Below are 202,423 nucleotides of genomic sequence, written 5' to 3'. Positions count from 1 at the left end.
TCACCCTCTCAGGTCGGCTACGCATCGTCGCCTTGGTGAGCCGTTACCTCACCAACTAGCTAATGCGCCGCAGGCCCATCTACAGGTCACAGATTGCTCCGTGTTTCTTGATCTCAACATGCGTCAAAATCACTTATCCGGTCTTAGCTACCGTTTCCGGTAGTTATCCCGATCCTGCAGGCAGGTTGCCTACGTGTTACTCACCCGTCCGCCGCTAACTGTTCCCGAAGGAACAATCCGCTCGACTTGCATGTATTAGGCACGCCGCCAGCGTTCGTCCTGAGCCAGGATCAAACTCTCCATTAAGGTACGTTATTCATCATAAGCCGAAGCTTCTGATGCCAACATACATATTGTAAGCTTGTCTAAAGCTCAAAATGCAAAACAACTGGCATTCAATTATCATTTGTTCAGTTTTCAAAGAGCTTTCATTACTCAAAAATTAATTATTGAGCAACTTTTATTTTTGTCGTTTGTTTACCGTGACAAGAATTTATCTTATCAGAAACAAGTGACGAATGCAACCTTTTTTTATTACTTATTTTGCATCCTTTATCGCTTCAATCGTACTTGCCTCGCAGCGACAAAAAGTAATGTAACACAAACAGCTTACTAAATGCAACTACTTTTTTAAATTTTATTTCTCAACTCACTGAAGATGATCATTATCGGTATTCTTAAGCTGAATTACAATCATTCTTTATGATGCTTCACTCGTGAAAAATCATACACAAGAAGTTGAAATAAAAGTTACCTTAGCTCCAACAAATTATTAATAACAGAATCTATGCAACTATTTTAACAAAGTAACGGAGCTAGTCACTTTACGCAAGGACTCTCTCCGTTATCTTGTCATTCATTTTAATCTACTTACTGGAAGCCTCCAGCAAAGACACCCTCGGTTACAATAAAGCCCCACAGCTTCCTCTTAACCTGGCAACCTTATTTATTCACTAAGCCTCGCCCAGCATCTCCAATAACTCCTGCTCATTATCTATTACACGTATGCCAAGATCTTGAGCCTTGGTCAGCTTGCTTCCAGCACTTTCTCCTGCGATCACGATATCCGTTTTTTTGGATACACTGCCTGTAATCTTGGCCCCCAGAGCTTCCAGCTTTTTGCCCATCTCATCGCGTCCCATTATCGAAAGCGTGCCTGTCAAAACAATAGTTTTTCCGAAAAACGGGTTGTCTGCATTCATAATGAGAGGTGCTTCCTCACTTACAGGTGTTACACCAGCCTGCAAAAGCCGCTCTATGCTGCGCTGCATAAGAGGATCACAGAAGAAACTGACAATGCTATCAGCCATAATACCACCAATATCATACAAAGCTACCAGCTCTTCGGGAGTAGCAGCCATCAGCTTATGCAAATCTCGATAATGGTCGGCCAGTACGCGAGTCGTTGTTTTCCCGGTATTCGGAATGCCGAGCGCAAACAAAAATGAAGCAAGATCGCACTGTTTGCTTTTGTTAAGCGCGGCCAGCAGGTTCTTGGCCTTCTTCTCCCCAAATCGCTCCAGCTTAATCAGATCTTCAAAGGTCAGGTCATACAGGTCAGCCGGGTCTTTGACGTTCAGCTCCGTATACAGCTGCTCCGCAGTCATTATGCTGAAGGATTCAATATCCATCGCATCACGCGACGCAAAGTGGGTAATACGCCCAATCAGCTGCGGACGGCATTCCACACGGTTCAGACAAAATAAATGAGCTCCTTTAAGCTCCAGAACGGAACCACACGATGGACAATTGACAGGAGCTACGATTTCTTCCCCATCCATATCCTCAGTCACCTTGCCTAGCAGCTCGGGAATGACGTCATTAGAACGGCGAATAAACACATGGCTGCCCAAAGCATGCTTAAGCCCTTTGCGTTCTATGTCTCCAATATTGTTCAAAGTGCAGTTTTGCACGGTGACTCCTGCGATATCAACAGGCTCCACCTTGGCTACTGGAGTTATTTTGCCTGTGCGACCGACCTCCCAGGATACAGACAGCAGCGTCGTAATGGCTTCCTCCGCTTCAAACTTGTAGGCAATCGCCCACCGAGGAAACTTATCTGTGTACCCTAATACTTCGCGTGTGCGAGTATCATTGATTTTGATGACAATTCCATCGATCAGAAAATCATAGGTATGGCGCATTGCTGTAATATTGTCCAGTTCACCTGCAGCAGCTTCTATAGAATCGTACACCTGGATCAACGGACTGACTTTGAAGCGATTGCTGCGCAAAAACTCAACCATGGCTTCATGGTTTTCAAAGCGCAGTCCATCCGTATAGCCAACCTGATAAAAATAAGCGTTGAGCTTGCGGCTGTCTGTCACCTTGGGATTCAGATTGCGTAAGGCGCCAGCCGCGGCGTTACGGGCATTTTTGAGCGGCTCAAGTGCTGTCTTGTTGTATTCCTCAAGTACGGACAAGTTCATAATACCTTCGCCCTGCACCTCAATAATTCCGTCACGATAAGGGATCTCAGAGGGGATGGAACGAATTGTTTTGACTTGCGCCAAAATCCCTTCACCAATAACACCATTACCCCGTGTTGATGCCTGAACCAGTTCACCGTGATCATAGGTTAAATTCAACGTTAATCCATCAAATTTCAATTCCATGACAAAGCTTAGCGGCGGCAGCGGATCCTCGTCATTCTGATCGTTATACTCGTTGACCAGCTTGGTAGCCCTTGTGTACCAGACCATCAGTTCGTCTTTATTTTGTGCTTTATCGAGACTCCACAAACGCGATTTGTGCCGATGCGGGTCAAAGCCCTTTAATATTTGATCCCCTACGCGCTGTGTTGGCGAATTGGGCAGGGTAACTCCCGAGGCTTTTTCCAATGCGACCAAACGATCGTAAAGCAAATCATAATCGGCATCACTGATGCTCGGTTGATCCATGGTGTAATAGAGGTGGTTATGGCTGTAGATTTCTTCAATGAGGGCTTTCATCGTCTCAAGGGAATCTGTCATAAAGTAAAACCATCCTTTCAAGGTTCGACTATGTAAAAATCGGCGCCTCCTTATTGCGAAGCGCCTTGAAGTAGCTGAATCTATTCGTTATGTCTCGTAATTGGCGCAAACTTGGCAAGGAGACGTTTCAAACCCGTAGGTGCCGGGAATGCAATCTGCAGTTCTGTGTCATCGCCTGTTCCCTTAATCATCACGACGGTGCCAATCCCCCATTTGCCATGGGCTACCTTGTCACCTGTTTTGTAATCAGTCACCTGTGCACCAGCGCTGCCTGCACCTGCTCCCGCTTGCTCACCAGGAATGGTGGAACGAACCGTTACACCGGAAGAAGGGCTCCCTGTTCCCGTACGGAAAGTAACGCTTTTGCCTGATGCTGCCGCTCCGCTGCCAAAGCTGCTGCTTGAGGACCCGAAGCCTCCGCCTGTGCTCCCATAACGGCCTTCTTTATTTCCCCAGGACGGGCTGCTTGAGCGTCCACCAATCACACCGGCAGGCGCTGCTATTTCCAGCAATTCCTCGGGAATCTCTTTCAGAAAACGCGAAGGTGCATTCATATTGGTACGCCCGAACAAGGTGCGCATTCTTGCACACGTTAAGAATAACTCCTGTTCAGCACGTGTAATGCCCACATAAGCTAGTCTGCGCTCCTCTTCCAGCTCCTCATAATCGTTGGCGGCACGGCTGTGCGGAAATACGCCTTCCTCCATACCAACAATGAACACAACAGGGAATTCCAGTCCCTTAGCACTGTGCATGGTCATGAGGACAACAGCATTGCCGGAATCGGCTTTTTCCTCCTCGGTCTCATTCATCGTATCGATGTCGGCAATTAAGGCCAAATCGGTCAGAAAGGCGATCAAGGTTTTATCTTCATTTCGCTTCTCGAATTCCATGGTGACAGACAGAAACTCATCGATATTTTCCAATCTTGCGGTTGATTCGATCGTTTTTTCACGCTGCAGCTCGATTCGATACTGAGTCAGCTCCAACAGCTTTTCCGTAAGCTCGGTAACTGATAAATAATCTACCATCCGGTGCATATTATCGATCATATCACGAAAATCGGTTAATGCATGTTTGGCCTTGGCACCTATTTCCATGCCATCGATGTCTTCCAGCTGAGCGAACAGAGAAATCCCCCTACGAGCAGCCGCTTCCGTCAATCGTTCTACGGTCGTATCCCCAATACCGCGCTTGGGCACATTGACAACCCGGACGAAGGAAATATCATCATTCGGATTGGAAATCAATCGCAAATAAGCGAGAATGTCCTTGATTTCTTTACGATCGTAGAACTTAATGCCGCCGATGATCTGGTATGGAATATCCGATTTAATGAGTATTTCCTCAATGACCCGCGATTGTGCATTCGTACGATACAAAATCGCATGATCCTGATATCTTTTGCCCGTATCTACACGCTTCTTCACTTCACTTGTGATAAAGTAGCCTTCCTCATGCTCGGAATCAGCCTGATAGAAGCGGATTTTGGCACCGCCATCCTTACTCGTCCACAGGTTCTTGGCTTTGCGGCCAGCGTTGTTGGCAATGACTTTGTTGGCTGCATTCAAGATATTAGAGGTGGAACGATAATTTTGCTCAAGCAGAATCGTTGTTGCCTTCGGATAATCATTCTCAAAATTCAATATATTGCTAATATCCGCACCACGCCACCGATAAATCGACTGATCGCTGTCACCTACAACGCAAATACGCTTGTGTTTATCCGCAAGCATCAGACAGAGCATATATTGCGCCTTGTTCGTATCCTGATATTCATCCACATGGATATATTGAAATTTATTTTGATAAAAATCAAGCACATCCGGCTCATCCTTGAACAGTTGGATTGTAACCATAATCAAATCGTCGAAATCGAGCGAGTTGTTGTGCTTAAGCTTTTTTTGATACAGCTTGTATACCTTGGCCACTACACCGTCAAAATAATCTCCGATTGCATTTTCGACCATCTCTGGTGTTTTCAGCTCATTCTTGAAGGCTCCCATGGCTGCCTGGACTGCTTTGGGCTCAAACTTTTTGGGATCGAAATTAAGCTCCTTCATACATGCTTTAATGACAGAAAGCTGATCCCCGGAATCGAGAATTGTAAAATTGGACGTAAATCCAATACGGGAAATATCCTTACGCAGCATTCGCACACACATGGAGTGGAACGTAGATACCCAAATATCCCGACCATTAGGTCCAACTAGCTTGCTGACCCGATCCTGCATTTCACGGGCCGCTTTATTCGTAAACGTAAGGGCCAGTATGCTCCAAGGAGCCGCCTTACGAGACGCAATTAAATAGGCAATCCGGTGCGTCAGCACACGGGTCTTGCCGCTTCCAGCTCCGGCCATAATCAAAAGTGGCCCTTCAACCGTCTCTACGGCTTGCTTTTGCGGTGGATTCAACGTTTGTATCGAGGCAAAAACATCCATCGTTTCATTCATTTCGTATCTACTCCTTTATTACGGCTAACTACAGCTTATTCACGACCTTTAACCGCCCCTACGGTAGCTAGCGCCTGTTCAAATGCATCATATATAACGTTGCCTACGACTATGGTATCCGCAGCTTCAGCCGCTTCACGAGCCCGATCCGGCCCATCAATTCCACCGCCGTAAAAGAGCCTTGCATCCTTGAGCAGCTCCCTTGCCCTCGACACAAGCCTCATATCGCCAAATATCCCACTGTACTCCATATATACAATCGGGCACCGGAACAGTTGATCTGCCATTCGCGCATAGGCCTCTACATCTTTGGCGTCCAGATCGGTGTCCGCTTGTGTAACCTGTGCGGCCGTTGATTCCTTATTCATCATAATGTAGCCTTCTGTCACAACCTGCTTCCAATCCAACAGTGCACCGTATTCTCTCAGAGCCTGATGATGGTGTCCAACAATCCAATTCGTATCACGGGTATTCAGGACAATAGGAATAAAAAATAAATCAAAGCCGGGTACGATTGCTTCGTGAGTGGAAATTTCCAACACACAAGGCACTTCATATCTGCGAATTCTCGCAAGTAAATCGACTGTATTATCAAACGTAACACCTGAAGAACCGCCAACCAAAATACCATCTGTTCCAGACAAGCATAAACGCTCCAACTGCTCGTCCGACAGCTCCCGATCCGGGTCTAGCTTAAATGTGTGCTTCCACTGCTTCATATCTACTAGCAAAAGGCCGTGCCCCCTATGCATTCATTCTATATTTAGCAATGATATCGTACTCGACTATGACGCTATAAAAATTAGTCTATGCTACACTGCCACAGGTGTCAAATGGCTATTAACGGATCGTCAACGGATCGCAGTGCCATACTAAAGAATACAAAAAGTTCGATAACCAATATGCCAATTATTCCATAGAGGTGAACAGATGAGGAAGCAGCGCAGTACTCATGGGACTTGTGAATTATGCAAACGCGAGCAGACGGAAACGACCTTGCATCATCTGACGCCCAAAGAATACGGAGGTAGTTTTATGCCGACGGCAGAGCTTTGTATCGTTTGCCACAAACAAATTCATGCCTTATTTACAAACGCAGAGCTGGCCGCTTCCCTCCATACGCTGGAAGCGCTCCAAGCTGATGAACAAATGTCCCGATTTCTTCGCTGGGTGCGTAAGCAGCCTTCCTCCACGCTACCGCGTATTCGAAAATCAAAACATGTACGAAAAAATAAATGATTTTAAGTAGGGTATGGATTTCATTATACAGGAGCGATCATATGTTCTCAATAAAAAAAGACACCGCTAGCTCATAGCCGGAGTCTTTCTATAGGATTTAACATTATTTGTTCCTACAATATATATTTACTGCCCGACTCGTTTGATCGATTGGACGAGGACTGCTGTGTTGACCCCTGTGAGGAATTGTCGTCATCCTGGGTGTCTGTCCAATTAAAACTATTGCCGCCGCGCGTGGATTCTGCACTATCGGAACCTGCAAACTTGGCGTTGGAAGAGCCAGTTGCTAATGAAGCAGTTGAATGGGAGGTAAGGTTCTGTCCGTAACCAGACCCGCTCATTTGAGTTTGATTCACACCCGTATTGGAACCCGAATTTGAATAATTCGACGAATAGCCTTGTCCATAGCTATTTGAACCCGGAGAGCTATTCGTTCCCTGAGATCCGTAAAAGGCTTGATTCCCTTGATTGCCCGAATATACGGGATTGGACGGATACGAGTAGGCCTGTGACTGTTGGTACGGTTGATAGGATTGATATGCCTGCTGCTCCGCTTGCTGCTGATAGAGACCAGCCTGAGAGGTGTTTGATTGCTGCAAGGATTGCTGTACAGAGGATTGCAGCTGCTCGACTTTACTGCTGTGCTGCTGCAGTTGCTGCTGAACTTCTTGCAGCGAGGCCATGTGTACGGATCCATAGCCGCTCATCTGTGAAAGTACACTGAATAACTGGGCTTGATCCTGCATCGTTTTATTCGCAAGATTTTGAAAGGTTTGGCATAAAACAGGATTGACTGCTTCCAAAGCTGCTGTCGTATATTCTCGTGCAGACCGCTTCAGCTCGGATAATAGCAGATTAGCCCAATCCTGTTCTTGCAGCAAGTTACCCTGTTGATTGTGCTGGCCTTGCTGACCTTGTTGGTTAAATGCCTGTTGGTTCGGATAGTTGGATGGGTACATCTATTCTAACACCTCCTGTCGGTTTAGTGGGTCATTTGCGATTGCTGCTGCAAGGCATTTAGCAATTGGTTGGTATAAGTGAGGCGGTCTTGAGCGATTTGGCTGAATTGCTGCTTCAGCTGCGGCGTATGTGCTTCAGAACACGCTTGTGCAGCTAATTTGGCCATCAAATCCTCATTTTTCAAGCAGTCTGATACGTATAGCAGCTCCTTGGTGCTTACCTTTCCAGCTCCAGATTGCTGTTGGTTATTTTGTTGTTGTGTGTACACAGGCATTCCCTCCTTTCATAGTTACATAAGGTAGGTTGCCCAGTATGTGGAAATGTTATGTATTCTATTTAAAAAGTAGTGAGTCCAAGCCACTCCTGTAGTCGGTACATCCAATCTTTGATCCACACGGTTTTGTCCTTGAAGGCCTCATAGTCCAATGTATAAGGAGCACCCTCGTTGTTCCATAAACGATTAAAATATTGACGCAGCTGCAGTGCCAGCCTGCTATCTCCGGGAGCGTTGAGACCCAAGTTAGTTTCCAAATTCAAATCATCGAGATTTCGCTCAGTGAAATTAGCTGAGCCGTTATTAACCATAATCCGATTGGTTTTGTCAATAAACAACAGCTTGGTATGATACTGCTCGTCCGTGCCATTATACCAACGAATCTGAATTCGATTGTCTGAAGCGTCCAGAAGCTCTTTGGCCACAGGCCGATTCGGAATTCCGATCTTATCTCGACCGAAAGCATTTTGATTCGAATCCAGTATCAGGCGAAGCTCGGCTCCGCGTTTGGATGCTCCAATCAGTGCCTTGATCACTTGGCGATCTGCTAAATAAAACATCCCCATCCAACCCCGATCCCCTACTCCCGCCTCAGACAACGACTGCAGCACATGCTTGTGAATTTTTCCTTCTGTCAATAGCTGCACTTCAATGTCGCCCTCCTCCTTAACATCAGGAATGTATTGAGGAAAATGAAACTCATCCTCGCTGCCTCTCGAAAATGCAATTACAGCCTGTTCGCTTGCCAGGGCATCCGCGATAATATCCCCTCGGACTAAAAACGCAGAGTTGGAATTATAGGCGCTTGCATCATGGGCATTGGCAGAAGGAACAATGAGCGCTCGCTCTGTAGCAATGACCTTTCGATGGTTTGCTTTCACATTCACAAGCTTTAAATAAGAACGTACCGACATGGAGGGCGCTGTATCCACCATCGGGTTTGGAAGCCATCCCTTCCCGGTTTGACCGAACCATTGGACGAACGTGCGCCAGAAGGCTGAATACGATGGGATCGAGTCACGCAGCGGATTAACATCACTGATCACAACATCGATACCTCCGGCCTTTAAACGTTCTAGCTCCGGTGGCATTGCAGAGCCATACATCGTATTGACCTCATCCGTGATAAAAATAATCGGCATGGTGGGATGCCTCTTTTTCTGCTCAAGCAGCTTCTCCGTCAATAATCCGCTAAGAGGCGTATATAAGGTCCCTTCCTTGTAATAGCTGTTAAATAAAAACATATCAATGACAATAAACTGCTCCGCTTCATCAATAACCTGGAATACCCGATCAAAGATCATCGTTTCCTGTATAGGCAATACGGGTTTTTTGTAGGTCAGATCATAGAGAAACTCTACATCCTTTACATGATGTACAGGGCCTTCCATAGAAAGGCCCGGAGGCAGCGGCTTGTGTGTTTGATAAATCATGACGATAGTCAACCAAAGGATAATCAGGCACAAAGAAATCAGAAGCCGCCTTTGTTTATTGCGAATTGTCCGGGAACGTGATGGGAGTTTCTCCGAGGAGTTGTTGTTCAGATCTTGTTGAGAAGCTGATTGGTGCTGACTATGATCCGCTTCCATGTAGCCTCTCTCCTTTTATACGTATAATATTTCTTGAAATATGGCGAGCTCCTCTGATCAGAAAGACAGTGCTCCTACTTACATACTCTCTATGCAGCTTTCTGAAACAAAAATATGTCCTCTAGTGGCTGTAAAAAGCATACAAATAGCAAAGTTTCATTTTTAGATGAGCGGGTAAATACATATTGCAACGAGCGTTACTGGGTACCTCAAGGTGCCTGGGAATCATTAAGAAATAGGCAAGAACAACGTCTAGAGTGAGCTTAAGCAATGATGCGAACGGGTTCAACCAGTTCAGCAACCATATTCTAGGGAGGTAATAATCATGAATAACGAAAAGAAAATTGTTGGTGTATTCAAGTCGGAGCAGGAAGCTGTGAAAGCGATCGAATCTTTGAAACGTCAGGGCTATACTTCGAACGATATTTCAATTATTGCCCGAAATAAGGATGATGTTGCAGCTGTTACAGATCAAACCGGAACGAAAGCTCCAGAAGGCATGGCCACTGGCGCGGCTACCGGAGGTTTGTTAGGTGGTGCTGCCGGCTTACTGGCGGGTCTCGGTTTGCTGGCTATTCCGGGAATTGGTCCTATTCTTGCAGCTGGTCCTATCGCGGCCACACTTACAGGCGCTGCCGTAGGGGCAGGTGCCGGGGGACTCGTTGGTGGATTAATCGGACTCGGTATTCCTGAGGAAGAGGCTAGACAGTACAACAATTATGTTGATGAAGGCAATATCCTCGTATTGGTTGATTCCGATGCTAATCGTGATCACTATACTTACGACACCTTCCGTGAAAATAATTCTTTGAATGCTAATACTTATGATCGTTCATTTAACACGACAGGCAGCCGTTATAATTAAGTGTACGCCTGTAGTTATAATCCATAGGTTCAGCTCAAAAAACCGTGCCAACGACTTGGACACGGTTTTTTGAGCTGAATCTATACACCTCTATGCTCGTTCTATTGGTTTTGTCACCCTATTTTTTCCCTAATCGACTATAGACCAGGTTAAATGTAACAGCAAGAACCCGTATTCAACCTTGACAGGCGATACGGGTGCTATGCTGGAATCGTCGTGATTCCCTACAGTCATTATTGAGCAGCCTTCGGCTGTTCTGCCGGTGGTTGTCCCTCAGTCTGTACTTGTGGGGCAGAAGGTGGATTGCCTTTATCTGCAAGCTCTTGTATGGAAGCTATAGGAACGGCGTACGCCCACTCACTGCCTTCCTTGCTAAACCATACGGTATCTTGCTGAAGCTTGCCAAGATAAACGTCCGTGATTTCCTTCTTGGCTGCATCCACCAGCTTAACCTCGACGCGAAGCTCAGGCGGATCCAGCTTGACCTCAGTCGTTCGCTTGGCTGGCTGCGCGGTACTGAGCATCTGCAGCTTGTCGATAACCTGAGTCGCATCCGCAGCCTTGAGCGTCTGCTCACCCAGCTTCCAATCGGACTCATAAGATTTTTTGTCAGCATCGGTTTTGGTCATGGTCCATTTCTGTCCCTTCCAATCGACCGTCATCGCACGCAGCTGTTCATAATCAAGCTTAACCGGATCTTTGTCCATAAAATCGATTTGGCTCAAGGCGAGCGGCTGTGTCTTGGAATCACTGAGCTGGAATACCTCAGGTGAACCGCTGAACATGGCATAATGAAAGCCTTGAATCACTACCGGGTCGCCCACACTTAGCGTATGGACAGCACCATTTTGCAGCGTGACCTTAAATTGCTGAGCTGGTTTATCCAGACCAAATGGCGCCAAATCAGCCGCATTCGCATCCACCGTTTTATCTTTGCTAAGGGCAATGAAAGATTCAACCCAACCATCTGCGCTAAATTTATCGAGCGGCAATGGTGAGGGCTTGGTCATCGTCCAATTTCCTTCTTTACGCTGCATTTCAATTTCGTTGTCACCGTTTTTTATCGAATAACTCGCTACTTCGTCCTTATTGATCGTGACAAGCGCTGCTGACGGCTCCGGCTTCTCCTTGAAAAAATCCTTGCTCTGTGCGTACCAGAAGCCGCCAACACACAGGATCACAAGTATAAGTGTCGGAATAAGCCGCTTCATCCTTTTCTCCTCCTCCACCAAACCGTACCGCCGACGATCAAGAAGAGTAACGGGAATACAAGTAAAGTACCGTACAAAATCGTATTCGCCTGACTTTCTGTAATCAAAGCTTGCTGCAAGGCGTCACCCTCACGCGGACGAATCGTTACTTGATCCTTTTGCTCCTGCAGCCAGCCTACACTGTTAAGCGCAAAGTCGCGGTTTCCTTGCTGCTGCAGAACCTCGTCAGCGAAGAACGAAGAACCTCCCAATACGACTGCCTTAGGCTTCTGCTCCTTCGTTTCAACCACATAGCCGAGATTAAGCGGGCCTTTAATGTCCTTATCGTCCTTGGACGTGCGGTTATTCATGAGCTGTGCAATATCGGTTTCCCCATACGCCGCTTCTGTTGTCTTAAGAATTGATGTAACCGGAAAATCGGCTACCGGCTGGTCCGCATTAATCGATACCGCTAAATTCATCATCGTTAACAAATTGTAATCCTGCAGTTTCTTGGTAATGTCATGGAAGCCGTATTCAGGAATGATCGTCAGCGGATCGTACAGCTTGCTCTGCTTGGGCTCAACTGCTATCGCATGCTGATCCTTGATTCCGTATTGCGCAAGCAGGCTGTCGATATTTTTCCATTGAGTTGCCATATCCTTATTGAAGCCAAGGGCCATATACAGCTTACCCTTGCCCTTCAAATATTCGTTGATAACGCTCGTTTCTTTATCGCTGATATCCGTATTCGGACCAATGATGAACAGCACCTCGGCATCATCGGGAATTTTGCCCTCACGCAGCAAATTCAGATCAGCGACCTCGTAATTTTCGCCTTCCAGTCCGGTTTTCCACAAATTCATTTGATTGAGTGGAATTTCATTATGACCAGACAGGAAATAAATTTTACTTTTGGTCTTGGCATTCAAATTGACCAGTGCTTGAGTCAGCTTTTCTTCTCCGCTGAATTTGTATTCACCCTGCTGCTGGCCGGGAAGAAACATGTCGGAGTAGTACAGGATTTTCTTCTGCGTACCGCTTTCCAGTACAAGCGTTCCCGCCGGGTCAACATCATACTGCTTGGCCATTGCCGGCTGTTTCACGATATCGTAATCGTCGGAGACAATTTTGGCGTTGCGCTTCTTGTACTCCTGAATCAGCTCATCCACCTGACGTTTGATATACGGATTGGTTTGGTCACTCGTCAAGGTGATGAAATGAACGTCTTTATCAAGTGATTTTAACGTTTCCGTCGTTTTATCGGATAGGGTGAACTTTTTATTTTGCGTTAAATCGACCTGCAAATTTTTCGTGGAGCTGAGAAAAATGGTCAGGACGATGAAAATACCGATTACCGCGAGCGATAGTACAACGGCATTCGTACCGCGAATCCACTTATTCACTTGGACTTTCCCCCTTCGAGTTTCGCTTTAGCGAAACTAACATCGTAAGCATAGACTAGGTTTTGCTTAGCAAAACTTTCTTTGTAAGCGCTGGCTGAGTTTCACTTTAACGAAACTAACTTCGTAAGCGCTGTTTCCTGATTTACCTCCAGCGTTTTCTCTCCAGTACCTGGATGCTGAGCACGATAAACACGATAATCAAGGTAATATAAAACAATATATCGGCAAAATTCAGGACGCCCTTCTGCAAATTGGCACCACGGCCGACTATGGAAAATAAATTGAGATAGTCCTTAAGCTTACCGCCAAACAAATCTCCTAACCATTCCACCGTCCAAAGCATTAACAGAATGGCAAAAGCGACAATGCCAGTAACCATCTGATGGGCAGATAAGGATGATGCGAACAGTCCTACAGACATCATAGCCGCCCCGATTAGGAACATGCTCAAGTAGGATAGCCAAAGAATGGGCTGATCCAGCGTTCCGTAAGCACTCATTATCCACGGATAAATTAGACAACCCGCCACAAGCATGAATTGTACAACGGCGGCAGCCAAGTATTTACCAATAATAATCTCGGTGATGCTCGCGGGCGATGTCAGCAGCAGCTCATCAGTACCTTGACGCAGCTCATCGGACATCAGTCTCATCGTCAGCAGCGGAATAATCAGCAGAAACACGAATGTTACTGTACCGATTACCGGTCGAACATCAACAATATTAGGTGGGTACAGGAAATTGGCACTGAAAAAATAACCCGAAATCAGGAAAAAGAAAGCGAACGCCGCGTATGCTGTCGGCGAGTAAAAATATAGCTGCAGCTCTTTTTTGCAAATCGCTCCTATTCTACGCATTCGGATTCCCCTCCTTGTCCTCATGAGAAGAAGCCGTGTCAGAGCCGTTGTCGTTCTTCGATTGATCGGATAAGACGGAAGCAGTTCCTCCAGAAACACCATCACCTGACGCACTGGTTTCAATGGCTTCATTCGTTGTCAGCTTGAGGAAAATATCCTCCAAGCTCAAGCTCTCCTTGCGCATCGCCAGGATGGGATACCGCCGCTCCGCCATGCGGTAGAAGATCGCTTCGCGTATGTCCGCACGGTCCGCAGCGGACACAAGCACCCGCACGGTCGGCTCCGCCGTAACCGTGGAAGACAATGCCTGCCTTGCCGCAGGCTCGGCTGGCACAGCTTCCGCGCCCACGCTGTGCTCGGGCGCGTCTGAATTCGGCTGCTGCGTATGCGCAGCCGAATCGGTCGCTGCCGGCTCTGCGGCAGCGAGTACATCCGCCAGCGGCTTCACGCTGGCGATCTGCGGCAGGCTGCGCAGCTCGGCCAGAATGGCCTCGCGCGGCCCTTTCACTTCAAGCGAGACCTCGAAAGTCTCGCCCATCGATTGCGCCAGCTGATCGGGATGACCATCCAGCACGATGCGCCCTTGATTAATAATCAATACGCGATTACATAACGTGTTAATCTCCGGCAGGATATGCGTACTCAGCAGCACCGTATGGTTTTCACCCAGCTCGCGAATGAGTTGACGGATTTCAATAATCTGCTTAGGATCCAGCCCTGAGGTGGGTTCATCCAAAATCAATAAATCCGGATTGTGCAAAATCGCCTGTGCCAGCCCCATCCGCTGCTTATAGCCTTTGGACAAGCTGCGCATGATCTGACGCTCCCGCCCCTGTAAGCCAAGCCGCTCGATGACCTCACCAATGCGATGTTTTTGCTGCTTCACAGGAATCCCGCGAAGATCGGCAATAAATTGCAAATACGACTGTACCGACATTTCCGGGTACAACGGCGGCGTTTCCGGCAAATAACCGATCTTTTGCCGGGCTTTCTTCGGATGATCAGCCATCGATAAACCGTCAATCGCGATCGATCCATGAGTCGGATTCAAATAGCCGGTAATCATCCGCATGGTCGTCGTTTTTCCTGCCCCGTTCGGTCCCAGAAAACCGACAATTTCACCGCGGTTCATGGAAAAGTCGATGCTGTGGACCCCTCTTTGGTTCTCATACAATTTGCTGACCTGTTTTACCTCAAGCACCTCAAAACCTCCATTCAAAACGAATTGTGCCTTCTTCAAGCCATGTCCATTTTTCTGTCTGCTTAACCAAACCATCCATAATATACAAGCCAAACAATAAGCCCAGCTTAAACGAATCTGAAAATTCGCTTAAAATAATGTGTCTAAATTGTGAACAAAAAAAGGACAGTTAGACCCTCGTTACAAAGGGTTCTAACTGCCTATTTCCATAGATTCTTCTATATACACTACAATTCATTAATTATTTATTCAAAAGCTGTCCTCTTGTGACGCCCAATTGATTGGTGGCTTTCAATGTTTTCCATACTTGAGTTCCACTAATCTCACCACTGAGTGCACGCTCATACAAGGAAATCACCTCTTTGACCTTATCCCCTGTTTCCTCCAAAAACTCAATACGGAAGGAGGAAATACCTAAATCAATGAAATTGCGCACATATTCAGCTCCGGATTGATCTACTGCATTATATACTGTATTCCGGCAGCCTTCATCAACCCTTACCGGATGTGACATGCCAACACGATCCTGAAGTGAAATACTGTGGTCCTCGCAAGGACGTCCACAGTTCGTATAGTCTGTTCCTTCGCTGAGGAATGTACAATATACACAATGCTCGGTATGGAACATAGGCATATGCTGATGAATAACGACTTCCAGCTTCGAGGTATCCGCTGCATGCAGCAGGTCGACCATTTGCTGGATATTCAAATCATAGGATGGTGTAATTTTGTTCAATCCCGCTTCAAGGAACAGCGCCGCTGTTTTATGATTGGCGACATTTAGGGAAAAATCTCCGATCAACTCCGGATGCTGCTCATTTGGCTGTTCAAGCCGCTGCTTTAGATAGAAATATACAGCTCCTGTGTTACGAACCAGAATCGCATCCGGCTTCAGCTTCGAAATATTACGGAAATATCCGGTTTCCCCCGGCATATGAATGCGCGGTGTTGCAAGCGCAATTCGCTTACCGGCACGACGGGCTGCTTCGACTGCTGCGGGAAATTGCTTAATAAATTCAAAATCAGCAATCACCATATCGACATTAGTCGCTAGAGCCGCTTCAATCTGCTCCAGACTGCGGCATAAAGCGGTCATTTGTACACGAGGAGCAGCAGCAGAAAGACGGGCCGATGCTTCCGAAAATCCCGATACGGCAGAAGGAAGCTGCTTCTGCTGAGGAGCACGCTCAGGAACATCTGCATACGCATCGACATTGCGCTTCACGTAAGCCCGCGGACGCTGACGCTCAGTCTCAAGCAGCTCTACAGCGCGGCGGCGCATGCCGTTAAGCTCGCGCATCGGTACGATGAGCTCACCCTCCAGCTGCACATCCAGCGCTCCAAGCTCTAGTATCGTGCCGCCCAGTCGGCCAAGCTGCTCTGCGAACAGCGCTTCATCCATTGGACGCTTTTGTGCCTGAACCAGCGGCAGCTCCGACTCCACGTAGACGGTATGTCCTGTACGTGTGTCGGTCCACCAGCTGCGAAGCGGTTCGCCTAGCGCTCCGGTTACTTTAATATTCACCGGAAAGGTGCGATAAGGCCGATCATTTTCAAACGATTGGCGCAGTCTTTTATCCAGATGGGGATCGTTCGTTTTCCAAATCCGGTCTCCCACATGCAGACGTCTCAAGTCGACATCATTACGTCCGGCAATAATTTCGATCAAGCCGCCTGCGGCTTCACCTTCCAGCTTTACACCTCTGCGGCGAATGTCGTAAACACGGCCGCCTTCTTCTTTTTTCGTAGGATCTCCAGCATCAAAGCAGATACCATCACCGCGTTTAACTGGAGCCTCCAGCTCGCAAACCACGCCATCACGCAAAATTTGCTTAACACGTCCTAGATAAATACCGCGGCTTTTCGGATAAGTACCTTCTACGAGCTGCTTATTATTTGTACCCTTTAAAAATCCGTACGTAAATCCGCGAGAGAAGCTTTGCTCCAATTCGCGCAGCTCTTCCTTGCTTGGTCTCACATCGCCCCCATCAAAATAGCGGTCGATTGCTAGCCGGTATTTGCTAACTACGTTAGCCACATACTCAGGGCTTTTCAAACGGCCTTCGATCTTAAAGGAGGTCACACCCGCTTCGATCAGCTCCGGAACCAGCTCAAGCGCCGCCAAATCCTTTGGTGACAGCAGATACGCGATATCACCCATCGGCTTTTGCTCCCCATCCACCATCAGATCATACGGCAAACGGCAAGCCTGCGCACATTCTCCACGGTTGGCTGAACGGCCTCCCCACATTTCCGAGGTCAGGCACTGCCCTGAGTACGAAACGCATAAAGCGCCATGCACGAACACTTCCATCGGCAGCTTCGCCTGGTCGCCAATTTGTTTGATCTGCTTGAGATTGTTTTCACGCCCCAAAACGACCCGTTCGATATCCCAAGGCTTAGTAAACTCGACAGCCTCTGGCGAGGTGATCGTCATTTGTGTTGAACCGTGAATAGGAAAATCTGGCGAAATGTCGCGAATCATCTTCACTAAACCCAGATCCTGCACGATAACCGCATCCACACCTGCCTCGATACAGGCTTCAATCAGCTTTTGCGCTTCTCTTAACTCTTCCTCAAATACCAATATATTAAATGTCAAAAATCCCTTCACCCCATACAAATGAAGAAAGGACATAATATCCGGCAAATCATCCATTAAAAAATTGTTGGCTCTTGCCCGCGCATTGAATTTTTCCACTCCGAAAAATACAGCATCAGCCCCATTGGCCACGGCTGCCCGTAAACAATCCCAGTCTCCGGCGGGTGCCAGTAATTCAATATCCGATCGTTTAATTGTTGTCATGCTTATATGCCTCCGAATGTTGTTCCATTTGCAAGTGCCCCGTAAACCAAGTACTCGCAGTGATCTTTCTAATTTAACATGCGCCCTTATGCGTACAGCTCAATACGAGCTTCTATATATACAGTGTAACAGAATTGTCAAGTCTAAAGCCACTGGAATTGCCTTCATAAATGGTAAAAATCATATAAAAACGCCGGAAAATTAGCCTTTTGTTCAACTTTAGCCGCTCTTCGCGCAAGTCTCTCATAAGTTAACAAAGATCTGCATCCATGATATACTATTTGAGTAGTTTAACCGAATTAAAATTGAGGGGTTTTTTTGAAGTTAACCAAAGTCCGGATTACAGGTGCAGTTATCAGTCTCCTAATAATCCTTATCGCGCTTGTTTGGCTGTTTGTTTCTAATAAAGATTTGTCAATTCGCATGGTCTACATCACAAATGGTGAAAGCTTCGATACAGCGGCATACGGGCAGTTGAACCAGTCATTGGTTGCCAATTTACAGCTGGAACGACAGTCCATTGAGAAGCTAAACTTACGGCAATTAAAAACTTATCATACCGTATACGTAGATCCTTCCCTGCACGGAGCTTTATCCGTACAGCAGGTCGATATGCTGCAAAGCTATGTATCACAGGGTGGACACTTGTTCCTTGAAAATGGCTTGGTCTCGGATTTTCCATTAGATTTTATTGGTGCCAAGCAGTTGGTGGGACTCACTCCACCGGATAAGATGAAAGCAAGTACACAGCCTCAGGAAGCAGGCTGGTCGTCTTTTCAGTATCCAGAGGTCGAGCTGAATTTGCAGGCTATCCAGCAGCTATTCCGCCAGTTTACGGATAATTACTTGCAGCATGACGGTTTGGCTGATCTAGGTCGCTTTTCTTGGGGACAAGGACTGCTCGTATCTACGGCGGAGCCCATCGTTACACTGAATGATACAACATTGTTCGCATTGAACCGATACGGACAAGGAACGGTTTTGGTCAGCAGCGCCCTGCTGCCTAATCGTTATTATATTACCGGCTATGATTTGGCTGGCGGTATGGATGCAGCGCTTGGCTTCACCAAGCTTGCTGAGACGATGAACAAGAACAGCAAGCCTTCGGATGGAGCCTTATATTTTGACCGAACCCAGCTGCCCTTGGCGCCTTATTTTCATTTCACGTTCTCTACAGGCAGTGCGCTGCTTCGCAGTGAATATGCGGCCTTTGTATCCAAGGAGACGTTCGGCTACAGTGTGAAAAAGGTACTCGGTCCTTATGGCCGACCTGCTATGGCCCATCAGAATCATTTTGAGGCGATTGAAGCGATTCGGGACGGTGAGGGTATTCAATGGGCGGAATTATTGAAGACATATAATCAGCTTCCATCGTTTTCACTGGTTCGTTCCTCTTTCCATTGGGGACTATGGCAGGAATCCGTGGTCATTCACTTAAATACGGGCACGAATGAAAAGCCGCAGTTTGTTGGTGAAACGGTTAACTCATTCTACTCCAGCGGCACTCGTCTAATGAGTGACGGGCGTCCCGTCCAGCTTGCTCGCGATCCCAACTATCATTCGCTGGGAGACGCCTTCAAAGAGCCTTACCGTGCCTATCCGGCACTAGTTGATCTTGATGGCGACGGGCTCCCCGAACTGATAGTCGGGTCATCGGATGGTTCGATCTATGCTTACCGTAACCTGGGTTCGCAGCCAGAAGCTTATGCCGGGCAGGTCATGCCGGTAATTGGAGACACTGGCGAAGGCAGTAAAAGCGTGAAAGAGCCGCTTGTAGGCGGCAACACAGCGAAGGGCGAGCAAGAAGCGCGGAAGAGCGACATTGCTGCGGGGAGTAAGAGCACTAGCATTGCGGCACCCGATGCTTTCGGGAAGCGCGAGCCATTGCGACTGGTGAATGGGCAGCCGCTGCAAACCGGATCATACGCAAGCGTAGCCGCGTATGACCTGAACGCCGAAGGTAGGCCGGATCTTATCCTCGGCCTACCGGATGGCACGCTTGCCGTCGCCTATGGCGCAGCCGGCGGCGCGTTTACACCGCCTGCCCCGCTTCTGGCGGGCGGGCAGGTCATTCGAGCCACAGCACCCGTGGCTGTGGCTGTGGGTGACACCACCGGCGACGGCGTTCCCGACCTCATAGTCGGGGATGCCGCAGGCGGTGTAACGCTCTATCGCGGCCAACGCGCAGCGGGCCGAGTCGGCGCCGCTGGCGCTGGCTCCGGCACAGCCGGGGAGCCGCTTGCCTTTGAGCCAGGCAGCCTGTTGTTCAGGCTGCCGGCGTCCTACGCCGCGCCATCGCTACACGATGTAAACGGCGATGGCCGACCTGAGCTTGTGGTCGGCAGCTCCGAAGGCGATCTGCGTGTATATACGCAAATTGCAAATGGTCAGTGGGAGCCTACCGGCGTGCTAGAAGGCTCTACGCTCAATCAGCTCGGTAATCATGCCCTTGTCGGTGGACATAATTCCGTACCGCTCTGGTACGATCTCAATCACGATGGCAAGGATGATCTGATTGTGGGACAGCTCGAATTCGGGATGCCAACGACCGTAGATGATCCCAAATTCCCTTACGCCGAGCAATTGCAGGCTTTCATTCAATATAACAAGGATCATTATCTTGAATTGTATCCGCATCTATTTTTCCATAATTTCACAAGCGATGCGCAGGAAAAAGCCGAGCTTGCACTGCATCGACAAGCCTTTGACCGGCTCGGTATTCCCTGGAATATGCCAGGAACCAATCAGCATACGTGGCGGATTAATAATCCAGATCCCACACAAACGCTGCGCAATGAACGGGATGCGGGGATATGGTTTAACTTCGGCTTTAGACCCGCTAATATCCCTAACGAGCCACGGCTTGGTGTGCAGTACAATTGGGGAATGCCATTCTTAATGACCGATTCGGCAACGGGTCTGCCGAGCCAGCCTCCAATGCTGTTGAGTACACCTGCACCGGTGCTTAGGCTTGATCCGCAGTATACGACGGAGGATTTGTTCCAGTCCTATATTGCACAAGATATGCCCATTGATTATTTCGAGCATATCGAATATCGTTTTCCAAGTCGTGTTGGCGAACTGCTTGAATTCGTGAAGTTTTTGGATCAAATTCGCAACGAACACAGCTACAACTTTATGTCAGAGACGCAGATGGCACGCTCGGTGCTCAATACCTTAACCACACAGGTAACCATTTATCGTCCCTGGAGCGAGGTTGTTTTGGATCGGTTCAAGCATATGTTGGGCATGCATACGGAACCAACGATTCGCATCAAGCCGCTTACACAAGGCGTGCCTGTACAGGCTGCCGAATATAAAGGGACGCTTGGCGTTTCCATTGAGCGTGGTCAAGCCTACGCGGATCGTCCGTTGTCAACAGAATCAGATATTTCAGATTGGCGTAATGATAAACTGTATGTAGGCGTGCCGTTAACTACACTTGTCCGTTTTAACGATGCCAAGACAGCTGACTCTGTTCAAACATCCAGCAGCTTATCCGACGCCGTTCCTGCTAACGTTCTTTTACAGTCATCAGGTCCGCATCTGCTGCGCAGCAATGTGCCTTATACCCTGCACAAAGCTTCCAAGGAGTGGAAGCTTGAGCTTCAAGCGGCAGGCATGCAGCAAATACAGCTGAGAAGCACAATTCCTCTTCACATCGAAGGCGATCAGCTTCAGGTCGTACAGGATGATAGCAATCTATATACCGTAACCCATTTTGGCGCGGCTACGACGATCCTGATTCACTACTGATCAGTCTCACAAGTGTTGTTTACAACACTTCTCACCCTGCCGCGTTATACCTAATAAACAGAACTGCCTAAACAAGGAGGAACACCACATGCAAGATCTGCTTTCACAGTTAGAGGCGCATATCCGCAACCGCTACGAAATTGAACCGGACGACGACGAGTTTACAAATGATGTCCACCTGTTCGATTACGGTTACGTGGACTCGATCGGTGCTACGGCATTGATTGCGCATATCGAGCAAACGTATGATATTCAGGTGACGAATCAGGACCTGATGCTGTATTCTATGAACACCGTGCGTGAAATCGCCGACTTCATCCAAAAAAAGACTGTGAGGTAATGACCTATGGAATGCGTCGTTTCCCTCGAAGGGCTGGCAGAGAGCCAGCATGGCCAGCTTAAATATGCGGTCGCCTTCATCGACGAGCAAATTCGCGATATTAAACTTGAAAACAATCACATTCACATTATTCACGAATCACCTAAAGGCGATGCTGCTATTGAAGCACAGGTTCGCCGCTTGATTGAACGTTTTTCACATGGAGATTTTGGATTCAAGGAAAATATTTTATTCGAGCATAAGGTGAACACTCCCTACGAAGGCGATATCATTGCCGAGCTCGTAGAACGCAAAATTATCAAGGTGCTGGAAGAAGGCTTATTCATTTTCCGTGAACCGTTTTCCAGCTTGATGCGCTTTTTTGACTATTCATTCGTCACCAAAATCGGCAATCGCTTTGAAGGCATTAAGGAAGAGTCCTACCCAGCTGTCATTCATTGCGAAACACTGAACAAAACGAACCATTTTACCTCTTTTCCTGAGCACATTCATTTCCTAACGCACCTGCGCGAGGATTTGGACATTATTGAAGCCTTTTCGCAATCCATTCGTGATTCAGGAGGCTGGAAGTCAGATGCTCCGCTCGATCTAAACAAGACAATGCCGATTCCTAAGTTCACAATGAACCCTTCGACCTGCTATCACTGCTATGAGGGCTTGCAAAATGAAACGCTGGAAGGCGATGGTCTCATCGTGACAGCCATTTCCAAATGCCACCGTTTCGAGTCACGCAATCACAGCGACTTTGGCCGTTTGCTGGATTTCAGCATGCGTGAAATTATTTTTGTCGGTAAACCGGAGTTTGTTAAAGAAAACCGCCTGCGCTCTATCGAATATATGAAGGAATTGGCCGTCGAATGGAATGTGGATAGCATGATGGAAATTGCCAACGATCCTTTTTTTACGAATGATTTTCAAACCAAGGCTTCGTTCCAGCGCAATCAAGAGATGAAGTACGAGCTGCGCCTGACGATACCGCACATTAAAAAATCAATCGCCTGTGGCTCGATTAATTTCCATAGCAACACATTCGGCAATGCCTTTCAGATCAAAATGGGCAAACGTCCGGCCGTTACTGGCTGTGTAGGCTTCGGGATTGAACGATGGACCTTTGCCTTCCTGGCCCAATATGGATTGGATGAGGCCAATTGGCCAAATACATTCCGCGAGCAATACCACGCCTGGCAGCAAAAATCTCTGTAGCTAATTCACTCGTTATGCACTTATCATGCTTAAGCTGATTGCCAAGCCCTTCGGTTTTAAATAGACTCAGCTTACGATACTGTGTAAAAACATTAACGTATTACATGCTCTTTATTTCTAAACAAAGATGTGGGTTCCTTATGAAACTGATCGCCTTTTTTCGTAAAAACAGCTTCGTGCTGCTGCTGCTTGCTGCTTTCGTGCTGTCGGACGTTCTGATCTCGATTTGGGACCCGATGGTTACCTCGCGGCGCTTTTATAAAAACGACTTTACCAAAACCTTATATCATCACGGATGGCTGGATCACGGTCCGGCTTTCTTCGGAAATTCTTCCGTAACAGGTGCCTATATCGAGGAGCAATCCAAATCGGGGCTCATTGAGCTGGGGCTGTCCTATGGGAAGCTCACCGATCTACAGGCGCTGTTGGAGCGGGGTCTCTTTCATGTCGAGGATCAGCTTGTGATCGCTATTGATGTGCATACGATGATCGACAGCCTGGAAACAGACCCGACCTATCAGTGGTTCAAGCCCTGGTACCAGCCATATGTATATACATATCGCGACTATTTTCGGGATTCCGGCAGTGAAGCCGTTCGTCAGCTGTACCAGGGTACACTTGAGCTTAACCGCTCCAAGCTGTTCGCTTACCAGCCCCGTTGGATTGATAAGGAGCTTTATTTTGGCAAAAAGACCGATGATGAGCTGAAGACCAAATGGGACGATTATGAGCGCCGCTTCGGATGGATGTCACAGCCCGATTATCAAAATAATTTGCAGGCACTTGATTCTATTTTGCGGTATACCGATGATCACAAGCTGCCTGTTCGTGTTATCTGGATGCCTTGGAATACGGCGTATCCGGTTCCCAAGTACATGCCAGGCTTACAAGCTGCCGTGAACCAAAAGCTCGTTCAGCATCAGGTGCCTGTGCTTGATTTGCTCAGCACCTATAAGCCAGCGCAGTTTCATGATCTCGTCCATTTGAGCCGTGAAGTCGGGGCTCCCGTATTTACCAAGGAGGTTGACGCATGGCTCCAATCCCTCGCAAAATCGTCGAAGTGATCTTCTATACGGCGATGCTGATTATTGTTTTGATCTATTTTACAGGTAAAGGATTGTTTATATACGAGGGGTTCTGAGCCTCTTCAAGGCTCGGCCATCTTTCATTCAAGGGAGTCAGGTTATGTGGTATTTGAACATGAACGCAGTCATGGCCATGTGCGGAATGATTCTCATTCTGGCGCTTACCCGTTGGTGGCCCCACAATAAACGCATATTGCTGCTGGCGTTCAACCTCAGTTTCTTGCTGGTGTTCAGCAAGAAGCTTTTTGTCTTTTACATCATCTATACACTGTTGAATTATATTGGCTTCCGATTTCTGTGTCATACCACCTCTTGGCGTAAAGGCTGGTTCATTACGCTGATTGCACTTAATGTCGCTGGTGTTTGCGGAATGCGTATGTATGGCATGCAAATATTCGAAAACCCATTGTTTGATACAGTCATGCTGATCGGTCTGATCTACAACGTGCTGAAGGTTATCGATGCGCATTACTTTGCTTATTTTATTGGTAAAGACGCCCGTGCCAAGTTGATTGATTACGCGAACTACGTCCTATTCGTGCCCACCTTTACATCGGGACCTATTCTGAAATTCCGTGATTTTATGGCGGATACAAAGCAGCCCTATAAGCTGACTTCGGCTCAGGTTGAGGATAATGTCAAACGGATTATTATCGGGATGTTCAAAAAAATCGTTCTGGTTACCTGGATGACCGACGTGTTTACCTATATGCAGCAGGGCGAACTGCATACGCATCAATCGCTGTTTCTAATGGTATGGTTTTATGCGCTCATTTTCTTTGACTTCTCAGGCTATTCTGATATTGCCATCGGCTTCGGTCGCTTAATGGGCTACAATATTCCGGAAAACTTCAAAAAACCGTTCCAATCACCAACCCTAACCCAATTTTGGCGAAACTGGCATGCAACACTAGGGGATTGGTTTCGTGAGCATATTTTCATGTTTTTTTCGCGGCAAGCGCCAAGTAAATTGACGGCTTCAGGCTTGTCCATCTTGATTATGGTGTTGGTCGGTCTCTGGCACGGCTTTAGCTGGCTCTATTTTTTCTATGGTCTCTATCACGGAATTGTAATTGCACTGGAAAACATGCTTGGCAAATCGACAGTCAATAAGAAAAAGGTTTCAAGGACTTATTTTCTCGCCCGCTGTGCGCTTACCCAAGCCATTGTCACTTTCTCCGTTATTATCTACAGCGGTAATACGGAAACGGTATGGAAAATTTACCGTGGACTGCTGAATTGGCCCTTTTAGCTTTAATAGTGAACATTCCGAAAGCCATTACGTTTGTTTACTTGCTGTCAGATTATCCTTATCCGATTCGACTAAGCTTCGCATTTTCAAGCATCCAGAGTCTCTATCCGGTTATACCGGATACGAGACTCTTTTCTATGCCGCTGAACTCAGCCTTCTGCAAGCAGCACATACTCCATAATGGAAAGAATGAGTCTTTGAAGCAGTCATATGATCAAGAGCGCTTCAAAAGCCGGCAGCCTGCGGTGCCTCAAATATTATTTTCTCAGCTTGGCACGCGAAATTTTAGCTCTGGAGCTGCCAGTATCCCGCTTCTTATTACTACGGCTGCTGATTGTGCAAACTTCATCTCTCACCGTGCAGGAAACGAAATGATGCGGAACTGGAACACAATGGTGCCGATTAACGACTTCAACCGGGTGAATAACCGGCACTGGTTGTGGATAGTAAAAATTGCGGATCACCTGTGTAGGATCTGTAAAAATCGGGTCGGCCTGTGGACATTGAAAATTATTATTATTGTTATAAGCCAAATGGATCATCTCCTTCTCTGTGAATGGTACAGTATATGTGGGACTTTGTGACGCGCTTGTTCATTCGCCTAGATAACAAGTAAATGTGTTAGGCTATATCGTCGAGGCTTTTGCTTATTCATCATTTTTGCTGCTCTACTCTAGCAGCCTCATAGCAATACCTCGAAGCTGAGTCAGTTATCATTCTACGTATGGAATTAGAGTGTCCTCATCTTGCACTTTGAGTTAACAGGCAAACAATGCTATAATTTGCTATAGTGCGTACACGCGTACATTTCTCATTTTCTCGGAGGTGTCTTATGAAGTTAGGCGTATTTGCCGTATTATTTGCCCAGAAATCTCTTGAAGAAACCCTCGATTACATTGCTGCAAAAGGCTTGGAAGCAATTGAAATTGGAACAGGTGGCTATCCAGGAAATGCTCATTGCAACCCAGAGGTTTTATTAGCCGATGAAGGCAAGTTGAAAGCTTTTAAAAAGGCAGTAGAATCCCGTGGGCTGATCATAAGCGCGCTCAGCTGCCATGGCAATCCGCTGCATCCGCAGCAGCCAATAGCAACGGATCATCATAATACGATCATCAAAACGATTGAGCTGGCTGAAAAGCTGGAGGTTCCTGTCGTCAATACGTTTTCTGGCTGCCCGGGCGATCATGAAGGTGCCAAATACCCGAACTGGCCTGTAGCTCCATGGCCGAATGATTACCAGGAAATTCTGGATTGGCAGTGGACGAACAAAGTTATCCCTTACTGGACAGAAACCGGTAAATTCGCTTCGGACCGCAATGTGAAAATCGGTCTTGAGCTGCATGGCGGCTTCTCTGTACATACACCAGCTACACTACTGCGTCTTCGTGAAGCCGCAGGCGACGTTATCGGTGCTAACCTTGATCCAAGCCATATGTGGTGGCAGGGAATCGATCCAGTACAAGCGGTGCAAATATTAGGCCGTGCGAACGCTATTCATCATTTCCATGCCAAGGATACGACCATTGATCCTATTAATGTAAACAAGCATGGTGTTACAGATATGCAATCCTACACCTTGATGCTGGATCGCGCATGGCAGTTCCGCACTGTCGGCTACGGTCATGACATGAAAACATGGGCTGATATTATAAGTGCTCTACGTCTTGTCGGCTATGACTATGTAGTTAGTATTGAGCATGAGGATGGCTTGATGTCGGTAGATGAGGGCTTTACCAAAGCTGTACAAAACCTGCAGCAAATTTTGATTAAAGATCCCGTTGGTGAGATGTGGTGGGTTTAACCCCAATGTATAGCATCTGCCTTGACCAAGGGATGTAGATAATGAAAAGTCGAGGAATAGGCTCCTCGGCTTTTTTTTATGGAATATGTGTGTTTTGAAGGACTCCAATTGCACAAAAAACCCTTGGACTCGGGTCCAAGGGTTTCTCTTCGTCATAGGGTAAGATCATGGTAAGTAAGGTCTCTATATTGGACTGCCTAGAGTTTACCCATCCAGCTCATAACCATTACAGCATCCATCACTAAAAAAACAACCAAGCTAATTCCACCAAAGCCGATGGCAAAAATATTTTTCTTAGGAGATGCCAGTAAACGTATTACACCAATAGCGATTACAATCGTGAACAAGATCACGAATACGTCAAAACCGTTAAAAGTTGATGCGGCTTGCGCTGCTTGTGCTGCCTCTTCGGCCAAAAACATCGAGAGACCTCCTCATGGTTACAAGATTGCTTATATTATATCTTAGCTTGACTAGCTGCGAAGTGCAAGTGATTTGGTGAAGTGTAACAACTTTGTCAACATTTCTAGCCTTTGTGCAGATGCTTTTTCAAAATAATGCTGTGTATCTATACAGTGTCCATTGCTTCTAACATTTATAACTCCAGACATGATAATATGTTACGCCAACTGCTCTACATATTCAGCAGATCTGACTTTATCACGCTCCAGAATAGGCTTGAGGTATTTCCCTGTGTAGGAGCCTTTGACTTTGACGACTTCCTCTGGAGTTCCCGTAGCTACGATGGTTCCGCCTTTGCTGCCACCCTCGGGGCCTAGATCTATCATATAATCAGCTGTCTTGATGACATCCAAATTGTGCTCGATGACAAGAACGCTATCGCCATTATCCACCAGCTTGTGCAGTACCTTAAGCAGTCGATCAATATCGTGAATATGCAATCCTGTTGTCGGCTCATCGAGAATATAGATGGTTTTGCCTGTACTTCTACGGTATAGCTCAGCCGCCAGCTTCACACGCTGTGCCTCACCACCAGACAATGTGGTTGCCGGTTGTCCGAGATCCATATAACCCAAGCCCACCTCAAGAAGCGTATGCAGCTTACGGTGAATCCGCGGTACATTTTTGAAAAATTCACAAGAATCCTCTATGGTCATGGCCAGCACATCGGAAATGCTTTTCCCTTTATAATGAATTTCAAGTGTTTCCCGATTGTACCGTTTGCCTTTGCAAATTTCGCAAGGCACGTACACATCCGGCAAGAAATGCATCTCTATCTTGATGATCCCGTCTCCGCTGCAGGCTTCACAACGGCCACCTTTCACATTAAAGCTGAAACGACCTTTTTTGTAACCACGCACCTTAGCTTCATTGGTTGTCGCAAACAAATCCCGAATATCGTCAAACACTCCTGTATAGGTGGCTGGATTGGATCGCGGTGTCCGACCTATTGGCGATTGGTCAATCTCAATAACCTTGTCCACGTGCTCAAGCCCGTTAAATTCCCGATGCTCGCCTGGACGTACCTTAGCTCTATTCAATTCTTTGGCTAGGGTTTTATATAAAATTTCATTAATTAGTGTGCTTTTTCCTGATCCGGATACACCCGTTACACAAGTGAATACACCCAGTGGCAGCTTGACGTTCACATTACGCAGATTATTTTCCTTAGCTCCCTTGATTTCCAGCCATTTCCCATTAGGTTCCCGCCGCGTGGCTGCGATCGGGATAAATTTTTTGCCGCTTAAATATTGGCCTGTTAACGAGGCTGGGTCATTCATAATTTCCTGTGGAGTCCCTTGAGACACGACCTTCCCGCCATGCACGCCAGCTCCTGGACCGATATCAATAATATAGTCGGCTGCCATCATGGTGTCTTCATCATGCTCCACGACGATCAGCGTATTGCCAAGATCACGCATATGCTCCAGCGTTTGAATCAACCGCTCATTGTCACGCTGATGCAGCCCTATACTGGGCTCATCCAAAATGTAGAGCACTCCCATGAGACTCGATCCAATCTGTGTCGCCAAGCGGATTCGCTGTGCCTCACCACCGGAAAGTGTGCCTGCTGCACGATGCATCGTCAAATAATCCAGACCAACATTGACGAGAAAGCCTAACCGAGCTTTAATTTCCTTAAGTATCAATTGGGCAATTTGCGTTTCTCTGTCTGTTAATGTCAAGGAGTCGAACCATTCCGCTGAATCGCCAATCGATAAGGAAGTGACATAAGCGATATTTTTCCCGTTGATGGTGACGGCCAGTGACTCCGCTTTTAAGCGCTGGCCCTTACACTTGCCGCAAGGCTTCGAGCTCATATAGCCCTCGATATGCTCACGGATACCCTCGGAGAACGTATCACGATAACGACGTTCCAAATTGTGAATTATACCTTCGAATGGAACCATCGCTTCTTTCTTGTGTCCCATATCATTCTCGTAACGGAACCGCACCTTCTCTCCGCCTGTACCCAGAAGCAGCTTTTTCATTTGTTCGGGGGTTAATTCAGCAACCGGCATCGTCCGTGAAATCCCGTAATGCTCGCATACGGCTGCCAAAAACTGAGGATAATAATTCGATGTACTTCCTGCCCAAGCCTCAAATGCGCCTTGCTCAATCGATAGCTGTGGGTTCGGTACGAGCAGATCGGGATCTATTACCATTTTACTTCCTAGTCCATCACAATCCGGACAAGCACCAAAGGGACTGTTGAAGGAGAACATTCTTGGGGCCAGCTCTTCGATGCTGAATCCGCATATTGGGCAAGCCAAATTTTGACTGAACAGCAACTCTTCCTGATCGATAATATCGACGAGAACCCTACCTTCACCGAGCTTAAGTGCCGTTTCCAACGAATCGGCCAGTCGACTTTGCACATCGTCCTTAACGACGATACGGTCAACAACGACTTCGATGTTATGCTTTTTATTTTTATCAAGCTCGATCTTCTCAGATAAATCCATGGTTTCCCCATTAACGCGCACACGGACAAAGCCCTGCTTATGAATATCAGCCAACAGCTTGGTGTGTTCGCCCTTGCGGCCCGAAATAATCGGTGCCAGAATCTGCAGACGGGTTCGCTCAGGATACTCCATAATCCGATCTACCATCTGCTCGACAGTTTGCGAGGTTATTTCGATCTTGTGATCGGGACAATGCGGACGTCCAATACGAGCGAACAGCAATCGAAGATAATCGTAGATCTCCGTGACCGTTCCTACGGTAGAACGCGGGTTACGGCTTGTCGTCTTCTGATCGATGGAAATGGCCGGTGAGAGTCCCTCTATGGAATCTACATCCGGTTTGTCCATTTGCCCTAAAAATTGCCGCGCATAAGCAGAAAGGGACTCCACGTAACGACGCTGTCCCTCTGCGTAAATCGTATCAAAAGCAAGCGACGATTTGCCTGAGCCGCTTAAGCCTGTAAGCACAACAAAACGATCCCGAGGAATCGTGACATCAATATTTTTTAAATTATGCGCTCGCGCGCCCTTGATTACAATATTGTCTCTGACCACGTGCATAACACCATCCTTTTGATTTCAACGGATTGCCAAGCATCTGCCATCTTATCTATTATAAACGATCCAACCGATTACTCCTATCCTTTACAAATCGGCTTTTAATTCCATAACGGCATCACGAAGCTCAGCTGCTCGTTCAAACTGCAGGTTTTTGGCGGCATCCTTCATTTCTTTCTCTAAGCGTTCGATCAAAGACATTTTATCCTTTTTGGACATTTTGGTGCCCTTGATATCGGTTAAATAGTCAGCTTTCTGTTCGGCTACCTTAACTGCCTCGATCACATCACGAACTTTTTTCTGAATCGTTTGTGGTGTTATGTCGTGCTTCACGTTATAGGCAAGCTGAATTTCACGACGGCGCTCCGTCTCTCCCATTGCTTTAGCCATCGAATCGGTAATTTTATCCCCATACATAATAACACGTCCGTTGGAATTCCGGGCCGCACGGCCAATGGTTTGAATCAGGGAGCGCTCTGAGCGCAAGAAACCTTCTTTATCGGCATCCAAAATGGCAACAAGCGATACCTCCGGTAAATCAAGTCCTTCCCGCAGCAGATTAATACCAACGAGTACATGAAACACACCCAGCCGTAGATCCCGCAAAATTTGCATCCGCTCCAAAGTCTTGATATCGGAGTGTAAATAACGTACTTTGATACCGATTTCCTTGAAATAATCAGTCAGATCCTCTGACATTTTCTTCGTTAAAGTCGTAACGAGCACACGCTCATCCTTGCGGATACGGTCGTTGATTTCTCCCAGCAAATCATCGATCTGACCTTTGGTCTTTCGAACCTCTATAATCGGATCAATCAAACCGGTAGGTCTAATAATCTGCTCTACCATTACTGGACAATGCTCCAATTCATAGGGCCCCGGGGTCGCTGATATAAACACCGCTTGTGTGACTTTATCCTCGAATTCCTCAAAGCGCAGAGGACGGTTATCCATCGCTGAAGGCAGCCGGAAGCCGTGCTCCACAAGCACTTCCTTCCGTGCTCGGTCACCGTTGTACATCCCGCGGATCTGTGGCAGTGTCACATGTGATTCATCTACCATGATCAGCATATCATCCGGAAAGTAGTCGAACAGCGTATACGGTGTTGCTCCTGACTCACGGAACGTTAATGGACCTGAGTAGTTCTCGATTCCGGAGCAAAAACCCATTTCCTGCATCATCTCAATGTCGTAACGTGTCCGCTGTTCCAGCCGCTGGGCTTCAAGCAGCTTGCCCTTGGCATTAAGCTCAGCCAGTCGTTCCTCCAGCTCCCGCTCAATATTGACAAGCGCACGTTTCATCGTATCCTCGTGGGTAACGAAGTGGGAAGCCGGGAAGATCGCGATATGCTCGCGTTCACCGAGGATTTCTCCCGTTAATACATCAATCTCTGTAATTCGTTCAATCTCATCCCCGAACAATTCAACCCTAACCGCATGCTCACTATGGGAGGCAGGAAATATTTCCACAACATCTCCACGCACACGAAACGTGCCGCGTACAAAGTTCATATCATTACGTTGGTATTGGATATCGATTAAGCGATGCAGCAGCTCGTTGCGGGAGCGCTCCATACCAACTCGCAGCGACAGCACCAGATTGCGGTATTCCATCGGTGATCCCAAGCCGTAAATACACGATACACTGGCGACGACAATAACATCGCGCCGTTCGAATAATGAGCTGGTTGCGGAGTGCCGCAGCTTGTCAATCTCTTCGTTAATACTGGAGTCTTTTTCAATAAATGTATCTGAAGAAGCAATGTAAGCCTCTGGTTGGTAGTAGTCATAGTAGCTGACGAAATAAGAAACCGCATTGTTAGGAAAAAACTCTTTCAACTCACTGCATAGCTGCGCAGCAAGTGTTTTATTATGAGCAATTAACAGCGTAGGTCGATTGAGCTTGGCAATGACATGGGCAGCCGTGAACGTTTTACCCGTACCTGTCGCACCGAGCAGGGTTTGATGCTTTTGTCCCGATTGAATACTTTGCAGCAGCTGCTCTATGGCTCTAGGCTGGTCGCCCTGTGGCGTATAATCCGAAATCAATTCAAAGGGTTTGTTGCTCATCGTCACTTCGTTCATTCCATCACCGTCCATCGAATGATCAATTTTTCTAAACTTTTGACCGCTTGCTTCCGATAAATAATATGCACCTCTCGACGAAGTCTTACACCGAACGACAATGAGCTGCATAGGAATACCTGTTCCCATGTATTATACCTTTTTTCATCTTTTGTTGCAAACTGAGAATGCTTCCAGCTTTAGCAAGTTAGTTATGGAAGCAAGACAAACGTAATCCATAGAAGGCCAGCATTTTACTCATTGTAAGGGTGGTAGGAAAAGTGGATTTAACAACGATTTTAGGTCTTATTATCGGTTTGGGTGCTTTAATAGGCGGCTACATGTGGGATGGTGGTCATCTTGAAGCGCTTATCGTTCCCAGTGCCATGCTTATCATTTTAGGGGGTACGGCAGGTGCGGTTGCCATCAGCTTTCCGATGTCCCGTTTGAAAGAAATTCCGAAGGCGCTCGCTATGGCATTCAAGGAAAAGAAGCGTGATCCCAGCCTTATTATTGAAGAGCTTGTTGATATGGCCACTATAGCCCGACGGGAAGGCGTTCTCGCTCTGGAGCAGAGAGCTCAGGAGAACCCGAACGATTTTCTGCGTGATGGGCTGATGATGGTGGTTGATGGTACCGACCCTGAACTAACTCGGCAAATTCTGGAGCTCGAAATGGATGCTTTGGAGCATCATCATGAAGGCTGGGCCAAAATATTTGAAACTGCGGGTGGATATGCACCGGCTATGGGTATCATCGGTACGGTTATGGGTTTGATTCACGTTTTGGGCAACCTTTCTGATCCAGGTACATTGGGACCTGCCATCGCTGTTGCTTTTACCGCTACTTTGTACGGGGTATCTACTGCCAATGTGATTTATCTCCCTCTCGCTACTAAGATCAAGATTCGCAGCAAAGAGCAAATTTCCGAAATGGAATTGATGCTGGAAGGCATACTGGCTCTGCAAGCCGGTGAAAACCCGCAATTAATCAAGAAAAAGCTGAAATCCTTCCAACATCAAAGCCATAAGAAAGCTGAAGGCGCAGGTGAACCGGGTGGCGAGGAATAAGAAGAAGCATCCTGAGCATGAAAATCACGAACGATGGTTAATCACTTATGCGGACTTAATCACGCTGCTCTTAATCTTCTTTGTTATCATGTATGCAATGAGCAAAATTGATACCGAGAAATACTCCGTGCTTGCCCAATCATTAAACTTTCAATACACCAAAGCGGAATCAGTGCTGCCTGGCGGAGATGGCGTTCTCGGCCGTGTTAATATTTCCAAAGCCGATGAAGGCAATAAGAACCAGAGTGCCGACAAGGATAAAAAAGATAAAGAAGAAAAAGAACAGAGAGACATTCGTGAGAAACAGCTTCAAGATCTCATGGAAAAGATACAGCAGTACATACAGCAGCAAAGTTTACAGTCCCAGGTTTTTGTCGCCAATACACCCAGAGGTATCACCGTAACCTTAAACGATCTGTTTGTATTTGACCTCGGTAAAGCTGATTTAAAGAAGGAAGCTTACCCGATACTTAATCAATTAACGAGCTTGTTTCCTACTTTGGATTCTACCATCAGCATTGAGGGACATACGGATAACCTTCCGTTAGCTACCGGCTCCTTATTCAAGGATAACTGGAGACTATCTTCTGAGCGTTCGCTCTCTGTGCTTCGATATTTTACAGACACTATGGGTCTGGATTCGAAAAAATTCATGTCCAGTGCATTCGCAGATACGCATCCGGTTGTCAATAATGATTCAGAGGAGAACCGCTCAAAAAACCGTCGGGTAGAAATCATCGTCTTGCGTGAGCCTACGAAACCTTAAAATGTGTCCTATTTCGAGCCTAAAGGCTGATCTCATTTTTACGCAAGCGCGTGTTGGATTATGTCCAATCGAGCCAGCAGTTGGGGAAGTCGATCCTTCTTATATGAATATTAAAAAATCTGTCGGAAATGATTTCCGACAGATTTTTTGTTCCTTGTGGAACAATTTAAGTTTCACATGTTCTACATGATGCATCATTTGCTAATTGTACTTGGGAGCTTCCTACGTAAGTAACTCCAAAAATGTACCGGCTTCTCTTCGACATAATACGGTGCATCCTGATCGGGAACGAGAATAATGCCAAGCTGGTGATGCTCTCCGGAAAACATAGGCCGTTTCAAAAACTTACTCTCTCCATCCAGATTCAATATCTCCAGCTTGCAAAATGCCGAGTTCAGCTGCATCGCATGATGCAAATCTTGTTTGGATTTAATAGGTAGGCCATTGACTTTATGGATAATCTCGCCTACTTGTATGCCCAGTTCATCCCCTGCACTTCCAGGCATGACTCCCAGTATTTTCAAACCGCGCGGGTCTTCAACAAAATACGGCTTTCGATTTGATTCGTCCCAGCGGCTGTATAACCTCAATACCTCGTGCAGCAATATGCAGCCCAGACATGCAATCATAGTCGTTATAGGTCCCACATAAGCAAGTGCAGCGAGGAGAAGTACCACTCCTGCATACAAGAACAAAAGGTTGGAGCTTAGTTTGGCTTTCTCCTTTGGCAGTCTGGATATTGTGACATCGGCAAACCCAATCATCATTGGAAAGCCGATAATGGTCCAACCCCCGCCCCACAGCCCTGCACCTAGCAGCGGTGTCCATGGCAGTAATGTACCTCCACCCTGGTAAGGTATCACGAGAAATAGCACAATCGGCCAAAAACCCTGAAGTTGGTAGCCTCCGACAATTTTCCCACGCTTGCTCTCATAGAACATCGGTGTCCCTGTACGAGCACCCTTCAACCGAACCAGCACCGCCTCCACTACGTGCAGGATCGCAATCAGTGCGAGCAAGGAAGGCATATTTAATGCTAGCAATGGGCCCGTTAGCCAAGACAGTCCATTTATTGTATGCACATCGGGAATCCATATCCATATCGATTGCAGGATGCCGATAATCCCAATTGCATAAGCCCAGCAAAGAAATCGCACTCTTATAAAAAGCAGCAGCAGTGCGACAGCCCATAACAAGAGCACAGCCTCGACTTGTATCGTTGCTCCAATGAAGGCCATAACGATTGAAGCTGCTATGCCTCCGACCCAGCCCCAGAGCAGCGTCTGCCACGTTTGTGACAGTATCGAATGCAGCTTCGTATGGAATAATTTACGCTCCAGAGTAATCTGCCTACGGTATTGTAAAATAACAAACAGTATACCTACATAATAAAAAGGATTGATCAGTAATTGAAGCAGGGCCTGCAGCCCTTTAAGTGCGATCTCCATAAACACGTTCATGTGGAAAGCTCCCTCTGCAACAATAAAATAGGAAGGCGGACATATCCACTCTCCTCATTAGGATTCGACGTAGAGCAGGCTGATTCCTGCCCACCCTCTTTATATAAACCTTTTGTGCTGAATGGAATCCAGGTTCTTGGAGCCTTTAACTTTGAATTTTTATTTGGTCATTATCGATTGCAGATGCTGGGTTGCAGCCTTGAGCTGCAGATCATTTTTAGGATCTTTAATTTCTGCTAAAATCATCTTTTCCAGACGTGTGGCCGTTTCCGTATCAACCTCTCCGGTGATCGGCATATTTTGCATCCGCTGGAATGCTTTGACCGCCAGAGCTGTCTTTTCACTATAGTAACCATCCGCACGCTCTGGATTCAAGCCCAGTCCCTTTAGCATCGTTTGCAGGTTTTTAACGTCTTCACTGCTTGTATCTTGCACCAAAGTTGCTTTTTTCGTTAACGGAGCTACTTTGAAATAAGCAGGCTGATCAACAGCAATGTCTGGCGCAATCCCTTTTTTATGAATCCAGGTGCCGCTTGGCGTCAGCCATTTATATACCGTCATTTTGATATTGCTGCCATCGCCCATCTCTTTTTCAAACGTAACCTGAACCGTTCCCTTACCATAAGTAGTTTCCCCTATCAGCTTGCTGCCGGAGGAATCATGTAGAGCTCCTGCCAGTATTTCCGAAGCGCTGGCACTGCCTTTATTGATCAATACCGTGACAGGATAGTTTTTACCTGTGCCTTGAGAGGTTGTATCCTCCTGCTCACCCTTGCGGTTCTCAATTTTTACAATCGGTTTCCCTTTGGGTACAAACGGCTCGACAATTTCAACGACCGCCGACAGCAGACCACCCGGGTCGTTCCGAACGTCAATGACCAAGCCCTTCATCCCTTTAGCCTCAAGACCTGTCAACTCATCCTTGAATCTTTTGGAAGTATTACTGGAAAACTGGCGAATCTCGATTTTACCGATATTGTTAGGAAGCATCTCCGCATAAACCGTCTCAACGTCGATATCATCCCTTACGACCGTCATTTGGATGGGTTCCGAAGAACCTGTGCGCACAATTTCCAGCTTGGCCTGGGTTCCTTTGGGACCACGGATTTTCATAATCGCCTGATTCAGCGTTAAGCCGTCCAGCTTTTCTCCATTGACTGACACAATGACATCATTGGCATGCAATCCTGCTTTTTCGGCTGGCGACCCCTTGATAGGAGAAACAATCGTTACTTTGCCTTCCTCAGAGGATACCTCAGCGCCAATTCCTTGAAAGGAAGAGGTAATGCTTTCATCGAATTGCTTAGCTTCCTTTTGATCCATATAGACGGTGAAAGGGTCCTCCAATGACGACAGCATACCATTAATGGCACCCGTCATGACCTTATCATGGTCAACCTGAGACAAAAATTTACCTTCGATTAGCTGATAAGTAGTTGACAGCTTGTTCATGTCTTTGGTGCTTAGGCCTGACTTCGCAGATGTGCCTGCTGCACTCCCTTTCAAACCTGCAGCTAATGTGGAAGGGTTCACGATCATAAGCGTCATGATACTGCTCCCAAACATCGCCAGCAAAACAAATAAAATAACCGTACGTCCCTTGAAGGTCATACTTTAAATACACCGCCTTTGCGACTACCTTATTGGACTCGTCTTTGTAGTGTATGACAAGCCTCTAGAAATTATTAACAGCGGTTTAGCGAAGATACGGCTTAGGATCTACGGGGTCTTCGTTAATACGTACCTCGAAATGAAGATGATTGCCCGTTGATTCTCCGGTCGAGCCCACCTCAGCCACTTTTTGGCCACGTTTGACGGCATCCCCTTTCTCTACAACCGTCCCTCCGTTACGGATATGTCCATATAACGTCCAATAGCCATTGCCATGATCAATTATAACCGTATTCCCATAGCCGCTCCACCAGGAAGCAACGATGACAACACCATCGCCCGCAGCTAAAATGTTCGTTCCATTGGGAGCTCCAAGGTCGATGCCCTTATGCATCGTCTTCTTCCCATTAAACGGATCGGAGCGATAACCGAAATCAGAGGTCATTGGGGCCACCTTGGCTAATGGATAACCGAATTTGCCGCCTGTGAAGGGAGCGGCTGGGGTTGGGGCAGCGCTGCTGGAACTGCCGTTATTGCCTGCTTTGGCTTTGGCCTTGGCTGCCGCGGCGGCTGCTGCAGCCTCAGCATCTTTGCGCCTGGCTTCAGCCAGTGCCGACTGCTTGCGTGCCTCTTCTACTAGCTTCTTTTCCGAATCCTCGCTAATATCCTCGAGAGTACTTTTCTCTTCTTTTTCCTTTTGCGAGAGGCTGGCGATCATGACTTGCTTTTCTTTTTCCTTATTATCAAGCTCCGCTTTACGAGTAGCCTGTTCACTGTACAAATCCCCAACCTGACTCAGCTCGTGCTTTATCTGCGCATCTTTCTCTTCTTTCTGCGTTCTATCTTTTCGATTTTCCTCCAATATATGTTTATCTTGATTCACTATAGCATTCAAAGCATTCAAACGGTCAAGAAAGTCACCGAAACTCGTAGAGCTCAGCAGTACATCCGCATACGAAACCACACCGTTCATATACATCAACCGAAGACGCGACTTCAATAGCTTGTCCCGAGTATCGATACGCTCCTCAACCTCTTCCAGCTCTTTGCCGTTGACAGCCAGCTTTTCCTTCCCCTCACTAATCTGATTATTCAGCTCGTTCAGTTTCAGATTAGCTGTCACAATCTCTGCCAGCACTGTATTCAGATCCTTAGTGACTGCCTGTTTTTCCTGCGCGATTTTATCAATTGTAGATTTGCTTTCAGCTGCCTTTTTCTGATTATCAGACAGCCCTTTTCTTAGCTGGTTAAGTTCCTGCTCAATTCGCTGAGTGGCAGAAACAGCGGCCCCCGCAAACTGCGGCGCTATTAACGTACCGACCAATCCTGCCGATATGATGAAAGTTAGCACATATTTCTTCAAACTTCGGTTCCCCCCATAATTAGACTAGACGGGTATGGACGTTAAGTAGATTACCAGTAACTGGTTTAGACCCGTAAAAATTTGCGAACAGACAGCGTACTTCCCCAAATGCCTATTAGGATTCCAATCCCTAGCAATAAGCACGACATCGTCAAGTAGATCTGTTGAAACGGAAGCAGCTTAATCATCAGTAAATTTAAATCCAATTGAGTCGACTCCATCATTTGCCAATAGCCGTATAACAAAACAGTAACCGGTATGACAGAACCCACCACGCCAAGCAGTGCACCCTCTATAAAAAATGGCCAGCGAATAAAGGAATTAGTTGCTCCTACCAACTTCATAATAGCAATTTCACGCCGACGCGCGATAATCGTCAGTTTAATGGTATTCGCGATCAGGAACATCGCCGTGAGCGCAAGTCCGGCAACCATCGCAAGACCTACATAACGGACAATTTTTGTTACCTTAAACATCGTTTCTACCGTTCCTTGCCCATAGCTGACACGATATATAGGCTTAGTCGGCTTTTTATTATTGATCTCTGTAATCTTCTGTGCTACTTTCGCTACCTCGCGCGGCGCCAGAACCTCGACTGTAAACGAATCGTTCAAAGGATTGTTCTCACCCTCAAAGCCTTCCAGCAGCTGCTTGCCGCTTTCCCCAAGCTTTTCACGTAAATACACAATTCCTTCTTCCTTAGACACAAATTTCACCTTGTCGACTTGAGGAATCGCGCTAATTTCGTTTTGTAGAGGCTGTATCTGATCTTTAGGAATTTCGACATCCAGATATACACGAATTTCAACCTGTGATTCAATTTGCTCCGCCAAATAATTCACATTCAAGGTCAGCAGCAAAAAAACACCGAGAATAAATAACGAAATCGAAATCGAACTGATCGAAGCGAATGACATCCAGCCATTGCGGATTACATTTTTACCGCCCTCACGAATATGGCGGAACCCTGTGCTAATCCTCATAGCCGTATTCACCCCTGACCTGATCGCGGGCAATTTGACCATCTTCAATCGCAAGTACACGTTTACGCATCGTATTCACAATTTCTTTATTATGGGTTGCCATAATAATGGTCGTACCACGAAAATTAATTTCTTCCATTAGCTTCATAATGCCCCACGAGGTATCGGGATCGAGGTTACCAGTAGGCTCATCCGCGATAATAACGGTTGGGTTGTTCACAATAGCCCTCGCAATCGCGATCCGCTGCTGCTCTCCTCCGGACATTTGTGTCGGCAGCGAGCTTGCCTTATCCCGCAGCTTAACTAATTCCAGCACCTCAAGCACGCGTTTCTTGATGATTTTCTTTGGCGCCTCGATAACCTCCATCGCAAAAGCGATGTTCTCAAACGCCGTTAGCTTGGGCAGAAGCCGATAATCTTGAAAAATAACCCCAATATTACGTCTCACATACGGAATCTTCCGCTGCTTGAGCTTCTCCAAATTGAAACCGTTAACGAAAATGCTCCCCTTGGTAGGCCGTTCTTCTCTATAAATCAATTTCATAAATGTCGATTTTCCTGCGCCGGAGGGTCCAACGACATACAGAAATTCGTTGCGATTCACATTGACGGTGATCCCTTTTAATGCTTGACTACCGTCTGGGTACGTTTTCCACACATCTTGCATTTCTATCACGGTATCACATCCTGATTGTTTAAGTAGTTAAGAACGTATAGGCTTGCTTATACGTGCTCGCTACCTGGATAAACACTTGCCATCCGGTAAGAACCACTAAGCCGTTAATCCTCGTTAGCTTATATGGTTTCGACATCAACGGCCAAAATCCTTCGTATGGAAATGATTTTCTACATTTTTTCACATTTATTGTTGGATCGGTGGTGCAGGCAAGTTCCTGAACTGGACCGCATATACATCAATGGTACGAGCAGAGAATGCGGAACGCGCAAGGCACTTTCCATAAAGGAGCGTATCGATGGCACCGTATCAAAACCTTACTATACGCCTGATTGTGTACATGTTGATTATAGCCGCTGCGGCTTGTCTGGTAGTTGCTCTATATGGTTTGCAAAACCGAATGCCCGCTGGCTACTTTGTGGATCACTGGCATGTGAATGGGATCACCTACAAGGAATTCGAGCAGCAGCTTAACGAACAAATCAAACTTGTCCAGCAGCAGCCCCTTCGCTTGGTTAGCGAGCAGCCCGATATGAAGCTGACCACCGTTACAACCACGATGGAGCAGCTTGGGCTTCGTGTGTCCTTAGAGGACGTGCTTGAGCCGTTGACACAGCTGCGTTCGGGATCACCCTGGTCTCGGGCGTTGTCTCGCTGGCAGCTGAATAATCGACATCAAGCACTGCGTTACGAATTTGAGCCCGCTGTCCTCCACGGAGTACTTCTTCAGCAATTTCCCAGCCTGTATGCACAGCAACCAAGCCCAGCTCAGCGCATCGTAGGGCCTACCGATCAAATCAGTTATATTCCTGATAAACACGTAAGCCGAATAGATGAGACCGCATTGCTCCAGCAATTACGGGATGCTGTCCGTCCACTGGGAAAAGTTAGTCAGGCACCTTCACGTTCTGAGGAAAGTAGGGGCCCCGTCGATATTCCTCTATCCTTTGTGACCCAGAATCCTGAGCTAACACTCTCTATTCTCCAGGCTCAGGGGGTGGATCGTAAAATCAGCGAATTTTCAACGCCTTTATTGCAGACAAGCGAAGGCCGCCTCCACAACGTCCGTTCGACGGCGTCTACGATTCATGACCTGTTAATGAAGCCGGGTGAGGTATTTGATTACGCCACTTATATTACACAGACAGAGGCACGATTCGGCTTTCAGGAGGCACCAGTCATCGTAAACGGCAAGTTAGTTCCGGGCATCGGAGGCGGGATCTGTCAGGTATCCTCTACACTATATAATGCAGTGCTTCGCGCTGGGCTCGCGATTGTCGAAAGACGCCATCATTCCCTACCAGTCAGCTATGTCGCCCTTGGACAAGATGCAACCTTTGCAGCAGGCCATATTAATTTTCAGTTTCGCAATAGTACAGACAAGTATCTTCTCATCCGTACATCAGTAGACGATCGGCAAATGACAGTTAAACTATTCGGTCAAATCCCCTTGGATACGACGTATGCTATCGAATCGTTTACCATTCGCACGCTGCAGCCCGAAATCCGCTATGTGGCTAACCCCACCTTGTCACCTGGCAAGCAGCAGCTGATTAGTGAAGGCAGGCCCGGTTATGTTGTAGATACATTACGCTATAAAAAGCAAGCTGACCGGATTATTGCTCAGGAGCGCATCTCGCAGGATACGTATGCGGCACAGCCGACCATTATTGCGATTTACCCAAGCACTTCCTCCGGACAGCCTAATCCCAAGCTTCAACCCTCTAAGCCCTATGAAGCGCCCTTGATCGAGGATGGGGTCAAGGGGCCTTTGTACAGATAAGCTTAGCCGTGGAATCGAAGCCTGTTGGTCTGATAGGCTCTGCAAGTTGAATGGATGAATATTCCAATATGTAAAAAAGCTCCAATCTCGGCAAGCGCATAAGCACTGCCGTACTGGAGCTTTACTGAATTTTATCGGTCATTGAAATCTATTACATTTACTTGCTTTTATTATAATACTGCTCGAACCACTCATCTGTCTGCAACTTCACAGCTTCAGCGCGGCTAATGGCAGCACTGACTTGTCCGGTTGCTGTTCCGCCGTATACGTTGCGTGCATTCACTACTTGCTCAGGCTGCAGCACCGCATAAATATCCGACTCGAACAGCTCGGAAAATTGATGGTACTCCTCAATCTTCAAATCAAGTAAAAACTTCCCGTTCTGGATGCAGTACAGCACCGTCTTACCAATGACCTCATGCGCTTGGCGGAATGGCAAGCCTTTATTCACGAGGTAATCCGCAATGTCTGTCGCATTAGAAAAGTCTTGATTGACCGCTTGACGCATCCGATCCTTGTTGACCTTCATCGTGCTCACCATCGGTGCATACAACTGAAGCGCGCCTTGAAGCGTACGTACGGTGTCGAACATACCTTCTTTGTCTTCTTGCATATCTTTGTTATATGCGAGCGGTAATGATTTCAGCACCGTGAGCAGACCGAACAGATTGCCGTACACACGACCTGTTTTGCCACGGACCAGCTCAGGCACATCAGGGTTTTTCTTTTGCGGCATAATACTGCTTCCGGTACAGAACGCGTCATCCAGCTCGACAAAACGGAACTCCGTGGACGACCACAGGATCATTTCCTCCGACAAACGTGACAAGTGCATCATGATCATCGACGCGTTCGACAGAAACTCGATAATAAAGTCGCGATCACTTACCGCGTCCAAAGAATTTTCGTACACACCGTCAAAGCCCAACTGCTGTGCTACAAAATGACGATCGATCGGAAAGGTCGTTCCCGCCAATGCACCTGCACCAAGCGGCAGCACATTAATCCGTTTGTAGCTGTCCTGCAGACGCTCAATATCACGTTGGAACATCGATACATAAGCCATCAAATGGTGTGCAAACAGAATGGGTTGGGCACGCTGCAAATGCGTATATCCCGGCACGATCGTATCGAGGTTTTGACTGGCTTGTCCCAGAAGCGCCTCTTGTAATTTGTTCAATAGGCCGACAAACTCGACAACGCGCTTACGCAAATATAAATGCATATCGGTCGCTACCTGGTCGTTACGGCTACGTCCTGTGTGCAGCTTCCCGCCTACAGGGCCAACTTCATCGATCAGCGCCTTCTCAATATTCATATGAATATCCTCGTCGCCCACCGTGAACTCGATTTCACCTTGGCGGATCTTGCTTTGCACTTTGAGCAAACCGTTCTTGATCTTCTCTACATCCTCCAACGGCAGGATCCCGCAGGTACCCAGCATGGTTACATGCGCCAGACTACCCTGAATATCTTCCTCAGCAAGCTCTTTATCAAATAAAATGGAAGCCGTATATTCCTCCACCAGTTGATCGGTTTTTTTCGTAAAACGTCCACCCCACAGCTTTGACACTGTTACAGCCCCTCTCTTACAGCTTTCTGCCTGAAAACTGTCTGTTCATTGTTGATTCTTAACTTAGATCTCTTATACACAATGCAAGGCTTTCCCAAGCTGCTTAAACGGCAGCCCAGAAAAGCCTATGAATTCTATTTAATAACCAATTGGGTTTGGCTTACCTTGCTTACGACTTCGCGTTTTGCTCCACACCGGAGGAAACCTTCAGGCGTAAAGCGTTCAAACGAATAAATCCGGTGGCATCGCCTTGATTGTAGGCTTGTGTTGGGTCAGCCTCCATCGTCGCGATGTTCGGGTTATACAAGCTGACAGGGCTTTGAACGCCCGCTCCGATAACATTGCCTTTGTACAGCTTCAAGCGTACTGTACCTGTTACATTCTTCTGGCTCTCATCCACTAACGCCTGAAGTGCCAAGCGCTCCGGAGCAAACCAGAAGCCGTTGTATACGAGCGTGCTGTAGCGGGAAATCAACGAATCACGCAAGCTCATTACTTCACGGTCCATGGTCAGCGATTCCATCTTGCGATGTGCTGTGAACAGGATTGTGCCACCTGGTGTTTCATATACGCCGCGGCTCTTCATGCCTACAAAACGGTTCTCTACCATATCGACACGGCCAACCCCATGCTTGCCGCCCAATTCATTTAAATACTCCATAACGTGCAGTGGAGTCATCAGGTCGCCATTAACACCCACACAGTCGCCCTTTTCAAAATTCAATTCTACATATTCTGCCTGATCCGGAGCATCCTCAGGATCTACGCTCAACACGAACATGTCTTTGTTCGAGGCTGCGCTTGGATCAAACCACGGATCCTCCAGCATGCCGCTCTCAAAGCTGATATGCAGCAGGTTGCGGTCAGTCGAATAAGGCTTGGAAGCTGAAGCCGTTACCGGGATGTTATGCTTCTCAGCGTATGCGATCATTTCCGCACGGCCTGGGAAGGTTTCACGGAAGGAATCCAGACGCCAAGGCGCGATGACATCCAACTCAGGCGCCAGTGCTGCCGCTGTAAGCTCGAAGCGCACTTGGTCATTACCTTTACCTGTAGCTCCGTGTGCAATCGCTGTAGCGCCTTCTTGACGAGCGATTTCCACCATCCGCTTAGCGATCAGCGGACGCGCAATGCTTGTGCCGAGCAAATATTGGCCTTCATACAAAGCACCAGCCTGAAACATCGGATAAATGAAGTCCTTGGCAAATTCATCACGCAGGTCATCGATATAAATTTTGGATGCCCCAGTCGCCAATGCCTTTTCTTCCAGACCGTCCAACTCATCCTTTTGTCCGATATCTGCTGTAAAAGCAATAATTTCAGCATCGTACGTTTCTTTTAACCATTTTAAAATAACCGAAGTGTCCAAACCGCCTGAATAGGCGAGTACAATTTTTTGTTTAGCCATGTTTAATTAAGCGCTCCTTTGATAAATACAATTAAGATTTACATATAAGTTCTTACATAATCGCTGCCATGATCGCTTTTTGGGCGTGCAGCCGGTTTTCTGCTTGATCAAAAATGATCGAATTCGGACCATCGATGACACCTTCACTCACTTCTTCTCCACGGTGAGCAGGTAGGCAGTGCATGAACAGGTAATCCTTTTTCGCAAGACTGGTAAGCGCCTCATTCACCTGATATTGTTTAAAGGCGATTTCACGCTCTTTTTGTTCTTCTTCAAAGCCCATGCTCGCCCACACATCGGTATAAATGACATCGGCATCGGATACCGCTTCTTTGACATCATTGCCTACATAAAGCTTACTGCCGGTTTCGTTCGCTACATCCAGTGCGGAGGTCACGATACTCTCATTAGGCTCGTAGCCCTTAGGTGAAGCTACAGCAAAATCGACTCCGAGCTTCGCTGCACCCATAATCAAGGAATGAACCATATTGTTTCCATCCCCGATATAAGCTACTTTCAATCCGCGCAGTTGTCCTTTGTGTTCCAAAATCGTTTGGTAATCAGCCAAAGCCTGACATGGATGCGATCGGTCGGTCAGACCATTAATTACAGGAATCGTCGCACCGCGAGCCAAATCGATGACCTTACGGTGAGCATGGGTACGAATCATAATGCCGTCCAAATAACGTGACATCGTTTGTGCGGTATCCGAAATCGTTTCCCCACGTCCCAGCTGCAAATCGTTACTGCTCAAAAATAAAGCATGACCGCCCAATTGATACATCCCGACTTCAAAGGAAACTCTTGTGCGAGTAGATGATTTTTCAAAAATCATTCCCAGCGTCTTGCCTTTCAAGGGATGGAACACTTCACCTGCATTACGTTTCTTTTTCAAATCAATGGCCATATCGAGTAAATATTGAATTTCCTCCGATGTAAAGTCAGATAGACCCAAAAAATCCCTGCCTTTTAAATCAATGGCTAGTTGTTGTTCTGTGATTGTCAAGGTTCTCTGCCCCTCTCAAAAAATTTGTCACCCTTTATTGTACCGCAGCGGCCGCTTGTTTGCTCAGTACCGAACGGATTACAGATATTCCCCTGTCGATATCTTCCTTCGTTATAAGCAGGCTTGGTGCCAATCGGATTACATTCGGTCCCGCCGAGATCACGAGTATGGATTGCTCCTGAAGCGCAGTAACCAAATCAGCAACCGGTTGCGTGCATTCGATCCCGATTAATAACCCTAAGCCGCGTACTTCCTTGACCAACGGATTGTCTGCCAATTGCTTCGACAATTCACTGACGATGTATTCGCCTAGCTCTGCGGCACGCTCAGACAGCTTTTCATTCAATATCGTTTCCAGTGTTGCTACACCCGCCGTCGTAGACAAATAGTTGCCGCCGAATGTAGATCCATGACTGCCTGCTGAAAAAGCTTCACGAAGCTTTTCTTTTCCAACCATCGCGCCTATCGGCATTCCACTGCCAAGCCCTTTTGCCAATGTAAATATATCCGGTTGAATGCCATAATGCTCATAAGCAAATAGCTTGCCTGTACGGCCGATTCCTGTTTGAATTTCGTCTACAATCAAAAGTAACCCATGCTGCTCACAAAGAGCCGTCACCTGCTTGATGAACTCGGGTTCGGCGCGGTTCACACCACCTTCACCTTGGACCATCTCCAGCATAATGGCGCAGGTTTGGGGACCGATTAACTGCTTCAGCGCCTCTGCATCATTGTAAGGCGCGTACACAAAGCCCTCCGGTAGCGGCGCAAAGCCGTCTTTAACCTTATCCTGACCAGTTGCTGTCAGAGTCGCTAACGTCCGACCATGGAAGGACTGCTGGAAGGTGATAATCTCATACTGCTCTGGCTTGCCCAGTACTTTATGAAAATAACGACGAGCCAGCTTGATCGCAGCTTCATTGGCCTCTGCACCACTGTTGCAAAAAAACACGGCATCGCCACAGCTGTTATCCGTTAGCAGTTGCGCCAGTTTTTCCTGATTCGGTATATGAAACAAATTGCTTGTATGCCACAATTGGTCGATTTGCGCCTTCAGACGCTCTGCAACCTGCTTAGGAACATGCCCCAGATTCGTAACGGCGATTCCGCTCATCAAATCCAAGTATTCCTTGCCCTGCTCATCCCACAGTCGGCTGCCTTCACCCCTCACGAAAGTCAACCCGTACCTGCTGCCGTAATTCGGAAATAAAGAATTGGCTCCTTCTCCCATGCCAGCTCACTCCTTTTCCTGTTTCAATGGTCACTGCTTCTCACTAGGGTCACCTATTATCTGACGATTCGAGTACCAATCGCTGCGCCTTTAATGACTCTGCTTAATACTTCCGGCTCGGCTCCGTTCACGATAACAACCTCACTCACCTTACCTTGGATGCATTGGATCGCCGCGCGCACCTTGGGAATCATGCCTCCATATATATCGCCGCTTGTAATCATTTCATTGATTTCCTCGACGGTTACAAGCGGAAGCACTTTTTTCTCGCCATTTATCGTTTTCATAATGCCCGGTACATCTGTTACTACAATCATTCTTTCTACGCCCAGATGTGAAGCGACAGCACCCGCCGCAGTATCGGCATTAATATTGTAACGCTGTCCTCCGTCTGCTCCCAAGCCAACCGGTGCAATGACCGGCATATAGCCTAGCTTGATGATCCCCTGCAGCAGCTCCGCGTTCACATGGGTTACATCCCCGACCAAGCCAACTTCATGCGCATTGGCTACAGGCTCTGCCTGGATCAAATGGCCATCCACACCTGAGATTCCGATCGCTCTTGCGCCAGACAGCTGAATTTTGCGGACAATTTCTTTATTAATCTGTCCTGATAATACCATCTCGACGACATCGAGCACCGCTTCATTGGTTTTGCGCAGTCCATTTACAAATTCGGTTTCAATGCCCAGCTTACTGAGCGTATCCGAGATCGCAGGCCCGCCACCGTGTACGATGACGGGAATGATTTGCTCATCCTGCAGTCGTTTCATATCCTCAAAAAAAGAATCAGGCAGCGCCGCGAGCGTGCTGCCGCCGCATTTCATGACAAACATAAGGTGATTACCCTCCCAAACCCTCCCTTGTAGGGAGGGCCCCAGAGGACTGTGCCCTCTGGACTCCCCCTAAAGGCCGAGGAATATTGATGCTGTTGGTGTTTTGTTGATGGATACCGCGTGGTTACAACGCTTTCGTCCCTACGGGACACGCTTAACTTGTGGCTGCGGATCGATTGTGGACATTTATGCTGCTGATTTAAGCGCTTTTCGTCCCTATGGGACACGCTTTAGTTCGGTGCTTGGTGTTTATTTTAGTGATTGTGCAATGGCTTCGCTCTGCACGGTGTAACGATGTTTGTCATCGTTACAGAAGAGCTGTTACAACTCGCGACAGCGGACCCATTGCTGATTTTGATTGTGCTTTTTCCAGCGCTTTTCGTCCCTTTGGGACACGCTTTATTTGGGTGCTTGGTGTTCGTTTTAGTGATTGTGCAATGGCTTCGCTCTGCACGCTGTAACGATGTTTGTCATCGTTACAACAGAGAATAATGATAAATCGCAGTGTCTACCATGTTTGTATCGTTTAAGAATGTTGGTTTTTTCTTATGATGTTTAGCATCGTTATTATTGCAATTTACATGATTTACATGGAAACGTTGCTCTGAAATATCATCATTTGACTCGCTGTATCCACAAGCCTAGTAAGTCTTATATTGTTGAATATTATAGAAACATCCGTTCATTATGTCCGGTAAGCGGCGTTAATTCTTACGTAATCGTAGGTAAGGTCGCAGCCCCAGGCGGTTGCAGTTTCGTTACCCATATGCAGGTTGACATGTATGTCAACTTGCTCACCTTTTAAATATTCAGCTGCGCGTTCTTCATCAAATTTAATCGGGCGGGACTGCTCCAACACGACGATATCGCCCAAGCGAATATCAACGGTTTCTGTTTGAACAGGTTGACCCGCACGGCCAACAGCGGCTATAATACGTCCCCAGTTGGCATCAGCTCCGAAGCAAGCCGATTTAACCAGACTTGAGCCAATGACCGTCTTGGCGATAGCACGTGCCGCTTCCTGGGTTGCAGCTCCGGCTACTGTGACCTCAATCAGCTTCGTAGCGCCTTCTCCGTCACGGGCAATCGCTTTGGCCAAATACTCGCCAACATACTTAAAGCCCGCTTCGAACGCAGCCCAATCCGGATGCTCGGGGGTCAACGTATCGTTACCAGCCAAACCGCTCGCCATTACAACGACCATATCGTTTGTACTTGTATCACCGTCTACAGTAATCATGTTGAATGTGGAGTCCGTTACACCATTCAACAGCTTTTGCAGCTGTGCGCTCTCAATGTTAGCATCTGTTGTCATAAATCCAAGCATCGTGGCCATATTCGGATGAATCATACCCGATCCCTTGGCTGAGCCTGCGATATGTACCGTCTTATCTCCAACGGTCAACTGCACGCAGGTCATCTTTTGCACAAGATCCGTCGTCAGAATCGCCTGGCAAAAGTCTTCGCCACCATCAACTTTAACCTGTGCAGGCAAATTTTCGATACCGCTAAGCACTTTAGGCATCGGCAGCAATTCACCAATAACGCCTGTTGAGGTGACGCCAACCAAATGCTCCGCCACACCAAATGCTTCAGCCGCAGCCGAGCGCATTCCACGTGCATCCTGATCTCCCTGCTTGCCTGTGCAAGCATTTGCGTTGCCGCTGTTGACCAGCATGACCTGCAGTTTGCCTTCCACAGCCACACTTTCGCGGGTTACATGCAGCGGTGCGGCTTGAAACGCATTCAGCGTATACACACCTGCTGCTTGTGCAGGAACCTCGCAGACAATAACGCCGAGGTCAAAGCGGCTCGTTTTTTTCAAACCGCAATGCAGCCCTCCAGCCCGAAATCCTTGTGGCGTCGTAATCGAACCCTGAGGAACGACCGTATATAATTCCTTTGTTTGCTTGCTCACCTGTTCATCTACTCCTTATTTTACGGATTACGGGTATACAGGAGTGAACGCCAGCCCGGTCGCTTCGTCCCAGCCCATCATTAAATTCAAGTTTTGAACCGCCTGACCGCCGGCTCCTTTTACAATATTGTCAATGACAGAAATAATCGTCAATCGGCCCGTCCGCTCATCCAGAGACAGTCCGATATCACAATAATTTGAGCCCCATACTTCCTTGGTTGCAGGCCATTTGCCCTTATCGCGAATACGCACAAAACGGCGTCCTTCATAATACTGACGATACAGATCGATAATTTCATCTTCCGTATGCTTCTGTTTCAGATTAACATAGATCGTCGATAAAATCCCGCGCGTCATCGGCACCAAATGGGTAGTGAACGTAATGACAACTTCCTCGCCGGCAACACGGCCGAGCACCTGTTCAATTTCAGGGGTATGCTGATGTTTATTTACTTTATAAGCCAGGAAATTTTCATTCATTTCCGAAAAATGCGCTGTCAAACCTAAACCTCTACCTGCACCGGACACTCCTGATTTTGCATCCACAATAATCGAAGTTGTATCTGCCCAGCCTTGCTTTACGATCGGTGCCAGGCCAAGCAGGGTAGCTGTAGGATAACAGCCCGGATTGGAAATAAATGTAGAGCCTTTTACCTCTTCACCAAATACCTCGGCCAGTCCGTAGACAGCCTTAGCCAAGTAAGCAGGATCAGCTGGCTTGTGCTTATACCACTGCTCATACGTTTCTCCGGATTGCAGCCTGAAATCGCCTGATACATCGATGACTTTAAGACCGGCGTCAATCAATTGCGGTGCCAAACCACTCGCTACACCATGTGGCGCTGCCAGAAATACAACATCGGATTTTTGCTTGATAAGTTCTACGTCAATAGCGTCCAAATTGTCGACCACAATCTGGTTTAAATGCGGGTAGCCATCAGCTAGTGGAGCACCTGCATTCGATGAAGACATCACCGATGTGATTTCCACATTCGGATGTGTGAGCAGCAGTCGAATTAATTCAACCCCGCCGTATCCTGTTGCCCCGATGATAGCCGCTCTTAATTTCGTAGACATAGCCGTCCCCTCCAAACATAAAGTATGTATTATTATACATTTAAAAGAATAATAATTCAATGGATAATTAAACTTGTTCCATAGCCAATAGTTCTCAGCATTCGCATTCTATATATATAATTTGGATTCCTGTTGATTGATAACAGCGAATCCGTTGTTATTGGCCCTTATGAATTTTACCATGTTCCTGTGCACTCGTATACATTCAGCTTCTTACGATTATGTTACGTTTATGGACACTGATTTTACCGCACTTTTTCGATATCCCATTCTTTTAAATGTGATCATTGAACTTAAAGCCTTCTCCCAGCACTTCATGCGTATCGCTCAAAATAACAAAAGCTGTCGGGTCTGTTTTTTGCACTAATTCCTTCAGTCGGTTAACCTCGGTCTGCCCGACCACCACCATCAATACTGTTCGATCCTGCCCTGTATATCCACCTGTAGCTTGCAGCTGCGTCAATCCTCGATCTATTTCCAGCAAAATCTGCTGACGGATCTCCTCCGATTTATCCGAAATGATAAAAGCAACCTTGGAGTAGCTGAGTCCAATCTGCACGATATTAATGGTCTTGCTCGTCACAAACAGTCCAATCAGCGCATACAAAGCTTTTTCCGGGGATAACACAATACCTGCTGTCAAAATAACCAATCCATCCAGCATCGCCATCGCCAGCCCTAGACTCAGGCCTGTATACTTATGCACGATTTGTGCAGCTAAATCAAGTCCACCCGTAGACCCTTTACCACGAAAAACAAGACCAACCCCGATCCCGAGCATAATACCCCCATAAATACTGGCCAGCAGCAGGTTATCGGTCAAGGCGGGTAAATGACGGGTTAACAAAATAATCAGCGGCAGCAAAAAGGCGCCAATCACTGTTTTTACACCATGATGACGACCAAGCAAAAAGGTTCCTAAAATAACCAAAGGGACATTCAATACCCACTGTGTTACGGCCGGCTCGAAGCCAAAAACCGATTGCACAATGATGCTGATGCCTGAGACCCCTCCGGACGCCACCTGATTAGGACTCAAAAACATATTAAATCCGGCCGCTATCACCATGGACCCTAACAGCAGCAGTCCATACTCCACCACGATATCCCGTCTGCTCTTGCGTCTAAGCTTTTCCACTCTACGTTCTCGCCGCTGCACTCTCATCGTTCACACCCCCTGTCTGCTTTCAATTGATCGACAACATCGACAGCCTTTGCCGGTTTCAGCTGAAAGCACAAAAAATCCACACATGTCCCACACCTCTTCATCAAGTCTGGCATCAGACGGGCCCCAGCTTTAAGTTTTGCTGTGCTGTCTGCTTCCAAGCCTTCAGGTTTGGTATGAGTTATGTGTAGGATTTACTGAACATACATGAATTATGAACCTTGTCAGCTGCTTCCACGGCCAGTCGTCGCGGTTTCCAATAACTTATTGTTGATCCGCGGCTTTGGGTTTAATCTGCTGACGCAAATACGCATCGATAAAGGCATCCAAATCCCCATCCATCACTGCGCCGATATTACCCGTTTCTTCCAAAGTACGATGGTCCTTGACCATGCTGTAAGGATGAAACACATAGGAACGTATTTGACTGCCCCAAGCTATATCGGAAACTTCGCCGCGGATCTCAGCCAGATGCTTCAGCTGCTCTTCGATCTTTTTTTCGTACAATTTGGAACGAAGCATTTTCATGGCTTTCTCACGGTTTTTAATTTGCGAGCGTTCCTGCTGACAACTGACCACGACACCTGTTGGCATATGCGTAATCCGTACGGCCGAATCCGTCGTATTAATGTGCTGTCCACCCGCACCACTCGCACGGTACGTATCAATTTTCAGATCCTCGGTACGAATCGTAATTTCCACATCGTCATCAATTTCCGGCATAATATCACACGATACAAAAGAAGTATGGCGACGTCCAGATGCATCAAACGGTGAAATCCGCACCAAGCGGTGAACACCTTTTTCCGCCTTTAAATAGCCGTAGGCATTGTGTCCGCTGATTAACAGCGTCACGCTTTTGACACCTGCTTCATCGCCGGGCAAATAATCCAGCACTTCGACCTTAAAATTACGCTTCTCCGCCCAACGCCGGTACATGCGCAGCAGCATTTCCGCCCAGTCCTGCGACTCTGTCCCACCTGCTCCTGGATGCAGCTCGAGAATCGCATTCAGTCTATCGTAAGGCTGACTCAGCAGCAGCTGCAGCTGGAAGCTGTCTAGCTCCTTTACAAGAGCAGTAATCCCATTCACGATATCGGCTGCCATGCTGTCATCCTGCTCCTCTTGAAGCAGCTCAACTAGCATTTCCAGATCCTCGAACTCAGCGGCCATCCGCAGGAAATGATCTGTATCACCTTTAATGGCATTCATCTCAGCAATCAGCTTTTGTGCCTGCTCATTGTCATCCCAAAAATCGGGAGCTGACATCTTCTCCTCATAGTTGGCGATTTGCTCCAGCTTCAGATCTAAGTCAAAGAGACCCCCTAAGCTCAGCTAACCGCACCGCTGTTTCACGTAAATCCTGCTTTATTTCTGGTTCCAACATATGGTTGTCTCCTTTATAATTGTGATCATTTCAAAAAAAGGAGCCGGGTTCATTCCACCGGCATCCCTTTTCTTCCACCCTTTAGCTTATAAGCTGTCCTTAAGCTTACGAAGCACCATGACATTGTTTATACTTTTTGCCGCTGCCGCAAGGACAAAGATCATTACGACCAATCCTGTCTGCATCGTTAACGACCGGTTTTTTTAGAGAAATCTCTCCGTCCGCCGCCGGTACCGCCTGAATTTCAACGACTTGCTGACGCTCCAGATTCATTTCTACATGCGCCTTCATGATGTAGGTAGCAACCTCTTCCTGAATGCTTTGAATCATCTCTTGGAACATCGCAAAGCCTTCAAACTGATACTCACGTAAAGGATCTGTACCGCCATAGGCACGCAAATGAATCCCTTGACGCAGTTGGTCCATCGCATCGATATGATCCATCCACTTCGAATCCACCGCACGCAGCACAACCACTTTTTCAAACTCGCGCATGAATTCCTCGCCGATCATTTGCTCGCGCTCTTCATAAATACGCTGAACGACATCCTTGATGTACTGGGTGATCTCATCCTGCTCCTTGCCCCACAGCTCCTCTGCTGTTAGCTGGCCTTCCTGCAAGAAAGTTCCGTTTCCGTAATCAATAATGGCCTGCAGATCCCATTCCTCCGGAACCAGGTCTGATGGGCAATGCGCTTCAACAATGCGTTCCACAACCGGCAAAATCATTCCAAGCGCAATGTCGCGAATGTTATCTGATTCCAACACCTCGCGGCGCTGCTTATAAATTATTTCCCGTTGTTGATTCATCACATCATCGTATTGAAGGACGACTTTACGTACATCAAAGTTGTTGCCCTCTACACGCTTTTGCGCAGATTCTACCGCACGTGAAATCAATTTGCTTTCAATCGGCTGATCCTCATCAAAACCAAGCTTATCCATCATCCCCATGATGTTCTCTGCACCAAAACGGCGCATCAGTTCATCTTCCATCGAGAGGTAGAACTGTGAGGAGCCTGGATCGCCCTGACGTCCTGCACGACCACGCAGCTGGTTATCGATCCGACGGCTTTCATGCCGCTCCGTACCTATAATATGCAGACCACCTGCATCATGTACGCCTTCACCCAGCATAATATCCGTACCACGACCGGCCATATTGGTAGCGATCGTCACCGAACCCGGTTGACCCGCACGTGCGACGATTTCTGCTTCCTCCGCATGGAACTTGGCGTTCAGTACCTTATGCTGAATCCCTTTACGCTTCAACATTTCGGATAAGCGCTCGGAATTCTCAATCGATACTGTACCAACGAGCATCGGCTGGTTGTTCTGATGCCTCTTCACAATTTCCTCTACAACTGCGCGGAACTTGCTGTTCACAGATTTATATACAATATCGGCGTTATCCTGACGGATCATCGGACGGTTCGTAGGAACGATAATAACATCCAGACCATAAATCTTTTTGAACTCTTCTTCCTCGGTTTTCGCCGTACCTGTCATCCCTGAGAGCTTGCGATACATCCGGAAATAGTTCTGGAACGTAATCGTAGCCAACGTCATGGATTCGTTTTGTACCTTCAGCTGCTCCTTCGCCTCAATCGCTTGGTGCAAGCCTTCGCTGTAGCGGCGACCTGTCATCATACGTCCCGTAAATTCGTCAACGATAACAACCTCTTCGTCCTGAACCACGTAATCCACGTCACGCTTCATAATGACACGAGCCTTTAACGCTTGCGTAATGTGATGATTAATCGTCACATTGGCATGATCGAATAAATTTTCGATGTTAAAGGTTTCTTCAGCCTTGGTAACCCCTGCTTCCGTCAAAGCTACGGAGCGCATTTTTACATCGATAATATAATCTTCTTCATCCTTCAGTCGGCTCACAAAGCGGTCAGCCATATAATACATATCCGTCGATTTGGCAGCTTGTCCCGAAATAATCAGCGGCGTTCTCGCTTCATCGACCAGAATCGAATCCACTTCATCAATTACGGCAAAATACAATGGACGCTGTACCATCTGCTCTTTATACAGCACCATGTTGTCGCGCAAATAATCGAAACCAAACTCATTATTCGTTCCATAAGTAACGTCCTGAGCGTACGAAGCCTGCTTTTCATGATGCTCCAGCGTATTCAGGTTCACACCTACGGTCATGCCAAGAAATTCATAGATTCTACCCATTTCCGAGCTATCCCGTTGGGCAAGGTAATCATTGACCGTCACGACGTGGACACCTTTGCCCAGTAGAGCGTTCAAATACACTGGAAGGGTTCCTACAAGGGTTTTCCCTTCTCCGGTTCTCATTTCCGCGATACGGCCCTCATGAAGCACCATACCCCCGATTAACTGCACGTCATAATGACGCTTGTTCAGTACACGCTTGGAGGCTTCACGCACGACGGCAAAAGCTTCCGGAAGCAGATCATCCAGAGTCTCGTCCTTCTCTAGGCGTTCTCTGAACTCCTGAGTTTTATTTCGCAGCTCTTCATCGCTCAATACCTCGATGCTCGACTCCAGCTTGTTGATGACTTCGACAGTTTTCCACAGCCGCTTAACTTCGCGCTCGTTGGAATCGCCGAATATTTTTTTAACGAGTCCTAACATGGGCCCATCTCCCTTTTCATAAAACGGTTTGCCTTAAATTGTAGCAGTTTGCAGCGCGAGTCGCAAGGAACCTTCAAAATTGTTACACATTCATACCGCAAAAAGGACCGCCATGAGCTCCCTCTGACCATCCTTGGCAATATATACATGCACTCGATTATTAAGCTCATTCAATCTAATAGGAGCCTGCCCTATTTAGGCAAGCTCCCGGTTCATTGTCTTATCTAGCCGGCTCAATCAAGCCGTATTTACCGTCATCCCGTTTGTAGACGACGTTCACTTGTTCTGTTTCCATATTGGAAAATACGAAAAAGCTATGACCCACCATATTCATTTGCAGAATCGCTTCGTCAATATCCATCGGCTTCATCATAAAGCTCTTGGTCTTCACCAATTCGTAGTCCTCGTCTTCTTCATCAGCCAGTACAGGTGAATCCACCCGTAATACATCCTGGAGGCCGCCCTCTTGACGGATCTTTCGGTTCACTCTAGTTTTGTGCTTGCGAATTTGTCTTTCCAGCTTGTCCGTTACCAGATCAATGGAAGCATACATATCGCTGTTCTTCTCTTCAGCCCGCAGCACAACACCTGTTAATGGAATTGTCACCTCTACGGTTTGCAATCCTTTTATTACATTTAACGTTACTTTTACTTCAGAAGCAGGGGGAGTTTCAAAGTACCTTTCGAGCTTGCTCAGCTTTTTCTCAACATAGTCTTTAAGCGCTTCGGTTACCTCGATATTTTGTCCACGAATGTTGAATTTCATTGTACTTCTCCTCCTTTCATGATCCCAGTATACTATATTCCCCGATAATCTTCAAAGAATCTTTACAATCCTCCTCCACATTTAACCTTATTACCTCATGTTCAAGCAGATGGATTGCATAAAAAAACACCTCGCACATAATGCGAGATGTCCGTCTACTCAATGAATGCTATCAATCTAATTCATGATGTATGCCACAAGGCAATAAATATCAGATCCTACAATTTGGTAACGTTAGCCGCCTGCTGTCCGCGAGCCCCTTCAACAATATCAAATTCAACCGCTTGGCCTTCATCCAAAGATTTGAATCCCTCTGTTTGAATTGCAGAAAAATGCACGAATACATCCCCGCCATCTTCACGCTCAATGAAACCATAACCCTTTTCTGCATTGAACCATTTCACTTTACCCTGCATGCCAAACATTCCCCTCTATGATTGAATCAGTACGCATCGTACCCTCAATTTGAATATATCACCCGCACTTTCCAGGTGTCAATTCTATCCACGTTTTGTTAGCCAAATATTTAGAAAATTCACGTATTAACATTGCGTTAATAACTAATTCACAGGCACAAATTCAATAGGAATAAGCTTACATGGCTATTTTCAATAAAGTTGTACACAGAGTTATCCACATTGTCCACAAAAAAAGACTCCTTCTACACACAAATAAGGATGAAATCGTAAAATAAATCCTAATAGTGTCAAATTCTCCACAAAGCAAAAAAACCTTAAACCCACTTTACAAGTGAAATTAAAGGTCCCTTTGTATATCCTATGACGATAACCGTATCTATTTTTTCTTGTCGAACAATACACTGCCCACATCATAAGCGCTATCCATATCATAAGCATTACGCTGTGTACGGCCTTTATCAAGCTTAGCTAGCTGTAGACTGGCCTCATCCTTATGCTCCATCATTTTGGCGATAAAAGCATGATCGTGGCTAAGAACCGCTTGTATGCGTCCTTTGTATATGATTTTCTCCCTCAGACTAGGAATATGCTCCAGCAGCTCATCCACAATCAAGGTCCGCCGCTCCATGAACTCAACGACTTGCTCATAGTCCATTGATCCCAGCTCTAATAAACCCTGCTTGGTCAGCTCTTCAAGCTCAGCAATCAATTTATCCATACGATTCTACGGATTTCGACGGTGTACCTGCAGTAGAGAGCTTGGCTGCTTGTATCCATGTTTCTTTCATATCAATTAAGTAACCAAGCACTTCTTCAACCGGCTCCGTCGATTTCTTCATATTGGCTTCAATTAACCGGTAATTAAAATACTCATACAGCCTTAACAAGGGCTCGGATATAGCCGATGAACGATCTATCGTAATCGCAAATTCACTAATAATATTTTGTACTTTAACCAGCTGGGTGTTTGCTTCCTCGTAGTTGTTATTACGTATTGCTTCTATAGAAGCTTTGCAAAAACGAATTGCTCCGTCACATAACATAATCAACAATTGGGCAGGGGTGGCCGTCTGGACCGTGGTTTCTAGGTATTTATTGCGCTGTGCCTGTGCCTGTAATTGAGCCTGAATCATGGTGAATCCCCCTTTTTAACCAAACTGCTTGGTAAGATTAGCGCTTTGAGTGTTCATATTGTTGATATATTTTTCCATCGAGGTAAACTGCTTGTAGTAGCGTGTTTCCAGAGCATCAAGTCGTAGGCTTAGTGTATCTACCTGCTTATCTATATCCTTTAAAGTCTTACCAATTAGATAACTACTTTGAACGCTTGTAGCTAATCCCGCTTTATTGGATATTTTTGCGAACAACTGATTTGCCTGATCATACATCCGTACAGCTATCCCATCGCCTGTACTTGTTTCTTTGTCGTTATCATTAGCCAAGAATAATTTTGATACTTGATCAGGATTATCGGCTATTGCCGCTTTAAGCTTAGTATCATCAATAAACAATTTGCCCTTATCTAGGTAACTTCCGGAAACAGTTGATCCTAAAAGAACACTTGAAGAAATTCCGATCTCCGACAAGCTTTTATACTGTCCTGTAGGTAAGCCCTGTACAATACTAGATAATGCTGTCCGGAAGCTATTCAAACCACTGTTCAGCATCTGATCATTGGAAAGCATACCACTCATTGCTTTGACATTCCAGCTCTTGATGTCATCTTCCTTCATAGCTGTTTTCTGCTCATCACTTAATGGCTGAAAATCGCGATATCTTTTTTCCTCTTTTTTTGCATTAACCGCCTCTATCAGTGAATTATATTTATCCACGAAAGTTTTGATCGAGTTATAGATAGCATCTGTGTCTTGCGATACCGTGATATTTAGTTCCACAGTAGGATCAGCCTTTTTGGCAGTAAAATTTATACCGATGATTGTGAAATTGTTGGAACTATACGTCGTGTCTATTCCATTGAAGGAAATCTTGGCGTCTTTTCCAGTATCCGTTAAACCTGATGACATAGCTCTCAATGGCACAGCTGTTGCCGGATCTGACGGATTTGTACGCATTTTGAAAATATCACTTGCACCATCGTCATTTACACTTATATCTATAATCGAACCTCCACCTGCAGGTGTGGACTCAAATACAAATCTTTTCGCGATTGAATCATAACTCGCTTTAACACCGGTAAGACCAGTCTTTTCATTGAAGTTATCTAAAAAATCTGAAATGGTATCCGTGGTTTTTAAGTCAATCGTCTGAGTTCCGTTTTTACCTGTAATGTTAAGAGTCGTATCCGTGGTTAAACCAAGCTCTCCAAGATCGGTAGTACCTGGGTTTATAACCACCACAACTCCTGAGTTAATGGAGCTTGGTCGTGATGTATTAAAAATGTTACTCACACCGCCGTCATTTACTTTAATGTCTACAGTAGAATTTGCACCCGTAGATGTGCTTACAAAAAACATTCGGTCCATAGCCGAATCATAGTTTGCTTTCACACCTGTGGAACTGGATTCTGCATTAAAGTTAGCTACAAACTGCGCCATGCTATCCGTAGTTTTTAAGTCAATCGTCTTGGTTCCCTTTTCACCCTTAATGGTAAGAGTCGTAGCTCCAGTCAATCCAATTTCTCCAAGCGTTTTAGTATCTGAACCTACGCCTGCCAAATCCCCTGAGGTAACGGAAGCTGCTGTTGCCAATTGATTGACTTTAATTTTGTAGACCCCTGCATTCGCTGCAGCGCTGCCCGTAACAGATACCGAACTATCGTTAGAAGAAGCGGCAGTCTTAGATTGATATTTAGAAGGTATCTTCATATCGGAAGCAGCTGTACGCAATTCCAATATCTTAGCATTTAGTGTTCGATAGTCATCACGCTGCCATTCCAACAGTTGTTTTTTCTGAGCTAATTTGGTTAGCGGTATACGCGCCGCCTTCATCAGTGCTGTAACCGTTGTTTCCGTTTCAAATCCTGAAGCCAATCCATTAAGACGTGTAACCATAGTTTTTACCTCCCTAAATCTGTATTAACGCCGCTCATCGACAAGAATTCCCGCCATCTCCCACAGCTTGGCTACAAAATCCAATGATTTCTCTGGTGGAATTTCGCGAAGAACCTCTCCCGTATCGCTATCCTTTACTTTTACAGAAACAAGCCTGGTTTTTTCATGGACTGTAAATTCAAGAGATGTTGATTTACCTTGGACAGCTTTAATCGCCCGCTCGATTGTTTTAACCATTTGTTCGTCACTTGCCGTGTAATGACCGCCCGTCATTTCAGCTCGCCTTAAATCCGATACATTGTTAATAATAGTGGGGGGTATAACGCTTTCTGCCGTTTGAGTGTCCACCTGTACGGGTTTTACCTTCGGTGTTGCATCCACACTCGGAGTCCAATCTGCAGTACCATTGCCTATAGGTGAATTCATGCTCATAATAAAAAAACCTCCATCCGACAGTCTATATTAGTTATATCGGATGAGGTATATTTTTCTATTAGAGCAAATTCATAAATTATAGCTGATAATATTGATAAATTTTCTTAACCGATTCTATGACATCCAGAACATCCTGTTCTGTCATCGTTGGGAACAAAGGAATCGTGATCATTTCCTCATACAATTTCTCTGATTCAAGGCAAACCGTGCCTGCGTAGCCGTTCTGCTGATAATATAGCTGTTTATATACCGGTATATAGTGGACATGCACACCAATATTTTCAGCACGCAGAGCTTCAAAAATCTGTTTGCGATTTGCTTGGAATCTCGTTAAGTCAAAGCGTAATATATACAGGTGCCAGCTGGATACATGATCCGCTTGTTGATATGGGACTGTCACACCCTCCAAACCATTGAAAGCCTTGGAATAAGCCGCAGCTATCTGCCGTCTTCTATCTAAAAAGCCTTCCAATTTTGTCAATTGTGAAGTACCTAATGACGCTTGAATGTCCGTAATCCGGTAGTTATAGCCCAGCAACTGCATCTCATAGTACCAAGGTCCATCGTTGTGATGTAGAAGGTCAGGATCTTTGGTCATTCCATGGCTACGAAACATGAGAAGCTTGTGATAAAACTCCTCATTGTTTGTTGTAATCATACCCCCTTCTCCCGTAGTGATGTGCTTGACTGGATGAAAGCTGAACATGGTCATATCGGCAATAGCCCCAACTTTGCGTCCTTTCACTTCAGCTCCAAGAGAGTGAGCCGCGTCTTGAATCACAATCAGGTTGTGTTTCTCCGCCAGCTTCATCAAAGTATCGATATCGCAGGGTTGTCCCGTGTAATCAACGGCTATAATCGCTTTGGTGCGGTTGGTTATTTTTTCAGCGACACGGATAGGATCCAAATTATAGGTATCGCTCCGGATATCAGCAAAGACAGGCGTTCCACCTTGATATAATACGCAGTTGCTGCTTGCAAGAAAAGTAATCGGTGTTGTAATAACTTCATCGCCTAAACCTATTCCAGCAGCAAAACACGCACCATGAAGCGCTGCTGTCCCATTTGAAAATGCAACCGCAAACTTTGCTCCTACGTATTCAGCTATAGCTTGTTCAAACCTATTTATGGCAGGGCCCTGAGTAATAAAGTCTCCCCTTAAAGTATCAATGACTGCAGCAATATCTTGCTCATCAATAAATTGCTTACCATAGGATAGCATTTGCTCTCTAACAGGAGTACCTCCTGCAATTGCTGGTTTTTCCATGATAATCCCTCCGTCTATTAGTAGTGAGAGGCTAACAAAAACAAGCCACCTTTACAACAGGTAGCTTGTTTGAATCCATGACTCCGTACGCTTAATTCCCTCTTCCAATGACACTCGTGGATCCCAACCTAAAAGCGATTTTGCTTTACTAGAGTTACATAGCAATTTAGGTATCTCACTCTGCGGATGGATATGCTCAACATGCTTGATTCTCGACTCATCCCCAACGATAATTTGAGCCAATTCATTAATGGTTACATCTCTGCCTAATCCAGCATTAACAATATGTCCATCAACCTTATTAGAATAGCCAGCTTCAACCACAAAACGGGCGCAGTCTTCAACAAATAACAAATCCCTTGTTTGTGTACCATCACCGTAAATTGATACATCGTTACCCGTTAATTTATTCTTAATAAAGACAGCTACTACTCCGCCTTCACCGCCGGTCTTTTGGTGGGGACCATAGGTGTTAAAGGGACGAATAACAACTACCGGCAATCCATACGCATAAAAATAGGACAAGACCATGTTCTCGGCCGCGATCTTGGCTCCTGCATAGGGAGACGCCGGTTTAGTAGGATGTTCCTCCGTGATCCCAGTTTCGTCCGTACAACGATCGTAAACCATGCAGGTACTCATAAATACAACCTTGACTTGATGCTTACGGCATTGCTCCATAATAAAAAAGGTACCCACTGCATCGTTATTAAACGTAGTACGCGGATCATCAATCGAGTCCTGAACGTTAATAGACGCACCTAAGTGGTAGCAGATATCGAACTTCGTTAATTGAAACAGCTTTTCAAGTAATGCTTCATCCTTGATATCGCCAAAGATAAATTGTTGCAAATTAGGGTGATCAGTAAATTCCTCTATGTTAGCCTGTGAACCATTGGATAGATCATCAAGTATCCAAAGCTTATGTCCATCCTCAATTAAACGCTTGGCTACCCAACGTCCTATAAAGCCCGCTCCGCCTGTTAACAAGATATTCATATATTTGACTCCCTATAATGTATAGATTTAATTTTTAAACAACAAGATCCCATGTAACTGGAGTACCAATAGAAACATCTGATTTAACTACCTTCCCCATCAACTGATATAAATATTTGGGTGGGAGCCCAAAGCCTGGGCGTATTGCTCGTAAGTTCTTCTCAGTAAACATATCACCTGCCTTCATATCTTTACAGATATATAGAGATCGTCTAAACATCAACGAAGATTTCTCCTTTTCTGATAATCCATAGTGCACCACACCTACACCTTGCCATGCTCGCTCACTTTCAGTGACAAGTGATTGCATCTCATTAGGTTCTAGCGAAAATGTTGAATCTACACCTCCGTCTGATCGTCGTAGTGTAAAATGCTTCTCTATAACTGACGCACCCAGAGCTACACTTGCTACCGCTACTCCAATACCCATTGTATGATCAGAAATACCTACTTGGCAGTTAAATAGTTCTTTCAAATGAGGGATTGTGGATATATTACTACTTTCGGGTGTGGATGGATATGTGCTCGTACATTTTAAAAGGACTATATCCTGGCACCCCGCAAGTCTAGCTTCACGAACGGTTTCATCTAATTCTGCAACCGAAGCCATCCCAGTAGATATGATCATAGGTTTACCCGTTTCCGCAACTCTACGTATCAGAGGAATATCTGTATTTTCAAATGAGGCAATCTTGTATATTTCAACATCCAATGACTCCAAAAAGTCCACCGATGTTTCATCAAATGGGGTGCTAAATCCAATCATTCCCAGTTCTCTACATCTATCAAAGATTGGCTTATGCCATTCCCAAGGTGTGTATGCCTCTTGATATAAGTTATATAATGATTTACCTTCCCACAAACTCTGTGGATCATCAATAAAAAAGTCACCTTGTTTGAGATCTAAAGTCATGGTATCTGCTGTATAAGTTTGTAATTTCAGAGCATGAGCCCCTGCTCTTGCGGCAGCATCTACAATAGAAAGAGCCCGTTCAAGCGATTGGTTATGATTCCCAGACATCTCAGCTATTACGAATGGAATGTGCCTTGTCCCAATGGAACGTGTTTTTAAATGTATTGTTTTGGGAGTCATTCTTTATCCCTCACTTTTTTTATAGTCCTTTACCAATTAATTCGATGATAGGAGTATCCCACCCCATGGTTAAAAGATGTTCGTATTTGTGTTTTTCAATCATACGGTGATAACTTCCTCCAGCTAGCTGTGGATATGAATGCACTTCTCCGGATCTAATTTTTGCCCAAACCATACCAAACATTTCTTCTATTTCAAAACTTAATTTATTATAACAAGTTCTCAGAGTTTCGTGTAGCTCAAAAGACATCTCTTTTTGAGATATTACGTATCCGGTATCGAGTCCTTCATCTATATAATGAATGGTTACTCCCTTTGGAGTATTCTCAAGAAAACTCCATAAGTTTGGATCTGCCCCTTTATTCCATGGTAATAATGCAATATGTAAATTAATAGCACGATTCGGGAAAAGTTCAAGTACCTTCGGTCTTATAACGTGTCTATAACCATAACTCACTAAGAAATCTACATCACTCAAAATTTCCATATGATCTTCAAGAGGTTCCTCAATAAGGATAAAGTTATCGTTAGTTGCTTTTATTTTATTTATTAACATACTTGCTTTGGATCCTAGCAATATTATTTTCATGTTTGCACCTTATCTAACAAGTTATTAACTACGTAAGTAACACCTAATCCATCAACCAACGAAGAGGCTTTTACACTTGCTGATAAGACAACCTCTTTTTGGGAGAGTAAACGCTCAACAGCTTCCCAAACCTGATACCCCTCTACATCCTTGGATTCCCCTAGATATACATCAATGTTTAACATAGCAGACGTTTTTGCTATTTCTACTTGGTTGTCAGCTACCGCAATTATTACTGCCGGTAACCCCAAACAATATCTTTCCCAAGTCATTGTTCCTCCCGAACAAATCGCCAAGTCAGCTTTAATCATTAAATCTGCTATCTTGGTCGTCTGTATGTGAAGCCTGCAGTTAGATATATTAGCACAAAGCAATCTGATATTATATTTATTCGGATTGTTCTCCCCAATAATTACATCAAAAAAGAGATCTTCATCAAATAAATTGATATTATTTAGTACTTTACTTGTTTCGTTTGTTGGATCAGTTCCACCAAAACAAATCATGACTCTTTTAATAGAACCATCCTTTGTTCTCACTTCACTCTTTTTAGTTCTAAATTCCTTCCTGAGCAATGCATATTGAGGACCAAGCATTCTTGTGCAGCTCTCAGACACTATTCCATCATAGCGATTATATCCATTTAGATAATTATTCTGATCGATTAAGTAATCACAGTGATGATTTCTATTAGCTAAATCATCGATTACCACAATTTTCTCGGTAAATTGACTCATTGCTTTCTCCCATTGACTATCTAAAGAATAATGGTCAACCACTAAGAATTTAAAATTAAAATTTGGACCAAACTCAGTCCACATAAAATTAATCTCTTCATTTACCGTATCCATTAAACCTTCTGAAATGGGACTCATTTGATAATTGGGTAAAGTAAATAACTCATATCCTAGCTTTTGAATTATTTTATTATAATTACCGCTTAAGTCTCTACAAATGAATCCAACTGAAAAACCTCTTGAGCGAAATTCCTCAGCTAAAGTTAAACAACGAACAGCGTGACCCGTCCCAATTAGCAAGGAAGAATCTAATCGAAAGAGAACATCCATTCGAAATCTCCCCCATAATTATGAATTCAACTTTTTTTGTTCGATAAAAGCATTAATATTAAAAAGTTCACTATTTCCATCAAACAAGCGAAGTACTTCAAGCCATCCAAAAGACTCATTGTTTGAATACAAGTTCTTATATATTGAATGAATTAGCTCCCAATCTTCCGGCGTGTCTAATGTCCACCTATGTTTCGAGTAGTCTATAGCATTTATAAACTGTTTTATATGATATCGATTTGGATTTTGATAAATATAAGGTGTGACATGCTCTCGTTGATCTATATGTCCCGCATTCTGCATTGCCTCAGCTAATGAGTCAATTGTAAAAACTTCAACATCAAGACCTCTTGGATAAGTCCGATGAATAGTATTACTTAGATAATCACAAGGATGCTTATGAAAGAAGTCAAGCATTTCTGAGATAAGTTCTGGTTCAATAAGTGGGCAATCGGATGTAATTCGAATAATTACATCTGCTTTATACTTCACCGCGGCTTCAAAATACCTAGACAGTACATCCTCTTCACTTCCACGATAAGCTAATGCACCTAATTTTAATGTTTCATCAATCAGGATGTCGTCATGTGGAAGTAATGTTGTTGCAATGACAATACTATCTATGCCTTTTGCCATTTGCACTCGTTTAACCACACGGGATAGTACTGTCTCCCCATATAAATTCAACATAATTTTCCCTGGTAATCTCGTTGAACCCATTCTAGCTTGAATAATAGCAACAATTTTCAAAGGATTACCCCCTTATATTCAATTGCCCAACTTTTTTCAGGTAGCATAACTCCTTTATATCCGTACCCACTTGTATGTTTAAATTAAGTTTTCCGTTAAAATCCAATCTCTTAATACTTGTTTAGATATAAATTCTATTGAAGAAGAATTAGATCGCGAACTAATCAAGCTGTTTACATTAGCATAAACTGTCTTCTTCTCCATGAAAAATGAAGGGATAACAAACATATTTTCCTTTTCCATCGCGTAACTTGCTTCATCCTCTGTCATAAGCTCTTCATACATTTTCTCTCCCGGCCTTAATCCAATTTCTTTAATATTTATTCTGGTTTGAATATTATAACGCTTCGTCACTTCCGAAATTAAAACCTCTATTAAATCCGCCAACTTAATAACCGGCATCTTTAATACAAACACTTCACCACCTAGAGCAGATTCATTTGCTTCCAGCATAAGTGAAATCGCCTGAGCAGGTGTCATCATAAAACGAGACATGCTTTTATCTGTTACGGTAATTTCCTGGTTAGCTATAATTTGTTCTTTAAACAAAGGAATAACAGAACCTCTAGAACCCATTACATTTCCAAATCTCACTGATGAAAATACCGTATTTTTAGGCCCTTTTTGATACTCAGCAGCGGATATTAATCTTTCCGCAGTCAGTTTTGTGGCACCGTAAGTATTAGTTGGTGAAATAGCCTTGTCTGTGCTTGTAAACAACACTTTCTTTACATTGCTTTGGATAGCAGCCTGAATTACATTTTGTGTGCCTATGACATTGGTTTGGACGGCTTCGAAAGGGTTATACTCACAGGAAGCGACATGTTTCATTGCCGCTAAATGAAACACATAATCTATATCTTCCATTGCTCTTATCAATCGATTATAATCACGAACATCACCGATTAAATATCGGATATTCTTATATGAAGATAGTTGCTGCTGCATGTCAAATTGTTTGTGTTCATCACGACTATATATCCTAACAACCGAAGGTTCAAATGATAGTATTTCTTTTAGCAGATGCTTGCCAAGTGTCCCCGTACCACCAATAATAAGAACTTTCTTATTAGTATACATTAAAGTTTATCCCTCATTCCTGTAACATACAAGCCACTATAACTGATTATTATCTTGCTTTCTTCTGTTTAATATTTTGATTAATAAAGACAACATTAGGATTACCTTGTAAATATCTTGTAATATCATATAGATTAAAAAATGGATTATCTGGATAAAGCTTATCGTAAATGTTACTTATCACTTGATAGTCTTCCTTTGTATCTAAAGTAAGCCTGTATTCAGGATGTCTTAAAAAATTTGGGGCTTCGATGTTAGATAAATGGAAAATCTCAGGTCTCTCATACATGTATAAAGAGACATGCTCTCTATCTGCCGGATCTTGAGTTAGCTGTTCCACCTTTTGCAATGCTGCAGTTTTAAAAACCTCAACACTAAATCCCATAGGATAGGTTCTAACTAAAGAATTCGATACATAATCAAGAAAAGGATTCTCTAATCTATGCTCAATAACTTTATCAACGGTTTCAGCATCTAGCAAAGGGCAATCACTTGTGATTTGGACTATTAGATCAGTTTCTGTTGCTAACGCTGCCTCTACGGTTCTAAGCAGTACATCCTCTTCACTACCCCTATGATAAAGAACTCCCATCTTATTAGCTACTTCTACAATTATGTCGTCTTGTTGATTCGTAGTTGTAGCAATAACAATTTGATGAATATATTTGGAGTTCTTCAGTCTTTCGATCAAACGAATCAGAGCAGGTTGTCCACACAAATCCATCATAATTTTCCCAGGCAACCGGGTCGAAGTCATCCTCGAAGCGACAACTGCGCTTATTTTCATAAACTTAATACCTCCTTTATGAACCCGAACACTCTGCTTGTTGAATTTCCATCTAACCATAAATAATTATTGTCGTATTGGTTGTTTGATAACTTTGGATATTTATCATGATGGTCAACATAATCTAAAAGCATGTCGAAGGAATCAATTATTTTTGTAAAACCTAATTTATTAGTTATACAACTATCACTAACAGCAATTTTAGGCTGATAACTAATAGTAGGTACGCCTGACAAGACAGAAAATAGAAGACCCATAGTATTCATACCTATAACTAGACCGAATTGAGTTAAAAAATCGCGTAATACACCATCTATAGATAGATCCTTATAACTTTCTTTTAAACTCAAACTATCTTTAGGATGAAATTTTACTTTAAATGAATATTGAGGTCTCATTTCAACTAATTTTATCATATCTTTCATTACTTGATGTTGGTTATACCCCAAAGAATCACCATATAACTCATATAAAGGCTGTGAAAGAAATAATATTGTTTTTTGCTCTCTGCTATTAGAACGCTCAATTTTCACCCAATCATCAATACCTGGATGACCAAGAACCCGAATAATATGAGCGGGAATTCCGTCTAATAAACTTTCTTCGAGGGCTAAATGATCCATAACTATAAGATGATCCGGATACAGATATTCGCCGTCCAATAGTCTGAATCTCAATGAATAATTAGTCCAATAATCCAAGACTGAAAAAGTTGGTAAATTAAATTTCTTGAATAAAGATATTGCCTCTAGCTCAATCTGACTTCCCCAACTTGTGCCAGTAACCAAGGCCAATGGTATATTCTTGTGCAACATACTATGAATTAATTGTATTACCTCTTCATTGTTCTTTGCATAATTGGTTGCAATATTCCCAGAAGGACCTATACAATAAAACTCGTATAACAACCCTTCCTCTTTGCATTTATTTACTAAAGGAGATACAACATCGTAGCCTCCAGGGTCATGGACAAGAAATATTATTTTTTTCATAGGTTAATAATTGGCCCCTATTATTCCATACTTTTTCAATGGCAGTCAGAAAATTGGTAATATCACTTTCACTAAATGGCAATCTGCAGACATCAGCTACTAATAGCTTTTTTTCGTACATCTTCTCAGTAACAGGACATAATCCTTTCTTATAATCCTGAGTGGGTTTATCAATTAAAGAAAAGGGGTATGTCGTTTGATTATAAACTTTTTTATGCTGATACATCGGCAACAAATAAATAGGTTTTTGATAACCAGTCCCTATCGGAAACCCCTCTGCCTTCAAAGCCATTGCAAATGTTTCTCGTGATATTCCCCATTCCTCTTCCTGATAACGAATAGGATACATATAGTAAGAATGCTCATAACCATCAGGAAGATATACATCAGAGAGTCCATACAAAGAATTTATACCAGATGTAATTTGTAAAGCAAGCTTTCTTCTTCCATCTAGAAAACCATCCATTTTTTTGAATTGTTCTATGCCAATTGCCGCATGAAGTTCCGACATTCGATAATTATTCCCCAACACAACGGTCTCGTAGTCGTTTTCATCATCAAGAACCATTTCACCATGATTTCTAATTAGTTGACATCTACGGGCAAGTTCCAGATCATCTGTTAATATGACCCCACCTTCGCCGCTGTGTATAATTTTATGATAGTTTAAGCTAAAAATACTTAAGTGTCCAAAGGTACCTGCATATTTACCATCAATCGAAGCCCCAGGTGATTGGGCGTTATCCTCAATTACGTACAAATTGTGCTTGTTAGCAATATTGAGAATTTCTGGGAGGTATGCCGGTAAGCCAAATATATTAGCTACTACAATAGCTTTCGTTCTTGGGGTAATCCATTGTTCTATTTCTGTTGGATTCAAATTATAAGTTTTATCATCGATATCCACAAAAATCGGTATAGCATTATTCATTAGAACAGCACTTGCAGTTGCAACCATTGTGAAGGGTGTTACTAGCACTTCATCGCCTGGGCCTATCTCACAAGCTGCAATTGCGGTATGCAGCGCTGTAGTTGCAGAGTTAACCGAAATTGAAAATTGCGATCCAAACTTCTGGGAGAACGCCGACTCCAATTCTTTAACTTTTAAACCACCTAAAAAACCTTCACCCGACCTTCCAATAAAGGCCGAAAGTGATCCCGACTCCATCACTTCAGTTACAGCTTTCAATTCCTCTTCTCCCATGGAATTCACCCAAGGAATAGGATTCGTTCTAATAGGATTACCACCCAACAAAGAAAGCTTATCGGACATAAGTTACCAGATCCTTTACGAAAAATTATTTTCAACAACCAAATTTATATTGATTATTCAACATATCTGCAATTACCATGGGATACACACCATCTTGTATACTGCATTTAGATTGAGTGCTACCTTCTAACATTTTCACAATATTGTCTACAGCATTACAAATTGTTGATTCTTCAAGTAAGTTTTGCTCCATTTTCATTTGATGGAGGCTATTCCATCCAGTAAATAAAGGATGTTCCTTGATATGATAATAAATGATTTGATCGCCGCTTTGTCGTATTTCAATTTTACCTTTGCTTAAATAAATATCGATTTCAAACATATAATATTGATGATCATTAAATGCTTCTGCAAAACCTGTCACATTATTAAAAGTTGTAAAACTAAATGTAAATGAGGGATCATTATCCTTATCTGACGTTGTTTCTACTTTATTAATCACATGTACATCTTTTATCTGTCCTGCAAATAAGTTTATCAAATCAAAAATGTGAGCTCCTGTATTATATATACCTCTTGTGTAACGAATATGAAATTTTTGTATGATACCAAACCTTTGTTCCATTATACAAGTATTTAGTCTATTAATTCCGGAATTCCACCGTCTTGACAAATTAGGAATGAAGACTAGAGGACTTTTCTCTAGTAGGCTCATGATCTGATTGGCTTCATTTATATTAGCGGCAATAGGTTTCTCGCAAAATATAACCTTTGGTTGTACCTCTTCAATAATTTGTTTAATCAACTGAAATCGATTAGTAGGAGGTGTGCAAATACTAATGATATCAATTGAGTGTTTCTCAAACATTTCAGATAAATTCATATAAAAGCTTGTTTTATTGGATAACCTTTTCAACATTACCTCTTGCTCTGGTCGGATATCCGAAGCTGCAACTAAATCTATTTGTTGATGATTAACATAGGCCTTAGTATGGCTTGATATTACATTCCTTTTTATATCAAAATCGTAAGTAAGACCTATTTGTCCCAAACCTATTATTGCTGCCTTGTATTTTGTTTCTTTCATGAAACCTGTCCACTTTTTATGATAACTATATCTTCTCTAGTATAACCAAATGGGAGATACTTCTCTTGCGGTAATAGATACACCTCATGTCCTTGTTTACGGAAATGCAGGATCAACTGAACAACCATTTTATCAGAGAATTCGAAGGATATTACCTCATTATTATTATCCGTACTTGTATTTGTTAATGAATCTCTATTAATTAATGTTTCTAAAAGAGTATCTCTTACTCTTTCTTCATCTGTAGTAAATTTTTCTCTTGTATTTCTCCATTTCTCATTAAACTCTTTACCGAAATTAGTGGCTGAGAATCGCTCTTTTTTATTCGAATTCGGAATATCGCCAACTAATAATCTTCCGCCATCTTTCAGAACCGACAATGATTTTTCAATAAACTCAATAGCTTGATCAAATGAGTTCATATAATGAATGACGCTATATATTAATACTTTATCTACTTTTGGTAATGAAAATGTATCTTCAAGCCAGTTTCCGGAAATTAAATGGCAATTATCTAGAACAGGAGAATTATTCAACCGATCTATAGTAAGTTGATGATCAATTCCGTAAGATTCATTCACAAGCAAAGTAAGCGGGTAAAGTAAAGTTGCAGTTCCGCATCCAATTTCAAGAAGACTATCAGTTTGCTTTAATAGTAACTTCTGTGAAATATCTTGAATCATATAAGGCTCAGAATATTTTTGTAAGGTTGTCCTGCACACTGCTAATGTGCTATCGGATACCTCTTTAGCCAGCAAACCGTAGATATGATACATTCTGACCACCCACTATTATCTTATTTTTTCACATTCCAACTTATTAAAGTATCTCATACTAACTTGATTAAAAGTTGGATTCGTTAAATTGCTTGATACGTTTGAGATATACTTCACGAAAATATTCTTCCGAGTAAAAATATTCACCTGTAATTTGAGGTATAACAGCTCCTCCAAACCCTCTTTTATATCCACTTATTGACACTTTTTTTTCATCCGTTGGATGGAAAAATGTGTTTCCATAAGACTGCTCACCTAATTCATAATAGGCAATTCCAATATCTCTTAGATAACCGATAACCTTCCATTGAATACTATGAGAGTTACTTACCTCTTTTTCATAACTTCTACAGCTCATTGCATAGTAAGCATATTTTTTATAATAAAAAACATAAACATAGCCCTGGCTCTTACCCTCATAAAAAGATTCAAATATAGAAGCATAACCTATTTGGATAAAATAAAAGAGCAACTCAAACGCATTTAAAGGGCGTGTAATCTTTCCAGCTGCTTGAAAATAGGCATCTTTAAAACTCTGAAACTTCTCTGCAGTAATTGATTTTCTATCGTATACTACTATTGTTATACCACTCTGCAAACTGGATTTTATTGCACTTCTGTGACCCTTAGTCATTCCCAGTAAGATTTCCTCGTCAGGCTTTTGCAAATTTAAAACAGATGTATAATACCTTGTGTCTATATAATTGTTTTTTAAAAGAAAAAGAGAGCCCTTATCTGAACCCACTTGTAATTCATTCATTAAATTTATCGAAATTCTTTTAACTTGATTATATACTGCAATTCGGTTTGTTTCCTGAAAAATTAGATCCTTAATATTTCTGCTAATTTTATCACTCAACGAAGACTTAACTATATAACAAGGAGTTGGTCCACCACCATAAGTAAACTCATTATGTCCATCATTGGATTCGACAAATAGTGGAATGACTGCAATGATTTCCTTTGTCCTTTGATCCATGATCAAAAAAGAAGCATTAATAGATGTAATATGAAAACTGGATATTAAACAATATTTCATCCAATGTGTTGTATGCCAAAACCAGGCATCCGTTTCAGATTCACAAAAATCATTCCATAAATCATCAACGTCAGATGTATATTTAACGATTTCCATAAAGCACCTAGACCTTTTCTAAAAGATACATCTGATCGATGTTCCCCTCTACTAAATACGGGTACTTTGTTTCCCTAACTAGTTTTAAAGATGGATATCGCTCTAAAAAAAGCTTAGCAAAATCAGCCTTCCACATTTTTCCGCTTTCGCCTCGATATTGTATCTCTGAATACGACTCCGAATAATATTCAAAGCCCCAAATATATCGTTTACTTACTCGATACATTTCATCAAAAATCTTGTTCAGATCTTCCGGCGCAATATGAATTAATACCCCACTTGTGTACACCAAATCAAAATAATAATCTTTAAAAGGAATATCAAATCCAGAACCTTGAATAATATTAATATTTCTACATAGTTCTTTGGATTTCTCGACAGCATATGGTTGGAGTTCTATACCATACAAGTTTTCTAAGTCTATGCTTTGTACGCTCCTGAGAATATTGCCAACATTACAGCCTACTTCCAGCACATTATATATAGGTAGATTCAGTAAAAAGTTTTTATTCATCTCCGTTCTGCTATATCCATAGGTTTCTTTATAATCTTTGTCCAAATCATTTGTCGAATAAATGTTTCGGTCCGTATAGTTAGATCCAAACTCGCTGCTCCAGAAATCCATCTGAGTCGTTCTCATTGGGCGGTTTCCTCCACAAATTTCATTTTTTCATCTTCTAAGAAACTATAAATCGAAGATCGCATCATTCTATAAAATGATTCATTATCTCTAACACACTCTTGACAATGGAGTATAAACACACCTAATGACTGCACAACTTTTTGTGCTCTTTCATTCATATTAAACGTACTATTCACCTCAACTAAGGCTATCTGAAAGATATCATAGTGAACTCTGATCATTGGTCGTATGTATATTTGGTAATATAAGTTTGCATAAATCTGTTTATTCAACACCCCAATTTTATTGAGAAGATTGGCGATTTTCTTTGCGCTTTTATCACGCGAGAGATTATCCAACTGTTTAATTCGTTTAACAATTTCAAATAATAATTCCCGCAGACTCGTATAATGTTCTTCCATTTCAATCATTTTTTCTTCTAATGCTGATGTATTATAGTAAGTCTTATCACCTATATACCAGTGTGGATCAACTATTGGTACCGTAAGTCTGTTTCGAATTGTTTCCTCTAAAGGAACAAATACTGTTCCTTCTATCTTGGCTCCACCTTTAGTGGAATTGATTACTTCAATATTCCCCGACATAGCAATTACACTTTCCATCTGTTTCCTAGCTAAATTATGCGTATGAACCGTATAGGTATAGCCGCCATCAACAGATTCGACTTCTTCATGCGCTGCCTTTTCTTCGTCACTCAGCTTGGTTGAACGAGAATCATAGCTAATTCCTTCAGCATAATACTGGTCATTTCTGAAAGCAAAATTTTGGCCAACCAAAGTAATAAAATTGAAACCAAGCTTATAAAGTAATTCCATTGCTATAACAGCTACAGAAGGTGCGTCAGTAATAATCTCTTGTTCAAATCCTTGTTCTTCATCACCTAAATAGTAAGGGGTTAATTGATCCTGATTAATAATCATATGAAGCTTGGGACCTGGATAAAGTTCCAATGTTTTAAACCCTACTGTTGAACCAAAAATTAAGGGAATAGTAGTGATATTCTGGTCAATAATTTCTCTATATACTTCATGATTGTTAGTATTCGGATCATAAGAAATAACTGCGTCAGGAAAAACACCTTGAACAATTAGCGCTTTATTTGCAGAACCAACTGCAAAAATATAAGCTAGCTTATTTTCTTTAATATAACGAAGATTATCAAACTCATCTTGCAAAGAAGGACCCGCTGCTACTAATAGAGCTGGTTTTCCAAGAAATAAATGTTTCTTTTCACGGATTATATTCTGTGTTTGAATAATTTTCTTAAAATTGCATTCTATATTAAAAGTCCATAACCTCTCATAGGAAAAATTAGTATGCAAGGCTATTTTCCTATCTGCTACGACAGTCTTAAAGGTATTAGCAAAATTCGTTACTATGCCTGGATACATCCTTTCATAGAAAGGATGTATCACAATCAGTACTTCGGTTGTAAAATTATTAAGGAAATAACTCAAATATACTTTGAAATTATGACCCAAGAAAATATTTTTTAAATTTAGAGGAAATTCGGTAAGCTCGCGCGACTGAAGTAGTTTATTAAATATACCAACCTCAGGCTCATGTAGGGTATAGGGTACCTGTGGATTAACTTTCAACAATTCATTGATGTGATATCCTAAGCCGACTCCAAAAAAATAAATATGTTTCGCTTTTGCAGCTTCTTCTATATAATCTGCAATTATTCTTTCAGCCTCGACTAGTGGATCATATTGGCTATGTACATACTTTCTAGTGCCTTCGATTTCAACAGCAAGATTGGGCATCCCATTTTTAGCCAACACTATAGATGCTGCTGCCTGCTCTTCTGCGTTCTTATAATCTTCAATAAATTCTATGACTTTCGGGAAATTATTTTTCATAAAAAAAGTGTTATTAGTGTAAATCATCTCGAACAACCTCACTATCGATTGTTGTTTCTAATAAAACATTGAAATTTTCTAATAATGGTTTTATCTCGTAATTAATGATATCAGCAATCTGGAGTGAGTCCCGCTGTTCGGCTACTTCCAACAGCATTACTAACTTGATATTAAAATCGTTTACAAATGGCTCCAGCATCCCATTTAAAGTGTTGTAATCAGTCTCAGAGGTTGATAGTGCTTCTGTAACTTTGTGTATATACAGAAAACCTTCTACAAGGTCGCCGAATTTCTGCCAACTCCCTTCGCTAGCTCCTTTATAAAAGCTATCGACTAGTCCATTAAGTTGCGGGATGGTACCTGTTAAATATTCATTCGCTGTTACTAGCAAATTATCATTAAGGCGTTTCTGACTTATAGTAATAATATCTATTTGACTAATATCCTTGATTCGATCTTCAATGTAATCCTGAAAGTCAGTTTTTACTGGGGCACCATCAACTGTCATATAATCCATGTAGCGTTTATTGAGCTTTAATATTGTATTGATTCTTATAAAAAGCTCTTTTATCGAATCAATGTCATTCTCAATATCCCATAATTCCGTCAGTATAGATACTTGCATACTTTATCTCCTCAGTTCTCTAACAATGTTAAGTGTCTACCTATTTATCGGCATCAAGAGATCTAATATTTATAGCAGCTAAGTAGTAAAAAACGACAATAGTACTCATTGGACCATGACTTGAACTCAAGTTATCGCCCATGATGCGCCACCATAAAAAAAAGCCCTACATAAATATAAATGTAGGGCTTTTCTGTATTACCAATAAAGTAATGATTAACGAAGCAATTGCAGAACGCCTTGCGGCTGTTGATTAGCTTGTGCTAGCATAGCTTGAGCAGCTTGTGAAAGGATGTTATTCTTTGTGAAATCCATCATTTCTTTCGCCATATCAACATCACGGATACGGGATTCAGCACCTGTCAAGTTCTCGGAAGCAGTTTGCAAGTTATTGATTGTATGCTCCAAACGGTTTTGTACAGCACCCATTTTGGAACGTTGTGCCGAAACATTTTGGATAGCTGAGTCAAGAGCAGTCAACGCTTGAGATGCTTTGGAAGCAGTGGAGATATCAAGTGCTGACAATCCAAGTGCAGCTGTACGCATATCGCTAATACCAAATGTAAGGGTTTGTCCACGGTTAGCACCAATCTGGAAGGTCATTCCACCATTAGCGCTACCTTCCGTTTGAGCACTACTTAAGCCTAGATCGGCAATAGCGGTGGATCCAGCGTGATCTTTTAAAGTGACTGGACCACTCTCACTACTAATGATAAAGTTACCATCTTTACCTACTGTAACTTTAACAGCTTCAAGATAGCCTTCTTCCCCTTGTTTTTTAACTGATCCTGTTGTGTTATATCCCGTAATTGCATCGTTAATTGCTTTTTGCAACTGTATGGCTCCACTTGCCATAGAAGTCACTCCATTTTCCACGCCACCACTAATTGTAACTTCAAGCAATACTCCATTCACAGACAGATCAGCTTTCGCGCCTGAAATTACTGTAGTTCCATTATAAGTAGTACTACCAGCACCTGCAACACCACCGGAACCGCTAAGACTTGTTGCTTTTCCAACAATACCCTTGTTATCTGACGTTATTTTGGAATCAACACCTTTAGTGCCGCTCTCAAGAACCAAATTACCAGCCGAATCAACATAACCACTGATATGAGCAACATTCACGCCTGAAGCATCGATTGCTGCATTAATAGTGTTAACGATAAGCTCAGCAGCTTTAGTTTGGCTACCTGGACTTCCAGATGTAACGCTCTTTAGAATGTCTTGTTGATCTGAATTCAGCAACTGCCAGTTTACATCAATAGCAGTCCCATCAATAGTAATAGTTTCCTTAGCGAAATTGGCAGCAGCTATAGTCGCTGATCCAGAAGCCAACGTCATACGGCCAGTTAATGATCCACCGGAAAGCTTAGCAACAATTGCTCCTGTAGTTGTATCTTGAGCGATATTTGCACCACCAGCTGATTTCAAAGCACCGTTCAACAATTTCTGTGTATTGAACTCAGTAGTGTTACCGATACGGTCGATTTCGCTTTTCAATTGGGATACTTCTTCTTGAAGAGCTTTACGGTCGTCAGCAGTGTTCGTACCATTCGCGGATTGATCAGCCAGTTCGCGCATACGTTGCAGGATGGAGTGAGTTTCGTTCAATGCACCCTCAGCTGTTTGGATCAAGGAAATACCATCTTGGGAGTTCTTAGCAGCCATATCCAAACCGCGGATTTGCGCTCTCATTTTTTCAGAGATTGCCAAGCCCGCTGCATCATCACCGGCACGGTTAATGCGAAGACCGGAAGACAATTTCTCTAGGGATTTGTTAGCACCAGCAGTGTTACCTGTTAATTGACGGTGCGTGTTTAAAGCTGCGATATTGTGATTAATTCTCATTGTATTCTTCCTCCTTGAAGTTTCGTATTCCACATCCATGTGGATAATTGGGGCATAACATGGGTCGGCCGCCCTATGTTTTTGCCGCTACATAATTTATCGTAATTTGTCTAATGAAAGTGAATAGCTATTTTAAAATTATTTGAAAATATCTTTAATAACATGCCATTGTCCTGAGAAATCCATTATTCGGACTTTTTCCTCACCAGCTTGCCTATTTGTATCGGACTCAAAGTGTGCGTTGCCGCCTCGCGATTGGCCTTTTGAATGGACTCGAACACTTCCTTGCGATAGATTTCCACCTGTTTCGGTGCATTAATACCAATACGCACATTCTCACCTTCAATGGATAGAACCACCAACTCGATATGATCACCAAGCATGATCGATTCACCTTTTTTCCTCGATAAGACGAGCATGATTATCCCTCCTCTATAGATTCTTCTGACGGTATCAATGGCAGTGGATGTTTGGTGGTATAGCCGGAATCATGGAGGATGATCTGTCTGCCCAGTTTTTTCTTAGAATTAACAATAATTGGTGCAAGTAAATTAACGGTCACTTCATTTAGATCCTCAGTTACCGTGACTGCAGACCATACTTCAATGTCTTCAGGCTGTTCAATTTGTAGCTCAAATTGTGTCCCTTCATTCATAGAGAAGTCGTAGTCATGAAAGTAATCAAACGGGTTCGTAACCAGTATCGAAAGGCTGCCTTCATCTAAGGACTGCAAGTAAGAAAAAGGTACTCCTTCTTCCATAGGAATTAATAAAAAATCACGATGCTCTTCAAGCCCTGGCAAGCCGTTTGAGAAATGGAACATCTCCTGCTTGCTATATTCAAGTTCTCCAAAATATAAAGTATTTATTTTCATGGATTGTTTCCTCTCTATCCGTATATGATTGTAACGTAATAAAAAAGCTGTATAAGAGCTATGATTAGCTTCATTATACAGCTTTAGGCTTTATAATCAATTGGAGCGACCGAGATATCGATACTTTGATGCTGCAGCATATAAATGTTTAATTTGCCACGGTTATACTCATATTCGACACGGTTCGGGTGTGTATTTAAATTTACTTTTCCGTCTATAGTATTGATCTCAGCTTTATGGGCGGTATAGGTAATGTCAACATTATCGTAGGAAGCTTCGCCTGCATAATCGTATTCAGAGAAGTTGCGATCGACATTTTTGGCTATCTCCGCAAATGGATTGGAGTCAAGCTGAATTTGCGCCATCCGATTTCCATCTTCTACTCTTCTTGCAATTCCTCGTAACGCAATTTCACGGCCCTGCGAATAAATACGACTGAATACTTCCAAGGATGGTCCTATACCGAGAGCATCCCAAGCTCGAGATTGGTCAATATCCATCTCTCCACGCGGCTGTCTAATGTCCTGCTTGGGACGGTCCACAGTCATCTCAAATGTTGCCCGTGGCTGCTGAATATCCTGAGTCCCGAGATCAGCATCAATGCCAAGCAAAGCCGGCTGCTGACGAATTTGAATTTGCGGAATACTCGGCATGAAGAACCTCCCTTAAGCTCAGCTATGTTTATCTCAAAAAGTCAGCCAAGCTTGGTCTAATTAATTGTGATCCAGCTGATAAAGATGCCTGATACACATTTTCATCCATTTTCAGGTTTGTGATAACCTGCGACATATCAGCATCTTCAGTTTTCGATTGAAGACTCTGTAGATTCGTATCGATATCTTTAAGACGGTCTTCCGCCAATTGGATTCTATTGGTCTTGGCACCCACGTCAGAGCGGGCTGCTAAAAGTTTGTTCATTCTGGTATCCATATGCTCAATTGCTTTTCCTATACCTTTCTGATCCTGACTGCTTAGAGCGTTAGACAAACTACTAAGAATATTAAAAGCGTTATCTACACCATCAGCTGCACCAAATACTTGTTGACCTGTTTTATTAATTGCCAGACGTACACCAACACCAATCTCAAATTGAATATCTTCAGTATCTGAATCAGTAGCTCCCGCTGTTGCAACATCCGTATACGGCTTAACATCTGTCTTCTGACCATTAAACACATATTTACCGTTAAACCTGCTGTTCGCGATACCCAGTAGTTGTTCATTGAGCTGATCGATCTCAATTTTCATTGCATTAAGTGATTCTTCCGAGTTGGTACCCGTTGCACCCTGCACGGCCAGCTCTCGTGCCCGCTGCAGCACATCCCCCGCTTGGCCTAATGTGGTGTCCGTATAATCCAACCAAGACACAGCACCATCTACATTACGTTGGTACTGATCGTTCAGAGCCAATTCACTACGGTAACGTAGAGAAAAGCTGACACCTACCGGATCGTCGGAAGGTTTATTGATTCTTTTACCTGTAGCCAGTTGGTTTTGCAAATTATCCATTCTGCCTAGGTTATTATTTAAGTTACGGAGTAATTGCGTATTAAGCATGGTTTGCGTTACTCTTGATGGCATGGATATTCACCTCTTTCCATATATAAACTCTATCTATTATCTGCCTACAACACCCATACCGTTGATCACTTTATCCAGCATTTCATCAAAGGTAGTAAGCGCACGTGCAGAAGCGTTATAAGCATGCTGAAACTTGACCATATTGGCCATCTCTTCATCCAAGGAAACTCCACTTACAGATTGTCTTCGTGAGTCCAACTGATCAGCAAGAATTTTTTGGTTGGTGGACTGTCGTGTTGCCTCTTGCGTTTGTACCCCGATCTCAGAAACTACAGCCCGTAGGAACTCATCGAATGTACCACCATTCAAAATAATTTTAGTAATTCCTGAGCCATTAAAATTAAATTTGGTGTTTTTAAGATCGGCCAGCTGCTGCGCCAATTCATTATTGCCCTTTACTACCTTTTCAACGGTCCCATCCAAATACTTACGCGTTGATGAAGCAATATTTTCGACATCGTCGGTTATACTTTTGCTCACTTTAAAAGTTTCAGCTGCTTTTAAAGGGTCTGTTACAGGATCAAAGAAGTTGCCCCCTAGTGTAGCTGGTTCTTTCATTGTATAGCCTTTTGTATGTACATCATTGACTGCAGAGACTAGTGTAGCTGCCATCGAATTCAATTGATTCTTATATTCAGTTACATAGGTAGTTTGTGATAAATTAAGGGCATATAATTCTCCGCTATTCAAGTCGGCAGGATAAGAAGCTGCTACAAGAGCTTTGTTAAAGTCCGTAGGCGTCTGTCCAGTGACCAATGTTGTATTACCCATTCTTACTGTATATCCGTCCCCTTCTTCTTGCACGGTTACGTTAATGACTCTGGATAAGTCGTCCACCAGAACGTCACGTTGGTCACGGAGATCATTGGCATCGTTACCTAAACCTTCAATCCGAAAAATTTCACCATTCAGTCTGGCAATTTGTTTCAGTGTAGAGTCAACCTCTGTCGTTTTGACATCGATATTATCGGACAGATCGTTGGATAGATCATTTAATTTTTTGGCAACGTTATTAAATGCATCTGTTAAGGCAAGCGCACTCTCTTTGACAACCGCGCGAGTTTCCAGATTATCTGGCTGTTTGCTAAGCTCCTGAAATGAATTCCAAAAGTTATCCAGAACTTTTCTCAGTCCTGTCTCTGAAGGTTCATTAACGATAGCTTCCAGCTTTTCTAACGTATCTCTACGTACTGTCCATTCCCCTAAACCTTTATTTTCATTATAAAATTGTTTATCCAAGAACCGCTCTCTTACTCGAGTTACGCTTTCGACTTCCACACCTTGTCCCATTTGCCCAGGTACATTACTGCGCTGCATGCCTAAATTTTCAAAAGGTTTTGCGGCTACCATATTAACCACTTGGCGAGTGTAACCACGCGTATTGGCGTTCGTAATATTGTGTCCCGTTGTTTGCAATGCCGTCTGCTGCGTGAACAATCCACGTTTGGTTACTTCTAAGCCGGTAAATGTAGAACGCATCCGTGTTCACATCCTTCATTAATATCTATCATTTAAGCCCTTGTATCGAACATTCCTACTCGTTTGGGTGCCTGCTGCTGCTGCGGATTTTGATAAAATACCCCATCCTCTGGAGGACCCGCAATTAAATCCAAAGAATAATCGATAAAGGCCAAGGAGTGTTCGATAAGCTGCTGGTTGAGTCGATTCGATTCTCTTAAGTTTCGAATGGTATCTATTAACTGCTTTTGCAGATCCAAAAGCATTTTCTTTTCTGCAGGATTAAAAATGATCTTTGTTAAATCGCTGACAGTCACCTTCGGATTAGGCTTATAACCCTTTTCAATTAAAAATTGTCCGATCGTGTCGATCCTTCGCTGATCTAGCTCACCGACCTGTTTGACCAGCTTGGTTTCTTTAGATACCAGCTGCATGAGTTGAGGTACATCATTACGAACAAGCACCTGTTTTTTCTGCTCGGCCAATTCGAATAAGATGTCATGTATGTCGTTGAGTTCCTGCATCGTTTGAACCAAAGCTTCAAATGCCATGTTCATCCACCTAATCGTCAGATTGGTAATCTATTTAATAAAAGGGAACAGCTTCTCCGCCAATGTTCTAGCGTCAATTTTATAGGTGCCAGCAGCTACTGACGATTTGAGTTCAGCAATTTTGTCTACAGACTGCTCCTGGCCTGTTGGCCCTTGAGTTCCAAGAAGCTCCTTGGCTTCGCTCGAAATTTCTACCTGGTCTTTTTTCTTACCGGTTTTACTAGCCGCTGAAGCCGACAAAGCTTCATAACTTTTTTTGTATGGGTTCACTGCACCGATCCGATTGCTTCCGTCTACTTTCATCATTCCCACCTCTTTTTCAATTAAAATAACTTCACCGATAAAGCGTTATACCTTTTATCGGTGAAGTTACAGCAAAAGTTTATATTAAGTTTTGAGAATGACTTGTTTTAGAACCGATCTTTTAAACGATCATGGATTTTAAAAGTTTTAAAAGCGTTCTTGTTCTCTTCTGCTTCCCGCTGCTTTTTACGATTTTCATCCTCATGCATCTGGTTGGTTTCTTTAGCCAGCTTGGACCGGCAGGGTTCACACATGTTATGTTCACGAATGGCCGTTCCGCATACTTCACAATCATAGCTCATATTCGGATTACCCTTAATGGAGATGCGTCCCTCGCGAATGAATTTCGTGATGAGCTGATGAGATACCCCGGTTGCATCGCTTAGTTCAGTGATAGAGCAGGAACGATATTCCCTTAAATATTTCAAGCATTTTTCATACTGTAAATCTATTTCCTTAATACAATTTCCACACATGCCATACATATTCTTTAAATAGACTTTCCCACATCGTTGACAATTAGCCACATTTAAAGTCATTGTTTATCTCCTTCCCCTCAAGAAAGCATCTTATATGTTAACTACAGTGTATCTTACTATCCAAATGCTTGTACACTGTAATTAGATCTATTTACCAAAAATATTGTCATCTGGCCCAACTGATACCGTATACTGCTACATCCAGCTCCATTGTGATCACCTTAGCGCATTCGTTTAAAGTGCTTCCTGTGGTATACACATCATCAATAATATACATTCTTACGGTGGTACGAGCTGTCATCTCTTGCAAAATGCTAAGCGCGGTGGGGTTAATTGCAAACACCCCTTGCAAGTCTGCGAGTCGGTCCCCACGTGTCTTGAAGCTTTGTTTGTCAGTATGGCGGACTCTTTCGAGCAGCCCGATTACGGGAATACCAGTTAGCCGACTGAGCTCCTCTGTTAGCTGCTGGGCTTGATTGAAGCCCCGCTCGTCTAACCGTCTTTCACTTAAAGGCACATAGGTTAACAGCTCGGTATAAGCCTCTGCAGGACTTGAGGGACCCATTTGTCTATGGTGCATATGGTAGGCATGCAGCAGCATTTTGCCGAGCAATGCCCTCAGCTTTTCGTGGCCCCGGTATTTAAATATACCAAGCCATTCCTTCATGATCGGATCATAGCTGACAGCACTACGATTTTGCACGAAAAAGGTCTCTTTGCGCCGACTGCAATCCCCGCAACTTTCCGGGCGACCGCAGCATTCACACTTCGTATGTAAAATCCATGGTATGGCTGCGCTGCAAGTATTACAGAGCGGCAACTCTCCACGCTTTGTATAGGAACCATTACAAGCTATGCACGAATAACGGCTTGGCGACAACAGCATCTCTGCTTGCTTGAGGCGGTCCGATAACCATTGACTAATACGAACTCCCGTATTCATGGGCTCTGTTCTCCCTTTGAACGTAAATATCCCTTCTTTCTGGCTAAGGCGTTCATCGCCTTGATTTGTCGAACGGCTTCCATTTGTTCACGCGTTCGTTCCTTTGCTGCAAAAAAAACGAGGCCTGCCGGGTCCTCAGCAGAACGACCGGCACGACCGGCCATTTGAACAAGTGAAGCTGAATCAAATAGTTGGGCATCGGCATCCATAATATACACATCCGATTTGGCAATCGTCACACCACGCTCCAAAATTGTCGTTGTCACTAACATACGAATGTTTTTGTTTCGAAAATCGATTACCATTTGCGCACGAAGCTCATCCTTGGAGGAGGTCCCTTGTATGACGATATCAGGATATATCCGTCTCAGGAGCTGCACGAACGACTCTATAAGCTGGATTTTCGGAACAAAAATAAATATTTGTGCGCCTCTTTTTAACGAAATGTTGAGCTTCTCATGGAGATTGCGAGGTATTGCTGCACGTTTTTGCTGCTGTGACAAGGACGGTGTGGGCAGCAGGACGGGAACAGGCAAGGGATGACGATGGTACCTTGCGGCCACCTTCACATGGGGAAGCCTGCCTCGCTCAGCGGCTCTCTGGAGCCGTTTGGGAGGTGTAGCTGACAGCAGCAGGGTTACCCCACCCATCGTGCAAACCTTACGTGCTGCATACTCTAGCATAGGGTTATTGTGATAAGGAAACGCATCGATTTCATCAATAATGACCAAATCAAAGGCATGCTCAAAACGCAGCAGCTGATGTGTGGTTGCGATTGTTAAGGTTCCCTTGTCCCAGCGCTGCTCGCTTCCCCCGTATAAGGTAACTACGGGCAGCGGTGCAAAGGCTTTTTCCAGCCTTGGCCTGAGCTCAAGCACAACGTCACGTCTAGGTGTCGCAATCACAACGCGTTTGCCGCGGTCCAGCATATATTGGATCATCGGAAATATCATTTCCGTTTTGCCAGCACCTGTTACGGCCCATATTAAAAATGGTTCCGGTTTACTGCTTGATACCCGCAAAGCATTCGACTTCCATTCATTTCCTTTCAAAAATGTTAATGCTAAATAAGATGCTTCCGCCTGTACATCACTCAATCCCCAAGGCTCGATATATGGTTGGAGGTCTTGATCTTCTTCTTCCTTACCGCCAACCTCCCGATTCGTATGACCGTCAACAGGCACACTGACTAAAATAGAACAAAAACGTGAACGACCCATCGTTAGACACTGCTCGCAATAAGGACAAGATGTCCCACAAAACAGACAATCCGTCATCACCATATGCGTGGAATCCGCTCCACAGCGTCTACATTCATAAAAAGGCTTATTTCGCAGTGATGGAAATGTTCGCTTGGAGTATGAACGAATTCCCTGACTTAATTGCAGTTCGCCCAGCAAATAAGCCATTTGCACATATAGCAACGGATGCTTCAATGCCTTCAGCAGCGCATGGTGCTCCATCAATTGATTCATTTCCTCTAAAAGCAAACTGCGACCGAGAACAACGCTGAGGAGTTTCTCAAGCTCGTCCTGCTGGGCTGCTGCCCTTCCTTCTTCCGTCCGTCTATAGCCATCCCATTGCAGCCAGTCACACTCCAGCAGATGCCCTTGATGACTGCCAGCTCGTCTTAGGTTCGGTATGTCCAAACGTTCAGCCTGCCGGTGTATCTCATTCAACAGAAGTTCCGGAGTGCAATCACTTGCATCCTTATGGTTCTTCTGGGTCTCATTCAGCTTGACCGTCAACGCAAGAGCTTGTCCAAAAGAGATAGCAGGTTCAAGCACCCAAATTTTGAGAGAATTCGGATGCTCGCCGAACCAATAGGCCATATCGGCCCTTACATCCAAAGTTAAATGCCACGAATAGGTTTTATCCTTTATTAATGCATAAATAACCGTCTTCATCTCTCACCCTTGCCCTTACATTTTCACATCATTTTGTAAGCGGTTTCTAAAATTTCTTGATGACCGAGCCGAATGACCATAACCTGCTGATCCTCATGCCGTGCAATCCATTCATCCAACGTGCCTTGTTCATCAAAGCTTTGAATATCAATTTGATAGGAGACTCGAAGCCTTTCGGCAATCGCCAAGGTTTCATCTGTTGACCCCTGGTCCGCTACAATCATCTGAATATCTCTACCTTTGAATTTGGAGAAAAACTGCAAGGATCGAATGAACCATTCTACCTGTGTTTGATTATTATACGTGATTAACCAGACATATACCTTTTTCGGGCTTTCGTGCAGCTCCCGTCGGTAATACCAATGCATCAAAACGATACTAACAGCATAACTGCCCACAATCCATAATAACCCTACCATCATCGCGGCTCCCTCCTTAAGCCATTATATGCCGCGACGAGTTGGTTGGTTCCAATGGCTACAACGTAACCCAGCCGTTTTTGATTGCAACAATAACCGCTTGGGTACGATCATCGACTTCCATCTTTTGCAAAATACTGCTTACATGGTTTTTTACCGTTTTCTCGCTAATGAATAAAAACTCGCCGATCATTTTATTGCTTTTCCCTTCGGCCATCAAACGTAATACTTCCGCTTCTCTGCGGGTCAGCGGACTGCTCTCGCTATGTATATACTTGACTCCCGCTTCTTTGGAGACTACACCCCCGCCTGCTACACCCACTTCATCCAGATAGGTCATTCGCCGAAGCTGATTGATCAGTTTACCTGTTACTTTAGGATGTATGTAGGCATGTCCTGCCACTACGGAACGAATAGCGTTAATTAACGATTCAGCTTCCATGTCTTTCAGCAAATAACCGGATGCCCCTTTGCGCAGCGTTTCAAATACATAGCTTTCATCATCATGAATCGATAAAATAATAACCTTGATATCAGGGAAAATTTCCTTCAGCTTGCCCGTGGCTACTACACCATTCTCAATTGGCATGTTGATATCCATAAGGACGATATCCGGATTTAATGTGTTACACAGCTCGATGACTTGAATCCCGTCGCCACATTCACCTACAACCTCAAGGTCGTTTTCCATATTTAATATCCGCTTGACACCCTCACGAAATAACTGATGGTCATCCGCAAGAACCAATCGAATATTGCGTTTTGTACTGCCTGCTGTTAACTCCATAATTATCCCTCCTTCGATTCTAGTTTGATTGGAATTAGCATCGAGACTTTAGCACCTGCACCTATATCTGATTCAACTTCCATTCTGCCCTCCAGCAGCTCCACACGTTCTCGCATTCCCATCAGTCCGTAATGACTGCCTTTATCGATTTTTTTGTCGACCTGCTCAACCATAAAGCCAATCCCGTTATCCTTGACCGTTACTTTAACCATCTGCTGTTGGTACGTTAGCTCAAGAGTCACATGGGAAGCTTGCGAATGCTTTAATACGTTGGAGAAAGCCTCCTGCACAACTCGAAAAATGGCAACTTCCATTCCCGATGGTAAACGTGTTTCTTTGCCAGCCAACTCGATTTTGGTGCGAATTTTTGTTTTTTCCTCGTAATCCTGAATGAACTTTCTTAATGCTGGAACTAGACCCAAATCATCCAGAGCCATCGGACGAAGATTGAAAATAATTTTACGAACCTCTTCGATCCCGCTTCTAACTTGAATTTTCAAATCAGAAAGCTCTTCCTTGGCCGAGCTGATCGTATCTCTATTTAGCATTCGTTCTGCAATTTCGGTACGAAGCACCACATTAGCGAGTGTTTGCGCCAATCCATCGTGGATTTCACGCGCAATCCGCTTTCGTTCCTCTTCCTGTGCCAAAATAATTTTCAACCCGATGAGTTGGCGATTTTTGGCCGATTCCAATAGACGCGTAACCTGATCCAGATCGCCATCCAAATATTCCAGCACAACATTAACTTGAGACACGACCGACTCTGCTCGCTCGAGCTGCTTATCTGCATTTTTGATTCGCTTTTGCAAATCATCCCGTCTTGCCTTTAGATACAGCTCTTTCTCTCTGAGCATGGCTAGCTGTGTCTGCATCTGTGTGGCAAGCTCATATGCTGCACGAATATCGTCCTCCTTAAACCGTTTGAAATCACGGCTTACTTCGGTCAGACGCACACGTGCTCGTCGGTACTCCATTTCAAATTGGTCAACTTTATTAATAGTGTTTGTTGTTTCTTCCATAACCTGCTGTAATTCGCTGTTCAGAGCCTGTCGTTCTGACCGAACACTTTCACAGATTTCGAAAATTTGATATTTGCTACTTTCCATGACGTCAATCGCATTTTTGATAACGCGATCCAAAGCATCCACTTGCATATCAGTCAGACTCCTTCCAACGACTCCATACACAAAAGTCTGCTCGTCAAAATTTGCAGTCCCGAACAGACTCCTATGCAATATAGTAACATATTTCAACGCATTTGTAAGAAAAGCTTCTGATCGAAGCCTATTCGGTGAAGATACATTCGTGTTCAATAGGTTGCTTTTCTTGCGAGATCAGATTCGTTCAGCTCCGCTGAAAACATAAAAATTCTGATCTCTTAAGAAAGTTATAACGAACTCATCATTGCAGGGTGATTTGCTTGGTTTTCTCATCCCAAGTCACCTTCCAACCCAGATTTTCAGAGAGAATCCGCAGCGGGACAACAGTGACATTATTCATGATTTTGGGTGCTACTTCGGCCGTGACTCTTTGACCGTTAATAATAAGATCCGGATTATCATTCCATAAATCGATCAGCTTGTCTCCACGAATTACCGTCACTTTGCGTTCCTTCTCATCCCATCGCACAGTACCGCCTAATGCATCCGCGACAAATCGAATCGGAATCAGCGTATTTCCACTAACAATAACTGGCGCCTGCTCGAGCGTCATATTTTTCTTATTCACAGTCACAGTTGTTTTATTAATTGTCAGGTTGACCTGATTATTGGATGGTGTCACAATATCACCTTTATACGTAAATGTAATATCATCCAGCTCAATCTTCCCTTTAGCCGCGCGCTCGTCCTGTCCGATCTCTTCATTAACAACGTAAATGCTTCTTACGGTAATCGGATATTTGAAATTATAGCTGCTCAGATCCTCAGAGACAACCTGCCAGCCCTTCCAGTTCAAGATTGGTGCTAGCTCTACATAAAATACACTGCCTGCACTATCCCGAATTTCGGTCTTCAGCGCATTGAGACTTTCATCCCCATTTACTCTAAGCTTCATAAATTGAGGCTGGCCCTCGATTTGAATCCCAGCATCGAAATCCGCAAAAGCCCATTTGGTACCTTTACCCTGCGTGAAGTCATAGTTTAATTCCAAATAGTGATTTTTACTCGTGTCCTCTTTAATATATACGGAGGAGGTTACGCCCTCTGGCTTGGCCCGCGATAACGTCATCACCGCATTCTTCTCCAAGTCATACCAGACCTTGTCCTTACCTACTGCGATTGTCAGCATCGTGCTAAATCCATCATAGCGTGCTATGAGCTGCGCCTGATTCGTTCCTGCAAGATCAATGACATTTAAGACGCCATTCTTGACCTCTGCTTTCATTCCCATCACTTCCCACTGAATCGCTTCAGCAGGCACTTCTCGGGTTTTACCTGATTTAGTTTTGGCTATAACCGGCAGCTTGTAGCTGCCTCCCTGGGACAATACCATGTTAGGGGCATTGATTTTTAAATTCGCGATTTGATCTCTTCCGACGACTTCGATACCTACCGACTGTTTTCCTGTTCCTGATGCCGCGTTTATTTGCGCGATTCCAGGCTTGCTTGCTGTAAACACATTATCTTTAAATGTACCCACATCATTGCTGACAGACCAGGTAGCAGGTATTTTATTCGTATCCACTAAAGGATTATAATACTCATCGTAGCCTTTAAAGCCTAATGCGGCCTGCTCATTCACAAACAGCACGCTTGGCGCTTGTATAACGAGTCCTTTAACCGCTCCCTGTGGTGCTGTAGAGTACACGCCTACGCCATTCACAACCTTACGCTGGATACCCGTTTCAGTTTTATTAGTTAGAACCGGTACCGTTTCTCCCAACGGACGTGTGGCCAATTGTGTAGATCCGCCCCCATCCAAATTCATGCCCTTCCATACGCCTACTTTGATCATAAATTGCTGAAGCTCCGTCATAGACAGACCTTTGCTATCCCCTGCATTATCTACAGTAATCAGGTAAGCTGTTTTTTGATCCTTCGAATAACCTATAGCTGTTCTCGAACGATTGCAGCACAAACTGTCGACTTCCCGCGAAAATTCAGCAGGCTTGCCCTCATCGACCATTATGGTGTGACCGCCAATCATCATTTTAAAATTTTTCGTATCATAGCTTTTGCTTGGATCCTGCGGAAGGATTTGATAATCGACGGTAAGTGGGTCACCAACCTTCATGTGCTGCTTAACAAAATCCGCGGCTAAACCGGATGTGCGTAATACATAACCATCTTTTGGCGCAATCACATTAATGATCGTGTTCTCTGCAATTTGTTTAATAACCCCATTCTCCACCAATACCTCGGTAGGTACGGTTGTCCCATCATTGGACCGGTCAGCCTGACCCCATGCATTCGTATACATAAACATGGCATCAATATGACTGTGCTCTCCGCCTGGCTCAAACCAGTAATACGTTTTATTAATACCGCCTAATGTAAATTTAGCTCCATCCTTAGCGGTTACGCTGCCTTGAAACGTAAATAAATCGACAATAGGAACATTGTTCTTGGATAACGCAAATGTATAGAAACCCGGTAAATACGGCGGGGTCGCCATCAATTGTCCATTCGCAATTTCAGGGCCCATTGGGACACCTTCCGCTTGCGTGTTGTAAAAATCGCCATTAATGCCGGCTACGGCTCCTGTTTCCGTAGTCATACCCAATACACTTTGTTTTTTCGTAAATTGATTGTTCGTGCCGCTCATAACATCCAATTTTACATAAGGGTTGGTCAAATCAACCTCTACTACATTCCCAGTCACTGATACTTCTTTTTTGTTACGTATTGATTTCCAAACATACTTTTTCATAATCGCACCAGAAGTTAATATATCTTGACTAATTTCAGTAACCGTAGGCTCGGGATCTGCTGCAAAAACCTTATCAGTTGTTATAATGGGTGATAAAAGAATCATAGCGGATAATGCGATCTTCATAGCTTTTATTCCTAGTTTATAGTGCTTAACCACGCTGCGTTCTCCCTTCTTATTGCCGTTCTACTCCATATAGACTCTTAAACCTGCTAAAAAGTTACGTTTTTTTATCGAAAAAATAATAAAGGTGTCCAAATTTGTAACTTTTAAAGTCCAGACATACAAATACAAAAAGCAGATGGGCGTCTTCCCACCTGCTTTTGAATATTTCATTATAAAGCTTGTCCTAAAAATTGGTTAAGCAAGAGCGTCGCGTTTTAACAGTTCCGCTTTATCTGTGCGTTCCCATGGAAGATCGATATCTGTCCGACCAAAATGTCCGTATGCTGCAGTTTGCTTGTAAATTGGTTTACGAAGTCCCAATTCTTTAATAATTCCCGCTGGACGCAGGTCAAAATGAGCACGAACTACTTCAACCAGCTTTTCTTCACTTACCTTACCTGTGCCAAAAGTGTCCACAGCAATCGAAACTGGACGTGCAACACCAATTGCATAAGCCAATTGGACTTCGCATTTATCAGCCAAACCAGCTGCTACAATATTCTTCGCTACATAACGTGCAGCATAAGCACCCGAACGGTCTACTTTTGTCGGATCTTTACCCGAAAAAGCGCCGCCGCCATGACGTGCATATCCACCGTATGTATCTACGATAATTTTACGTCCTGTTAATCCGGCATCTCCATGTGGTCCACCGATAACGAAACGGCCTGTTGGATTAATGAAATATTTAGTATCAGCATCAAGCAGCTTTTCAGAAACGATCGGCTTGATAACATGCTCCTTAATATCTGCCTGAATTTGCTCTAATGTTGTATCTTCACTATGCTGGGTCGATACTACAATAGCATCTACACGCACTGGTATATCTCCATCATACTCAACTGTTACTTGTGTTTTACCATCAGGGCGCAAGTACGGCAAAGTACCGTTTTTACGAACCTCAGTTAATCTACGCGAAAGTTGATGTGCAATAGAAATAGGTAGCGGCATTAACTCAGGAGTTTCATTCACCGCGAAACCAAACATCATTCCTTGGTCTCCTGCTCCAATGGCTTCAATTTCTTCATCAGACATTTGACCTTCACGAGCTTCAAGAGCACGATTAACTCCTTGTGCAATATCAGCGGATTGCTCATTCAAAGAAACCAGCACTGCGCAGGTCTGAGAATCAAAACCAAATTTAGCGCGAGTATAACCAATTTCCTTAATCGTTTGACGAGCAATAGCTTGAATATCGACATATTCCGATTGGCTCGAAATTTCTCCAATAACTAACACTAGCCCTGTTGCAACGGAAACTTCGCATGCTACACGAGCATTGGGATCATTGGCCAGGAATGCGTCAAGAACGGAATCAGAAATTTGATCACAAATTTTATCTGGATGGCCTTCTGTTACTGATTCCGATGTAAATAAGCGTCGACCGCGTGGTATTGATGACATACTATCGACCTCCTTAGTATTTTCGTAAAATATTGCTTTATAAGCATATAATTAAGTTGAAGCCTTAGACAAAAAATCAACCCTTTCCTATCGGAAAAGGTTACATTCTGTATGACCTTCTTTAGTTATGTTACTGGATTTACTGGGTACTGTCAATAAAATTGCATGAGTTCTAATAATCTTAATAAATGTCCTTATAAACTAAACATGGTTTCTTCAGCTTTTCTAATTAACCTGCTTGTAATCGCTCCACCAACGGCACCCGCGTCTCTCGATGTGATGTGTCCCCAGTAGTCTTCCTTGACCAAATTTGAAGAAATTGCACCTAATTCCGTTGCAAATTCAACATTCATATCTGCTAACGATTTTCCTACAGGCAATCCCATTTCAGCTGCAATTTCATATTTAAGTAAATCAAGAGCTTGATGGCTTTCCGGCACTATTTTCTTACGACTAGCCATAGTCATTCACCTCCCGATCCGTGATAATCGTAGTATTTCCATTGCACGGATCAGCAGTCGTATAAACTATTGTCATTATGGGCAAAATTTATGTAGTTACTTTACTACCATCGGCATTGGTAATCAAATAGCCTCCGCGTACCATTATATAAATATCCTGCTTGAGCTTAGGATCACTCTTGATCCCACGTCCATCACGAGGAATCATCAGCAAATGATTTAATTCGACAACTGCTCCAGCTACAATATCTTTTCCTGAGGTTAAATCAGGAATTCCATTATCATCGGAGCTAACTACAGTAACTTTTCCGGTTCGAACAATGATTTCTGTTCCTGGCCCGCCATAAATGGATTGTCCAGGTTCCAGTTTGATAACGTTCAACTGTGAGCTCCCTGATGAAGTTTGGTTGGGAACATCTATTGGTGGAGTTGTCGTCTTACCATTATCCGTTGGTGTTGAGTTGGGTTTGGTTGCTGAGAGTTCACTTGCCACAATCTGCTTGACCTTATCTTCCGTAATCGTTTGCTTGTTGAGTTCTTCGGCAATTTTCAATTTAATGTTTTGCTCAAAGTAGCTTTTTGTAATTACGGGGTCGTCAATGGTTCCCGCTTGAGTGTTGGTTGATACGCCATCTGCATTCGCTATAAGAACCGTGGTTGTCCAAAGTATCATAACAGCAATGGTAATTTTAATTGTAGGTTTGTACATCATATACCTCTCTTATCCTTTAATATTTGTATTTATAAGTATAGCTTGATCAAGCTATAAAAAGAAGACCCACAGGCTCCTCCATCCATTGCCAAGATTATTGAGGATTTGTAGTGAGGTATATAAAAAAAGAAGACCCAAAGGGTCTTCTTTTAAAAAGATATTAAAGATTAGTTAAGTGTAATAGCAGTGGATGCACTAACACCAGAAGGTGCAATTACGTTCACTGTGAAGCCAGTTACAGTAGGATCGATATTTGTAATTTGACCAGTAGATGCATTAATAGTTACAGTTCCTGTACCTACAATATCAGATGCATAGTAAGTCAAGTTAAGAACAGATTGATGTTGTCCAACGAATTGATCTGTTGTACCACCAGCGTTGTCTGCTTTTCTTGTTCCTGGTGCTTTTTCTGATACATACTCATTACTGAATTGATCTTTAACAGTTATTTTCTCAGCAATTTCAGCATTCTGAACATACAAGTTACCAGCTGTGTTTGTAAGAGGATTTGTAGTACCCATCAATGTAGTAAGAGCACTTCTAGCTACAGTTTTAGCAGAGTTCTTAAGAGCAATACTAGCTACTTGAGGACCTTCATTCTTAGTTGTTACATCAACACTTGTAGTTTGGAAGTCACCTTTAGCATCTTTATAAACAACTCTCAAATTAGCAGTACCAGCATCAAGACCAGTTACGAATCCTGTTGTTGTTCCTGGTGTAACAGTAAGAACTAGTGGATTAGAGCTTGTTACAGAAGAGATAGTTTGTGGTACTGCTACCGCTTCACCAGTGTTGTTTTTCGCTCTAACTTTTACTTCTTTGCTCAACTTAGGAAGATTAGCTCTTACATAAGCAGCGCCTGTTACAGTACCTGTGGAGTTGGTAAGAGCATTGGAACCCATGTAGTCTTTAACAGCAAGTACTGAGCTGCCAACACCATTGTTTGTACCTTTATCCAAGTAAGCTTCATAAGTCAATTTGTTTTTGCTGTCGTTAACATCAAGGATTTCGAGTGTAGTGTTTAAAGTCGACACTGAAACTGTCTTGTTGTTTTCAGTTCTGAACAATTCTGCATAAAGTGTGTAAGCACCAGTTGCTACAGGAAGTTTAACAGCACTAGCAACACCATTCGAACCATTAACTGCTGTTGCATTATTGCTATCTGTGAAGAATTTGAATGACTTGTCAAAAATTTGATTTGGTGTAAGTGTAGCTACATCAAAACCAACAGTGCTATAATCATTATTTGTAACATTGTACTTATAAACAGTGCTTGTAACAGTACTTACTGAAGCCTTTGGCACTACGGAGAACATTTTGTTAACACCTGCTTGCGTTGCACCTGCTGCAATATAAGCATTGGAATCAGCAACATCATTGCTCTTCAGAGCCAATCCACCAAGCGGATTACCTTGTAATCTTAATGCCACTGAGTACGGAGCCTCTGCGCCAGTTCCAGATAGTTTAAATTCCGAACCATGTTGATCATAAATTTTGAATTTCAACTCGTTATCAGTACCATTGATTTGGAACTTTTTAGGAGTTACAGAGAAAGCAATTTTTTCTGCTTTACGCTCTTCACCAACAGATGCAGAGAAGACCGCTTTTGCATTCGAATTATCAATCAATTGTACAGTAATGGAAGCATTACCTTTGTTAGTTACTCTACCGATTGCGATTTGGCCTTTGTGTGCTCCGCTTTTAACAATATATTTATCAGTAGTAGCTACTCTATCGCTAGACAATTGAATACCACCGGAAGAATATACTGTAAATTTGTCGCTATTGTCTACGATATCATCAGCTGAAAGAACATCACCTTTAATATCTTTAACAATAATCGGAACATACATTTTTTGGTCAACGTCACTATCGTTTGTCAATCCATCTCCGTTAGCCAACGTGTAGTTGTAGCTACCGAATTCAATAGTTGCAGGAACTTTACTAGCAGTTACTTTAACTGTTTTAGTTACTGTTTGACCTGAACCATTAGCAATAACATTAATTACAACATTGTCTTTTGATTCTTTCTTGTCATACTTGAACTTCAAGTCTGCAGCGTCAGTTCCGATTTCACTTTCAACAAACCAAGTGTCACCTTTGCTGTCTGTTGCTACTCTTTTAAGATTGCCGTCATTAGAATGAACGGAAACGCCATCTCTCAAAGTCGCTTGATCTTCTACAGGAAGACCATATTGGTCATATGCTTTGAAATCCAAGTAAGTGTCTTTGTTGGCTTCAAGAACATCAATTTTTTGGTTTGAGCTATTTTTCAAGTCGCCCACTTCAATTTTAGAGATAAATGGAGCTTCGCCGACTGCAAATACTTTATTAGCAGTTACGCCTGAATCTTCATGAATAATTGTGATCGAAATACGGTCATTGCGATCAAGTTTACTTTCAGTTTGGTTAGGAGCATCTTTTGCATCTTGGGAAAGATAGAATGCTTGCTCACCACTAATACCACTGATTGTAGTGTTGCTGCTGCTGTTAATTTGGAAGTTACTGTTTGACAAAGTAGATTTTGCACCGTATTGGTTAGTTGCTTTGAAATCAATGCGAACTTTTTTAGTTGTTCTTGCAATTGTTTCGGAAGCAGACAAGAACTCAATCTTAGCAATTCTTTCTACAGTTGTAGTAACAGAAGATGTTGCAGCTGTGCTGTCAAGATTGCTAACACCACTAATAGTTGCAGCATATACATTGTTTTGGAATTTGGAATCAAAAGTCAAAGTAGCTGTAGTTTTATCGTCACTCCACTTAGTTGTGTAGTTAGTTACTGCATTACCGTCTTTTTTGATTTCAAGTTTAAAAGCTTTAGCAGCATCGTCTGTCAAAGGACCGTTCAATTGAAGAGACAATACATTAGCATCAGTAGCTTTCAAAGAGTAAATAGCGTATTTACCATTGAAAACCGGTTTCCATTGAGCCTTAGCTTCAGAAGCGCCAAGAACCAACAAATCGCGAGTTGCATTGGAAGTACCGCCAAATTTACCGTCAGTACCATTGCTCAGCAATTTCAATTGAAGAGCTAATGCTACATAACCTTTAGCCCAATCGGATACAGTAGCGTCAGTAACACCTGGAGTTGCTTTAGCTGCAGCGTCTTTGTTAAGACCGCGAATCAAGAAAGTTGCCAGTTGTTCTTTAGTTACTTTACCAGCTGGGTTGTATTGACCAGGAGCATAACCATCAGTGATACCTGCTGCTTTAACAGCTTCGATGTAAGGTACTGCGTAGCCGTTTGCTGGATCATCGGATTTCACATCAGTGAAAGTCGAAGTTTTCAAAGTAGTGTCCACTTTCAATCCGAAGATCAAAGCTGCTACTTTAGCAAATTGAGCACGGTTCATTTCTTCTTTAAGACCAAATTCGCCTTCTTTTACGCCGTCAAAAACACCAGCGGAAATCAATGCGTCAAATTTTACTTTTGTAGCTGCATCAAGATCTTTAAGATCTTTAAAATCAGCGGATGATTTAGTTGCGTCAACTTCATTTTCTGCAGCAAGAGCTACTGATGAAAACATTGAGAATGCCATAGCTAGGGATAAAATAGTAGATAAACTTTTTTTCATAACCTTTAGTTCTCCTCCTCGAATATCTTTCGGTTTTTTAGAGTTCTGTTTAGATGGATTATAGCTCGATGCACTCATTAGCCGTTTCACCCCCTTCCCAGAGTTGAGCGAAATGAATTTTTATTTATTAAGGTCTGCAACGTATAAGTTTGCAGAAACTAGTAAACAATAGAATGAAAAGCTAGTTAATCGTACACCCTTGTACATTATACACTGCAATCCTAGTAAGGTAAAGAGGTGTGTTGCAAAATATATCCAACCTTTTACTTACTGCCCTGCTTTTTTGTGTTTCAATGTATTAAACGCGGCGTTGTATAAAAAGTTGCGCTGTTCTAAAAAAACTTTTTATTTTTCGACCAACTCATTTCATCTGATTTCGTATATCAGGTTGTCTATCAACTTCGTATTGCCTCTCTTACGAAACTTAGTATACAACGAACTATACGCTTACGTCATCACGTATTATTTTCCATGTGTACATTCTGATTTTACTCGAACCGCTGAATATGCAAAGGCCCCGAACCTAATGGGTTCGAGGCCTTTTTTATATTGCTTCTCATCTTATTTGGTCATACGTGAACGTGTACTTAGCAGGACTCTTACTTTTTGCAAAAATCGCAGGACTGGCTTTTTGGTTTGACTGATAATGCCGATCGCTTCCGCACCCAATACGAGAATAGCTATGAGTACAACAATCAGCAGAACCATTCCCCAGATAAGTTCTTGCTCTGACATATAAGATAGTAAAACTGCTGAAGCGCCGAATATAGATGCAATCCCATATATAATTAGTACGGTAATACGGTGGCTGAAGCCCAGCTGGAGCAAACAATGGTGCAAATGGCTCTTGTCCGGTTTGGAAATCGGAGTCTTATTCACCCAACGTCTTAATATCGCAAATAGCGTATCCGAGATCGGAACTCCAAGTATCATAATAGGAACAAGCAGAGAAAGCACGATCGATTGCTTAAAGCCAAGGATAGACAAAGTCGCCAGCGCAAATCCTAAAAATAATGCACCCGAATCACCCATAAAAATTTTGGCCGGATGAAAATTATAAAATAAGAAACCAATAATGCTACCAAGCAAAATTACACTCAATAAAACGACGGTCACATTCCCCATCATGAGAGCAAGTACAAGAATCGTAGTTATTGCAATGCCAGAGACGCCGGCTGATAAGCCGTCTAATCCATCAATTAGGTTGATCGCATTCGTTACACCAACAATCCAGAAAATCGTCAATGGCACCGACAACCACGTCAAGGAGATCATCGTATCCCCAAAAGGCACATTAACTAAGTCAATGACGACCCCTGAATATACAACAACACAGGCTGCAATTATTTGTCCAAGCAGTTTAATTCTTGGTGAGAGGTCAAACCGGTCGTCCAAGGCCCCTACCAAAACAACAATCGCACCACCAACCAGCAGCCCCAATGCTACATCGGATTGAACTGCAGGTGAAACTACGAAATACGCCCCTACAAATGCAATGAAAATAGCAAGACCACCTAATCTAGGCATGATCCGACTATGTACCTTCCGGTGATTGGGTGCATCTACAGCCCCTACCCAAAATGCAAAGCGCTTCACCAAAGGCGTCATCAGCAAGGCAATCAAGCAGGCCACTACAAAGCCAATTCCGTACAATACGTTCATTCTATTTACACAGCCCCTTTGTATCTATAAAAACCCCGAAAACAATTTAAATTATACTCCGTCCGGGCGCATATTACTACCTTCAATTTAAATGAAAGTCTTTTATTTTCGGTCTTATTTCCGCTATTTTCCAGAGGTTTGCACGTTTTTCTTTTCACGAATCACTTTCATTGCGAATTTCGGCAGCACAAGCATTCTCTTGTAACGCCATGGTTCTTGTAGGAGGCGATAAAACCACTCCAAGCGAAGCTTTTGAAAAATCCCAGGTGCCCGCTTCAGTTTACCCGACAGCACATCAAAGCTGCCGCCCACACCCATAATAACCGGAACCTGCAGCTGCTGCTTGTACTTCGCGATCCACGGCTCCTGCTTATCGGCAGATCGTCCTATCAATAGGATGTCCGGATCGTGCTCCCGAATATTCGCAATAACAGCAGCATCCTCATCATCACGAAAGTAACCATCGCGGTAGCCTACAAGCTGCAATGCAGGATACTGCCTTTTTAAACTGTCTGCAGCCGCTGCTATCATTTCCGGAGAAGCTCCCAGCAGATATACTTTCCAGCCTTTTGGCTCCCCGAGCTGCATCAGCCGATGCAGCAGGTCAAATCCGGTTACACGCTCAGCAACGGGATTCCCCACATAATTTGCAGCCCATACGATGCCTGCCCCATCCGGCACAACCAAATCGGCTGCTTGAAGCAGCTTTAGATAGGACACACTCTCCACAGCTGACATCACCATAATTGGATTGGCGGTAATAATTTGATGCGGCTTCCGGGATTCAATCATACGGGTAACCTGTTCAACCGTCTCATTCATGCCTAACTTGGAAAAGGGAACACCGAATATCGATACTTTAGGTATGGTCAATGAAGATTCCTTCCTTTACTGAAAAAGTAAGCAATCTGCAGCGCAGGGGTTTGTGCTTCATTTTTCAAAAGTTCTATGAGCGGCTGTTTTTTAGCCCTCCATTCCAATCGCTGCTGCAGCAGCTTGATCGCCGCCTCCGCTATGCCCACTCCAGTCTCATTGTCAATGGAGCTCGTATGAGCTACGGACTGCATATCCAACCGATTTAAAAATTGATCAATTTTGGGATCATAGGATATACCCAACAACGGTACTAGCTGTGACGCAGCGTAGATCAACGAATGCAGCCGCATGCCAATCAACAAATCGCAGCGGCCAACCTCGGCCAGCATCTGTTGGGGATGCGTAACTCCATGAGATATGGATATTCGTTCGTTGTATTGACCGTCCAATTGAGCTCTTATCATGTTGGAGGCCTCTTCATCCGAAGGCAGATGAAAAGGCAAAAAGCGAATTTGTGAATCGGTCTTCTCCAAAATCATGGTGATCGCCTCAGCAATGGCCTTTATCTCTGATCGATCCTGATTCCAGTACCGAACCGATATCCCTATAATAGGAGTATCCATTGACAGAGTCTCAATTATCCCATGCTCACCCGTGTTAAGCGGCATCCCCATTACCGGGTCTGGCACAACGATAATTTCGTTTTTGACCTTCATCTTTAACAGCAGCTGCTTAGATTCCACATCACGTACCGATACGAGACGGCAGCGGTTAAAAACAGAGCGTATCCATCCAAAAAACATGCCGCGATAAACCGGCCCGATTCCCTGAGAATAAATAAATGTCGGCTTTCCAAGCCACTGAGCTAATTTCAAAATTCCCAAATAGTACGGAATCGTCTTGGCTCCCGTAGCATCCTGCAGCAGGCTGCCGCCCCCACTAATCAAGCCATCGGCACTCCGAATAGCTCGAATCAATGCCCCCGGACTCATCCTGTGCACAGCCTCGACACCATAGGTTTGGCTTGTTTTGGCGGGATCAGCGGACAGCACCACAGGGATAATACGAATACCCTGATTGCGTCCCTGCTCCTCCAAAGCAAGCAAAATGGATTGCAATACCGCTTCATCCCCACTGTTATCGAAACCGTAGTACCCTGATATTACGATCTTTTTAACAGCAAGGGTGTCCAACGACGCCAACTCCTTATGACAATTTCCCAAACTGCGATATAACCGATGCCAATCAAAATGCCAAATGCTAATCCGTACACAATACGGACGGATGAAATGAGTAGCGGTGTGTGCAGGTGAGCAAAGGTATCGACAATCGATGCCTGACCTATAACCCCAATCAAGACGAGCAGCACAGCATTACGATATTTAAACGACAGATATGCGCCCAATATAAACAGGGGATGGGCAAATAAAAATTCCTTTAAGCGCGGGCGAATGCCCAATGTATTTTCCAAGAAGGAACGGAACAGCTTTTCAAAGGTTGAGGCTTGTCCCTCATTACCCGTCCGGGATAAATAATAAAATCCTACAGCAGCAATGACCGCCGCCCCGATAATCCATAATACACTTATATAGGAAGCGAGCAGCTGTTTTGCCTTATTCAGCTTATCTTTGTGAGAAAGACTGTCATTGAACAGCAGCCAGTAGAAAGCAATCGCTACAATCGGAAGCAAATGCAGCAGGCTAACGCCGCGGAATTGCTCCAACACAAGAGAATACGTAATTTGATTCAGTAGACCTACAATAAAGAAGATCCCAATGACGGAGATTGCCGATGTTCTCAGCAGCATCCAAATCGCATAACCCAACCGTGATCCCGTGCGTGATTGATACTTACCGCGAACAGACCTTACGGCCATAATCATGGCCACGATCGGCGCACATGTTCCCGCTCCTAAAGCGAGTCCCTGGGCGAATAAACTGGATGAGAGTACGAATAATCCGGCAGAACCGACCATTCCAATTAAAAATACGAACAGCGTCAATTCGGACACAAAATAAGAAACCGTCAGTGCAATTAAAGCCACGGCGCCAATCCAAAGCAGCAGCTTAGCTCCTGATTGCCAGTTGGAATGCACCAAAACAAATTTCCCTGCAGGCCCCATTACATAACCAGCTGCCTCAATACGCTTGATAGCTCCATCCTTACCCGTTAAGCTTTCATATATGGAATCAAGAGGATTCAGGATTTTACCCTTATCCAGATTTTTAACAGCACGCGCATTTAGAAAAATCATACGAATGTTGCGATCCTTGACAGCAAGCACGAACCGGTCGGATACAACTTGAATTCTATCATCCAATTCCGCTTCCGTCAGGTTTTCGGTTAATTTCTCGCCGTCTCGTTCTGTAAAGGAGTGAAGACGGACGACATCGTATTGAATCATTTTTGCCAAGCGATTAAAGCCCTTTTGCTGCGTCTTTTGCAGCTCGATGTTAGCCAGTCCGATTTGATACTTCTTCATGAGCTCAGCCATCGTGTCCAAATTACTGAGATTGGTGTCACTCACATAACCAGGTACGGTCTCTCCGTCGACAATGAAGCGGGTCACTCCGTACTTTTTCAAATTAGCTAGCAGCACATCCATCTGTTCCGCATTGAAAGGTCGGCGATTGGACATCCGAACGACGATATGAAAGCCTTGATCCTTCAATGCTTGCAGAGCAATCGGATCTGGATCCATCGTGACCAGTCCGGCTTCATCACGACTCATTTCTATAATAAGCCCATTTTGATTTTTGAAGGTCCACGGCCGAACCTTGGCATTCAGACTCCCAAATGCTTTGGTAATCAACATTTCCAGCTTGTCTTGTGATTCCTTTTCAGCAAATAAAATATAAGTAAAGTTCTCGTTAGGAGAGATCGGGCTTTGTGTTAACGCCGTCGCCTCATGTGATGAAAAAATTTCAATACGGCGGCTTAAGCGCAATTCATTCAGTGTCGCTTCATAAAGCGCCATCGAATGCACACCGCTCTTTTTCAATTCCTTCAGCTGTGTGTTCACAAATTGCCGCGGGTCCGTCTGCAAATCTGCTATTTCCAATATATCGCGGTAATCAAACACGAACTCAACCTTACGTCCCGAGCCTTCCTCGGTTTGTGATCTTTCAAATGCTACAGGAATGGAGGCCAGCATCCCGAGGATAACCAGCCACCACAGCCACTTCACGCTCTTTTTATTCCATTGTAAGTAACGCCCGATCAATACATTCACTCCTGCCGTATTATTGGTCAACTCGGCTCATCACGGCGTTTACTAATCCATGGATGGCTTCAGTGGCTGCTTCTGCGCTTGTTCCGCGGACAGCAAAATACACTTTTATTTTCGGTTCCGTTCCTGAAGGACGTAAGCAAAACCACGAATGATCAGCCAATGTATATTTCAGAACATTCTCAACAGGCAGGCCATACAACCCCTGAGAGAAGTCCTCTATTTTACTGACGGATTGGCCATTCACTTCCGTTGGTGGCTGATTACGCCAATTGTTCATGATGCCTTGAATTTGCTCAACGCCATCTTTACCTTTCAAGGTGCGGGACTCCAGCTTTTCAAGGAAAAAACCATGCCGTGCATAAAGCTCCTGAAGAACGTCGTATAACGTTTTTCCTTTGCTTTTGTAGTAGGCAGCTGCTTCACAAATCAACATCGAAGCCACAACTGCATCCTTATCCCTGGCATAATCACCAGCAAGGTAGCCATAGCTCTCTTCATACCCAAACAAAAAGGTCGATTCGCCGGACGTTTGGAACTGCGACATTTTTTCACCGATATATTTAAAACCGGTTAACGTATTAATGGTTTCGACTCCATAATGCTCAGCAACAGCGGCTCCCATCTCACTCGTCACAATCGTCTTGATGACGACACCGTTGTCAGGAAGCTCTCCACGCTTTTTCAAGCTGCTAAGCAGATAATCGACCATAATGGCACCGGACTGATTACCTGTCAGTACAAAATATTGACCCTTTTCATCCTTAACAACCGCACCCATCCGATCACAGTCGGGGTCTGTACCGATAATAATGTCGGCATCTATTTCTTTCGCTTTGCGAATAGCGAGAGTGAACGCTTCTTTTTCCTCAGGGTTTGGAGACTTCACCGTCGAAAATTTGGCATCGGGAAGCTCCTGCTCCGCTACAACAAATACTTGGCTAAAACCGATCGTTTTTAGAGCAGCTCGAACGGCCAGGTTTCCAGCACCATGCAGCGGCGTAAACACGACTTTAAACTGATTGCTGGTCCGCTTCACAACATCCCGATTAAGGCTCACAGAGGTGACAGCTTTTATATATTGTTCATCGATATCCTGGCCAATCCACTCCAATAGACCTTTAGCTTCCGCCGTTGTCCGCTTTTCACGTTTCACATCGGCAAATGATTGTACCTGCTGGATTGCTGCAATAACTTGCTCGGCTTGATCAGGAACAAGCTGCCCCCCATCGGAACCATACACTTTGTATCCATTGTATTCAGGTGGATTATGGCTCGCAGTGATCACGATACCAGCAGAAGCCTGCAAAACCCTTACAGCGAAGGAGAGCTCAGGCGTTGACCGCAACGATTCGAATACGTAGGCTTTAATATCATTACCTGCCAACACTTTAGCAGCTTCCAGAGCAAATTCCGGAGATTGATTGCGGGAATCGTAAGCAATAACGACAGATGGATTCTCAGCTCCCGAGGCGTTGACGAAGGCAGCCAGGCCTTGCGTTGCCCGTCCTACTGTATAACGATTGATCCGGTTCGTTCCAGCCCCAATGACACCCCGAAGCCCACCCGTTCCGAATTCGAGATCACGATAGAAGCGATCCTCGATTTCCTTCGGCTGCTCTTTAATTTGGTTGAGCTCTGCCTTTGTACTATCATCAATTGCCGGATCTGTTATCCATTGGTCATATAATTCTTGAACTCGATTATGTACCGTCATATCTCCATCTCCTATTCTTTGGCTGCATCTGATAATGCAAACATTAACCCACCCTCAGCTACAATCTTATCGCCTACCATGGCAACAGCCTTGCCTTTGCCGATAGAGCCTTTTAAACGTGTGATGGTAACCTCTAGCGTCAACGTATCCCCAGGAACCACCTGTCCGCGAAAACGAAACTCATCAATTCCCGCAAAAAAACCAAGCTTGCCTTTATTAGCTTCCAATGAAAGCATGGCAACGGTTCCGACCTGGGCGAGAGCCTCGACGATCAACACGCCCGGCATCACCGGATATGATGGAAAATGGCCCGCAAAAAACGGTTCATTGATCGTTACATTTTTGATTCCCTTGGCACTTACACCTGCTTCTACCTCTAATATACGATCTACTAACAAAAAGGGATATCGATGGGGTATTATCGCTTGAATTTGCACGGCATCTAACACAGTTTCATTGCTCCTCTCCAGGGTGTGGTATAAAATAAGCCTATTTAACTTACACTAACAGCATTCCTTCATGATCTGCAGTATTGAAGGTTGATATAAGGGAGCTTATGTATCGGTTTGCATGTATTCGGATTATGCTTACCCGTACATAAGCTCTTTTTAAATCATATAGCATTATTTACGTTCATAGATCGTTGGTTTATTAAGGCTGTAGAACTGAAAAATATAAATGATGGAGGTCACAAAAGAAACCATAATCACCAACCATAGATAAAGCTCAGCATAAGGCAACCTGAAAATAATGACCATAATGGCTATGTAGTATAAAACCGTTGTTAATTTGCCCATAACGTTAGCCGGTACGGTCTGCTTGCCGCGAAAGTGGAAAATGGCTGAGCCAATAATCATACCTGCCTCACGCACAAACATGGCAATAGCGGCTTCAAGGGAAATCATTCTGGAGCATACCAGTGATACAAGTACGGTAATCATCATCGATTTATCCGCAAGTGGGTCCAGCATGCTGCCAAGTGGGGTAACTAAATTGCGGCTCCGTGCTATGTAACCATCCAACACATCCGTCAAGCCAGCGACTAACAACACGAGAAAAGCTGTACGAATGTGCCCAGCTTCAAAGACCAGGATATACAGGGGGATTAGTAAAAAACGGCAGAGTGTTAACAGGTTCGGTAAGTTCCGCACGTAAATGATGCCCTCCCCCCACAAGTCGTTGATCCTTTCCATTTATTATACCGTTGTTGAAACAAAAATAAAACTCCCTGGCGAGGGAGTCTATAGTCAAGCTATTGTTTAAGTTTCGGCAAATACCAGATCGTACAAATGACGCCATGTTTCAATCTCATATACTTCGTCCATCGGTTGTTTACCGATATACACGTAGCCAATGACCAAACCAGCGCCAAGAGCAATCACACACAATAAAGGAATGCCGATCCATTGCAAAGCAAGAACAACCCAACGTCTTCGTTTCTTGCGCGCTTTCTTTTTGGGAGCCGGCGCTGGGACTGGAGCCTTTTCATCGTTTGCTTCCGCCATATTTACCAACCTCACTTCAAGGGTTCCTGCTAGCCGTTGCGCAAGTTATTCGCAATGCCCATCATCGTATCCGAAGAAGTAACGGCTCGGGAATTTAATTGGAATGCGCGTTGAACTTGAATCAAGTCTGTCATCTCTTCGGACAAAACCACATTGGATTGCTCCAGAAAGCCTTGTCTTACGGTAATCGGATCAATCGTATTATTAGTCCCGTCAACAGTTTGAAGAACATCCTGCTGATTCGCCAAACCTGTTGGCAAAGTAAACAAGTTATCCCCCAGTTGCTGGAGCAGCTGTGGACGAATGACACGCACGAGCTTAATTTGAGCTACTTCAATAGGTGGCGCTGTTTTATCAGCATCATCATAGGCCATAATTCTGCCGTCTTCTTGAATACTCACGCGATGATTGGTTGGAACCTGAACCGGCTGGTCATCCGCACCCATTACATAATGCCCATCCTTTGTAGTTAACGACAACGTATTGGGGTCGCCAGATGGCGTCAACTCAAACGATCCATTACGAGTCCATGCCGTCTGTGGAATCAAGGTGTTGTTGGCATCTCTCACAAAAGTATTGATTTCATACATACCATTACCTTCAATCGCTGTATCCAAAGGGTTGTCTGTGGACTTCAAGGAGCCTTGCAGCATTGTCATCTGGGCTTGAACGAGCCGTGAGCCCCAGCCTTGGTTATAACCAAGGGGTGAAAGTCTGCCGTCTTGTTGAAAGCTCTTTGGCTGCTGCTTCAAGCTGGTTAACACATCCTGAAAGGAGGCTTCCTTACGCTTGTAGCCGGTTGTATTGACATTCGCAATATTGTTAGCCAGCATGTCCAGCTTTTGCTGAAGTCCATGCATGGTCACGGATGAATTGATCATGGAGTTGTTCATCTTGTTTCCTCCTGCCGGCACCGCACTTCGAACCTGATTACAGGATTCGATGCCGAATATGCTTTCTGCGAAGCTGCGTGATCAAAGGGGACTTTTAAAACCTCATATTAGACAATTACACACGACCGACGTCATTAACTGCCTTGTCCATACTTCGATCATAAAATTGAACAACTTTTTGATTCGCTTCATAAGCGCGTGAGGCCGCCATCATATCTACCATCGATTGACTTGCATCCACATTAGAACGCTCTACGAATCCTTGACGAACTTCTACCTGATCTTCCGGATTAATTGCTCTGGCTAGACCTTCACTTCCTGCATTGAGGCGATACAAGCCGTTACCTTCACGTACCAGTTGGTTCGGGTCCTCTACGCGGCTGATAAGCAAAGTCAACGGCTGATTATTTGCATTTTGCAGAAGAAGTCCATCTGAACTCGTGAACTGTCCAAGCTTTGTAATGCGAAAATTGGTTACAGGCGTTTGAGTGGCAGGATCCAACAGCAGTACGGGCTGCCCGTCCCCACCCAAGACCCGATAACCATCAGGGGTAATGAGCTGGCCGGTTCCATCTACAGACAACTTCCCATTTAATGAATAACGCTGCTCTCCACTATCGTTAACGATTGTAAAGAAGGCCTGCGGCTGAATCGTCCGCTGTCCGTTGGCATCCACATATTTACCTGATGCATCAAAGGTTGCCCCTGGCAGTTGAATATTCGAAATCAATGCAAAGTCAAAAGGATTGTTCGTTTCCTGCATATCACCTTGTGTATGGACGGCAATATTCTCCTCCGCCATCACGCCTGTATTCAGCCGACCGACAGGCACTGCCCCTGGTTCGCCCTTGCCATTATTGATACGAGAAATCAACATTTCAGGGAATGAACGATTAATTCCGTATCCCTGTTTAAAGCCTGGCGTGTTGATGTTCGCGATATTATTGGTCACAATATCATGCTTCCGCTGCTGCGAGATCATGGCAGATGCAGCGGTGTACAGTCCTCTTAACATCGAGGCTCCCCCTTATAGGCTGGCGATTTGGTTTGATGGTGATCCCAATTAAAACTTGCGCTTAACTACTTTATCCAGGTTGTCCAACATAATACCTGTCCCTTTTACGACGCAATGCATAGGATCCTCAGCAACCAGCACAGGTACCTTCAGCTCGTCCGCCAACAATTGATCGATACCATGCAGCAAGGCACCGCCGCCTGTCAGGATCACGCCGCGATCGATAATATCGGCTGATAGCTCTGGAGGCGTTCGCTCTAATACACTTTTGGCTGCAGCAACAATCGAAGAAACTGGATCCCACAGAGCTTCGTAAATCTCTTCCGAGTTAATCGTGATGGTCAATGGCAATCCACTCACCATATCTCTTCCACGAATGTCCATGGATTCCCGCCGTCCGCTTGGATATACGGTACCTATTCTAATTTTGATATCCTCCGAAGTGCGTTCACCAATCAAAAGCTTATATTTGCTCTTCACATACTTCATAATCGTCGAGTCAAACATATCTCCTGCTACTTTCACGGAAGAAGAGGTAACAATGTCTCCCATCGATAAGACCGCTACATCCGTAGTTCCGCCGCCAATATCGACAACCATGTTGCCGCTCGGTTGGAAAATATCCATACCTGCGCCAATAGCAGCAGCCTTTGGCTCCTCCTCTAAAAACACTTCACGAGCCCCACTCCGCTCTGCGGCTTCACGAATCGCTTTTTGCTCTACAGACGTAATATTCGTAGGGGCGCAAATAAGGATTCTAGGATGACTGAACCATTTTTTGCCCCCTACTTTATTAATAAAATGCTTCAACATCATTTCTGTAATTTCAAAATCGGCAATAACGCCGTCCCTAAGCGGGCGAATGGCGATAATGTTCCCCGGTGTACGTCCCACCATGCGGAATGCTTCTTCACCAACAGCCAGCACCCGCTTCGTATCGCTTTCTATAGCGACGACAGACGGCTCATCCAGCACAACTCCGCGTCCCTTCACATGAATAAGGACGTTCGCTGTCCCTAGATCGATGCCAATATCCTTGCTTAACATTGAAAAGTTCCTCCCTAAACAAAACCGTCCATCCTCGAAAAGAAGCGGTAATCCTATTATAACCGTTATCTCAACTAATTTCGCTATTAAATTGCAAATTCCTCTTTTTTTATATCAATTTTATCGACAAAACCTGCTTCTTTTGTTAGATGTGTTTTCGGGAGGTTTTTCATCACTACAAGCTCCCTGCTTATTTGGCCGTTACAAGCTTTTCGTGCGATTTCGGGTTGCGGGTTTTGCGATATTTAATTTTGGTGGCTTCTCCTCCCCGCAGGTGACGAATCGACTTGTGGTACTCCAAAATGTGCTTTACCTGATTAGCCAAATCGGGATTAATTTCTGGCAAACGCTCTGTCAGGTCCTTGTGCACCGTGCTTTTTGAAACACCAAATTCCTTAGCAATGGTGCGAACCGTGTGCTTCGTTTCCACAAGGCAACGTCCGATTTTAATGGTTCGCTCTTTGATGTAATCGTGCACTCCCCTCGCCTCCCTACTCGAGTCAGTTTGGTACATTATATGAGGGGAGCTAGCTTATATTCTCTGTTTCCATGCGTGACAAGCTTAATATGACCATTATTTTCAAAAACATCGCTAAAAATAAAAAAAGAGCGCAAATGCGCTCCAAAATACATTCATTTATGCTGTGATTAATGCTCGCTAAAGAAGGGATCCGGATTCACAGCAGGGCCACCTTGACCTTGTCGAACTTCAAAGTGTAGATGTACACCTTGATCCTTTTCCAATTCGTTGCGGCCTGCCTTGGCAATGACATCGCCTTTTTTAACATCAGCATCCTTGACGACTTTTGTCTCGCTTAAGCTTTGGTATACGGTCACAAGACCATTGTTATGCGTAATTTCAACCAGATTGCCGACGATTGGATTTTTCTCAACTGCCGTTACCTTGCCGCTCATGGCTGCAACTACATCAAATGACTGATTGTCGGGCTTAGCAAAATCCATACCCATGTGTGGAGTAAACGTATCTCCATACTCTACCATAGCAGCCTGACGCACTTCGCTAGAAGCCTTACTGTCAAAGAAAGAGAGTGTTACTTCCAACTCGCCTACTTCTTTAAAAGGCCTCTGCATCGTTTCTGTGGCTACGTTAACTGGCAATGTTTCAGGTTTCATTACGTTTTCGGTTACCGTCGATTTGGCTATATCCTGCCCGACTCCGAATTCGCCTTTGAGAACCGATTTACCAGCGTCCTGATATACCCACATTAACGTTAAGATAATTGCCGCCGCTGCCATGTAGGTTGCTGGAAATACCCATTTTTTGGACAACAATCTTTTCCACGAAAATGCTGCATTGCCTTGCGCTCCCGCGTTTGATTTAGGAGCTTCTTGCTTGGTCTGTAAATCTCTTTTTTGATCACTCATAGACTATCACCTCGCTAACCATTGTTGCCACGGTTGCGAGTTTTATACGCGAGATTACTATTATTTTTTCAAATTATTTCCTTTTACAAAATTCACTGCTTCGCCCAGCTCAATTCCGGTATAAAAGTATTTGACGATTTCCTCCGATCGACGCCCCTCAAGTGCCATCCCTTGGGCTCCCCATTGACTCATGCCCACTCCATGTCCATAGCCAAAAGTCGTGATCTGCAAGCGATCGCCTTGCCAGTTCCACTGGAATTGGGAGGAATTCAGTCCAAGCTTCTCGCGCACTTCACGCCCGCTAAAAGCCTTACCTGCAATCCTCAGCTTCTTGATCCGATGCCCTTGGGACAGCTCTATTATCTGTAAACCGCTACCGCTGCCAGTAGAAACGGAGAGCGAGCTGCTGAGGCCAAGTTTACTTCGCAGGGCAGATGCCGATAGCTCAACGGTTTCTTTGAAACGTGGTGAGAGAGTACGGTCCCACGGACTTGGTACACTGCGCAAATAGGGAATATACGTATTCCAATAGTCTTCCGAATTTTCCGTATACCCATTGCTAGTAGAGAAAAAGTTAGCTTCAATCGGCTTCCCATCGTAGGTTAAAATAATTCCCTCTGTTTCCCGGATGGCCTGGTCCAGCTTGTCCGAATTCATCTCATACATGGAGCCCCAGCGTGCCTTAAGTTCAAGATCACTTACATAAACCTGATGGTTGATCGTATCGGTCACTAAAGCTTCACTTGGTGGCACATTGCTCATGTCCTGTTCTACCTGTTTACGGATAATATAGGTGCGAGCAGCCATCGCCTGGGCTTTTAGAGCCTCTAATTCGAACTCAATGGGCATTTCTGCGGCCAAAACACCTCGTACATATGTCTCTAGCGGCAGGGACTCTACCTTTTTTTCCTTTGTTAGATAGACGGGGACGTACAACAATGACCCTTGAACACGGGCCGATGAAAGGGATGGATCGGATTCGGCCGTCCTATTAGCGGTTATTGGGGATGGCATTGAAACAGGCGCACTCTGTTTCCATATCAATGAAGGTGCCGCTATGAGTACTGCAACAAAGCTGGACAAACACAGGAGCGCCAAGCGAATTGCTTTCTTTGAGTCCAAAGCCTGTCCCTCCATCTTCTGTCAGCTCCAAGATCACTTAGCCTGAAACTATGCTTAGTCATCTCATTGTATGAATCAAAAAGATAGAATAGAACATGCCCCATGCAAAGAGAAGACCCTTTCCTGAACCGGAAAGAGTCTTCTCTTTGTAGATATAATTATGCGGTTAAGCGAGAATTGGACTGACTGAGAACAGCTGCATTTCTTCTTCTTCCTCTACAGGAACAGCTTTATGTGACAAGCATTGAATATCAGCGCCAAGCTGCTGCAGCTTGTAGGCTATATCCACGTAACCCCGATCAATATGATGAATTCCTGTAACTTCCGTTTCACCGTCAGCGGCAAGCGCTGCCAGAATCAAAGCAGCTCCAGCACGCAGGTCTGTAGCACAAACCTTGGCTCCCTTAAGCCTATTTCCACCACTAATCACAGCAGTTCGTCCATCCACCTTAATTTGAGCGTTCATGTTAACTAACTGCTCCACATGCATGAAACGATTTTCAAACACGGTCTCAGTCACTATTGCCGTACCATCAGCCGTCAGCAGCAAGGCCATCATCTGAGACTGCATGTCGGTGGGAAACCCCGGATAAGGCAATGTTTTCACATCAACGGCTCGTAGCGGCTTATCGGTAAACACACGTAAACCGTTCTCGTCCTCCTCAATCTGGACTCCCATTTCTTGCAGCTTGGAGATGATGGGACGTAAATGGTCAGCAATGGCGCCTTCAATAAACAAATCGCTTCGTGTGATAGCCGCTGCGACCATATATGTACCCGCTTCAATCCGATCCGGTATTACCGTATGTACAGCGCCTCTAAGCTTATCTACGCCATCAATCCGAATCAATCCGGTACCGGCACCACGAATCGTAGCACCCATCGCATTTAAATAATTAGCCAAATCTACGATTTCCGGTTCCTTGGCCGCATTCTCGATCGTTGTCGTCCCTTCAGCCAAGGTTGCAGCCATCATAATATTTTCGGTGGCTCCCACGCTAGCTACGTCCAAATAAATTTTGGCGCCTTTCAGTCTTCCTTGAACCCTGGCTTCAATGTAGCCTTGACCCAGCTCAATTTCGGCCCCCATAGCTTCAAAACCTTTTAAATGCTGATCAATGGGACGTGTGCCAATCGCGCAGCCGCCAGGAAGCGAAATTCTCGCCTGTCCCATACGGGTTAATAATGGACCCATGACCAAAAATGAAGCCCTCATTTTACGGACCAGTTCATAAGATGCTTCACAAGTACGAATATTTCGTGCATTAATACGTATCGTTTCGTTATGATATTCGACTTCAATCCCGATACTTTCCAGAACGCTATTAATCACAATAACGTCATCTAGAGGAGGCGCATCATGGATAACACTGTCTCCCTCTATACCCAGAATTGAGGCTGCGATAATCGGCAGGACGGCATTTTTAGCCCCATGTATTCTGACTCTACCTGACAATCGTCGGCCGCCGCGGACAATAATTTTGTTCATCATGGTCCCCCTCTGCGCTGTTTTCTATGCAAGCTTTGTTAAGTTTAGCATTGAACCTGCAGCGTGTAAATTTGATTTATCTATCTGATGTGTAAGATAGGATTCGAAACCAACTGAAAATTTTAGGTCACTATACTAACCATTGTTGACAAAATCCACCCTGTTTATGCGGAATTCGACTCAAAACATACCCGGAATCCAGGTAGACCAGTGAAAATAATCAATGATAAATTTGGCAACTTGATAGCCCAAAGCGATGGAAAGCAATATTTGCAGCAGCTTGGCCTGCATGCCTCTCGGCCTTTTCAATATTCGTTCCAGCTGCAGCTCCTGCAGCGCCCACCAGGAGAACCCGATGCAGATCAAAGCCATACAAATGTTCAGCATACCGTTCATACCCAGTGAAGAATTCATTTGTTCCACGTAATCCATGTGAAGACTCCTTTATTAAAATCTCGAATAATTCTTCTGTTCCGAGCGGGTTACCGCAGGATATGAGTCAGCATGGTGATGAATTCTGCCCGTGTGGCTTGTTGATCCGGACGGAAGGAGCCATTAGCGTAACCGCCAATCCATCCTCCTGCCTTCATTTGTCTCAAAATACCGACACCCCAATATTGTTCATCCACATCCGTGAAAGGAACCGCTCCACGTTGATTTCCTGTTATATTCATGCTTCGTGCCATCATAGAGGTCATTTCCATACGGCTGATCGGTTGATCCGGCGCAAACGAGCGGTCGGGATAACCATCAATAATTCCACGTCCTGCAGCCCGAGCAATCCATTCATATGCCCAGTGATTGGGCAAAAGATCCGTGTAGGCAATAGCCTTAGACTGCGTTAGCTGAAAGGCACGACCCAATATAGCCGTTGCTTCAGCGCGTGTTATCGTCTGATCAGGTCGAAATGTAAAATTATCATAACCATTAACGATTTGTTTGGTGCTCATAGAAAGAATCGCATCCTGCGCCCAATGCCCACGAATGTCAGAAAATCCTCCTGTCAGCGGCTTGGCACTCACCATGAATTGATACAGACTGCGGTCAAACGGTTGGTTCGCATTTAATTTCACATAGTAGGTTCCTGCTGACAACCGCTGCGCTGTTCGTATTTCAAGAGCTCCACCTGTATTATACACAGGCTTCAAAGCCCCATCAAATAGAGATAAGAACATCGTAACGCCATCCGGAATATCCGTGAGCTCTATCTCCGCCATGCTCTCCTCATCCAGCTTGAATTGAAACCAATCGAGATCATCCATTTTATCGATTAAACCATAATAGACTGTGCCTAAGGACACCGTTGTTGCCTGATAAGATCGATTGTTAGGCTCATTCGGATCCATTTGCTTGACATCATAGTTAATTTTCAGCGTGTACTCGCCGGCTATCGGAAATGCGTAGTCCTTCACATTCGTAATTCGGATATAATAGCTTCCTGGAAACACCTGAGGGATCACTAATGATTCCGACCCGCCATCTTCGTTCTCGTCTATGGTATAAGCCTTTTCGCCTTGCTTTTGTACAAACAACACCAGATCCATTCTTGCGGTATCCGTGCTGACCTCAATACTCAAACTACCCGACTGCTCTACAGGAAACTCAAACCAGTCTTGATCCTCATTTTGATGAAAGGTACCGGTCAAACTTTGGCTTTTGGAAGGCAGCACATATGCTTTGTACTGTCGGTCATTATCCTCGAATTGATCACGATAAATCTGAAATGCTGTCGTGAGCTTGTAAGGAACCTCCTGCTTCCAGTTGCGATTTGTCAACTGAAGCATCACATAGCTGCGGCCTTTTTTCACTTGCAGAACGACTGGGATGCCCGGACTTGCCGTTACACTTGTAAAGGCGCCTGTAACATCCGTATGCTGAACAGCAATCTGCTGTTCGGCGGCTAAATCAAACGTCAGTTGAACAGTCCCATCATAGGGAGCATCAAAGTAAACCCAATCCGGATCGGAACCGCCAGCAAAGGAAGCACTTATCATCTTACTGACGGAAATCGATTTAGCCTGATCCTTGCGATTATTGGGCTCATACATATCCAGCAGCGGGGTTTCATTAACAGCACGGTCCGCACGCAGAAGACCGTAGCCTGTCGATGCATTCCATCCAGGTGATCCCAAGTTTTCTGCCGTCTGCCTAAGCAGCTGACGAATTTGATAAGCTTTTAGCTCAGGGTGCCGGCTCCAGGCTAAGGCGGCGACAGCTGCTGCTTGAGGCGCAGCCATCGATGTACCGTCCTTGTACTCATAAGAACCCCCAAGAGCAGTCGTAAACACATCCCAAGGGGCAACCAGGTCAATCTCCATTCCTTTGTTGGACCGTGGATCCGCTACTCGCTCTGCTGTCATACCCCCAACAGCCAACACGGTAGAGTAGGCAGCCGGATATTTGACGCTGTTGCCTTCATTCCCCGTTGCTGCTACGAGCAGTACATCGTGTTCCTCCGCATATTTTACGGTTTCGCTCATGAGGGTGGAATACTTATTTAAACCGAGAGATAACACGACAATCTTGGCGCCATGATCAACTGCGTAACGAATCCCCTCAGCAAGTTTGGCCTCGCCGCCTGAACCATCAGACTCCAACGCTTTAATCGGCATAATATGAGCTTTCCATAAAATCCCTGTAATTCCCATGTCATTATTTCCTGCCGCAGCGACTACCCCTGCAACATTTGTGCCATGACCATTATCATCCTGCGGCGTTCGTTTACTATTAATCAGATTGACTCCAGGAACAAGGTTGGACACCAGGTCAGGATGATTTAAATCAACACCTGTATCGACAATAGCGATCGTAAGGGCAGTGTTCTCCTTTACCGTGTCCCAAGCTTCCTCAGCGTGAATTTGTTTTAAATAGGTTTGCTTCCCCGCTAAAGGATCATCTCCGCTAGCAGCGATAGTGACGTCTTGCTCTTCTCCATAAACAATACCCGATAATAAGATGAACAGAGCAACTCCAATCATACAATGCAGGAGCTTAGCGATGACTTGTTTAAGAAACATATCCTTGGTTCCTTTTCCTTCATTGTAGTGTAGCTTTGTTGTATTCGATAGTGAGATATGAATTACCTGCCTTGAATGAAGAAAAAGGGTTAGCAAATAGTGGAGGTTTTATGAACATTACATGCAGGTATTTACCCAAGAGATTCATTCAACAAACAGGTAGGCTTCAATTATCTTTAAAGCAGCTATAAATTTGCCGCATGATAACCGATGTCTCCGCTTTTGCATAAATAACCCCCCCTTGCAGTTGTTGGTTTATACGCCAAAAAAAAGCCCGGCAGTGCGCATACCGCGCAGCTGCCGAGCTTGAACACCTTACCAAACAAAACTAACCGAAGAACAGCAAATCCTGAGAAATCGAAAATATTCGTTCAATCCAGCTCAGCACCCACTGCGGCACTATCCCAAGAACTATACTGGCTGCAACACACAGCCACAGTGTAATGCCAAGCGGCCAAGTCACTACCACATCTCGTGATTCCATATCACTGCGCATGAACATTTGACGGATCAATCCAAAGTAGTAGTAATAAGAGACTACACTTGTACCGATCATCACCGCAGCCAGCCAATAATTCTGTGTTTGCAATGTTCCGAGTAAAATGTACAGCTTCCCGAAGAATCCACCCGATATAGGCAGACCTGCCAGACTCAGCACTAAAAATACAGTTCCCACTGCGGTCGCTGGTGCCCTGTAGTACAAACCGGCAAGCCCGCTTGTTGTCTCATCACCTGTAGAATGCTCGATAATCATCACAACAGCAAAGATTCCGATATTCATAAACAGGTAGGCAATCAAGTAAAAGGTGAACTCCGAAAAATTAGAGTAATGGACCATCGAGAAGTAAGTTGCCAGCGGTACCAGTAGGTAACCTGAATTAGCAACGCCTGAATAGGCGAGCAATCGCTTCATATTTGTTTGACGAAGTGCTGTGAAATTACCCATGATCATGGCAAGCGCTGCAACCACCATCAACGATAGCAGCATATCTCCATGAATGGGCAATTGATTCAACGGCCCTACTACAAAAATCCCATACATGACGCGGAAGGTGATCGCAAAAGCAGCAGCTTTTGACACGACAGCTAGAAAAGCCGTAACAGGCGTTGCTGCTCCTTGATACACATCAGGAGCCCACATATGAAACGGTGCTGCTGCGATTTTGAAACCAAAGCCCGCCAGCAGCAGGAAAAACGAAACATAGATCAAGGGCAGCAGGTCCGCTGCATTTTGACCGATGGCACTATTAATTTCAGCAATATTAGTCGATCCGGACATCCCGTATAAAAAGGACATCCCGTATAAAATAATGGCTGAGGAGATTCCGCCAAGCACCATATACTTAAAAGCGCCCTCGTTGGCTCGCACATCCTTTTTGCGCATCGCCACCAAAATATATGAGGTAATGCTCAGCAGCTCAAGACCTACAAATAGTGTAATCAGGTCCCCTGAGGAGGCCATGATCATACCACCTAATGTTGCCGGAAGCAGCAAATAGAAAAACTCGCCGATATGAGGAATTTCACGCTCTTTGATGAGGCCGATACTCATAAAGGTAACGAAGCCCGCTCCAGTCAGTAGGATCAGCTTAATAATATTGGCGAAATCATCGATTCGATAACTGAAGCCAAGCAGCTGCTTCGTTTCAGCAGGCTGGAGATAACTAATCACAAATCCTATAGAAATGATGAGGCTCGCCAAGGATAACCAGCCAAGCAGTGTACGATTGATTCGTTTAGGCAGCACCAGATCTAGCAACGATAATACCACCGCAGCAATGACCAGAGTCAACTCCGGTGCCATGTATCCAAGATCGCTCCATTGGAGATGTAGCTGTTCCACCGGTCTAACCCCCTGTCTTTGCTATTGCATGGATGAATTGATCGAAGCCATTGACGGTTTGATGCAGAGGCCCGCTGAGCACAGAAGGATAAATACCCAATACGACGATAAATGCAACCAGTGTGATCATTGGAATTGCCTCTACTAACCGTGCATCGCGTATACCTTCTGGCAGTACCTTGGACGGTCCATAAGTAATGCCCAAAACCCCTCGCAAAATATAAACTGCCGTTAAAATAACGCCAAGCGTACCGACCACAGTAAGGATCTTCGCCGTTTGAAACAAACCGACAAAGACAAGAAATTCACTAATAAAGCCCGATAATCCCGGCAAACCAAGCGAAGCCATACCTGATACTAATAGGATTCCTGAAATAAAAGGTACGGTTCTTGCCAACCCGCCAAGCTCATCCAGGATCGTTGTTTTCGTTCGCTCATAAATAGCGCCCACCAATAGGAACATAAGCGCCGAGATCAAGCCATGGGACACCAGCTGAAATATCGCGCCTTCCATCCCAATCGTGTTAAACGCAGCGATACCCAGCAGCACAATACCCATATGACTTATACTTGAGTAGGCCAGTACCAGCTTGAAATCCTTTTGTACAAAAGCCAGAATAGCTCCGTATAAAATGTTAATGACGCCGAGCACCGCCAGTACAGTAGCCCATGCAGTCGCTTGCTGTGGGAAGAGCAGAATCCCAAAACGGATTAGACCAAAAGCCCCCATTTTCAGCAAAATGCCGGAGTGAATCATAACAATCGAAGGCGGCGCCTCCGTATGTACCTTGAGCATCCAGGTGTGAAAAGGAAAAATCGGCAGCTTAATCCCAAACGCAACCAGCAGCATAATGAACAGGGTCCATTTCATTCCAGCGCCCATGTAGAACGGATTGCCCTCCATGTCCGTCTGGTTCACATAGGAGTCCTCCGTCTCGAACAAATGACTGGTGATGACGCCGATATCCCCACTGTAATAAATGGAAGTGCCGGTCTCATTAGAAATTTGTCCAAAGCCCGCTGTGCTGACAAGAATCAGGAAAGCAATCAGCATAATCGCTGAGCCGACCCCGTTATAAATCAGAAATTTATTAGCTGCTCTTTCTCGCTCCATATATCCCCATATTCCAATTAGGAAGAACATCGGAATAATCGTAATTTCGAAAAATACGAAGAATAAAAATAGATCCTGCGCCATAAATACACCGAACATCCCTGTCTCAAGCAGCAAAAACAAGATATAATACGATTTCCATCGTTTTTTGATATAAACCGAAGCGAGTGCTGCCATGGCAGCGACCAACGCCGTCAAAAAGACAAGTGGCAAGGAAAGACCATCCACTGCCATCATATACTTAAATTCAAAGAAAAATGAAGTCAGCTGATTTAAACCATTTGCCTCATGATTGAGCGGTACTTGAATCCATCCCAATTCTTCCTTGAACTGCATGCCCGCAACCTGTTGATTAAAGGCTGCGTACAACCAAGCAGATAGCCCAAGAGGAATAAGTGTCGTGATGATCGCAATCGTTTTGATCCAAAACCCTTGATCTTTTGGAACAAACAGAAGTATCAAAACACCGAGCAGCGGTGAAAACGCAATAAGCGATAAAAGGTGCAAGCTATCCGGCATTAATGAACCTCCTTCCGGCTATAGCCAGGATCAAGATCAGCAGACCCAGCAATGTTGCCAGCCCATAGGTTTGTACATGACCGTTTTGTAAACGAGAGCCAACCCTACCTACACCGACCACCGAGAAGCTTACCAAACGAACAATACCATCTACCACATACACATCAAATAGATGGAGGACATTCCCAAGTCCTTTTAACCGCTCCACAAAAACTGCATTGTAAATCTCATCGATATAATATTTACGCTGCAGTAAACGAACGAGCCATGGCGCTCGGCTGGAAATGACATCGCTTGGAATCGAACGCTTGATATAGACCAAATAACCAAGTCCAATACCCAGCAAACCGACTACGGTGGACAGCACCATCACAACCATATTGGCATGCTCAGTCTCTGCATGTCCGCTCAACCAGGACCCCAGCCATGGGCTAAACGGTGTAAACACGAATCCAGCAACTACAGCCAGTACAGCCAATACAATCAAAGGCAGAGTCATGCTTGTAGGAGACTCGTGAAGCTTGACTTGATGCCGCGGCTTGCCCATAAACACCAAGAAGAACAATCTTGACATATAGAAGGCCGTGAAAAATGCTGCGATGAGGCCGACCCAAAATAAAGGCATATTGTGTGAGTACGCTTCGGATAAAATAGCATCCTTCGACCAGAAGCCAGACAAAGGGGGAATACCCGATAGCGCAAGTGTTCCGATCCCAAACGTCCATGCAGTCACTTTCATTTTACTGCCGACTCCGCCCATTTCATGAATGTCCTGTGTATGCACAGCATGAATGACACTGCCGGCTCCAAGGAACAATAACGCTTTAAAAAAGGCATGCGTCAGCAAATGAAAAATGCCTGCTGTGTAAGCCACTGACGTACCGATTCCAAGAGCCATCATCATATATCCGAGCTGGCTGACTGTGGAATAAGCGAGAATTCGCTTGATATCATTTTGCGCTGTACCGATTGTTGCAGCAAATATAGCCGTAAAGCCACCGACACATGCAACAACCAGAAGCGCTGTAGGGGATGCCTGAAAAATATCAAACGTTCTGGCAACCAAATATACACCAGCTGCAACCATCGTCGCCGCATGAATCAAGGCACTGATTGGAGTTGGCCCTTCCATAGCATCCGGAAGCCATGTGTGAAATGGAAATTGACCCGATTTGCCTGCGGCACCAACAAAGATCAGAATCGCAATCCAGGTTGCCGTGCCTCCCGAAATTTTACCGGTAGTGAATGCATTATGAATGGAGGTGAAGTCCATCGCATGATTCGGCATTGCCCAGAACAGCAGCAAAATTGCGATCAGCAGTCCGACATCGCCGATCCGTGTGACGATAAAAGCTTTTTTCGCAGCAGCACGTGCCTCCGGCTTGAAATACCAGAAACCGACCAGCAGGAACGAACACACCCCGACAAGCTCCCAAAATATGTACAGCTCAATCAGATTTTCCGAAATGACCAGACCCAGCATAGAGAAGGTGAACAGCGCTATGTACGCAAAAAATACATTTATACGCTCGTCACCATGCATGTATCCCTTGGAATACAGGTTCACAAGCAAGCTAACCAAAGTCACAATTACCAGCATGAGCGCATTTAAATTTGTGATCTCGAATCCCATTGTGAGGGAACCCGTTCCGAGCTTAATCCACTGCAGCTTGTTCCACGTATAATCTTCGATATTGCCACCCAAACGCTCGATAAAAATCATCAGGGAAACCACAAAGGAAGCGAAGATGGCAACAATACTGATGTAGGCTCCTGCATCTTTCAATTGACGTCCAACTGCAGTCATAATTAAGAAAGAAAGCAACGGAAACAACGGGATAAGCCAGGCGTACTGTGAGTAGGCCGATACCATGAATTTAAGTCCTCCTTCAAGCTTGCATAACAAGCTACATCGAAAGCGTTACAGAAAGCTTGCTTTAGCAAGCTTACGTCGAAAGCATTACTACAAGCTTGCATAACAAGCTACATCGAAATCATTTCTTAAGTTAACCCAGCAAACGGCTTCAAGAATGTTATAAATCGCGTTGGCAATGGCTTATCGTTTTAACGAATTCATTTCATTAACATCTGTTGTGCCCCTGTTGCGGTAGTACGTAATTAAAATTGCTATACCTACCGCAACCTCAGCTGCCGCGACAGAAATACTAAACAAGGAAAAGACCTGACCCGTCAGATTCGGCTGTATACCAAATTTCGAGAATGCGATAAGATTTAAATTGACTGCATTGAGCATCAATTCAATCGACAGCAGCACGATCAACGCATTCTTTTTGGACAAAGCGCCATAAAGCCCGATACAAAACAAAATAGCTGCCAGCGTCATATAAGGTATGGCCAATCCACTTAGTCCACTCACGATTAATCTTCCTCCCTTTTCGCCACGACAATAGCACCGATAAAAGACACTGTCAGCAGCACAGACATAATTTCGAACGGAATCACGTGCTTCGTGAACAGCAGCTTCCCGATTTCCATTGTATTGTCTGCTGCTTCGTTGAATTCACCTGTAGGCATTGTTGTGTTTTGGATAGCGTAGAACAGAACCCCGAACAAACCGGCTGCCCCGATGAAGAGCAGAGTATTGTACACTGGCCGTTTCGGTTCGATCTCTTCGCCCTGATGCTTCGTCATCATAATCCCGAATATCATCAGGATCGAAATCGCGCCCGCATAAATAAGCACCTGCACGAAAGCAACAAACTCCGCATTCAGTATGACGTACAAGCCAGCCATACTAATAAACGTCATTGCAATAGCCACAACCATATGCACAACCTTCGTAAAGCTCAGCATAAAGATCGCACCGCCGATAGCCATTAAAGCAAAGACGAAAAAGGCAATATTCTCACCACTGGACAAAAAAGTCCCCATATTGCTCAACATGCTACTTAGCCCCGCCTTTCGGAAGCGCTGAATTGTTTTCCTTCCGCACATTCACATTATTTTCATTTAACCAAGCCATATTTTTGAAAAGATCGTCGCGGCTGTAAGCACTCAGCTCAAAGTTATTGGTCATAACAATAGCCTCTGTCGGACATACCTCCGTACATAAATCGCACAAAATACAGAGCTCGAAATTAATATCATACGTATCGATGACCTTGCCTTTTTTCTCCGGGTCCGGGTTGGCTTTACCTGTTAAAGTAATACATTCCGTTGGACAAATACGTGCACATTGGTTGCACACAATGCATTTATCCGGATCAAAATATTGAATTCCCCGAAAACGGTCCGGCATCTTTATCGGCACTTCAGGATACGCATACGTTACTTTTTTTTGAGTCATGCTTTTGAGCGTAACACTGAGACCTTTAACTATCCCTTTCATCGATTCTCACCCTTCCTATTTGAAGAAATACACCGACAGCATAGGAGCAATGCTCAGCCAATGCTCATATAAACAGCAGTAACGAGAACATTAATTAATGCTAACGGAAGCAGGACCTTCCAGCCTAATCCCATCAATTGATCGACGCGAATCCGCGGCAGCGTAGCCCGAATCCAGAACAAGAAGAATACGATGGTTGAGAATTTTAATAAAAACCAGATTAAACCCGGGATAAAATCAAGAAAGGCAAAAGGTGCATGCCATCCGCCCAGAAACAGCGTAGTTGCAAGGCCGGCGATTGCGAATACATAAACATATTCTGCAAGCATGAAGAACGCGAATCGGAAACCGCTGTACTCTACATGGTAGCCTGCTACCAATTCGGATTCCGCCTCCGGAAGGTCAAATGGAGTTCGGTTCAATTCGGATACCCCAGCAATAACGAACACAGCAAAACCGATAATCTGAGGCAGGAAATTCCAATGCCAGAATCCTCCGGCTTGCGCCTGTGCAATCACATTCAGGTTCAAGCTGCTTGACATCATAATAACACCGATAACGGAAATGACCAACGGAATTTCGTAGCTGATCATCTGCGCCGCGGAGCGCATACCTCCGATTAATGCGTATTTATTGTTGGAAGCCCAACCTCCAAGCACGATGCCAATCGTCGATATTCCCGATAGCGCCACGTAAAACAGCAGCCCGACATTCAGGTTCGTACTGAACAGCTTGTCGCTAAAAGGAATGACTGCGATAACAACAAATGCCGGAATAAACGTGATGACCGGAGCCAAAATAAACAGCTCCCGCTCCGCCTTACGAGGAATTGTATCCTCCTTAAGCAGCAGCTTCAATACATCAGCTACAGATTGCAGGAGCCCGAGCGGGCCTACCCGATTCGGACCTACACGCATCTGCATCCAGCCGATAACCTTACGCTCAAAATAAATTGCATACGTGACAAAGCCTAATACGACCATCAGCAGGACGACGCCCCATGCGAAAAAAATCGCAAAGTTGATCCAAGTCAACTGCTCATTTAACAATTGGGTCATTAGCAATCCACCTCCCCGACGACAATATCAATGCCTCCGAGTATCGTGATTAGATTGGTCATGGTTTCCCCGACCAACAATTTGGGCAAAATTTGCAGGTTAACAAAGGAAGGTCTGCGAAATTTCAAACGATAAGGCTTATCCTTGCCCCTGGATACGATATAACATCCGATTTCACCGCGAGGCGACTCGATTCTGGCATATACCTCTCCTTCTGGAGCGCGAAGCACACGAGGCACCTTGCCCATAATCTCACCCTCTGCGGGAAACTGCTCGACAGCCTGTTCCAATATACGCAGCGATTGTCTCATCTCTTCAAAACGCAGTAGGTAACGGTCATAGCAGTCACCTGTGGAGCCTACAGGCACATCAAACTCAAACCGATCATACAAGCAATAAGGTTGATCTTTACGAATATCCCAATTGATTCCCGTACAGCGTAGATTAGCGCCACTCAAACCATAAGCAATCGCGGTTTCAGCATCATACTTCCCAACGCCCTTGATCCGAGCCAGAAAAATTTCATTACCACTGACTAAATTTCCATACTCGATCAATTTCTCTCTCATGTAAGGTATGAATTTGCGTACCTTCTCGATCCAGCCCTCAGGAGCGTCCCATTTCACGCCGCCAACCCGCATATAATTGTAGGTTAGACGAGCGCCGCACAGTTCATTAAACAGATCAATAATAATTTCCCGATCGCGAAATGCAAACAAAAACGGGCTCATCGCTCCAATATCGAGCAAATAGGTTCCCCACCATACCAGATGACTGGCAACCCGCTGTAGTTCCATCACAATTAGTCGCAAAAAATCAGCTTTTTCCGGTATTTCCAATCCCATCAGTTTTTCAACCGCATGCACAAGCACGTAGTTATTGGTCATCGCTGAAACATAGTCCATTCGATCGGTATAAGGTATGATTTGCGTATACGATAAATTTTCTGCGAGCTTCTCCGTTCCTCTGTGGAGATAGCCCATTACAGGATCAGCGTGGGTGATAATTTCACCATCCAGCTTGACTACAATCCGAAACACCCCGTGTGTACTGGGATGCTGAGGTCCAACATTCAGCAGCAATTCTTCCGTTCTAATCAAAAGCCTCTACACCTCCGGATCAAGCGCTTCATAATCTTTACGCAGCGGATGTCCAACCCAATCGTCGGACATCATAATTCTTCTTAAGTCCGGATGTCCGGGAAAATCAATGCCAAGCAGATCAAAAATCTCACGTTCATTCCAATTGGCCGTTGCCCAAATCGGTGTGACCGACTCAATGGATGGTGCTTCACGTGAGGTTTTCACTTTCACACACACTTCAGCCTTCGTATCCAGACTAAGTAAGTGGTAGGCAACCTCCATATGGGTTTCCTGATCAATGCCTGAAACATTTCGCAAATAGTTCAGCTTCAGCTCGCAGTGCTGCTTCAACAATAGTGCAACACCAGCCCAGTGCTCATTCTTAACCAGTATATAGGGCAAATGTGCATCTCTTTCATTAATAAATGCTTCTTCGATCGCGTCCTCGCCTGCCTGCTCCTTAATTAGCTTTACCCAATGATCAAGCCGCGGCTGTAAAGGAGACGGAACCTTAGGAGCTCCATCTTCTTCACCCTCCGTCTTCTTAGCTCTTGCGCTGGCACGAGCAGCGCGTGCTTCAGCGGCAGCCTTCGCTTTCGCTTCCTTATCATCATCTGCTGACCCAGGTTCACCCACAGGGGCTTCTGTCGCACCTGAGCTTGGTGTTGCAGCAGGAGGAGCTACTCCCGCCGCCTCAGCCCTTTTGGCCCGGGCAACGGCTCTGGCAGCGCGCGCTTCAGCAGCAGCCTTGGCCTTTGCTTCCTGCTCATCATCTACTGAAGAAGCATCCCCAGTAGCTTCAGTCGCAGACGCACTTGTGGCTTCTGTCGTAGCAGCTGAAGGGCTCTCATTGTTTGAGTTGCCTGTCGTATCCGGAGCTGCTGACAGCTGCTCCTCTGACGTCGGTATGCTGTCAGCTTGATCCGGTTCCTTCGTATCAGAGGATGAACCAACAGCTCCATCAGCATCAACTTTGGGTGGTTCGTCTTTCTGCTGTTGTTCCTTCTGCAACTGATCATTGTCCAGTTTATTTTTAATTAATTCATCTTTCTTCTGCTCATCGCTCATCGATTAGTCACCTGCTTGCCGGTTTTCGCCTCATAACGAATCTTTTCCTGCAGCTTGTTAATTCCATAGATCAAAGCAGCAGGATTGGGTGGACATCCTGGAATATAGACATCAACCGGAACGACCTGATCCACGCCCTTAACAACGGCATAAGATTTGACGTAAGGTCCACCGGCGGTGGCACAGGAGCCCATCGCAATTACCCATTTGGGCTCTGGCATTTGATCGTATAGACGTCGCAGCAGTGGAGCCATCTTTTTCGTAACGGTACCTGCTACGATCATCACATCGGATTGTCTGGGAGATGTCCGAAAAATAACGCCAAATCGGTCCAAATCGTAGTGAGAAGCCCCAGCACCCATCATTTCAATCGCACAGCATGCCAAACCAAACGTCAACGGCCACAACGAATTGCTTCTCGCCCAAGCCTTGACCTGCTCAAGTGTTGTCATAAAAACATTGCGCTCCAGCTCTTCTCTTTCTTCCGGACTAATTGACTCTAGATTGAAGTCCATTGCAGCACCTTCTTCTTCCAAGCATAAATTAATCCAACCACAAGCAGACCTACGAAAATCGCCATTTCGACAACAGCAAACAAGCCGAGATGCTTAAACGCAACGGCCCACGGGTACAAAAACACAGTTTCCACATCAAAAATAACAAACATCAGCGCAAATAAGTAATACCGGATGTTGAAGCGTACATGACTCTCGCCGACCGGTTCATTACCACTCTCATAAGTAGTATACTTCTCATCCAACGGTTTGTATGGACGCAGGAAGCGGCCTGCCGTAAGCGCAACAACGGGAAGCAATACACCGAGAATCAGAAAAATGGCTACGACAACGTAATTGTTCATATACATCGTGAACGACTCGCCTCCCCATGCTAAAATAGATAAGCTTTATGGATATGTGCTGCCAGGATAGTAAGAAAGATGAAGCTCATACAAGCTTGTAAGCGCACACAAGTTGTATTCGCGAACCTTCCCCATTTGTAAATCCTACCAATCACATAACTTCTGTTCATATATGCCCCACAATTATATCAAATGGGTGTTTAGGTGTCTAATCAATATTCCGTATCACAATTTTTATAAAACACAAAAAAGAGGAACATAGGTCCCTCCATTTTTGTTCGTTTCCTTATAATTTCCCGGAAACGTTGATCCGATTAACCGCTCTTTGCAAAGCCAGTTCGGCACGTTTGAAATCAACTTGATCCTGTTTGGAAGTTAGACGCTGTTCAGCACGTGTCTTGGCTTCTTTAGCACGATCGATATCAATTTGTTCCGGTAGCTCGGCGCTTTCCGCCAATATGACCACCTTATCCTTACGGACCTCCATAAAGCCACCATTCACGGCGATAAAGTGCTGCTTACCGCCCTGCTTCACGATAACCGGCGCCACTTTTAATGGAGTAACCAAAGGGATGTGATTTGGCAGAATACCAAGCTCTCCTTCTGCACCCTTCACGCTAATCATGTCTACCTGATCGGTGTACACTTTACGCTCAGGGGTAACAATTTCCAGTAAGAAAGTACTCACTTGGACTCCTCCTAAGAGCTTTCCGTTAGGAAAGCTTTACTTCGTAAGCATCATCTGAGCTTTCCGTTAGGAAAGCTTTACTCGCATGGTTTGCGTATGCAAACTCATTTCGTAAGCATACTTTCAGTCCGCTTATGCGAACTTACATCGTTTTTGCTTTTTCGATCGCTTGCTCAATAGCGCCTACGTTATGGAAGGCTGGTTCTGGAAGGTTGTCATGCTTACCTTCAAGAATTTCCTTAAAGCTGCGCACCGTGTCTTTAATTGGAACGAAAAGTCCCGGGATACCGTTAAACGCTTCGGCTACGTGCAACGGCTGAGCGAAGAACAATTGAATACGTCTAGCACGGTGAACGGTCTGCTTGTCTTCCTCAGACAACTCATCCATACCCAGAATTGCGATAATATCCAACAATTCCTTGTAACGTTGCAATGTTTTCTTAACGCCTTGAGCTACGTTGTAGTGCTCTTCGCCAACAATTTCCGGAGTCAAAATACGGGAAGAAGATGCGAGTGGATCAACGGCTGGGAAGATACCCATTGCAGCAATATTACGCTCAAGGTTGGTAGTTGCATCCAAGTGGGCAAATGCTGTAGCAGGAGCCGGATCCGTATAGTCATCGGCTGGAACATAGATCGCTTGGATCGATGTTACCGAGCCTTGTTTTGTTGATGTAATACGTTCTTGCAATTGACCCATTTCCGTTGCCAGCGTTGGCTGGTAACCTACTGCGGAAGGCATACGTCCTAGAAGGGCAGATACCTCGGAACCCGCTTGAGTAAACCGGAAGATGTTATCGATAAACAGAAGCACGTCACGGCCTTCTTGATCACGGAAGTATTCAGCCATTGTCAAACCGGACAGGGCTACACGCAGACGTGCACCTGGAGGCTCATTCATTTGACCAAAAACCATCGCGGTTTTATCGATAACGCCAGACTCTTTCATTTCGTGATACAAGTCATTACCTTCACGTGTTCTCTCACCAACACCGGCGAATACGGAAATACCGCCATGCTCGGATGCGATGTTGTGAATCAATTCTTGCATCGTTACGGTTTTACCTACGCCGGCACCACCGAACAAGCCGATTTTACCACCCTTAACGTAAGGAGCCATCAAGTCAATTACCTTGATACCTGTTTCCAAAATTTCCGCTTGCGTCGACAAGTTCTCGAATGCAGGCGCACTTTTATGAATCGGGCTCGTTAACGTGCGGTCTATTTCCTCATTACCATCAATGGGGTTACCCAATACGTTGAACACGCGTCCTAACGTTGCAGCACCTACCGGTACTGAAATCGCTGCACCTGTATCAACTGCTTCTGTACCACGAACCAGACCGTCCGTAGTTGACATTGCAACACAACGAACCAGGTTATCGCCCAAATGCACAGCGGCTTCAACCGTTAGCTTGATGTCCTGTTCGCCAGCTTTTTCGGCTTTTTTTTCAATTGTGATTGCATTCAAAATCTCAGGAAGCTGCCCACGTTCAAACTCAATGTCGACAACCGGTCCTGTTATATTCACAACGCGACCTTTGCTCAATGTTTTCTCCTCCTTCAAGTTTTGCTTTGGCAAAACTATCTTCGTAAGCATGTGCCGAGTTTTGCTTTAGCACAACTTTCTTCGCTAGCAAGTTCCAAGCTTTATTTTGAATAAAGTCGCTTCGTAAGCATTCACAACATTCTGCTATACTTCCAAACGATCCTTAGTTTTAATTTTGTGCGTTCGCGCCGGCAACAATCTCCGAAATTTCCTGTGTAATCGAAGCCTGACGAGCACGGTTATAAACCAGTGTCAATGATCCGATCATCTTGGTAGCATTTTTCGTCGCATTGTTCATTGCCGTCATTCTGGCACCAAACTCACTTGCCTTACCTTCCAATACCGCACTATAAATCAAGGTTTCTGCATATTTAGGCAGCAACACTTCAAGTACACCCTCAGGTGAAGGCTCATATTCATAGTTAGCAACGGAAGCAACGCCACCCATGTTTTCCATAGGCAAAAGCTGCTTGACCATCGGTTCCTGCGTGATTGCGTTAATAAATTTGTTATAAACCAGATACAGCTTGTCAAAAGAACCGTTTTCGAAGTTCTTCACTGCCGATGCCGCAATGGATTTAATATCCGCAAAGCTTGGGGAATCGGGAATTCCCGTTACCTCTTCAGCAATCGCGATATTGCGTTGACGGAAGAAATCTCTGCCCTTACGGCCGATTACAAAAATCACATACTCACTAGGTGATTTATGGTTTTCCTTGATCTCCTGCATCACTCTGCGCAGTACGTTAGCATTATAGCCACCAGCGAGACCGCGGTCTGACGTAACAACAAGATATCCGGTCTTCTTGATTTCACGATTTTGCAGCATGGGATGCTTCAAACCTTTGCTGCCTGCAGCGATACTGCCTACAACTTCTTTAAGCTTATCCGTGTAAGGACGTGAAGCCTCAGCAGCTGCCTGAGCTTTTCTCAATCTCGATGCAGCTACCATTTCCATCGCCTTGGTGATTTGCTTTGTGTTTTGTACGGACTTGATCTGGCGCTTAATTTCGCGCATTCCTTTTGCCAACTGACTCACCTCTCTCTCGAAGCTTCTCTGCTTAAGAAAAGCCTTCACTCGAAAAGCCTGATAAAAGACTTAAAATGGAACACCGAGCTTCCCTATAAAGAGAAGCCCTTGTTCATTGTGCATTATACAGTCGAAGTAGCGAAACCTTTTTGGAACTGCTTGATCGCTTCTTTCAAAGCATTTTCGTTATCCGTAGTTAAATCTTTTGTATCACGGATACTTTGGAAAATTTCCGGATGCTTCGTATCCACGAACGCCAAGAATTCAGCTTCAAAACGGCGAATATCCTGTACAGGCATTTCATCCAAATGTCCTCTAACAACTGTATAGATGGAAACCACTTGTTTTTCAACGGATAGCGGTTGATGAACGCCTTGTTTCAAAATTTCCAATGTACGCAAACCACGGTTCAAACGAGTTTGTGTAGCTTTATCCAAATCGGAACCGAACGCTGCGAAAGCCGCTAACTCGCGGTATTGGGCGAGGTCAGTCTTCAGTGTACCGGCAACCTTTTTCATTGCTTTAATTTGTGCAGAGCTACCTACCCGGGATACGGAGATACCTACGTTAACAGCTGGACGTTGACCGGAGTAGAATAGATCGGACTCCAAGAAAATCTGACCATCTGTGATCGAGATAACGTTCGTCGGGATATAAGCGGATACGTCACCAGCTTGTGTTTCGATAAACGGAAGTGCAGTAATCGATCCGCCACCCAGTGCATCACTCAGCTTGGCCGAACGCTCAAGCAAACGGGAATGCAGGTAGAAAACGTCACCTGGGTAAGCTTCCCGACCCGGTGGACGACGAAGCAAGAGAGACAACTCACGGTAAGCAGCTGCTTGCTTGGACAAGTCATCATAAACGATCAATACGTGCTCGCCTTTGTACATGAAGTATTCACCCATTGCGCAGCCCGCATAAGGAGCAAGCCACAACATTGGAGCAGGCTCGGAAGCACTTGCTGTTACGACAATGGTATATTCCATTGCGCCAGCGCGACGCAGCGTTTCAACTACGTTAACGACAGTGGATTGTTTTTGACCAATGGCTACATAAATACACTTAACACCGTTGCCTTTTTGGTTAATAATCGTATCGATTGCAATCGCAGTTTTACCCGTTTGACGGTCACCGATGATCAACTCACGTTGACCGCGGCCTACTGGAATCATAGCGTCAATCGCTTTGATACCGGTTTGCATCGGTTCGAAAACCGATTTACGAGCCATAACACCTGGAGCCGGTGATTCAACCGGACGCGTGTGTGTTGTATTTAGTGGACCGTTACCATCAACAGGTTGGCCCAATGCGTTAACGACACGGCCGATCAGTTCCTCACCTACAGGAACCTCCATGATCCGACCTGTACGCTTTACTTGGTCACCTTCACGAATATCTGTGAAAGGTCCCAGGATAACGATACCTACGTTGCTTTCCTCCAAGTTGAAGGCATAGCCAAGAACACCGTTAGGGAACTCAAGCAGCTCTCCTGCCATAACGTTCTCAAGACCGTGTGCACGAGCAACACCGTCACCGACAGTGATAACTGTACCTACGTCAACAACTTGAATGTCTGATTTATATTGTTCAATCTGCTGTTTAATCAGCGTACTGATTTCTTCAGGTTTGATACTCATACTTCCTCACCCCTATCTACAGTGCTTGAGTTGAATTCAAGGATTTTTGCAGCCGCTCCAGCTTGCCGGATAAACTGCCGTCATACAGACGATCACCGATGCGCACTTTAATTCCGCCTAACAAGCTTGTATCAATAGCCGTTTCAACACGAATTTGTTTGCCTATCAATTGGCTGAATGTTGCAGCAATATGATCAAGCTCAGCTTGTGGAAGAACTACCGGCGTATAAACAACAGCTTTAGCTTGACCAAGCGCTTCACTGGCAATCGTTACAAAGTAACCCACTAGCGATTCCAGCAATTCTTCCCTGCCTTTATCGATGAGCAGCAGCAAAGTGCTAAAGGTAATTTCCGAAAGCTGACTTTCAAAAATGTTTTTCAGCAGCGCTGTTTTGGATACAGTCCCGATCCCTGGATGCTTGATCAGCTTGTGCAAATCACTGTTTTCCTTTAATACCGCTACGATAAACTTCAGTTCTTCTTCTACCTGAGCAATCTTGTTCTGTTCTTTGGCAAGCTCAAAAAGCGCTTTTGCGTATCTTTTGGCTACGATGGTATCCTGGCTCATTGGTTGCCTCCTACCTCTTTCAGGTAATGCTCTACCAATTGCTCTTGAGATTTCTCATCAATTTGTTTTTCGATAATTTTGGAAGCAATGAGAACGGACATCGCGCCAACCTGGCTGCGAAGGGCGGCAACCGCCTTATGTTTCTCATTTTCGATATCACGAATCGCTTCATCTTTAACACGAGTCGCTTCCGCACGTGCAGCAGCCGTAATTTCGTCTGCTTGTTTGGAACTGATTTGTTTGGCTTGTTCGATAATGTCTTGTGCTTCTTTGCGAGTCTGTTGAAGAGAAAGCTTTTGCTCCTCTAACAGTTGCTCAGCCTGCTTCCGGTTATTTTCAGCCGTTTGAATTTGATCCTTAACGAGCTGTCTGCGTTTTTCCATCATGCCAAACAAAGGACCGAACGCCAGCTTTTGCAGCAATAAATATAGAAGCAAGAAGGCTACGATTTGAATAAAAAACGTGGACCATTCAATATGCAAGTAACGTCACTCCCTTCTCTTAGCGTAGGCAAAACGAAGGCGTGGAGGCTTTTACAACCATCCCCGCCAAACGATTTCTTAAGCACGACCCATCAAGATGAATGCAAGAACCAATGCAACAACCGGCATTGCTTCTACTAGACCTACCCCGATAAACATCGTTGTTTGCAAAGTACCACGAAGTTCAGGTTGACGAGAAATACCTTCCAAAGCGCGACCTACGATCAAACCATTACCAATACCTGCACCAAGTGCCCCTAAACCAAATACGATTGCTGCTGCTACTAATGCTAAAGCTCCCATTAAGAAAATCCTCCCTTGAATTGTAAAGTTTTTTTATAAATAACTCGAGACTTTCCCGAGGTAAGTCTTGTACTTTAGTGAGACTCTTCGTGAATCAACGTTTGTGAAATATAAACCATCGTCAACATTGTAAATACGAATGCCTGAATGGCTCCTACGAACAGACTGAAACCTTGCCAAATGGCGAGAGGGAAAATTCCATACCAACCCGCTCCCAAGATGACACCAATCATGATTTCCCCTGCATAGATATTTCCGTATAGACGGAAAGCAAGCGTCAGCGGTTTGGATACCACCTCAATTAAGTGCAGCGGAAGCATAACCCCTTTATACTCAAAATAATGAGCAAAGTAGTGCTTCGTATTGCGTGTGATGCCCAAGAAGTGGCTAAGTGCAATAACGATGACTGTAAGTGCTGCAGTGACCGCAATATCAGCCGTTGGTGATTTCCACCATGACACATGATCTGAGGTTACGACCGAGAAAGGCAGCCCCAGCATGTTTCCAATGAAAATATACATAATGAGTGTTAAACCAAGTGCTATAAACGGTTTCCCATGTTTAGAACCAATGGTACTGCCGATGATGCCTTCAACAAACTCTACGACCCATTCCATAAAGTTTTGCAGCTTTGAAGGATTCGTTACCGATATCTTACTAGTTCCGGCAATCGCAAGTATTAATACCAGAACACTGGTCACTCCGATCATAAGAAGCGCAGACAGATCAAAGTGAAATCCTAACCATTCTATTCCCGGTACTTGATGCTCCATGTTTTCCAATTTCACCCCTTTCCACAGATGGATTTACTTCTTGGATCTTTTAACAGAAATAATACCCAGTACAAGTGTTGCCAATTGAGCGATAAGGTATCCAGCAACCGTGGTGCTTAGTGCGAACTGCTCCGGATACCGGACCGCAATAAGACCTGCAAGACCGCCTACAGCCGCTCTAGTCAAAAAACCTATGTTAGCCTTGCTCGGAATCCCTTGCCCCTGTGGAGCAGCAATAACCTTTTCAGATAGCTTGCGAATTTTCCAGGCCAGATACCTTGCGTTAATCATACTAACGGCAGCCCCCAGCATGAAACCTGCTGAATAGGGTCGGTATTCCACGAAAAGCGCCCAAGCAACCAGACAAAAAGATAAGAAAAATAGAAATACGTTTTGAAACGTTTTCAGATGGGCCGTAAACTCGTTCATTATAGCCCTCCGTACTGCTTAATCATGAAATAAATGCTAATGATTCCAGCCGTAAGACCCAGCAAAAAACCACCCAGTAACCACAACTGCCCACCAAGCGTTTGACTTAACCAATCACCGAACCAATATCCTGCCAATAAACAAACAACAAGATCAATTCCGATAGCCGTCGTTAAAGCAGCTGCGCGCCATGGATTATCATTACGGTTTGGCTGTTTCATATACACTCTCCTGAGAATCCTCACTTATTGTAACGAAGCATCGTAAGGTTTGTCAATTGTCTTTCTCTCTAAATAACTGTGGATGAAATTCTTAAAAATGCTGTTATATCAACGTTTTTAGCAATTCCAAACCAAACAGTACAACTGCACGCTCTGATGTTTGTCATAGGATTGTCACGGTTGGAATGACTCAGGGCGAGCAGAGGCATGTCCGAAATGGTAAAGGATGGCACTCACGATCCGTTCCGACGCTTTTCCATCGCCGTAAGGGTTGGCAGCCTGACTCATTTTTTCATACAATTCAGGATCTGTAAGCAGTGCGCGTGTCCGATTATAGACATGCTCTTCATCGGTTCCGACTAGCTCCAGCGTCCCCGCATCGATACCTTCAGGCCGCTCCGTTGTTTCACGTAGAACTAAAACAGGCACCCCATATGACGGAGCTTCCTCCTGCAATCCACCGGAATCAGTCAAAATCATGTGGGTATGCGGATACAAATTATGTAGCTCCAGCACATCGAGCGGGTCCACGAGCTTGATACGCGGGTGACTACCCAGCATTTCATAGGCCGGCTCTCTCACTGCAGGACTCGGGTGAACCGGATATACGATGGCAATATCGTCGAACTCATCAGCGATCCGACGTACAGCACGGAAAATTTGCCGATGTGGCTCACCTTGTGCTTCACGGCGATGCGCTGTCATCAGAATCAGCCGCTTACCCGCTGCCCAATCGAGTACACTGTGTGTAAAATCATTTTGTACCGTATACTGGAACACGTCTGTTACTGTGTTTCCTGTTACGTAGATCGTCGACTCCGATTTGTTCTCTTTGCGCAGGTTGTCGGCAGATAATTGTGTCGGCGCAAAATGCAAATCCGATAGAACGCCAGTCAACTGACGATTCATCTCTTCTGGATATGGTGACATTTTGTTCCAAGTACGCAATCCTGCTTCTACATGACCCACCTGGATCTGTTGCAGAAATGCTGCATAGCTTGCTAGGAATGTCGTTAACGTATCACCATGCACAAGCACAAGATCCGGTTTTTCTTCACGGAATACCGGGTCCAGTCCCTGAAGCACACGTACAGTCACTTCATTCAAGGTTTGACGGTCCTTCATCACATCCAGATCATGGTCAGGAGTAATATGGAATGTTTCTAAAACTTGATCCAGCAATTCCCGGTGCTGAGCGGTAACACAAACACGGGAGTCAATATATTCAGAATGCTTCTGAAGCTCCAGTACCAGCGGAGCCATCTTGATGGCTTCCGGTCGGGTACCGAAAATGGTAATAACTTTGGTTTTGCCCATGGACGATTATCCCCCTATGTACATTCTCTGTAATATAGATTCATCTAATTGCCGTTCTTTATTTCGTGCCGAACAGTCGATCACCCGCATCTCCAAGTCCAGGAACGATGTAACCGTGGTCATCTAAATAATCATCGATAGCTGCTACATAAATATCCACATCAGGATGTGCTTGCTGTACAGCGTGAATACCTTCGGGTGCAGCAATCAGGCACATAAGCTTGATCTGCGTACAGCCTCTGCTCTTAAGTGCTGTAATTGCGGCATTAGCAGATCCCCCTGTTGCAAGCATCGGGTCAATCACAATCAATTCCCGCTCCTGTACATCAGTAGGCAGCTTGACATAATACTCAACAGGTTCAAGAGTTTCCGGATCCCGGTATAAGCCGATATGTCCCACTTTAGCCGCAGGAACTAATCTTAAAACACCATCCACCATACCTAGTCCCGCACGCAAAATCGGAATAAGCCCCAGCATTCTTCCAGAAATGACCTTACAATCCGTCAAGGCCACCGGAGTTTTGACCTGCACGGTTTCAAGCGGAATCTCTCTTGTAATTTCATACGCCATCAATGTAGACACTTCATCAACCAATTCGCGAAAATCTTTAGTTAGTGTGGATTCATCACGAATGTAAGTAAGCTTATGCTGGATCAAAGGATGATCACACACAAATAATTTTCCCATTAACAATTCCCCTTTACGCCAAATCTCGTCTATTATACCACACCTGTCCGATGTTATCCCAACAAGTTTCGTGCACCCACGAGAGATTATTGAGCTGTCATCTTTCAGCTGCCGCCTCATAAACTATGAAGAGGCTGGAGATCACAACTTCATCTCCAGCCTCTTGGTTATCGTTATATTCGTCGCACTCCCTTACGGATCAGGAGAGCTAGCTTATCAGTTATTTAGTAAGACAATCCTGGGTACAGTGGGAACTGGGCAGTCAGGTCTTTAACCATACCGCGGACTTTGTCATGCACAACAGTATCAGTTGGGTTTTTCAAAGTTAAGGCAATGATCTTGGCGATGGTTTTCATAGCTTCCTCATCCATACCACGGGAGGTTGCAGCCGGAGTACCGACACGAACACCGCTGGTTACCATCGGCTTAGCCGGGTCGAACGGAATCGCATTTTTATTAACCGTTACGCCAACTTCATCCAACAGGTGCTCTGCTTCCTTACCACTAATGCTGGTGTTGCGCAGGTCGATCAGCATCAAATGGTTATCCGTACCACCGGAAACAAGATCAATACCTTCGGAAATTAATGCTTCAGACAATGCTTTGGCATTGTTAACAACTTTTTGCGCGTAAGTTTTGAATTCTGGTTGCAAAGCTTCGCCAAAGGATACGGCTTTTGCTGCAATAATATGCATCAATGGACCACCTTGGGTACCAGGGAATACAGCCTTATCAATAGCTGCTGCCCACGGCTTGCGGCACAGAATCATACCACCACGAGGACCTCGAAGTGTTTTGTGTGTGGTTGTTGTGACAAAGTGTGCGTGAGGTACCGGATTCGGGTGCAAACCCGCCGCTACCAAACCTGCGATATGCGCCATATCAACAAAGAGCAATGCGCCTACATCATTAGCGATCGATGCCAAAGCTTCAAAATCAATCGTACGCGGATACGCGCTGGCACCAGCTACGATCATACGAGGCTTATGCTTAAATGCTGCTTTGCGCACATCATTGTAATCAATACGGGAGTCGCTCTCACTAACACCATAGGAAACGAAATTGTACAAAATACCGGAAGCATTCACTGGGCTACCATGAGTCAAGTGACCGCCATGAGCCAAACTCATACCCAATACTGTATCTCCAGGCTGCAAGGCTGCCAGATACACAGCCATGTTAGCTTGAGCTCCAGAATGCGGTTGTACGTTGGCATGCTCAGCTCCAAACAATTCCTTGGCACGGTCACGAGCGATGTCCTCAACAATGTCTACATACTCACAACCACCGTAGTAACGTCTGCCTGGGTAGCCTTCAGCGTATTTATTTGTCAGAACCGTACCCATAGCTTGCAGCACAGCCTCGCTGACGAAGTTTTCAGATGCGATTAATTCGATTTTGTCGCGTTGACGGCCGATCTCAAGATTCATGGCCTCCACGATTTTAGGGTCCTGCTTACGTAATTGCTCCATAGTAAAAATCCTCCTTATTGTTTTCGCAGAAAACTTACTTCGTAAGCTTCTACTTATAGTTAGTAGGGTTTATTCACAAAATCCACTGTCGACCTTATTTTCTTCTATTACATACACAGCCCGCGCACCACCGATGAGCTTGGGGCGTGTGTAAGCCATCTGCACAGAGGCATGGCCAATAATCCGAATCGAGGGACGCAAGGGAATGGCAACGGGTTTCATATGCATCCCGATCAGCGTTCCGCCGATATCTATTCCAGCATGAGCCTGGACGGCTTCTACGAGACAAGCCTGCTGCAAATGCTTGAACGCAAACGAGGCCATAGAGCCTCCAGCACGTGGAACCGGAATCGCGGATACCGGCTCCAGCCGATAAGCCAACATCGCAGCGTGCTCCAGTACAAGCGCCCGATTCAAATGCTCACAGCATTGGAACACCGGGTAAAAGCCCACCTCGGCACGAACCGTTTCAACTGCAGCATAGATAGGCTCGGCTGCCGCTTCAGTGCCTGAAGTGCCGATGTGATGACCCAGCACCTCGCTGGTACTCGCTCCGACGACAAGCAGCTGTCCCGTCTGGATATTGCCCGCCAGCACCAGCTCACGCAGCACTTGTTCAACCTGCTTCTGAATGTTCATACCCCTTTGCCTCCTTCGTCAAATATACGAATGACTGCGATTAAGGGTAACTTAGTCTTCCAATTCCATTACTTTATGAATTCGGTTCACATGACGTTCACCGTTGGAAAATTCGGTTTCCAACCAAACCTTCACAATGGACTCAGCCAAACCAGGTCCGACAATTCGCTCTCCCATTGCCAATACGTTGGAATCATTGTGCTGACGTGTCATTTGGGCAGAAAATAGATCGTGCACAAGCGCACAGCGAATGCCTGAAATTTTGTTGGCTGCAATCGTCATTCCGATTCCCGTCCCACAAAGCAAGATCCCTCTATCGGCCGTTCCTGCAGCAACCTTATTGCAAACCTCGATTGCATAATCCGAATAATCAACGGATTCAGTGCTATGACAGCCTACGTCTGTCACTTCATGTCCCAAAGACTGTACAAGTTTGATAATTCCATCCTTCAACTGAACGCCTGCATGATCAGAACCTATTACTATTTTCATATGATGCGCCTCCTGACAAGTTTTCTGGACACTATCGTCTGTTGTGTTTGATTGTCATCCAATCCATCCATTATACCGTAATGCGTAAAGAAAAACGAAGTAAAACAGTGTGAATCCTAAACAAAAAAAGAGCATACTGCACGCTACTTTCAGCGCTGCAATGCTCTTTGCCCAGGCGACCGGCCGTATGCCCCGATGCTCCATTGTGGTAAACCCCACTCGTCGCCAGTTACATCAGGTCCTTCTTCTTATCCCTATCATAACGGAAATAATCAAGGCTGTAAAGCCTGTAAAAAGCCTCTTATACGAACCTTTTTAATCCGTCAGTCTTTAAGCCTACGAATCAGCCGCTGCAAGCATTCTTCGATTTCTGCTGCGCATTGCCTGTATACCGATAAGGATCCGCCAAACGGATCAGCAATATCATAGTCAGGTAAGGACTGCTCCAGCTGTCTCACTCGGGCGCGTTCCTCCATCGTGACCTGCTGGGATAATGACTGCTTGAGCTGAAGCTCCGCAACCAGCTGCGCCAGCTCGTCCATACGCACGTGATCAGACGGGTCTTCGCTCACATATTCTTTTAACGTGTGCATCTTGTCGATAAAAGCCGGGAAACGTTGAATCGCTTGTTGTTTATGGCTCGTGGTCATGGTGAGCACTACGTCCGCCCAATCGAGCAGAGCTTCTGTTAATGAGGAAGAACCGCTCGTATGCAAAGCCTCTTTTTCCTCCAATATGATTGCAGCATTTTTGGAAACCGGATAGCCGTCACCCGCTGAGGTACCGGCCGAACGGACTTCTATGTGATTCATCCCCTGCTCTCTCAGCATGATGCGAAGCATACCCTCTGCCATCGGACTGCGGCACGTATTGCCGGTACAGACAAACAAAATTCGTTTCATTGAAAATCCCCGCCCCTCTCCTTGATGATGATCGGCTTTGAGCCCTATTTCTATTGTACCTCAAAACGGTGTAAAAATGGATAATTCACTATCTCCCTTGAATTGGACTCACAACAAAAACCGTGCTCCGAACGCCAATAAAATAACTCCACCCACCGCTTCTCCGTATTCGCCGACCCACCGCCCCGCTTTACGGCCCAGCATCAATCCGGTAATGGACATCATTCCCCCTACCGTACCGAACATCAAAACCGTCAGCGCGCGATCACCGGCAAACATGCCCAGCGAAACGCCAACGGAAAATGAATCAATGCTTACACTAAGCGCAAAAAGCAGCATTCCCAGAAAGGTTTTGTGATCAATGGATTTTGCCGCTTCCCCTCTCAAGGAGTTGTAGATCATATGCACACCTAAAATCACAAGTAGAATACCACCAACTATCGTAGCTACTCCACCTAATAATGAACCCATGTAGCTGCCCATAAACATACCTGCAAGCGGCATAATCATATGGAATATCGCAATCATTAGACTCAGCTTGAGAATATCCCACTTTCGAATGCCCTTCATCCCGATTCCGATACCCAGTGATAAAGCATCCAGACCCAAGGCAACCGCCATGACCAGTATGGTTATGAATTGCCCCACCATCAGCGGTGATGCCCAGTCCATCTCCCGTCGACCCCCTGTCCTGTTCTTCATCAACATATGCGGACAAGTAGAAAATCATGACTGGGTTCATGGTTATGGGCTGCTAGACGTAGATAATGCGGTCGGCTGCCGCTTTGCGCAGCCGATTCATGATCGCTGCCCCGATGCCTGCCTCGGGGCAAGCTTCAGCTACGATGAAGTCCGAGCCGACTTCATCGAATTGGCGCAACGCGGCGTACAGCCCGTGCGCAACGGATTCAAGGTCGCCAAGGCTTCCGCAGGCGACTACGGTATCCGCGCGCAGCGCATCGGCGTGCTCACGATAAGTGAGTACGCCTGTGCGCTCTCCGCGCGCGCGGGCTTGGTCGAGCTCGCGCTGAAGGCGAGCGAGCACCTGTTCAGGGGCGCAGCCCTGAACGAGTGTCATCGCGCCGCGAGGCGCGTAGTGCGCGTATTTCATCCCTGGCGCACGCGGCGCCGAGGATGAGTCTGCGAGCGCAGAAGCCTCGCGCACTTCAATACCCGGCAGCGCCAATCTCAATTGCTCAGCCGAAATACCACCTGGCCGCAAAATATGAAGCACGCCACCTCCATCCACGCTCAGCGGCGCGATATACTCGACGACGGTAGATTCCAAACCAACACCTGTCGCGCCTCCGTCCACGATACCGTCAATGCGACCAGCCAAATCGTCGTATACATGTTGAGCGGTTGTGGGACTTGGCCGCCCTGAGCTGTTCGCACTCGGCGCTGCAACTGGACAACCAGCAACCGCAAGGAGCCGTAAGGCGACCGGATGATCCGGCATACGCAGCCCAACTGTAGTCAAGCCCGCTGTGACCAGCGGTGAGAGAACTCCCGGTTTGATAGGAAGAACGACAGTCAGCGGACCTGGCCAGAATAGATCCAGCAAACGCGAAACAGTCTCATCCGGAGGAGCCGCCAGCTCTGCCATTTGAGACCGATTTGCAATATGGACAATAAGTGGATTATCCGAAGGCCGTCCTTTTGCCAAGAATATTTTATTAACTGCTTCCGTCTGCCTGGCATCCGCACCAAGACCGTAAACCGTTTCCGTAGGGAAAGCAATCAGACCGCCTTCGCGGAGAATTCGCGCGGGTTCTGTTAGCTCCTCCAGCTCCAACTCGTTACCTGAAGCCTTCCAAAATAGGGTCATCGAATGAGCCTCCAATCTGTGCACGATCCATCTTTCATCGTTCCTGATTCTAGCACGTATTTAAAATGATTTCTTTTCAATCTCCACGTTTGCCCTGCTTATTATCTTTTAGGCAAACCACTTCTTCAATAAATCCCAGAGAAAGAAATGGATTTCTGGCTGAACTGCTTCATTTTTAGCTAGTACACGCTTGTCCGACAGACTGCTTTTACCATCAGCCGGAATAACTGCTGCTGACTTTTGACCAGCCTTTGCCGGAGACGAAACGACATCTGCAGCGAGCTCCTTAGCTGGTTTGGCTATAACCTCGGAATCCACAAAGCACAACGGAGGAAACAGCACGCACCACCAATTTTGACCTTCCGCGGCCCCAATCGATACACGGAGCGCTTCATAATCGCCTGCAGGATAAATCTGACTCCCGTACATTTTGGCAGGGAAAGGCACCAAGCCCAGCTCTACCTGATAAGGATTGGTGAATCCATATTGACCCAGTGTGCTGCCAACGACTGTTCTTAGCTCTGGTAAGTGGGCACGAACAGCAGCACGGGCTGCTTCCATACCATCCGGCTCAGTGACCCACTGCTGCATTTCTTCAATAATGGCGTCACGCACCTCGCGTTTAATCCACTGGTCAGCTGGTGAATCTGAATTGGCCAAAATCCGCAGCCGGATCGATTCCTGAGGAATGATATCTGCCTCACTCTCCCGCTCTGCCTCTGAACCTATGGAAGATGCCAGAATGGTAGAGGAATGAAAGTTTAGTTCCCAACTGCCAATAAGGATGATTAGTGCGAAAATGACATAGATATGATGACGGTAGCTGTTCTTTTTTCTCATTGTGGATACCTTCCCTCTCGCGTTTCACTGCGCTCTGTTATCTAGTACCAGTATGCACCGATACGAGAGAGGTTAAACCTATGAATCTAGTAATCTATGTATACTTACATAGATTCACCTTATGTTTACGCCGAACAAACGAATGTATACAAGGTTTTTCAAAAAGGGTGGTTGCTGCAGAGAAGGAGTATGCCTCCGATCGCTGTTGAAATCGTGAAGATGGATAGGACATCCAGTGATGTATTCACTTTTTTCAAAGGCGAACGCTACACTCCCCATCATCCTCCTTCTCTGCCGCTCCTTTTTTGAACCCGCTCTCTATAAGATGAACTCAAGGGCGTAACCTTCGCTTGCAGCTCAATCCTTGTCGTGCAGGGCTCTGTGAGCCTCTCCAAAGGAATAGAACGAAAGTTCCTCTTCAATCACAAACCATTCCTTCAATCAAAGCTATCATTGCGATGGGTACCGGATCGCAATCACATGACGCGCAATTCCGGCCAAATCAGGTATGATCCGAATTTCATCCCACTCTGCCGCTTGTCTGAGTAATTTCGCCACCTCGTCTGCTTGGCCTATACCTACCTCAAGCCCTACCAACGAGGGCAGCCTAACCAGCTCAGCCAGCTGCGCCGTCAGCCGGCGATACAGGTCAAGCCCATCTGCGCCTCCGTACAGCGCAGAACGCGGCTCATGCAGCCTTACCTCCGGCTGCAGACCAACCTCATCCGCCTCCGGAATGTACGGTGGATTGGATACAACCACATCGAGCAGCAAGCCGCGCTCGATGTAAGGCACGAGCAAATCACCTTCAAGGAAGGTGATTTGCCCGCCAACCCCATGGCGCTCCGCATTCGCCTGAGCCACCGCCAGCGCAGCTGGCGATATGTCTGAGCTCATGACGCGCCACTGGGGACACTGGACAGCGAGGCTCACCGCAATCGCCCCGCTTCCTGCTCCAATATCGGCGACCAGCGGCTGACTACGACCAGCAGCTGCGCTGGGCTCGGCCCGACCTTGATCCACTCCAAGGCTGTCAAGTTCCGCTTCAGCCCAATCGCCGCTCTGCATCGCTTTCCTACTCACAGATCCTCTACCGACCGGCTCCGGCCACAGCTGCTTACCGATTAGTACGATCTGCTCTACCAGCAGCTCTGTTTCCGGACGTGGGATCAGCACCGCGGGAGTTACTGTAAAGGGGAGTCCATAAAACTCCTGCTCCCCAAGTATATACTGCACCGGCTCGCCTGCTGCTCTGCGAGTTAGAAGCTCCCGCCACTGCGCTTCCAGCTCCTGCGGGAACGGCTCCTGCCAGCTGAGCAGCATTTCGCTGCGGGTAAACCCGAGCAACTGCTGTAACAGCAGCTCTGCGCTGCTCGCAGCTTCACTCGCTCCATGCTGCTGCAAAAAAGAAGAAGCCTCTACATAGGCTTCACGAATGGTCAACTTATGATCGAAGGACATCTGTTTATGCTTGCTCTCCCCGATCCATTAATTCCGATTGCGCAGCAATCGTCAGCGTGGAAATCAGCTCATCCATATCTCCATTCAAAACCGCATCCAGACGATGCAGCGTCAGACCGATACGATGATCAGTCACACGGCTTTGCGGATAATTATAAGTCCGAATTCGCTCACTGCGGTCACCGGTGCCGACCTTGCTTTTCCGGTCGCCCGCATATTTATTCATTTCTTCCTGCTGAAACTTATCAAAAATCCGCGCCCGCAACACCTGTAGCGCTTTTTCCTTATTCGAGTTTTGCGACTTGCCGTCCTGGCAGGTAGCCATGATTCCCGTTGGAACGTGAAGTACACGAACCGCTGATTTGGTTGTATTAACCGACTGTCCACCCGCGCCGCTTGAACAAAATGTATCAACACGAATGTCGCTGTCATGAATTTCAATATCGAATTCTTCCATTTCCGGCATAACCGCTACCGTAGAAGTCGACGTATGAATCCGTCCGCCCGATTCCGTGGTCGGAATCCGCTGCACACGGTGTGCTCCACTTTCGTACTTCAGCTTGCTGTAGGCACCCTTGCCGTTAATGGAAAAAATAATTTCCTTAAACCCGCCCAAATCATTCATACTGACATCCATTACTTCTGTCCGCCAGCCTTGGACATCGGCAAACTTCGTATACATCCGGTACAGATCGGAGGCAAATAACGCCGCTTCATCCCCACCTGCTGCGCCGCGAATTTCCACGATGACGTTCTTGTCATCATTTGGATCCTTGGGCATCATCAGAACATTGATCCGTTCCTCCAGCTCTGTCTTCCGCTCCGAAAGCTCATCCAGCTCCATTTTGACAAGCTCACGCATATCCTCATCCAGCTTCTCATTCTGCATAGCCCGTGCGGCATCATACTGCTCGACAACGCCTTTGTATTCAATATAAGCGTCATAAGCTTCCTGCAGGTCGGACTGCTCTTTGGAATACTCGCGCAGCTTCTTTGTATCACTTGACACATCAGGGTCACACAGCAGCTCGCTCAGTTTCTCATAGCGACCTGCCAACGATTGTAACTTGTCTATCATTCCGATCACTCCTTATCCTTTAGTTAAGTCCACATCATCCGTATAGGTTCAAATCATGAACCGCTATGCTTACATCGTTCCCGGGTCCGATGCCTCGCTATACGTTGAAGCGGAAATGCATAACATCTCCGTCCTTCACAATGTATTCTTTTCCTTCCAGACGTACTTGGCCTTTTTCCTTGGCACCATTCATGGAACCCGCATTGACCAAATCCTGATAAGCAACAACCTCGGCGCGAATAAATCCGCGTTCAAAATCGGTATGAATGACACCCGCCGCTTGTGGTGCTTTCGTTCCCTCAACAATTGTCCACGCCCGAACCTCTTGAACTCCTGCCGTAAAATACGTATATAAACCGAGCAATCGATACGCTGCCTTAATCAGACGGTTCAAGCCTGATTCCTGCAAGCCCAGCTCTTCCAAGAAAATCGCCTTATCTTCGCCTTCCAGCTCCGCGATTTCCGATTCCACCTTGGCGCTGATTGGCACAACTTCCGCACCCTCGGCAGCCGCAAACTCGCGAACCTTTTGCACATAAGGGTTATCATCAGCAGTTGCGACTTCATCCTCACTCACATTGGCTGCATACAGCATCGGCTTCATTGTCAGCAAATGCAGATCACGAATCAGCAGCTTTTCATCGGCGCTTAATTCCACACTTCGTGCAGGCTGGTCATTATACAAAGCTTCTTTTACACGCTCCAAGCACTCGACCTCAGCCGCATATTTCTTGTCGCCGCCCTTGATGTTTTTACGTGAACGCTCGATCCGTTTCTCCACGGATTCGATATCCGCCAATACAAGCTCCAGATTGATCGTCTCGATATCGCTGACCGGATTAATACCACCCGATACGTGCGTGATATTCTCATCTTCAAAGCAACGCACAACATGAACAATCGCATCCACCTCGCGAATATGAGCCAGAAACTTGTTGCCAAGGCCCTCACCTTTGCTCGCGCCCTTAACCAAACCCGCAATATCGACGAATTCAAAAGCTGTAGGCACGACACTCTTAGGCACTACAATTTCAGTCAGCTTAATCAGACGCTCATCGGGAACCTCTACCACACCGACATTCGGGTCTATTGTACAAAAAGGGTAGTTCGCCATTTCGGCGCCCGCCTGTGTTATTGCATTAAATAAAGTGGACTTTCCTACGTTCGGCAGACCCACGATTCCAGCTTTTAAAGCCATGTATAGGACAACTCCTTAATTAATTGTTTTCCGTATCCCTAAATATTTATTATATCGCATTTCAAGAACTATTGTCACTATACAAAAAAATCCGCCAACGGGGCGGAGGCAAGCAGGCGGAAGCCGATTCTTTTATTTGAACGTACGCTTTAGCATTTCCAAATTCTTTTTGCTAAAATGCGATTCTACCTGCTTTTTCAACACATACGCTCTTAATGAATTAGCCTTGTCCGAAGCCAGCTTAACGTATTGTGCTCCGTAATAGTAACCACCCTCGATCTTTTCGCGTCGGACGACCTCACATACGCAAGGAAACGGAAAACCCAAGTCCAATTCGGCCTCCACGACCATGTCCTGTCCGAGTTCGAATTCTTCCTGAACGGTAAACCCAAGTCCACTCACACTTATATTTTGAACGGTCAGCCCTATAGGCTCGTTGATCGATTGTTTTTCATTCGTTTCCTGACGGGTCGGCCTATTCATTTTTCCTTTTTCATTAACCTCAATCCGGGGATTAATGCGCTTTTCTATAAAACGCTGCCGGTTTTGCGGAGGGTTAATGACGATCAGCGAGCCTTCATCCTTCGCCACCACAGTCGATTGAAATGTAAAAATTCCTCCCGCTGAATATACGGTAATTTTCACCGAATCACCCAGCTCAAAAACCTTGTATTCAGGAATTTCAACTTCCAAGATGTCACCTTCTGCATACGATAGCAGACCTGTGGAAACAAAATCTTTTTTCTCTACAACAGTACGGCTATGAATCAAGATAGTGGACGGGTTTTTGAATATCTCATCTGTGTATTCGTAACTGATCCCTGCGGTTACAGATCTGGATAGCATCGTCATTCCACTCCTCACGTTGTATATCTGTTGTTAATACTGATCCATACTAATATGAATAATAAGGCCGCTCTCCGACATCATGTCTGGAAACCAGCCTCTGCGCACCGTATATAAAGCTTCTTCGGCGGCCAGGCTGTCATAGTCTCTTAGGCAAGAAACCTTAGACCCTGAGCTTTGCGTCCTAGCCTTTCAGCAAGTTTGCCAACGGGTTCTATTGGAAATAAAAATCACATTAATTTAGGACATAATACCTACATGAGGTATGCTGTTATTATACGTTCTCCATTTTAACTCTGCAAGTTATTTTCATGGAGTTTACAATAAATTCATTTGTTTTTTGAAAAAATGTGATATAATGCACCAAATTAAGAGAAAGGTGATGCCATGACAGCAAAAATTGATCTAAAACCCGAACAATCACTGGAAACGCATTCAATCGTATTGTTTGATGGTGTTTGCCGATTTTGCAATGGATGGGTACAATTTATTCTACGTCATGACAAGCACGATAAGTTCCGCTTTGCCCCGCTGCAATCCGATTATGCCATCCAACTGCTAGCCTCCGGTCAATTGAAGGACGCTTCACTGGATTCCGTTGTACTTTGTGAAGGGAGTTCCGTTTACACCCATTCGGCGGCGGTTTTGCAAATTTGCAACCGATTAGGCGGTGCTTGGCGAGTGCTCACTGTATTTAAAGTAGTGCCTCGACCCATTAGAGACACCTTCTATCGTTTCATTGCCAAGCGCAGGTACCGTTGGTTCGGCAAGTACGACAGCTGCATGATTCCGAACGCGGAGATTCGCAGCAAGTTTATCGGCTGATGGTTTATTTAATCATTTCCACAGCTTATTGAAGCAACTTGTGGATAACCACTAGGTTATCCACAGAATTATCCACAGCATGTTCACAACCGAATGTTTGTTCCCTATTTATCCATTTAAAGCCGCTAAGTGAGGTGTTTTCGATGCAAGAGCACATTGAATATATGCAAGCCGCTATTGATGAGGCACGTAAGGCTGAAGAACTGCTTGAAGTTCCTATCGGAGCTGTTGTCGTTTGGCGGGATCAGATCATTGGCCGCGGCTACAATCTTCGAGAATCCACGCTGGACCCGCTCGCGCACGCAGAGCTGATTGCGATCAAGCAGGCTAGTGAGTATTTGCAGGCATGGCGATTGCTCGACTGTAAACTTTATGTCACCTTGGAGCCTTGCCCCATGTGTGCCGGGGCCATTGTCCAGGCACGTATACCACAGGTCATCTACGGTACGGTTGACCCCAAAGCAGGCTGCGCAGGAACCTTGATGAATTTGCTTCAGGAGGATCGCTTCAACCATCAGGTTGATGTCCTAAGCGGCGTTCTTCAAGAGGAATGCAGCCTGCTGCTAACACAATTTTTCCGCAAGCTGCGTACAAAGCGCAGTTAACGTTTCTTGGGCTCAGCCGGTCTGCGGCTGCCTCCAGCGAGCAGCCGCAGGCCACCGCCAATCAGCAGGATCGAGACGACTACCGTTTGAAAATAACGATGAAATAATATGGAAATCCGCTCTTTAGGAAACCACCGATCCAACTCAGTAAGCAGCATTTCATCTGTAAGGTAGTAAAGCCCAAGTCCCAGCAGCACCAAGCCTACCCATTTCTGATGATTAACCAGCCAATCCACGATGGGGACATCCCTTAAGGGTTCCCTTCCCTGCTTGGAAATGTGCTGCAGCGCATCGAAAAAGCTATAAAACCAGAGGATCGGAATCAGAAATAAAAAGATGGAAAGTCTGAGCACATCTAGGATATAGATACTTAAAAAGAAAGCGATCATCAGCTGCAGCCCACGTTTTTGCAAGCCCAGATACAAGTGTCCCACTCCGGGAACAATCGATAAGAAGGTCGCAATCACTTTACTCCTCTTTCCGTCCTCACGGCTCTCTTGAAAATCGTCCAGAAACGTCCGGTCCAGCAGTGGCTCACCTTGTCTCTTACGGTGCAACTGTTGAATGCAATCGAACAAGCTGTACAACCAGATAATCGGCAAAACCCCGAGAAACACGATGAATCGATCACTGTTTGTGACAGAAGCAACAAATACGATCATCGTCAAAGCTCCAAAAAAAGCGATCAGAAAAGCAAGTCCGCGCTGCATCATCCCCAGCTGCAAATGACCAAGCCCCGGAATAAACGACAGCAATATGGTAAATATACGTTCATTATCACCATTGGACACTTGCGCGGCACTTGAATAATTGGACTCCTGAGCAGCGCTCTGTGTACTCTGCCCGACCATAGCTGTGAACGGCCCCTTGCCCCCCCATATGGTGATTAGCATATCCAGCATATTGATTGCACATGCCAGAAGAGCGACAACGAGCAGGAAGATCAGCGGCCCTTCGTAACGATGCGCCTTTCCTGCGACCACGACTAGAAACACTATTAGTAAAGGTCCAAAAAAACAAGCTGCATAGAAAAATGCTCTGATGATCCTGTTGATGTACAGATGTCCAAGTCCCGGAATTAAACATAACAGCAGTGCGGTTATCGGATGTTTAGATGGCATTAACGATTTCCCCCTTTTTCTTGTTTAGGCTGAATGGAATCCAGCACGATGATGGTTTTGTCCATTAGTTTTTTGGAAACCGATACAGGCTCCTCAGCGACTTCCGCTTGCGCCTCCCCATTGGAAGACATATCTATTCCTGCTGGGTGATCCGTCATGGATTGAAATACACCAGAGCTCATCAGAACGAGCGTGATAACTGCAGCAACAGCATAGTGGAATAGAGGAGATCTCATCCACGTCCATGAGTTCATTTGCTTCAGGTTGGAGCCCGCTCCTTCCGTGGAAGTTATTCGGGAGGCTGCATTGCTGCGTGAATCTGTGGTTTCAATAACGAGCATGACCCGGTCTGCCAGAGCCGCTTCCTCAGGGAGCGAAGGATACGAGTCCGCTGCCCGCTCAAGACTTTGCATATATAGCTCCATACATGAATCGCAAGCAACAAGGTGCTGTTCCGTCTGTTGATTTTCCCCATCTATCAAACCCTGTTCTACATAGAACATCCACTGTTCAGCGGTATAATGCTTCATATCAGCTCATCCTCCTTCCAATGCTTGCGAATCCATTGCTTGGCCCGATAAAGCTTGGACTCTACCGTTTTCAAAGCGACACCTTGCTCTGTGGCAATTTCCTGATAGCTTTTATCCTCAATATAGAAGGCAACCACCACTTGGCGGTAATTATCCGGCATCTCGTGCAAATAATCCCTTACCCGCTGCTGAAGCTGTGCATGCAGCACCTCATCCTCTACGGTTGTTTCTTTGTTCTGGGCAGTTATCAGCTCTTCTAATTGATCCGTCAACTGCTCCCGTTTCCGTTCTAATGCCCGCTTGTAATCAATCGCTTTGTTTACGGCAATCCGGGTCATCCAGGTTTTCAAACCTTTATGCTCGTATTGAGGGAGAGAAGCATAAATTTTAAGCAGCACTTCCTGGGTTACATCTTCAGCGTCAGCAGTCGATCGCAAGACGGAAAAAACAACGTGAAACAGATACGTATTGTATTTATCCATCAATAAGCGAAAAGCTTCATGGTCGCCAGCCACAATTCGTTCTATCCATCTAGTTTCTTCTGTGATCGTTCTCCCCCTCCTCTCCATAAGCATAGACGCTTCATTACGTGAAATCACTGCACTGCGAACCCAATTATTTTTTCCTATGACAAACTAGCCCCAACACTCCGTTCAACAATCCCGTTAAGGCACTCACCCATTTGCCGAAGCTAAGCGAGGTCATGATCTCTTAAAGTTTGCAGGATGCGCTTGAATTAGCTACTGTAGAAATCGTAGTGGATATTGACCTGTGAGCCTCGTGAGGCTGTCCGTTCGCAGGTACCCACCTACTCGATCTGGCTTATGTTTACAACCGATTTGCATAAAAAAAGGCCCTTCAGCTCCACATATAGCGTGGTCTTGAAGGGTCTTCTGCATGTACGTTGGAAATGAATCATCTAAGATTCACCTTATGGGACACAAGAATTTACCCCTAAGAAACCTTAAACTGGGATAAAAGAAGGTGCAGCTCTTCTGTCATTTGGGATAAGGATTGCGCAGAGGTTTTTACACCGTCTGTCGCTTGAAGCTGCTGCTCCGCAGAAGTAGCCACACCTTCTGAAGCCGAAGCGGATCTCCGCGCAATTTCTGCAACCTGGAATACGGAAGCCGTAATTTGCTGAGCTCCTGCTGACATTTGTTCCGAGGTCGCCGCCATTTCTTGTACCTGTGAAGCAATCTGGGTTGTCGAAAGCAAGATATGATCAAAATTAATTTCCGTCTCGCGCACCCGATCGATACCCGTTAATACTTCTTCCTTGACCTTGGACATCGCATTAGCCGAATCCCCGATCCCGAATTGAATCTCGCCTAACAGCGCTGCAATTTCGCCCGATGACTGACTGGATTGCTCGGCCAGCTTGCGAACCTCAGTTGCAACAACGGCAAATCCCAGCCCATGATCTCCAGCTCGCGCTGCCTCAATAGCCGCATTAAGCGCCAACAGATTAGTTTGCTGGGCAATATCCTGAATGGCATGTAGAATTTCGCCGATTTGCTGCGATTTATGTCCCAACAGCTGGATGATTTGATCAGTTTGAACGACTGATTCATTAATCGAGCCCATCTGCTCCACCGCATTTTGAATGGAAGCACCACCATGCTCGGCTTGCTGTCTGGACGATTCGACTGTCTCGGCAATTGAAGAAGCATTCTCCGCCAGACGTCCGATTCCCGCCCCTACCTCCTCCATGGATCGTGAGGTCTCCTCCATGCTAAGGGTTTGTTCGCCTGCGCCTGAAGCAACGTCCTTGACGGTTTGAGCGATGTGCTGGGATGCGGTTTGCATCTCTCCTGAGCTTGCTTGGAGCTGTTCAGCCGAAGCGGTTACCAGTTCTGCATGCTCATTTATTTTCAATATCATCTCGCGCGTATGCTGCGTCATTTGTTCAAAGGCAGCGCCCAGCTCTCCGATTTCATCCTGTCGGATTAATGTGAGATGGGTGACGGATAAATCTCCTTCAGATACCTTTTTGGCAATAGAGCTCATCGCTCTTATCGGTATAGAAACATGGCGGGCAATTAAAAAGGATATGCCCAAGCCTACCAAAATGGCAAGAATACTTAATGCGATGACCCAAACAACACCCGAATGGTAGGAGGTATACATTTCTTCGCCCCATTCATTCGCATACTTCTGGTTGTTTTTGGTCAGCTCATTGATGACTATCGTACATATCGACACCTGCTGATTCGTTTGTTGAATCAAATCCAATCCTTCTTGTCCATGCTTCTGTACCGCAGCCAATAGTGAAGGGAAAGAAGTAGCATATATTTTCCAATTACCATTGAAATATTTGATAAGGCCGATATCCTCAGTTTTGGAGCCAATGCCCTCCAAGGATTGTACTTTCGTCTGAATCTCCTCAAACTTAGCTTTTGCCTTTTCAGGCTGGGATAGAGTCATCTCCTTTGAATTAATGCTCTCCAATTCCTGATCACCTCTTCGGTCCTCAATGTTCAATTGAATACGAAGAATAAGATCGTCAAGCTCCATCAGATCATGATTTAGATTGCTCAGCAGAATGACATTAGGCAGTCCCACCTCAGTTGTCTTTTTTGAGGTATTTCCCATACTGCCCATGTTCATGATCGCTGTTATGCTGATGACGGACAATAGCAATAGAACAAGCATAAAACTAAATAACAACTTTTTAAACAGAGTAAGCTTCATCTCTAAATCCTCCGATTTTCTCTCTTTCTTGTAAGGCTCGATCTTTGATCGATCTCCATATATAAATTCCTGGGTATTTTACCTTCTTTTCTACTTCGACAATAGCTATACGATCTTTTATAGTTCTAAAGTCCCGTAGATCTTTCTATTTACAAAATTTACTGTATATTGTTATTACTTACTATTCATCAAAGGAGCTTTCGACAAAAAAACAAAATGTTTGCAATACTATACAAGGTTATTTGCATCTTTAGACCCTCGACAAAACATAAAAAGAGACTGCATAATAGGGAAGTCCTAATATACAATCTCTTATTGTTTTGGTAAAATTAAGTAATAACTTAACCCCAGGCGTCTACGCCAGTTGTAGCTTTTATGTAATCTTTGGTGGATTTTGAAAATAACTTGACTACAGCCTGTGCTTCTTCTGCTGAAATCGACAATGACTCAAACCATTTGCTGTCTTTAAAAAAATTAGCAAGTTCACGCGAATCGTAGTGCTTCAAATTACGAACGACTTGGTGTAATTCTGTTGAATATGCAATACTCGACATATTAACGCCTCCATTTTTTTCTTTTTTTTACAAATGTTACATTTTTATTATATCAGAAATCTAAAAAAAACAAGGGGGTAAGTAGGTTGGAACACAAATTTTTTTTCCGGCTCGCACTAGTCTCTCTTATTATCATACAAGGATGGTTTACCTATATCACTTTACAATATTCGTATCTCGGAATTTTGCTAGCGCAGAACGAAAAGAGTGAGTGGGTTATACGTAAACTTGAGTTAGATAGTGCAAGTCTGAAAATGAATGTACAAATTGGAGATATCGTTAAAAGTGTAAACGGTCAAGACCCAAATGAATACTTTTCGATTCAAAAATGGAAATCCATCGAACAGGCTGATACGCTTATTCTCTCCCGTGACGGCGAGCAATTTGAACAGTTTACCGTGAATGCTAAGGCAGCACCCAGCACAGACATTTTTCCTTTTTTCGCTGAATTGATGGCTATATGCCTTGCTATTTTACTGCATTTGAAAGCCCCATATTCACTCTCTGCTCGTTATCTAGCTTTGGTTTTTTTAAATATTGGTTTTATCTATGCAAGCTTAGGAGCTTCCCTGCGTGGGGATACATTGGGGAAAATTTGTATTAACACATTAATGATGGCTCTGCCCATTGTTTTTCTTCACTTCTTAATTGTATTTTTCAATGAAAAAGCCAAAACGTCCTTTTCTTCAAACCTGCTGCGCCCCTTATATATCAGTGTTTTAATAATATTTGTTGTTAGGAATACCTTTTACATACCCATCGTTGCTCATTATTTGTATTCGATTTTGGATAAAACAATCATTGCTTTTTTCCTGCTTGGCTTGATACTAAACTTCACTTTTTTGATATTCGTCCATTGGAAGCACAATAAGGAATCTCCTTATCTATCGACTATCATTAAAACCGTTTGGGGATCTTTATTTATATCCTTTGCCCCATTCGCCATCCTTTCTTTTGTACCTCAATTGTTATTTGGTGATGATTGGGTTAATTCTTTATATACATCGTGGTTCGTGCTGTTTTTCCCTTTATCCTTCGCCTATTTGATTCTAGCCAAAAAGCTGTACGATATCGATCTCGTTCTGCGTCGTATTTTATTGAATATGGCCCTTTCCGTCATTCCAAGTTTCGTTCTCTTAATTGTACATGCTCTTATTTTTCAGCATCATGTTACGTTACAGCATTTGGTATTTAGTTTTATATCAAGTATTTTAGTTATTTCTTTTGCCTTATATTCATTTGAATATTTTACGACGAAGCTGGAGTTCATTATATTTCCCCGCAAATATTACTTAAATCGGGCCATGAAGAAAATTGCAAACAATCTGTGTTCGATCTCCAGCTTTCGAGAGCTTAAAGATATGGTTCTTATCGATATCGTCAATACACTCCAGGTATTTGGCGGCGCCATCGTCTACAAGTATCAGGACAGGGTCGAAACCGTTACAGAAGGTCTTATCTCTTTGCCAGCTGTGGAAGACTCAGTCGGTATGGAAGCTTGGGATCATCCTTCCTTACTGCGTTTCGAGATTAACCGTCATGAGGAGTACACCAGCTATCTGATTGTAACCGATAAAAAAACGAACACAGCTCTCAGCAAGGAAGACATGCAGTGGTTGAATTTTATTATTTCTTATCTTGCCGTTAGTCTGGAAAATATGCATTTAATCCATAAGTTAAACATGAAATTGCAGCAGTTGGCTTCACAAATGCCTAGTGAGCAGACCGCGCAGGATTTGGTCTGGTTCCGTAAACTGATGTTTGAGCTTCAGGAGGACGAGCGTAAGCGGATTGCAACTGATCTGCACGATACTACGATGCAGGATTTGTTTTTTCTCAAAAAGCGATTTGCTTCCTTGATCGAAAAAACCGAGTTTCCTCATGAAGACATTGAGCAGATGAAAGGCATTCTGGATTACGTAGAAATTATCAATACGAACTTGCGCCAAAACTGCTTTGAGCTGCACCCGCATCTGCTTCATGAAATTGGACTGATTGGAACGTTGCGCAAGCTCGTAGAACACGAGGCTCCTGTATGCCCTTTTCAGCTTGAGTTCATTGCCAAAGGCGCCGATACCATTGAAGATCGAGATTTAGATGCCAAAAGACACGTATTCCGTATCGTTCAGGAGCTATTGAATAATGCCAAAAAACACTCTCTTGCCTCTATAGTCAGTGTCACCTTAACATCCGAAGGCAATAACTTCCTGCTTGTATATAAAGATGATGGTATCGGGCTGCAAGCCCCGTCGGTAACTAGCCGAGAGATCGGGTCATCCGGAACAGGGTTGGAGCAAATGAGAAGCAGAATTCTTTCTTTAAACGGACAATTGAATATTAGAAAGGATATGGAAAGCGGAGTCTACCTCTCTGTGACCATACCGATGAGAAAGGTAGCCTGAAGATGCTGAAACGTGTACTTATTGTCGATGATCATCCAGTGATGGCCAAAGCAACGCAAATGATTTTAGAACAAATAGAAAATATCCAGGTGATAGGCATAGCAGCTAGCGGAAAGTCATGTCTGGAGATGACCTTACTCCACAAGCCCGACATGATTATGCTTGATTACAATCTTCCAGATCAATTTGGAAGCAGCGTAGCCAAACAAATCAAGGATATATCTCCCAATACGCATATTGTTATTTTTACGGGTATAGATGTATCTGACTTGTATAACCAATTGATTGAGCTTGGAGTCAGTGGCATTATTTCCAAGGAGTCCAGTGAGCGTGTGATTCAGAACATGATCCGATGTATTATGGACGGCTACACGATGATTCCTTTGTCTCTATACCGCGGCATGCGGCTGATGAATAATTTGCCTGCTCAAGAAGCGCTGCTTACCAAAGATGAAATCCAAATTATGACCTTGGTTGTCAGGGGATCAACCCAAGAGCAGGTTGCTAACGAAATTTTCGTAAGCAAGCGGTCTGTCGATAATTATTTAAAAAAAATCTATGCCAAATTAGGGGTCAAATCGCGGGTTCAAGCTATAGAGAAGTTTATTCAAAGCAGCTACTATACGGATTCAGACAAAAGTGGATAATCCGATATTTCATCCTTACTTACATGCGCTTATTGACATATACGACCGGTTCCCTTGTGCATAGGTGAACTGGATGTTCTTAAATTCGGCAGCCTTCAGCATGAGCTCAAACTCGAATTGATAAAACCAACGCATTTGAATGGTGTCCTCATAAACTTCGACGAGCGTGCCTTCGATGAACACTTCATATTTATTGTAATTCGTTTTGAGCTGCTCCCAATAATCCAGTACAACCCGTTCACTCAATCTGATTGTAGCCTTGTCCTCGCGTTGAACCTCGGCGATTAGGCCCCATATATCAGACTGCTCGTTCAATATCTGCTTTCTCGGCACGATCAGCGTCAAAACCAGCTGACCCCCTACAACCAAATGTCTATGCAGACGCCGCAAAGCCTCCATCGCATCTCCTCGATCGAACAGCAGATTGAACGTGTTTCCAGGTATGAAAATGGTGTGATACTTCCTTGGCAGGTCGAGCTGCTGCATAGATTGATGGTACAGCGTGGGAACAAGTCCAAGCCGATCTGCTTTACTTTGGCAAACCTTCAACATATCTTCGGAATAATCGACTCCATCCACATCCATTCCTTCCTGCACGAATGACAACAGCATCCGCCCTGTGCCGCAGCCTACCTCCAAAGCCGGCCCCTGGTTGTCCACCACATAATCTTTAAAAAAAGAATATTCCAATACATTGTTCTTATCACTAAACCAAGCATCGTAATGAAGCGCCACAAATCCCTGAAAATCTCCATTTGTTTGTGCTTTTTCCATTTCGCAGACTCCTTCTACGTACTTTTATTTCAAAAAACCAACTTTCATAATTGAAAGTTGGCTCTCTGATGAATGGAGACTAAAGCTTGACGCTACACAGACGCGCATATAAAGAGATACGATTATTACTCTATACCACTATCTTTAGTGTACCTTACATGAGATGCACGTACAAGAATTGCGGCATCATCAGATGAAATTGCACACAGGCTTCAAACATTCAATTGTCAATTCTATAAAAGGTCTTGGAATTCCTCTGATTGAGCACAAAAAAACGCAAAGCTACGGATGCATGACCGTAACCCCGCGTCTAGCTTGCTGCTGGCAATAGATAGTTGTTCATGAAGCAGGTTGTTGAAAACCCTTTATATTAATTAATGTAATAAGAACCTTTCGGCAAGGCCGTTCCTTTATTCACAACCACTACACCTATGCCTCCATAAATGTAAGCCACTCTTGAGTCTTTATTGATCGCATAGATACCTGGAACATAAATACCGTTTACATTCGTTTCTCCTGTTATTGTGGGAATCTTGGATGGGGTCGTACTAACATTTGGGGTATTCAGCGGATCAGCTGTCGTTGCTGCACCCACTACACTCGGAAGCATCAATGCCGTGCATACCGCGAGTACAGCCACTTTCGTTTTAAGCAGTTTCATCCATTACCACTCCCATTCATTAATGGTTACATACCATCCCCCACTGCTGTAGGTGATATCCGGCTGCTGCATAGATGCCTTCACTAGTATATATGAATGGGATTTGGAACTTATTCATGGGATTTCCCCTTATCGCTTTGATATTGCGCGGGAAATAATAAGTCTTTCTGTAAAATTAGTTGTTCAGGCTGCTGCCCTGCTGTCGAAATTCACTTGGACTAAGTCCCGTTTCCTTCTTGAATTGATAGCTGAAATAATGGATGCTGGTGTAATTCAGCTGTTCGGCGATATCACCAAGTGTCAGCTCACCAAGAAGCATCTGCTTGGCACGCTTCATTCGCTCCGATATTAAATAGTGCTTGGGTGTTCTCCCCACCTCTTCCTTAAAAAGCTTGGTAAAATGAATCGGGTGATATCCGCACAAGCTGGCGAGCTGTTCAACCGTCCACTGCTGCTCAGGATGGATTCGCATGATTTGAAGCGCCGACTCTATTTTACTAACCTTACGGGTTAAGGATTGATCAAGGACATGACGCATAAGAACTGAGATGAGCTCCATCAGCAGGGCTCTCAGCACAAAGGCATATCCTGGTTGCTCCAGCTGATATTCATTCACAATCCTCAGAAATAGCTGCTCCAGCTTGGGAACATCAAACCAGGGAGGAAGGGCTATAGTGCCATACGCGGGAATATCCATATGATAAATGGGAGCCTGTTTGGAAAGGTCCGCAGCGGAGCTAGCCTTTATTTGATAGGCCGGATGGACGGGTACAGGTGATGGGTGAGACCAGTGAAAATGAACGCTATAAAATAATGCCACCGTTATGGTGCTTAGATGATTTGGACTGTCAGGTCCCAATAGTACACATTCCCCCGACTTGATCCGCTGCCGCTTTTGATTATATAAAAGCTCGGCTTCTCCTTCGATAACATAGAAAAACTGCCAGTCGGGAATCGTTCTGGGACCCCAGGATACATGTGCGTCTGCTCGGCTGCGTTGAGCGAAATTAATCGTTGGGGTCAGCGTCAGAAGGGAACCTACGTTCATAAGCAAGCCACTCCTAAAAAAGATATTGGAAAAGTGTAAATGCCTGTTGGATTTGTCTAAATACGCACATTTTGGAAGCGCTTATACTTAACTATATCACCAAAAACAAGCTGGTTTCAATGAGAGGGGATTTATACATGCTGAACGCTGAACAAATCGGGGAATTTAAACGAAATGGGTTTTTGAAGGGAGAGGTTATGCTTGATGACAGTGAAGTTGAACGGCTGCGAGAGGAGTTGGATCTCGTTATGGAAGGCAAAACGGTCAAACAGCCGGTTCTAAACCGTAATATGAAGGAAGGCGACTCTGCCTATGACGGGATGAAAATGGTCGCCAACGAGAAGGTCATACAAATAGTAAATATCTGGATGGTGAGCGAAGCCTTTCTGCAGCATGCAGGCCATTCCCGTATTTGCGAAGAAATCGCCCAATTATGCCAGACCGATACCCTTCGCATATGGCATGATCAGATTCAATACAAACCTCCAGTGACGGGCGGTCCAACCGCATGGCATCAGGATCATCCGTTGTGGCCGATCATTCAACCCGCCGATCTCGTCAGTGCCTGGGTTGCCCTGGATGATGCCGTTATTGCAAATGGCTGCATGTGGATGGTTCCGGGGAGCCACAAATGGGGAGACCACCAAAAATATTTGGCCAGCAACGAGCACTTTATGCCCTATCATCGAAAACCGGAGTTATTACCCGTAGGAGCAGATCTAACTGCGGTTCCCTTTGAAATCAAGAAAGGCCAGGTAGGCTACCATCATTCCTTAACCTGGCACGGAAGCCCGAATAACCGCTCTGACTTGAAACGCCGGGCCATTGCTGTTCATTATATGCCAGGGCACACACGCTACGAGCCGTCTGGAAAACATCCTATGCTTCCGTATGTCGATATTAAGCAGGGGGATATTTTAGCGGGAGAGCATTTTCCAGTTGTATATCAAAAATAATGGAAATGTCGTACTTAATCCCGATTGAGAGGAGATAAGAAAATATTGAATACACGCGTGTTAGGTTGCGCTTCACATGCCTATGAAATAGCCGAGGATTGGGGTATGTTGCCTGCAAACATGGCTTATGGCTTTACACACGGCGTATGCGTCGATTCGCAGGATAACGTCTATGTGCACCATACAGGTAAGGATGCTGTGATCGTTTTTGACAGAGAGGGTCGCTTTCTTACATCATGGGGCGGGGAATTCGAGGGTGGGGCCCACGGTTTCTATCTACATCAGGATCAGGATGGCAAGGAATATTTGTATTTCACGGATAGGTTGCGTGGCCTCTTGGTTAAAACCACTACAGATGGGAAGCTGATATGGGAACGAGGACAGCCTGACCGTCCCGATCTTTACGATGCCTCGCGCCGCTATGTTCCAACTGATGTCTGTGTCGCTCCGAACGGGGATATTTATACGGCTGACGGATATGGACAATATTATATTCATCAGTACAAAGCGGATGGCAGCTATATTGGGTCATGGGGAGGCCGCGGCTCCGAGCCGGGGCAGCTGCTGGAGCCGCACGGGATTTCTGTTAACTTACGCGGCATTGAACCAGAGCTTTATGTGGCGGATCGCAGAAACCATCGTATTCAGGTATTCACCTTGGAGGGACAGCACAAACGTTTTATGGAGCATAATCTGGATTTACCTTGCAGCTTTTATTTTTTTGGAGATGAAGTTTATATTCCCGATTTGAACAGTCGCGTAACGATTCTCGATAAGGATGATCGTTTGATCACCCATCTTGGGGAGGATCAACAGGCGTACAAACAAAAGGGATGGCCCAACCTGCCCAAAGAGTACTTAAGACCTGACAAATTCAGCTCCCCTCACGGGGTATGTGTGGATTCCCGTGGAGATATATATGTAGTGGAATGGACGGCTGAAGGTCGCCTAACAAAGCTGATTAGGCAAAAGGAGTAATTCATTGTGGCATACCAAGAGCCCACCAAGGAGAGTATCCAAGGTGGGCTTTGGGCCGCACAAAATGCGGATATTGGACCGACGGTGGATAGGACTCCACGAGTCGGTATACTCAGACATAGGCGTGGACATTCACATTACAGTTATCGATTAGGATCGGCTGCCCGGAGCACCCTCCTTGGCTCCATTCCACCTGAACTGTTTGCCGTTCCAGATTCAGCTCTAGGGAGATTTCGCCCGTGGAGCTGCTTGTTGTATACAAACTTGATATTGCTGACTTATTAGGATAACACGATCTGATCCGCGGATTCTCAGCTACTTGAGCTCGACAGCTTTCACAAAACCAGCCTCCTGCACGATCGGAAGCAATTGCTCCACTCTGTAAGAACCCGGAAACCTTACAATCATCTCCAGTGTAATGTCTTCTGAGTTGTTTCCGCTGCTTTCCGCATGGAAGCTAAGAATAGAAATGTTTTTTTCTTCGAGAAGCTGTTGAATTTTGTGCGTAGCCCCTGCTTCATTCGTAATTCGAATAATAAGTTGTTCTGTTTTGGGGGAAGCAAGCCAATTGAAGCGGCCATGTAGAAGCTTTTGAGCAACAAAAATGATAATGGCCACACCCGCCCCCAATACGTATAAGCCTGCCCCAATAGCCATACCTACTCCCGCAGTAGCCCATATGCCTGCTGCAGTTGTAAGTCCCTTGATGGTCAGCCGCTGCATAAAAATCATACCTGCCCCCAGAAATCCTACCCCGCTCACCACCTGAGCAGCAATACGCGACGGATCGAAAGCTAGATTCTCCCATCCCGTTTGGTCCTGAAAGCCATATTTTGAAATAATCATCATAAGGGAAGCACCCAAAGCAACGACAAAGTGTGTACGAATACCCGCTTCCTTCATTCGGTTTTTACGTTCATATCCTACAAGTGCACCGCAAATTCCAGCTAAAATAACACGCAGCAAATACTCATATTGCATCATTACCAGCCTCCAACTTTTAAATATTTATAAATGAATGCGCTACCATATCGAGGATTCGCACGAATAAGGATATCCATCTTACATATTTACTGATTTAATGTGTACCATATTACACCTGTACTTAGGATAAATAAAGTTCTATGCTCCAACGCAATTACACCTTACACTGTCTTTGGTATAGCTTATCATCACTTTCTATGAATAATTTGCAAAAATTTGTATATCAAACAACTCTGTAGTATTCATCATACATAGTTGGTTTTGTTGTGAAAAGGGGGAAATGGTTGCTGGAACTCCATCAGTTTCCTTTTAAAGAATGAAACAACCCCACGTTAGTCGTGCAAAAAGACTGTTGAGAACCCTCAACAGTCTTTTGGGGGATGAATTATTTGCCTTCCATTAACCAACTTTAAACTTGCCAACCTGCTCCTGTAGTTCTTCCGACATTATAGTCAGAGAGGCCGCAGATGAGGAAATCTCCTCCATAGAAGCCAATTGTTCCTCAGTTGCAGCTGATACGTTATGAGAGCCAGCAGCCACTATTTTCGATCCCTCTGAAATCTCGTCACAAGATTGAACGATCTGTTCCGAAGTGGCGGACATTTGTTGTGAAGCGGCCGAAACCTCATGGACCTGATTAACTACATGGTCTACAAATTCTTTAATTTCTTCGAAAGTTCCTCCTGCAGTTTGTACGACGCGGATACCTTCATTAATTTCCTCGGTTCCGCTCTGCATCGCTTGAATGGTCTTTTCGATACTATTTTGGATATATGTAATTAACTGTGTAATTTGCTCAGCCGATTGAGTTGATTGCTCGGATAACTTACGAACTTCACTCGCTACTACGGCGAACCCGCGTCCCTGCTCACCAGCTCTTGCAGCTTCAATTGCCGCGTTTAGAGCAAGCAGATTGGTTTGAGCTGCAATATCAGAAATCACCTCGATAATATGGCCAATTTCACCTGAACGTTCGCCCATTTCTTTTACTTCATCGGCAAGCTGATTAAATGAAGTATGGATGAACCCCATTTGTTCCTCTGCGGATTGAATGGCTTGATTTCCTTCTAAAGCCTTCTGTGCAGCCTGCATCGATACCGAAGAAGCTATTTGTGCATTTGCAGCGATTTGTTGTACTCCTGCGGACATTTCCCCCATTGCTCGTACGCATTCTTCTACACTGTAAGCCTGTTTCTCCGCACTAACCACGACCTCTTGAATGGTAGAAGTAATGGTTTCCGAAGCTTGGCTGGTCTGTTTTGCGCTTGCAGTCAATTCCTCCGAGGAAGCAGCTACATGCTCGGCACTTAGACTAATCTGTCTAATCAAATGATCAAGATTTTCCTTCATCTGGTTAAAAGAATTAGCCAAAGCCCCAATTTCATCTTTATTTTTCACTTGAATATTTGCTATAGAAATATCACCCGATGCGATCTTATCAGCAAATCTCTCCATAGCTACAATAGGTTTAGTTATCATGCGCGAGCTAAAATAACCAATTAACATCGCTAGTACAAGTGCAATAATGCTTATTATAGAAACGGTCGCAGTTGCAGTATCGACGGTCTCGCTATTTTGTTTACTTCCTTCATTCATTAGTTTCTGTTGTTCGCTAGCCATTTCGTCTGCAACTGGTTCTAGCTGCCTCCCTACAGGTAACACTACATTATTATAAAAATCGAGCGTCTCGGTTGCATTCTGATTATTTTGAACCATTTGAAGCAATTGTTCATATTTTTGTTTGAACTGTATATTGAACTCTTCTAGTTTGCGAAGTCTCTCTTTATCCTCTGCGCTATGGGCCAGCGTTAATGTCTTACTGACCAGACTCGACAGATTATCATTGGATGATTGTAAATTATTTTTATATTCCGGATCCTTGGTTAAAAGATAGCCACGTAATCTACTGGATTGTTTGGCAGCTTCTACTTGCATGGTTTGAGCATTTGATAAGATCAAAGCCCGTCTCTCAATTAAATCAGTATCCAAGCGATCTATTTCCTTTAGGTAATAGAATGATATGCCGCTAGTAATCCCCAGCAAAATGGCAATAATTAAAAACGACCCCATTAACTTTTTTCCGATTGTTAATTTCATGGTTCTGTTGCGTAATGTCATGGTGTACACCCCTTATGAATGTTGGTTAGAAGAAGTTAACAAGCAATTGCCGAAACCCATGAATGAATACCCTTACCATTTGAAAGAATCCAACAATGCAAAATTCAATTAATTACCCCATAGTTTGGAAGCTGTACCTGCAAACACCTCGAACTATAGTACAAGTTGCCTAAAAAAGCAATATTACCATGAATATCTTCTTTTCTCCTGATAGCCTTCCTTCCCCTACATTCTGGCGAACCTCCTCTTACTTCAATTCTTCTGGATAAGCTTTAAACTTTTGTCCTTTAATGGATATGAAAAATGCACCTCCTAGAATTCATCGGATTCCCTAAGGGTTTTATCCAATATGTATTCTAAAGGGTGCACTTTACATTCCAAATATGAGGTTACCAGTAAAGGCGTCTATTTGATAATACCTTTCTTCTTTAAATCTTCTATTCTGATGTAAGGACCGTCACTTAATTGTAAGAATTGAAAACCATCACTAGCTATCATTGTTCCGATTTCAACATCGTTAAATTTGAGGACACTCAGTTCTTTTTGGTTCTTTATGTCAAAGAAAGCCATTTCATAAACCCCATACTTATCTTTCTTAGCATCATGAACGATGAAATCAATATTATAAATTCTTTTTAATTCCTTCGGAGATATATACAGCGAATCAAAATTATTAGTGAGACCAAAACCTTTTTTAGCTGCTTCATCCTCAGCGTTCACAGGCTGCTGTGGCTTCGTTGGCTGCTGTGGCTCCGGTTGTGGCTTCGCTGGCTGCTGTGGCTCTGGCTGCGGCTTCGCTGTTTGCGGCGGTTCCGGCTGTGGTTTCGTTGGCTGCTGCGGCTCCGGCTGTGGCTTTGTTGGCTGCTGCGGCTCTGGTTGCGGCTTCGCTGGCTGTAGTTCTTCGGGAACCTCCTCTTTGACTATATCTCCAACGATTGATGTAGATTCTGTTGTATTCATATCGATGTGCACTTGCCAATTCACATCTTTATTTTGCTTTTCCGCAATATGGTAAGATAGGGTCAGCTCCTTTGGCTGCTGAAGCAGTTGATCAATGACCAGCACACCTTGAAAGCTGACAGTACCATTTTCATTTAAGGTCGACTTTTTCTCCAATCTTGCATTATACTCTTTACCGTTCTCGTCCTTAGCCTGCCATACACTCAGTCCGACTATATCTTTGGCAAGCTCTGCCTGAATGTTAATAATTCCACCTTTACCCATGACAGGCTGCCCGCCAAAGTCTGTTTCTTTCTCATCCTCTTTCACAGAAAAGCTGCCAAAAGTGAGCTTACTTCCGTTATTTACTGTCTCAACCTGTTTTTTATTTAAATCGGCAAGGTTCAGCTTAATGCTGAAATCGGCAAGCTCTTTCGTATAGATGGCATAAAGCTTGAACGTAAGCTGCTCCGGTTTGTCGATCAAAGGCGCAAACGCGTGCCACCATTTCATACCCGATGCGTCTCCCAAACCACCCATCCCATTATTGATGTTATTTTTTCGAATACTCAGGTTTTTATCGCTAATCTCATCCCATGCTGATACCACCTTGCCATCTTGGTCAAGAAGCTCGTAAACGACCTTATAATCCTGGATTTCGTGTGCAAGCATGAAGGGCAAGAGTGGCTCACCTCTCTTAAGCTCCTCCGCCAATCCGTTGGCGATGATGATCTCTTTTTTCTGCTGAGCTATCTCCGGAGTCAATTGGGTTGCCAGTGAGAGCAGCGTTAAGCTTGGAGCCATATCCATTCTTTTCAAATCGATTATTAACCCTTGTGGAGTTGTGTATTGCTTATTGATTTCTATCGTCTTCGTAACGGCCTTGGCTTTAACCATATCAATCGGGACATTCAACACCCAGTTCCCGGAAACCTCACCAATTTTCTTCCAGCTAAGTTCAACGATCACTTCATCCGGCAGCTTCTTCTCTCCGGTGATTGCCTCCGTCAATGCCCGTTCTATCATCAGTTGATCGCCTTTCTTGCTGGTAGCCCATCCCCCCATATTGGGGTCAATTAACGGATTCCCCGTAACGTCCTTGATAATAAACTGCAGGTCCCTCACTTTCTCCAAGTCAAGCGGGTTACCGTCTAGATCCTTGGCTTCGCAGATGATGGCAATCCGCAGCGTATCCGCCAAAATTTCCTTTACCTCCAGCGTGATTCCCTGATCCGTCACTTTCAGACCCAGCGGCTTTACAAAACCTTCGTTATAAGCATTTTTCATCCCTGGATCGACTTGTTCAGTACTATTGAAAAAACTTTTTACGTATTCCGCAAAAGTAGGCGATACATAGGTTCCTAAAGAGATGACTACGGCCAATCCGACGGCGGCAATCGTGATTTTTTTCATAATATCGAGGCTCCTTTTTTTCCAATTGATTAGTTGGGGTGCTTTTTTCACAACTTCAGCGAGATCCGTTTCTTCCGAAGGCGTGTATGGTGTGAGCTGATCCATAATATTTTGCATGAACGCTTTATCCGATCCCTCTTCCTCCGATGAATCCTCAAAATCGTCATGTTTACTTATCCATTGCTCCAAATGCAGTTGGCAATCCTTGCAGCTTTCCAGATGTTTTTCAAACCGAATACTTTCAGATTGGGGAAGCCGGCCTTCCATATATGCGTTAAGAGGGTTAGTTTCCATACATTTCATACAAGGACTCCCCCCTTTCTCTTGATGCGTTCAGGCTTTTACGCAATTTCAATCGTGCGCGATGCAGACGCATTTGCACGGTACTCACTGGGAGTGATAATTGCTCACCAATTTCCTCATAGCTCAGATACTGCTGATGTCGCAGCATAAACACCGCACGTTGATCTGGGTCCAGCTCCTCAATCAACTTTTCCAGAGAAGCTTTACGTTCTTTTTCCAGATAACTGGTTTCCGGTGTATCACGATGGGCGATTTCCAAATCGAAATCGATTAAGCTAGGTGTACGCTTGCGTTTACGAAGCTCGTCGACAGACCGATTCGCGGTGATTCGATATAACCAGGCAGAAAAGCTGTGTTCAGGCTTATATTCCTGTAGATGGTTGTAGGCTTTAATAAAAATCTCTTGGGCAATATCCTGTATGTCAGGCGATGGACCGAGCATTTTTCGAAGAAGGGAAAATACCCGTCCCTTGTATTTATCGATAATTAGGGCAAAAGCTTGCTTATCTCCGTTCAGTATCTGATCTATAATTTCCTGGTCTTCCTGCATCTTCGCCCTCCTATCCAAAAAGAAATGCTGCGCAGCATGAGTTCTTTTTGTCCTTACACTTAAGTATGACGAAGTTAAATGGAAAATCTTTCTTTTTTTTAAAAAGAATTCATGAAGTTAAGCTGTAGGACTATGCTCGATTCATCATTCAGCTTGTGCAGAGCACATGGATACACGCGACTAGCTGCCTAACAGGCAATTAAATACACAAAAAGCCACTCCTCGGAGTGGCTTGAACTTTATTTACATGGCATACCCAAAAGGCAGATGCATCTATTGGATTATGCCATTTTTCTTTAAACTGTCTATACTCACGTAAAGACCATCACTTAAGCGTGCGATTTGCCAACTACCTGAACCCGTGTTGGTTCCAAATTGTTCTAGGTATTCGAGATCGACGAAATCGATGACATACAACTCTCTTTGACTCTTTAGGTCATAGAAAGCCATTTTATAAACCCCATACTTATTTTTCACAGCATTATGAACGATAAAATCGATATTGTAATTTTTCTTTAAATCCTTTATGCTCATATACTTCAAGCGAAGAGTGGCCTCTATGTTTTTTTTGATTGCCTCATCATCATTAACCGTCATCTGCGGCACTTGCTGCGCTGCCTGCTGTGATTCCGGCTGCGATTTAGTTGACTGCAGCTCCGGCTTCAGCTCTTTAGCAGCCTTTCCTTCGGTTCTATCATTAACGATTACGGTAGATGTTAATGGATTTAAATCAATGGATTCTTCCCAACTGACATCGCGATGCTGGATTTCGGAAATATGGTACGATAACGTCAGCTCCTTCGGCTGCTCCAGAAGTTGCTCGATAACCAGTACACCTTGAAAGCTGACCTTACCGTCATCGCCAACGGTGGATTGTTTCTCCAGTCTTACCTTATACTCTTTACCATTCTCGTCCTTGGCCTGCCATACATCCAGTCCGACTATGTGCTCCGCAAGCTCTGCCTGAATATGAACAATTCCGCCTTTGCCCATGATGGGATGGCCGTCGATATCTGTTACCTTCTCATCCTCTTTCAAAGAAAAGTTGCTAAAAGTGAACTTGCTACCCTTGTTTTTTGCATCAATTTGCACTTTATTCAGATCGTCAAGTTTCAGCTTGACGTTGAAATCGGCGAGTTCTTTCGAATATATGGCACGAAGCTTGAACATAAGCTGCTCCGGCTTCTCGGTCAGCGGCGCAAATGCATGCAACAACCACTTATAACCACCGCTCATCTCATTGATTGTATTTTTCTGCTTACTTAGGTTTCTATCGCTTATCTCATCCCAAGCTGCTACTATATTGCCCTGTTGGTCAAGAAGCTCATAAGCGAGTTTATATTCTTGGATTTCATGGGCAAGCATGAAAGGCAGGCTTGGCTCACCTGGCTTATTTTCCACCGTCAATCCCTTCGAGATGAGACTCTCTTCCTTCTGTTGGTACAGCGCTGGAGTCGATTTGGTTTCCAGTGAGAGTAACATTAAGCTTGGCGCCAGTTCGATTCTTTTCAAATCGATCATTAACCCTTGTGGAGTCGTATACTGCTTATTAATCTCAACCGTTTTCGTTACGGCCTTGGCCTTAGCCATATCAATCGGGATATTCAACATCCAGTCCCCAGAGGTTTCATTAATCTGCTTCCAGTTAAGCTCAACGTTCACTTTATCCGGCAGCTTCTTCTCTACGGTATTAGATTTTGTCAATGCCAGCTCCACCATGAGTTGGTGGCCTCTCTTACTTGTCCTCCATCCTCCCATAATTGGGTCTATAGATGGATTTCCCATCCCATCCTTAATAATAAATTGCAGATACGATGGGTCCAAGTCTATAGGGTTGCCTTCTTGATCCTTTGCTTGGCAAATGATAACAATCCGCATCGTATCCGCCAAAACTTCTTTTACCTCTATGGTAATTCCCTGATCCGTTACTTTCAGGTCCAGCGGCTTTACAAAACCTTCGTTATAAGCTTTCTTCATCCCTGAATCAATGTTTTCTGTGCTATTAAAAAAGCTGTTTACGTCATTCGCAAAAGTAGGGGCTACATAGGTTCCCAAGAATAGGGTTACTGCCAGCCCGACTGCTGCTATGGTAACTTTTTTCATCATATTTAGGCTCCTTTTTTCCAATCGATTTGTTTCGTTTCATCGGAGATTAGGGAACGTTTGTTTCTTTTGGCATAACCTCTATCTCCATTACGTATCTGATCTATAATTTTCTGCATCTTTGCCCAAAAAGAGATGCTGCGCAGCATGGGTTCTTTTTGTCTTTACACTTAGTATGACGATGTTGTTTGGAAAAACTTTCCCTTTTCCAGAAAAAGTTTATGCAGATATTTAAACATATAAAAAACCACTCCTCGGAGTGGCTTGAATTGGTCCATAAACCCTCCGCTTTCGGGAGTTACCTGCAGTAGTTCCGGCTAAGGCTGCTTTATCTGCTGTGGTTCCGGTTCCGGTTGTGGCTTCAATGGCTGTGACTCCGTCTGGTCTTCGATTAAGTCATTTTTCTTTATGCTGTCCTTGCTCACGTAAAGACCATCATCGAAGCTTCTGAAATCCCAATTACCTGAGCCAGTGTTGGTTGCAAATTGAGTTCCGACTTCGATATCGACGAAATCGATGACATACAGCTCTTTTTGACTCTTTAGGTCATAGAAAGCCATTTTATAAACCCCATACTCATTTTTTGCAGCATTATGAACGATAAAATCAATATTGTAATTTTCCTTTAAATCCTTTAGGCTCATATACTTAAATCGAAAGGCCTCTTGGGCTTTTTTAATTAGCGCATCATCAGCATTAATAGTCTCTTGTGGCTGCGCAGCTTGCTGTGGTTCCGGCTGCGGTCTCGCCGGCTCCTGTGGCTCTGGCTTCACTAGCTGTTCCGCCTCCTGCTCCAACTGTGCCGACGACTGCTGTGACTCCGGCTCTTGTTGCAGCTCTTTAGCAGTCTTTTCTTCGGCGCTATCATTGACGAGCGTCGTTGATGTTAATAGATTCAAATCAATGAGTTCTTCCCAACTGACATCGCGATGCTCGATTTCGGAAATACGATAAGATAGCGTCAGCTCCTGTGGCTGATGCAGTAGATTGATGACCAATACACCATCAAAGCTGACCTTACCGTCCTCACCAACAGTTGATTTTTTCTCCAGTCTTACATTGTACTCTTTACCATTCTCATCCTTGGCCTGCCATTCATTCAGTCCGACTATATCCTTCGCAAGCTCTGCCTGAAAGTGAATGATTCCGCCTTTTCTCCTGATCGTTTGCCCGCCCGAATCAGATTCTTCCTCATAGTCTTTCAAAGAAAAATCGCTAAAAGTGAGCTTACTGCCGTTATATTCTGTTCCAATTTGCTCTTTGTTCAAATTGTCAAGGTTCAGCTTGATACTGAAATTGGCGAGATCTTTCGAATATATGGCACGAAGCTTGAACCTAAGCGTCTCCGGCTTCTCGGTCAGCGGCGCAAACGCATGCCACAACTTATAACCCGATTCGTCGTTCCCTAGTCCACTCACCCCATTATTGATCGTATTTTTCGTATTATAATTTTTACCGGTTACCTCATCCCAAGCGGCTACAACTTGACCTTGTTGGTCAAGAAGCTCGTAAGAGAGTGTATAATCTTGAATATCGTGAGCAAGCGTGAAAGGCAGGAGCGGGTCCCCCAGTTTAAGTTGCTCCGTCAATCCGTTCAAACGGATACTCTCCTTTTTCTGTTGATACAGTTCTGGGGTCAATTTGGTTTCCATTGAGAGCAGCGTCAAACTTGGCGCTAGTTCCATTCTTTTCAAATTGATCATTAACCCTTGTGGGGAGATGTACTGCTTATTAATCCCAACCGTTTTCGTTGCAGCCTTAGCCTTAGCCATATCAATCGGGATATTCAACACCCAGTTCCCAGAAGTTTGTCCAATCTTCTTCCAGCTAAGCTCAACGGTCACATCATCCGGCAATTGCTTCCCTCCAGTGATAAGGTCTGTCAATGCCTGCTCCACCATGAGGTGTTCACCTTTTTTACTGGCTCTCCATCCTCCCATCTTTCGGTCAATCAATGGATTCCCTATTACGTCCTTAATAATAAATTGCAAATCACTCGATTTGTTTAAGTCTATAGAGTTACCGTATTGATCCTTGGCTTCGCTGATGATGGCAATCCGCATCGTATCCGCCAAAACTTCTTTTACCTCTACGGTTATTCCCCGATCCGTTACTTTCAGGTCCATGGGTTTTACAAAGCCTTCGTTATAAGCGTTCTTCATCCCTGGATCGACGTTTTCTGTGCTATTGAAGAAGCTTTTTACGTATTCAGCAAAAGTTGGGGATACATAGGTTCCCAAGGATATGACGACTACCAGAGCAACTGCTGCAATGGTGACTGTTTTCAAAATATTAAAACCCGTTCTTTTCCAATTGATTTGTTTGGATGCTTCTCTCTCAACTTCAACAGGATTGGATTGTTCCAATGTGTACGGAGTGAGCTCATCCAAAATACTTTGGGTGAACGCCCCATCCGGCGCTAACTCTTCCCAAGAATCATCAAAATCCTCATGCTTATTTATCCAAATCTCCAATTGCATTTGGCAATCCTTGCAGCCTTCCACGTGTTTTTCAAAAAGAATAATTTCTGATTGGAGAAGCTGGCCTTCCATATATTCGTTCAGAGGGTTAAATTTCGAACACTTCATTTAGAATCCCCCCCTCTCTTGATGCGTTCAAGCTTTTACGCAATTTCAATCGTGCGCGATGCAGACGCATTTGCACGGTGCTCACTGGGAGCGATAATTGCTCACCGATTTCCTCATAGCTCAGATACTGCTGATGCCGCAGCATAAACACCGCACGCTGATCTGAGTCCAGCTCCATAATCAGCTTCTCTAGCGCCAATTTGCGCTCCTTTTCCATGTAGCTGGATTCAGGCGTATCAAGATGCGCGATTTCCACCTCAAAATTAATTACATTGGGTGTACGTTTACGTTTACGAAGCTCATCGATAGACTGATTCGTGGTGATCCGGTATAACCAAGCAGAAAAGCTGTAGTCCGGGTTATATTCCTGTAAGTGATTATAAGCTTTAATAAAAACCTCTTGAGCAATGTCCTGTGTGTCAGGCGATGACCCGAGCATTTTTCGAAGAAGGGAAAACACTTGTGCTCTGTATTTATTAATAATTAGAGCATAAGCCTGCTTATCTCCTTTAAGTATCTGATCTATAATTTCTTGGTCTTCCTGCATCATTGTCCTCCTATCCAAAAAGATCTTCTGTGCAGCATCTGCTCTTTTTGTCCTTACACTTAAGTATGACGAAGCTAAAAGGAAAACCTTTCTTTTTCCCAAAAAATTTTATGCTTTTATGCTGCAGGTCTATGCTTTACTCATCATACAGCGTGCACAGCGCACATGGATACACGCGACTAGCTGCTCAGCAGGCAATTAACTTTTCATGAAACGTCAAAATGAAAGCTATTTCACTTGTGATTGTGTAGCTGATTTATTCTCAACTTCGCACAAAAAGCCACCTCAATGGGTGGCTTAAACCTTTAGTGCTTATTGATAATCCTTCGCTTTTTTCACAAGCTCATCGTATGCTGCCTCTGGAGTTATTTTGCCGAACATCAATTTTTCACCAACATCCTTGAAGTCCTTCGTTGTATAATTACTCCAACCTTTAGCCCCAGGATTGAATGGTTGGGCATCCGGCCCCACATTCTTGATCAAATCAATCTGTAGCTTGTCCGCTGGAGTCAGCTTAGGCGTCAGGTAGGCGAGTGCTTTCTTGGAGACTGGAACACCTCTCGTCGTAGTAAGAATATCCGCCGCCTCAGTATCGTTGACGAACCAGTCGATAAATTTTTTGGCTTCCTGGGTATACTTAGAATCCGAACTCACCGACCAGAACATAGAAGGCTTCAGAAACCCACTCGATTGGGCTCCCCTCGGCTGATCCACAAGTGTATAGGCTCCCGGCTTGACCCCATCATAGCCTGGGTACAGTGCTGCAAAACTTCTCCTCATCAGCAGTGTATCATTATTTACCAAATCCATCTTCACGTCTGACTCGATATCGGTCGTTGAGATTTCAGCCGGCGGGATAACTCCGTCTTTACGAAGATCAGCATACTTTTTAACGAATGTAAGCCATGTATCCTTATCGATGTTAAACTTGCCATCTATTGTAATAGGATATCCTTTTCCTTGACTTAATTGATAGGAAGAATACATAGTGTAATCGTTGGTTGCATCCATAAGAACATATTTATCTTTCGCAAGCTTCGCTTTGGTATCTTTACCGAATTGGAAATATTGATCCCATGTCCAGCCATTGTTCGGGGCTGAAATCCCGAGCTTATCTATAGCATTCTTATTGTACACCATACCGGTAGCATTGTTACCAAGAGGAATCGCATACAGTTTATCTTTATACATACCTGATTCTACGAGTGGTTTATCAATATCATTCGTATTTATACCCTTGGTAAGGTCTGCCAACTGGTTCCTAGCTGCATACTCAAATAACCAATTAGGATTCATTTGGATAATGTCAGGGGCATTTCTAGCTGCGGCTTGGGTGGCCAACTTTTCAGCATATCCGTCAAATCCCGAAAATTCCGGTTCAAAAGTAACATTAGGATACTTCTTTGTATAAGCATCTAATGCCTTCAAAGTGGCATCATGCCTCGCTTGCGAGCCCCACCATACAATACGCAGCTTCACTGGCTTATTATCTGTTGCCCCCACTCTGGATGCGGCAGATTCTTCACTCGGCTTGTTATTCGTATCGCAAGCTGCCAATCCTAATGAAGCTAACGCTGTCATGGACAGTAAACCCCATACTCTCATCTGCTTATTCATTTTTATAACCCCTTCCTATATCAGCAGTCCATCTTCACTCTATCATTATATAAATGACGGGGAATAAGAAAAATAAGAGTAATGAACACAATTGTATCACTATTGCCCACAATTATTTTTTGCCAACTTCACTAGGATTCATCCCGTAATACTTCTTGAATAGGGAGCTGAAATAAGCCACATTCTTGTATCCAACTCTTTCCGCTATTTCGTAAATCATACATTTCCTTTCTAATAATAAAGCTTTAGCTTTTTCCATCCGCGTGCGTATCAAATAGTTGGTAAATGTCTCCCCAATAGCTTTTTTGAAAATCCGATTTAAGTAATTACGAGATAAATAAAGCTGCTTGGACAGATCCTCTAAGTTAATCTCTTCTGCATAATGATCATGTGCATAATGGATCATAAAATCCACTGCCTCCTTATGCTTGGAATTCTCATTCCAGTGACGGCTTGAAGCAATAACATGAATTTTGTCCTGCAGCCATGGCCGCAGATCTTCTACCGTATGAATTTGTTCAATTTCCTGTTTTAATGCAATGTCCGGAAACAGCTCATCTAACATAATACCCGCACTGTATAAAGAATAAGCCAAGATTGTCCAAAGCTCCTTACACAAATATTGCAGATAAGCTGGGTTGATATCAGGCAGTTGCCGCAATTGCTGGATGTAACCATCAATAATCTCGATCGTGGTCTCTTCTTTAGAAATAACAATGGCTTCGGCAAGCTCCTGATAAAATTTGATCGGGCGGATAGCGGATTGCTTTTCCCAAGGAACAAAGGACGGCTCCCCTTGCCCCGATATAAGCAGCTGCTGTAATAAATCTAAAAAGGCTTCATCGGTCGAATCGGAGAGCTCCTGCCAGTTGGCTTTCACGCTGCCAAGGCCAGTCCGTATTTTTAGTTTAAGATACTTGTCGATACAATCCGTAATTCTCTCACCAATCCTGCGAATCCTCCTAAGTGCTTCATCGCTTGAATGCGGCTTGATATGGAACACAATAGTAGCATGATGGCTGTGCAACTCGATGAATTCGGATTCCGGCCAGTCCTCAGCTAGGATTTCACGAATGATATTAGCAAAAGCAAACCGAAATAAGCTCCAATCTGATAAGGTCAGGTTAGAAATCCGCTCTGTGCTCGTGAGCTCGATTCCCATCACCAAGTGGCTGTGTTCTATCCAATGCGAAGACTCTGGTAACCCCATCCCTTCCCTGGGTACCGTCTTGTCCAATGTCCCGGTAATGACCGATTTCAACCATTCCTTCTGAACAAAAGGCTCGTACATCATTAACCGTTGCCGAACCTCTTCCTGCTCCAGCTTCTTCAATTCCTTGGCTTCAAGCCCTTTAATGACTTTTTCCAGAACGTCATGGAGCTCTTCCAATGTCACAGGCTTGGATAAATAGTCGTTCACCTGCAAACGTAGCGCTTGACGCGCATATTGAAAATCCGAATAGCCGCTTAGAATGATCACCTCGCCTGGGATCTCTTCACTTTTCAACTGCTCAATCATCTCAAGACCGTTCATAATAGGCATATAAATATCCGTGATGATGATATCGGGATTGGTTTCCCGAATCTTTTGGAGTCCTTCTACCCCATCCATCGCCTCTCCCACCCATTGAGCTTCAAGCTTTTGCCATGGAATCGACTTCTTCATCCCTTCCAATACCTGAAAATCGTCATCAATAATGAGAACTCTCCACATAGAATCGCTCCCCCGCCTCTTGTTTATTGTGTATTCTCGGCAATAAAATGGTGGCCTGAGTGCCTTCCCCGTCCAGGCTCTTCATACTCACGCCATAAGGTGCTCCAAAATAGGCAGCCATCCGTTCCTTTACATTCCTTATCCCGTAACCACCCGTTTTCCTTGGCATCTGTCTATCCCAATCTGGTTTGATTCCTACTCCGTTATCAATAATTTGAAACTCCACCTCTTGATCCCGCACGTGCCCTGAAATGTGGATTGCACCTGTTTTTCTACCGTGAAATCCGTGGATAAAAGCATTTTCCACAAATGGCTGCAGCGTCAATCGGGGAATATACAGTTCCTTTAGCCCTTCATCCATTTCGATTGTAAAAGAAATCCGGTCCCCCCAGCGAATTTGTTGAATTTGCAAATAACATTCCACATGCGTGATCTCATCGGGAATCGAAATCATCGTTTCCCCATTGGAGAGGCCGATTCGAAACATCTTCCCCACGAGGGATAAAATTTTACTGATTTTCTCCTGTCCTGACTCAATGGCAAGCCAGTTTAATTGATCCAGTGTATTGTACAGAAAATGCGGATTGATCATAGCCTGAAGTGCTTGAATTTCTGCTTCACGCTGCCGCCTATGCTGTGCTTGTAATGAAAGCATGAGCTCCTCTATTCTTTCCATTTGCCTACGGTACCCGATGAATAAACTACCGAACTCATTCTTGTAATCGGTTGGCAAGTCATCTGTAATAGACCCGTTATCCGGAACACGATCCATGGTCGCCAGCAGCAGTTGGATCGGCTTGATGAATTGTCTCGATAAAAACAAAGTAAAGAACGAAGCTATGAAAATAGCTGAAAGCCCCACGGATACTATAATATAGGCAAGCCGCACACTGCCATGAATAATGTTCTTCCATGGTGTCACTTCGACCAGCATCCAGTCCGAACGGACTTTACTCCAGACAAGTAGGGTTTCCTCTCCTTCGACATCAGGCAGATGAATGTAGTTCGACTTCTCCTCCTTGCCTCGGATTCGATCCAGCTCCGACTCGTACAGCATGGGATTCCCTATGGATGCTATCGTCTTGCCGCCGGCATCGAGCAGCACTCGGTTTCTTTGTTTTCCATCCGTTTCCCCACGAACCAAACTCTCAATGGCCGATGCTTTCACATTTAAGACCAATACCCCGTAGTATTTATCAGAATTATTATATAGTTTTCGGGCGAAGCTGATAAATTGCTTCGGTCCGTTGTTCGTTGGAAGCGTGTGCTCGGCAATCCAGGCAAAATCATTATTTTGAATTTCCGGATACCACGACTCCCCCCTCACATGCTGCATATCTTTAAACTGAACTGGACTTTGCGAATCCGTTAAGCCGAGATTGTCCATATATAAGTCAATAGACTGCACCATTGTCGTACTGTAGGTAATACTCGACAGCAAATTCCTTATATCGTCCTTACGGCGAAGGCGCCCAAATAAGTCTGGATCCAATGGATCATAGCTTATGGTATTCATATTTCTAGATGCGGCGAGCGACATTTGTTCAATTGATTTCAATTGAATATCCAACTGTTTATTCAGTTCATTCAATAAATCCTGCTGATAATAGGACGTGTTATCCACTAGCTCACGGGCCGTAATACTGTAGCTAATCCATGTGAAAATCAGCAGAAATACAGCAATAAATGCGGCAAAGCTGCCAAAAAACAGCCGATCTATTCGTACCCTTTTAAACAGGTTCATCGGTGGTCCACCTTTCCTATTCATTAACCTCAATGAAAAATCCTCTTGCTGACCCACATGCTAGTATACAGGGTATAGCCCTTCGAACTGAAGTCTGTCCAATGATTCGTACAATGGAAAAAAAGCTGCTTTTAAGCGCAGCTTTCCCTACTCACTATACGAATGTGATCTTATTCTACCCCTTCACCGCACCCGAAGCAATGCCGTCTACAAAATGGCGCTGAGCCAGAAAGAAGAGGATCAAAGCCGGTACGATGGACAGAAATGACATCGCGAGAAGCTGTCCCCAAGGGAGAGCAGACTGGCTATCCACAAACAATTTTAATGCAAGCCCCACCGTATATTTATCCACGGAATTGATGTACAGCAACTGTCCGAAAAAATCATCCCAGTTCCACAGGAAGCAATAGATCGTAACCGTTACTAGGGCCGGCTTCGTAAGCGGCATTATGATTCTCCAATAGATCCCGAACCAGGTGCAGCCGTCCATTTTGGCTGACTCATCCAGTTCTTTAGGAATCGCCCGGATGAACTGGACCAGCAGGAATATAAAGAACGTACCGCCAATTCCTCCTGCTAGTGCATGAGGAACGTAGAACGGCAGGTAGGAATTTACCCAGCCAAATGCATTGAACATAATATACTGTGGAACCATCGTCACCTGATTCGGAAGCATGAGTGTAACCATGAGAATGGAGAACCACATATTTTTAAGTGGAAAATCCAATCTAGCAAAGCCAAAAGCAACCAAAGAACAGGAAATCACCGAGGTGATCAACAATCCAAAAATCAATTCGAACGTATTCATATAAAAGTGAGTGAAGGTATATTTGGGAAGGGCTACCCACCCTTCAGTGAAGTTGCTCCACAGCCATTGTGTCGGAAACAAACTTGGTGAACTCATTTCTTCGTTGGATTTGAACGCGGCTCCAACCCACCACAAAATCGGATAGACCATGATTATACTAAATAAGGATAAAAACAGATGGGAACTCATTGTTCTACGCAGTGTAGGACTCATTATTTCTTACTCCCTTCTGTCTCATAGAATACCCAATACCGGGACGAGGCAAATATTAATGCGGTAGATATCGCGATAATCACAAGTAGGATCCAGGCCAGTGAGGAAGCGTAGCCCATATCATATCGGGAAAAGGCTCGATCGTATAAGTATAAAGCGTACATATAGGTGGAGTTCACCGGCCCCCCCTTAGTAATGATGAAGGCCTGCGTAAACATTTGAAATGAACCGATCGTCTGCAGCACCAGGTTGAATAGCAGCACAGGAGATAACATAGGAATGGTAATAGTAAAAAATTGTCTGAACTTCGAAGCGCCGTCTACGGAGGAAGCTTCATATATTTCAGCAGGAATTTGCTTCAAGCCTGCAAGGAATATAACCATTGACGAACCGAACTGCCAAGCAACTAAAATAATGAGTGTAGCGAGAGCAGTACTCGGATTACTGATCCAACTGATGCCTTTGATGCCGAACACACTTAGAAACTTATTGATGAATCCATCGATACCAAAAATATTTTTCCACAGCACAGCGACAGCGATACTGCTTCCGATAAGGGAAGGCAAGTAGATAAAGGTTCTGTAGATCGAAATACCTTTGATTTTCTTATTGAGTAGCATCGCGACCATTAGAGCGCTAAATAGCTTGATCGGCACCGAAAGTACAACGAACAGCAGGGTTACTTGGAGTGACTGAACGAAAATATCATCATCGGCAAAGATGCGCTCATAATTTCTCAAGCCAACCCATTCTGGGGCATCCAGCAGTGTAAATTTAGTGAATGAATAATAGATCGACTGGATCATAGGCCACAAAGTTAACAGCAAGAATCCAAGAAGCCATGGGGAAATGAATAAGTACCCGGCAATGGGTGATTCCCAGCGACCTTTGAGGGTGAAAGGAGCCTTTTTTTGAAGCTTTTTCGAGGGAATTATCGTTGGTTGTGTATGCATAGTGCCCACCTTTTTTCCAAAAGTAACTTGTTCTTTCAGTATAAAAGAATAGGCGTGATGCGAAAATAAGAGGAATGAACACTTCTTTTTCGCATATGAACACTATGGGCCGTCAGGCAGATGTTGGCAGTGGGATTCCATAAGAAAAAACCTCCCGCAATTTTCTGCAGGAAGTTCGTATATTCCGTATCATTTATAACCGACAGTTAGCGCTTAATTCCGTCCAAGATTGTGTGCCTCACGCTAGCCTGTACGAGACATTCAGCGTTGACAAACGTTGTCGTAGCGGGAAACAAAATAATGGCGTACCCGAGAGGGATCGAACCTCCGAACTACAGTTTAGGAAACTATCGCTATATCCTACTGAGCTACGGGCACGCGGTATGTAGTGAAAATTGTACAAATCCACGTCCGACACTTCTTCTGACTATTTTTACGAATTAAATGATATACTTTGTTTGCTAAGTTCAAGTGCACTATAATGCATGAAACAGTCTTTTTATAGAGATAAATGCTTGTTGGCGTGTATAAGTTGCATTCGGGCTAAAGCTATTGTTAACAGTACTTCCCATAATGGTAGAACGGTTTGTTTTATCCTCAGCAGAGGAAACCATACTGACAGCATCTTTGGCCCAGCTTGCTATATCCTTAGTATCAGCAAACTCTGTTCCTATTGCGGGTGTATGCGTAATACCAAGAAATTTCGCCGTTCTTGCGAGTATGACTGCTGCTTCTTGACGAGTTATATCTCCATCCGGATCGAATATGCCTTCGCTTTTACCACTTATAAGCTCAAGAGCGTTAGCGGCTTGAATGGCTGGGTCATCGGTGTCTATAAAAACCGCTTTATTCACTACTTTTTTGTTATCTGCTAATAAGATATCTATTGGTTTTCCCTTTTTCACCGTCAAAAGTTTTACTACAAGCTTGGAAAAATCGGAGCGGCTTATGCTTTGATTGTAACCATATAGTATGTCTTCTGGCACAAGGCCCAAAGACCTTGCTTTATCAACCTCAGGTTGCGCCCAATCAGCAGGAGCTTCGAGAGGGTTGGAAATATATGCCCATTTTCCAGGTGATAATTGTATTCGGCCTAATCCGTTTTTAAAATTAAAGACTTCATAAACAGGATTCGTATGTGAAAAACTAAGAACTTCTTTTCCCGATTTATCTATGTATGCATGTGTTATTCCACTTTCTCCTCCTTGCTTGTCAACTGCTTCCAAGCCTTCACTAAAATTAACCTTATAAACCTCGTACTTAAATACATGTTCGCTGTATTGAAGAGGAATAACTACCTTTCCTTCTTTATTAATAAATCCCCATAAGTATCCACTATCCTTTTTCTTTGCAACTCGCGCTAAACCCCCCATGAATTTATAAGCAAAATCGTATTGCAGAGGAATAACCTCTTCACCCGTTTTATCGATATATCCCCAAAGCTGATTCTTGTGTACTGGCGCTAAACCTTCGCTGAAACCATGGGAACCTTGATAAGGAAAGGTGCTGATGATTTCCTGGCCTGTTTTGTCGATAAATCTCAGCTTCCTGTCTTTTGCAACCTGAGCTAGCCCTTCTTCATCAAAATCAGTAAAAACGTCATACTGCGGCGCGATAATCTCTTGGCCGTTCTTGTCGATTAATCCTATTTTATTATCTGCAACAACATTTGCCACACCACCCTTAAAGCTTTCGGTAAACATATATGGGAAGGTAAGAACTTCTTCACCAGTTTTATCCATATAGCCTGAATAGGAATTCGTGTTAAAAGCTACAAGACCTTCACTTAATCCATATGAGGTGCCCTTTTCAAATTCGATGACCCGATTGCCCAATTTGTCGATTAAACCACTGGAGGAGTTTTCAAATCGTGCAAAATCCTCATTAAAATCTTGAATGCTAAAATATTGAGGAGCTACAACTTCTCCACCATTCTTATCAATGACTCCAAATTTTTTATCGTTTTCAACCACAGCCATGCCTTCCTTGAAATTTCGAACACTATCGTATTTGGGCTCAACAACCGTAATGCCTTTATTATTGATAAATCCCCATTTACCACCTTTTTTGATCATTGCCCGCCCTTCGATAAAATCTCCCGCATAATCAACTTCAAAAGGTTTAATTATAAACCTGTAGGACTCCTCTGCCATTACAGTAGGAACAAAGCTACTCATTAGTAGAATACATAAACACAGGCATAAATACTTGCTCATTAGATTTAGCTCCTTAATTTATTTTTGTTTGATCCTACATCGACCCACCAAGCCAAATTCTTGTTTTTTTTCAATCGTGCTCTCCTCATAATTGTGCATGGTAAAATATAACTATGAAATATTATCCTGTTTTCGACAAAGTTTTACAAGACTTTTTTTGCAAGAATGAAGGTATTATTACCTAAGCAACTGTACAACTTACTTCCCGGTAAGCGAGTTGCCCAGTATGAATTGAATATACCCCATAGGTAATGTAGCCGTAAGCAGTACCAGCGTTAAATAGGTTATTTTGAAGATCATGAGCAAGCAGCATCCTTTTTTCAAGCAGTGTAACGCGGAGAAAATCTTTGCGTCAATCACCCATTTGAAAGCATTTGCTCTTGAGTTTGGAGATAGAAGGAGGAACAACAAGTTTTAAAATCTACGTAGAGCACAAGGAGAATACAGAGGAACATTGTGAGAGCAGATCGTGGTGGGATGCTGGATACTTCAGTTGAGATCACTGATGCAGATTTGCGTGCAGGTGTACACCGCACAAGAGATCAGTAGCCGTGAGGCAGTGTTCTGTTGCCGCGTGTACCTGCGTCTGGGAGAGCGAGAGCCTTTTGCTGGTAAAGCCGTTGGTATACACCTTTGCTTTTGATCAGTGGTTCCAGTTGGCGACGTGATTGGCGTGACACCCCTTGGTGCTAATCCTCCCACAGCGCAAGCCAAGGCTATGGCACGTATTGCTCATCAGGTCAGAGAGCGCGGCGGTCAGAGGTGTACACTGAGGTGCTGGTCGTTCCCCACCGCAATTGGACGCAACTAGAGAGTGTTAGTGATTTATTAGCGAAGGGTTGGGCATGCTTTCGCCCAGTCTGCCCAAACCCACTGAGCGAGACTGTGCAATCTGGGAGGTTTCCGTTGCCGTCGTAAACGGGTGCTAGCGGTGTTGTGGGTGCTGTATACACCTCTGCTGTCTGGCGGTTAGTGTATCTTGGGTTGGGGGTAGACTGCTGCTTCTTGCCGCTGCCTCCAATGTGGCTAACGACCAAGGTTTGAATCTCCTACAGCTTGTAGACTTCTGTACGCCTCTCAAAACCAAATGTTTGCCAAACACGACTAACTCCCCAGCAAGCATTAGAATACACAAAAAGCCACCCATTATGAGATGGCTTTATCTTAGTTTTAATGGCGTACCCGAGAGGGATCGAACCTCCGACCTACAGTTTAGGAAACTGAAGTTTGTATGGAGCCGTTCTTTCTTTCAAAAGATGGGGTATAGCGGCGGCAGATTTCGGCTTTGAGTTTTGAGAGTATGGGGGGATAATCTCGATAAACAATCAGTCTTCGGGACAACAAGATACCGCTGTCTTTTGGCTGTCTGTCTGTTTGGTAAATGCTTTCCTTTCACTTTGAGGCACAAATCGCGGCAAACAGCAGTTCCCGAGAGTTTCAGCATGCCACAGAGACGCAAGCTGTCGGGAGTGGACTGACAACGACCGGCCTTGAGAAAACAATGATCCAGCCACAGAGCATGGCAGGCGCAGCGTCACCTTGTCACTCCTTTGTTACTCTACTCAGGTGACGCTCTCTGAACCGTAGGCTAGGTTCTTTTTGTCTTTTTGTAACTTTGTAACTTCTTAGATAGATATATGTTTGAAAGTAAGAGTTGTTCTTTTTTGTAACAACTATCCTGTTTTTCTGTATACCCCTTTCCCTCTGAAGTAACAAAACGCCTTCGAAACTTTAGTCTGCGGTTCACAAATCGTCCCTTCTAGTACGACATGCAGGGGGACAACTAAGGTGACAGCAAGCTTAGCGCTTTTAGTCACAGGTCTGCGGCTTCAAATCGTTCTAATGGACAAGTGTCAATATCCTTCGTAACCGCAGTCCGCGGCGCTCAGACCAGGGAACCCGAAATCATATGTTAATATAAAATTATGAAGTATGAGGTCAATAGAACAAGAGGGTTAACAAGATAAGCCTGAGGGATTGGAGCGGAAGTTTAGACAAAAAACAATCTAAAATGATTGTGAAAGTACTAAGTCAAATGGTAAAATTATCAATATAATCAAGTAGAGGGAGTTCAAATATGATGGGTTTCAAGAAGACTATTGTAGTAACAACGATGGTAGCGAGCTTGTTTGGTGGTTCACTGGCATATGGCGCAGGTTTCAAAGATGTAGGAGAATCGAACTGGGCCTATAACACATTGCAGTGGGCATTGGGGAAAGGAATCGCGCAGGGTTTTGAGGATGGTAACTTTAGTCCCTCGGATTCGGTCACAGAAGAGCAGTTTCTGAGTTTGATCATACGCGCCTATGGAGATACTCCCGAAATTCCAGCACCGTCTACTTGGTCGTCCAAGTATTACTCTTTGGCAGACAATTTGAATTATCCAGTCAGCAAGGTAAAGGCTGCTCCAATTTCTCGCGTTAAGGTTGCTGAAATCATCACTGGTACTCAAGGCAAGAATTACTCTGGTGAACTTGCAATCCAATATCTCTTGGGTAAGGGTTTGGCACAAGGTAAGACTGACCTCTCAATCCAAGGGTTCCAGGGGGCAGATACGCTGACCCGCGCTGAATCAGTCCAATTCATCAAGAACGTTTTGGATAAAGCTCCAAACGATAAACTTTTGGTGCGACCAGCACAAGCCAGCAATCCAGCCGAATTGCCACAGATCCCAATTAAGGATAAGGTGGAAATTGCAAGTGATGCGATCAAGGCTGTTGGCGGGTATGACGAGAAGCTAAATAAAATGGCTGTCGATATGAAGAACGCCACTTCCAGTACTGGGTTTAAGGTAATGTACAACTCTGGACAAAAGGTACTTGCCCTGTACGATAAATCAGATCTTAACTTCATGGTTTTCTCTGATGCCACTACTCATGGCTCGGATAAATATGGCACTAAGGTGGTATTTTACAACATGATCGATCAAAGTGATGGTCATAGTGTAATAACAGCTTATGCGGAAGCATCCGCTAAAGCCTTAGCCACCGTAGGTGTTAATATCACCGCCAATCAGATTATTGATGGAGTTCAGGGTAAACTGAACAAGGAACAGATTGTTAACGTAAATGGAGTAGACTACGGGTTTATGGTTATTAAATTCGGAACGTCAACTCTCTATACACTTGAATAAATCCGATAAGCCCACCTATCATATGGTGGGCTTTTTTATGCCCATTAGGTGTTCCGGAGGAAAGACGTGGTTTTGGTTCTGTGGTTGGATCGCACTTAAACTGGTCCAACCACAACACCGAAGGGTAGGGACCCCTCCGCTCGGCCGAATAGTCACCCAATAACAATTTCCTTCGTGCTGACCACTACCTTCCTGAAACTAAGTCCCTTCTACTTTTGTGCGACTATTTTTTTTGCACAGCTAAGCCTGCCAGAGAAGCCAGTGCTTAGTTCAAATCGCTTTGCTACTTGAACGAATAGGGCAATAACATACTGGTCTCGTTACAATCACTGGCGACCATAGGGGAAAGCTGTAGAGTATTCAGACGAATAACATCAGTCCAGCCATGATGGCATACGACTTTGAATCGTAGAGTAAAGAGTCGAGTAAGACTGCGGAAAGCTCCACTTCACTGGGTATTCAGGCTTTTGCTTACAGGCATGATCCTATACATCAGGACATCAGATGTGTTTTTGGTTCTTTTGTACTTGAACCGGTTGCACTTGAATACTGAAGGAATGGGCTTGTGGGCTGAGAGATAGTAAAGCTGTCCGGTTGTCTGGAAACAGCCTGCTTTCAAGATGCGAAATACCCAAAGAAAGCTTGTTGTGGCTGGATTGTGCAGTTATTAAAACTGACGGTATAATCGCCGTGCAAACAAGAAAAGGAGGCGTAGCACCCATGAAGGGTCATGTTAGACAGCGCAAACCGAGTGGTAAGTGGGAGTTGTCTGTTCCGCTTGGATTCGATAAGCAGGGAAAGAAGGTTAGGTTTACGCAAAGCGGATTTGACACCAAGGAAGAAGCTGAGAAAGCACTAGTTGAGAAGCTTTACGAAAAGAATAGGGATGTGCTCTTACCTCGTAGTAAGGTAACAGTGTACAGCCATTTTCTTTCGTGGCTTGAAATTAAGAAAGTGAAGGTCAGGTTGGGAACGTATAACAATCTTGTTGGTTACCTTGAGAACCATGTTGGGCCAGAACTAGGCTATCTAGCTTTAAGCCAACTGACAACACAGCGCCTAGAACTATTTTACCTCCAACTCGAAAAGAAGATGTCAGCCAGAACCATTAAGTATATTCATAGCATGATCCGGCAATCGTTAAACCGTGCTGTCAAGTTACAGCTACTTGCAAAGAATCCAGCTATAGATGTAGATACACCGAAGATATCTAAGAATTTCAATGAGCCTTGGACAGCTGAGGAAGCTCTAAAGTTTTTGCAAACGGCAAAGAGCAGTCGCTGGTACTTAAGCTTTTTACTTGTGTTACAGACTGGTCTTCGTCAAGGTGAGTTGCTTGCTCTCCGTTGGGGAGATATTGACTTAGATGCTAGGACATTGAACGTCCATAGAAGTTTGACTCGCGCAGAGAAAGGGTTCGAGTTGGGCGGAACAAAGACCACCGGAAGTGCACGAACAATCGCACTGCCTGTAGAGGTAGTAAATGAGCTTAGGTTGAGGAAAGACCAGAAATGCGTTGTTCGTAAAGGTGTTAAAGATGTTAAAGATGTTCTAGATGAGCGGGTGTTCAACCGTCGAACAGACTTTGTTACACATGCCAGGAATGGCAATTTTGTCAGTCCGCATAACTTTATAAAGGAGTGGAAAAGAGTACTCCTAGCGAGTAAGGTGCGTCCGATACGCTTCCACGACCTTAGGCATACTCATGCCACGTTACTTTTAGAGAGTGGTGTAAATGTCAAGGCGGTAGCAGAAAGGCTTGGACACAGTACTTCCAGCACTACGTTGGACTTCTACGCTCATGTCACACGACGTATGGAAGAAGGTGTCGTCGCCGCGCTTCAACAAGTCTTGCCAGTGAACTAGAAAGCTTTTGCCCTCTGTGCTGTGCAGGGGGGGCTTTGCTTTGTCTTGAAGCTACTTTTCAGTCGCTTAAACTAGGCGTGTCGGGCTGCAACAAGCTTTGGTTAAGGTTCAGCCCTACTCCTTGCAAACGTGTCAAAGCGATGGTACACTTCCCGCGAAAACCGATTCATGAAGATATAATACGCCAATGGAGGAACCAAATGAGGAACCTAAACGAAATACCAGGAATCCGATCGATTTTTGCTACAGCTATTGGAATGGATAGCGATAAGGTAGCTGAGTTGCTACGCCTGCTTCCAACCTTGGGAGACTTGGAGCGCATACCTGTAGATCAGTTAAAGAGGATAGTCAGGGTTAGCCATGAGGAAGCACAACGGATAAAGGCGTTGTGCCACCTTTGCATTGAACTTTGGGCACCAAGCTGTGCCCCAGAGTATTTTCGCTCACCTGAGGACGTGTTCCAACTCCTCAAGAACCAGCCGCCTTTCTGGAATAAGGAACACTTTATAGTCGTTGTGCTAGATATAAAGAATAAGATACTTGCAAAAGATATCATTTCCATCGGTACGCTTCACAGTACTTTAGTCCACCCCCGAGAGATACTTCAAGCGGTGCTTCGGCATAACGGAGCCAGCTTTGTTTGCGTCCATAACCATCCAAGCGGAGACCCTACCCCTAGTAGTGAGGACATTGAGTTTACCCAAAGGCTGGCTGAGGGTGCCCAACTGGTTGGCGTGGAGCTTTTGGACCATGTTATACTGGGCGATAACAAATTCGTAAGCTTGAAAGAACAAGGCCTGTTTTAATGCTGGGCAGGGGACGAGTTGTTCACACGCTTCCCTGTCCGATAAACGGAAAGCGTTTGCTCTTGCGTTAGGGAAGGCAACAGGTGCGTTTAGCCCTCTGAAGTTGACAGTAGCTTTCTGGGGCAAGAGAGACGGTCCGGTTAATGGATAACTCCTGTAGCCTTAGCTTCTGGACAGCGTACCGTCCCTTTGGCCATGTGAACCCAACAGCCGCTAGACTAAAGCTGAAAGAGTTGGCGTAACCTGAGTTGTCCCCCGCTTGTCACTTTAGAAGGGACGGGCAGAGCATCGTAGGCTGGGCGCTGGAGGGCATCTTGTAACCTTAAAGCTGGGGGGATTTCAATAGGATATGCGGTTGGTAGCAAAGAGTAGAAGGCAACCTTTCCTTTCAAAACAACATCCCCCTAAGAGAAATGACAAATAACGGCGAGAAGCGTACACTGCGGTTCAGAGAGCGTCACCTGAGTAGAGTAACAAGGGAGTGACAAGGTGACAGTTCGCTTGTTTTCAACTTCACTTCACTTTGTTAGTTTAAGCTTCGCTTCGCGTTGCCATCTCTGTGGCTGGATAAACTTCTTTTTATGAGTGCTAGTCTAGCATAGTTTAGCTGCGCATGCTCTGTGGCTGGATCATTGTTTTAGCTAGGCTGGTCGTGGCTGGACAAAAAGAAAGGCGCTCCGACTTTGAGCGCCTCTTAGTCCTATAGCTTAGGTTCGTTAAGGGAAAGTTCATCCTCATCTTCACCCGTACCATCTTTCTGTGTTTCCTCCAGAAACTTCTCTACATCTTCATCGAAGGATTGCTCCCTCCATAGATTAGCTGCAAACTCGCCCTTAGTCAGCTCTTCCAACTTATTAGGGTGTATTACCATGCATTTCTGATTCGATCTACCAATTCTGGCCGAAGCAGATACCTCTATCGCAGGGGAAAGGGCCTTAAGCCCTTCTAGAAGTACATTCTTATCGAAGTCACGATTATTGGTTTTGTTACGGCTAGCGAATATATCCAGCCACTTCGCTTGATGGAAACGGTATTCGTCCACTTCATCATTCTTACCTACTTTTGATTTTGCTCTTGCAGAGATGCCTTTAGCTTCATATTCTTTGGTTCCATGGTAAGCTTGTACAAAGTCCAGAAACTCCATGTGGATTGGTTTCTGTTGGTTTTGTTGGCGGCAAGCTTTCATTTCATTCATAATGGATGTTAAAACCGTATCCGTCAGCGGCTCCATACCTACTTCTTGCCGAAGGTCTTGGACCATCTGTAGACCGATCAAGAGGGAACGAATGATTGTAAAACCACGTGAGGCGTATGCTTGGCCTCCAAGCATTTGTTTCGCAGCTTCATCCCATTCTTGCCATTTGTGTTGGTTATCGACCAAGTATTTCAAATATCCTTCAACGAAAACAGAGTTCTGTTTCTTTTTCAGTAATTCGTTTGAGATTTCGCTTGCGCAGTCTTCTTGATCCGTCTTTTGGACGAGGATTTGAATCATCCTGTCTTGTACTGCTTCGTTACTGCATCTCGTGTTGCTTTGCATTACCCAAGGCGCTTGAAGCTGATAGGTTGTATTGCCTTCTAGTTGGCCTCGTTTATAAGGATCGCGGTCAAATAAAAGCTTCAGCAAATTAACTACCGTATTTATATTGGATAAGTTGTCTGAATACTCCTTACTGACAACTGGAAAAGCATTACTGCAACTCATCGCCTCACGAATAGGTTGGCTAGTGGACACCATTGATACATCCTCATCTGACTTGATACCGAAGTAGTTCGCGATAAGGTCAAGGATCGTGGACTTTCCGCTCCCCTTTTCACCAAAGGCAAACAAGATTGGAAACTTGATTTCAAGCTCCTCCTTTAGCCAAGGGCTGATGAGCGAAGCAAAGAACCAGGACAACATAATCATGGATTTATGGGACTTCAACATGCGCGGTACCAGATCAAGCATTTGTCTCGCCGTCTCATGCCATGATTTATCACTCAACACGTTCCTTACTTGCAGATGGCTTTCTAAATGGCGGTATCCACTGATCTGGGTAAGTTCTTCTGGTTCTGTTGTAAGAACTTCTGGCTTCACATAAGTGTGTGTACCCTTGCCGCTATTCGCTATAAAATAATAAAGGTTTGAAGATTCGTCGAGAAATAATCCAGTATGGTCAGTCACTTGAATGGTTCCCTTCGATTGGCAGGCAACAAAGTACATAAGCAAGTCAAACTCATTATAAATAGCATTTAGTAGTGTTTGGTTATATGAACTTTTAACCCGCTTTTTTAACCAATCAGATTTGATTTGTGTTTCACCGTTTAAAAGCAAGTTGCGGCGCACCACCCTATCATCAACACGCAAATCCAAGAGCAGGGATTCTTCATGGCCTTCGCCTACCACGGTCCTAACGTTATCAAATACGAAGTTGGTCAATTCCTTGCGCGGCTTGTCACCATTTGAATGGACCAAATAGTATCGATTGTTCTCAACGACTATATTGGTTTCTGATGTACTTCGTTTATCTTTCGTGATATCATCTACGAGCCTTTTGATTGCAATATTCTTATACTCCGCATCCACTTCACCAAGAGCGACTTGTCGATCAACCAAGATTCCGACCAGTTTCTTGAGTTCCTCTGTATTGGAAGCTGATGGCAGTATGACCTTACGAATCATAGGTAACGCCTCTTTCAACTTCTCTTGGGACATGTTAATGATACTCCGCTTAAAAGTGGTGGGGTCCATGCAGAAGTCTTCACCAGTTGTATCAAAAAGATCATCTACGTTGCCAAAAGGCTGTGCTAAAGGGTAGAGCGGCTGTTGGCTTGAACTATCGTTGTTGCGTTCCGAAACTTCTGTTGTTTTCATTAGGTTAACCTCCATATAGAATTGTTGTGCCATCGACCGCATGATACAATGGAGGTATAAAACATAGAAGGTCTCCACTGTGATTGTGTCCAGTACGAACGAGCCAACGTTCGTACTGGCAAGGCGGAATAGTCGTTCGCGGCTGTTCTGCCTTTTACTTATGTTCCGAGTTGTTTAACATGGCACCACTCCTTCCTCTACTCCAAGCCTCTGTTAGTTCGTGTCGATCTTACCCGAGCGACCTTCCATGCAACAAGTCATATGATGTATGTTTGCAGGTCAGCTACTTCGGCTAGCAGTATGCCGCGTCCATCCGCCATGCACCCGGCGTAGACGGGTACGGCAGACTTCTGGCCGAGAAAGTTTACCATTGCGTCTATAAGCCGCGCCAGTGGGCGCCAGTACATCCAGGCTGGAGCTTCCAGGATACCTCCCCTCCCGTATACTTGCACTCCCCAGCCTGCGCTTACTGGATAGGGGGGTATCTACAAGCTGGCGGCTGCGGCTCTGGAAGAATATTGCGATCTCCTTATTGCCTGTAATAACCACTCCAACGATTCTACCCCTCCAAGTTCATTGAACTGTTCAACACGTAGACGAAGGAGCTAACTAAAACAACCTTTCAGAAGTTTTCCTAAAGAGCAGGAATATTCACGCGCCTAACTGGTATCAACAATAGTCACGGATGAAGCGGCTCAAACTAATGGAGTTAAAGCTGCGGAAGATCTCTGATACGGGGATTCCTATAGAAACTGGAGTCCTCCACCTCACTTTGAATCTAGGATGGCTGGAAAGTTTTGTATATGTCTAAGGGCGAAAAGCAGGGGGAGTGAAATCTGGCTGGCTGGCGGTTTCCAGCCCAGAACAGGCTCACTGTGAAGGAACAGCCTTTTAGTGAAAAGAAACACAACAAAACAGCCACCCTCGTTTGAAGGTGGCTGCTGTTTGCTGTCCATCGGCTGTCCAAGCCCGAATGGGCGGACAGCCGCAGTATGGGAGCTTTAACACTTTACTGTGGTGCAAGTACTATTCATGCCCCGTTGCAAGGGGGCCTTGAGGTATGGAGTATGGCGTACCCGAGAGGGATCGAACCTCCGACCTACAGTTTAGGAAACTATCGCTCTATCCTACTGAGCTACGGGCACGCGGTATGTAGTATTGTACCACAAAGCTTCTCTAGAAAAAAGCCTCCGTTCAAACTTGCTTCCACCTGTTACACATTTCCTTATGGATTAAGATCCCAGTATAACAAATGAATTCTTGTGATTACGTTAAAGTAACTAACGCAGTTTATCTAAAGTGCTTAACTCTTATGGAAATACTTGGTATAATAAAAGAGGTTGTCATTCATTTTTACCTGTTCCTGTTGAATACAACTGAAATAACGATTAACGGGAGGCGATTTAGAATATGACAATACCACAACGTCAATTAGGTTCAACGGGTCTTTCTGTTAGCGCTATTGGAATGGGCGGCATGCCTTTATCCATCAGCGGCAGACCGTCAGAAGAGGAAGGCATCCAGACCATACATACAGCAATTGAACAGGGCATTACTTTTTTTGATACAGCTAATGCCTACTGCCTCAATAACGATGATTTTGGGCACAATGAACGCTTGTTTGCCAAAGCCTTGCAGCAACATCCCCAAGCGATAGTTGCCACCAAGGGCGGCCTTACACGACCCGATGGACGGTGGGAGCCAAACGGTCATCCCGACTACTTGCGTAAAGCTTTGGAGGACAGCCTAACGGCTCTCGGTTTGGACACGATCGTATTGTATCAATTCCATCGTCCCGATCCTGCAGTTCCCTTTACTGAATCATTAGGCGCTATAGCTGATTTGCAGAAGGAAGGCAAGCTGCTTCATGCTGGACTTTCTAATGTCTCTGTTGCCCATTTGGAGGAGGCAAAAGGGATCATACAGGTTGCTAGCGTCCAAAACAGAATGAATCTGTTTGACCATTCTTCCATCGAAGTTCTCAAATATTGCGAAGCTAATCAAATCGCCTTCCTACCTTATAGTCCGCTTAATGGCATTAGCAACGCAGGTCAAATCGGCAGCAATCCAATCCTTTCTCTTATCGCAAATAAATATGAGGCTTCTCCTCAACAGGTTGCTCTCGCTTGGCTCTTGCAGCTTTCTCCTGTAGTCATTCCGATACCGGGTGCAAGTCGTGGCAGCAGCATTACCAATAGTGCCCAATCGGCAAATGTTATTTTATCCGCAGAAGATATTGAAGAACTAAATACAATTGGACAGCAATAATAGAGTGAGGAGGCACCCATTCGGTGTCTCCTTCTATTAAAAAGATTAGTAAGATATGACATAATCCTACCTTTACATTTTACAAAGATGTTGTTCTCCTCGCTTATTCTTCTATTCATTTCTCCAATTGACAATGATAATTCTTATCAATACAATGTTAGATATGGATGACCTCTTATCAAGGATGTGTCATTCGTCATCATAGATACCATAACAATTATTGTAAAAAGAGTACCTCTAATAAAATTGTCGATCGTTTTAGTTAAGAAGGCCCCGTAGAAAAGACTCCGGCTTTATCGATTTAAGGAAAAAGCGCCTTTAAGTATCCAGATTCGACCATAAAGACCTCATTAATTTATATTTTCTTTTTAAAATCTTCATGGTAAAATGAGGGAACTATACAAATGAGGTGTGGAGGTATGTCGGATATTAGTCGGTTCTATGTAGTTTATAATGATTTCACGATCACGATTTGTTCGGTCTTCGATGACGTTTGTGAAGAACTGGCTCTCGGGGGTACCATTTATGGCTATACCGATAATGAAGATGTTGCGCACAGCATGATGATGGAGTGTTACCAGCATTTATCTACAAATAATAAGTAACAAGTGATATGTAACGGCTTTAAACTGAATGCCAATTAATCAACTCGTATGGATTCTAGAGCCATATTTTTTCATAAGCCTTATAGGTAAAAAAGACTGTTGAGTAGCCTCAGCAGTCTTTTTGTATTTCATTTGTTTAGCTGCCTTCACCATGATTGTGTCGGGAATGGTTCGCTTGCTTCACCTTTTTGGAGCCTGCTAAGGGCTTGTTCGGCTGGTGATCAACTTCTCTGCCTCGTTCACCACTTGGCGATTGGACTGGCTGCGGAATATTTTTCGGCATTTTTTTTATTCCTCCTTATTGGTGGGTAACAGCATGCAGTTGTTGAGCACATTCATGAATATGACGTACGTAATCCTCAATTAGCGTTTGAATGATTTCAGTCTGCTCATTTACATGTATGCCATCCTGCTCCACATCAACAAAATCTACCTTGACCTCTCTAGAGTCCTTGTAAACACATTTAAAATCAAAACTATACAATGACCGACCTTCTGTTTGAATATTCACCCAAAGGGCGTTTGCGTCAGCCTCGTCGGCTTTTACTTCCACTCGATCCGATAGGTTCAATACGGTAGGCATTGCAGCTGACCAAGCCTTTACCAATTGAGTTTGATCTATTGCTAAAACTTCTGTTTTCACCATCTGTTGAACACCTCCACACCCTTAAGGTGTGACAGACCGTAATATTCTATCCACCCATAGATAAGGCAAATAAAGACATTAAATAAGCCGCATACCCTTCTAAAAGGATACACGGCTGTGAACAACTATATGGTAAGGGGAAGGGGTTGATCTCTCTTCATGCAAAGCTGTTATACATAACAGTGCTTATAATTTCACTCTTGTCCCTAGAAATTTGCCATAAAATAAATGGCGGAGAGGGTGGGATTCGAACCCACGGAGACCTCACGACCTCGGCGGTTTTCAAGACCGCTGCCTTAAACCACTCGACCACCTCTCCAGGTGACAAAAAGCATTGTATCATACATTAGCACTAATAATCAAGCTTTGGGCTATAATTATTTGCTGATCTTGTCGAGATTATTCATATATGGCCTCAGCACGTCCGGAATAACGACACTTCCGTCCTCCTGCTGATAGTTTTCCAGTATAGCTGCAACTGTTCGTCCTAATGCCAGACCGGATCCGTTCAATGTATGAACAAATTCAGGCTTGGCCTTCGCGTCACGGCGAAAGCGAATATTCGCTCGTCTTGCCTGGAAATCCTCAAAATTACTGCAGGACGAAATTTCACGATACATGCCGCTATTTGGCAGCCACACTTCCAAATCGTAGGTCTTGGCGGATGAAAACCCAAGGTCAGCCGTACACAGGTTAAGTACACGATAAGGCAAGCCAAGCAGCTGCAGCACTTTCTCTGCATCAGCAGTCAGCTTTTCCAGCTCGTCGTAGGAATGCTCTGGTGCGGTAAGCTTAACCAGCTCAACCTTATTGAATTGATGCTGTCGAATCAAACCTCGAGTGTCCCTTCCAGCAGAACCTGCTTCTGAACGGAAGCACGCACTGAAGGCTACGAATTTTTGCGGCAAATGGTCAGCCGTCAAAATATCATCTCGGTAAAAATTCGTTACTGGAACCTCTGCTGTGGGAATCAAGAAATAATCGGTTCCTCCCAGCTTAAACACATCTTCCTCAAATTTGGGAAGCTGTCCGGTTCCAGTCAAGCTGTCGCGGTTTACAATGTACGGTGGAAGCATTTCTTCATAGCCATGCTGGTCACTGTGCAAATCCATCATAAAATTGATTAGAGCCCGTTCCAGGCGCGCCCCAAGGCCTTTATAAAATACAAACCTTGAACCGGTTACCTTGGCGGCAGCTTCAAAATCAAGGATTCCCAGCTGCTGTCCGATTTCCCAATGAGCTTTGGGCTCATAAGAAAAAACAGCAGGTTCACCCACACGACGAATCTCCACATTATCTTCTTCGGATTTGCCGACAGGCACATTGGCGTTCGGAATATTCGGCATTGCCATTATAATGCCGTTAAGATCCACTTCCAATATACGAATCTCATCGTCCAGAGCTTTTATTCGATCGCCGACACCTTTCATTTCCTCAATTAACGCATCTGCGTCCTGCTTGGCCTTTTTCAAGGCAGCAACTTCTTGGGAAACGACATTACGACGGTTTTTCAACTGCTCAACTTCCTGCAATAGCTCTCTGCGTTTCGAATCAAGGCCGGTAAAACGACTGATATCGTCCAGCGTTTTACCGCGATTGCTCATCGCCTGTACGACGCGTTGTAAATCGGCTTCAGTTCGGAACAATTTTACATCTAACAAGGAGACCCCTCCTGCTTCGCTTCACGTACCATCTCGAGGAAATACGCATGCATCCGCTCATCATCGGTCAGCTCAGGATGAAAGGAAGCCGCCAGTAAATGTCCCTGACGCGCAGCAACGATTTGATCATCATAAGTAGCTAACACCTCAACGCCTTGTCCTACTTCGTTAATTAATGGAGCCCGAATGAATACAGCGCGCACATCATCCGCGATTCCCTTCATAACCAAATTCGTTTCAAAGCTTTCACGCTGCCGCCCAAATGCATTTCGCGCTACCTTTATATCCATGAGTTCAAGATGAGCTTCCGGCTGCCCTTCGATTTCCTTGGCAATCACAATCAATCCCGCACAAGTACCAAAGATCGGCTTTTTTTGCTTCGAGAACGCACGCAGACTATCGATAAAATCATACGTCCGCATCAGCTTGCCAATCGTTGTACTTTCACCACCAGGAATGATGATTCCATCCAATTCATCCAGCTGCTGGATGGTCTTCACAATAATGCCTTCTCCGCCGGCCTTCTCGATTAATCGAATGTGCTCAGCTACTGCTCCCTGAAGAGCCAATACACCTATCTTCATCATGGTCACCTCTTAACCGATCCTTACCAGCCGCGTTCCTGCATACGTTGTGTTGCATCCAGCTTGGAAATTTCGATACCCTTCATCGGAGCTCCCAGATTCTTGGATACTTCTCTGATTAAGTCGTAATTCGTGTAATGCGTAGTTGCTTCCACGATCGCTTTAGCAAACTTTTCTGGATTTTCCGATTTGAAAATACCAGAGCCTACAAAAATTCCATCTGCTCCCAAATGCATCATCAAAGCTGCATCCGCCGGAGTTGAAACACCACCTGCCGCAAAGTTAACGACTGGCAATTTACCTGTTTCATGAATTTGCAGCAAAAGTTCATAAGGTGCACCAATATTTTTGGCTTCTGCAAACAGCTCATCTTTAGACATCGATTTCACCTTATTAATTTGACCGACAATCATCCGCATATGGCGAACAGCCTCAACGATATTTCCAGTTCCCGGTTCGCCCTTGGTACGAAGCATTGACGCACCTTCAGTAATTCTACGTAAAGCTTCTCCAAGATCCCTTGCTCCGCATACGAAAGGAACCGTAAATTCTCTTTTGTTAATATGATAAACCTCATCAGCAGGTGTTAATACTTCACTCTCGTCAATATAATCGACACCCATGGATTCAAGGATCTTCGCCTCTACATAGTGTCCAATCCGCGCTTTAGCCATAACTGGCACCGTAACAACTTTCATTACTTCTTCCATAACGGTAGGATCAGCCATACGAGCTACGCCACCGGCAGCACGAATATCCGAAGGCACTCGCTCCAAAGCCATAACAGCGGAAGCCCCTGCTGCTTCAGCAATTTTTGCTTGCTCTGCATTCATGACGTCCATGATGACGCCGCCTTTTTGCATTTCTGCCATACCTTTTTTTACACGCGATGTACCTGTTTCCATTTCCGTTTCCTCCAAACATATATACGATAATTTTAATAAATCCACAAACCACTAAACAATCATTTTACAGGAATACCATCAAATATACAATGCGTTAGCTGGTATTTCTTAAGACTTGGCGCCTGCAAGCAGGTCACCAAAAAAGCTGCCTATAGCTCTAAACATCAATCGGAACCAGCTCGCTTGTACGACATCTGCTGTAGCAATTAAATTTGTTGTCTTCTCCACGCCTTGGTAGCTCACTTTTGCCGTTCCAAGCACATCACCCTTGGTAATAGGCGCGACCAGCTTGCTTTCATCAACTGCTGCTGCCGTAATTTTGAATTCTTCAGCAGCTGCCCCCTTTTTGGCAAGCAATGAAACTCCATCTTGGGTAGCGACACCAACTTGCAGCTCTATACCTTTTTTAATATTTACCACTTTCAATGAATCTATTTCCGTATTAGCTGCTAGTACCTGTTTCTTTTCAAAATTGTTAAATCCGTAATCCAGCACCTTACGTGTTTCTTCAAAACGTTTAGGCTCCTTCGGGGTGCCCATTACCACACTGATCAAGCGAATTCCATCACGCACTGCCGTACCTGTAAAGCAATACCCAGCATCGTCAGTTGAGCCCGTTTTTAATCCATCCAGGCCGGTATACGCATACTTTTTAAAATTTACGTTATCCTTATTTCCCTCCAGCATCCAGTTCCAATTGATCATTGGCGTTTTATCTTTTTCACGAAATTTTTTTGAAGGAATTTTAGTCGTTTCCAAAATCTCCGGATAATCTTTAATGATGTTATACGCTATGAGTGCCGCATCTTTCGCTGTAAGCATCGTTTCGCCCTGTAATTCCTTAGGTGCATACTTACCTAAATCAGCTCGCGATAAACCTGTTGCATTAATAAAATGAGCCTGCTCCGATAGACCGAACTGCTTGGCCTTCTCATTCATCAACTTAGCAAAATTTTCTTCTGTTCCACTAATGAACTCTGCGAGTGCCACTGAAGCATCATTCGCTGAATAAATCGACATCGCCGAGAACATATCCTGAAGACTTACTTGCTCTTTATAAGCCAAAAGATCCCCTGATCCGATTACATCAGCAGCATATTGGCTCGTAGAAACCATTTCATCTAATTTATGTTTACCGCTTTTTACGGATTCCATGACTAGATATTCGGTCATCATTTTCGACATACTTGCAGGGGGTAGCGCTGTATCCGCATTAAACTCATATAAAATCTGTCCTGTAGCAGCGTCCATCAAAATAGCAGATTTCGCATCCAGCTTCAAATCAATCGCTTCGGCCGCCATCGCAGACCGGGATGGGATCATAGACATCGATCCTATTTGGACAAGCAGCGCAGTTACCAAAACCATCGACACGCGTCTTACCGACAATAACAACATCATCAACTCCTATTTTCATTCTACAAACAAGTATTTCTTATTGTACCACAAGCTAACAAGCCTGTTCAAAGCAAGAAGATGGCAGCCAGCACGGCCCCATCTTCTTATCCTAACAGCTCTTATTATGAATAGTTCGGAGCTTCCTTCGTAATTTGCACGTCATGTGGATGGCTTTCGCGTAAACCCGCACCTGTAATTTTGATAAAGGCAGTTTCGTTGATTAAGGCATCGATCGTGCTAGCTCCACAATAACCCATACCCGAACGCAATCCACCTATCAATTGATACACCGTATCTGCCAAAGGACCCTTATAAGCCACCCGGCCCTCAATACCTTCGGGAACCAGCTTGCTTTCATTTTCCTGGAAATAACGATCCTTGCTGCCTTCCTTCATCGCGCCCAAAGATCCCATACCTCTGTAAACCTTAAACTTTCTACCTTGATAAATCTCCGATTCCCCAGGACTTTCATCCGTACCGGCAAAAAGGCTTCCGATCATCACAGCGCTCGCGCCAGCAGCAATAGCCTTTGTAACGTCCCCAGAGTACTTAATGCCGCCGTCTGCGATGATAGGCACATTATATTCCCTAGCTACGGACGCACAGTCGTAGATGGCCGTTATTTGCGGAACTCCGATACCAGCAATAATCCGCGTCGTGCAAATTGAACCTGGGCCAATCCCTACCTTGACCATCGAAGCCCCAGCTGCAATTAGATCTCTTGTCCCTTCGCCTGTAGCCACGTTGCCAGCACATATAGGAAGAGTCGGATATTTCTCGCGAAGTTTTTTTACAGTTTGAAGAATATGAATATGATGTCCATGCGCGGAATCAACAACAACCATGTCAATGCCTGCAACAACCAATGCTTCTGCCCGTTCCATAACATCTTTTGATACTCCGACTGCGGCTCCTACAAGTAGTCTTCCTTGCTTGTCCTTCGCTGAATTCGGGAATTGAATGGCTTTTTCAATATCCTTAATGGTGATGAGACCTTTTAACGTATTATTCTCATCGACAATTGGCAGCTTTTCGATTTTATGCTTTTGCAAAATGCCTTCAGCTTGTCTAAGCGTAGTCCCAACAGGAGCCGTGACCAAATTCTCACGTGTCATGACCTCTCCGATCAAGATGGAGTAATCATGTACAAAACGAAGATCTCGATTCGTCAAAATACCTACCAATTTTTTATTCTCATCTACAACGGGAACTCCGGATATACGGTATTTAGCCATCAGCTCTTCGGCATCATACACATGGTGGTCTGCAGTTAGAGAGAAGGGATTCGTAATGACTCCACTCTCTGAACGTTTAACACGGTCTACTTCCTCGGCCTGTTGAGCAATCGACATATTTTTATGAATAACTCCAATTCCACCTTCTCTAGCTATCGCTATAGCCAAAGCGGATTCTGTAACAGTATCCATAGCAGAGCTAAGAAGAGGAATATTCAATTTAATGTTTTCAGATAAAGTTGTGGAAATATCAATCTCTTTCCCAAAAACCTCTGACTTCCTCGGTACTAGCAACACATCATCAAAGGTTAGACCTTCTTTTTCAAATTTCGAATTCCACACAACCATAATCCTCCTTCAATTTTCGTAGCTGCCGTTATATATGATTGCAATATTAACAAAAGGGCTTTTTTCATGTCAAGTATATTATGACAGTCCCTATAACTAATATCAACATATACAAGAGTTCATTTTATTAACCCACCGTATTAGATAGGTTATCAAGCCTCTTATTAGTATTGCCCTATAACATTAGAAAATTAAATAAAAAAACCTCTCCAGATTTTCATCCAAAAAGGTTCCTTTTTACTTTGCTTGGCGACGTCCTACTCTCCCAGAACCCTGCGGTTCAAGTACCATTGGCGCTGAAGGGCTTAACGGTCGTGTTCGAGATGGGAACGCGTGGTTCCCCTTCGCCATCATCACCAAACTAAAAGCTTTCGTTAGAAAGCTGGCTTCGTAAGCCTACGCTTATTTCGAAGCGTTACTTCTTCGAAAACGCTGCGAGAACATATCCTTCTTAAGAAAAGATACAGCAGCTTCAAGGTTTGCACCCTGAAAACTAGATCCGAAACTTCGCATTGCGCTCGAGCAGCGCGCCTCACTCGCTTTCGCTTGTAAGACCTTTCTTTGGATAAGCCCTCGACCGATTAGTATTCGTCAGCTCCATACC

General features: G+C 44.7%; 176 protein-coding genes, 3 tRNA genes, 2 rRNA genes and 2 riboswitches. Of the genes, 23 read left to right on the top strand and 158 right to left on the bottom strand.

Going from position 1 to position 202,423, the window contains the following annotated elements; all coding sequences use genetic code 11:
- From BM210_RS23070 to BM210_RS23055, 4 genes are all read right to left on the bottom strand, one after another.
- Positions 1–306, bottom strand: a 16S ribosomal RNA gene (locus BM210_RS23070); the annotation flags it as partial.
- 647 nt (positions 307–953) lie between these two features.
- Positions 954–2,972: an NAD-dependent DNA ligase LigA gene (gene ligA, locus BM210_RS23065; protein ID WP_091173960.1), complete on the bottom strand. Its 2,019-nt coding sequence runs from the start codon at positions 2,970–2,972 to the stop codon at positions 954–956.
- Positions 2,973–3,052: 80 nt separating this feature from the next.
- Complete coding sequence (pcrA, locus tag BM210_RS23060; protein ID WP_091173957.1) at positions 3,053–5,425, bottom strand: DNA helicase PcrA; 2,373 nt, start codon at positions 5,423–5,425, stop codon at positions 3,053–3,055.
- Positions 5,426–5,460: 35 nt separating this feature from the next.
- The gene (locus BM210_RS23055; RefSeq protein ID WP_177237961.1) at positions 5,461–6,144 is read right to left on the bottom strand and encodes a heptaprenylglyceryl phosphate synthase; all 684 of its coding nucleotides are present in this window, start codon (positions 6,142–6,144) and stop codon (positions 5,461–5,463) included.
- A 211-nt stretch (positions 6,145–6,355) separates the two neighbouring features.
- Between BM210_RS23055 and BM210_RS23050 the strand changes: the two genes are divergently transcribed.
- The gene (locus BM210_RS23050; RefSeq protein WP_091173952.1) at positions 6,356–6,664 is read left to right on the top strand and encodes a hypothetical protein; all 309 of its coding nucleotides are present in this window, start codon (positions 6,356–6,358) and stop codon (positions 6,662–6,664) included.
- 113 nt (positions 6,665–6,777) lie between these two features.
- On the opposite strand, the gene BM210_RS23045 is transcribed toward BM210_RS23050, so the two are convergent.
- From BM210_RS23045 to BM210_RS23035, 3 genes are all read right to left on the bottom strand, one after another.
- Positions 6,778–7,623, bottom strand: coding sequence for a spore coat protein (locus BM210_RS23045; RefSeq protein ID WP_091173949.1), 846 nt, complete (start codon positions 7,621–7,623; stop codon positions 6,778–6,780).
- A 23-nt stretch (positions 7,624–7,646) separates the two neighbouring features.
- Complete coding sequence (locus BM210_RS23040; protein ID WP_091173946.1) at positions 7,647–7,892, bottom strand: spore coat protein; 246 nt, start codon at positions 7,890–7,892, stop codon at positions 7,647–7,649.
- Positions 7,893–7,960: 68 nt separating this feature from the next.
- Entirely contained in the window at positions 7,961–9,487 is a 1,527-nt protein-coding gene (locus BM210_RS23035) for a phospholipase D family protein (RefSeq protein WP_091173942.1), read from the bottom strand.
- 325 nt (positions 9,488–9,812) lie between these two features.
- On the opposite strand from BM210_RS23035, the gene BM210_RS23030 reads away from it, so the two are divergent.
- A complete protein-coding gene (locus BM210_RS23030) occupies positions 9,813–10,352 on the top strand; it encodes a general stress protein (protein ID WP_091173940.1) in 540 nt (179 codons plus the stop codon).
- 233 nt (positions 10,353–10,585) lie between these two features.
- Here BM210_RS23030 and BM210_RS23025 read toward each other — a convergent pair whose 3' ends face one another.
- The 5 genes from BM210_RS23025 to BM210_RS23005 form a co-directional block, all read right to left on the bottom strand.
- On the bottom strand, positions 10,586–11,563 hold the full coding sequence (locus BM210_RS23025; protein ID WP_091173938.1) for a DUF4340 domain-containing protein: 978 nt from the start codon (positions 11,561–11,563) through the stop codon (positions 10,586–10,588).
- Positions 11,560–12,948 (bottom strand): GldG family protein, encoded by a 1,389-nt coding sequence (locus BM210_RS23020; protein ID WP_091173935.1) that lies wholly within the window; start codon positions 12,946–12,948, stop codon positions 11,560–11,562. The genes BM210_RS23025 and BM210_RS23020 overlap by 4 nt, the downstream gene beginning before the upstream one ends.
- 142 nt (positions 12,949–13,090) lie before the next feature.
- On the bottom strand, positions 13,091–13,804 hold the full coding sequence (locus BM210_RS23015) for an ABC transporter permease subunit (RefSeq protein WP_177237955.1): 714 nt from the start codon (positions 13,802–13,804) through the stop codon (positions 13,091–13,093).
- Entirely contained in the window at positions 13,797–15,005 is a 1,209-nt protein-coding gene (locus tag BM210_RS23010) for an ABC transporter ATP-binding protein (protein WP_091173993.1), read from the bottom strand. The genes BM210_RS23015 and BM210_RS23010 overlap by 8 nt, the downstream gene beginning before the upstream one ends.
- Before the next feature lie 241 nt (positions 15,006–15,246).
- Entirely contained in the window at positions 15,247–17,811 is a 2,565-nt protein-coding gene (locus BM210_RS23005; protein WP_091173934.1) for a U32 family peptidase, read from the bottom strand.
- 318 nt (positions 17,812–18,129) lie between these two features.
- On the opposite strand from BM210_RS23005, the gene BM210_RS23000 reads away from it, so the two are divergent.
- From BM210_RS23000 to BM210_RS22980, 5 genes are all read left to right on the top strand, one after another.
- Positions 18,130–21,567: an FG-GAP repeat domain-containing protein gene (locus BM210_RS23000; RefSeq protein ID WP_256223943.1), complete on the top strand. Its 3,438-nt coding sequence runs from the start codon at positions 18,130–18,132 to the stop codon at positions 21,565–21,567.
- 88 nt (positions 21,568–21,655) lie between these two features.
- The gene (locus tag BM210_RS22995) at positions 21,656–21,907 is read left to right on the top strand and encodes an acyl carrier protein (RefSeq protein WP_091173932.1); all 252 of its coding nucleotides are present in this window, start codon (positions 21,656–21,658) and stop codon (positions 21,905–21,907) included.
- A gap of 6 nt (positions 21,908–21,913) precedes the next feature.
- The gene (locus tag BM210_RS22990) at positions 21,914–23,110 is read left to right on the top strand and encodes a hypothetical protein (protein ID WP_091173930.1); all 1,197 of its coding nucleotides are present in this window, start codon (positions 21,914–21,916) and stop codon (positions 23,108–23,110) included.
- A 146-nt stretch (positions 23,111–23,256) separates the two neighbouring features.
- On the top strand, positions 23,257–24,174 hold the full coding sequence (locus BM210_RS22985) for a hypothetical protein (RefSeq protein WP_091173988.1): 918 nt from the start codon (positions 23,257–23,259) through the stop codon (positions 24,172–24,174).
- A 121-nt stretch (positions 24,175–24,295) separates the two neighbouring features.
- Entirely contained in the window at positions 24,296–25,447 is a 1,152-nt protein-coding gene (locus tag BM210_RS22980; protein ID WP_091173927.1) for an MBOAT family O-acyltransferase, read from the top strand.
- A gap of 257 nt (positions 25,448–25,704) precedes the next feature.
- Here the strand turns inward: BM210_RS22980 and BM210_RS22975 are convergent, their stop codons facing one another.
- Positions 25,705–25,980: a hypothetical protein gene (locus BM210_RS22975; protein WP_177237954.1), complete on the bottom strand. Its 276-nt coding sequence runs from the start codon at positions 25,978–25,980 to the stop codon at positions 25,705–25,707.
- A gap of 299 nt (positions 25,981–26,279) precedes the next feature.
- On the opposite strand from BM210_RS22975, the gene BM210_RS22970 reads away from it, so the two are divergent.
- Entirely contained in the window at positions 26,280–27,248 is a 969-nt protein-coding gene (locus BM210_RS22970) for a sugar phosphate isomerase/epimerase family protein (RefSeq protein ID WP_091173925.1), read from the top strand.
- Positions 27,249–27,445: 197 nt separating this feature from the next.
- On the opposite strand, the gene BM210_RS22965 is transcribed toward BM210_RS22970, so the two are convergent.
- The 3 genes from BM210_RS22965 to uvrB form a co-directional block, all read right to left on the bottom strand.
- Positions 27,446–27,670, bottom strand: a complete 225-nt coding sequence (locus BM210_RS22965) for a hypothetical protein (protein WP_091173923.1) — start codon at positions 27,668–27,670, stop codon at positions 27,446–27,448.
- Between the two features lie 198 nt (positions 27,671–27,868).
- Complete coding sequence (gene uvrA / locus BM210_RS22960) at positions 27,869–30,730, bottom strand: excinuclease ABC subunit UvrA (RefSeq protein ID WP_091173985.1); 2,862 nt, start codon at positions 30,728–30,730, stop codon at positions 27,869–27,871.
- Positions 30,731–30,820: 90 nt separating this feature from the next.
- The gene (gene uvrB, locus BM210_RS22955) at positions 30,821–32,818 is read right to left on the bottom strand and encodes an excinuclease ABC subunit UvrB (RefSeq protein WP_091173982.1); all 1,998 of its coding nucleotides are present in this window, start codon (positions 32,816–32,818) and stop codon (positions 30,821–30,823) included.
- 260 nt (positions 32,819–33,078) lie between these two features.
- Here uvrB and BM210_RS22950 point away from each other — a divergent pair, with 260 nt between their 5' ends.
- On the top strand, positions 33,079–33,867 hold the full coding sequence (locus BM210_RS22950) for a flagellar motor protein (RefSeq protein ID WP_091173921.1): 789 nt from the start codon (positions 33,079–33,081) through the stop codon (positions 33,865–33,867).
- Positions 33,854–34,633 carry a flagellar motor protein MotB gene (locus BM210_RS22945; RefSeq protein ID WP_256223942.1) on the top strand — a complete coding sequence of 260 codons (780 nt, stop codon included), beginning with the start codon at positions 33,854–33,856 and terminating at the stop codon, positions 34,631–34,633. Before BM210_RS22950 ends, BM210_RS22945 begins: the two co-directional genes overlap by 14 nt.
- Positions 34,634–34,827: 194 nt before the next feature.
- Here BM210_RS22945 and BM210_RS22940 read toward each other — a convergent pair whose 3' ends face one another.
- The 5 genes from BM210_RS22940 to ftsE form a co-directional block, all read right to left on the bottom strand.
- A complete protein-coding gene (locus tag BM210_RS22940) occupies positions 34,828–36,093 on the bottom strand; it encodes a PDZ domain-containing protein (RefSeq protein WP_091173916.1) in 1,266 nt (421 codons plus the stop codon).
- Between the two features lie 159 nt (positions 36,094–36,252).
- On the bottom strand, positions 36,253–37,704 hold the full coding sequence (locus tag BM210_RS22935; RefSeq protein ID WP_091173914.1) for a S41 family peptidase: 1,452 nt from the start codon (positions 37,702–37,704) through the stop codon (positions 36,253–36,255).
- Positions 37,705–37,789: 85 nt separating this feature from the next.
- Complete coding sequence (locus BM210_RS22930) at positions 37,790–39,067, bottom strand: murein hydrolase activator EnvC family protein (protein ID WP_091173911.1); 1,278 nt, start codon at positions 39,065–39,067, stop codon at positions 37,790–37,792.
- A 65-nt stretch (positions 39,068–39,132) separates the two neighbouring features.
- On the bottom strand, positions 39,133–40,050 hold the full coding sequence (gene ftsX / locus BM210_RS22925; protein ID WP_091173909.1) for a permease-like cell division protein FtsX: 918 nt from the start codon (positions 40,048–40,050) through the stop codon (positions 39,133–39,135).
- Positions 40,040–40,726, bottom strand: coding sequence for a cell division ATP-binding protein FtsE (gene ftsE / locus BM210_RS22920; protein ID WP_091173906.1), 687 nt, complete (start codon positions 40,724–40,726; stop codon positions 40,040–40,042). Before ftsE ends, ftsX begins: the two co-directional genes overlap by 11 nt.
- A 298-nt stretch (positions 40,727–41,024) precedes the next feature.
- On the opposite strand from ftsE, the gene BM210_RS22915 reads away from it, so the two are divergent.
- Positions 41,025–42,509, top strand: coding sequence for a VanW family protein (locus tag BM210_RS22915; RefSeq protein ID WP_091173905.1), 1,485 nt, complete (start codon positions 41,025–41,027; stop codon positions 42,507–42,509).
- Positions 42,510–42,666: 157 nt separating this feature from the next.
- Here the strand turns inward: BM210_RS22915 and argH are convergent, their stop codons facing one another.
- The 5 genes from argH to argB all read right to left on the bottom strand — a co-directional run bounded on the left by argH (position 42,667) and on the right by argB (position 48,563).
- Positions 42,667–44,082 (bottom strand): argininosuccinate lyase, encoded by a 1,416-nt coding sequence (argH, locus tag BM210_RS22910; protein WP_091173902.1) that lies wholly within the window; start codon positions 44,080–44,082, stop codon positions 42,667–42,669.
- Between the two features lie 169 nt (positions 44,083–44,251).
- Complete coding sequence (locus BM210_RS22905) at positions 44,252–45,490, bottom strand: argininosuccinate synthase (protein ID WP_091173900.1); 1,239 nt, start codon at positions 45,488–45,490, stop codon at positions 44,252–44,254.
- 52 nt (positions 45,491–45,542) lie between these two features.
- Positions 45,543–46,496, bottom strand: coding sequence for an ornithine carbamoyltransferase (gene argF / locus BM210_RS22900; RefSeq protein WP_091173899.1), 954 nt, complete (start codon positions 46,494–46,496; stop codon positions 45,543–45,545).
- A 34-nt stretch (positions 46,497–46,530) separates the two neighbouring features.
- A complete protein-coding gene (locus BM210_RS22895) occupies positions 46,531–47,727 on the bottom strand; it encodes an acetylornithine transaminase (protein WP_091173896.1) in 1,197 nt (398 codons plus the stop codon).
- A 56-nt stretch (positions 47,728–47,783) separates the two neighbouring features.
- Complete coding sequence (gene argB / locus BM210_RS22890; protein ID WP_091173893.1) at positions 47,784–48,563, bottom strand: acetylglutamate kinase; 780 nt, start codon at positions 48,561–48,563, stop codon at positions 47,784–47,786.
- Between the two features lie 109 nt (positions 48,564–48,672).
- Here argB and BM210_RS34380 point away from each other — a divergent pair, with 109 nt between their 5' ends.
- On the top strand, positions 48,673–48,855 hold the full coding sequence (locus BM210_RS34380; protein ID WP_143101082.1) for a hypothetical protein: 183 nt from the start codon (positions 48,673–48,675) through the stop codon (positions 48,853–48,855).
- Between the two features lie 393 nt (positions 48,856–49,248).
- Here the strand turns inward: BM210_RS34380 and argJ are convergent, their stop codons facing one another.
- From argJ to BM210_RS22400, 97 genes are all read right to left on the bottom strand, one after another.
- Positions 49,249–50,481: a bifunctional glutamate N-acetyltransferase/amino-acid acetyltransferase ArgJ gene (gene argJ / locus BM210_RS22880; protein ID WP_091173888.1), complete on the bottom strand. Its 1,233-nt coding sequence runs from the start codon at positions 50,479–50,481 to the stop codon at positions 49,249–49,251.
- A gap of 27 nt (positions 50,482–50,508) precedes the next feature.
- Positions 50,509–51,558 (bottom strand): N-acetyl-gamma-glutamyl-phosphate reductase, encoded by a 1,050-nt coding sequence (gene argC / locus BM210_RS22875; protein WP_091173886.1) that lies wholly within the window; start codon positions 51,556–51,558, stop codon positions 50,509–50,511.
- Positions 51,559–51,832: 274 nt separating this feature from the next.
- Entirely contained in the window at positions 51,833–52,723 is an 891-nt protein-coding gene (locus BM210_RS22870; RefSeq protein ID WP_091173883.1) for a YitT family protein, read from the bottom strand.
- 264 nt (positions 52,724–52,987) lie between these two features.
- Positions 52,988–54,110 (bottom strand): peptide chain release factor 2 gene (gene prfB, locus BM210_RS22865; protein ID WP_143101081.1). Its coding sequence is split into 2 segments (ribosomal slippage): positions 52,988–54,037 and positions 54,039–54,110, totalling 1,122 coding nucleotides; the frame shifts between segments, so codons are not numbered across the junction.
- A 105-nt stretch (positions 54,111–54,215) separates the two neighbouring features.
- Complete coding sequence (secA, locus tag BM210_RS22860) at positions 54,216–56,729, bottom strand: preprotein translocase subunit SecA (protein WP_091173879.1); 2,514 nt, start codon at positions 56,727–56,729, stop codon at positions 54,216–54,218.
- A gap of 220 nt (positions 56,730–56,949) precedes the next feature.
- Positions 56,950–57,495 carry a ribosome hibernation-promoting factor, HPF/YfiA family gene (gene hpf, locus BM210_RS22855; RefSeq protein ID WP_091173878.1) on the bottom strand — a complete coding sequence of 182 codons (546 nt, stop codon included), beginning with the start codon at positions 57,493–57,495 and terminating at the stop codon, positions 56,950–56,952.
- A 218-nt stretch (positions 57,496–57,713) separates the two neighbouring features.
- On the bottom strand, positions 57,714–57,911 hold the full coding sequence (locus BM210_RS22850; protein ID WP_076233479.1) for a cold shock domain-containing protein: 198 nt from the start codon (positions 57,909–57,911) through the stop codon (positions 57,714–57,716).
- A 379-nt stretch (positions 57,912–58,290) separates the two neighbouring features.
- Positions 58,291–58,632, bottom strand: coding sequence for a flagellar protein FliT (locus tag BM210_RS22845; RefSeq protein WP_091173875.1), 342 nt, complete (start codon positions 58,630–58,632; stop codon positions 58,291–58,293).
- Positions 58,625–59,047, bottom strand: a complete 423-nt coding sequence (gene fliS, locus BM210_RS22840; protein ID WP_091173873.1) for a flagellar export chaperone FliS — start codon at positions 59,045–59,047, stop codon at positions 58,625–58,627. The genes BM210_RS22845 and fliS overlap by 8 nt, the downstream gene beginning before the upstream one ends.
- Positions 59,048–59,062: 15 nt before the next feature.
- Positions 59,063–60,925, bottom strand: coding sequence for a flagellar filament capping protein FliD (gene fliD, locus BM210_RS22835; protein WP_091173871.1), 1,863 nt, complete (start codon positions 60,923–60,925; stop codon positions 59,063–59,065).
- A 24-nt stretch (positions 60,926–60,949) separates the two neighbouring features.
- Positions 60,950–61,357: a flagellar protein FlaG gene (locus tag BM210_RS22830; RefSeq protein WP_256223940.1), complete on the bottom strand. Its 408-nt coding sequence runs from the start codon at positions 61,355–61,357 to the stop codon at positions 60,950–60,952.
- 79 nt (positions 61,358–61,436) lie between these two features.
- Positions 61,437–62,627 carry a UDP-4-amino-4,6-dideoxy-N-acetyl-beta-L-altrosamine transaminase gene (pseC, locus tag BM210_RS22825; RefSeq protein WP_091173869.1) on the bottom strand — a complete coding sequence of 397 codons (1,191 nt, stop codon included), beginning with the start codon at positions 62,625–62,627 and terminating at the stop codon, positions 61,437–61,439.
- 51 nt (positions 62,628–62,678) lie between these two features.
- On the bottom strand, positions 62,679–63,626 hold the full coding sequence (locus tag BM210_RS22820; RefSeq protein WP_091173867.1) for a dTDP-glucose 4,6-dehydratase: 948 nt from the start codon (positions 63,624–63,626) through the stop codon (positions 62,679–62,681).
- Positions 63,627–63,660: 34 nt separating this feature from the next.
- Entirely contained in the window at positions 63,661–64,719 is a 1,059-nt protein-coding gene (pseI, locus tag BM210_RS22815) for a pseudaminic acid synthase (protein ID WP_091173866.1), read from the bottom strand.
- 19 nt (positions 64,720–64,738) lie between these two features.
- Positions 64,739–65,308 carry a formyltransferase family protein gene (locus BM210_RS22810; protein WP_091173864.1) on the bottom strand — a complete coding sequence of 190 codons (570 nt, stop codon included), beginning with the start codon at positions 65,306–65,308 and terminating at the stop codon, positions 64,739–64,741.
- On the bottom strand, positions 65,305–66,375 hold the full coding sequence (pseG, locus tag BM210_RS22805; RefSeq protein ID WP_091173862.1) for a UDP-2,4-diacetamido-2,4,6-trideoxy-beta-L-altropyranose hydrolase: 1,071 nt from the start codon (positions 66,373–66,375) through the stop codon (positions 65,305–65,307). Before pseG ends, BM210_RS22810 begins: the two co-directional genes overlap by 4 nt.
- 18 nt (positions 66,376–66,393) lie before the next feature.
- Positions 66,394–67,125, bottom strand: coding sequence for a cytidylyltransferase domain-containing protein (locus BM210_RS22800; RefSeq protein WP_091173860.1), 732 nt, complete (start codon positions 67,123–67,125; stop codon positions 66,394–66,396).
- A gap of 78 nt (positions 67,126–67,203) precedes the next feature.
- The gene (locus tag BM210_RS22795) at positions 67,204–68,205 is read right to left on the bottom strand and encodes a polysaccharide biosynthesis protein (protein WP_091173858.1); all 1,002 of its coding nucleotides are present in this window, start codon (positions 68,203–68,205) and stop codon (positions 67,204–67,206) included.
- 49 nt (positions 68,206–68,254) lie between these two features.
- Positions 68,255–68,992, bottom strand: coding sequence for a cytidylyltransferase domain-containing protein (locus tag BM210_RS22790; protein ID WP_177237953.1), 738 nt, complete (start codon positions 68,990–68,992; stop codon positions 68,255–68,257).
- Positions 68,989–69,984, bottom strand: coding sequence for a hypothetical protein (locus BM210_RS22785; protein WP_091173854.1), 996 nt, complete (start codon positions 69,982–69,984; stop codon positions 68,989–68,991). The genes BM210_RS22790 and BM210_RS22785 overlap by 4 nt, the downstream gene beginning before the upstream one ends.
- Positions 69,956–71,257, bottom strand: a complete 1,302-nt coding sequence (locus BM210_RS22780) for a DegT/DnrJ/EryC1/StrS family aminotransferase (protein ID WP_091173852.1) — start codon at positions 71,255–71,257, stop codon at positions 69,956–69,958. Before BM210_RS22780 ends, BM210_RS22785 begins: the two co-directional genes overlap by 29 nt.
- 31 nt (positions 71,258–71,288) lie before the next feature.
- Positions 71,289–72,284 (bottom strand): Gfo/Idh/MocA family protein, encoded by a 996-nt coding sequence (locus tag BM210_RS22775; protein ID WP_091173850.1) that lies wholly within the window; start codon positions 72,282–72,284, stop codon positions 71,289–71,291.
- Positions 72,281–73,060, bottom strand: a complete 780-nt coding sequence (locus BM210_RS22770) for a class I SAM-dependent methyltransferase (protein WP_091173847.1) — start codon at positions 73,058–73,060, stop codon at positions 72,281–72,283. The genes BM210_RS22775 and BM210_RS22770 overlap by 4 nt, the downstream gene beginning before the upstream one ends.
- Positions 73,061–73,127: 67 nt before the next feature.
- On the bottom strand, positions 73,128–74,195 hold the full coding sequence (locus tag BM210_RS22765) for a hypothetical protein (RefSeq protein WP_091173846.1): 1,068 nt from the start codon (positions 74,193–74,195) through the stop codon (positions 73,128–73,130).
- A gap of 7 nt (positions 74,196–74,202) precedes the next feature.
- Complete coding sequence (locus BM210_RS22760) at positions 74,203–74,835, bottom strand: pseudaminic acid biosynthesis-associated methylase (RefSeq protein WP_091173843.1); 633 nt, start codon at positions 74,833–74,835, stop codon at positions 74,203–74,205.
- Entirely contained in the window at positions 74,832–76,727 is a 1,896-nt protein-coding gene (locus tag BM210_RS22755) for a motility associated factor glycosyltransferase family protein (protein WP_091173841.1), read from the bottom strand. Before BM210_RS22755 ends, BM210_RS22760 begins: the two co-directional genes overlap by 4 nt.
- Positions 76,714–77,325 carry a hypothetical protein gene (locus BM210_RS22750; protein WP_091173839.1) on the bottom strand — a complete coding sequence of 204 codons (612 nt, stop codon included), beginning with the start codon at positions 77,323–77,325 and terminating at the stop codon, positions 76,714–76,716. Before BM210_RS22750 ends, BM210_RS22755 begins: the two co-directional genes overlap by 14 nt.
- Before the next feature lie 216 nt (positions 77,326–77,541).
- A complete protein-coding gene (locus BM210_RS22745; protein ID WP_091173837.1) occupies positions 77,542–79,176 on the bottom strand; it encodes a flagellin N-terminal helical domain-containing protein in 1,635 nt (544 codons plus the stop codon).
- 185 nt (positions 79,177–79,361) lie between these two features.
- Positions 79,362–79,595, bottom strand: coding sequence for a carbon storage regulator CsrA (gene csrA / locus BM210_RS22740; RefSeq protein ID WP_091173835.1), 234 nt, complete (start codon positions 79,593–79,595; stop codon positions 79,362–79,364).
- A gap of 2 nt (positions 79,596–79,597) precedes the next feature.
- Positions 79,598–80,050, bottom strand: a complete 453-nt coding sequence (gene fliW / locus BM210_RS22735) for a flagellar assembly protein FliW (protein WP_091173834.1) — start codon at positions 80,048–80,050, stop codon at positions 79,598–79,600.
- Between the two features lie 83 nt (positions 80,051–80,133).
- Complete coding sequence (locus BM210_RS22730; RefSeq protein WP_091173831.1) at positions 80,134–80,703, bottom strand: DUF6470 family protein; 570 nt, start codon at positions 80,701–80,703, stop codon at positions 80,134–80,136.
- Between the two features lie 28 nt (positions 80,704–80,731).
- Positions 80,732–81,631, bottom strand: coding sequence for a flagellar hook-associated protein FlgL (flgL, locus tag BM210_RS22725; RefSeq protein ID WP_091173829.1), 900 nt, complete (start codon positions 81,629–81,631; stop codon positions 80,732–80,734).
- A 36-nt stretch (positions 81,632–81,667) separates the two neighbouring features.
- Complete coding sequence (flgK, locus tag BM210_RS22720; RefSeq protein WP_091173827.1) at positions 81,668–83,110, bottom strand: flagellar hook-associated protein FlgK; 1,443 nt, start codon at positions 83,108–83,110, stop codon at positions 81,668–81,670.
- A 32-nt stretch (positions 83,111–83,142) separates the two neighbouring features.
- Positions 83,143–83,640: a flagellar protein FlgN gene (locus BM210_RS22715; RefSeq protein ID WP_091173825.1), complete on the bottom strand. Its 498-nt coding sequence runs from the start codon at positions 83,638–83,640 to the stop codon at positions 83,143–83,145.
- A gap of 30 nt (positions 83,641–83,670) precedes the next feature.
- On the bottom strand, positions 83,671–83,946 hold the full coding sequence (flgM, locus tag BM210_RS22710; RefSeq protein WP_256223939.1) for a flagellar biosynthesis anti-sigma factor FlgM: 276 nt from the start codon (positions 83,944–83,946) through the stop codon (positions 83,671–83,673).
- 104 nt (positions 83,947–84,050) lie between these two features.
- On the bottom strand, positions 84,051–84,482 hold the full coding sequence (locus BM210_RS22705; protein WP_091173821.1) for a flagellar protein: 432 nt from the start codon (positions 84,480–84,482) through the stop codon (positions 84,051–84,053).
- Between the two features lie 106 nt (positions 84,483–84,588).
- Positions 84,589–85,365, bottom strand: a complete 777-nt coding sequence (locus tag BM210_RS22700) for a ComF family protein (RefSeq protein WP_091173820.1) — start codon at positions 85,363–85,365, stop codon at positions 84,589–84,591.
- Entirely contained in the window at positions 85,362–87,272 is a 1,911-nt protein-coding gene (locus BM210_RS22695; protein ID WP_091173818.1) for an ATP-dependent helicase ComFA, read from the bottom strand. Before BM210_RS22695 ends, BM210_RS22700 begins: the two co-directional genes overlap by 4 nt.
- A gap of 23 nt (positions 87,273–87,295) precedes the next feature.
- Positions 87,296–87,694: a glycosyltransferase family protein gene (locus BM210_RS22690; RefSeq protein WP_091173816.1), complete on the bottom strand. Its 399-nt coding sequence runs from the start codon at positions 87,692–87,694 to the stop codon at positions 87,296–87,298.
- 55 nt (positions 87,695–87,749) lie between these two features.
- The gene (locus BM210_RS22685) at positions 87,750–88,478 is read right to left on the bottom strand and encodes a response regulator (RefSeq protein WP_091173815.1); all 729 of its coding nucleotides are present in this window, start codon (positions 88,476–88,478) and stop codon (positions 87,750–87,752) included.
- A 2-nt stretch (positions 88,479–88,480) separates the two neighbouring features.
- The gene (locus BM210_RS22680) at positions 88,481–89,635 is read right to left on the bottom strand and encodes a sensor histidine kinase (protein ID WP_091173812.1); all 1,155 of its coding nucleotides are present in this window, start codon (positions 89,633–89,635) and stop codon (positions 88,481–88,483) included.
- Positions 89,636–89,882: 247 nt separating this feature from the next.
- Positions 89,883–92,477 (bottom strand): stalk domain-containing protein, encoded by a 2,595-nt coding sequence (locus BM210_RS22675; protein ID WP_091173977.1) that lies wholly within the window; start codon positions 92,475–92,477, stop codon positions 89,883–89,885.
- Between the two features lie 234 nt (positions 92,478–92,711).
- Positions 92,712–93,920 (bottom strand): methionine adenosyltransferase, encoded by a 1,209-nt coding sequence (gene metK, locus BM210_RS22670; protein WP_091173810.1) that lies wholly within the window; start codon positions 93,918–93,920, stop codon positions 92,712–92,714.
- A gap of 194 nt (positions 93,921–94,114) precedes the next feature.
- Positions 94,115–94,387, bottom strand: coding sequence for an alpha/beta-type small acid-soluble spore protein (locus BM210_RS22665; RefSeq protein ID WP_177237952.1), 273 nt, complete (start codon positions 94,385–94,387; stop codon positions 94,115–94,117).
- 82 nt (positions 94,388–94,469) lie between these two features.
- Positions 94,470–95,093 (bottom strand): hypothetical protein, encoded by a 624-nt coding sequence (locus BM210_RS22660; protein ID WP_091173806.1) that lies wholly within the window; start codon positions 95,091–95,093, stop codon positions 94,470–94,472.
- Positions 95,094–95,260: 167 nt separating this feature from the next.
- The gene (locus BM210_RS22655; RefSeq protein ID WP_091173803.1) at positions 95,261–98,746 is read right to left on the bottom strand and encodes an S-layer homology domain-containing protein; all 3,486 of its coding nucleotides are present in this window, start codon (positions 98,744–98,746) and stop codon (positions 95,261–95,263) included.
- A 483-nt stretch (positions 98,747–99,229) separates the two neighbouring features.
- Positions 99,230–100,330, bottom strand: coding sequence for a glycosyltransferase family 4 protein (locus BM210_RS22650; protein ID WP_091173801.1), 1,101 nt, complete (start codon positions 100,328–100,330; stop codon positions 99,230–99,232).
- Between the two features lie 123 nt (positions 100,331–100,453).
- Positions 100,454–101,203 (bottom strand): WecB/TagA/CpsF family glycosyltransferase, encoded by a 750-nt coding sequence (locus BM210_RS22645; protein WP_371263523.1) that lies wholly within the window; start codon positions 101,201–101,203, stop codon positions 100,454–100,456.
- Complete coding sequence (gene csaB, locus BM210_RS22640; protein WP_256223931.1) at positions 101,200–102,339, bottom strand: polysaccharide pyruvyl transferase CsaB; 1,140 nt, start codon at positions 102,337–102,339, stop codon at positions 101,200–101,202. Before csaB ends, BM210_RS22645 begins: the two co-directional genes overlap by 4 nt.
- Positions 102,309–104,399, bottom strand: coding sequence for a DUF5693 family protein (locus BM210_RS22635; RefSeq protein ID WP_371263522.1), 2,091 nt, complete (start codon positions 104,397–104,399; stop codon positions 102,309–102,311). The genes csaB and BM210_RS22635 overlap by 31 nt, the downstream gene beginning before the upstream one ends.
- Complete coding sequence (locus BM210_RS22630) at positions 104,389–106,092, bottom strand: phospho-sugar mutase (protein WP_091173796.1); 1,704 nt, start codon at positions 106,090–106,092, stop codon at positions 104,389–104,391. The genes BM210_RS22635 and BM210_RS22630 overlap by 11 nt, the downstream gene beginning before the upstream one ends.
- An 11-nt stretch (positions 106,093–106,103) precedes the next feature.
- Positions 106,104–106,541 (bottom strand): 3-hydroxyacyl-ACP dehydratase FabZ, encoded by a 438-nt coding sequence (fabZ, locus tag BM210_RS22625; protein WP_091173793.1) that lies wholly within the window; start codon positions 106,539–106,541, stop codon positions 106,104–106,106.
- A gap of 174 nt (positions 106,542–106,715) precedes the next feature.
- Positions 106,716–107,243, bottom strand: coding sequence for a CDP-alcohol phosphatidyltransferase family protein (locus BM210_RS22620; protein WP_091173791.1), 528 nt, complete (start codon positions 107,241–107,243; stop codon positions 106,716–106,718).
- A gap of 108 nt (positions 107,244–107,351) precedes the next feature.
- Positions 107,352–107,597 (bottom strand): DNA-directed RNA polymerase subunit beta, encoded by a 246-nt coding sequence (locus BM210_RS22615; RefSeq protein WP_091173789.1) that lies wholly within the window; start codon positions 107,595–107,597, stop codon positions 107,352–107,354.
- A gap of 29 nt (positions 107,598–107,626) precedes the next feature.
- Positions 107,627–108,490 (bottom strand): flagellar hook-basal body protein, encoded by an 864-nt coding sequence (locus BM210_RS22610; protein WP_091173787.1) that lies wholly within the window; start codon positions 108,488–108,490, stop codon positions 107,627–107,629.
- A 115-nt stretch (positions 108,491–108,605) separates the two neighbouring features.
- Positions 108,606–109,505 carry a flagellar hook-basal body protein gene (locus BM210_RS22605; RefSeq protein WP_091173784.1) on the bottom strand — a complete coding sequence of 300 codons (900 nt, stop codon included), beginning with the start codon at positions 109,503–109,505 and terminating at the stop codon, positions 108,606–108,608.
- Positions 109,506–109,553: 48 nt separating this feature from the next.
- Positions 109,554–110,552, bottom strand: coding sequence for a rod shape-determining protein (locus BM210_RS22600; protein ID WP_091173782.1), 999 nt, complete (start codon positions 110,550–110,552; stop codon positions 109,554–109,556).
- Positions 110,553–110,742: 190 nt separating this feature from the next.
- Positions 110,743–111,030: a sporulation transcriptional regulator SpoIIID gene (gene spoIIID / locus BM210_RS22595; RefSeq protein ID WP_091173779.1), complete on the bottom strand. Its 288-nt coding sequence runs from the start codon at positions 111,028–111,030 to the stop codon at positions 110,743–110,745.
- 170 nt (positions 111,031–111,200) lie between these two features.
- Positions 111,201–111,938 (bottom strand): M23 family metallopeptidase, encoded by a 738-nt coding sequence (locus tag BM210_RS22590; protein ID WP_091173776.1) that lies wholly within the window; start codon positions 111,936–111,938, stop codon positions 111,201–111,203.
- A 60-nt stretch (positions 111,939–111,998) separates the two neighbouring features.
- The gene (spoIID, locus tag BM210_RS22585; RefSeq protein ID WP_256223929.1) at positions 111,999–113,060 is read right to left on the bottom strand and encodes a stage II sporulation protein D; all 1,062 of its coding nucleotides are present in this window, start codon (positions 113,058–113,060) and stop codon (positions 111,999–112,001) included.
- A gap of 166 nt (positions 113,061–113,226) precedes the next feature.
- On the bottom strand, positions 113,227–114,549 hold the full coding sequence (gene murA, locus BM210_RS22580; protein WP_091173771.1) for a UDP-N-acetylglucosamine 1-carboxyvinyltransferase: 1,323 nt from the start codon (positions 114,547–114,549) through the stop codon (positions 113,227–113,229).
- Between the two features lie 180 nt (positions 114,550–114,729).
- Positions 114,730–114,981 (bottom strand): DUF1146 family protein, encoded by a 252-nt coding sequence (locus BM210_RS22575; protein WP_091173769.1) that lies wholly within the window; start codon positions 114,979–114,981, stop codon positions 114,730–114,732.
- A 50-nt stretch (positions 114,982–115,031) separates the two neighbouring features.
- Positions 115,032–117,566: a S8 family serine peptidase gene (locus tag BM210_RS22570; RefSeq protein WP_256223928.1), complete on the bottom strand. Its 2,535-nt coding sequence runs from the start codon at positions 117,564–117,566 to the stop codon at positions 115,032–115,034.
- Positions 117,567–117,894: 328 nt separating this feature from the next.
- Positions 117,895–119,370 (bottom strand): NADH-quinone oxidoreductase subunit N, encoded by a 1,476-nt coding sequence (locus BM210_RS22565; protein WP_091173967.1) that lies wholly within the window; start codon positions 119,368–119,370, stop codon positions 117,895–117,897.
- Positions 119,371–119,413: 43 nt separating this feature from the next.
- Positions 119,414–121,042, bottom strand: coding sequence for a complex I subunit 4 family protein (locus BM210_RS22560; RefSeq protein WP_091173767.1), 1,629 nt, complete (start codon positions 121,040–121,042; stop codon positions 119,414–119,416).
- Positions 121,032–122,915 carry an NADH-quinone oxidoreductase subunit L gene (nuoL, locus tag BM210_RS22555; protein ID WP_091173765.1) on the bottom strand — a complete coding sequence of 628 codons (1,884 nt, stop codon included), beginning with the start codon at positions 122,913–122,915 and terminating at the stop codon, positions 121,032–121,034. Before nuoL ends, BM210_RS22560 begins: the two co-directional genes overlap by 11 nt.
- Before the next feature lie 183 nt (positions 122,916–123,098).
- A complete protein-coding gene (nuoK, locus tag BM210_RS22550; protein ID WP_091173965.1) occupies positions 123,099–123,386 on the bottom strand; it encodes an NADH-quinone oxidoreductase subunit NuoK in 288 nt (95 codons plus the stop codon).
- 35 nt (positions 123,387–123,421) lie between these two features.
- The gene (locus BM210_RS22545; protein WP_091173763.1) at positions 123,422–123,946 is read right to left on the bottom strand and encodes an NADH-quinone oxidoreductase subunit J; all 525 of its coding nucleotides are present in this window, start codon (positions 123,944–123,946) and stop codon (positions 123,422–123,424) included.
- Position 123,947: 1 nt separating this feature from the next.
- The gene (gene nuoI / locus BM210_RS22540) at positions 123,948–124,391 is read right to left on the bottom strand and encodes an NADH-quinone oxidoreductase subunit NuoI (RefSeq protein WP_091173761.1); all 444 of its coding nucleotides are present in this window, start codon (positions 124,389–124,391) and stop codon (positions 123,948–123,950) included.
- 53 nt (positions 124,392–124,444) lie between these two features.
- Positions 124,445–125,449 carry an NADH-quinone oxidoreductase subunit NuoH gene (nuoH, locus tag BM210_RS22535; protein WP_091173760.1) on the bottom strand — a complete coding sequence of 335 codons (1,005 nt, stop codon included), beginning with the start codon at positions 125,447–125,449 and terminating at the stop codon, positions 124,445–124,447.
- A complete protein-coding gene (locus tag BM210_RS22530; protein ID WP_091173758.1) occupies positions 125,449–126,549 on the bottom strand; it encodes an NADH-quinone oxidoreductase subunit D in 1,101 nt (366 codons plus the stop codon). The genes nuoH and BM210_RS22530 overlap by 1 nt, the downstream gene beginning before the upstream one ends.
- A gap of 6 nt (positions 126,550–126,555) precedes the next feature.
- Positions 126,556–127,599, bottom strand: a complete 1,044-nt coding sequence (locus BM210_RS22525; RefSeq protein WP_091173755.1) for an NADH-quinone oxidoreductase subunit C — start codon at positions 127,597–127,599, stop codon at positions 126,556–126,558.
- Positions 127,596–128,114: a NuoB/complex I 20 kDa subunit family protein gene (locus tag BM210_RS22520; protein WP_076233540.1), complete on the bottom strand. Its 519-nt coding sequence runs from the start codon at positions 128,112–128,114 to the stop codon at positions 127,596–127,598. Before BM210_RS22520 ends, BM210_RS22525 begins: the two co-directional genes overlap by 4 nt.
- The gene (locus tag BM210_RS22515) at positions 128,099–128,464 is read right to left on the bottom strand and encodes an NADH-quinone oxidoreductase subunit A (RefSeq protein ID WP_091173751.1); all 366 of its coding nucleotides are present in this window, start codon (positions 128,462–128,464) and stop codon (positions 128,099–128,101) included. The genes BM210_RS22520 and BM210_RS22515 overlap by 16 nt, the downstream gene beginning before the upstream one ends.
- 280 nt (positions 128,465–128,744) lie before the next feature.
- The gene (locus BM210_RS22510) at positions 128,745–129,146 is read right to left on the bottom strand and encodes a F0F1 ATP synthase subunit epsilon (RefSeq protein ID WP_091173750.1); all 402 of its coding nucleotides are present in this window, start codon (positions 129,144–129,146) and stop codon (positions 128,745–128,747) included.
- Between the two features lie 142 nt (positions 129,147–129,288).
- A complete protein-coding gene (gene atpD, locus BM210_RS22505) occupies positions 129,289–130,695 on the bottom strand; it encodes a F0F1 ATP synthase subunit beta (RefSeq protein ID WP_091173747.1) in 1,407 nt (468 codons plus the stop codon).
- 169 nt (positions 130,696–130,864) lie between these two features.
- Positions 130,865–131,725 carry an ATP synthase F1 subunit gamma gene (gene atpG, locus BM210_RS22500; protein WP_091173746.1) on the bottom strand — a complete coding sequence of 287 codons (861 nt, stop codon included), beginning with the start codon at positions 131,723–131,725 and terminating at the stop codon, positions 130,865–130,867.
- Between the two features lie 122 nt (positions 131,726–131,847).
- Complete coding sequence (gene atpA, locus BM210_RS22495; RefSeq protein ID WP_091173743.1) at positions 131,848–133,365, bottom strand: F0F1 ATP synthase subunit alpha; 1,518 nt, start codon at positions 133,363–133,365, stop codon at positions 131,848–131,850.
- 16 nt (positions 133,366–133,381) lie between these two features.
- Positions 133,382–133,933 (bottom strand): F0F1 ATP synthase subunit delta, encoded by a 552-nt coding sequence (locus tag BM210_RS22490; RefSeq protein WP_091173740.1) that lies wholly within the window; start codon positions 133,931–133,933, stop codon positions 133,382–133,384.
- Positions 133,930–134,415 (bottom strand): F0F1 ATP synthase subunit B, encoded by a 486-nt coding sequence (atpF, locus tag BM210_RS22485; protein WP_091173738.1) that lies wholly within the window; start codon positions 134,413–134,415, stop codon positions 133,930–133,932. The genes BM210_RS22490 and atpF overlap by 4 nt, the downstream gene beginning before the upstream one ends.
- A 78-nt stretch (positions 134,416–134,493) precedes the next feature.
- Entirely contained in the window at positions 134,494–134,718 is a 225-nt protein-coding gene (atpE, locus tag BM210_RS22480) for a F0F1 ATP synthase subunit C (protein WP_076233548.1), read from the bottom strand.
- A 74-nt stretch (positions 134,719–134,792) separates the two neighbouring features.
- Positions 134,793–135,491: a F0F1 ATP synthase subunit A gene (gene atpB, locus BM210_RS22475; RefSeq protein ID WP_091173735.1), complete on the bottom strand. Its 699-nt coding sequence runs from the start codon at positions 135,489–135,491 to the stop codon at positions 134,793–134,795.
- Positions 135,492–135,524: 33 nt separating this feature from the next.
- On the bottom strand, positions 135,525–135,920 hold the full coding sequence (locus BM210_RS22470) for an ATP synthase subunit I (RefSeq protein ID WP_091173732.1): 396 nt from the start codon (positions 135,918–135,920) through the stop codon (positions 135,525–135,527).
- Positions 135,920–136,141 carry an AtpZ/AtpI family protein gene (locus BM210_RS22465; RefSeq protein WP_076233551.1) on the bottom strand — a complete coding sequence of 74 codons (222 nt, stop codon included), beginning with the start codon at positions 136,139–136,141 and terminating at the stop codon, positions 135,920–135,922. Before BM210_RS22465 ends, BM210_RS22470 begins: the two co-directional genes overlap by 1 nt.
- Positions 136,142–136,315: 174 nt before the next feature.
- Entirely contained in the window at positions 136,316–137,458 is a 1,143-nt protein-coding gene (gene wecB / locus BM210_RS22460; RefSeq protein ID WP_091173730.1) for a non-hydrolyzing UDP-N-acetylglucosamine 2-epimerase, read from the bottom strand.
- 58 nt (positions 137,459–137,516) lie between these two features.
- Positions 137,517–138,146 carry a uracil phosphoribosyltransferase gene (gene upp / locus BM210_RS22455; RefSeq protein WP_091173729.1) on the bottom strand — a complete coding sequence of 210 codons (630 nt, stop codon included), beginning with the start codon at positions 138,144–138,146 and terminating at the stop codon, positions 137,517–137,519.
- Between the two features lie 224 nt (positions 138,147–138,370).
- Entirely contained in the window at positions 138,371–139,618 is a 1,248-nt protein-coding gene (gene glyA / locus BM210_RS22450; RefSeq protein ID WP_091173726.1) for a serine hydroxymethyltransferase, read from the bottom strand.
- A 69-nt stretch (positions 139,619–139,687) separates the two neighbouring features.
- Positions 139,688–140,257: a TIGR01440 family protein gene (locus tag BM210_RS22445; protein ID WP_091173725.1), complete on the bottom strand. Its 570-nt coding sequence runs from the start codon at positions 140,255–140,257 to the stop codon at positions 139,688–139,690.
- A 51-nt stretch (positions 140,258–140,308) separates the two neighbouring features.
- A complete protein-coding gene (rpiB, locus tag BM210_RS22440) occupies positions 140,309–140,749 on the bottom strand; it encodes a ribose 5-phosphate isomerase B (protein WP_091173722.1) in 441 nt (146 codons plus the stop codon).
- 162 nt (positions 140,750–140,911) lie between these two features.
- Positions 140,912–140,992: riboswitch (ZMP/ZTP riboswitch) on the bottom strand.
- Between the two features lie 80 nt (positions 140,993–141,072).
- Positions 141,073–141,651, bottom strand: coding sequence for a low molecular weight protein arginine phosphatase (locus BM210_RS22435; RefSeq protein WP_091173720.1), 579 nt, complete (start codon positions 141,649–141,651; stop codon positions 141,073–141,075).
- Positions 141,652–141,759: 108 nt separating this feature from the next.
- On the bottom strand, positions 141,760–142,323 hold the full coding sequence (locus BM210_RS22430; protein ID WP_091173718.1) for a manganese efflux pump MntP: 564 nt from the start codon (positions 142,321–142,323) through the stop codon (positions 141,760–141,762).
- Between the two features lie 82 nt (positions 142,324–142,405).
- Positions 142,406–143,479, bottom strand: coding sequence for an L-threonylcarbamoyladenylate synthase (locus BM210_RS22425; protein ID WP_091173716.1), 1,074 nt, complete (start codon positions 143,477–143,479; stop codon positions 142,406–142,408).
- A 108-nt stretch (positions 143,480–143,587) separates the two neighbouring features.
- On the bottom strand, positions 143,588–144,319 hold the full coding sequence (spoIIR, locus tag BM210_RS22420) for a stage II sporulation protein R (protein ID WP_091173713.1): 732 nt from the start codon (positions 144,317–144,319) through the stop codon (positions 143,588–143,590).
- Between the two features lie 450 nt (positions 144,320–144,769).
- On the bottom strand, positions 144,770–145,780 hold the full coding sequence (locus BM210_RS22415) for a N5-glutamine methyltransferase family protein (protein ID WP_091173711.1): 1,011 nt from the start codon (positions 145,778–145,780) through the stop codon (positions 144,770–144,772).
- A 4-nt stretch (positions 145,781–145,784) separates the two neighbouring features.
- Positions 145,785–146,858: a peptide chain release factor 1 gene (gene prfA / locus BM210_RS22410; protein ID WP_091173709.1), complete on the bottom strand. Its 1,074-nt coding sequence runs from the start codon at positions 146,856–146,858 to the stop codon at positions 145,785–145,787.
- A 97-nt stretch (positions 146,859–146,955) separates the two neighbouring features.
- The gene (ychF, locus tag BM210_RS22405; RefSeq protein WP_091173707.1) at positions 146,956–148,056 is read right to left on the bottom strand and encodes a redox-regulated ATPase YchF; all 1,101 of its coding nucleotides are present in this window, start codon (positions 148,054–148,056) and stop codon (positions 146,956–146,958) included.
- Between the two features lie 132 nt (positions 148,057–148,188).
- Positions 148,189–148,902, bottom strand: a complete 714-nt coding sequence (locus BM210_RS22400) for a PilZ domain-containing protein (RefSeq protein ID WP_091173705.1) — start codon at positions 148,900–148,902, stop codon at positions 148,189–148,191.
- Positions 148,903–149,025: 123 nt separating this feature from the next.
- A riboswitch (cyclic di-GMP riboswitch) is annotated at positions 149,026–149,118 on the bottom strand.
- 171 nt (positions 149,119–149,289) lie between these two features.
- Between BM210_RS22400 and BM210_RS22395 the strand changes: the two genes are divergently transcribed.
- Positions 149,290–149,727, top strand: coding sequence for a thiol-disulfide oxidoreductase DCC family protein (locus tag BM210_RS22395; RefSeq protein ID WP_091173702.1), 438 nt, complete (start codon positions 149,290–149,292; stop codon positions 149,725–149,727).
- Between the two features lie 143 nt (positions 149,728–149,870).
- Entirely contained in the window at positions 149,871–150,332 is a 462-nt protein-coding gene (tadA, locus tag BM210_RS22390) for a tRNA adenosine(34) deaminase TadA (RefSeq protein WP_091173699.1), read from the top strand.
- Here the strand turns inward: tadA and BM210_RS22385 are convergent.
- The 5 genes from BM210_RS22385 to BM210_RS22365 all read right to left on the bottom strand — a co-directional run bounded on the left by BM210_RS22385 (position 150,329) and on the right by BM210_RS22365 (position 155,231).
- Complete coding sequence (locus tag BM210_RS22385; protein ID WP_091173698.1) at positions 150,329–151,453, bottom strand: hypothetical protein; 1,125 nt, start codon at positions 151,451–151,453, stop codon at positions 150,329–150,331. The genes tadA and BM210_RS22385 overlap by 4 nt on opposite strands.
- Entirely contained in the window at positions 151,453–151,983 is a 531-nt protein-coding gene (locus tag BM210_RS22380) for an anti-sigma factor (RefSeq protein WP_091173695.1), read from the bottom strand. The genes BM210_RS22385 and BM210_RS22380 overlap by 1 nt, the downstream gene beginning before the upstream one ends.
- Positions 151,980–152,558 (bottom strand): RNA polymerase sigma factor, encoded by a 579-nt coding sequence (locus tag BM210_RS22375; RefSeq protein ID WP_091173693.1) that lies wholly within the window; start codon positions 152,556–152,558, stop codon positions 151,980–151,982. The genes BM210_RS22380 and BM210_RS22375 overlap by 4 nt, the downstream gene beginning before the upstream one ends.
- A gap of 379 nt (positions 152,559–152,937) precedes the next feature.
- The gene (locus tag BM210_RS22370) at positions 152,938–154,677 is read right to left on the bottom strand and encodes a methyl-accepting chemotaxis protein (RefSeq protein ID WP_091173691.1); all 1,740 of its coding nucleotides are present in this window, start codon (positions 154,675–154,677) and stop codon (positions 152,938–152,940) included.
- A 341-nt stretch (positions 154,678–155,018) separates the two neighbouring features.
- Entirely contained in the window at positions 155,019–155,231 is a 213-nt protein-coding gene (locus BM210_RS22365; protein ID WP_091173689.1) for a hypothetical protein, read from the bottom strand.
- An 86-nt stretch (positions 155,232–155,317) separates the two neighbouring features.
- On the opposite strand from BM210_RS22365, the gene BM210_RS22360 reads away from it, so the two are divergent.
- Both BM210_RS22360 and BM210_RS22355 read left to right on the top strand, forming a co-directional pair.
- Positions 155,318–157,633 carry a sensor histidine kinase gene (locus BM210_RS22360; protein ID WP_091173687.1) on the top strand — a complete coding sequence of 772 codons (2,316 nt, stop codon included), beginning with the start codon at positions 155,318–155,320 and terminating at the stop codon, positions 157,631–157,633.
- A gap of 2 nt (positions 157,634–157,635) precedes the next feature.
- A complete protein-coding gene (locus BM210_RS22355; protein WP_177237951.1) occupies positions 157,636–158,280 on the top strand; it encodes a response regulator transcription factor in 645 nt (214 codons plus the stop codon).
- Between the two features lie 15 nt (positions 158,281–158,295).
- Here the strand turns inward: BM210_RS22355 and BM210_RS22350 are convergent, their stop codons facing one another.
- From BM210_RS22350 to BM210_RS22340, 3 genes are all read right to left on the bottom strand, one after another.
- Entirely contained in the window at positions 158,296–159,054 is a 759-nt protein-coding gene (locus tag BM210_RS22350) for a class I SAM-dependent methyltransferase (RefSeq protein ID WP_091173684.1), read from the bottom strand.
- Positions 159,055–159,424: 370 nt separating this feature from the next.
- Entirely contained in the window at positions 159,425–159,715 is a 291-nt protein-coding gene (locus BM210_RS22345; RefSeq protein WP_091173682.1) for a hypothetical protein, read from the bottom strand.
- A 175-nt stretch (positions 159,716–159,890) separates the two neighbouring features.
- A complete protein-coding gene (locus BM210_RS22340; protein ID WP_091173679.1) occupies positions 159,891–160,763 on the bottom strand; it encodes an AraC family transcriptional regulator in 873 nt (290 codons plus the stop codon).
- A gap of 137 nt (positions 160,764–160,900) precedes the next feature.
- Between BM210_RS22340 and BM210_RS22335 the strand changes: the two genes are divergently transcribed.
- The gene (locus BM210_RS22335) at positions 160,901–161,719 is read left to right on the top strand and encodes a phytanoyl-CoA dioxygenase family protein (RefSeq protein ID WP_091173677.1); all 819 of its coding nucleotides are present in this window, start codon (positions 160,901–160,903) and stop codon (positions 161,717–161,719) included.
- Positions 161,720–161,764: 45 nt separating this feature from the next.
- Positions 161,765–162,697, top strand: a complete 933-nt coding sequence (locus tag BM210_RS22330; RefSeq protein WP_091173672.1) for an NHL repeat-containing protein — start codon at positions 161,765–161,767, stop codon at positions 162,695–162,697.
- Positions 162,698–163,012: 315 nt separating this feature from the next.
- Here the strand turns inward: BM210_RS22330 and BM210_RS22325 are convergent, their stop codons facing one another.
- The 15 genes from BM210_RS22325 to BM210_RS34375 form a co-directional block, all read right to left on the bottom strand.
- Positions 163,013–163,681 carry an MgtC/SapB family protein gene (locus tag BM210_RS22325; protein WP_091173669.1) on the bottom strand — a complete coding sequence of 223 codons (669 nt, stop codon included), beginning with the start codon at positions 163,679–163,681 and terminating at the stop codon, positions 163,013–163,015.
- 399 nt (positions 163,682–164,080) lie between these two features.
- Positions 164,081–165,799, bottom strand: coding sequence for a methyl-accepting chemotaxis protein (locus tag BM210_RS22320; RefSeq protein ID WP_256223924.1), 1,719 nt, complete (start codon positions 165,797–165,799; stop codon positions 164,081–164,083).
- Between the two features lie 405 nt (positions 165,800–166,204).
- Positions 166,205–168,454, bottom strand: a complete 2,250-nt coding sequence (locus tag BM210_RS22315) for a DUF4179 domain-containing protein (RefSeq protein ID WP_091173667.1) — start codon at positions 168,452–168,454, stop codon at positions 166,205–166,207.
- Positions 168,435–169,004 (bottom strand): RNA polymerase sigma factor, encoded by a 570-nt coding sequence (locus tag BM210_RS22310; protein ID WP_091173665.1) that lies wholly within the window; start codon positions 169,002–169,004, stop codon positions 168,435–168,437. The genes BM210_RS22315 and BM210_RS22310 overlap by 20 nt, the downstream gene beginning before the upstream one ends.
- Before the next feature lie 273 nt (positions 169,005–169,277).
- Positions 169,278–171,110 carry a DUF4179 domain-containing protein gene (locus tag BM210_RS22305; protein WP_091173664.1) on the bottom strand — a complete coding sequence of 611 codons (1,833 nt, stop codon included), beginning with the start codon at positions 171,108–171,110 and terminating at the stop codon, positions 169,278–169,280.
- A 314-nt stretch (positions 171,111–171,424) separates the two neighbouring features.
- Positions 171,425–173,695: a DUF4179 domain-containing protein gene (locus BM210_RS22300; RefSeq protein WP_091173662.1), complete on the bottom strand. Its 2,271-nt coding sequence runs from the start codon at positions 173,693–173,695 to the stop codon at positions 171,425–171,427.
- Positions 173,676–174,245 carry an RNA polymerase sigma factor gene (locus BM210_RS22295; protein ID WP_371263521.1) on the bottom strand — a complete coding sequence of 190 codons (570 nt, stop codon included), beginning with the start codon at positions 174,243–174,245 and terminating at the stop codon, positions 173,676–173,678. Before BM210_RS22295 ends, BM210_RS22300 begins: the two co-directional genes overlap by 20 nt.
- A 309-nt stretch (positions 174,246–174,554) precedes the next feature.
- The gene (locus BM210_RS22290) at positions 174,555–175,859 is read right to left on the bottom strand and encodes an ABC transporter substrate-binding protein (RefSeq protein WP_091173657.1); all 1,305 of its coding nucleotides are present in this window, start codon (positions 175,857–175,859) and stop codon (positions 174,555–174,557) included.
- Between the two features lie 112 nt (positions 175,860–175,971).
- On the bottom strand, positions 175,972–177,573 hold the full coding sequence (locus tag BM210_RS22285; protein ID WP_091173655.1) for a response regulator: 1,602 nt from the start codon (positions 177,571–177,573) through the stop codon (positions 175,972–175,974).
- Positions 177,551–179,317 (bottom strand): sensor histidine kinase, encoded by a 1,767-nt coding sequence (locus tag BM210_RS22280; RefSeq protein WP_218184961.1) that lies wholly within the window; start codon positions 179,315–179,317, stop codon positions 177,551–177,553. Before BM210_RS22280 ends, BM210_RS22285 begins: the two co-directional genes overlap by 23 nt.
- Before the next feature lie 175 nt (positions 179,318–179,492).
- Positions 179,493–180,338, bottom strand: a complete 846-nt coding sequence (locus tag BM210_RS22275; RefSeq protein ID WP_091173651.1) for a carbohydrate ABC transporter permease — start codon at positions 180,336–180,338, stop codon at positions 179,493–179,495.
- Positions 180,338–181,291, bottom strand: coding sequence for a carbohydrate ABC transporter permease (locus tag BM210_RS22270; protein ID WP_091173649.1), 954 nt, complete (start codon positions 181,289–181,291; stop codon positions 180,338–180,340). Before BM210_RS22270 ends, BM210_RS22275 begins: the two co-directional genes overlap by 1 nt.
- A gap of 301 nt (positions 181,292–181,592) precedes the next feature.
- Positions 181,593–181,669 (bottom strand) — tRNA-Arg (locus BM210_RS22265).
- Between the two features lie 98 nt (positions 181,670–181,767).
- Entirely contained in the window at positions 181,768–183,507 is a 1,740-nt protein-coding gene (locus tag BM210_RS22260) for a WG repeat-containing protein (RefSeq protein WP_091173646.1), read from the bottom strand.
- Between the two features lie 740 nt (positions 183,508–184,247).
- Positions 184,248–184,544 (bottom strand): hypothetical protein, encoded by a 297-nt coding sequence (locus BM210_RS34375; protein ID WP_143101079.1) that lies wholly within the window; start codon positions 184,542–184,544, stop codon positions 184,248–184,250.
- 1,040 nt (positions 184,545–185,584) lie between these two features.
- On the opposite strand from BM210_RS34375, the gene BM210_RS22255 reads away from it, so the two are divergent.
- The 3 genes from BM210_RS22255 to BM210_RS22245 all read left to right on the top strand — a co-directional run bounded on the left by BM210_RS22255 (position 185,585) and on the right by BM210_RS22245 (position 189,312).
- Entirely contained in the window at positions 185,585–186,640 is a 1,056-nt protein-coding gene (locus tag BM210_RS22255; protein WP_091173645.1) for an S-layer homology domain-containing protein, read from the top strand.
- Positions 186,641–187,360: 720 nt separating this feature from the next.
- A complete protein-coding gene (locus BM210_RS22250) occupies positions 187,361–188,506 on the top strand; it encodes a site-specific integrase (RefSeq protein WP_091173642.1) in 1,146 nt (381 codons plus the stop codon).
- A 200-nt stretch (positions 188,507–188,706) separates the two neighbouring features.
- On the top strand, positions 188,707–189,312 hold the full coding sequence (locus BM210_RS22245) for a JAB domain-containing protein (RefSeq protein WP_177237950.1): 606 nt from the start codon (positions 188,707–188,709) through the stop codon (positions 189,310–189,312).
- Between the two features lie 700 nt (positions 189,313–190,012).
- Here BM210_RS22245 and BM210_RS22240 read toward each other — a convergent pair.
- The 3 genes from BM210_RS22240 to BM210_RS22235 form a co-directional block, all read right to left on the bottom strand.
- Positions 190,013–192,169 (bottom strand): hypothetical protein, encoded by a 2,157-nt coding sequence (locus tag BM210_RS22240; RefSeq protein WP_091173637.1) that lies wholly within the window; start codon positions 192,167–192,169, stop codon positions 190,013–190,015.
- Between the two features lie 257 nt (positions 192,170–192,426).
- On the bottom strand, positions 192,427–192,576 hold the full coding sequence (locus tag BM210_RS34920; RefSeq protein WP_177237949.1) for a hypothetical protein: 150 nt from the start codon (positions 192,574–192,576) through the stop codon (positions 192,427–192,429).
- 661 nt (positions 192,577–193,237) lie between these two features.
- Positions 193,238–193,314: transfer RNA gene (locus tag BM210_RS22235), tRNA-Arg, on the bottom strand.
- 265 nt (positions 193,315–193,579) lie between these two features.
- Between BM210_RS22235 and BM210_RS22230 the strand changes: the two genes are divergently transcribed.
- Positions 193,580–194,437, top strand: a complete 858-nt coding sequence (locus BM210_RS22230; RefSeq protein WP_091173635.1) for an aldo/keto reductase — start codon at positions 193,580–193,582, stop codon at positions 194,435–194,437.
- Between the two features lie 419 nt (positions 194,438–194,856).
- Positions 194,857–195,042 carry a hypothetical protein gene (locus BM210_RS22225; RefSeq protein ID WP_091173632.1) on the top strand — a complete coding sequence of 62 codons (186 nt, stop codon included), beginning with the start codon at positions 194,857–194,859 and terminating at the stop codon, positions 195,040–195,042.
- Between the two features lie 136 nt (positions 195,043–195,178).
- Here the strand turns inward: BM210_RS22225 and BM210_RS22220 are convergent, their stop codons facing one another.
- The 9 genes from BM210_RS22220 to rrf all read right to left on the bottom strand — a co-directional run bounded on the left by BM210_RS22220 (position 195,179) and on the right by rrf (position 202,180).
- Positions 195,179–195,325: a small acid-soluble spore protein P gene (locus tag BM210_RS22220; RefSeq protein ID WP_091173630.1), complete on the bottom strand. Its 147-nt coding sequence runs from the start codon at positions 195,323–195,325 to the stop codon at positions 195,179–195,181.
- Positions 195,326–195,340: 15 nt separating this feature from the next.
- Entirely contained in the window at positions 195,341–195,688 is a 348-nt protein-coding gene (locus tag BM210_RS22215; protein ID WP_091173627.1) for a hypothetical protein, read from the bottom strand.
- A 229-nt stretch (positions 195,689–195,917) separates the two neighbouring features.
- Positions 195,918–196,007: transfer RNA gene (locus BM210_RS22210), tRNA-Ser, on the bottom strand.
- Between the two features lie 58 nt (positions 196,008–196,065).
- Positions 196,066–197,349: a serine--tRNA ligase gene (gene serS, locus BM210_RS22205; RefSeq protein ID WP_091173625.1), complete on the bottom strand. Its 1,284-nt coding sequence runs from the start codon at positions 197,347–197,349 to the stop codon at positions 196,066–196,068.
- Complete coding sequence (pdxT, locus tag BM210_RS22200; RefSeq protein ID WP_091173622.1) at positions 197,343–197,933, bottom strand: pyridoxal 5'-phosphate synthase glutaminase subunit PdxT; 591 nt, start codon at positions 197,931–197,933, stop codon at positions 197,343–197,345. The genes serS and pdxT overlap by 7 nt, the downstream gene beginning before the upstream one ends.
- 23 nt (positions 197,934–197,956) lie before the next feature.
- A complete protein-coding gene (gene pdxS / locus BM210_RS22195; RefSeq protein WP_076233599.1) occupies positions 197,957–198,838 on the bottom strand; it encodes a pyridoxal 5'-phosphate synthase lyase subunit PdxS in 882 nt (293 codons plus the stop codon).
- 108 nt (positions 198,839–198,946) lie between these two features.
- Complete coding sequence (locus BM210_RS22190) at positions 198,947–200,239, bottom strand: D-alanyl-D-alanine carboxypeptidase family protein (RefSeq protein ID WP_091173619.1); 1,293 nt, start codon at positions 200,237–200,239, stop codon at positions 198,947–198,949.
- 119 nt (positions 200,240–200,358) lie between these two features.
- Positions 200,359–201,813, bottom strand: a complete 1,455-nt coding sequence (gene guaB / locus BM210_RS22185) for an IMP dehydrogenase (RefSeq protein ID WP_091173617.1) — start codon at positions 201,811–201,813, stop codon at positions 200,359–200,361.
- Positions 201,814–202,063: 250 nt separating this feature from the next.
- A 5S ribosomal RNA gene (gene rrf / locus BM210_RS22180) occupies positions 202,064–202,180 on the bottom strand.
- Between the last annotated feature and the right edge of the window lie 243 nt (positions 202,181–202,423).

The organism is Paenibacillus sp. 1_12, assembly GCF_900114475.1.
In the GTDB taxonomy this organism is placed as follows: Bacteria; Bacillota; Bacilli; order Paenibacillales; family NBRC-103111; genus Paenibacillus_S.
Note: the sequence above shows the minus strand (reverse complement) of the source record. Positions and strands in the feature narration are given on the sequence as shown.

Excerpts from the sequence above, each read along its gene's own strand:
- BM210_RS22655 (WP_091173803.1), bottom strand. The coding sequence starts at position 98,746 with ATGAGTGCATCGAGCTATAATCCATCTAAACAGAACTCTAAAAAACCG.
- BM210_RS22850 (WP_076233479.1), bottom strand. The coding sequence starts at position 57,911 with ATGCAGGGTAAAGTGAAATGGTTCAATGCAGAAAAGGGTTATGGTTTC.
- BM210_RS22465 (WP_076233551.1), bottom strand. The coding sequence starts at position 136,141 with ATGAAACAGCCAAACCGTAATGATAATCCATGGCGCGCAGCTGCTTTA.
- BM210_RS22940 (WP_091173916.1), bottom strand. The coding sequence starts at position 36,093 with ATGAACGTGTTTATGGAGATCGCACTTAAAGGGCTGCAGGCCCTGCTT.
- nuoK (WP_091173965.1), bottom strand. The coding sequence starts at position 123,386 with ATGACGCTGGCAGCTATTTTGTTTTGTATCGGGCTTTATGGCGCTTTG.
- upp (WP_091173729.1), bottom strand. The coding sequence starts at position 138,146 with ATGGGAAAATTATTTGTGTGTGATCATCCTTTGATCCAGCATAAGCTT.
- BM210_RS22965 (WP_091173923.1), bottom strand. The coding sequence starts at position 27,670 with ATGTTTTTGGCCGAAGAGGCAGCACAAGCAGCGCAAGCCGCATCAACT.
- BM210_RS22570 (WP_256223928.1), bottom strand. The coding sequence starts at position 117,566 with ATGTTTCTTAAACAAGTCATCGCTAAGCTCCTGCATTGTATGATTGGA.
- spoIIR (WP_091173713.1), bottom strand. The coding sequence starts at position 144,319 with ATGAGAAAAAAGAACAGCTACCGTCATCATATCTATGTCATTTTCGCA.
- csrA (WP_091173835.1), bottom strand. The coding sequence starts at position 79,595 with ATGCTCGTCTTATCGAGGAAAAAAGGTGAATCGATCATGCTTGGTGAT.
- BM210_RS22695 (WP_091173818.1), bottom strand. The coding sequence starts at position 87,272 with ATGAAGACGGTTATTTATGCATTAATAAAGGATAAAACCTATTCGTGG.
- BM210_RS22700 (WP_091173820.1), bottom strand. The coding sequence starts at position 85,365 with ATGAATACGGGAGTTCGTATTAGTCAATGGTTATCGGACCGCCTCAAG.
- BM210_RS22610 (WP_091173787.1), bottom strand. The coding sequence starts at position 108,490 with ATGAACAACTCCATGATCAATTCATCCGTGACCATGCATGGACTTCAG.
- BM210_RS22820 (WP_091173867.1), bottom strand. The coding sequence starts at position 63,626 with ATGAATATCTTGTTAACAGGCGGAGCGGGCTTTATAGGACGTTGGGTA.
- flgK (WP_091173827.1), bottom strand. The coding sequence starts at position 83,110 with ATGCGTTCTACATTTACCGGCTTAGAAGTAACCAAACGTGGATTGTTC.
- BM210_RS22310 (WP_091173665.1), bottom strand. The coding sequence starts at position 169,004 with ATGCAGGAAGACCAGGAAATTATAGATCAGATACTGAACGGAGATAAG.
- BM210_RS22565 (WP_091173967.1), bottom strand. The coding sequence starts at position 119,370 with ATGGCACCGGAGTTGACTCTGGTCATTGCTGCGGTGGTATTATCGTTG.
- atpB (WP_091173735.1), bottom strand. The coding sequence starts at position 135,491 with ATGGAGCATCAAGTACCGGGAATAGAATGGTTAGGATTTCACTTTGAT.
- BM210_RS22765 (WP_091173846.1), bottom strand. The coding sequence starts at position 74,195 with ATGGAAATCGTTAAATATACATCTGACGTTGATGATTTATGGAATGAT.
- BM210_RS22745 (WP_091173837.1), bottom strand. The coding sequence starts at position 79,176 with ATGAGAATTAATCACAATATCGCAGCTTTAAACACGCACCGTCAATTA.
- tadA (WP_091173699.1), top strand. The coding sequence starts at position 149,871 with ATGCAAGAGCACATTGAATATATGCAAGCCGCTATTGATGAGGCACGT.
- BM210_RS23055 (WP_177237961.1), bottom strand. The coding sequence starts at position 6,144 with ATGAAGCAGTGGAAGCACACATTTAAGCTAGACCCGGATCGGGAGCTG.
- atpE (WP_076233548.1), bottom strand. The coding sequence starts at position 134,718 with ATGGGAGCTTTAGCATTAGTAGCAGCAGCAATCGTATTTGGTTTAGGG.
- BM210_RS23050 (WP_091173952.1), top strand. The coding sequence starts at position 6,356 with ATGAGGAAGCAGCGCAGTACTCATGGGACTTGTGAATTATGCAAACGC.
- BM210_RS22375 (WP_091173693.1), bottom strand. The coding sequence starts at position 152,558 with ATGCTTATGGAGAGGAGGGGGAGAACGATCACAGAAGAAACTAGATGG.
- BM210_RS22770 (WP_091173847.1), bottom strand. The coding sequence starts at position 73,060 with ATGTATCATATCTACGGTTTGCTGGCTAAAGAGGTATCCGATAGCACA.
- BM210_RS22430 (WP_091173718.1), bottom strand. The coding sequence starts at position 142,323 with ATGGACTGGGCATCACCGCTGATGGTGGGGCAATTCATAACCATACTG.
- BM210_RS22445 (WP_091173725.1), bottom strand. The coding sequence starts at position 140,257 with ATGAACATTCAGAAGCAGGTTGAACAAGTGCTGCGTGAGCTGGTGCTG.
- BM210_RS22320 (WP_256223924.1), bottom strand. The coding sequence starts at position 165,799 with ATGACATTACGCAACAGAACCATGAAATTAACAATCGGAAAAAAGTTA.
- BM210_RS22605 (WP_091173784.1), bottom strand. The coding sequence starts at position 109,505 with ATGTTAAGAGGACTGTACACCGCTGCATCTGCCATGATCTCGCAGCAG.
- BM210_RS22285 (WP_091173655.1), bottom strand. The coding sequence starts at position 177,573 with ATGTGGAGAGTTCTCATTATTGATGACGATTTTCAGGTATTGGAAGGG.
- BM210_RS23045 (WP_091173949.1), bottom strand. The coding sequence starts at position 7,623 with ATGTACCCATCCAACTATCCGAACCAACAGGCATTTAACCAACAAGGT.
- fliW (WP_091173834.1), bottom strand. The coding sequence starts at position 80,050 with ATGAAAATAAATACTTTATATTTTGGAGAACTTGAATATAGCAAGCAG.
- BM210_RS22785 (WP_091173854.1), bottom strand. The coding sequence starts at position 69,984 with ATGAAAAAAATAATATTTCTTGTCCATGACCCTGGAGGCTACGATGTT.
- BM210_RS22305 (WP_091173664.1), bottom strand. The coding sequence starts at position 171,110 with ATGATGAAAAAAGTTACCATAGCAGCAGTCGGGCTGGCAGTAACCCTA.
- BM210_RS22525 (WP_091173755.1), bottom strand. The coding sequence starts at position 127,599 with ATGAGCGATGAGCAGAAGAAAGATGAATTAATTAAAAATAAACTGGAC.
- BM210_RS22615 (WP_091173789.1), bottom strand. The coding sequence starts at position 107,597 with ATGGCGGAAGCAAACGATGAAAAGGCTCCAGTCCCAGCGCCGGCTCCC.
- BM210_RS22220 (WP_091173630.1), bottom strand. The coding sequence starts at position 195,325 with ATGCCGAAAAATATTCCGCAGCCAGTCCAATCGCCAAGTGGTGAACGA.
- BM210_RS22795 (WP_091173858.1), bottom strand. The coding sequence starts at position 68,205 with ATGTATACTAATAAGAAAGTTCTTATTATTGGTGGTACGGGGACACTT.
- pseC (WP_091173869.1), bottom strand. The coding sequence starts at position 62,627 with ATGGAAAAACCAGCAATTGCAGGAGGTACTCCTGTTAGAGAGCAAATG.
- BM210_RS22435 (WP_091173720.1), bottom strand. The coding sequence starts at position 141,651 with ATGAAACGAATTTTGTTTGTCTGTACCGGCAATACGTGCCGCAGTCCG.
- BM210_RS23035 (WP_091173942.1), bottom strand. The coding sequence starts at position 9,487 with ATGGAAGCGGATCATAGTCAGCACCAATCAGCTTCTCAACAAGATCTG.
- BM210_RS22660 (WP_091173806.1), bottom strand. The coding sequence starts at position 95,093 with ATGATGTACAAACCTACAATTAAAATTACCATTGCTGTTATGATACTT.
- BM210_RS22590 (WP_091173776.1), bottom strand. The coding sequence starts at position 111,938 with ATGAGTGATCAAAAAAGAGATTTACAGACCAAGCAAGAAGCTCCTAAA.
- ychF (WP_091173707.1), bottom strand. The coding sequence starts at position 148,056 with ATGGCTTTAAAAGCTGGAATCGTGGGTCTGCCGAACGTAGGAAAGTCC.
- BM210_RS22245 (WP_177237950.1), top strand. The coding sequence starts at position 188,707 with ATGAGGAACCTAAACGAAATACCAGGAATCCGATCGATTTTTGCTACA.
- BM210_RS22980 (WP_091173927.1), top strand. The coding sequence starts at position 24,296 with ATGTGGTATTTGAACATGAACGCAGTCATGGCCATGTGCGGAATGATT.
- BM210_RS22600 (WP_091173782.1), bottom strand. The coding sequence starts at position 110,552 with ATGTTAAGCAAGGATATTGGCATCGATCTAGGGACAGCGAACGTCCTT.
- nuoH (WP_091173760.1), bottom strand. The coding sequence starts at position 125,449 with ATGACCCAATTGTTAAATGAGCAGTTGACTTGGATCAACTTTGCGATT.
- BM210_RS23005 (WP_091173934.1), bottom strand. The coding sequence starts at position 17,811 with ATGACAACAATTAAACGATCGGATATTGAATTACTGGCACCCGCCGGA.
- nuoI (WP_091173761.1), bottom strand. The coding sequence starts at position 124,391 with ATGAAAGGGATAGTTAAAGGTCTCAGTGTTACGCTCAAAAGCATGACT.
- BM210_RS22400 (WP_091173705.1), bottom strand. The coding sequence starts at position 148,902 with ATGCTATCCAGATCTGTAACCGCAGGGATCAGTTACGAATACACAGAT.
- BM210_RS22870 (WP_091173883.1), bottom strand. The coding sequence starts at position 52,723 with ATGAGAGTGCAGCGGCGAGAACGTAGAGTGGAAAAGCTTAGACGCAAG.
- prfA (WP_091173709.1), bottom strand. The coding sequence starts at position 146,858 with ATGATAGACAAGTTACAATCGTTGGCAGGTCGCTATGAGAAACTGAGC.
- BM210_RS22190 (WP_091173619.1), bottom strand. The coding sequence starts at position 200,239 with ATGATGTTGTTATTGTCGGTAAGACGCGTGTCGATGGTTTTGGTAACT.
- fliD (WP_091173871.1), bottom strand. The coding sequence starts at position 60,925 with ATGGTTACACGTCTTAATGGATTGGCTTCAGGATTTGAAACGGAAACA.
- BM210_RS22935 (WP_091173914.1), bottom strand. The coding sequence starts at position 37,704 with ATGACCTTCAAGGGACGTACGGTTATTTTATTTGTTTTGCTGGCGATG.
- BM210_RS22520 (WP_076233540.1), bottom strand. The coding sequence starts at position 128,114 with ATGGACTTCAATCTAGAGTCAATTAGTCCGGAAGAAAGAGAAGAGCTG.
- ligA (WP_091173960.1), bottom strand. The coding sequence starts at position 2,972 with ATGACAGATTCCCTTGAGACGATGAAAGCCCTCATTGAAGAAATCTAC.
- BM210_RS22325 (WP_091173669.1), bottom strand. The coding sequence starts at position 163,681 with ATGATGCAATATGAGTATTTGCTGCGTGTTATTTTAGCTGGAATTTGC.
- BM210_RS22240 (WP_091173637.1), bottom strand. The coding sequence starts at position 192,169 with ATGAAAACAACAGAAGTTTCGGAACGCAACAACGATAGTTCAAGCCAA.
- BM210_RS22905 (WP_091173900.1), bottom strand. The coding sequence starts at position 45,490 with ATGGCTAAACAAAAAATTGTACTCGCCTATTCAGGCGGTTTGGACACT.
- BM210_RS22230 (WP_091173635.1), top strand. The coding sequence starts at position 193,580 with ATGACAATACCACAACGTCAATTAGGTTCAACGGGTCTTTCTGTTAGC.
- BM210_RS22845 (WP_091173875.1), bottom strand. The coding sequence starts at position 58,632 with ATGGATAAATTGATTGCTGAGCTTGAAGAGCTGACCAAGCAGGGTTTA.
- BM210_RS22970 (WP_091173925.1), top strand. The coding sequence starts at position 26,280 with ATGAAGTTAGGCGTATTTGCCGTATTATTTGCCCAGAAATCTCTTGAA.
- BM210_RS22830 (WP_256223940.1), bottom strand. The coding sequence starts at position 61,357 with ATGAGCATGAATTCACCTATAGGCAATGGTACTGCAGATTGGACTCCG.
- BM210_RS22395 (WP_091173702.1), top strand. The coding sequence starts at position 149,290 with ATGACAGCAAAAATTGATCTAAAACCCGAACAATCACTGGAAACGCAT.
- ftsX (WP_091173909.1), bottom strand. The coding sequence starts at position 40,050 with ATGAGGATTAGCACAGGGTTCCGCCATATTCGTGAGGGCGGTAAAAAT.
- BM210_RS22490 (WP_091173740.1), bottom strand. The coding sequence starts at position 133,933 with ATGAGCCAGGATACCATCGTAGCCAAAAGATACGCAAAAGCGCTTTTT.
- BM210_RS22250 (WP_091173642.1), top strand. The coding sequence starts at position 187,361 with ATGAAGGGTCATGTTAGACAGCGCAAACCGAGTGGTAAGTGGGAGTTG.
- pseG (WP_091173862.1), bottom strand. The coding sequence starts at position 66,375 with ATGGATGTTCTCTTTCGATTAGATTCTTCCTTGCTAATTGGGACGGGT.
- BM210_RS23030 (WP_091173940.1), top strand. The coding sequence starts at position 9,813 with ATGAATAACGAAAAGAAAATTGTTGGTGTATTCAAGTCGGAGCAGGAA.
- BM210_RS22260 (WP_091173646.1), bottom strand. The coding sequence starts at position 183,507 with ATGAGCAAGTATTTATGCCTGTGTTTATGTATTCTACTAATGAGTAGC.
- BM210_RS22255 (WP_091173645.1), top strand. The coding sequence starts at position 185,585 with ATGATGGGTTTCAAGAAGACTATTGTAGTAACAACGATGGTAGCGAGC.
- BM210_RS22715 (WP_091173825.1), bottom strand. The coding sequence starts at position 83,640 with ATGGCATTTGAAGCTTTGGTTCAAACGATGCAGGAACTCAACGACATA.
- BM210_RS22680 (WP_091173812.1), bottom strand. The coding sequence starts at position 89,635 with ATGCAAGTGGATGCTTTGGATCGCGTTATCAAAAATGCGATTGACGTC.
- BM210_RS22340 (WP_091173679.1), bottom strand. The coding sequence starts at position 160,763 with ATGAACGTAGGTTCCCTTCTGACGCTGACCCCAACGATTAATTTCGCT.
- BM210_RS22665 (WP_177237952.1), bottom strand. The coding sequence starts at position 94,387 with ATGACTATGGCTAGTCGTAAGAAAATAGTGCCGGAAAGCCATCAAGCT.
- secA (WP_091173879.1), bottom strand. The coding sequence starts at position 56,729 with ATGTTAGGACTCGTTAAAAAAATATTCGGCGATTCCAACGAGCGCGAA.
- flgL (WP_091173829.1), bottom strand. The coding sequence starts at position 81,631 with ATGCCATCAAGAGTAACGCAAACCATGCTTAATACGCAATTACTCCGT.
- BM210_RS22425 (WP_091173716.1), bottom strand. The coding sequence starts at position 143,479 with ATGACCCTATTTTGGAAGGCTTCAGGTAACGAGTTGGAGCTGGAGGAG.
- BM210_RS22315 (WP_091173667.1), bottom strand. The coding sequence starts at position 168,454 with ATGAAATGTATGGAAACTAACCCTCTTAACGCATATATGGAAGGCCGG.
- BM210_RS22990 (WP_091173930.1), top strand. The coding sequence starts at position 21,914 with ATGGAATGCGTCGTTTCCCTCGAAGGGCTGGCAGAGAGCCAGCATGGC.
- BM210_RS22995 (WP_091173932.1), top strand. The coding sequence starts at position 21,656 with ATGCAAGATCTGCTTTCACAGTTAGAGGCGCATATCCGCAACCGCTAC.
- BM210_RS22545 (WP_091173763.1), bottom strand. The coding sequence starts at position 123,946 with ATGTTGAGCAATATGGGGACTTTTTTGTCCAGTGGTGAGAATATTGCC.
- BM210_RS22560 (WP_091173767.1), bottom strand. The coding sequence starts at position 121,042 with ATGCCGGATAGCTTGCACCTTTTATCGCTTATTGCGTTTTCACCGCTG.
- metK (WP_091173810.1), bottom strand. The coding sequence starts at position 93,920 with ATGTCATCAATACCACGCGGTCGACGCTTATTTACATCGGAATCAGTA.
- BM210_RS23015 (WP_177237955.1), bottom strand. The coding sequence starts at position 13,804 with ATGCGTAGAATAGGAGCGATTTGCAAAAAAGAGCTGCAGCTATATTTT.
- BM210_RS22350 (WP_091173684.1), bottom strand. The coding sequence starts at position 159,054 with ATGGAAAAAGCACAAACAAATGGAGATTTTCAGGGATTTGTGGCGCTT.
- wecB (WP_091173730.1), bottom strand. The coding sequence starts at position 137,458 with ATGGGCAAAACCAAAGTTATTACCATTTTCGGTACCCGACCGGAAGCC.
- BM210_RS22755 (WP_091173841.1), bottom strand. The coding sequence starts at position 76,727 with ATGATTTACACTAATAACACTTTTTTTATGAAAAATAATTTCCCGAAA.
- BM210_RS22675 (WP_091173977.1), bottom strand. The coding sequence starts at position 92,477 with ATGAAGATCGCATTATCCGCTATGATTCTTTTATCACCCATTATAACA.
- pdxS (WP_076233599.1), bottom strand. The coding sequence starts at position 198,838 with ATGGAAACAGGTACATCGCGTGTAAAAAAAGGTATGGCAGAAATGCAA.
- BM210_RS22705 (WP_091173821.1), bottom strand. The coding sequence starts at position 84,482 with ATGACTTTAAATGTGGCTAATTGTCAACGATGTGGGAAAGTCTATTTA.
- BM210_RS22630 (WP_091173796.1), bottom strand. The coding sequence starts at position 106,092 with ATGACGGTACATAATCGAGTTCAAGAATTATATGACCAATGGATAACA.
- BM210_RS22345 (WP_091173682.1), bottom strand. The coding sequence starts at position 159,715 with ATGAAACTGCTTAAAACGAAAGTGGCTGTACTCGCGGTATGCACGGCA.
- murA (WP_091173771.1), bottom strand. The coding sequence starts at position 114,549 with ATGAACAAAATTATTGTCCGCGGCGGCCGACGATTGTCAGGTAGAGTC.
- BM210_RS22730 (WP_091173831.1), bottom strand. The coding sequence starts at position 80,703 with ATGCCGAGTATTCCGCAAATTCAAATTCGTCAGCAGCCGGCTTTGCTT.
- BM210_RS22685 (WP_091173815.1), bottom strand. The coding sequence starts at position 88,478 with ATGGAGTTAACAGCAGGCAGTACAAAACGCAATATTCGATTGGTTCTT.
- BM210_RS22290 (WP_091173657.1), bottom strand. The coding sequence starts at position 175,859 with ATGAATAAGCAGATGAGAGTATGGGGTTTACTGTCCATGACAGCGTTA.
- BM210_RS22215 (WP_091173627.1), bottom strand. The coding sequence starts at position 195,688 with ATGGTGAAAACAGAAGTTTTAGCAATAGATCAAACTCAATTGGTAAAG.
- BM210_RS22295 (WP_371263521.1), bottom strand. The coding sequence starts at position 174,245 with ATGATGCAGGAAGACCAAGAAATTATAGATCAGATACTTAAAGGAGAT.
- BM210_RS22280 (WP_218184961.1), bottom strand. The coding sequence starts at position 179,317 with ATGAACCTGTTTAAAAGGGTACGAATAGATCGGCTGTTTTTTGGCAGC.
- BM210_RS22335 (WP_091173677.1), top strand. The coding sequence starts at position 160,901 with ATGCTGAACGCTGAACAAATCGGGGAATTTAAACGAAATGGGTTTTTG.
- BM210_RS22385 (WP_091173698.1), bottom strand. The coding sequence starts at position 151,453 with ATGCCATCTAAACATCCGATAACCGCACTGCTGTTATGTTTAATTCCG.
- BM210_RS22775 (WP_091173850.1), bottom strand. The coding sequence starts at position 72,284 with ATGAAAGAAACAAAATACAAGGCAGCAATAATAGGTTTGGGACAAATA.
- flgM (WP_256223939.1), bottom strand. The coding sequence starts at position 83,946 with ATGATGAAAGTAGACGGAAGCAATCGGATCGGTGCAGTGAACCCATAC.
- nuoL (WP_091173765.1), bottom strand. The coding sequence starts at position 122,915 with ATGGTATCGGCCTACTCACAGTACGCCTGGCTTATCCCGTTGTTTCCG.
- BM210_RS22415 (WP_091173711.1), bottom strand. The coding sequence starts at position 145,780 with ATGTCCTTCGATCATAAGTTGACCATTCGTGAAGCCTATGTAGAGGCT.
- BM210_RS22690 (WP_091173816.1), bottom strand. The coding sequence starts at position 87,694 with ATGATGGTAGGGTTATTATGGATTGTGGGCAGTTATGCTGTTAGTATC.
- BM210_RS34920 (WP_177237949.1), bottom strand. The coding sequence starts at position 192,576 with ATGTACTGGCGCCCACTGGCGCGGCTTATAGACGCAATGGTAAACTTT.
- BM210_RS22470 (WP_091173732.1), bottom strand. The coding sequence starts at position 135,920 with ATGAACGAGTTTACGGCCCATCTGAAAACGTTTCAAAACGTATTTCTA.
- BM210_RS22575 (WP_091173769.1), bottom strand. The coding sequence starts at position 114,981 with ATGGATTACGTGGAACAAATGAATTCTTCACTGGGTATGAACGGTATG.
- BM210_RS22225 (WP_091173632.1), top strand. The coding sequence starts at position 194,857 with ATGTCGGATATTAGTCGGTTCTATGTAGTTTATAATGATTTCACGATC.
- rpiB (WP_091173722.1), bottom strand. The coding sequence starts at position 140,749 with ATGAAAATAGTAATAGGTTCTGATCATGCAGGCGTTCAGTTGAAGGAT.
- hpf (WP_091173878.1), bottom strand. The coding sequence starts at position 57,495 with ATGAAATTCAACATTCGTGGACAAAATATCGAGGTAACCGAAGCGCTT.
- BM210_RS22365 (WP_091173689.1), bottom strand. The coding sequence starts at position 155,231 with ATGTCGAGTATTGCATATTCAACAGAATTACACCAAGTCGTTCGTAAT.
- BM210_RS22300 (WP_091173662.1), bottom strand. The coding sequence starts at position 173,695 with ATGAAGTGTTCGAAATTTAACCCTCTGAACGAATATATGGAAGGCCAG.
- atpA (WP_091173743.1), bottom strand. The coding sequence starts at position 133,365 with ATGAGTATCAAACCTGAAGAAATCAGTACGCTGATTAAACAGCAGATT.
- BM210_RS22760 (WP_091173843.1), bottom strand. The coding sequence starts at position 74,835 with ATGAGAACGACTCAGATGGATTTCTGGAGCAGCGAGTTTGGATCTAAC.
- uvrB (WP_091173982.1), bottom strand. The coding sequence starts at position 32,818 with ATGAACGAAGTGACGATGAGCAACAAACCCTTTGAATTGATTTCGGAT.
- BM210_RS23025 (WP_091173938.1), bottom strand. The coding sequence starts at position 11,563 with ATGAAGCGGCTTATTCCGACACTTATACTTGTGATCCTGTGTGTTGGC.
- BM210_RS22380 (WP_091173695.1), bottom strand. The coding sequence starts at position 151,983 with ATGAAGCATTATACCGCTGAACAGTGGATGTTCTATGTAGAACAGGGT.
- BM210_RS22780 (WP_091173852.1), bottom strand. The coding sequence starts at position 71,257 with ATGTCCGATAAGCTTTCTTTGTTGGGTGGTAATCCTATTAGAACGAAT.
- BM210_RS22275 (WP_091173651.1), bottom strand. The coding sequence starts at position 180,338 with ATGAGTCCTACACTGCGTAGAACAATGAGTTCCCATCTGTTTTTATCC.
- fliS (WP_091173873.1), bottom strand. The coding sequence starts at position 59,047 with ATGATTCAGGCTCAATTACAGGCACAGGCACAGCGCAATAAATACCTA.
- argC (WP_091173886.1), bottom strand. The coding sequence starts at position 51,558 with ATGTCTACGAAATTAAGAGCGGCTATCATCGGGGCAACAGGATACGGC.
- BM210_RS22915 (WP_091173905.1), top strand. The coding sequence starts at position 41,025 with ATGGCACCGTATCAAAACCTTACTATACGCCTGATTGTGTACATGTTG.
- glyA (WP_091173726.1), bottom strand. The coding sequence starts at position 139,618 with ATGGAGCAATTACGTAAGCAGGACCCTAAAATCGTGGAGGCCATGAAT.
- pcrA (WP_091173957.1), bottom strand. The coding sequence starts at position 5,425 with ATGAATGAAACGATGGATGTTTTTGCCTCGATACAAACGTTGAATCCA.
- pdxT (WP_091173622.1), bottom strand. The coding sequence starts at position 197,933 with ATGAAGATAGGTGTATTGGCTCTTCAGGGAGCAGTAGCTGAGCACATT.
- BM210_RS22895 (WP_091173896.1), bottom strand. The coding sequence starts at position 47,727 with ATGGGAGAAGGAGCCAATTCTTTATTTCCGAATTACGGCAGCAGGTAC.
- BM210_RS22810 (WP_091173864.1), bottom strand. The coding sequence starts at position 65,308 with ATGAAAATAATATTGCTAGGATCCAAAGCAAGTATGTTAATAAATAAA.
- pseI (WP_091173866.1), bottom strand. The coding sequence starts at position 64,719 with ATGACTCCCAAAACAATACATTTAAAAACACGTTCCATTGGGACAAGG.
- argB (WP_091173893.1), bottom strand. The coding sequence starts at position 48,563 with ATGTTTGTCATGAAATGCGGCGGCAGCACGCTCGCGGCGCTGCCTGAT.
- BM210_RS22355 (WP_177237951.1), top strand. The coding sequence starts at position 157,636 with ATGCTGAAACGTGTACTTATTGTCGATGATCATCCAGTGATGGCCAAA.
- BM210_RS22370 (WP_091173691.1), bottom strand. The coding sequence starts at position 154,677 with ATGAAGCTTACTCTGTTTAAAAAGTTGTTATTTAGTTTTATGCTTGTT.
- BM210_RS22750 (WP_091173839.1), bottom strand. The coding sequence starts at position 77,325 with ATGCAAGTATCTATACTGACGGAATTATGGGATATTGAGAATGACATT.
- BM210_RS34380 (WP_143101082.1), top strand. The coding sequence starts at position 48,673 with ATGGATACCGCGTGGTTACAACGCTTTCGTCCCTACGGGACACGCTTA.
- BM210_RS22650 (WP_091173801.1), bottom strand. The coding sequence starts at position 100,330 with ATGAACGTATTGTACGGAATTGGCTTTGTAGTGGCCTGCTTGATTGCC.
- BM210_RS22515 (WP_091173751.1), bottom strand. The coding sequence starts at position 128,464 with ATGTATATGAACAATTACGTTGTCGTAGCCATTTTTCTGATTCTCGGT.
- BM210_RS22270 (WP_091173649.1), bottom strand. The coding sequence starts at position 181,291 with ATGCATACACAACCAACGATAATTCCCTCGAAAAAGCTTCAAAAAAAG.
- BM210_RS22790 (WP_177237953.1), bottom strand. The coding sequence starts at position 68,992 with ATGAAAATAAGCGCAGTTGTCGCTTCGAGGATGACTTCGACCCGGTTG.